General features: G+C 35.9%; 184 protein-coding genes and 2 tRNA genes (2 of these 186 only partly in view). 68 read left to right on the top strand and 118 right to left on the bottom strand.

Annotation, left to right across the window (positions count from 1 at the left end; all coding sequences use genetic code 11):
• On the bottom strand, positions 1-975 hold the 5' portion of the coding sequence (mnmH, locus tag ACFOW1_RS03570; RefSeq protein WP_379012339.1) for a tRNA 2-selenouridine(34) synthase MnmH. Its footprint begins 93 nt before the window's first position; 975 of the gene's 1,068 nt are visible here — the first part of the coding sequence; the start codon lies at positions 973-975; its stop codon lies beyond the left edge, outside the window.
• Positions 976-1,115: 140 nt separating this feature from the next.
• A complete protein-coding gene (locus ACFOW1_RS03565) occupies positions 1,116-1,946 on the bottom strand; it encodes a hypothetical protein (RefSeq protein ID WP_379012338.1) in 831 nt (276 codons plus the stop codon).
• Positions 1,947-1,989: 43 nt separating this feature from the next.
• Between ACFOW1_RS03565 and ACFOW1_RS03560 the strand changes: the two genes are divergently transcribed.
• A complete protein-coding gene (locus tag ACFOW1_RS03560; protein ID WP_379012337.1) occupies positions 1,990-2,394 on the top strand; it encodes an OsmC family protein in 405 nt (134 codons plus the stop codon).
• 72 nt (positions 2,395-2,466) lie between these two features.
• Here the strand turns inward: ACFOW1_RS03560 and ACFOW1_RS03555 are convergent, their stop codons facing one another.
• The 6 genes from ACFOW1_RS03555 to ACFOW1_RS03530 all read right to left on the bottom strand — a co-directional run bounded on the left by ACFOW1_RS03555 (position 2,467) and on the right by ACFOW1_RS03530 (position 7,099).
• Entirely contained in the window at positions 2,467-3,741 is a 1,275-nt protein-coding gene (locus ACFOW1_RS03555; RefSeq protein ID WP_379012336.1) for a DUF2851 family protein, read from the bottom strand.
• Between the two features lie 59 nt (positions 3,742-3,800).
• Positions 3,801-4,388, bottom strand: a complete 588-nt coding sequence (locus ACFOW1_RS03550; protein ID WP_379012335.1) for a Maf family protein — start codon at positions 4,386-4,388, stop codon at positions 3,801-3,803.
• Between the two features lie 10 nt (positions 4,389-4,398).
• Positions 4,399-5,319: a geranylgeranylglycerol-phosphate geranylgeranyltransferase gene (locus tag ACFOW1_RS03545; RefSeq protein WP_379012334.1), complete on the bottom strand. Its 921-nt coding sequence runs from the start codon at positions 5,317-5,319 to the stop codon at positions 4,399-4,401.
• A gap of 77 nt (positions 5,320-5,396) precedes the next feature.
• Positions 5,397-5,636: a Fe-S cluster assembly protein IscX gene (gene iscX / locus ACFOW1_RS03540; protein WP_379012333.1), complete on the bottom strand. Its 240-nt coding sequence runs from the start codon at positions 5,634-5,636 to the stop codon at positions 5,397-5,399.
• A 41-nt stretch (positions 5,637-5,677) separates the two neighbouring features.
• Complete coding sequence (locus ACFOW1_RS03535) at positions 5,678-6,016, bottom strand: 2Fe-2S iron-sulfur cluster-binding protein (RefSeq protein ID WP_379012332.1); 339 nt, start codon at positions 6,014-6,016, stop codon at positions 5,678-5,680.
• A 327-nt stretch (positions 6,017-6,343) separates the two neighbouring features.
• Complete coding sequence (locus tag ACFOW1_RS03530; protein WP_379012331.1) at positions 6,344-7,099, bottom strand: Rossmann-like and DUF2520 domain-containing protein; 756 nt, start codon at positions 7,097-7,099, stop codon at positions 6,344-6,346.
• 46 nt (positions 7,100-7,145) lie between these two features.
• Between ACFOW1_RS03530 and ACFOW1_RS03525 the strand changes: the two genes are divergently transcribed.
• Entirely contained in the window at positions 7,146-7,997 is an 852-nt protein-coding gene (locus ACFOW1_RS03525; protein ID WP_379012330.1) for an alpha/beta hydrolase, read from the top strand.
• A gap of 52 nt (positions 7,998-8,049) precedes the next feature.
• On the opposite strand, the gene ACFOW1_RS03520 is transcribed toward ACFOW1_RS03525, so the two are convergent.
• A complete protein-coding gene (locus ACFOW1_RS03520; protein WP_379012329.1) occupies positions 8,050-8,535 on the bottom strand; it encodes a hypothetical protein in 486 nt (161 codons plus the stop codon).
• Between the two features lie 289 nt (positions 8,536-8,824).
• On the opposite strand from ACFOW1_RS03520, the gene topA reads away from it, so the two are divergent.
• From topA to ACFOW1_RS03505, 3 genes are all read left to right on the top strand, one after another.
• Entirely contained in the window at positions 8,825-11,371 is a 2,547-nt protein-coding gene (gene topA, locus ACFOW1_RS03515; RefSeq protein ID WP_379012328.1) for a type I DNA topoisomerase, read from the top strand.
• 25 nt (positions 11,372-11,396) lie between these two features.
• Positions 11,397-12,176: an SDR family NAD(P)-dependent oxidoreductase gene (locus tag ACFOW1_RS03510; RefSeq protein ID WP_379012327.1), complete on the top strand. Its 780-nt coding sequence runs from the start codon at positions 11,397-11,399 to the stop codon at positions 12,174-12,176.
• A gap of 61 nt (positions 12,177-12,237) precedes the next feature.
• A tRNA-Arg gene (locus tag ACFOW1_RS03505) sits at positions 12,238-12,311 on the top strand.
• 119 nt (positions 12,312-12,430) lie between these two features.
• Here ACFOW1_RS03505 and ACFOW1_RS03500 read toward each other — a convergent pair.
• From ACFOW1_RS03500 to ACFOW1_RS03425, 16 genes are all read right to left on the bottom strand, one after another.
• Positions 12,431-12,622, bottom strand: coding sequence for a hypothetical protein (locus ACFOW1_RS03500; RefSeq protein WP_379012326.1), 192 nt, complete (start codon positions 12,620-12,622; stop codon positions 12,431-12,433).
• A 219-nt stretch (positions 12,623-12,841) separates the two neighbouring features.
• The gene (locus ACFOW1_RS03495) at positions 12,842-13,972 is read right to left on the bottom strand and encodes an efflux RND transporter periplasmic adaptor subunit (protein ID WP_379012325.1); all 1,131 of its coding nucleotides are present in this window, start codon (positions 13,970-13,972) and stop codon (positions 12,842-12,844) included.
• A 50-nt stretch (positions 13,973-14,022) separates the two neighbouring features.
• A complete protein-coding gene (locus ACFOW1_RS03490; RefSeq protein ID WP_379012324.1) occupies positions 14,023-18,372 on the bottom strand; it encodes a CusA/CzcA family heavy metal efflux RND transporter in 4,350 nt (1,449 codons plus the stop codon).
• Positions 18,373-18,568: 196 nt separating this feature from the next.
• Positions 18,569-18,961: a hypothetical protein gene (locus ACFOW1_RS03485; RefSeq protein ID WP_379012323.1), complete on the bottom strand. Its 393-nt coding sequence runs from the start codon at positions 18,959-18,961 to the stop codon at positions 18,569-18,571.
• A 27-nt stretch (positions 18,962-18,988) separates the two neighbouring features.
• Positions 18,989-20,416, bottom strand: coding sequence for an arginine decarboxylase (locus ACFOW1_RS03480; RefSeq protein ID WP_379012322.1), 1,428 nt, complete (start codon positions 20,414-20,416; stop codon positions 18,989-18,991).
• Positions 20,417-20,567: 151 nt separating this feature from the next.
• A complete protein-coding gene (locus ACFOW1_RS03475; RefSeq protein ID WP_379012321.1) occupies positions 20,568-21,068 on the bottom strand; it encodes a DinB family protein in 501 nt (166 codons plus the stop codon).
• A gap of 149 nt (positions 21,069-21,217) precedes the next feature.
• The gene (locus ACFOW1_RS03470) at positions 21,218-22,615 is read right to left on the bottom strand and encodes a tetratricopeptide repeat protein (RefSeq protein WP_379012320.1); all 1,398 of its coding nucleotides are present in this window, start codon (positions 22,613-22,615) and stop codon (positions 21,218-21,220) included.
• Positions 22,616-22,626: 11 nt separating this feature from the next.
• Entirely contained in the window at positions 22,627-25,350 is a 2,724-nt protein-coding gene (gyrA, locus tag ACFOW1_RS03465; protein WP_379012319.1) for a DNA gyrase subunit A, read from the bottom strand.
• 242 nt (positions 25,351-25,592) lie between these two features.
• A complete protein-coding gene (locus ACFOW1_RS03460; protein ID WP_379012318.1) occupies positions 25,593-26,612 on the bottom strand; it encodes a sugar transferase in 1,020 nt (339 codons plus the stop codon).
• 112 nt (positions 26,613-26,724) lie between these two features.
• Positions 26,725-28,026 carry a M28 family metallopeptidase gene (locus tag ACFOW1_RS03455; RefSeq protein ID WP_379012317.1) on the bottom strand — a complete coding sequence of 434 codons (1,302 nt, stop codon included), beginning with the start codon at positions 28,024-28,026 and terminating at the stop codon, positions 26,725-26,727.
• Positions 28,027-28,315: 289 nt separating this feature from the next.
• Complete coding sequence (gene rnr / locus ACFOW1_RS03450; RefSeq protein WP_379012316.1) at positions 28,316-30,370, bottom strand: ribonuclease R; 2,055 nt, start codon at positions 30,368-30,370, stop codon at positions 28,316-28,318.
• Between the two features lie 79 nt (positions 30,371-30,449).
• A complete protein-coding gene (gene lpxK, locus ACFOW1_RS03445) occupies positions 30,450-31,547 on the bottom strand; it encodes a tetraacyldisaccharide 4'-kinase (protein ID WP_379012315.1) in 1,098 nt (365 codons plus the stop codon).
• A gap of 130 nt (positions 31,548-31,677) precedes the next feature.
• Entirely contained in the window at positions 31,678-32,247 is a 570-nt protein-coding gene (locus ACFOW1_RS03440; RefSeq protein ID WP_379012314.1) for a 5-formyltetrahydrofolate cyclo-ligase, read from the bottom strand.
• Positions 32,244-32,876: a dethiobiotin synthase gene (bioD, locus tag ACFOW1_RS03435; protein ID WP_379012313.1), complete on the bottom strand. Its 633-nt coding sequence runs from the start codon at positions 32,874-32,876 to the stop codon at positions 32,244-32,246. The genes ACFOW1_RS03440 and bioD overlap by 4 nt, the downstream gene beginning before the upstream one ends.
• A 63-nt stretch (positions 32,877-32,939) precedes the next feature.
• Positions 32,940-33,479 (bottom strand): RsmD family RNA methyltransferase, encoded by a 540-nt coding sequence (locus ACFOW1_RS03430; RefSeq protein ID WP_379012312.1) that lies wholly within the window; start codon positions 33,477-33,479, stop codon positions 32,940-32,942.
• 84 nt (positions 33,480-33,563) lie between these two features.
• Positions 33,564-33,896 carry a DMT family protein gene (locus ACFOW1_RS03425; protein WP_379012311.1) on the bottom strand — a complete coding sequence of 111 codons (333 nt, stop codon included), beginning with the start codon at positions 33,894-33,896 and terminating at the stop codon, positions 33,564-33,566.
• A gap of 132 nt (positions 33,897-34,028) precedes the next feature.
• On the opposite strand from ACFOW1_RS03425, the gene ACFOW1_RS03420 reads away from it, so the two are divergent.
• The 5 genes from ACFOW1_RS03420 to ACFOW1_RS03400 all read left to right on the top strand — a co-directional run bounded on the left by ACFOW1_RS03420 (position 34,029) and on the right by ACFOW1_RS03400 (position 37,309).
• Complete coding sequence (locus tag ACFOW1_RS03420) at positions 34,029-34,319, top strand: hypothetical protein (protein ID WP_379012310.1); 291 nt, start codon at positions 34,029-34,031, stop codon at positions 34,317-34,319.
• 102 nt (positions 34,320-34,421) lie between these two features.
• Positions 34,422-34,910: a hypothetical protein gene (locus tag ACFOW1_RS03415; RefSeq protein ID WP_379012309.1), complete on the top strand. Its 489-nt coding sequence runs from the start codon at positions 34,422-34,424 to the stop codon at positions 34,908-34,910.
• Between the two features lie 193 nt (positions 34,911-35,103).
• Positions 35,104-36,324 carry a TCR/Tet family MFS transporter gene (locus tag ACFOW1_RS03410; protein WP_379012308.1) on the top strand — a complete coding sequence of 407 codons (1,221 nt, stop codon included), beginning with the start codon at positions 35,104-35,106 and terminating at the stop codon, positions 36,322-36,324.
• 282 nt (positions 36,325-36,606) lie between these two features.
• On the top strand, positions 36,607-37,167 hold the full coding sequence (locus ACFOW1_RS03405) for a UbiX family flavin prenyltransferase (protein ID WP_379012307.1): 561 nt from the start codon (positions 36,607-36,609) through the stop codon (positions 37,165-37,167).
• Positions 37,168-37,220: 53 nt separating this feature from the next.
• Positions 37,221-37,309, top strand: a tRNA-Leu gene (locus ACFOW1_RS03400).
• A gap of 63 nt (positions 37,310-37,372) precedes the next feature.
• Here ACFOW1_RS03400 and ACFOW1_RS03395 read toward each other — a convergent pair.
• The 4 genes from ACFOW1_RS03395 to ACFOW1_RS03380 form a co-directional block, all read right to left on the bottom strand.
• A complete protein-coding gene (locus tag ACFOW1_RS03395; protein WP_379012306.1) occupies positions 37,373-37,630 on the bottom strand; it encodes an acyl-CoA-binding protein in 258 nt (85 codons plus the stop codon).
• Between the two features lie 13 nt (positions 37,631-37,643).
• On the bottom strand, positions 37,644-38,396 hold the full coding sequence (locus ACFOW1_RS03390; RefSeq protein ID WP_379012305.1) for a hypothetical protein: 753 nt from the start codon (positions 38,394-38,396) through the stop codon (positions 37,644-37,646).
• A gap of 11 nt (positions 38,397-38,407) precedes the next feature.
• The gene (locus tag ACFOW1_RS03385) at positions 38,408-38,758 is read right to left on the bottom strand and encodes a dihydroneopterin aldolase (protein ID WP_379012304.1); all 351 of its coding nucleotides are present in this window, start codon (positions 38,756-38,758) and stop codon (positions 38,408-38,410) included.
• A gap of 71 nt (positions 38,759-38,829) precedes the next feature.
• The gene (locus ACFOW1_RS03380; protein WP_379012303.1) at positions 38,830-39,531 is read right to left on the bottom strand and encodes a C40 family peptidase; all 702 of its coding nucleotides are present in this window, start codon (positions 39,529-39,531) and stop codon (positions 38,830-38,832) included.
• Between the two features lie 135 nt (positions 39,532-39,666).
• On the opposite strand from ACFOW1_RS03380, the gene ACFOW1_RS03375 reads away from it, so the two are divergent.
• The 3 genes from ACFOW1_RS03375 to ACFOW1_RS03365 all read left to right on the top strand — a co-directional run bounded on the left by ACFOW1_RS03375 (position 39,667) and on the right by ACFOW1_RS03365 (position 40,976).
• Entirely contained in the window at positions 39,667-39,867 is a 201-nt protein-coding gene (locus ACFOW1_RS03375) for a hypothetical protein (RefSeq protein WP_379012302.1), read from the top strand.
• A 150-nt stretch (positions 39,868-40,017) separates the two neighbouring features.
• Entirely contained in the window at positions 40,018-40,434 is a 417-nt protein-coding gene (aroQ, locus tag ACFOW1_RS03370) for a type II 3-dehydroquinate dehydratase (RefSeq protein WP_379012301.1), read from the top strand.
• A gap of 32 nt (positions 40,435-40,466) precedes the next feature.
• Positions 40,467-40,976, top strand: coding sequence for an FUSC family protein (locus ACFOW1_RS03365; RefSeq protein WP_379012300.1), 510 nt, complete (start codon positions 40,467-40,469; stop codon positions 40,974-40,976).
• 68 nt (positions 40,977-41,044) lie between these two features.
• On the opposite strand, the gene ACFOW1_RS03360 is transcribed toward ACFOW1_RS03365, so the two are convergent.
• The 3 genes from ACFOW1_RS03360 to pfkA form a co-directional block, all read right to left on the bottom strand.
• Positions 41,045-42,364 carry a 4Fe-4S dicluster domain-containing protein gene (locus tag ACFOW1_RS03360; RefSeq protein ID WP_379012299.1) on the bottom strand — a complete coding sequence of 440 codons (1,320 nt, stop codon included), beginning with the start codon at positions 42,362-42,364 and terminating at the stop codon, positions 41,045-41,047.
• Positions 42,365-42,512: 148 nt separating this feature from the next.
• Entirely contained in the window at positions 42,513-43,997 is a 1,485-nt protein-coding gene (gene pyk, locus ACFOW1_RS03355; protein WP_379012298.1) for a pyruvate kinase, read from the bottom strand.
• Positions 43,998-44,063: 66 nt separating this feature from the next.
• On the bottom strand, positions 44,064-45,050 hold the full coding sequence (gene pfkA / locus ACFOW1_RS03350) for a 6-phosphofructokinase (protein WP_379012297.1): 987 nt from the start codon (positions 45,048-45,050) through the stop codon (positions 44,064-44,066).
• Between the two features lie 117 nt (positions 45,051-45,167).
• Here pfkA and ACFOW1_RS03345 point away from each other — a divergent pair, with 117 nt between their 5' ends.
• Positions 45,168-46,049, top strand: coding sequence for an SDR family oxidoreductase (locus tag ACFOW1_RS03345; protein ID WP_379012296.1), 882 nt, complete (start codon positions 45,168-45,170; stop codon positions 46,047-46,049).
• 3 nt (positions 46,050-46,052) lie between these two features.
• Here the strand turns inward: ACFOW1_RS03345 and ACFOW1_RS03340 are convergent, their stop codons facing one another.
• The 4 genes from ACFOW1_RS03340 to pyrR all read right to left on the bottom strand — a co-directional run bounded on the left by ACFOW1_RS03340 (position 46,053) and on the right by pyrR (position 48,587).
• The gene (locus ACFOW1_RS03340; RefSeq protein ID WP_379012295.1) at positions 46,053-46,487 is read right to left on the bottom strand and encodes a hotdog fold thioesterase; all 435 of its coding nucleotides are present in this window, start codon (positions 46,485-46,487) and stop codon (positions 46,053-46,055) included.
• 9 nt (positions 46,488-46,496) lie between these two features.
• Positions 46,497-46,964: a pantetheine-phosphate adenylyltransferase gene (gene coaD, locus ACFOW1_RS03335; protein WP_379012294.1), complete on the bottom strand. Its 468-nt coding sequence runs from the start codon at positions 46,962-46,964 to the stop codon at positions 46,497-46,499.
• A gap of 82 nt (positions 46,965-47,046) precedes the next feature.
• Complete coding sequence (locus ACFOW1_RS03330; protein WP_379012293.1) at positions 47,047-47,973, bottom strand: aspartate carbamoyltransferase catalytic subunit; 927 nt, start codon at positions 47,971-47,973, stop codon at positions 47,047-47,049.
• 104 nt (positions 47,974-48,077) lie between these two features.
• Positions 48,078-48,587, bottom strand: a complete 510-nt coding sequence (gene pyrR, locus ACFOW1_RS03325; protein WP_379012292.1) for a bifunctional pyr operon transcriptional regulator/uracil phosphoribosyltransferase PyrR — start codon at positions 48,585-48,587, stop codon at positions 48,078-48,080.
• A gap of 323 nt (positions 48,588-48,910) precedes the next feature.
• On the opposite strand from pyrR, the gene ACFOW1_RS03320 reads away from it, so the two are divergent.
• Positions 48,911-49,768, top strand: a complete 858-nt coding sequence (locus ACFOW1_RS03320; RefSeq protein ID WP_379012291.1) for a sigma-70 family RNA polymerase sigma factor — start codon at positions 48,911-48,913, stop codon at positions 49,766-49,768.
• A gap of 92 nt (positions 49,769-49,860) precedes the next feature.
• Here the strand turns inward: ACFOW1_RS03320 and ACFOW1_RS03315 are convergent, their stop codons facing one another.
• The 3 genes from ACFOW1_RS03315 to dnaE all read right to left on the bottom strand — a co-directional run bounded on the left by ACFOW1_RS03315 (position 49,861) and on the right by dnaE (position 55,838).
• Positions 49,861-50,370 (bottom strand): DinB family protein, encoded by a 510-nt coding sequence (locus ACFOW1_RS03315; protein ID WP_379012290.1) that lies wholly within the window; start codon positions 50,368-50,370, stop codon positions 49,861-49,863.
• Complete coding sequence (locus tag ACFOW1_RS03310; protein ID WP_379012289.1) at positions 50,370-52,076, bottom strand: S8 family peptidase; 1,707 nt, start codon at positions 52,074-52,076, stop codon at positions 50,370-50,372. The genes ACFOW1_RS03315 and ACFOW1_RS03310 overlap by 1 nt, the downstream gene beginning before the upstream one ends.
• A gap of 90 nt (positions 52,077-52,166) precedes the next feature.
• Positions 52,167-55,838 carry a DNA polymerase III subunit alpha gene (gene dnaE, locus ACFOW1_RS03305; RefSeq protein ID WP_379012288.1) on the bottom strand — a complete coding sequence of 1,224 codons (3,672 nt, stop codon included), beginning with the start codon at positions 55,836-55,838 and terminating at the stop codon, positions 52,167-52,169.
• 874 nt (positions 55,839-56,712) lie between these two features.
• Between dnaE and ACFOW1_RS03300 the strand changes: the two genes are divergently transcribed.
• Positions 56,713-57,858, top strand: coding sequence for a retroviral-like aspartic protease family protein (locus tag ACFOW1_RS03300; protein WP_379012287.1), 1,146 nt, complete (start codon positions 56,713-56,715; stop codon positions 57,856-57,858).
• 41 nt (positions 57,859-57,899) lie between these two features.
• Here ACFOW1_RS03300 and ACFOW1_RS03295 read toward each other — a convergent pair whose 3' ends face one another.
• The 11 genes from ACFOW1_RS03295 to ggt form a co-directional block, all read right to left on the bottom strand.
• The gene (locus ACFOW1_RS03295; protein WP_379012286.1) at positions 57,900-58,277 is read right to left on the bottom strand and encodes an RDD family protein; all 378 of its coding nucleotides are present in this window, start codon (positions 58,275-58,277) and stop codon (positions 57,900-57,902) included.
• A gap of 82 nt (positions 58,278-58,359) precedes the next feature.
• Positions 58,360-63,423 (bottom strand): putative type IX secretion system sortase PorU2, encoded by a 5,064-nt coding sequence (porU2, locus tag ACFOW1_RS03290; RefSeq protein WP_379012285.1) that lies wholly within the window; start codon positions 63,421-63,423, stop codon positions 58,360-58,362.
• An 18-nt stretch (positions 63,424-63,441) separates the two neighbouring features.
• Complete coding sequence (locus ACFOW1_RS03285; RefSeq protein WP_379012284.1) at positions 63,442-64,545, bottom strand: putative type IX sorting system protein PorV2; 1,104 nt, start codon at positions 64,543-64,545, stop codon at positions 63,442-63,444.
• A gap of 241 nt (positions 64,546-64,786) precedes the next feature.
• Positions 64,787-65,716: a hypothetical protein gene (locus ACFOW1_RS03280; protein ID WP_379012283.1), complete on the bottom strand. Its 930-nt coding sequence runs from the start codon at positions 65,714-65,716 to the stop codon at positions 64,787-64,789.
• A complete protein-coding gene (gene def, locus ACFOW1_RS03275) occupies positions 65,713-66,291 on the bottom strand; it encodes a peptide deformylase (protein ID WP_379012282.1) in 579 nt (192 codons plus the stop codon). The genes ACFOW1_RS03280 and def overlap by 4 nt, the downstream gene beginning before the upstream one ends.
• Before the next feature lie 80 nt (positions 66,292-66,371).
• Positions 66,372-66,782 (bottom strand): Holliday junction resolvase RuvX, encoded by a 411-nt coding sequence (gene ruvX / locus ACFOW1_RS03270; protein WP_379012281.1) that lies wholly within the window; start codon positions 66,780-66,782, stop codon positions 66,372-66,374.
• Between the two features lie 44 nt (positions 66,783-66,826).
• Positions 66,827-67,759, bottom strand: coding sequence for a UbiA-like polyprenyltransferase (locus tag ACFOW1_RS03265; protein ID WP_379012280.1), 933 nt, complete (start codon positions 67,757-67,759; stop codon positions 66,827-66,829).
• A gap of 13 nt (positions 67,760-67,772) precedes the next feature.
• Positions 67,773-68,309, bottom strand: a complete 537-nt coding sequence (locus ACFOW1_RS03260) for an RNA methyltransferase (protein WP_379012279.1) — start codon at positions 68,307-68,309, stop codon at positions 67,773-67,775.
• Positions 68,310-68,430: 121 nt separating this feature from the next.
• A complete protein-coding gene (locus ACFOW1_RS03255; protein WP_379012278.1) occupies positions 68,431-68,925 on the bottom strand; it encodes a hypothetical protein in 495 nt (164 codons plus the stop codon).
• A 116-nt stretch (positions 68,926-69,041) separates the two neighbouring features.
• Positions 69,042-69,374 carry a hypothetical protein gene (locus tag ACFOW1_RS03250; protein ID WP_379012277.1) on the bottom strand — a complete coding sequence of 111 codons (333 nt, stop codon included), beginning with the start codon at positions 69,372-69,374 and terminating at the stop codon, positions 69,042-69,044.
• Between the two features lie 157 nt (positions 69,375-69,531).
• A complete protein-coding gene (gene ggt, locus ACFOW1_RS03245; RefSeq protein ID WP_379012276.1) occupies positions 69,532-71,295 on the bottom strand; it encodes a gamma-glutamyltransferase in 1,764 nt (587 codons plus the stop codon).
• A gap of 131 nt (positions 71,296-71,426) precedes the next feature.
• Here ggt and ACFOW1_RS03240 point away from each other — a divergent pair, with 131 nt between their 5' ends.
• Entirely contained in the window at positions 71,427-73,934 is a 2,508-nt protein-coding gene (locus tag ACFOW1_RS03240) for a M14 metallopeptidase family protein (RefSeq protein WP_379012275.1), read from the top strand.
• Between the two features lie 81 nt (positions 73,935-74,015).
• Here the strand turns inward: ACFOW1_RS03240 and ACFOW1_RS03235 are convergent, their stop codons facing one another.
• A complete protein-coding gene (locus ACFOW1_RS03235; protein WP_379012274.1) occupies positions 74,016-74,636 on the bottom strand; it encodes a hypothetical protein in 621 nt (206 codons plus the stop codon).
• Between the two features lie 361 nt (positions 74,637-74,997).
• Here ACFOW1_RS03235 and ACFOW1_RS03230 point away from each other — a divergent pair, with 361 nt between their 5' ends.
• The gene (locus tag ACFOW1_RS03230; RefSeq protein ID WP_379012273.1) at positions 74,998-75,366 is read left to right on the top strand and encodes a helix-turn-helix domain-containing protein; all 369 of its coding nucleotides are present in this window, start codon (positions 74,998-75,000) and stop codon (positions 75,364-75,366) included.
• Between the two features lie 24 nt (positions 75,367-75,390).
• Here ACFOW1_RS03230 and mutS read toward each other — a convergent pair whose 3' ends face one another.
• Positions 75,391-78,081 carry a DNA mismatch repair protein MutS gene (mutS, locus tag ACFOW1_RS03225; RefSeq protein WP_379012272.1) on the bottom strand — a complete coding sequence of 897 codons (2,691 nt, stop codon included), beginning with the start codon at positions 78,079-78,081 and terminating at the stop codon, positions 75,391-75,393.
• Positions 78,082-78,239: 158 nt separating this feature from the next.
• Between mutS and ACFOW1_RS03220 the strand changes: the two genes are divergently transcribed.
• Both ACFOW1_RS03220 and fmt read left to right on the top strand, forming a co-directional pair.
• A complete protein-coding gene (locus tag ACFOW1_RS03220; protein ID WP_379012271.1) occupies positions 78,240-78,755 on the top strand; it encodes a DUF1572 family protein in 516 nt (171 codons plus the stop codon).
• A gap of 110 nt (positions 78,756-78,865) precedes the next feature.
• On the top strand, positions 78,866-79,795 hold the full coding sequence (gene fmt, locus ACFOW1_RS03215; protein ID WP_379012270.1) for a methionyl-tRNA formyltransferase: 930 nt from the start codon (positions 78,866-78,868) through the stop codon (positions 79,793-79,795).
• Between the two features lie 53 nt (positions 79,796-79,848).
• Here the strand turns inward: fmt and ACFOW1_RS03210 are convergent, their stop codons facing one another.
• The 4 genes from ACFOW1_RS03210 to rpsF all read right to left on the bottom strand — a co-directional run bounded on the left by ACFOW1_RS03210 (position 79,849) and on the right by rpsF (position 81,781).
• Positions 79,849-80,307: an RNA recognition motif domain-containing protein gene (locus ACFOW1_RS03210; RefSeq protein WP_379012269.1), complete on the bottom strand. Its 459-nt coding sequence runs from the start codon at positions 80,305-80,307 to the stop codon at positions 79,849-79,851.
• 322 nt (positions 80,308-80,629) lie between these two features.
• Positions 80,630-81,076 (bottom strand): 50S ribosomal protein L9, encoded by a 447-nt coding sequence (gene rplI, locus ACFOW1_RS03205; RefSeq protein ID WP_379012268.1) that lies wholly within the window; start codon positions 81,074-81,076, stop codon positions 80,630-80,632.
• An 85-nt stretch (positions 81,077-81,161) separates the two neighbouring features.
• On the bottom strand, positions 81,162-81,425 hold the full coding sequence (gene rpsR, locus ACFOW1_RS03200; protein WP_379012267.1) for a 30S ribosomal protein S18: 264 nt from the start codon (positions 81,423-81,425) through the stop codon (positions 81,162-81,164).
• A gap of 2 nt (positions 81,426-81,427) precedes the next feature.
• Complete coding sequence (gene rpsF, locus ACFOW1_RS03195; RefSeq protein ID WP_379012266.1) at positions 81,428-81,781, bottom strand: 30S ribosomal protein S6; 354 nt, start codon at positions 81,779-81,781, stop codon at positions 81,428-81,430.
• Between the two features lie 281 nt (positions 81,782-82,062).
• Between rpsF and ACFOW1_RS03190 the strand changes: the two genes are divergently transcribed.
• On the top strand, positions 82,063-83,295 hold the full coding sequence (locus ACFOW1_RS03190) for a proline dehydrogenase family protein (protein ID WP_379012265.1): 1,233 nt from the start codon (positions 82,063-82,065) through the stop codon (positions 83,293-83,295).
• A gap of 1 nt (position 83,296) precedes the next feature.
• Here the strand turns inward: ACFOW1_RS03190 and ACFOW1_RS03185 are convergent, their stop codons facing one another.
• The 8 genes from ACFOW1_RS03185 to ACFOW1_RS03150 form a co-directional block, all read right to left on the bottom strand.
• A complete protein-coding gene (locus tag ACFOW1_RS03185) occupies positions 83,297-83,686 on the bottom strand; it encodes a response regulator transcription factor (protein ID WP_379012264.1) in 390 nt (129 codons plus the stop codon).
• Between the two features lie 227 nt (positions 83,687-83,913).
• Positions 83,914-84,543: a response regulator gene (locus ACFOW1_RS03180; protein WP_379012263.1), complete on the bottom strand. Its 630-nt coding sequence runs from the start codon at positions 84,541-84,543 to the stop codon at positions 83,914-83,916.
• A gap of 14 nt (positions 84,544-84,557) precedes the next feature.
• On the bottom strand, positions 84,558-87,560 hold the full coding sequence (locus ACFOW1_RS03175; RefSeq protein WP_379012262.1) for a sensor histidine kinase: 3,003 nt from the start codon (positions 87,558-87,560) through the stop codon (positions 84,558-84,560).
• A 156-nt stretch (positions 87,561-87,716) separates the two neighbouring features.
• On the bottom strand, positions 87,717-88,772 hold the full coding sequence (locus ACFOW1_RS03170; RefSeq protein WP_379012261.1) for a glycoside hydrolase family 5 protein: 1,056 nt from the start codon (positions 88,770-88,772) through the stop codon (positions 87,717-87,719).
• Between the two features lie 770 nt (positions 88,773-89,542).
• Entirely contained in the window at positions 89,543-90,604 is a 1,062-nt protein-coding gene (locus tag ACFOW1_RS03165) for a glycoside hydrolase family 5 protein (RefSeq protein ID WP_379012260.1), read from the bottom strand.
• A gap of 255 nt (positions 90,605-90,859) precedes the next feature.
• A complete protein-coding gene (locus ACFOW1_RS03160; RefSeq protein WP_379012259.1) occupies positions 90,860-91,486 on the bottom strand; it encodes a response regulator in 627 nt (208 codons plus the stop codon).
• A 98-nt stretch (positions 91,487-91,584) separates the two neighbouring features.
• The gene (locus ACFOW1_RS03155; RefSeq protein ID WP_379012258.1) at positions 91,585-92,211 is read right to left on the bottom strand and encodes a response regulator transcription factor; all 627 of its coding nucleotides are present in this window, start codon (positions 92,209-92,211) and stop codon (positions 91,585-91,587) included.
• A gap of 47 nt (positions 92,212-92,258) precedes the next feature.
• Positions 92,259-94,295: a PAS domain-containing sensor histidine kinase gene (locus ACFOW1_RS03150; protein ID WP_379012257.1), complete on the bottom strand. Its 2,037-nt coding sequence runs from the start codon at positions 94,293-94,295 to the stop codon at positions 92,259-92,261.
• 245 nt (positions 94,296-94,540) lie between these two features.
• Here ACFOW1_RS03150 and ACFOW1_RS03145 point away from each other — a divergent pair, with 245 nt between their 5' ends.
• From ACFOW1_RS03145 to ACFOW1_RS03120, 6 genes are all read left to right on the top strand, one after another.
• Entirely contained in the window at positions 94,541-95,335 is a 795-nt protein-coding gene (locus ACFOW1_RS03145) for a thymidylate synthase (RefSeq protein ID WP_379012256.1), read from the top strand.
• A gap of 92 nt (positions 95,336-95,427) precedes the next feature.
• Entirely contained in the window at positions 95,428-95,922 is a 495-nt protein-coding gene (locus ACFOW1_RS03140; protein WP_379012255.1) for a dihydrofolate reductase, read from the top strand.
• A 7-nt stretch (positions 95,923-95,929) separates the two neighbouring features.
• Entirely contained in the window at positions 95,930-96,442 is a 513-nt protein-coding gene (locus ACFOW1_RS03135; protein WP_379012254.1) for a hypothetical protein, read from the top strand.
• Position 96,443: 1 nt separating this feature from the next.
• Positions 96,444-97,112: a hypothetical protein gene (locus tag ACFOW1_RS03130; protein ID WP_379012253.1), complete on the top strand. Its 669-nt coding sequence runs from the start codon at positions 96,444-96,446 to the stop codon at positions 97,110-97,112.
• 10 nt (positions 97,113-97,122) lie between these two features.
• Complete coding sequence (locus ACFOW1_RS03125) at positions 97,123-98,481, top strand: methyltransferase RsmF C-terminal domain-like protein (protein WP_379012252.1); 1,359 nt, start codon at positions 97,123-97,125, stop codon at positions 98,479-98,481.
• 29 nt (positions 98,482-98,510) lie between these two features.
• Positions 98,511-99,524, top strand: a complete 1,014-nt coding sequence (locus ACFOW1_RS03120; protein ID WP_379012251.1) for a LysM peptidoglycan-binding domain-containing protein — start codon at positions 98,511-98,513, stop codon at positions 99,522-99,524.
• A 56-nt stretch (positions 99,525-99,580) separates the two neighbouring features.
• On the opposite strand, the gene ACFOW1_RS03115 is transcribed toward ACFOW1_RS03120, so the two are convergent.
• From ACFOW1_RS03115 to ACFOW1_RS03100, 4 genes are all read right to left on the bottom strand, one after another.
• Positions 99,581-99,958 carry a hypothetical protein gene (locus tag ACFOW1_RS03115; protein WP_379012250.1) on the bottom strand — a complete coding sequence of 126 codons (378 nt, stop codon included), beginning with the start codon at positions 99,956-99,958 and terminating at the stop codon, positions 99,581-99,583.
• Between the two features lie 106 nt (positions 99,959-100,064).
• Positions 100,065-101,690, bottom strand: coding sequence for an ABC-F family ATP-binding cassette domain-containing protein (locus tag ACFOW1_RS03110; RefSeq protein ID WP_379012249.1), 1,626 nt, complete (start codon positions 101,688-101,690; stop codon positions 100,065-100,067).
• Positions 101,691-101,876: 186 nt separating this feature from the next.
• Positions 101,877-102,014 carry a hypothetical protein gene (locus ACFOW1_RS03105; RefSeq protein ID WP_379012248.1) on the bottom strand — a complete coding sequence of 46 codons (138 nt, stop codon included), beginning with the start codon at positions 102,012-102,014 and terminating at the stop codon, positions 101,877-101,879.
• A gap of 118 nt (positions 102,015-102,132) precedes the next feature.
• Positions 102,133-107,058 (bottom strand): translocation/assembly module TamB domain-containing protein, encoded by a 4,926-nt coding sequence (locus tag ACFOW1_RS03100; protein ID WP_379012247.1) that lies wholly within the window; start codon positions 107,056-107,058, stop codon positions 102,133-102,135.
• Between the two features lie 169 nt (positions 107,059-107,227).
• Here ACFOW1_RS03100 and ACFOW1_RS03095 point away from each other — a divergent pair, with 169 nt between their 5' ends.
• A complete protein-coding gene (locus ACFOW1_RS03095; protein ID WP_379012246.1) occupies positions 107,228-108,466 on the top strand; it encodes a BaiN/RdsA family NAD(P)/FAD-dependent oxidoreductase in 1,239 nt (412 codons plus the stop codon).
• 114 nt (positions 108,467-108,580) lie between these two features.
• Here the strand turns inward: ACFOW1_RS03095 and ACFOW1_RS03090 are convergent, their stop codons facing one another.
• The 6 genes from ACFOW1_RS03090 to ACFOW1_RS03065 form a co-directional block, all read right to left on the bottom strand.
• Positions 108,581-109,618, bottom strand: a complete 1,038-nt coding sequence (locus tag ACFOW1_RS03090) for a Gfo/Idh/MocA family oxidoreductase (protein ID WP_379012245.1) — start codon at positions 109,616-109,618, stop codon at positions 108,581-108,583.
• Positions 109,619-109,725: 107 nt separating this feature from the next.
• Positions 109,726-110,397, bottom strand: a complete 672-nt coding sequence (locus tag ACFOW1_RS03085; protein WP_379012244.1) for a YdeI/OmpD-associated family protein — start codon at positions 110,395-110,397, stop codon at positions 109,726-109,728.
• 88 nt (positions 110,398-110,485) lie between these two features.
• The gene (locus ACFOW1_RS03080; protein ID WP_379012243.1) at positions 110,486-111,343 is read right to left on the bottom strand and encodes a M48 family metallopeptidase; all 858 of its coding nucleotides are present in this window, start codon (positions 111,341-111,343) and stop codon (positions 110,486-110,488) included.
• Positions 111,344-111,444: 101 nt separating this feature from the next.
• Positions 111,445-112,095 (bottom strand): glycerol-3-phosphate 1-O-acyltransferase PlsY, encoded by a 651-nt coding sequence (gene plsY / locus ACFOW1_RS03075; protein WP_379012242.1) that lies wholly within the window; start codon positions 112,093-112,095, stop codon positions 111,445-111,447.
• Positions 112,096-112,174: 79 nt separating this feature from the next.
• Positions 112,175-112,987: a 50S ribosomal protein L11 methyltransferase gene (prmA, locus tag ACFOW1_RS03070; RefSeq protein WP_379012241.1), complete on the bottom strand. Its 813-nt coding sequence runs from the start codon at positions 112,985-112,987 to the stop codon at positions 112,175-112,177.
• Between the two features lie 27 nt (positions 112,988-113,014).
• The gene (locus tag ACFOW1_RS03065) at positions 113,015-114,742 is read right to left on the bottom strand and encodes a M14 family metallopeptidase (RefSeq protein ID WP_379012240.1); all 1,728 of its coding nucleotides are present in this window, start codon (positions 114,740-114,742) and stop codon (positions 113,015-113,017) included.
• Between the two features lie 39 nt (positions 114,743-114,781).
• Here ACFOW1_RS03065 and ACFOW1_RS03060 point away from each other — a divergent pair, with 39 nt between their 5' ends.
• The 5 genes from ACFOW1_RS03060 to ACFOW1_RS03040 all read left to right on the top strand — a co-directional run bounded on the left by ACFOW1_RS03060 (position 114,782) and on the right by ACFOW1_RS03040 (position 120,713).
• A complete protein-coding gene (locus ACFOW1_RS03060) occupies positions 114,782-115,465 on the top strand; it encodes a response regulator transcription factor (RefSeq protein ID WP_379012239.1) in 684 nt (227 codons plus the stop codon).
• 8 nt (positions 115,466-115,473) lie between these two features.
• Positions 115,474-116,835, top strand: a complete 1,362-nt coding sequence (locus ACFOW1_RS03055) for a HAMP domain-containing sensor histidine kinase (RefSeq protein ID WP_379012238.1) — start codon at positions 115,474-115,476, stop codon at positions 116,833-116,835.
• Between the two features lie 93 nt (positions 116,836-116,928).
• Positions 116,929-117,879, top strand: a complete 951-nt coding sequence (locus tag ACFOW1_RS03050) for a hypothetical protein (protein ID WP_379012237.1) — start codon at positions 116,929-116,931, stop codon at positions 117,877-117,879.
• 6 nt (positions 117,880-117,885) lie between these two features.
• Entirely contained in the window at positions 117,886-118,929 is a 1,044-nt protein-coding gene (locus tag ACFOW1_RS03045; RefSeq protein WP_379012236.1) for a cytochrome c peroxidase, read from the top strand.
• Entirely contained in the window at positions 118,926-120,713 is a 1,788-nt protein-coding gene (locus tag ACFOW1_RS03040; protein WP_379012235.1) for a hypothetical protein, read from the top strand. Before ACFOW1_RS03045 ends, ACFOW1_RS03040 begins: the two co-directional genes overlap by 4 nt.
• 609 nt (positions 120,714-121,322) lie before the next feature.
• Here ACFOW1_RS03040 and ACFOW1_RS03035 read toward each other — a convergent pair.
• The 4 genes from ACFOW1_RS03035 to ACFOW1_RS03020 form a co-directional block, all read right to left on the bottom strand.
• Complete coding sequence (locus tag ACFOW1_RS03035; RefSeq protein ID WP_379012234.1) at positions 121,323-130,274, bottom strand: SdrD B-like domain-containing protein; 8,952 nt, start codon at positions 130,272-130,274, stop codon at positions 121,323-121,325.
• An 11-nt stretch (positions 130,275-130,285) separates the two neighbouring features.
• A complete protein-coding gene (locus tag ACFOW1_RS03030) occupies positions 130,286-130,684 on the bottom strand; it encodes a hypothetical protein (RefSeq protein ID WP_379012233.1) in 399 nt (132 codons plus the stop codon).
• Positions 130,685-131,370: 686 nt separating this feature from the next.
• The gene (locus ACFOW1_RS03025; protein WP_379012232.1) at positions 131,371-133,158 is read right to left on the bottom strand and encodes an amino acid permease; all 1,788 of its coding nucleotides are present in this window, start codon (positions 133,156-133,158) and stop codon (positions 131,371-131,373) included.
• 125 nt (positions 133,159-133,283) lie between these two features.
• Positions 133,284-134,249: a polyprenyl synthetase family protein gene (locus ACFOW1_RS03020; RefSeq protein WP_379012231.1), complete on the bottom strand. Its 966-nt coding sequence runs from the start codon at positions 134,247-134,249 to the stop codon at positions 133,284-133,286.
• Positions 134,250-134,601: 352 nt separating this feature from the next.
• On the opposite strand from ACFOW1_RS03020, the gene ACFOW1_RS03015 reads away from it, so the two are divergent.
• Positions 134,602-135,081: a hypothetical protein gene (locus ACFOW1_RS03015; protein WP_379012230.1), complete on the top strand. Its 480-nt coding sequence runs from the start codon at positions 134,602-134,604 to the stop codon at positions 135,079-135,081.
• 76 nt (positions 135,082-135,157) lie between these two features.
• On the opposite strand, the gene ACFOW1_RS03010 is transcribed toward ACFOW1_RS03015, so the two are convergent.
• A complete protein-coding gene (locus tag ACFOW1_RS03010; protein WP_379012229.1) occupies positions 135,158-137,719 on the bottom strand; it encodes an ATP-dependent Clp protease ATP-binding subunit in 2,562 nt (853 codons plus the stop codon).
• A gap of 96 nt (positions 137,720-137,815) precedes the next feature.
• Between ACFOW1_RS03010 and ACFOW1_RS03005 the strand changes: the two genes are divergently transcribed.
• Both ACFOW1_RS03005 and ACFOW1_RS03000 read left to right on the top strand, forming a co-directional pair.
• On the top strand, positions 137,816-138,214 hold the full coding sequence (locus ACFOW1_RS03005) for an STAS domain-containing protein (protein ID WP_379012228.1): 399 nt from the start codon (positions 137,816-137,818) through the stop codon (positions 138,212-138,214).
• A 158-nt stretch (positions 138,215-138,372) separates the two neighbouring features.
• Positions 138,373-139,281, top strand: coding sequence for a ribonuclease Z (locus tag ACFOW1_RS03000; RefSeq protein WP_379012227.1), 909 nt, complete (start codon positions 138,373-138,375; stop codon positions 139,279-139,281).
• Positions 139,282-139,284: 3 nt separating this feature from the next.
• On the opposite strand, the gene ACFOW1_RS02995 is transcribed toward ACFOW1_RS03000, so the two are convergent.
• From ACFOW1_RS02995 to ACFOW1_RS02975, 5 genes are all read right to left on the bottom strand, one after another.
• Positions 139,285-140,439, bottom strand: coding sequence for an alpha/beta hydrolase (locus ACFOW1_RS02995; RefSeq protein ID WP_379012226.1), 1,155 nt, complete (start codon positions 140,437-140,439; stop codon positions 139,285-139,287).
• 78 nt (positions 140,440-140,517) lie between these two features.
• Positions 140,518-141,147 carry a LolA family protein gene (locus tag ACFOW1_RS02990; RefSeq protein ID WP_379012225.1) on the bottom strand — a complete coding sequence of 210 codons (630 nt, stop codon included), beginning with the start codon at positions 141,145-141,147 and terminating at the stop codon, positions 140,518-140,520.
• Between the two features lie 96 nt (positions 141,148-141,243).
• Positions 141,244-143,961 carry an FtsK/SpoIIIE family DNA translocase gene (locus ACFOW1_RS02985; protein ID WP_379012224.1) on the bottom strand — a complete coding sequence of 906 codons (2,718 nt, stop codon included), beginning with the start codon at positions 143,959-143,961 and terminating at the stop codon, positions 141,244-141,246.
• 470 nt (positions 143,962-144,431) lie between these two features.
• Positions 144,432-145,865: a hypothetical protein gene (locus tag ACFOW1_RS02980; RefSeq protein ID WP_379012223.1), complete on the bottom strand. Its 1,434-nt coding sequence runs from the start codon at positions 145,863-145,865 to the stop codon at positions 144,432-144,434.
• 107 nt (positions 145,866-145,972) lie between these two features.
• Positions 145,973-146,494 carry a YkgJ family cysteine cluster protein gene (locus tag ACFOW1_RS02975; RefSeq protein ID WP_379012222.1) on the bottom strand — a complete coding sequence of 174 codons (522 nt, stop codon included), beginning with the start codon at positions 146,492-146,494 and terminating at the stop codon, positions 145,973-145,975.
• Between the two features lie 97 nt (positions 146,495-146,591).
• On the opposite strand from ACFOW1_RS02975, the gene xerD reads away from it, so the two are divergent.
• Positions 146,592-147,491, top strand: coding sequence for a site-specific tyrosine recombinase XerD (xerD, locus tag ACFOW1_RS02970; protein ID WP_379012221.1), 900 nt, complete (start codon positions 146,592-146,594; stop codon positions 147,489-147,491).
• Positions 147,492-147,594: 103 nt separating this feature from the next.
• Here xerD and ACFOW1_RS02965 read toward each other — a convergent pair whose 3' ends face one another.
• A complete protein-coding gene (locus ACFOW1_RS02965) occupies positions 147,595-148,605 on the bottom strand; it encodes a carboxypeptidase-like regulatory domain-containing protein (RefSeq protein WP_379012220.1) in 1,011 nt (336 codons plus the stop codon).
• Between the two features lie 103 nt (positions 148,606-148,708).
• On the opposite strand from ACFOW1_RS02965, the gene ACFOW1_RS02960 reads away from it, so the two are divergent.
• The 3 genes from ACFOW1_RS02960 to ACFOW1_RS02950 all read left to right on the top strand — a co-directional run bounded on the left by ACFOW1_RS02960 (position 148,709) and on the right by ACFOW1_RS02950 (position 151,414).
• Positions 148,709-149,281 (top strand): RNA polymerase sigma factor, encoded by a 573-nt coding sequence (locus ACFOW1_RS02960; protein WP_379012219.1) that lies wholly within the window; start codon positions 148,709-148,711, stop codon positions 149,279-149,281.
• Positions 149,265-150,455, top strand: a complete 1,191-nt coding sequence (locus tag ACFOW1_RS02955; RefSeq protein ID WP_379012218.1) for a hypothetical protein — start codon at positions 149,265-149,267, stop codon at positions 150,453-150,455. The genes ACFOW1_RS02960 and ACFOW1_RS02955 overlap by 17 nt, the downstream gene beginning before the upstream one ends.
• 131 nt (positions 150,456-150,586) lie before the next feature.
• On the top strand, positions 150,587-151,414 hold the full coding sequence (locus ACFOW1_RS02950; protein WP_379012217.1) for a DUF2911 domain-containing protein: 828 nt from the start codon (positions 150,587-150,589) through the stop codon (positions 151,412-151,414).
• A gap of 210 nt (positions 151,415-151,624) precedes the next feature.
• Here the strand turns inward: ACFOW1_RS02950 and ACFOW1_RS02945 are convergent, their stop codons facing one another.
• Positions 151,625-152,884 carry an aminotransferase class I/II-fold pyridoxal phosphate-dependent enzyme gene (locus ACFOW1_RS02945; RefSeq protein ID WP_379012216.1) on the bottom strand — a complete coding sequence of 420 codons (1,260 nt, stop codon included), beginning with the start codon at positions 152,882-152,884 and terminating at the stop codon, positions 151,625-151,627.
• A gap of 239 nt (positions 152,885-153,123) precedes the next feature.
• Between ACFOW1_RS02945 and pafA the strand changes: the two genes are divergently transcribed.
• Positions 153,124-154,773 (top strand): alkaline phosphatase PafA, encoded by a 1,650-nt coding sequence (gene pafA / locus ACFOW1_RS02940; RefSeq protein WP_379012215.1) that lies wholly within the window; start codon positions 153,124-153,126, stop codon positions 154,771-154,773.
• Between the two features lie 472 nt (positions 154,774-155,245).
• Here the strand turns inward: pafA and ACFOW1_RS02935 are convergent, their stop codons facing one another.
• Positions 155,246-158,548 (bottom strand): TonB-dependent receptor, encoded by a 3,303-nt coding sequence (locus tag ACFOW1_RS02935; protein WP_379012214.1) that lies wholly within the window; start codon positions 158,546-158,548, stop codon positions 155,246-155,248.
• Between the two features lie 363 nt (positions 158,549-158,911).
• Here ACFOW1_RS02935 and ACFOW1_RS02930 point away from each other — a divergent pair, with 363 nt between their 5' ends.
• Entirely contained in the window at positions 158,912-160,114 is a 1,203-nt protein-coding gene (locus tag ACFOW1_RS02930; RefSeq protein ID WP_379012213.1) for a bifunctional 3,4-dihydroxy-2-butanone-4-phosphate synthase/GTP cyclohydrolase II, read from the top strand.
• Between the two features lie 64 nt (positions 160,115-160,178).
• Here the strand turns inward: ACFOW1_RS02930 and lepA are convergent, their stop codons facing one another.
• Positions 160,179-161,963, bottom strand: a complete 1,785-nt coding sequence (gene lepA / locus ACFOW1_RS02925; protein WP_379012212.1) for a translation elongation factor 4 — start codon at positions 161,961-161,963, stop codon at positions 160,179-160,181.
• Positions 161,964-162,093: 130 nt separating this feature from the next.
• Between lepA and ACFOW1_RS02920 the strand changes: the two genes are divergently transcribed.
• Complete coding sequence (locus ACFOW1_RS02920; protein WP_379012211.1) at positions 162,094-162,465, top strand: hypothetical protein; 372 nt, start codon at positions 162,094-162,096, stop codon at positions 162,463-162,465.
• A 3-nt stretch (positions 162,466-162,468) separates the two neighbouring features.
• Here the strand turns inward: ACFOW1_RS02920 and ACFOW1_RS02915 are convergent, their stop codons facing one another.
• On the bottom strand, positions 162,469-163,806 hold the full coding sequence (locus ACFOW1_RS02915; RefSeq protein WP_379012210.1) for a polysaccharide biosynthesis C-terminal domain-containing protein: 1,338 nt from the start codon (positions 163,804-163,806) through the stop codon (positions 162,469-162,471).
• A gap of 25 nt (positions 163,807-163,831) precedes the next feature.
• Between ACFOW1_RS02915 and ACFOW1_RS02910 the strand changes: the two genes are divergently transcribed.
• On the top strand, positions 163,832-164,800 hold the full coding sequence (locus ACFOW1_RS02910) for an ion channel (RefSeq protein ID WP_379012209.1): 969 nt from the start codon (positions 163,832-163,834) through the stop codon (positions 164,798-164,800).
• A 304-nt stretch (positions 164,801-165,104) separates the two neighbouring features.
• Here ACFOW1_RS02910 and ACFOW1_RS02905 read toward each other — a convergent pair whose 3' ends face one another.
• The 4 genes from ACFOW1_RS02905 to glgB form a co-directional block, all read right to left on the bottom strand.
• Entirely contained in the window at positions 165,105-166,433 is a 1,329-nt protein-coding gene (locus ACFOW1_RS02905; RefSeq protein ID WP_379012208.1) for a DEAD/DEAH box helicase, read from the bottom strand.
• A gap of 297 nt (positions 166,434-166,730) precedes the next feature.
• On the bottom strand, positions 166,731-167,057 hold the full coding sequence (locus ACFOW1_RS02900) for a DUF4288 domain-containing protein (RefSeq protein WP_379012207.1): 327 nt from the start codon (positions 167,055-167,057) through the stop codon (positions 166,731-166,733).
• A gap of 69 nt (positions 167,058-167,126) precedes the next feature.
• The gene (locus ACFOW1_RS02895; RefSeq protein ID WP_379012206.1) at positions 167,127-167,870 is read right to left on the bottom strand and encodes a hypothetical protein; all 744 of its coding nucleotides are present in this window, start codon (positions 167,868-167,870) and stop codon (positions 167,127-167,129) included.
• A 176-nt stretch (positions 167,871-168,046) separates the two neighbouring features.
• Positions 168,047-169,996 (bottom strand): 1,4-alpha-glucan branching protein GlgB, encoded by a 1,950-nt coding sequence (gene glgB / locus ACFOW1_RS02890; RefSeq protein ID WP_379012205.1) that lies wholly within the window; start codon positions 169,994-169,996, stop codon positions 168,047-168,049.
• Between the two features lie 195 nt (positions 169,997-170,191).
• On the opposite strand from glgB, the gene ACFOW1_RS02885 reads away from it, so the two are divergent.
• Together ACFOW1_RS02885 and ACFOW1_RS02880 are read left to right on the top strand one after the other, a co-directional pair.
• Positions 170,192-172,954, top strand: a complete 2,763-nt coding sequence (locus ACFOW1_RS02885) for an outer membrane beta-barrel family protein (protein WP_379012204.1) — start codon at positions 170,192-170,194, stop codon at positions 172,952-172,954.
• 45 nt (positions 172,955-172,999) lie between these two features.
• The gene (locus ACFOW1_RS02880; protein ID WP_379012203.1) at positions 173,000-173,740 is read left to right on the top strand and encodes a GLPGLI family protein; all 741 of its coding nucleotides are present in this window, start codon (positions 173,000-173,002) and stop codon (positions 173,738-173,740) included.
• Positions 173,741-173,906: 166 nt separating this feature from the next.
• Here ACFOW1_RS02880 and ACFOW1_RS02875 read toward each other — a convergent pair whose 3' ends face one another.
• The 4 genes from ACFOW1_RS02875 to ACFOW1_RS02860 form a co-directional block, all read right to left on the bottom strand.
• The gene (locus ACFOW1_RS02875; protein WP_379012202.1) at positions 173,907-175,754 is read right to left on the bottom strand and encodes a glycoside hydrolase family 13 protein; all 1,848 of its coding nucleotides are present in this window, start codon (positions 175,752-175,754) and stop codon (positions 173,907-173,909) included.
• A 79-nt stretch (positions 175,755-175,833) separates the two neighbouring features.
• The gene (locus ACFOW1_RS02870; RefSeq protein ID WP_379012201.1) at positions 175,834-177,165 is read right to left on the bottom strand and encodes an MFS transporter; all 1,332 of its coding nucleotides are present in this window, start codon (positions 177,163-177,165) and stop codon (positions 175,834-175,836) included.
• Positions 177,166-177,264: 99 nt separating this feature from the next.
• Positions 177,265-178,548: a glucose-1-phosphate adenylyltransferase gene (locus ACFOW1_RS02865; RefSeq protein WP_379012200.1), complete on the bottom strand. Its 1,284-nt coding sequence runs from the start codon at positions 178,546-178,548 to the stop codon at positions 177,265-177,267.
• Positions 178,549-178,692: 144 nt separating this feature from the next.
• A complete protein-coding gene (locus ACFOW1_RS02860; RefSeq protein ID WP_379012199.1) occupies positions 178,693-180,105 on the bottom strand; it encodes a glycogen synthase in 1,413 nt (470 codons plus the stop codon).
• A 128-nt stretch (positions 180,106-180,233) separates the two neighbouring features.
• On the opposite strand from ACFOW1_RS02860, the gene ACFOW1_RS02855 reads away from it, so the two are divergent.
• From ACFOW1_RS02855 to ACFOW1_RS02825, 7 genes are all read left to right on the top strand, one after another.
• Positions 180,234-181,739 (top strand): MFS transporter, encoded by a 1,506-nt coding sequence (locus tag ACFOW1_RS02855; RefSeq protein ID WP_379012198.1) that lies wholly within the window; start codon positions 180,234-180,236, stop codon positions 181,737-181,739.
• Positions 181,740-181,786: 47 nt separating this feature from the next.
• The gene (locus ACFOW1_RS02850) at positions 181,787-182,752 is read left to right on the top strand and encodes an ROK family protein (RefSeq protein WP_379012197.1); all 966 of its coding nucleotides are present in this window, start codon (positions 181,787-181,789) and stop codon (positions 182,750-182,752) included.
• A gap of 432 nt (positions 182,753-183,184) precedes the next feature.
• On the top strand, positions 183,185-183,583 hold the full coding sequence (locus ACFOW1_RS02845; RefSeq protein WP_379012196.1) for a DUF1801 domain-containing protein: 399 nt from the start codon (positions 183,185-183,187) through the stop codon (positions 183,581-183,583).
• A 184-nt stretch (positions 183,584-183,767) separates the two neighbouring features.
• Positions 183,768-185,534: a DUF4331 domain-containing protein gene (locus ACFOW1_RS02840; RefSeq protein WP_379012195.1), complete on the top strand. Its 1,767-nt coding sequence runs from the start codon at positions 183,768-183,770 to the stop codon at positions 185,532-185,534.
• A gap of 19 nt (positions 185,535-185,553) precedes the next feature.
• Entirely contained in the window at positions 185,554-187,821 is a 2,268-nt protein-coding gene (locus ACFOW1_RS02835) for a DUF4331 family protein (protein ID WP_379012194.1), read from the top strand.
• Positions 187,822-187,973: 152 nt separating this feature from the next.
• On the top strand, positions 187,974-189,320 hold the full coding sequence (locus ACFOW1_RS02830; protein WP_379012193.1) for a tetratricopeptide repeat protein: 1,347 nt from the start codon (positions 187,974-187,976) through the stop codon (positions 189,318-189,320).
• Positions 189,321-189,333: 13 nt separating this feature from the next.
• Positions 189,334-190,029: a HupE/UreJ family protein gene (locus ACFOW1_RS02825; RefSeq protein ID WP_379012192.1), complete on the top strand. Its 696-nt coding sequence runs from the start codon at positions 189,334-189,336 to the stop codon at positions 190,027-190,029.
• A gap of 343 nt (positions 190,030-190,372) precedes the next feature.
• Here the strand turns inward: ACFOW1_RS02825 and ACFOW1_RS02820 are convergent, their stop codons facing one another.
• From ACFOW1_RS02820 to ACFOW1_RS02810, 3 genes are all read right to left on the bottom strand, one after another.
• Positions 190,373-191,299, bottom strand: coding sequence for a hypothetical protein (locus ACFOW1_RS02820; protein WP_379012191.1), 927 nt, complete (start codon positions 191,297-191,299; stop codon positions 190,373-190,375).
• Between the two features lie 814 nt (positions 191,300-192,113).
• Positions 192,114-192,692 carry a hypothetical protein gene (locus tag ACFOW1_RS02815; protein ID WP_379012190.1) on the bottom strand — a complete coding sequence of 193 codons (579 nt, stop codon included), beginning with the start codon at positions 192,690-192,692 and terminating at the stop codon, positions 192,114-192,116.
• Positions 192,693-192,868: 176 nt separating this feature from the next.
• Positions 192,869-193,270, bottom strand: coding sequence for a hypothetical protein (locus tag ACFOW1_RS02810; RefSeq protein ID WP_379012189.1), 402 nt, complete (start codon positions 193,268-193,270; stop codon positions 192,869-192,871).
• A 970-nt stretch (positions 193,271-194,240) separates the two neighbouring features.
• Between ACFOW1_RS02810 and ACFOW1_RS02805 the strand changes: the two genes are divergently transcribed.
• Positions 194,241-194,603: a hypothetical protein gene (locus ACFOW1_RS02805; protein WP_379012188.1), complete on the top strand. Its 363-nt coding sequence runs from the start codon at positions 194,241-194,243 to the stop codon at positions 194,601-194,603.
• A 169-nt stretch (positions 194,604-194,772) separates the two neighbouring features.
• A complete protein-coding gene (locus tag ACFOW1_RS02800; RefSeq protein WP_379012187.1) occupies positions 194,773-197,055 on the top strand; it encodes a TonB-dependent receptor in 2,283 nt (760 codons plus the stop codon).
• Positions 197,056-197,111: 56 nt separating this feature from the next.
• Here ACFOW1_RS02800 and ACFOW1_RS02795 read toward each other — a convergent pair whose 3' ends face one another.
• Positions 197,112-197,825 (bottom strand): ribonuclease H-like domain-containing protein, encoded by a 714-nt coding sequence (locus tag ACFOW1_RS02795; protein ID WP_379012186.1) that lies wholly within the window; start codon positions 197,823-197,825, stop codon positions 197,112-197,114.
• 42 nt (positions 197,826-197,867) lie between these two features.
• Between ACFOW1_RS02795 and ACFOW1_RS02790 the strand changes: the two genes are divergently transcribed.
• From ACFOW1_RS02790 to ACFOW1_RS02780, 3 genes are all read left to right on the top strand, one after another.
• The gene (locus ACFOW1_RS02790; RefSeq protein WP_379012185.1) at positions 197,868-198,848 is read left to right on the top strand and encodes a hypothetical protein; all 981 of its coding nucleotides are present in this window, start codon (positions 197,868-197,870) and stop codon (positions 198,846-198,848) included.
• Positions 198,849-198,954: 106 nt separating this feature from the next.
• Entirely contained in the window at positions 198,955-199,851 is an 897-nt protein-coding gene (locus ACFOW1_RS02785) for a 3-hydroxybutyryl-CoA dehydrogenase (RefSeq protein ID WP_379012184.1), read from the top strand.
• Positions 199,852-199,895: 44 nt separating this feature from the next.
• Entirely contained in the window at positions 199,896-200,621 is a 726-nt protein-coding gene (locus ACFOW1_RS02780) for a YdcF family protein (protein WP_379012183.1), read from the top strand.
• Here the strand turns inward: ACFOW1_RS02780 and ACFOW1_RS02775 are convergent.
• Both ACFOW1_RS02775 and ribD read right to left on the bottom strand, forming a co-directional pair.
• Positions 200,618-201,223, bottom strand: a complete 606-nt coding sequence (locus tag ACFOW1_RS02775) for an IMPACT family protein (protein WP_379012182.1) — start codon at positions 201,221-201,223, stop codon at positions 200,618-200,620. The two genes, ACFOW1_RS02780 and ACFOW1_RS02775, sit on opposite strands and share 4 nt — an antisense overlap.
• A 5-nt stretch (positions 201,224-201,228) precedes the next feature.
• On the bottom strand, positions 201,229-202,281 hold the full coding sequence (gene ribD / locus ACFOW1_RS02770) for a bifunctional diaminohydroxyphosphoribosylaminopyrimidine deaminase/5-amino-6-(5-phosphoribosylamino)uracil reductase RibD (RefSeq protein ID WP_379012181.1): 1,053 nt from the start codon (positions 202,279-202,281) through the stop codon (positions 201,229-201,231).
• 59 nt (positions 202,282-202,340) lie between these two features.
• Here ribD and prmC point away from each other — a divergent pair, with 59 nt between their 5' ends.
• Positions 202,341-203,210 (top strand): peptide chain release factor N(5)-glutamine methyltransferase, encoded by an 870-nt coding sequence (prmC, locus tag ACFOW1_RS02765; RefSeq protein ID WP_379012180.1) that lies wholly within the window; start codon positions 202,341-202,343, stop codon positions 203,208-203,210.
• A gap of 20 nt (positions 203,211-203,230) precedes the next feature.
• Here prmC and dacB read toward each other — a convergent pair whose 3' ends face one another.
• Entirely contained in the window at positions 203,231-204,634 is a 1,404-nt protein-coding gene (gene dacB / locus ACFOW1_RS02760) for a D-alanyl-D-alanine carboxypeptidase/D-alanyl-D-alanine endopeptidase (RefSeq protein ID WP_379012179.1), read from the bottom strand.
• Between the two features lie 40 nt (positions 204,635-204,674).
• On the opposite strand from dacB, the gene ACFOW1_RS02755 reads away from it, so the two are divergent.
• The 3 genes from ACFOW1_RS02755 to ACFOW1_RS02745 all read left to right on the top strand — a co-directional run bounded on the left by ACFOW1_RS02755 (position 204,675) and on the right by ACFOW1_RS02745 (position 209,483).
• On the top strand, positions 204,675-205,931 hold the full coding sequence (locus ACFOW1_RS02755; RefSeq protein ID WP_379012178.1) for a competence/damage-inducible protein A: 1,257 nt from the start codon (positions 204,675-204,677) through the stop codon (positions 205,929-205,931).
• A 199-nt stretch (positions 205,932-206,130) separates the two neighbouring features.
• Positions 206,131-208,392: a 2-oxo acid dehydrogenase subunit E2 gene (locus tag ACFOW1_RS02750; RefSeq protein WP_379012177.1), complete on the top strand. Its 2,262-nt coding sequence runs from the start codon at positions 206,131-206,133 to the stop codon at positions 208,390-208,392.
• Between the two features lie 146 nt (positions 208,393-208,538).
• Entirely contained in the window at positions 208,539-209,483 is a 945-nt protein-coding gene (locus ACFOW1_RS02745; protein WP_379012176.1) for a class I SAM-dependent methyltransferase, read from the top strand.
• A gap of 30 nt (positions 209,484-209,513) precedes the next feature.
• Here ACFOW1_RS02745 and ACFOW1_RS02740 read toward each other — a convergent pair whose 3' ends face one another.
• Genes ACFOW1_RS02740 through ACFOW1_RS02720 form a run of 5 tightly spaced genes read right to left on the bottom strand, consistent with a single transcriptional unit; the run spans position 209,514 to position 213,393 of the window.
• The gene (locus ACFOW1_RS02740; RefSeq protein WP_379012175.1) at positions 209,514-210,881 is read right to left on the bottom strand and encodes a hypothetical protein; all 1,368 of its coding nucleotides are present in this window, start codon (positions 210,879-210,881) and stop codon (positions 209,514-209,516) included.
• The gene (locus ACFOW1_RS02735; protein ID WP_379012174.1) at positions 210,862-211,563 is read right to left on the bottom strand and encodes an RNA polymerase sigma factor; all 702 of its coding nucleotides are present in this window, start codon (positions 211,561-211,563) and stop codon (positions 210,862-210,864) included. The genes ACFOW1_RS02740 and ACFOW1_RS02735 overlap by 20 nt, the downstream gene beginning before the upstream one ends.
• 3 nt (positions 211,564-211,566) lie before the next feature.
• Positions 211,567-212,457: a DUF5777 family beta-barrel protein gene (locus tag ACFOW1_RS02730; RefSeq protein ID WP_379012173.1), complete on the bottom strand. Its 891-nt coding sequence runs from the start codon at positions 212,455-212,457 to the stop codon at positions 211,567-211,569.
• A 9-nt stretch (positions 212,458-212,466) separates the two neighbouring features.
• Positions 212,467-213,003, bottom strand: coding sequence for a YceI family protein (locus tag ACFOW1_RS02725; protein ID WP_379012172.1), 537 nt, complete (start codon positions 213,001-213,003; stop codon positions 212,467-212,469).
• 9 nt (positions 213,004-213,012) lie between these two features.
• A complete protein-coding gene (locus tag ACFOW1_RS02720; RefSeq protein WP_379012171.1) occupies positions 213,013-213,393 on the bottom strand; it encodes a hypothetical protein in 381 nt (126 codons plus the stop codon).
• A 414-nt stretch (positions 213,394-213,807) separates the two neighbouring features.
• Between ACFOW1_RS02720 and ACFOW1_RS02715 the strand changes: the two genes are divergently transcribed.
• Positions 213,808-214,296, top strand: a complete 489-nt coding sequence (locus ACFOW1_RS02715; RefSeq protein WP_379012170.1) for an NUDIX hydrolase — start codon at positions 213,808-213,810, stop codon at positions 214,294-214,296.
• 86 nt (positions 214,297-214,382) lie between these two features.
• Here the strand turns inward: ACFOW1_RS02715 and ACFOW1_RS02710 are convergent, their stop codons facing one another.
• Entirely contained in the window at positions 214,383-214,940 is a 558-nt protein-coding gene (locus ACFOW1_RS02710; RefSeq protein ID WP_379012169.1) for a dihydrofolate reductase family protein, read from the bottom strand.
• 115 nt (positions 214,941-215,055) lie between these two features.
• On the bottom strand, positions 215,056-215,859 hold the full coding sequence (locus ACFOW1_RS02705; RefSeq protein ID WP_379012168.1) for a queuosine precursor transporter: 804 nt from the start codon (positions 215,857-215,859) through the stop codon (positions 215,056-215,058).
• Between the two features lie 450 nt (positions 215,860-216,309).
• On the opposite strand from ACFOW1_RS02705, the gene ACFOW1_RS02700 reads away from it, so the two are divergent.
• From ACFOW1_RS02700 to ACFOW1_RS02685, 4 genes are all read left to right on the top strand, one after another.
• The gene (locus ACFOW1_RS02700) at positions 216,310-218,811 is read left to right on the top strand and encodes a YfhO family protein (protein ID WP_379012167.1); all 2,502 of its coding nucleotides are present in this window, start codon (positions 216,310-216,312) and stop codon (positions 218,809-218,811) included.
• 21 nt (positions 218,812-218,832) lie between these two features.
• Entirely contained in the window at positions 218,833-219,612 is a 780-nt protein-coding gene (locus tag ACFOW1_RS02695) for an FkbM family methyltransferase (RefSeq protein WP_379012166.1), read from the top strand.
• 113 nt (positions 219,613-219,725) lie between these two features.
• Positions 219,726-220,727, top strand: coding sequence for a glycosyltransferase family 2 protein (locus tag ACFOW1_RS02690; RefSeq protein WP_379012165.1), 1,002 nt, complete (start codon positions 219,726-219,728; stop codon positions 220,725-220,727).
• A gap of 62 nt (positions 220,728-220,789) precedes the next feature.
• A complete protein-coding gene (locus tag ACFOW1_RS02685) occupies positions 220,790-221,647 on the top strand; it encodes a glycosyltransferase family 2 protein (RefSeq protein ID WP_379012164.1) in 858 nt (285 codons plus the stop codon).
• Here the strand turns inward: ACFOW1_RS02685 and ACFOW1_RS02680 are convergent.
• The 5 genes from ACFOW1_RS02680 to ACFOW1_RS02660 form a co-directional block, all read right to left on the bottom strand.
• Positions 221,642-222,583 carry a glycosyltransferase family 2 protein gene (locus tag ACFOW1_RS02680; protein WP_379012163.1) on the bottom strand — a complete coding sequence of 314 codons (942 nt, stop codon included), beginning with the start codon at positions 222,581-222,583 and terminating at the stop codon, positions 221,642-221,644. The two genes, ACFOW1_RS02685 and ACFOW1_RS02680, sit on opposite strands and share 6 nt — an antisense overlap.
• A 15-nt stretch (positions 222,584-222,598) precedes the next feature.
• Positions 222,599-223,465: a glycosyltransferase gene (locus ACFOW1_RS02675; protein ID WP_379012162.1), complete on the bottom strand. Its 867-nt coding sequence runs from the start codon at positions 223,463-223,465 to the stop codon at positions 222,599-222,601.
• Between the two features lie 29 nt (positions 223,466-223,494).
• Positions 223,495-224,187, bottom strand: coding sequence for a class I SAM-dependent methyltransferase (locus ACFOW1_RS02670; RefSeq protein WP_379012161.1), 693 nt, complete (start codon positions 224,185-224,187; stop codon positions 223,495-223,497).
• Between the two features lie 21 nt (positions 224,188-224,208).
• Positions 224,209-225,036, bottom strand: coding sequence for an FkbM family methyltransferase (locus ACFOW1_RS02665; protein WP_379012160.1), 828 nt, complete (start codon positions 225,034-225,036; stop codon positions 224,209-224,211).
• Between the two features lie 783 nt (positions 225,037-225,819).
• Entirely contained in the window at positions 225,820-226,554 is a 735-nt protein-coding gene (locus ACFOW1_RS02660) for a menaquinone biosynthetic enzyme MqnA/MqnD family protein (protein ID WP_379012159.1), read from the bottom strand.
• A 251-nt stretch (positions 226,555-226,805) separates the two neighbouring features.
• On the opposite strand from ACFOW1_RS02660, the gene purB reads away from it, so the two are divergent.
• Entirely contained in the window at positions 226,806-228,152 is a 1,347-nt protein-coding gene (gene purB / locus ACFOW1_RS02655; RefSeq protein WP_379012158.1) for an adenylosuccinate lyase, read from the top strand.
• A 67-nt stretch (positions 228,153-228,219) separates the two neighbouring features.
• Here purB and bshC read toward each other — a convergent pair whose 3' ends face one another.
• A complete protein-coding gene (bshC, locus tag ACFOW1_RS02650; RefSeq protein ID WP_379012157.1) occupies positions 228,220-229,827 on the bottom strand; it encodes a bacillithiol biosynthesis cysteine-adding enzyme BshC in 1,608 nt (535 codons plus the stop codon).
• 154 nt (positions 229,828-229,981) lie between these two features.
• Positions 229,982-230,686, bottom strand: the 3' portion of a protein-coding gene (rimO, locus tag ACFOW1_RS02645) for a 30S ribosomal protein S12 methylthiotransferase RimO (RefSeq protein WP_379012156.1). Its footprint extends 603 nt past the window's final position; 705 of the gene's 1,308 nt are visible here — the last part of the coding sequence; the start codon falls outside the window, past its right edge — the gene reads right to left on this strand; it ends in the stop codon at positions 229,982-229,984.

Here is a 230,686-nt window from a genome sequence, read left to right as displayed (position 1 = left end):
GTTATTTTGTTCTAACCCTTTTAAATAGTATTTATCGTAGTAGCGTAATAAAATTGCAAAGCAATGTTGTATATCATCTTCTAGAAGAAAATTTATAGCCGTTTTCGTTTCTAAGCCCCCCAAACGTTTTTTTATACGCATAATGGCTGCTACAATTTGGTCTTTTTTGAATCTGCCATAGCTAGCTACTAAATGCTGTAATCTTTCTTCAAAAGGGATATCAATATAATACACCATCGAAGATTGCTTTTTAAGATATAGTATGTTGGGTAAGGTCACATTTCCTATACGTTGACTTTCATCTTCTAGCCAAATAATGCGGTCATTAGCGGCATACAATGCCATTGCTAGCATGTTCTCAAACATTTCTTGTGAGGGTTGCTGAATGGCCTCTAGATTACCAAACGTGGAGCCTTTGTGCTGTGCTAATGCTTCCAAATCAATAACCACTTCATTCGCCTGCTTTAATATTTGTAATATTTCTGTTTTACCACTACCAGTAAAGCCTCCAACGACTTTAAAGTGGTAGTCTTTATCAAACTGTTGCATTACCCAATGTCGGTAAGATTTATAACCGCCAATTATGGTGTATACATCAAAGCCATATAAATCTAAAAGCCAAGCAACGCCTGCACTACGCATACCGCCTCGCCAGCAATGCACCACTATTTTTGTACTTGTAGCACTAGGGCTGTTCGGTTTCCGGTTATGTTTAGCTAAAATTTTTTCAACTGCCTCTACCATTTCTGCCATTTTTGGTCCAAAATATTTCAGACCAATTTTTATAGCATTTTCACGGCTTTCTTGTTTGTAGGCGGTACCCACAACACTTCGTTCTTCGTTATTAAATAATGGCAAACTGATGGCATTGGGTATATGTGCGTGTGCATATTCACCCGGACTTCTTACATCTAGCAATAAGTAATTATGTGGTTCTTGTAAGTATGCTTGAATCGTTATTTTTTGAATTGCCATAATGAAAATGTCTCAGCCTATTTAAGCGATGACTTGATACAATAATGCTTGGCTGATGATGCTAAAACATATGTAAACTGATAGGAAATTAACCTATTACTGATTAGTAAGTATGATTTCCTTAATATAGTAATTAAAAACTATTTTCTTCTACCAAATTGTAAGGCAATATAGCCATTGAAGAAAAACTTCTTTTGGTCATTGACACCTACTAAAATAGGCATTGCCTGACTATAGAATTCAGCATTTATACCTACTTCAAGTGCACTAATAGTTTCTCGAAATCTGCCATAATCAAAACGAAGTGCTACCCTTGTGGTGGCGCCAGGTACAAATTTTATCTCGCCCAAACCTTTTCCAAAACCGCTACCGCCTATAATGGCTGTAGGATCTAAGAAAGTCGATGCTGTAGAATCGGTGTATTTGATATCTTTTGTACCAGTTCCTTGCGCTGAATTGTCTGGAACTTGTACATAATAGGGCTTTAACATTCCAAGACTTAAGCCACCACCATAAATAGCAGACACTGCCACACCGTTTTTGCTGCCTTTTGCGCCAAGCAATTTTTGCTGACCAAAACCTAAACGTAGGTAGTAAAAGTTATTTTGCTTGCCATATACATAAGAGTTACCGAAGAAAACAACCGCTCCACCACCGCCTGTAAATGTGTTAGTTTGCTTATACTGTTTAGGGTCTTTACGCTCACCTAAAGAAAGCCACCAAAGGTTGGTTTTTTTGATAGTTTTGTACTTACCATGCTCGTAAGTAAATCCAAACCCATCGCTATTAAAGTTTAAACCAAAAGTGCTTTGCTTTTGAAATACCAATGCGCCTTCCTCTTCTTGTTTGATTAATTGTTCAATTTTTGCTTTTTTTTCGGCGGCTTTTTGCTGTCTTTCCTGTGCCTTATTTTGCTGTGCTGCTACTAAAAACGGCAAACAGATCATGGTCATTACAATTATCTTCTTCACGTGCATATATTTGTGTTTGTAAATTTATATAAAATCTAGTCAAATGACATCAACCGTAATTTATAAAGGTGCGTTAAGAACAGAGATGACACACTTACAGAGTACTTCAGTGATAGAAAACGATGCCCCGACCGATAATATGGGTAAAGGCGAACGTTTTAGCCCTACAGATATGGTAGCTACTGCTTTGGGTAGTTGCATGCTTACTACTATGGGTATTAAAGCTAATTCCATGGATATTGACCTTACCGACTCAAAGGTAGACATCACGAAAATTATGAAGGCTGACCCACGTAGAATTGGGGGCATAAAAGCACATGTAACCATGTCTAAATCTTTAAATTTAGATGATAAAACCAAAGAAATACTAGAACGTGTAGCACGTACTTGCCCAGTAGAAAGAAGTTTACACCCAGATATGGAACTAGACATCACTTTTGAGTGGTAGCATTTAATGGTTTACGTGCTTAATTGTTAAATTGTAGCTATTTAACAAATTAACCACCAAACCGTTTAGTGGTCATTCTACATTTTTAAAAATACTATTGCCTACAGCGCATTCTAAACAGCGTTTTTGAGTGCAATAATTATTTGTTAATTCTATCAATGCTTGGCTATCAAAGGCAGAAGCAATCGCAACATGTATTTGTTGCCATTGCTTTATAATCGTATTATTTTCTTTTTTTACAGCCATCAACCACTTGATGGCTTTTTCTTTGATAGCTTCGTCTTGCATGTGCATCCCGTAAGCAAATAGCACAGGAATAACCGTGTTAATCAACACATTATCGATGGCAGTAGCGCCAAGTTTTTTCTCTAAATAATCACTTTCGGTATCAAATTGATAATGCGTGTGCCAATAATCGTTGGCAGTTACATTAAACAGTTGCTTTACTGATGCTACATCATTTTGCTCTTTAATCTTTGAAAACAAATGCACAGAATGCACTATCAACATCGCTAATTGCGCCAATCGAATTGTTGGAAAATTAGCTGGCCGCATTCGTAAAAAATTAGGCTGAATAGATACGGGTTGAAGCTGGTATTTTTTCTGAAGAAAGCGATACTCTTTTTGTAACAAAATAGCATAATGGTCTGAATAAGAGCCATTTAATAAATTAGCTTGCCCTAGTAATAGCGCTTCTATTTGGTGTATTTGGTGCTTATGCTTTGCCAAAATATTTACAGAAATAGTCTGCGCCATCGCTTCAAACAATTCTGTATTTACCTTAATACCAAAATTGCCCGCAAGCATTATCCAGAATACTTCTTCCCAATGTTGCTTGGTAGCTTCTAAATATGCCAAAATCTTTTTGGATTTTCGTTCTAGCCGTTCGGCTACCAAACGTTCTTTCCAAGCATGCCAACCAAGCTCACTTAACCTAGGAGCAACATTGCCATGACAAGGAATATTAGCAGCTTGCATCAGTTGTGTATATCGTTCTAGCAACACTTTGGGTACTCTATCGTGCAATACCAACGTTGGTAACGATGTGCCGTTTTCAGTGGTAATAGCAGCATCATTTTCCCAAACTACATGTAGTATCACATTATTATATGTAACGTCTATTTGATGGTGATGTTTATACCAATCAGATGCTTTAACATGCAATTCAATATTGCCAGCAAAACGTAAGTTATTTATTTGAATACAGGCATCTAAAAAATCGGGCCCTTGGTTAAGATTATGCTTGCCAGGGGCAACAATTGAAAGGCTTTCACCAATAGTTGTAGTTAATTCTTGACGGTTATAATATTGAAATTGCCAGATGAATTGTAATAATTTTTCGTTCATATACCAATAGTTGAGCTAACAAATAAGCAGCTAAACTAATGAAAATATAAACTACTATATTAATTTTTTAATAACTGTAATTGTTGCACTACCCTACTTATAGGCAAGCCCATTACGTTATAAAAATCGCCTTCAATAGCTTTTATGCCAACCACACCAATCCAATCTTGAATACCATAGGCACCAGCTTTATCGTAAGGTTGGTATTTATCAATATAAAACTCAATTTGAGCTTGCGTTAGCTCGTGAAACCAAACCTTTGTAATATCAGCAAAGGCAATTTCTTTTTTACCTTCTAAGATAACCACGCCTGTAATAACACGATGCGCTTTCCCTGATAAGCTTGTAAGCGTTGCAATGGCTTCTTGCCTATCGGCTGGCTTGCCAATAATTCTATCGTCCAAAACCACCACTGTATCAGCGGCAATAATGATTTCTTTTCGATGTTCTGCATGATAAACCGTTTGCGCAAAAGTTTGTACGGCCAATGCTTTTTCTCTTGCAATATACACTGGTACATCCTCCACTGATAAATTTGGCGGGTAAACTTCGTCTGTAGCTTTTACAATTACTTCAAAGTCTATTTCAGCCCATTCTAGTAATTGTTTTCTACGAGGCGATTGTGATGCAAGTATAATTGATGACATAAAGTGCGTATTACAGGTATAATTTAAAAAGCCCCATTGATAAAACGCCTGTAAGCATTACCCATTTTATAGCAGAGCTGAGTTTGTGAAAATCCTCAGGTGTTTGTGCTGAAAATAACTGCTTAAAAATCCAGGTAATAGGCAATAATACCAATAGAAGCCCATAGACAATTGGCCACCACCAGTGCAATCGTACAGCATATATTAGCACAGTAATTAATAGGGCAATAAGCACCGTTAACCATACTGCCACAAACACTTTTGATGGATTGATGCCCCAACTGATAGGCATTGTTTTGCAACCATATTTTCTATCACCTTCTACATCTTCCATATCCTTGATAATCTCTCGTATCAAATTGATAATGAATGAGAAAGCAACAAAAATTAGTGCACTATTAAATAGAATATCAAAGTTGTTACCACTAATAATTTTATGCAATAACATACCCCTAAAATCGAAGTAAGCTGTAATGGCCACAATCCAAGCTAAATAAATGGCTACCAGTACGTTGCCAATTAAAAACTTCTTTTTAAATGTAGCAGAATAGGCAAACAAAACAACCACAGATGCAAATGCTAATAAGCAATTTTCTATATTTACTTTAGTACATAATCCAATGCCCACAATACTTAATCCAACATGTAAAAATAAAGCCCAACGCCTTGAAATAAAGCGATTAATAATAACCCTTTTTGGCTTGTTGATTTGGTCGATATTAAGGTCAAAATAATCGTTAATGATGTAGCCTGCAGCAGAAATACAAGCATAAGCAGCTAACAAAAATAAGAACTGTTGCTCTGCTTTCGCAACATCATTTGATCGGTATAATGGCAACTTAATACAATAAAAAAACAAGCACTGTGTTAATGCAATGATGAGTACATTGCCCCAACGAATTAACTTAAGAAAGGCATTAATTTTAGTCACGAAAATTTATTTGTAGCAATATACAATTTGCGCAGTTATACTTATCCACTAGCGTGATAAGTTCATGTTATCATTGCTTATTTCTGGTTGTCGCGCCACTCGTACACCCATTTGCTTTGAATCATTTCTAAATGCCCTTCAGTACTTTGTTCTCTTGTGCCTTCAAAGTTTGGTATTTGTAAAATCCATTCTAGCAAGTCCGTAAAACGGATACGATATATTTTACTTTCTCCGAAATCATCACCAAATTTTTCATATAGTTTCATCGCTATATCTTCATGATCATTCCAATGTATTGGTGGTTCAAAGTGACTCATATATTAGTTTTTAGTTTAAAGTATATAATAAGTAAAACTATTTACTCGCCTAAAAATTGGGTTTGGTCTGGTAAGGTAATATTAATTTCACCACCAGCGCTTTGGTGCAACACACATTGACAGCCAAGGCGACTCGTTAAACGTGGGTTAATGGCTCTATCAATAAAATCTTCTTCTCTATCAGATAATTCTTCTATAAATTCCTCACCTTTTTCTACATAGAGGTGGCAAGTGCTGCACGCACAAACACCGCCACAATTATGGTGAAGTTCAATTTTATTGTCTAATAACACTTCTAATAAACTTTCACCAAACCCAATATTGGTCAGGGTTTGTGGCTGTTTACCTTTCTCTTCAAATTGAATATTAATCGTGTACATCATTTTTGTTTTGGCATGCAAAAGTATCTGAAACAAGTGTATAATAAAAGCCTATAAAAGTCGGAATGAGAAATTTTAATCTGCCCAACCTTAATTTTAGCTTAAAAATTAAATTTCTTTTCACAATTCAAAAAAGATATCTACTTTGTGCAAGCGTTTGCATAGAATACCCAATTCTCACAAACGCAAGTTTGTTTTGTTAGACCTCTAAGGCTGCTTAAATATGAAAACTTAGTCTATCGAAACGAGGATGGACTTTTAATATGCATTGTTTTTTTGGTTGCTTGCTTATAAATAATCCCCGATTGGTTCTCCTTTTGGGGCTTTTTATTTGTGGACTATACTGTTAGAAAATGCTTCGTAAAACGCTTGCAATTGGGGATAATCGTGCAGTAATGCTATATGTTTCTGTACCGTTTCAAAATCACCTCTTGCGGCAGGACCTGTTTGTACATCTTTTGGTGCATGATTTGCCAATCGCGATACAGTTTCATTCATTAAAGGCAATAACAGTTTAAAATCTAGCTGTTCTTTTTGGTAAAATTCAGCTACTAGTGCAAATAGATGGTTGGTAAAATTAGATACCACCACCGCGCCTAAGTGTAACTGAATTCTTGCTTCATCATTGGCTACAAAGCATTTGTTAGATAAAGTTTCTGCAAATGCTTGCAATCTATTAATCACCAAATCGCTGTTACCATCAATAATAAATGGGATTTCGGGCAAATGGTTGGTTTCTTTTCGTAATGTTTGCAACGGCCATAGTACACCATAGTTGCTACTTGCTTGTTGCAAAACATGTTTATTTAGCGAACCAGCTGTATGCACCACTAATTTATCTTGCAGATATAACGTATTTACAACATCTGTCACTGCATCATCCGCTACTGCAATGATATAAATGTTAGCATCAGGGCAAATTTCAACAACATTGGTGCAGCTTTCAGCTTGCATAAGGGATGCAAGTTGTTGTACTTTTTCTGCATCTCTTCCCACAATTTGTTTAATGTGGTGTCCTTTGTGGTACATTAATTTGCATAAAACTGTTGCCACATTACCCGTACCAATCATCACAACGTTCATATATTTGAATTTAAAACAACAAAGTGTAACAACTTAAAGCTGGTAAATGAAGTTAGCTCAATCAATAGCCATCAACTACTACAAAACAAAGATTACAACTTTAGCGCTTATCTCGCCAAGAAAAGCGGCTGAATATGCGTTTAAAATTTTCTGTACACCTTATAGTGGCAAACCCGTAAGGCCAGAACCAACTTCTTTTCTAGAGGCTGAAAAAATAAGTTTTCAATTTGAAGGTTTAACCCTGCGTGGTTGGCATTGGCAACCCAAAGAGCCAAATGGTAAAAAAATATTAATTAATCATGGTTTCGATAGTTTTAGTTATCGCTTTGAGAAATACATTCATCCCATGTTAAAAGCTGGCTTTGAGGTATTTGCCTACGATGCACCTGGCCACGGCATTAGTGATGGAAAAACTATCAACGCTTTATTTTATAGCCAATCGATGCTTGAATTTAACAAAATTTTTGGACCATTATATGGCATTATGGCTCATAGCATTGGTGGCTTGGCTGCTTCACTAGCCGCAGAACATTTACCAAGTCTAGAAAAGCTTGTTTTGATTGCTCCTGCCGTAGAAACGACCACGGCAATTAAGGGATTTATTAAATTTTTAGGATTGGGTAATGATATGAAACAAGCATTAACAGATTATATTGTTGATTTTTCGAAACAGCCGATTAGTTATTTTGCCACAAGTACAGCTGTGCAAAAATTTCATATACCAACCCTTTGGTTACATGATACAGAAGATGCCATTTGTACTTTTGAAGATGTAAAACCTGTACAAGCGCTCAATTTGCCACATATTGAATTTTACATCACCACCGGCTTAGGCCATAGCAAAATTTACAGAGAAGGAAAAACGGTGAAAACCATTATCAACTTCTTAAAAAAATGAGAAATGGCGGCTTTTATAGCCGCCATTTTGTTATATGTAGAGGAATAATAGTTTAAAATCTTACTCCGAAATTAATGCCTACTGCTACTCTTGGTCTTATTGGTTGCGCCACATATATAGGTCTTGGTGCAGGTCTGTAACAATCAATGTGTGCACGATTATAAGCCCAGATGTCTTCGTTATCGTTACAATACACTTCTTGATAATTTTGATCTAAATAAATATCTCTAGGCAAGGTATTAACAGTTATCCAAGCACCATTTCTAGCATAACAGTAGTTGTGTGCAATTGGGTTAAAATACACATTTGCCTGAGGGTAATAGTAATAACTTCTGCGCTCTGGCGCTCTGTATACATATCTGCTATCATTATAAAAGTCACGTCTTTCTCTTCTATCGTCAAATCTATTATCTCTATATTCTCTAAAATCACGTCTGTCATCGCCTCTTCTATCACGCTCATATCCGCGTTGAGCATTTACATGTAATGAAGTGAATATAACAGTTATAATTGCGGCAATTGTCATCATCTTTTTCATGGTATAACGTTTTAGTTACTTTTCATAATCCCAAATGCGTGCCAAAAAATAAAATTCAAAAACCTATACATTTTCTTAACATTTTTTGTGTTTTCGACTATTAAACTAATATTGCATCAACCTGAGTATAGATTTGCGTGTTATTAGGGAGGCAAGTTGAAAAAAATGGTTTGTAATGAGCAGTTGAATGCCTATTGAACTGCAGTTGCTTTGCACATTGCAACCTATACAACCATTTGCAGCTTTTGCCGTCAATTAAGCAAGTCATATCAATCAAGGTTCAGACATTATGAGCAAGAATTTATTAATTGTAGAGTCGCCTGCAAAGGCTAAAACCATAGAAAAAATCTTAGGTAACGACTTTGATGTACGTAGCTGCTACGGCCACATTCGCGACCTTGAAAAAGATGATATGGGCATTGATTTAAACAATCATTATCTACCTCGTTACAAAGTACCAGAAGACAAATTAAAGGTAGTAAGCGAATTAAAAAGCCTTGCAAAAAAATCGAAAGAAGTTTGGTTGGCATCCGATGAGGACCGCGAAGGTGAAAGCATTAGCTGGCATTTAGCGGAAGTTTTAGGCCTAGATCCAAAAGAAACAAAACGCATTGTATTTCATGAAATTACTGCGCCAGCCATCAAAAAAGCGGTTGCCAATCCACGAAAAATAAATATGGATTTGGTAAATGCACAGCAAGCGCGTCGTGTATTAGATAGATTGGTTGGGTTTGAATTGAGTCCTGTGTTATGGAAAAAAGTGCAACCAAGTTTAAGCGCTGGCCGTGTACAAAGCGTAGCAGTAAGATTAATTGTAGATAGAGAAAGAGAAATTAACCATTTTGTACCAGAAAGTAGCTATAAAGTAGAGGCATTTTTTGCGGCAAAAGACATTAACAACAAGCCTGTAACCTTTAAAGCAGAAGGCCCATCAAAAGTAGCAACCTTACAAAATGCACAACAATTTTTAAACACTTGTATTAATGCCAACTACACGGTTGCTTCTATTGAAGTAAAACCAGCCAAACGCACACCAGCAGCGCCTTTCACCACTTCTACCCTACAGCAAGAAGCTTCTAGAAAGTTAGGTTATGGCGTGAGTAAGACCATGTTGATTGCACAAAAATTGTACGAGCATGGTCATATCACTTATATGCGTACCGATAGCTTTAATTTAAGCGACACTGCATTAGCAGATATTAGTAAAGAAATTAACACAGCATTTGGCAATAAATACCATCAGCCACGTAAGTTTAAAAATAAAAACGAAAGCGCTCAAGAAGCCCACGAAGCCATTCGCCCTACTTACATGAGCCACCACACAGTTGCAGATGAAGATGGTAGACGTTTGTACGAGTTAATTTGGAAACGTACCATCGCTTCGCAAATGAGTGATGCAGAATTTGAAAAAACAACTGCCAAAATCAATATTTCTACCAATAAAGAACAACTTGCTGCGACTGGTGAAGTAATGAAGTTTGACGGTTTCTTAAAAGTATATTTGGAAGGCCGTGATGATGAAGACGAAGAAGATACTGAAGGAATGTTGCCGCCTTTAAGTATTGGGCAGGTATTAGACTTTAAAGAGATGACTGCGACTGAGAAATTTACTAGAGCAGCAGCAAGATATACCGAGGCTTCTTTGGTGAAAAAAATGGAAGAATTAGGTATTGGTCGTCCTTCTACTTATGCGCCTACTATTACAACCATTATTAAAAGAAATTATGTTGAAAAACGTGATAAAGATGGTGTAAAAAGACAGGTAAATATTTTGCGCCTAACAGCCAACAACGAGATTGAAAAATCGATGTTAATGGAAAATACTGGTGCCGAAAAAGCGAAGTTATTTCCAACAGATTTGGGTTTGGTAGTTACTGATTTTTTGAATCAACATTTTAAAAAAGTAATGGATTTTAGCTTTACTGCTAAAATTGAAGAAGAATTTGACCAAATAGCCGAAGGCAAAATTATTTGGAGCAATATGATTGATGGTTTTTATAAGCCCTTTCACACCAATATAGAAAATACACTTGAAACAGCAGAAAGAGCCAAAGGTGAACGTGAATTGGGTTTTGTAGCCGAAACTGGCAAAAAAGTAATCGCTAGAATGGGTAAATATGGCCCTATGGTACAAATTGGCGATACATCTGACGAAAATGAAAAGCCGCGCTTTGCCAAGCTAAAAGCTAACCAAAGTATTGAAACCATTACCATGGATCAAGCGATGGAATTATTTCAACTACCACGTAGTTTGGGAGAATATAATGGCGAAGAATTAATTGTAAATATTGGCAGATTTGGACCTTATGTAAAATACAAAGACCAATTTATTTCATTAGCTAAAACCGATGAACCCTTAGAAATTGATGTAGCAAGAGCCGTTGAATTAATTGAACAAAAAAATCAGGCAGACGCAGCAATAGGCTACTTCGATAAGAAGCCTGTAACCAAAGGTAAAGGCCGTTTTGGCCCATTTATAAAGTGGGATGATTTGTTCATCAACATACCAAAAGGCTTTGATTATGACCATTTAACCCAAGCAGATATCAATACATTAATTGAGAAAAAATTAGAGAAAGAAGCCAATCGTTACATACAACAATGGCCTACTGAAAAAATTACGATTGAAAATGGAAGATGGGGGCCATTTGTACGTTTTGGTAAAAAAATGTTGAAGCTTACAGGTAAAAAATATACGGCTGAAGAAGCTGCAACATTGCCACTAGAAAGTGTAAAAGCAATGATTGAAGCGCAAGTGCCTGGTGCATTTGCTAAGAAAGCAGCACCTGCAAAAAAGGCCGCCCCTAAAAAGAAAGCTGCGGTTAAAAAGAAATAAATTACAAATAATATCAAATTCTTTTATGAATTATGCCCTAATTACTGGTGCGAGCAAAGGTATTGGTAGAGCTATTGCAGAACAGTTAGCCAAAAGACATATTAATGTGCTTTTAGTGGCAAGAAGTGTGGATTTATTAAAAGAATTAGCGCAACAGTTAAGAGACAATTACAAGATTGACGCAAAATATTTAGCTATCGATTTATCGTTAACTACAGCTTCGCACAACATTAGTAATTGGATTTCTGAGAATAATTTACCAATAAACATATTAGTAAATAATGCTGGCTACGGTCTAAGTGGTGCATTTACAAAATATACCTTTCAGCAGCATAGCGATATGATGCAAGTGAATATGACTGTACCTGTTCATCTAACCCATCTATTATTACCTATTTTACAGAAACAACCTGCAAGTTACATTCTAAATATTGCTAGTTCTGCTGCTTATCAAGCGGTGCCTGGTTTAAGTGTTTATGCTGCTACCAAATCTTTTGTTTTAAGCTTTAGCAGAGGCTTAAAATACGAATTACGTAATACCAATGTATCAGTAACAGTTGTTTGTCCAGGCGCCACAGATACAGACTTCCCAAATAGGGCGGATGTAACCACTGAAAAAGCAAAAAAGCTAGCAGCAAAATTCAATATGCAACCTAAAGAGGTAGCAGAACAAGCCGTCAATGCCATGTTTGCCAAGAAAAGTGAAGTAGTGACTGGCTTTGTAAATAAACTGAACTTGTTTTTAGCGTGGTTATTACCCAAAAAGATACTAGAAAAAGCTGCCGCGGATATTTACGGGTTATAAAAAGTTAGAGAACATTTGTTTATTTGAAAAATGCACTTATATTTGCAACCCGAAAGAAAATGGCTGCGTAGCTCAACTGAATAGAGCATCTGACTACGGATCAGAAGGTTTTAGGTTTGAATCCTAACGCGGTCACTCAAAAAGCTTCACAGTTGTGAGGCTTTTTTATTGGGAAATTATTTAATCAAATGATACTCAAAAGAAAAACCCCAAAACAAATGTTTTGAGGCTTAAGAAGTATGTTTTTTATTGAATTACATTTTCCATCTATCAGTCAGCTTTGTTCTTAAAGCTGGCTTCATTTTACGTTGAATGTTCCACAAATCTGTTGCATTGAAAGTATTGGCTTTAATATTTTTTGCAACGGTTTCTCTTGTTTCGTTTAACAATGCTTCTAACTGTCTGTTCTCCATCTGTATAACAGATGCATTTACTTGCTGTTTCATAATTTTTCCTTTATTGTTCTTTAATTACAATTTTAACGAGCAACAAATCAGATGGCAGCTAATAAAATAAAATCGTTGTAGAAGTACTTCAGGTATCAATCAAACGCTTGAAGAAATTTACTTGCTCGTTTTTGATGTGCAAATGTATATCAATATTTGAAGCAGCATAAAATTGAAAGCCTAATACTTTGTTAAACGTGTAAAATTTACACATTACTCCTAGTCATCTGACTTGTTTTTTAAACCCATCAATAATGTATAAGCCCCTTTTAGCACAATGTTTTTATTAGTCAATAATTCGCCATTTTTAACTTCTACCATACCCTCGTTGGCTTTCACCGTTTGTATTTCAAACATTTGAAATCGCTTATCATCAACTTGTGCAAAAGTATATTGCTTGTTTTCAAACCTAACAATCGCATCTTCTGGTAAAGCATAAACGTTTGCGTTGGTAACTTTAATTTCTGCATTCATATAAGTGCCAGGAATTAACAATTTGTCGTAATCTTCAAAATGACAATGGACATCTGTATTTCTTTCTGCCGACAAATCCTTACCAATTAACAATACCTCACATGCGTGTTTTTTTTCGGGCTGATTATTGGTATAAGCGATTAATTTTTGGCCAATGAATAACTTATCTACATCTTTCTCGTACACTTTTAGCGCCAAATGGATATCGGTAGGGTTAATTAATTCAAACAATACGTCGGTAGGCGATACATATTTACCAATATTGACATTTACTTTCGAAACATAACCATTAATAGGCGAATAAATATTGATGCTTCTACTAATAGTATTTTCATTTATTTTTAATATATCAATGCCTACTAATTGCAATTTTTCTGCCAAAGCATTTACCAAAACCTTTTGTGTTTTATAATCACTTTCAGCCAATTGATATACTTTATCGCTACTAGCTTTACTTCCGTTTAACGCTTTTTGACGCTGGTATTCATTCTCTAAATAGCTGATTTTCGCTTTAGCTGTTAAATAATCTTGCTGCAACTGAATATATTGTTGATCTTCCATTACAGCAATCACTTCGCCTTTACTTATATGCAGCCCTGGTAATAATTTGGTAGTTTTTAAATACCCACCAAGCGGTACACTTATAGAAACAATGTTTTGTGGTGGCACATCTATTTTGCCATTTACACGTAAAATCATTGCCATTGGTTGCTGACTAATTCTGCCTAGTACCAAGGCTGCATTTTTGTACTGTGTATCTGTAAGGGTAATAATACTGGTACTTGAGTCTATAGCTTTCGTTTCGTTAGTCGCTTTTTTAGTACTACAAGCAGCCAAAGCCATAATTGTGATAGACAAAAAAATTAAATTTTTCATGTATAATATTTTTATTGTTAATCTTTATTTAAATGACGAAAGTTCAATCGTCATCTGTTAATAATATAATTATGCTCGATAATTGCATTATTCAAGCTTTTAATAGCTTCTATATAATCACTTTTTACAGTAATGGCCTGATGTATTAATTGTACCCATTCAAGATAATTAATATTACCACTTGCCAATTGTTGATTAGCTGTTGTGGTAATTAATGCTGCATTTTTAAGCGCTACATTTTCATAAAAATGAATAGTTTTCTTATACTTCTCAATCACCTGTAGTTGTTGCTGCCATTCACTTTGCAAGTTTTGTAACGCAACTTTAAAATTAGCTTTTGCGACTAGTTCGCTAAATTTTACACTAGCAATTTTTTCCTTTTGTGCCTTCTTAAAAATTGGAATACCCACACCTATCTGCACCGAACTAAAGCGTTGTGAAGTGCCATATAAAATATTATCAGCGCCAGTGCCTTTGATGCTTGTATTGTTATACGCTAAAGAAATATCTGGTAAAAGTTTGCTTTTTTCTAAAGCTAAGTTAGCAGCAGCTAGCTGCTGTTGCTGTGCAATTACTTGCATGGCGGGATGTGCTTCTAATATCGCAGTATCGCTTAATTGAAGATAGGGCAGTTGATAAATAGTAACAACTGGTGTGAAAGCGACAGTAGTATTTAACAACAACTGAAATTGTAATTGCAATATATCAGCGTCTTGCTGCAACTGTTGTAACTGTATTTCAATTTGGCCTAATTGTGTTTCAGCACTTGCTTTTTCTAACACATTGGCTTCGCCTTTTTCTAAACGGAGTTCTGCCCTTTTATAAAAAGCTCTGTATAAGCTATCTGTATATTGCAAAAGGGATTTCTTTTGCTCTAAATACACCAAATTATAAAAAACTTGCGCAACTTGCTTTTTAAGTAAAGCTTCTTTAACAGCAATATTTAATACGGCAGTTTTCCACTCTACTTGAAATATCTGTTTTTGCTTGACATAAACAGTGGGAAAATTCATTGACTGACCAATACTAAACCTATTGTCGTTATAAATACTATTAATCTGTCCTACCTCTGCAATAAAATTGGTTTGTGGTAATGAGGTAGCTGTTTTAGAAAGCATTTGTTGATACTGCGCCTTTAAATACTCATTTTTTAATTGTAGATTATTTTTTAGAGCAATGTTAATGGCACCTTGAAGCGTTATAGCTTTTTGACCATTGGCATACGACACAAAGCCCAAAAGCCCTAAAAGGAAGGTGATTTTAATTGCTTTCTTTTTAGATTTTACTAATCCTTTCTCAAACGTGATATACAGAACTGGCAATACAAACAAGGTTAAGAAGGTTGCAATCAACAATCCACCAATTACTACCGTTGCCAACGGTCTTTGTACTTCTGCTCCAGCTCCATTGCTCACAGCCATTGGAAAAAAGCCTAGAGATGCTACAAATGCAGTCATTAACACTGGTCTTAATCGCACTTTTGTACCCATCAAAACAATACGTTTTAAATCGGTAACACCTTCTTTTTTCAGGCGATTAAATTCTGCAATTAAGACTATACCATTTAAAACAGCCACACCAAATAATGCAATAAAACCTACCCCAGCACTAATGCTAAAAGGCATGCCACGCATAGCTAAAAACAAGATTCCACCAATAGCTGATAAGGGTATAGCTGAGTAAATTAACAGTCCTTGCTTAATAGAATTGAAGGCGAAGTATAATAGTAAAAAAATGAATAATAATGATATTGGCACTGCTATAAGTAATCGCTGTTTTGCTGCATTCAAGTTTTCAAAAGCCCCCCCATAGGTAACATAGTAGCCTGTGGGCAATTTTAATTGCTTCTCCACTTTAGCTTGCAACTCGTTGACAATAGTTTGTACATCTCTGCCACGCACATTAAAGCCAACCACTATTCTACGTTTAGCGTCTTCTCTTTGTATTTGATTTGGACCTTCTTTTATTTGTACATTGGCTAGTTGATATAAAGGAATTTGAACGCCTTGTGGTGTAGGTATTAACAAATTTTGAACATCTTTTAGGTCTGTTTTTAAGTTGCTTTTTAATTTTACTACCACCTCAAAGCGTTTTTCACCTTCAAACAACATACCTGTGCTTTGCCCAGCAAATGCAGTATTTACAATTTTGTTGATATCTGTAATTACTAATCCATATTGGGCGATGGCATTTCGGTTATAATTGATAATAATTTGTGGCATGCCTGAAACAGCTTCTACGTATAAGTTGGCAGCACCTTCTACCGTATTAACCAATGCGCCTAGTTTGCTAGCATAAGTAGCTAATGTATCTAAATCTTCACCAAAAATTTTACATACCACGTCTTGTCTTGCACCAGTCATTAACTCATTAAAGCGCATTTGTACAGGAAACTGAAAGCCCGCAGTTACGCCGGGTACCGCTTGCAAAGCTTTACTCATTTTTTTATTGAGTTCACTAAATGTTTTCGCAGACGTCCAGTCAGCTTTGGGCTTTAGTATCACCATCATATCGCTTGCATCCATTGGCATGGGGTCGGTTGGAACTTCACCACTACCAATTTTCGTTACCACTTTTTCAACCTCGGGAAATTGTGTTTTTAATATACGCGCCGCTTGTTGTGTACTAGCAATAGTGGTGTTTAAATTACTTCCTGTAAGTACCCTGGTATCTACTGCAAAGTCACCTTCTTCTAGTGCAGGAATAAATTCTCCACCAAGTGTAGTTAAAAAAAATATAGCTAAAAAAAATAAACCAATAACTGATAGTAACACTGTTTTTGGAAAGGCAACTACCTTTTCTAAAGCATGTTGATACTTGCGCTCCACCTTTGTCATCAATTTATCAGAAAAATTTGGTTTATGTTTTACCTTTTTGCTTAAAAAAACAGCACTCATCATTGGTATATAAGTCAATGATAAAATAAATGCACCTAGTAGTGCAAACGCAACCGTTTGAGCCATGGGTTTAAACATTTTACCTTCTATACCCTGTAACGTGAATATTGGCAAATAAACCACTAGAATAATGATTTGACCAAACACCGCGCTATTCATCATTTTACTAGCTGAGTGATTGACTTCTGTATCCATTTGAATCTGTGACAATTTATCAATTGAAGCAAACTTTTTACCATGTGATAATTGATGCATCACTGCTTCTACTATAATCACAGCCCCATCTACAATTAACCCAAAATCTAGCGCACCTAGACTCATTAAATTACCACTTACGCCAAAGAGATTCATCATAATTATGGCAAATAACACAGCCAATGGAATAACAGATGCCACTAATAATCCAGCTCTAAAATTGCCCAGAAAAAGCACCAACATAAACACCACAATCAATGCGCCTTCAAGTAAATTCTTTTCAACTGTACCTATGGCGTTATTCACCATTTTAGTACGATCTAAAAACGGCTCAATCACCACCCCTTCGGGTAATGTTTTTTGTATTTGAACCACCCTTGCTTTTACATTTTGAATTACATCGCTGCTATTAGCACCTTTAAGCATCATCACTACAGCACCAGCTACTTCACCCTTATCGTTGTAGCACATAGCACCATACCTAGTGGCATTACCAATTACCACTTCTGCCACATCTCTTATAAATAAAGGATTTCCGCTTGATGCACTTTTAATATTAATATTTTTAATATCCTCTATATTTCCTAGCAAACCTTCGGTTCTGATATACAAAACAGTTGAGCCTTTCTCGATATAGGCGCCACCAGTGTTTTGGTTATTATTTTCTAAAGCTTTAAAAATATCAGTAATTGTAATGTTGTACGATAATAGCTTGTTAGGATCAACTTCAATTGAATATTGCTTAAGCTTACCACCGAAACTGCTGACTTCAGCAACGCCTTTTACGCCTAGTAATTGACGACGCACCAACCAATCTTGTATGGTACGCAAGTCGGTAGGCGTGTACTTATTTTCGTAACCATTTCTTGGACGAACCACATATTGGTATATCTCACCCAAGCCAGTACTTACTGGCCCAAGTTCTGGCGTTCCAATCCCTAGCGGTATTTGCGATTGAACTTTTTGAAGACGTTCCGCTACTTGCTGACGAGCCCAATATACATCTGTCGCATCGTCAAAAACAATTGTAACCAGCGATAATCCAAACCTTGAGAAACTTCTTATTTCTTTTAAACCAGAAATATTATTATTAGCTTGTTCAATTGGAAACGTAACTAAACGCTCTATATCTGTAGCGCCAAATGAAGGTGCCACCGTAATTACTTGCACCTGATTATTGGTGATATCTGGCACAGCATCTATCGGTAATTTTGTAACTTGATAGCTGCCATAGCCTATAAGGGCTAATACAAAAAGCCCAACAATCAGTTTATTGTTAATGGCAAACCTAATGATTGCATTAAGCATAAATAAATATATTATAAAAGTGAGGCATCTGGTAAATAATACAAGTCCTAACATGATATTGCCACTGTTAGATACAGCAACAACACCATAAGCAAAAGCATTATGTCCATCAGCAAATAAAATGAGGTGTACTATTGACAGTGCGTCAATAATAAAGAAGGGCTGTCATATTTATCAAAGACAGCATAATATGACACTAAGCAAGTTTAGGCGGCTGCCAAATCGTGGCTAGATACGAAGAAAAGAGCAATGGCTCCTGTATGATATAATTATTTTGTTCTGTAATGCGTATAGGCTTTTCAATCGAAAATGTAGCTACTAAAGGCACAAATGCCGCGGTTACACTAAATGAAGCGCAGTCTGTACAAGCTTTTTTAAATGGCAACTGCATATCCCTATCAAAGTCAGCATCTTGAGGACTACCATGTAAATAATGCATATCTAAAAAATCAAAGAAACCTAAGTTTTTATTTTCTGCTCTATGCTCAGAAAAGTGCTGAAATACCATAGGTAATTTCAAAAGCTGGTAAGAATCTGTTGTTGCCAACAAATATATTGCTAAAAAAAATATAGTAACCAGTTTTTTCAAATTAATAGACGATATTTTGTAAAAGTACTATAAATAACCAAGTATTTTTAACATACTTTGAGCGCTTTGTTCTTTGGCATACACCCAATCAATCAGTTTGCCATTTCTGTCATACTCAATAATTACGTGTTTTGGGGAAGGAATTAAACAATGTTTAATTCCGCCATAGCCGCTTATTTGATCTTGATACGCACCGGTATGGAAGAAGCCCACATATAAAGGTTCTTTATTACTTTCTTCCTCCCCTTTGTAGTTATTAGTAAGTTTTGGCAAGAATACTTCATTAATATGCTCTTCACTATCGTAATAGTCGTGACTATCGCAGGTAATACCGCCGAGTACTACACGCTGGTATTCATTATCCCACTTATTAATTGGCAGCATTAAAAACTTCTCACCAATACCCCAGGTATCTGGTAATGTAGTTATAAAAGAAGAATCGATCATATACCAACACTCTCTATCGTTTTGCACTTTTTGGCCAATAATGCTATACACATGTGCCATGCTTTCGCCAACAGTAAAACTTCCAAACTCAGTAAAAATATTTGGCATTGGCACTTTGGCTTTTTTACAAGCACGCTTAATATTACCAACAATTTCGTTAATCATAAATTGGTAATCGTACTCAAAACCAAGTGAGTGTTTAATAGGAAAACCACCGCCAATATTGATAGAATCTAGTTCAGGACAAATCTTTTTTAGCTGGCAATACAAGTTGATGACTTTATTCAATTCACTCCAGTAATAAATATCATCTTTAATACCTTTATTTAAGAAAATATGTAGCATTTTCAACTGAAACTTATCTTCAAAACCTTCAATTTCATCTACATAAAATTCTAAAATATCTTTTGCTTTAATACCTAGTCGTGAGGTATAAAACGGAAAGCTTGGCTCTTCTTCTGCTGCTACACGAATACCAAGCTTGAAAGGCTCTTTTACACTGCGCCTATAAGCTTGTAATTCTTCTTTATTATCCAATACAGGAATCACATTTTTAAATCCCGTATTAATTAATCTAGCAATACGGGAAGTGTATGTTTTTTGTTTATACCCATTACAAATAATAAATGTTTCTTTATTAATTTTCTTCTTTAAAAAAAGCTGATTAATAATTTCAATATCGTAAGCGTAAGACGTTTCTAAATGAATATTATGCTTTAATGTTTCTTCTACAATAAAAGAGAAATGTGAGCTTTTTGTACAATAGCAATAATTGTATGTACCTTCATAATTATGCTTTTTGAATGCTTTTTCAAACATCATTTTCGCTTTATTAATCTGCATACCAATTTTTGGCAAATAGGTTAACTTCAAAGGGGTACCATATTTATCAATCAAAGCTTTTACATCAATATCGTTAAAAGTTAAATTGCCATCTTGGTTGCGTTTAAAGCCTTCTTGAGGAAAGTGGAAAGTTTGATCAACCAACGAAGTGTAAGTATTGTTCATGTAGCGAACCTAGGTTTGATGTTTTATCAAATTGCCTTTGCAGACAGTTATTTTAAAAATGTATGCAAAAATAGTAGTTTGACAAACGTAAAGACATAAAAAAAGGTAAGCATCATTGCATTACCCTTTATTTTTTCCATAATTGTGGAATCTAAAACTTATCATCAGCCGTTGGACCGTATAAAGCCGGTATTTTATTGCCAGTGCTACGCAAATACACAACTAATTCCCCACGATGGTGGTACAAGTGATTAAATAAAAAACCACGAACAACTTGGATACGAGGCATTGGCGGAAAAATAGGATCAGCGGTACCCATTACCATTTTCCATTCTGCAAACATCATTTCATCTTTAGCAGTTTCTAGGGCTGCTTTTGCCAAAAGTACATTTTCTTCAAATTTAGCTACTATGTTAGCTGCTTTTGTAATATCGCCTTTATCGTATTTGTAAGTAGCCATGTCAAATACATCTTGATGCAATGTAGGTTGATACCAATTATACACTTCTGCAATATGAGATGCTAACTGTGCAGTTGTCCAATTGGCTTCTGCAGGTTTATAATCTAATGCGCTATCGGGTATCGCATTCAATAATTTTCTAGTGCCTTCGGCTTCGTATAAAAATTCGCCAAGTAAAGATTGTACTAACATGGAACTTAAATTTTAATGATTAAATGTTTGTTTTATTAAAGCTACTAACTAGTATTGAAATTAATGCCAATAAATTATTTCTTCAACGAAAAAAATAACATTAAAAAGCGCCACTATTAAGTGGCGCTTTTTAATGTTATCATCAACAATTATTTATGTAAGCTGTCGTATAGCTTATATTTAGCGTCATAAGCGTCGTAAGCTTTTGGATCTTTTCCAGCGGCTTTATCGCGCTTTACGGCGTACATATTTGCTAAAATGTCCACAGATTTTCTTAAACAAACTCTTTCAACTTTCTCCTTTTCCGTTAAATCCTTGCCATTAGCTAAGTTTGGCTTGTCTTTTAAAATGGTATAAGACTTCTCAATGTAAGAGATACCACCGTCTGCCATTTCGGTCATTGGCTTTTCCAAATCAGTATTTAGCTTTTTCAATGCGTCTACTTGTTCTTTGTATTTAGTCTCGGCAGCAGGCTTTTTCTTGGGGTCTTTTTCTACCACATGTGCAGCCACGAAATCTCTCAATGCACGTTTATTTTCAGCAACTCTGTCTTCGTATACACCATACAAATTGTAATAAATAATACCAGCATTAAAATGTGCAATACCATCATTAGGGTCTAATTCGCAAGCTTTTTTATACGCATCCAGGGCTTTAAATTGATAGCCAATAAGCGTTAAACTATCCATTTTATCTTTATCTTCTTTAGGAATATTCACAAATACATCCGCATATTGTGAATATTTAGCAGCAGTTAATGTACCAGCAGCTACTTCTTTTTCGTAAGCAGCTACTTTATCAGCTAAAGAGAAATTTTTATTTATAAATTCTGCTTCATAATCGTCCCATTCTTCTTTTGGAAAAGCTTTTTTTGATATCGCTAAATATTTATCAAACTCTGCCTTGTTATTTTTCTTAATATATTGTAATAATACATATTTATACAACTCTGTAAAACCAGCATCTTTAACATTTGCATTAATTAAGCGTGTATAAAATTTTACAGCATCATCTACTTTTTGAGCATTTTGTGCTGAATAACCGGCATACAAAATTGCGGTGGTATCAAATGGCGCATCACTTTTTAGTAATTTATTCGAAAATAAGATATCACTATATTTTACAGCATAGTTAAAATATACGGCTGCTGAGTCCCAAACTTTATTATTAAAAGTTCTAACCCCATCTTTATAAGCACTAGAGTACAAATTTGTAGCTGCTTCGGCTTGATTTTTCTCCTTTAATAATTTTAGAGACGGATCTAACTCTACATATTTTGTAAATGCTTCATCAGCTATTTTAAAGGCATCAGGATACTTAGCTTGCAATTTGGCATCAGCATTCATGCTGCTATATATTTTGGCTTTCCAGAGATAGCCATCAGGCTTAACTTGGGCTTTTGGATCAGCCATTATTTTATCCAACTCTGTTTTCGCATCTTCTAATTTGCCAGGTAGTGCAGTAATAATTTCTAATTTCTTAAAATCCTGTGCCTTCGTTATTTGAAACGTTAAGGCAAGCAGCGATAGAACAACGATTTTTTTCATGTACGTTATATTTATTGATTATCAGGGGTTTTTTCTGTATTTTCTGGATCTGTTGCTTCAGTAGTGTCTTCTTCAGAAGTGGTTGATTCTTCAGTTGCTCCGGCGGTAACGTCATTGGTATCTATTGGCAAGGCCTCACCATCTGTAACCACCAAAGACTCATCAATTACCACTTCTTCTTCGTCAGATTCGATACTAGAAATAGCTGCAATAGAATCTTTAGCATCTACACGAATAATTTTTACTCCTTGTGTTGCTCTACCAGACTCTTTGATAGCTGCCAAAGAGGTACGTAAAGTAATACCAGATTTACAAGTAATTATCAAATCTTCTGAATCACTTACATCCATAATACCTACAAGACTACCAGTTTTTTCGGTAACGTTAATGGTTTTTACACCTTTACCGCCACGGTTGGTTATGCGGTAATCTTCTACAGCAGTACGTTTACCATAGCCATTTTCACTAATTACCAACACATTTCTAGATGTGTCAGCTGCATTAACACAAATCATACCAACTACTTCATCTTTGGTATCATCTACTTCAATACCGCCTACACCTATAGCACCACGACCTGTTGGGCGAACTTTGGCTTCGGGGAAACGAATGGCTCTACCACTCTTCACAGCCATCATAATTTCGCTATTACCATCGGTCATTTTTGCTTCCAACAATTCATCGCCTTCGTTGATGGTAATTGCATTAACTCCATTTGCACGTGGGCGACTAAAATCTGCCAATGACGTTTTCTTGATAATACCTTTTTTAGTACATAATACAATATAATGAGAATCAACAAATTCTTTATCGTCTAAGCGTTTCACATCAATAATAGCTCTCACTTTATCGTCTTGTGGAATTTGAATCAAGTTCTGAATCGCCCTACCCTTTCCAGATTTTTCACCTTCAGTAATTTCGTAAACTTTCATCCAAAAGCAACGACCTTTTTCGGTAAAAAATAACATCGTGTGGTGCGTAGAGGCAACAAACAAATGTTCTACATAATCTTCTTCGCGTGTTTTGCTACCAATAGCACCACGTCCGCCTCTTTTTTGCTGACGATAATCAGTGGCAGTGGTTCTTTTGATATAACCTAAATGTGAAATAGTGATTACAACATCTTCATCTTTAATGAAATCCTCCATGCGCATTTCATTCGCTAAGTATTGGATTTCAGTTTTACGTTCGTCACCAAATCTAGCTTTGATGTCAAGCAATTCTGTTTTTATCAATTCGTAACGTAGTGGTTCGCTAGCCAATAAAGCTTTAAGGCGTGTTATGGTTTGAATAAGACCATTGAATTCTTCAATAATCTTATCTCTTTCCATGCCTGTTAAACGTTGCAAGCGCAATTCTAAAATGGCTTTTGCTTGTATTTCTGATAAACCTTGTTCTTGTGTATACAGTTCTTCCGTTACTTCACCAAATAGGTCTTGGCTGATATACCATTTTTCTTCCTTACTCTTAGATATTAAAGCCTCTTTTGCATCGTCAGGTGTTCTACTACTACGTATTAATTTAATCACTTCATCTAAATGATCTAAGGCTTTTAAATAGCCTTCCAAAATATGCGCTCTTTCTTCAGCTTTGCGCAATTCGTATTTTGTTCTACGAATAACAACTTCCATCCTAAACTCAATAAATTCGACTATCAAGTCTCTTAAACTCATTATTTTAGGACGACCTTTACTGATAGCGACGTTGTTAATACCATAACTTGTCTGAAATTCAGTAAACTTATACAGTTGATTAATAATAACTTGCGCAACTGCATCACGCTTTAAATCAATTACAATCCGGTTACCTTCACGTTGGTTACTTTCGTTGTTTACGTGTGCAATACCTTCAATTGTTTTATCATTTACAAGTTGACCAATTTTATTAGTTAAGGCATCCAATCCTACTTGATAAGGCACTTCGGTTATGATGATTTGCTCTCTACCACTAGCTTTTGTATCTACATAACATTTACCACGCAATACTACCCTACCTCGACCAGTTAACAAAGCATCTTTTACCCCTTCCATACCGTAAATTATACCTGCGGTAGGAAAATCAGGCGCTTTAACATAATTAATTAATTCTTCACCAGTAATATCTTGATTATCAATATAAGCAACACAACCGTCTACAACCTCACTTAAGTTATGCGGCATCATATTAGTGGCCATACCTACAGCAATACCACTAGACCCATTGACCAATAATTGGGGAATTTTAGTAGGCAAAACGGTAGGCTCTTCGAGGCTATCGTCGAAATTTAATTGAAAGTCTACAGTTTCTTTTTCCAAATCTTCTAACATGGCTTCCGCAAACTTCTCTAAACGCACCTCAGTATAACGCATAGCTGCGGGCGGATCGCCATCTTGGTTACCAAAATTACCTTGGCTGTCTACCATTTTGTAGCGCATCGTCCAATCCTGAGCCATACGAACGAGCGTATCATATATTGATGCATCACCATGTGGGTGAAATTTACCCATCACCTCGCCGACAATACGGGCAGATTTTTTATAAGGCTTATTGCTAGCATTACCCAACTCGTTCATACCGTACAACACACGACGATGCACTGGTTTAAAGCCATCTCTTACATCTGGCAAGGCTCTCCCTACAATGACCGACATAGAGTAGTCGATATAGGCAGTCTTCATTTGTTCTTCAATATTCACCGAAATTATGCGGTCATTATCATTGGTTTGTTCAGGCAATTGTGGCGTGATGTCTTCCATTGCAGATTATAACTTAAATTCTTTGCTATGAGTATATTTTACCTTTTAAAAAACAAGGTTGGCGAAGATAGCTTTTTAGCTGTTTAAATAGCCAATTAAGCGCGTGTTTTTTACACGGGTTTATCCACAGTTTTTAAGCAATTGCGGGCTTAAAAACATGGAATTGGCAAAAGGTGTTCAGTTGCGATACAATATCGCTATTTACAAGAGAAATAAAGTACTTAAATAGGGCTAATAAATTGCTAGAGACTGTCAAGTGTGGTAATAACGCCCGCCGTTTTTAAAATAATCTGCATTTCTAACTTTAAAGAAATATGATTGATATAGTATAAATCGTATTCAAGCTTTTGCAAAGTTTCTTCAGGAGTAGCAGTAGGATAATTAACTTGTGCCCAACCTGTAATGCCTGGTTTTACGATATGTCTGTATTTATAAAAGCTATTTTCTGATTCAAATCTATCTACAATGTCTTTCTTCTCTGGTCTTGGACCTATTAAACTCATCTCACCCTTTAACACGTTTAAGAATTGAGGAAACTCATCAATCTTAGTTTTTCGCAATATTCTACCAACCTTCGTAATACGTGAATCACCTTTTATTGTAGGTGAATTGTAGCCAAGAGGATTGTGTACCATGGTACGTATTTTATAAATGGTAAACACTTTGCCATTAAAACCAACTCGTTGCTGTTTAAATAAAACAGGGCCTTTTGAAGACAACCAAGTTGCAAAAAATGCCAACATCATGATTGGTATTGCAATGGGCAATGCCAAAGATGTCACCACAATATCTATGGCACGTTTAATCATCAAGAAAGATTGACTTGGACGTATTACTAAATCTTCAGGATTATTTTCAGAGTAATCATTCATATATAACATCGGGCTACAATGTGTCACTTTTTCGTAAAAAGAAATGATATTAATAATTTTACCATTGTTAACGTCATGAAAACGTATCAAATCCAGAAAGTGTGTAATGGCATCGTCGCTAATCCATTTATCAATAACTACGTAAGAGTAATTATTTTTCTTTAAATATTTAATCAGCTTATTATCCATTGGGCCAGACCAAATATTATAAGTGAACTTATTATTAAAAGAGGGCTTCTTAATTAATTCTTTAGCAACAACATCAGGGTTTACTAGAAGGCAAGACAACTTTTTTTGAGGTTGTTTTTTTGCACGCGGTAAAATATTACCCTTGAAATTGGTAACAAAAGCGGCAGACCTTTTAGGTATGTTTTGAAGCGTATTTTGCATATACTAGGATACAAAAATAAGGAAATACGAATTAAAAATAGTAAATAAAGGATATAGGATATTAAAAACTGGTTAAAGAGACATCTAAAAAGATGATAAGTTTAACTATAATTTAATTTAAACGCTTTGTATCCACTCTGCTTGGTGTCTCTTTTCCTGCCACAATACCCTTTGCACTTATGACGATGGCTTTAATTATTTCAGCCATATTATGCATATTTAGAGTACCAATTTCGTCACTCACTTTATGATAATTGGGTTCACTATCCATTTTAGAGGTTGAAATAGTGTGTGCTGGCACACCTAATCTTGCAAGTGTTGCATTATCAGACCGATAAAATAAGTTTTCTTTAATGTAAGGATCTGGATAAAAATTAAATCCTGAGCCTTGTAAATTAGCTTGTAAAATTTTCCCCATATCTGTTTTCTCAAATCCGGTTATGTATGCAGAATTAGCCCCCCACTTACTTTCTGTACCAATCATTTCAATATTAAACATAGCAATTACTTGTTCGGGATTAAATTGCTTGGAGAAATATTGCGCGCCGAAACCACCTACTTCTTCTGCAGTAAATGCAGCAAAAATGATGGTACGTTCGTTATTGTGCATTTTTTTATAATACCTAGCCAATATCATTACTGCAGTAGTACCCGCTGCATCATCATTTGCACCATTGTAAATGGAGTCTTTATCGTCGTGCTTTTCGCCCTCACGAGGCGAACCAACACCTAGGTGGTCGTAGTGGCCAGAAAAAATAACATATTCTTGTGTTTTGCTTTTGCCTGGCAAAATACCTACAACATTGGCTAATTTCTGCTCAGTAATGTCATGCTTTGCAGTAATTGCGTAAGTAGAAGGATTGTTAGCTGATAAAACAAAAATGACACTAGCCTCGGATTTAAACATGGCGTTTTTAAAGCCTGTTAAACGACCAAAATTCTTGGCAAAAGCAGTATCTACCACTACCAAATAGTTTTTACCAGATTGTATATATTTTCTAGCTTCACTGAAGAAATTAAGATCAGCAGTAATTTGCGCTTTTTCAAAACTTGATTTTTCTGTAATATTTATCTCAGTTTTAGAAGTGATTACGATAATATTTTTTGTTTCAATAGAAGTACCATCAAATATGCAGCTAGCGCTAACAAATTTTGCCTTAACCATTGTAAAGCTTTGTAGATAGCTGCCAGATTGATTCAAAGTACGCAAACCCGTTTTCTTAAATTCTTGTGCAATAAACGCTGCAGCTTTATCTGCGGCGGGTGTAAATGCTCTTCTACCCTGCATATCATCTGCTGATAAGACTTTCTCTATTTGCTCTACCTTTTTTTCGTTGATAATACTATTGATGTTTTGAGCAGCTACCTGCAATATAATAATCGAAAATATAATAATAGATAAAACTTTCTTCATAAGTACTTTTGTTGATAATTGAGCTTGTAAAATAAGGTTATTTTATCAACTTATATGTAATGAAGACATTAATTGTATGTAAATTGATGCTTTTGATAAAAAATATAAACAGTCTAATAATCATACATACATATTTACATCAACTTTATATCTAGTTAAAAATGTAGATTTTCCGCATAGAAAAGTGGGACAATTTAATCATTATCCAAAATGCTGAAACATAAGTCTAAAAGTAGAAGTGTGCAAGGCAAGGAATTTAAAAGGTAGTACAAAAGCTAGTGACAAAAGCCTACTCTTTTACTTTTTTAGCCCTTAATTTAGCAGCTTTTTTAGCAGGCCTTTCAGTAATTATTGGTATTTCAACTTCTATAGTCGGTTTATTTACCCATATATAATCTAACTGACGTTTATCCAAATTGGCTGATACAACTTGAATCCATACTTTGTCGCCCATCTTGAATTTACGCCCACTACGTAAACCAACCAAACTATAATCGCCTTCTACCAATCGAAAATCATCAATTTCGCTGAGGCTGATAGTGCTTACCATGCCTTCGCACTTATGTAAAACTGTTTCTACAAAAAAGCCAAAAGCAGCCACCCCGCTAATAACACCTTCAAATTCTTCACCCACATGGTCACGCATAAACTCAACTTGCTTGTATTTATTGCCCGCCCGTTCACACTCCATAGCGCTACGCTCACGTTCGCTAGTGTGTTTGCATTTTTCCTCCATTTTTTTGTCTAAAATGGGCTTTCCTTCGATAATACTTTGCAATACACGGTGCACCAATACATCTGGATAACGCCGAATGGGTGACGTGAAATGACAATAATGTTCAAAAGCAAGACCATAGTGTCCAATATCTTTGGTAGTATAAGCAGCTTTTGCCATTGTTCTTATACCCAATTGTTCGAGAACATGCTGTTCTGGCTTGCCTTGCACATTGGCCAACATTTGGTTAAAACTTTCAGCAATTTTTTCTGGTGAATTGATATTAAATTGATGACCGTAGCGTCTTGCAAACTCAATAAAAGGTTGCAATTTCTTCGCGTCTGGTCGGTCGTGTACACGATATGGAAAAGGTATAGGTTTACCGTTTACTTCTGTTTTAAACACATTCTCGGCAACGGTTTTATTAGCCAACAACATAAACTCTTCTATCAATTGGTGCGCTTCTTTACTTTCTTTCACTACCACGGCAATTGGCTTACCTTTTTCGTCTAATTTAAAACGCACTTCTTGCGATGAGAAATTGATTGCACCTTCTTTAAAGCGTGCTTTGCGAATGTTTTGAGCCATTGCATTGAGCAATAAAATTTCTTCTTTAAAAGGTCCTTCTTTGGTTTCTATAATTTCTTGAACATCCTCATAAGTAAAGCGATGATTTGAATGGATAAAAGTTTTACCCAACCAATATTGTTTCACCTCACCTTTTGGCGTTAACTGAAAAATAGCGGAGAAGGTAAATTTATCTTCATGAGGACGCAGAGAACACAACTCGTTTGAAATACGTTCAGGCAACATTGGGTTTACCCTATCTGGCAAATATACAGATGTTGCACGCTTATAAGCTTCTTCATCTAAAGCCATTTCTGGCTGAACAAAATGGCTGACATCTGCAATATGGACACCAATTTCGTAGTTACCATTTTTTAATTTGCGAATAGACAATGCATCGTCAAAATCTTTTGCATCCACAGGGTCAATCGTAAAGGTTAAAATATCTCTACAATCCTTGCGTTTACTTATTTCTAGGCTACTAATTTCATCAGTTAGCGCCATCGCTTCATCCATTACTTCTTTGGTAAACGACAATGGAAAACCTGCTTCTGCCAATAGTTCCTTCATGGCACCGTCGTTCTCATCACCTGCCTCCATTAGGCTTACAACTTCACCAATGGGTTTTTTATCACCCTTGCCCCACTCCACTAACCTTGCAACAACTTTGTCTTTATTCTTTGCACCGTTCAATTTGTTTAAAGGGATAAACAAGTCTGGCATTGGCTTATCAGTATCAGGTACAAAAAAGGCATAGTTGGTAGATAGTTGAATATGACCTATAAACTCGTTTTGCTTACGTGTAACAACCTCTGTAATTTTCCCTTCTTTCTTTTTGGTAACTGAGTTTTCTTTGATGATTTTCACCATCACAATGTCGCCGTTTAAAGCCGTATTAAAATCGCCTGGACGTACCAATACATCGCCACTTTTATCCTCAATTAACACATAACCAATACCGCTTCGAGTGATTTCTAAAGCACCTTTCACTAATAGAGAAGGCGATGTATGCTTTGTGGTTTTGGTAGGCGTTTTGGTTTTACTCTTTTTACTTTTACTCATAATCTTTTAATCGCTGATTATTTTGATTCTAATGATTGCCATGAAAGGTTTAGGACGAACATTTACATCAAATATGATATTAACTTATGTCAAAGTTATCAGCTAGAACTTTGGGATAGCTTTTTATAAAATTCACTACTAATTCATCAAATATTGACCCTTCATTGAATAAAAATTGATGCTTAATTGGTAATACGTATAACGGTAAATCTTCTAATTGCTCGGAAAACTTAATTAATCGTACGGCATCTTTTTCTGTTGTAAGAATTAATTTATTGTCGGCATCAATTTCATCAAATTTAGATTTTATTTCTTGTAAATCATCAATTGTAAAAATATGATGATCGTTGTAGTTTTTTTGATAATACGTTTTGGCATTTTCTAATAATAATTCTTTTATTGGATTAGGATTTGCAATGCCACAAACCAAGAAAACCTCTACATTTTGAGTAATTTTTCGTCTATTTTTTTGTCTAATATGGTAAGGCATCCCATATTTGATGGTCGTAAAAAAAACATGTTGCCTTTTGAGGGGCTTTAATTCACGAATAATTTTATTTTTTTTCTCATCCGTTAAATCAGCCGGACATTTAGTAACAATAATTATTTGACTGCGTCTTGTAGAAGCCCATTCATCTCTTAAATCGCCTGTGGGCAAAAAGAAGTCGTGCGTGTACAAATTACTATAGTCTGTCAATAAAATATTTAAGCCTGCATTTACAGAACGATGCTGAAAAGCGTCATCTAAAATAATCGCATCAAGGCTTGGTTTATCATGTAATAATTGAGGGATAGCAACCAATCTTTCTTCACCCACAGCAACTGCCACATCGGGAAATTTAGAATGAAACAACATCGGCTCGTCGCCAATATCTAATGCGGTGGTGTTTGCATTTGCAAGGGCATACCCTTTGGTTTTACGTTTATAACCCCTACTTAGGGTAGCAATTTCAAAACGAGGGTGTAACAATTGGATTAAATATTCAACCATTGGGCTTTTTCCAGTACCGCCAACAGCAATATTGCCTACACAAATTAGCGGAAAATTAAACGTGGCTGACTGCAGATATTTTTTGTCAAACAGCCAATTTCTAACGATAATAATCGCACCATAAGCTATTGAAAAAGGCAGCAATACGATACGGAATGATTTTAGAAAAATATTGTTGATGTTCATTTATAAAATTTTATGGGAACGCTGATGATACTGATTTTGGCTGATAAAAACGGATTTATTTTCTCTTGCCTAAACATAAAAAATCAATGTAAATCTTTATAATCTATGTCATCAGCGTTTCTATCCTCAGTTAAAATTCGTAGATCTCATTTGGCGTGATACAAAAGTTTAAAGGTATGTCAAATTCGTTTTTATCAGCAATGGCTTCAATTGGTTCAAAATAACTAAAGCCCATCAACACAACATCTGCCCTACATTGGTTTAAAAAACGGTCGTAAAAGCCTTTGCCATAACCAACTCTGTAACCTTGTTTATCACAAACTAATAGTGGAACAAACACTAAGTCAATGTTGATCGGGTTAATAATTTCGCCAGTTTTAGGCTCGGTAATACCATAAGAATTTGTTGTATAAACGGTGTCTTCATCAATCAATTTTGCTTGCATGGTATTATTAATAAAATCACTTACCGGATACATAATTTGTAAGCCTTCTACCATATGCCTTAAATAGCCAGAAAATAGATGTGTATTAGGTTCACCCATATTTGCAATTGGCCAATAAGTAAGCAATGTTTTAATGCCCTCAAAAATAAAAGTCTGCAATTGCAGCAATAATAAGTCATCTAATTTCAGCTTTTCTTTCGAAGAAATATCTAGTCGCATTTGCTTATAAATAGTTCTTAATTCAGCTTTTGTCATAATAGTTGCTGTAAAGATAATCTGATAGCATCTGCTTGCGTTTTTACAAAAGTTTTATCCAATGTTTCAGCAAAAGGTATTGACCCGATTTTTGGATAACCAGACCAGTTGACTATTTCTTGTTCGTAGTCTAAATATTGGTCGTTAAAAATCCAGCCTATAACGTTTATGCCACGTTGTTTACAAATACTAGCCGTCAATAAAGAATGATTAATACTGCCTAAATAATTTCTGCTAACCAATATTACTTTGGCTTGTAATTGTTCTATCACATCAATTACAAATTGTGTGTCGTTTACAGGCACCATAATGCCACCAGCACCTTCAATTACAAGTCGACGGTCAACGGTCGACCGTCGACGGTCGACAATATTTGTTATATTAATTTCAACACCTTCATGCCTCGCAGCAATATGAGGCGAAGCAGGTAAAGCCAATTTATAAACTTCGGGATGTATGGTGGTTTCCGAATTGCTAATTAAATCTTTTACTGCCAATGCGTCTGTGCCATCATCAAAACCAGCTTGAATAGGCTTCCAATAATCTGCTTGCAAAGACTCAGTTACAACTGCACTAGCAACTGTTTTACCTACACCTGTACCAATACCTGTAATGAAAATAGGGGTCATAGCTAATAGCAAATAGTTAAATAGATATTACTTAATTCGTATAATTAGTAGAAATTCGTGTAATTAATTTGGCTCAAAAAAAGAAAATACTGTAGTACCATAATTTCGTTGAAAACTAAAACCTGCATAGCCTTCATAGGCATTACGAGGTGTATGTTCTAGCACAAAATAGCCATCTTGGGCTATCAATTTTTTCTCAATAATTATTTTAGGAATTTCATCTATGCTACCTAATGCATAAGGTGGGCCAGCAAAAATAAAATCATACTGTTCATTACAAGTATTCATATAATTAAATACATCCATTTGCAATACTTTTGCGTTAGAAATACCTAGCACTGTACAATTTTTCTTTATAAAACTGTGCATAATCCCATCTTTCTCAATAATGGTTAAATCCTCAGCACCACGAGATGCTAATTCGTAGCTAATGCAACCTGTACCACCAAATAAATCAAGGCATTTAAGTCCTTCAAAATCTATTCTATTTTGTAAAATATTAAACAAACCTGTTTTCGCAATATCGGTTGTAGGCCTTGTATGTGGCATATTAGCTGGCGGCGCAATGCGTCTACCGCCATATTTCCCTGAAATTATTCTCATATATACATAAATTTTAGCACTAAGACCTAAACAAAATCAGAGGATTACTCAAATAACTTTGTGCCTACGTGGTAAATTAAAACCCTATTTCTTAAATGCAAAGTAAACGGCGCCAAGTATAAATAAAAAACTCATCAAGTATTTCATCTGAAATGGCTCTTTTAAATACAAAACAGCGAATACAGAAAACACCACCAACGTAATCACTTCTTGCGTAATTTTGAGTTGAAAGCCATTTAAGCCATTTGAAAAACCTGCCCTATTGGCTGGCACCATTAAACAATATTCAAAAAAAGCGATGCCCCAACTGAGTAATATGGCTTTCCACAATGGCATACCAGTATCTTTTAAAAAGCCATACCAAGCAAACGTCATAAATATGTTTGAGCAAGCTAAAAGCGCAATTGTTTTTATCATCGGTATTTATTTTTAGCGTTTTGCAAATTACTGCAATAACTACAGTACATTAGTCAAGATTTTGTCAGTTTGCCATCTGAAACATATCAAGCACAATAGTTGTTAATCTATTATCAGAATAAATATAAGACTATGAATAAGTTTCAGGCGATAATTAAATTTACGATGGATGAAGATTTTATGACCCTAGTGCCAGCGCATCGTACTTATATCAACTTTTTAATGAACAAAGGCATTATTGATAGCTATGCAGTAAGCATGGAATCCCAAACCTGCTGGATTACCTTAAACACCGAGAGCAAAGCCAAAGCAGATAGCTATTTGGCTAAAACACCACTCTACAAATATTGGACATACACCATAGAAGAATTGTTTGTATATGATAGCCAACACTATCGCTTACCAGCTTTACAGTTTAATTAATGTACCATAGCAACTACCGTGTTTTAAACAAATGGTTTTAAAAAGCCGCTTAACCGTCAACTTTATATTGTAAATGTCTGTTTATATTTAAAAGATAATCGTATGGCACATCCAAATTTGCAATTAATACAAGCTTTAAGAGACACTGCAAGTCGCTTAAAATCAGGTAATCATTATGCTTGGGGCAACCACGGAAGCTGTAATTGTGGCAATTTATTGCAAGTAGTTACGCAACTTTCAAAAGAAGAAATTTTAACCTATGCACAAACGGGTATTGGTGAATGGACAGAGTTGGCTGAAGACTACTGCCCTACTACCAATGCACCTGTGAATCTATTAATTAACAAACTCGAAAAATTAGGTTTAACACCCACTGATATTCATAACATCGAATATTTAGAAGACCGTGAAGTATTAAATCATCTAGAAGGTGGTTTCTGCTGGTTGAAGCGCAATGTTCGTGAAGACGTGGTGGCATATTTCGAAGCGTTTGCAAATGTGCTTGAAGAAAAGCTCATCAATTCAATAGAAATTCCTGCAGAACTTTTTGCTACAAACAATCATATTGTGCAGCAATTGGTTCACGCATAGTATTTAAATTAAATGAATTATTTTGCAAGCTTGCCCATGGCAAGCTTTTTTATTATCATGATTCCAGCATTAGTGCTACTATGAAGCTTTTGTTGCGTCGCACATTGCATCGCTTTGTATGCCCTTCGGCCATTTATGCAAAAAGCACAAAAATATACTGGTAAAACTTTTACTTTGCAATAATCACATTATTATGGCAAAAGATAAAAAACAAGCAGCACTGGGTTTTATTTTCATCACATTACTAATAGATTTTATTGGATTTGGTATTATAATACCAGGCTTACCAAGTCTAATTCAAGGATTAACGCACAGTACTATCAGCGAAACTGCCAAATATGGTGGATGGCTGGTATTTGCTTACGCAAGTATGCAATTTTTGTGCTCACCTGTTCTAGGTAACTTAAGTGACAAATATGGTAGAAGACCAATTTTGCTATTCTCATTATTTGGCTTTGGTATTGATTATTTGTTGTTAGCCTTTGCACCATCTATCATGTGGCTATTTGTTGGCCGCTTAATTGCAGGTATTACAGGCGCTAGCATTACCACAGCTTCAGCTTATATCGCAGACATTAGTACGCCAGAAAACAGAGCTAAAAACTTTGGTATGGTAGGTGCAGCATTTGGCTTAGGTTTCATTTTAGGACCACTTATCGGCGGTTTTTTATCAGAAATAGGTTTAAGAATTCCATTTTTTGCAGCAGCTGGTTTATCGTTATTAAACTGGCTATATGGCTATTTCGTTTTACCTGAAAGCTTAAGCAAAGAAAACCGCAGACAATTTGAATGGAAAAGAGCTAACCCAATTGGCTCATTTAATTTGCTGAACAAATATTCTGTTATTGCTGGTTTAGTACTATCAATTACTTTAATATATATTGCTGCGCATGCTGTACAAACTACTTGGAGCTATTATACTATTGAAAAATTTAAGTGGAACCAGCGCATGATTGGTATTTCGCTAACTGTAATTGGTTGCTGCATTGCAGTAGTTCAAGGCTTAATTGTACGGGTACTTATACCTAAACTTGGGCAAGAAAAAAGTGTTTACATCGGCTTAGCGCTTTACACTATGGGCTTTGTATTGTTTGCATTTGCGAGTTCTACTTGGATGATGTTTGCATTTACAGGTGTGTATTGTTTGGGCGGTATTGCCGGACCTTCAATACAGGGTTTAATTTCTACCCATGTACCTGCCAATGAACAAGGGGAACTCCAAGGTGCATTAACAAGCTTAATGAGTGCCACTTCTGTTATTGGCCCACTGATTATGACGAATATTTTTGCCTTCTTTACCAGTAAAACAACACCAGTTTACTTACCAAGTGCGCCATTTTTGCTTGGCGCAGCATTAACATTAGTAAGTACTATTTTAGCTTACAGAAGTTTAAGAACTGAAAGGATAAGCTAATTCAAAACCATTCTCATAGATGTATTTTGGAAATAAAAAAGGGCCAGGATAAAAATCCAGCCCCGTTTTAAAATCCAATATCCTATGAAAAACCGATGTGAAGATAGCGTGATTTTTAATTCAAAACAAAACGATGTTTAAAACTTGTGTATTTCACTAGACTAATGCAAATATTTCCAATAATGAGTTATCAAATTAGCCAAAAGAAACTGAGAAATAACTGATTAACAACTTATTCTTTAACCATTTACCCTCTCTTTTTGTTAGTATTTAAAAGTTATTATGAGCCATAAAATAGTTGTTGCGGTTACTGGTGCGAGTGGAAGTATTTATGCAAAAATTTTGCTTGATAAGCTATTCCAAATACAAAACCAATGGCAAGAACTAAGCATTGTGATGAGTAAAAATGCTAAAGAAGTATGGCACACAGAACTTGGCAACGAAGATTATAACAACTACAATGCGCGTTTTTTCGAAAAAACAGACTTCTCTGCTCCTTTCGCCTCTGGCTCTGCAAAATATAATATCATGATTGTTGCGCCTTGCAGCATGGGTACGCTTGGCCGTATTGCAAGTGGCGTAAGCGACGATTTAATTACGAGAGCCGCCGATGTGGTATTAAAAGAAAGACGTAAATTGATACTAATGGTAAGAGATACGCCTTACAATCTCATACATATTAAAAATATGGAAACTGTAACGCTTGCAGGCGGCATAATTGCACCAGCAACGCCTTCTTTTTATAGCTTACCTAAAACTATGGAAGAACTCGCTGCTACAGTTGTAGACAGAATTTTGGATATTGCTGGTTTAGATATTAGTACTTACAGATGGGGTAAATAACAGTACTATTTAGCCATAATATTTCAACTGAAACACTACATTTGCATCCATTAGCGGCGATGGCGAAATTGGTAGACGCACTACTTTGAGGTGGTAGCGCCTTTTACCGGGCGTGGGAGTTCGAATCTCCTTTGCCGCACCAATAACAATAAAGGCAATCTTAAAAGATTGCCTTTATTGTTATTAACGATATATTATTAATAAATTATCCCTTCAATTTTGCCACCAAATCTACATATTCTTGCATGGCAGCATCTTTAGTAGTACCTTTTAATTTTGCCCAAGCTTCATGTTTAAACTTTGCTACAAAATCAAAAGCACCAACGCTATATTCCTCTGTATTATCGCCCTCAGTGGCTTGCTTGTATAGCGAGTAAAGCGTTAATAAAGTATTATTATCTGGCTTCTCGCTAAGGGTTTTACTAGTAGCTACTGCTTCTGTAAATTGATTAACTAAACTCATGGTTATTGTATTTTTATTGTAATTGTTGTAATTGTTTTTGGGCGTCTTCTTTCATGGCCGCATCATCGTAAGTACGGTTGGGTAATTTCACCATTTTAGTAAGCACTTCAATTTGTTTTGCGGGCTTATCATTGTCTTTGTAAGCTTTGTTTAAGAAATAGTAGTTAATCATGTAATATGGCTCAAGGATTTTACATTTTTCCATATTTAGAATCGCATTGTCTAAACTAGCTTCTGGCAAACCACCATAAAATAACTTAACTGCGGCTTTTTTTATGCCAGATAAATTTACCATTTCGTAATGCCATCTGCCTAATACAAAATAAGCTTTACCAAAATTGGGGTTTAAGGCAATGGCTTTATCGGCAAAAGCTTTGGTATCTTTTACATAAGCAACAATTTTCTTGTTTTCTGTTTCTACTTCTGTCATTTTACCACTTGCCATAGCTACAGCATAGTTGGCTTCTGCACTATTAGCATCTACTTTTAGCGCACGCTGTGCAAATGCTAAAGCACTTTCAAAACTTAAGCGCTTATCGTTTTTATTTTCTTGCCTGCCGCCTATACTGCAACTGAGTTCTGTTGCCTTTACCAATGCTTTAATATTTACAGCATCATTGGCTAAAATTTGCTTGTATTTGTCTAAAGCTTCAGGCTCTTTAAAACTGCGCTCTAGATTCTCAGCTTCTTTAAATAATACGGTATTGTCTTGCGCAAAAAGAGCACTGGTACAGGTTAATAAAAAAACTAACAATATTTGTTTCATAAGGGTAATGCTTATTTTTCTAAGGCGTAACTAACACCAACACTGCCATTAAAATCAGCGATTGGCGGTTGTAATTTTTTAATTGAAATAAATACTTCTTCGGCAAGCTGAAATTGTGCCAAAATTTGTGCAGCAATATCCATCACCAAAGTTTCTAGTAAAGGCGTGGCTATTTGCATTCTATTATTTAACAAATTATATACGTCTACATAATTAATGGTTTGTGCTATATCATTTACCAATTGCTTGGGGCGATAATTAACAGTAATATTTACTTCAAAATTGTTACCATTTATTTGTTCATGTTCGTACAAGCCATGATAAGCAAATAAAATAACGTTATGTAAATGGATGGAAAGCATTCTTTAATTGGAAATTTAAGATTTGAAGCTTGAAAGCAAGTATCTCTTGTAACTAGTAACCTGTAACTAATTTAATACCTTCTCACCCTTCCAGCACCTCTAAACCTTGGTTGCCAATATTTATCGTTGAGGTCGGTAATGGTAACGCCACCACTGGTACTTGCTTGCAAAAATTTATTATTGGCAATATATACACCCACATGCGAGATGGCACGACCGCTGGTATGAAAAAATACCAAATCGCCTTCCTTTAAATCTTCTAAAGCTATGTGCTCGCTTTGGTCGTATTGTTCTTGTGCTGTACGTGGTAGTGCAATGCCATATACATCTCGCATAATAATAGTTGTGAAAGCAGAACAATCAATACAGTTTTTGGTGCTGCCGCCCATGCAATATTTAGTACCCCACCATTCGTCTATTTTTCTCAATAAATCTAAATTATTCACCGATTCTACAGCGGCATCCATAATAATAGCGTACTTTAATTGCAACCAATCAGCCTGTTCTATATTGCTAGGTGTGGTTTTCAATTTACTTTCGGCGTGAACAACAGGGCTATTATTGAGGCCGCTAGTTTTATGCTGTGAGGTAATCATTTGCCCAGGACGCACTTCAATATTGTCTAAAAAAGTAATTTTATGAGGTGGATTATTTTTTACAATTGGCTTACTTGCGGATGCATCTTTACTATTCATTTTACGCAAAGAGCTACAACTACTTAATGCCAAAACGCCTGAAATAATAACGAGCAAGTATTTTACATCTACTGTCATGCGGCAATGTAAAACGCATTGTTAAATACACCAAACTTCTTCTAAATATTTTTATGTCTAAACGTGGATTTGGGAAGATTGTGTTGATTTGGTTTAGATTTACATTTAGTTTTATTAAATATCACTAATAACTTTATGAATTTTGATACTATATTTTTCGTAAGTTTTGGTGTATTAACATTAGTAATGGGCATCTTGAACAAAGGAAATGCTTTTTGGGCTTCTTTTAGATATGATGGGTTAAAGAATTTACTTGGTAATAACTACTCAAGAATTATTAATATCTTCATGGGTATTCTTAGTATTTTAATTGGGATTGGATTATACAATAAGTAATTCATCCTCCAACTACTCGCTTTGATAAAAGCAGCATATTGTACAGAACGTACAAGTGTGCGACGCAACTAAAGCTAAGTAGTAGTACCAAAGCTGATAACCAAAAGAAAAAAGAACTATACAAACGCCTAATTTAATATTTTTACGGCTATGAAAATAGCGATTATCAATGGGCCAAATTTAAATTTACTTGGCACGAGAGAGCCTGGTGTTTATGGCTCGCAAAGTTTTGAAGCTTTTTATTCTGAACTACAACAACGCTTTGCTGATATAGATTTTACTTATTATCAAAGTAATGTAGAGGGCGAACTGATTAACGAACTGCAACGTGTGGGCTTTAGCTACGATGGTATTATTATGAATCCTGGTGGCTATACGCACACATCGGTTGCGATAGGTGATTGTATTGCGGCAATAACTACCCCTGTAATTGAAGTGCACATCAGCAATGTGCATGCGAGAGAAGATTTTAGAAAAATATCACATGTATCGGCAAAAAGTAAAGGCTCTATCATTGGGCTTGGCTTAAAAGGCTACGAGCTAGCGGTACATTGCTTTGTGAAATAATGGCTTGCTGAAAAGTATAAAAGCATCCACCAATGAAAATAACAGAAGTATTTACAAAAAGTACGCTGGTTTATATAGCCAAATGTGTTACTGGCACTTCATTAATTTTTCTTCTTTCGTACTTGTTTAAATACCCAGCCATAAGTTGGTGTTTAATATCCTTATTATTGGTGTTATCGCCCGACAATAAGGAAGCCATGAAGCTTGCGATGAATAGAATAAAGGCAAATTTGGTAGGGGTAAGCGTGGCAGGCGTGAGTTTATTATTGGCCAATAACAATGTGTTTTTAATGTGTGGCGCACTCACAGCAACTATTATTTTGTGCTATTTATTCAACCTGATTACGCCCATGCGCTCGGCACTAGCAGCCACAGTTATTATATTACTGCATGAGGGAGGCAAACATGTATGGGTAGCACCTTTAGAGCGTGTGTTACAAGTGTTAACGGGTTGTTTGCTAGCGCTCATTATTACTTATGTATTTCATGTGAGAGGCAATAATAGCAAAGTATTAGATGTCATAAGCGATGCGCATGAATAAAAAGATTTGTGATTTGAATACTAAAAACACGACACCTTCATAATTAATGATGCCTTCATTTACACTTTTTACGCCATCTCTTCCACCCATTTATCTCTTTCATCAGGACTAAATTTCCATGGTGCAAAATTGTTTTCAATATTGCTAAAGGTACCATTCCATTCTTGTGGCGCGTTGCTTTCTTCCATAATCAAGCTGCGGCGCAATTCTACAATAATATCTAGTGGAGAAATACTTACTGGGCAGGCTTCTACACAAGCATTGCAAGTAGTACAAGCACGTAATTCTTCTACAGAAATATAATCGTGCAATAGTGCTTTGCCATCGGCAATAAAAGATTTGTTGGCATTGATATTTTTACCAACAGCTTCTAGCCTATCTCTTGTTTTCATCATAATGGCACGAGGGCTTAGTAATTTACCAGTGATATTAGCAGGGCATTCAGCACTACAACGACCACATTCTGTACAGCTATAAGCGTCCATCAAGCTCTTCCAACTCAGTTCAAAAACATCTTTCGCGCCAAAATGCGCTGGCGGCTCAGCACCCACAGGTGCAAGTTCTGGTTGCATGGCATACAATACCTCATTTTGTACACTTTGCATGTTGTGCATTTTGCCTTGTGGCAATAACTTGGCATAGTAGGCATTGGGAAAAGCCAATACAATATGTAAATGCTTAGAATAAGGCAAATAGTTTAAAAAAGCAAAAATGCCTGCAATATGTAACCACCAACAGGTGCGTTCAATACCCACCAAAGTGCCATCGCTAAAGCCGCTGAAAATTGGCTGCAATAATGATGAGAAGAAAAATTGACCTGTGGCATGTTCCGCATAATGACCATAACCTTTTGCTTGTAAAAGCCCATCACAAGCATTCATGGTAAGAAATAAACTCATTAACACAATTTCTGTGATTAAGATATAATTGGCATCACTACGCGGCCAACCGTTTAAATCTTTGCTTATAAAACGTTTGAGTTTAATAATATTTCTACGGCACAGAAACACCACACATACCAATGTAACACCAACCGCCAACAACTCAAAGAAATTGATTAATACCCCATATAACCCACCAAGTACTGGGGCAAATAAACGATGCGTGCCTAAAATACCATCGAGCACAATTTCTAAAACCTCAGCATTAATAATGATAAAACCTGCATAAATTATCAAGTGCATAACCGCCACTAGCGGATTTTTAAACATCTTTTTTTGCCCCAAAGCCAACAGTAGCACATTTTTCCAACGCAGATTTTTATTGTCGTTTAAATCTTCAGCCTTACCTAAAAAAATATTTCTACGCAGTTCGCCAGCCTTTTTTGAGAAAAAATAGATAGAAACAGCAGCCAGCGCAATAAAAGCAATTTGTTGAATGATATGCATACCCAAAAGTTATGCGGCTAAGTTAGTTGTTTGCGGAATATGTTGAAATTATCAAGTAGCCTTGAACGAAATTTTGTTCATATTTACTATAATAAAAAGCCCTGTAACATAATGTTTATAGGGCTTCCAAAGCATATATTACAATCAATTACTCTACACTAGTAATCTTAATCATGTTAGTAGGTAAATGTAAATGTACTGGTGTACTACCTGTATTTACCACGATATCACCTGCTGCGATATAACCTTTTTCTTTTAAAATATTAATTTGATCGTTGATGATATCATCTACGCTACGCTCTTGATCGTAGTAGAACGCCTGAACGCCCCAACTTAAACTCAATTGGTTTACCAAGCTTTTCTCTTTTGTGAAAATAAACAATGGCGCTGCCGGACGGTAGCTACTTAAAAAGAAGGCAGTATAACCGCTTTGCGTCATACCAATTAATGCTTTTGCGTTTACATCAGCAGCTAGTTTACATGCATTGTAGCAAATAGCATCGCTATGGAATGATGGTGAATGTGGTTGTGGTTTTAAATCAACTTCACGGTTATAACGGTATTCTTTGGTTTCAACTTCAGCAATAATTTTACGCATGGTTTGTACCACTAATGCAGGATGCTGACCAGCCGCAGTTTCGCCACTTAACATCACTGCATCAGCACCTTCAAGTACTGCATTGGCAACGTCGGTAATTTCGCTTCTGTTTGGTTTTACACGGTCAATCATGCTTTCCATCATTTGCGTAGCCACAATTACTGGCTTACCACGGTGGATACATTTACGAATCAATTCCTTTTGAATCAATGGAATTCTTTCTACTGCTAATTCAACACCCAAATCGCCACGAGCCACCATAATGCCATCGCTTTCTAAAATAATATCGCGAATATTTAATAAGGCTTCAGGCTTTTCAATTTTAGCAATGATTTTTGTTTTGCTCTTTTTCTCGTCTAGTTTGCTGCGCAAAATCACTAAGTCTTTTACGCTTCTTACAAAGCTTAACGCTACCCAATCGCATTTTTGTTCAATAATGAATTCAAGGTCTACTAAATCTTTATCAGTCAATGCAGGTAAAGAAATTTTAGTATCTGGTAGGTTCAAGCCTTTTTTAGATGACAATACGCCACCCAAAGTAACTTCGACTTTTACTTCATTATTTTTTGTAATATCGATAACTCTTACTTCAATTTTACCATCATCAATCATAATAATATTACCTACTCTTACATCACCTGCAAGATTAGGATAAGACACATATATTTTTTCTTTTGTACCTACACATTTCTCATTAGTAAAAGTTAAAATATCGCCAACAGCTAGTGGTAATGCATTATTTTCAATTTCACCTACACGCAATTTAGGGCCTTGCAAATCGGCTAGGATTGAAATATTATAACCAAGTGTATCGTTAATGGTACGAATATGTTCGATAATTCTTCCTTTATCTTCATGCGTACCATGAGAAAAGTTTAAACGAAAAATGTTTACGCCAGCTCTCACTAGCTCTAATAATTGGTCGTAAGAATCGCATGCAGGACCTACCGTTGCTACTATTTTCGTTTTATGTAATACACGGTTTTCGCTGGATACAGGGGTGGCAACAATCGTTTTGTCAGATTTTTTACTCATAAAATTAAATTTGAATGCTTTATAAAAAACTACTTAATGACTATAATGCAAAAAGCCAACTAATACTTAGCTGGCTAATATTTTAACAATTTTCATCCATTCTTGACCAATGGTTTGCTTTTGCTTAACTGCATGGTTTAAAGGTGTATAATGTATTTTATTGTTGATCACACCTACCATCACATTGTGTCTACCTATTAGCAAACTTTCAACTGCGTAGTACCCCATATGGCTAGCAATTAATCTATCCTCACAAGTTGGCGAACCACCACGTTGTATATGACCCAAAATACACACTCGCACATCTGCATTTGGTAAACGTCCCTTTACAATTTTAGCTAATTCGTTTGCATCACCAAATTGACCACCTTCAGCTACAACAATTAAATTAACTAATTTCTTGCGTTTTTCTTTTTCAGTAAGGTTTGCAATGAGTTCCTCAATATCTGTTTTAGTTTCTGGAATGATAATATTTTCAGCACCTGTAGCAATACCACTATGTAAAGCTATGTATCCAGCATCACGCCCCATTACTTCTACAATAAATAAACGATCATGTGCATCCATGGTATCTCGAATTTTATCTATTGCTTCAACAGCCGTATTTACAGCGGTGTCAAAACCAATAGTTACATCGCTACCAGCAATATCTTTATCTATTGTGCCTGGCAAACCAATACAAGGAATATCATATTCATTACTAAAAGTTTGCGCACCTTTAAAACTGCCATCACCACCAATGATTACCAAGCCATCAATGCCAAGACGCTTCAAGTTTTTGTATGCTATTGCTCTCCCCTCAGGCGTTCTAAATTCATCACTACGGGCAGTTTTCAAAATAGTGCCACCACGCTGAATGATGTTTGCAACGCTTTTGCTATCCATCAAGAAAATATCATTATCAATCATACCGCTATAACCACGTCTAATACCAAAAACCTCTAAACCATGATAAATACCTGTTCTTACTACAGCTCTAATTGCAGCGTTCATTCCCGGTGAGTCACCACCTGAAGTTAAAACGCCAATTTTTGTTACTTTGTGCTTGCTCATTTCAAATTAAATAAGGGAAAAAAGGTCAATCCTTTAAACATCAAGAGCCAAAAGTACGGATTTGATATTTAATCGCAAACGTGTACGATTATTATAATGATAAAGTAATGTTGCAAAATGAAAATATTAATAACGGGTAGCAATGGATTCTTAGGCCAACATTTATGCTTAAGTCTTGCTAACAAAGGGTTTGAGGTGATTGCAACAAGTAGAGGTATTTGTAAGATAGAACCATTAGGGCAAATAAAATATCAAGCGGTTGATGTGACTAAAAAAACCGAAATTGAAAATGCATTAGCATTTTATCAGCCAGATGTCATTATACATAACGCAGCCATGAGTAAGCCAGATGATTGTCTTAATAACCAGGATGATTGCATTCTACAAAATGTTACTGCAACGGAAAATTTAGTTGAAGCAGCTAAAAGTTTGAATAGTTATGTAATTTATGTTTCTACTGATTTTGTTTTTGGCGACAATGGACCGCATCACGAAACAGCATCAAAATGTCCTCTAAATTTTTATGGTAAAAGCAAATTGATGGCAGAAGAAATAGTACGACAAAGTGGCTTAAAAAGTGTGATAATGCGACCGGTATTTATTTATGGTAAACAGTTGCCCAATATGAAGGGAACTTTTTTACATTGGGTAAAAAATAGCTTAAGTAATGGGCAAAAAATTAAGGTTGTAAACGATCAGCATCGGACGCCCACTTATGTCAATGATATTTGTGATGGTCTTATTGTGATGATAGAAAAACAGGTGATTGGCGATTTTCATTTAGCAGGCATAGACCTACTAACGCCCTATCAAATGGCTATTATACTAGCTAATACGCTACAACTCGATGCTTCATTAATCACCCCCGTTACTTCTGAAACCTTTACAGAACCTGTTCAGCGAGCAAAACATGGAGGCTTGAAAATTGATAAAGCAATCAGGGAACTAGACTATCAACCAGTAAGCTTTGAAGAAGGTGTAAGACTAAGTTTTCTGTAGTTGTTATCGGCTTTTTAGAATAGCAACAGTAAGTCTACTAATACAAATTAAATGTTCTTTTTCGTCGTGAATTTTAATATCCCAAACGTGGGTACCAGCACCAATATGCAAAGGCGTGGCGGTAGCAGTTACTAAGCCTTCTTTAACACCACGCAAATGATTAGCATTAATTTCTAAGCCTACACACATCATTGTTTCGTGATTTATAACTAATGCAGATGCAACACTACCAACCGTCTCGGCTAACGCCACACTTGCACCGCCGTGTAATAAACCATATGGTTGACGGGTACGGTTATCAACTGGCATCGTTGCTTTAAGATAATCAGGCCCAATTTCAGAGAATTGAATACCTAAGTGTTCTCCATGCGTATTTTTACCCAAGTGTGCGATATCTGCCAATGTTACAGCCTGATTATACCAAATGATTTTACTCAAAAGAGATGTTTATTTTTTAAGAAAATTAATAACAGCTTGTGGGAGAAAGGGCGATGCATCACCACCATTTTTAAGAATATCTCTAACAATAGTAGATGCTACAGATGTGTATTTGGGTTCCCCAGTTAAAAAAACGGTTTCAATATTGTTATCCATCGTTCTATTGGCATCTGCAATTGATTTTTCATATTCAAAATCACTTACAAAACGAATACCTCTTAATATAAACTTTGCACCTATTTTTTTACAATAATCAATAGTTAAACCTTCATAAGCTATGCTTTCTACGCGTTTATCATCTTTGTAGATTTCATTGAACCAAGCCATTCTTTGCTCTGCTGAAAACATTGGATTTTTAGCCGCATTAGTGCCTACGCCTACCACAATTTTATCAAACAATGGTAACGCTCTATTAATAATATCAATATGACCGAGCGTTACGGGGTCAAACGTACCAGGAAATAGACAAATTCGCATAATTCAATATTTGTAATGCTTGATTTATGATTTTTTTACTGATACGAAATCATTTGTTATAAATCAAAAATCATAAATGGAGTTAGTTACCATTATTAGACAATAAATACAAGACAGCCATTCTCACAGCGACGCCATTTTCAACCTGATTTAAAATAATTGAGTTGTTCCCATCTGCCACATCACTATCCAATTCCACACCTCTGTTGATTGGTCCTGGATGCATGATAGTTATTTGCTTATCCAAACTATCTAATAATTTTTGGCTTACACCATAAGCCAAATTGTACTCACGCAGCGATGAAAATAGTGGCTGATTTTGGCGCTCTAATTGAATACGTAATACGTTGGCAACATCGCACCATTGTAATGCATTTTTTACATTGTATTCAACACGTACGTTTAATGCTTCGCTGATATACTTAGGTATAAGAGTTGGTGGCCCCGCTACTACAATTTCGGCTCCCATTTTTTTCAATAAATAAATATTGCTTAACGCTACCCTACTATGCATAATATCACCAATGATTGCCACTTTTAGCCCTTGTAAACTGCCAAATTTTTCTTGCATAGAAAAAGCATCAAGTAAAGCCTGTGTAGGATGTTCGTTAATACCATCGCCAGCATTCACGATAGCGGCAGGAATATGTTTTGCCAAAAAATGCGGCGCACCACTAGCGCTATGGCGCATGACCACCATATCTACTTTCATGCTCAAAATGTTATTAACTGTATCTAACAAGGTTTCACCTTTAGCAGCAGATGAACTGCTGGCTGCAAAGTTTAATGTATCGGCACTCAAGCGTTTTTCAGCTAGTTCAAAGCTCATCCTAGTACGTGTAGAGTTTTCGTAAAACAAGTTCACAATGGTTACATCACGCAATGATGGTACTTTTTTTACTGGTCTTTGTAAAACATCTTTAAAATTAGAAGCAGTAGAAAGAATAATTTCAATATCTTCTTTAGTGAGGTTTTTTATTCCTAGAAGGTGCTTGGTAGAAAGTTTCATTAAAAAGCAAATTTAGAGGAAAAAGAGATAGTTACAAGTTGCATCTTACTAGTTTCTATTTGGTTATTACAAGTAACTAGAAACTGGCAATTAGAAACTAGCTTCTATCCTACCAACTGTACGCCTTCTTCAAAGTTTACCAGTACTTTTTGATTGGCAAAAGTATCTATTGAACGACCTACATAATCTGGTTGAATCGGGTATTCACGACTAAAACGCCTGTCAATAAGCACACACAGTTCTACTTTACTTGGTCTACCAAAATCTAGTAGTGCATCCATGGCTGCACGAATAGTTCTGCCAGTCCATAATACATCGTCAATTAATACTACATTTTTTCCTTCAATACTAAAGTTAATATCTGTTTTATTAGCTTTATGTATTTGCATACGTACGTCATCTCTATAAAATGTAATATCTAATTTGCCGTAATTAATTTTTTCATTCGCTATTAATTTTTTCATTTCTTCTACAATTCTGTCGCTTACGTAAATACCTCTTGGCTGCAAGCCAATGAGCACTGTATTATCTAATTGCATATGATTTTCAAATACTTGCTGCGCTAGTCTTTTTACTGTGAGGGCTACTTGTTGCTGCGTTAATATTGTTTTCATTTAAACAAAAGAAAGTTTCGGTAAAAATATGTGTTTCGTGTATTTAGCAACGGTAATAATTATCGCCGAGACCAACTATATTAATTATTTTTAAAACACATTTCAATTAAAGACTAAAAAGTGTATAACTTGTTGGTGTGAGACGGATCTTTTTTTCAACATTTATGTTTCTTTATTGTACAAAATGCGTGAATTCGGTCTTACAATCGTACTTTTGCCAACTTTATAAAATTTTGGGTAAATAGATTTGTGAATTATTTTGCAACATTGCTATAACAAAAGACATCTATTTACCGTTACTTTAAGTATAATTTACATAGACTATGAGGCAGCTCAAAATTGCAACCCAGATTACCAACAGAGATTCACAGGCCGTAGAAAAGTATCTGCAGGAAATTTCTAAAATTCCGATGATCACTCCCGAAGAGGAAACAACGCTGGCTCAGAAAATCAAAATGGGTAATCAGAGAGCTCTCGACAAATTAGTGCAGGCCAATTTGCGTTTCGTGGTATCTGTTGCCAAACAATATCAACACCAAGGCCTTTCTTTAAGTGATTTAATTAATGAAGGTAATTTAGGTTTAATCAAAGCCGCTCAGCGTTTTGATGAAACCAAAGGTTTTAAATTCATCTCTTACGCTGTTTGGTGGATTCGTCAATCAATTTTGCAAGCGTTAGCTGAGCAAGGAAGATTGGTACGTTTGCCACAAAACAAAATTGGTACTTACAACAAGGCCAATAAGGCCTACATGGCTTTTGAACAAGAACATGAACGTGAGCCAAGTACTGAAGAATTGAGTGATATTTTGGAAATGAGTGAAACAGAAATTAACAACATTTTCCAAAGTAATACGCGTCACACATCTTTAGATGCACCTGTACACGAAGCAGAAGACGTAGCAATGGGCGATTTGCTAGAAGGTAGTGACGATACCGATGATGATGTCATGAAAGATTCATTACGTGAGGAGATTCGTCGTGTATTAAAAAGCTTAAGCCCAAGAGAAGCTGAAATTGTGAATGCTTACTTTGGTTTAGATGGAGAAAACGGTGTCACTATCGAACAAATTGGCGTAAAATACGATTTAACAAAAGAACGGATACGTCAAATCAAAGAACGTGCTATCAAGCGCCTACAAAAAGCACGTTACAGCAATGCTTTGAAAGCGTATTTAGGTTAATCACCACTTTTTAAATTGATTGGAATAATTTACCAAAATGTAAAACTAAAAGCCATCGTAAATTCGATGGCTTTTTAGTTTTTCCTAATACATTACAGGTATTTTTCAATCAAAATTGTCTTGTGGTGTTCATTGTGACCAAATAAGATATAAGCTAATGCATTCACTGTTACACGATGATTACTCGCTATACCCTCTTGCTTTAAATCTTCTGCTGTTAACGACAGTAAAAATAAATCAGTTGATTGTCTTAATAAACTAAATTCTTGCTTTATTGCTGCTAATGTTCTGTGGCTTGCAGATGCAACAGCCGCATAATTGTTTTCGTCAAAACCAGGCAATGCAATCTTGTCTTTTCTTGCAAATGTTAGGGCTCTGAACATAAGAATACGTTCTGTATCAATCATGTGTTGCAATAATTGCTTCACCGTCCATTTACCTTCGGCATAAGTAAAGTCAGCTTTTGTGTCTGGTATTCCATTTAAAAAGCTTAACAAATCTGCTGAATGATTGACAATTAATTCTTCGATGGAATTGCCTTTTGCAGCATTCACATAACCTTGTGCGTAATCACTAAAATCACCAATTTGAGGACGAGCCATTAGTTAACTGTTTTATTTTTAAAAGATGATTTGGGCAATGTAGCATCTATTTTTTTCGCAGCTTGATTAGTTAATTTTTCAGCCGCTTCTACTGCGCCGTAGGCATTTAACAAACCGCCAGTACTACAAAGATTGCTTAGTGGTACCTCCTCTTTTACACCTTCTTTATTGGGTTTTAAAGTGGTTACACCATTACCTAAACCTGTTGCACTATTAGTAATCGCTTGCTTTACTTGCTCTGCTGAAAGTTTCGGAAAATAAGAGCGAATTAACGCCGCTAAACCAGCTACCACTGGGCTTGCCATGCTTGTACCATCTTCAAAGCCATAGCTATTGCCACCTGGCAATGTGCTATAAATTTGACTACCGGGCGCGAATATATCTACCCCATTTTTACCATAGTTGCTAAAATATGAAGTATAGCCGTTTGCAAATGAAGGATCACAACTTGCGCCAACAGTGATTACATTTTTAGCCACTGTACCATCTAAAAAAGTGGTAGAAGGAAAATTATCTGTGCTATCAATATTCTTAGAATCGTTACCAGCGGCATGTACAATTATCACATCTTTTGCGGCGGCATATTTTATCGCATCATCTACCCATTTTTTATCTGGTGAGAAGCTTTTGCCAAAGCTCATATTAATCACTTTTGCGCCATTGTCAACCGCATAACGAATGGCTAGTGCAATGTCTTTATCATATTCGTCACCATCTGGCACCGCTCTAATCATCATTATTTTTACATTATCTGCAATGCCATCTATACCGATACCATTACCACGGCTAGCACCGATAATACCGCTGACATGTGTACCGTGCATACTACCTGTACCCATCACATCATTATTTCCATATGACTTATCGTTAATATCATTAGGATTATCTTTTATAATTTCGGCACGCATATCAGCAGGCACTTTGTCTTTAGCTGATACTTCCTCTTCCATCCTGCCCACTTCTTCATTAATCATTTGTAAAACGGTCGTGTTTTTAGCTTCGCTACCCAAACCCACCATTTTCATAAGATTCAAAAATTTGGTTTTAGCCATTTTAGCTTCACTAGAATGTAATTCCAATTTTTCAAGCTCGTCGGAGGTATATTCTTGCTTCTGCGATTCTTTTCTAATCACAGAATCCATAGCTACCAAGCTACTGCGTACCCTTTGCATCATAGGCAGTTGCGCAATATTTTCTTGAGAAGGCTCTATTTCAGCAGCGGCTTGTAACCATGTTTTATAACGATACTTTTCTTCAGGTGATAATTTGCTCTCATCAATTTTTTTGCCTTGGTACAAATCTTTATAGGCATGGTATACCCTTGCTTTTTCTGAAGATGTTTTCTCTACATTTCTACCATCTTTGCCACCTAAAAAATTCCAGCCATAGTAATCGTCTACATAACCATTACCATCATCATCAATACCATTGTTAGGAATTTCTTTCGTGTTGTGCCAAAGCACTGACTTTAAATCTTCGTGTGTGGTATCTACACCAGAATCTATTACAGCAACAATAATGGGCGTACTTTTTTTATTTTTCAATAATTGATAGGCCTTATTTAGACTAATGCCAGCTACGCCATCCGTTGCTTTGTCTTTAAAATACCATGCCTTTAATGAATCTTTATTTACCTGACGAAAACTACTTTGTGCAGATGCCATCGATAATCCAAAACTAACTGTAAGCAATAATAAATATCTCATGTTTTGAAATTGTATCTGCAAATATGCTTAAAAGGCTGTTTGTAAACTTTGCGTTATCTTTTTTTAATAAAAATTTGGGATTAATGGTACTTATGCAGTCAACCCGACATTAATCTCTATATCTAAATTATTTAATAAAAAATCTGCCATGTCTTCATTCATGGTAAAGCCTTTATCGGTTGTGTACATACTTATTTTGAGATTGTCTCTTGGCTCAATAACATTAAACTTCAACGATGTTTTACCAGGATTATTTTTCACATTGGTGCTAATAAAATCAACAAAATCGCCTGAAATTGCGGCAGGATGGACATTAATTTCAATGCTTTTAGTTAAGTTTTGTTTAGCAGTTTCTAATAAGGAAATACTACCAACTTTAAATTCAAAAGAGTCGGCTTTCCATGATGCTTTGAAAAAACCATTTACCAATACATTTTTGCCTTTATCTAGATAATTTTGAAACTTCATATAATCATCGCTCCAAAGTGCAATTTCAGTTTTACCACTAAAATCTTCTATGGTTAAAATCCCAAAGTTTCTGCCTGTTTTTGTAGTTCTGTGCTGTGCATCTATTACCAAGCCTGCAATTCTAAAAGGCTTACCCACGTTGCTTTGCATTAATGTATTACTTTCTTTTAATTCATTGAAATCGCTCAACTGCATGATGCCGTAATACTTCATTTCAAACTTAAAATGGTCTAACGGATGACCGCTCATAAACATGCCTGTTATCTCTTTCTCATAGCCTAATTTTTCAGTTAAACTCCATTCTTCACATGGGGCTATTTTTGGTGTAGGAATGTTCATTTCTGAAGGTAAATCGCCAAACAAAGTATTGGTAGTACCTGTAGCCAAGTTTTGTGTTACTTGACCATAGCCAATAATCTTTTCTAAGCCGCTCATTTTTTCACCATCGGGCGTATTAAAATACTGCGCCCTGTGCAATTGAGGAAAACAATCAAACGCCCCACTGTATGCAAAACTTTCCAGCGATTTTTTATTCACGCTTCTTGATACAGAACGTTTGATAAAATCAAAAATATCTACGTAAGGGCCATTTTGTTTGCGCTCATTAATTACACTATCTACCGCTACATCACCGGCACCTTTTAAGCCACCTAAACCAAATCTAATTTCGCCACGACTATTTACCGCAAAGCCTTTTAGCGATTCGTTTACATCAGGACCAAGCACTCTAATACCCATGCTCTTACATTCTTCCATAAAGAAAGTAATCTTATCTATACTACCAGCATGGTTTAATACCGCTGCCATATACTCACTAGGATAATGGGCTTTTAAATAAGCCGTTTGATAAGCCACAAAAGCATAGCAAGTAGAGTGTGATTTATTAAAAGCATACTGTGCAAAAGCTTCCCAGTCTGTCCATATTTTATTCAACTTATCTTCAGGATGCCCTTTGGCCATAGCCCCTTCTAAAAATTGCGCTTTCATTTTATTTAGTACCGCAATTTGCTTTTTACCCATCGCTTTACGCAATACATCGGCATCACCTTTGGAGAACCCTGCTAGCTTTTGAGATAGCAACATCACCTGTTCTTGATACACTGTTATACCATAGGTTTCTTGGAGATATTCTTCCATATCAGGCAAATCGTAAGTAATTTCCTGCCTACCATGCTTACGCTCAATAAAGTCTGGGATATAAGCGATAGGTCCTGGGCGGTACAATGCGTTCATGGCAATCAAGTCACCAAATTGATCAGGTTTTAATTCGCGTAGGTATTTTTGCATACCCACACTTTCAAACTGAAACGTGGCGTTGGTTTCACCTTTTTGATACAACTGGTAAGTTAATTCATCATCTAAAGGAATATCGTCGATAGCAATATCTTCACCATGGTTTTGCTTAATTAATTCTAAAGCCGTTTTCAAAATAGACAAGGTTTTTAGGCCCAAGAAGTCCATCTTAATTACCCCTGCCTCTTCAATAATATTACCTTGAAACTGCGTGAGCCACAAATCAGATTCTTTTGACGTACCTACAGGAATTAAATCCGTTAAATCTTTTGGCGCAATAATAATACCTGCTGCGTGAATACCCGTATTTCTAACACTACCTTCTAGCCTTTCTGCCTCTTTTAATACTTTGGATTTTTCGTCATTACTATTATATATTTCACGAAGCTGTCTAATATTCTCAAGATCTTCAGCTTGCAAACCTTCTTTTTCTTCCAGGCTTTTTTCACCATCTTTTTTGGTAAGTGGCGCTTTCAATACTCTACCCAAGTTAGTACCGGGTTTATCGGGTACTAGCTTGGTAAGCATTCTGCTTTCTGGCAATGGCAAATCCATTACTCTGGCTACGTCGGCAATACTACTTTTCGCAGCCATTGTACCATAAGTAATAATCTGCGCCACCTGCGATTTACCATATTTCTGAACCACATAGTCAATTACTTTCTGCCTACCATCATCATCAAAATCTGTATCAATATCGGGCATTGATTTACGATCTGGATTTAAGAAACGCTCAAATAGCAAGTTGTATTTAATAGGATCAATATTGGTGATGCCAATACAATAGGCTACTACCGAACCTGCCGCAGAACCACGGCCGGGCCCTACAAACACGCCCATATCTCTACCAGCTTTAATAAAGTCACCCACAATTAAGAAATAACCCGCAAAACCCATCATTTTAATCGTATTCAGCTCAAAATCTATCCGTTCTTGCGCTTCTGGACTGATGTCTATGTAGCGTTCTTTGGCACCCTCGTAGGTAATATGGCGCAGATATTCCCATTGGTTTAATGTATCATCTGCATGTACCTTAAATGCTTTTGGTATAGGGAAATTTGGCAGAGCAATGTCTCGTTTTAAGTTCAGTACCTCTACCTTATCTACAATCCTATTGGTATTGTCAATACTCTCTGGAATATCGGCAAACAATTGTATCATTTCGTCGGGCGACTTGAAATAAAACTGATCATTTGGAAACTTAAAACGCTTGTTTTTTATCTGTGCATCATCATTTACAATATCGTCAAAGCCTGGTGTCGCTTGTTTTTCACCTGTATTAATACATAGTAAAATATCATGCGCATTGTAATCATCCTGGTCTGTATAATGGCTGTCATTTGTAGCAATCACCGGTACATGATGCTTCTTAGCAAACTTTAAAAGTGTTTGATTAATAATGTCCTGCTCTTTAATGTTGTGGCGCTGAATTTCTACATAATAATCCTCACCAAACAAATCTAACCACCATTTAAATTCTTTTTCAGCCGCTGCTTCATCTTTATGTAAAATAGTTTGTGGTACATACGCACCTATGCAGCAAGTGGTTGCTATCAACCCTTCATGGTATTTTAAAATCAGCTCTTTATCTATACGCGGGTATTTGCTGTACATCCCTTCTATAAACCCAAGCGATGTTAACTTCACCAAGTTTTGATACCCCACTTTATTCTTTGCCAGCAATACTTGGTGATAGCGCACATCTTTCTCGCCTTTGGTAAACACTTTTGCATGTCTATCGGCAACCACATAAAACTCACAACCCACAATTGGTTTTATCGTTGGTTCAAGAATATCTTTCCCATTCGCATCTTTACCTACCACTTTGGTATTTTTCCAAGCATTGGCTACAAATTCAAAAGCACCAAACATATTACCGTGGTCGGTAATAGCTAATGCAGGCATATTAAACTTACCTGCTTTTTTAAACAAATCGCCAATATTAGCCGCACCATCAAGCAGCGAATATTGCGTATGAACATGTAGATGAGAAAATTGCATTTATAACACGAATTATTTGAATGACTCTAATAGATACCTACTAACAATCGGAACAAACAAATATCGCTGATTAGCACGATTTTAGCGATGGGCAATTTTCCACATTGGGATTGTCTGAACGGGGATTTTATAGGATTTATATAATAACAACGATTAGACAGATGACTATTGTTAAAGTTCTTTAATTTTATTTGATTCACTTTTTTAAATAAGTCTAAGATGTTTGCATTTGTATATGCTTTTTAAATATTGTATCTGCTTCGCAGAGACATGTAGGCACTTCGCTGGTATTGGTAGCTTCTTAGTTAATACTAGTAGCCTCTTCGCTAATCCTATACACCTCTTAGCTAATATCCGCAGGTGCTTATCCATTTCTTGTAGGCACTTAGCCGAAGCTTTACGTTTGCTAGCTGGTGTTGGTAGCCTCTTCGCTAAGGCTGGTGGGCACTTAGTAAATATTGTACATAGCTTCGCTGATATTAGTAGGCACCTAGCAGGTTTTCGTAATAAATATTTGATAAAAAGGGCATTATGCTTTGCTTATTACTTGCATGACAGCCTTAATTTTCTCCTGTAATGGTCATTATAGCTCTGTGTAACATCTGCGAGAAAGCTAAAACATACACACTACATCAACGCATTAGAATACATTAAGCTATCTTAAATAACTTTGATGCTTTCTATACTTCTATCCTTACTATGTGTCATTGATTGTAGTAAAAGAAATTTCAAAGAATCCGTATTCCTGAAAATTAGATTATAACAAGCTGCTTTAGTAACAATAATAACAATTTCAGTTGTACTTTTACGTTACGATACAATTCACCCCTTGAAAGACATGATATTTATTTCCTTTTAATAAGAATGTCACGTCATGAAATATTGGTTTACAAGCATCTTTGGGAGCTTATTTTTTTGTGCAAGCTTAGCTGCGCAATCTTCTGAAATAGATACCATACCGTTTAGTTTAGAAAAACGATTAATAGTTTTTAGAGGTAGTATTAATGGTACACCCATAGATTTTGCTTTTGATACTGGTTCAACTACCACTGTTTCTAATACCAACACAAATGCCAGCGCTAATATTGAAGTTCTAGCTGGGCAACGTAAAGTGAAAGATGCCAACCAACAAGTAGCCAAAATAGATAATACTTTTATACCAACGCTAGCAATTGGCCGTAAAAAGGTGACGAATTTTAAAGGGCTTAGCTATAATATGCAATACCTCAACTGTGCCAATTTGGTATTACTTGGTCAAGATGTAATAAAGAAATTTAACTGGAAAATTGATTTTCAAAAGCAAGTATTGTATATTTCTAACACGCCTTTTAAAACAGATTATAGAATGATAACTTGGCCCATAACTTACAAAGGTGGGCGACCTCATATCAATTTTGCAGTTAAAGGTAAAATCTATTCAAATTGCTTGATTGACATGGGTTTCACGCAAATTTTTGATGTAAATCAAAATGTAGACGGGCTAGACAATGAATCGAAAAATAAAATTGGTGAACAAAAAGCCAAGCAATTTATCACATCGAGTATGGGTCTATTAGGTTTAGGCAAGCCTGATACCGTTACTTATTTTGTAGCCGATAGCTTGTACATCAATAACACATTATTTACCAAAGTACCTGTGAGTTTAAGCAATAAAACAGATACCAAACTTGGCGTACAATTCTTTAATGGCGCTTGTAAACAGTTGGTGTTTAATTTTAGTATAAACACCATGCACCTTTTGCTAAAAAATGAGGAAATAGCGCCATTAAATCAATTTGATGCTGCCGTTATCATGCAAGATGGTAATCTTGTGGTTGCAAGTAAAAATATTAATGCACGCTCAACCGCATCTGCACTAAGTATTGGCGAGCATGTAAAAGCCGTAAATGGCAAACATTATAGTGATTTTACTAGTGAATGTGCGTATTTGCTGTGGACTTATCAGTATAAAGAACCTACAATTACGATAGAAAAAATGAATGGTGAAATTATAACGCTTAAAAGAAGTACGTTATTATAAACCTATCGAGCAGCATTTTCACCACTTACGTTTCACATTATTTAAACTTCTACTACATCAGTTTTGCTTAAATAATCGTGTAAGGTTTTATTAAGCAATGGCTGAAAAAATAAATCGATAATTGTAATACGTACCAAGCTACGAACCAAAACTTGTAAGATGTTTGGCCGTTTACCATTACTACTTACTACTTTTGAATAGCTTAAAAACTTACCAGGTGTTCGAGTAAAAATGGCTTCGAAAAAAGTATAGTACACTACCAAGGTACTCCAGAAAAAGAACGCAAAATTATGACCCTTATAGCCGTAGAAATATACGTAAAAGCGATACCATTTTGCCATAAAATAGGCAATAATAGCTATCAAAATAGTGTCTACTAAAAAATTTATGACCCGTGTACCTATACCTACTTGTTTCATAATACTTGCGCCATTTTGCGGCAAATAAACGAATATTATTAGAGCTTTGAATTGATAGTTTAATGATTAAAGATTGAATGCCTTAGCGCATTAAATACATTTTACCATAACCTGCTTTAAAATAGGTATCTGTGCTATTAGCTACGTTGGTAGGCACATTAAATTTATCTAAACTGCTACCATTTAAATTGGTAACCACACGATACAAATACACGCCATTTCCCAATTTGCTACCGTACATATCGGTACCATCCCATTTAAACTCAGTAATATTATTTCCAACATGTAGAGGCCCCAATTCGTCTTTAGTAATTTCTCTCACTATTTTACCAGTTACCGTTAATATTTGAATTTTAATGTTCTGTGGTACTACTGTACCTGTAAGTGTAAAAGCAAATGCTGTAGAAGTGGTAAATGGATTTGGATAGTTAAACACATTACTAATCATGGCTTTGTTGTACACGGTAAATATTACACGATACTCTTGTGTACCAGAAGTATTGCCCGATTTGTCTTTTCCTGTTACTATCAGTTCGTAATTTCCATCAAGTAACAAATAAGGGGTAAAATCAATGGTAGCAGCGTTTTCACCACTGGCTAAGTTAGCAGCCGTAAAACGCAACGTATCGGTATTAAAGCGATACTTACGCAACGAATTGTCTGGAAACCGTAATTGCACAGTCATTAAAGACGTATCATCTAATGCTAGATACATCGATTCATCTTTCAACTTAATATGGATAGCTGGCTTAGCAGCAACAATATCATTGTTTAAAATGTGTACCCCATCAAATGTGACATCCAATATTGGCTTAATAATATCACTTTTCACCACGAAATTCTTATACAAAAAATTATTGAAATGATATTGCTCAAGTTGCGAATTATCTGGATTTACATCTACAAATAAGGTATTGGCGCCACTAAAACTTTTGGTACTAATAGTTGCCACTACCAAAGCAGTATCACCCGATACAATCTTTTTAAGTTTTGCAGCAGGCAAAGTAGTGGTTGTGTTATTCTTATCTACCACTTGCATTTTCACCAAAATACTATCCGAAAAAATTGCATCGCCTACATTTTTAAAGGCAAGAGCGAGGTTTAAATTTTCACCCGCTTGAAGGGTATCTTTAAAAGTATATTTAATATTTGGCGCAATAGCACCTTCGGGTACTGGGTTGTACAAAAAGCGCCAATATTTAAACTGATAAGGACTCAATTTCACAGTGTCGGCTAGGGTTACGTACAATTGTAAAAAGGGATAGGTAGTTGCGTTAATACTACTTAAATCAACAGTTGTCTGTGTTTCATTGACAGTAAACAATGTATCAGCAACAGTTGCATTTACTTTTGTACCAAGTACTTGTACCTTTATAATGTTACTTGCAAACGTTTTTGTACCAGAAAATAACAATTGCTTCCATTGCTGTGCTTTCCCAAATAACGGAGATAAAATAGTACCATTATCATGCAATGGCGTAACTGTGGCATCTAACACTACTTTATCGTACTTATCTACCGAAAATTTAGAAATAGGAACAAAACCATTACCCCCTTTGCGATAAATAAATACAAAACTTCTTGGCCTGTTAAAAGAATCGATATCGGCAAATCCAGCATTTTTTAAACGATCGTATAAGCTATTACCTGCGCCGTATATGTTTTCATCTTGCTTTAAATCAGTAGCAAAGTCGTAACCAAAAGACTCAATAATCATAGACCTTACCACCACATAGGCACCAGACGGAATTATATTATCCATAAAATCCATGGCTTTTTTTCTATCAGCGGGATTATTCGTTGCAAATGCAAAATCGTATTCTCGGCCAGCAATCGTACCACCTGGAATTCCTAATGAACCGTATTGACCAGGCTGACCAGGATTGGTATTAAACATAGCTTTCAAACTCACAGAGTCAAAAACATTAAATGTGATATTAGTAGCCCTATAACTTGCACCTTCAATATATGGATTTATATTATCGTTGATGGCCACTGAGTAATTAATTTGCGCATCGCTGCCATATGGATATACCGCATTACGAATAGTAATCTTTGTGGGATTTGGTGTAAAATTAAATTGACCTTTCGCAGTATCAATACTAATTTGGTTAAGTGTACTATGCGTTTGTTGATACACATGCGACTGGTTAAAACCTAAAGAAGCGGCGTTTGCCAAATAAATAAAACTACTTTTACTATAAACATAACTTCCACTTGTTGGTACTTGCGCCACACGCCAATAGTAGACCGTGCTATCTTTAAAACTTATACCGGGATCAAACTCAAGAACACCACCAACTGAAGCCAAGTTTTTAGTAACTTTTAAACTAGAGTTGAAGAGTTCAGTGGTATCTATATCCATCACAAAGTTGCGTAACGTACTCAAAGGATTGGCTGTAGAAGCAACCAATTTGATATTCGCTTTATTAACGATAGCATGGTTCAATGGGTATACAGGCGTAACTGCATCATCAAAAATGACGAATGATTTCGTAATGCTATTGTTCACTTCACTTAGTTCATCGTATTTGTTATCGCTGTCAATGGTTACAGTGATAGCATTATTGCCTTTATCTCTTGTTGCAATAATTGGCACAGTCAAACTTATTGAATCTTCATAACGTACACTTTTAATGCGTTGGTTATAAATAATTTGCGAGCTGCCATCAGGATATTGACGCTTCACCAAAACTGTAACAGAATCACCAGTAGCTTTACCAATATTATACAAATATGCATTTACTATAAATTGATTATCGTTTACCGACAACACGGTTGGGCTAATACTTACTTGCGGATCTTCCACCACAAAATCCGGTTTGGCAGCAGCATAGATTACGATGCTAGGATCACCATTTAAAACAGATTCTTCAGCATGTGTTCTTGAAAAATAATCAGAAAAATTTGACGAACTGTTCTTCAAAGCAGTAATACCGTCAAGTATATTTTTGGTAACTGGCTTGCCATAACCAGCATTGGCTAATGATTTATAAAATCCAGTAGAATAGGTATCTAAGTAAGACGTTAAGCCAAAATGGGTACTACCTATAAACCCAATAGCGCCTCGGTTTTGCGCTGATACAAACTTCTCTGCAAGAGATGTAATAATAAAAGTCCTGGTGGTATCAAAATCGAAAAAATTACCCGCACTACATCCATTTACCAAAAACATAGGATATTTTCCTACATTGTTATAATCTTGAGGATCATTTAAATTATAACTTAAAGCAGACGCAGCAGAATGGCCAAAATAAGAAAGCATACTAATCCCATTAGAAAACAAATTACTCATTTGGGTACTGGTTGTAGCAATGGCGGCTGTACTCGTTTTATTAAAATTGGTTACTGTGGCGCCTAGTAAAGTATCTCTTATAATGTTTTCATAATTCTTTAAGTAATAAGTCAATAATGCATCTAAGCTAGCATCTTCTGCACCTACCACATGCACCATTTGTTTCATCCAGGCTTTGTTGCTAATAGTTTGGTTAGTAGATGTTGCTTGTAGTTCGTAATCTTTAATTTTTTGCAAATAATCGGTTAATTCTTGTGTGCCAGTAACTGATAATCTGCCAACATTAATGGAAGGTATCGGGCTAAAATCAGCAGAAACTAGTAAATTGTCGCTTGCTGGCCAGCCCCAAGTGGGTACAAGGTTTAGCCTATCGGCATAGGGTGACGACTCATTGCTTCGATAAGCATCATATGTAACACCTTTACCGATAAGAAAAACAAAATTGGGCTGCTTACTAAATGTTGCTTTGGCGTAGCGTATAAAATTTTTAATACTTAAAGGATGTTTTTTTATGCCATAAGCAAATTGATCTACAAGTTCGTCTATATCAAATATTTTAGCATTATAATTACCACCTCCACTGCTTGCCCTATATTGTCTATATTGCTCTACTGGATTGTTGCCTGTCATCAATAATTTGTTAGACACAATTAAATAATCGCCTTGATTGCTAGTGGCAGTATAATTAATGAAATTGCGCTGCTGAAAATTATTGGCATAAGTAATATTACTCACATCTTCACTTACTAAAATAAAATTCGTTTCTGCGGTAGATGGTGGTAAAGCAAACTTTAGAACACCTACTGTAGCAGTGTTTGCGGTATAGTGTATATTGTTGGTGATATCATACAAAACTGGTGTAGCACCGCCAGCACTAAAGTTGGTAATATTTAAGAAATTACCATTTGGGGAGGCTGCTAATGTAAAATTGAAACTACTGGCTCCTCCAAAATTAAATTGACGGGGATATTTTAAATCGATATAGGCACAAACCACTCTATCAAAACTATCTGAAGTAACAATTTTAAGATTGAAATTATCGGTAGTATTGGTTAAACCAGCTAAACTAACATTAGAATTATTTGCTGTAATGGCTGTAAAACCATTTAATGTTTGGTCAATTAATAAATTATTGTTTAGCCTTAGCTGTACATTCCTATTTTTATTAGCGTTTGCGGCAAAAGCGCTAGCTATGCTTGCGGAAGTTGCAACATTAGCCGCATATAGATTAGGTAAATTTACCGTATATGGTGCAGCCAATTGAATTTCTCTGGAACTCCAAAACTCACCAATATCATACGATGAAGAATACACATTTTCACCAGCATTTTCCGCATAACCACGGTTGATAATGTCAGTAAAATTAATCCTGTAATTGTACATGAAATAAGTGTCTGCTGCTAGAGTATTATTTGCTACATCGTTTATACCAGTTGAATAGCGCAAATTATTAGCTACTGAGGTATTCACTGTTAAGAAGAAAGCTGCTGTATCTGTTTGCAAACTCACTTTATCACTTACCTGAAAACTCGCATCACGGTACAAATATTTATCTGTTACCCCATCATTTTTCTCACCCCAAAACTCAATATAATCATTGCTAGATAAAGGTCCATTGGTAACACTTGTATGTAATACCACTTGTTTACCATTACGCCACAATTGAAATTGGTTGGCGTTGGTTGCTTGAATTGCCGATGGCAAATCTGCTTGCATAATTCGGTACAAGCCAGTTTTTCCTACTTTAAATTTGTAATAAGTTTTGGTGTAATCAATCCATTCGTTGTTAAAAGGCTGCGCCACTAATTTGGCGGCAAACAACAATATGATGATGGTAAATATTTTTCGCATAAAATGAGCGTTGCAACTTTATTTTTCTTTTCTAACTAAATCTATTTTTAAAGAAAAAATATGCGTGTACAATGGATTGGATTGATTGGCCAAATTGGTAAAAGCATAATCAATACCTACATTACCAAATCGAAAACCGGCACCAATGCTTGGTTGATAAATCCAAACCTTTTTCTGGTTGGTTGTGTCACCGTCACTTAAAGCCTGCTGAAAATTAGAGATACCGCCACGAAGAAATAAATTGTTATTAAAATTCGCTTCAAAACCCACACTTGGGTCAATACTAACAGCACTTGAACTGATGACTGTATTTCGCTTACCATCAAATGTGCAGCTTAAATTAGCCTCTGTCAATAAATGAAATTTAGGATTAAATTCAAAATTATAACCAGTACCAAGCACCAATCTTGGCGCAGTCATTTCTGTACTTTTTACAGGTATGTCATTATTGGTTAAATACAATACTTGTTTTTCTCTATCAGTAAACGAAAAGCTCCAAGCGTTGAAGGTAGTTGTAGCATCGCGAAGCACGGCTGCCAAGTGCCAATTTCTTTTTTGCATTTGAATACCCACATCAAAACCAAAACCCCATGCCTGTGCAAAGCTACCCACCTTACGGTAAATCACTTTTGCATTGCCGCCAACACTTAGTTTCATGTCATCATCGTCACGTAATTTTTGCGAGTAACTTAATAAAAACGCATAGTCTGCTGATGAAAATGTAGAAATATTATTATAATTAATGGATCCATCTGGCTCAACCAGATACAATGTATTAGGAATATCATCTACAGCAAATCGCAGCACCGAAATACCCAACGTTCTATTCCCATCTTTTGTGGGTAAAGCTAAGCCAGCAAAATCGTATTTGGCTATGCCAGAAAAATATTCTGCATGCATCACACTTAGTTGTGGGTGTAGCGTTATATTGGTTAAAGCAGCTGGGTTCCAATAACCAGCAGTAGCGTCATTAACACTTGCTACTTGTGCGCTACCCATTCCTAAACCTCTTGCGCCAGCACCAATATTTAAAAATTCGTTGGAATATTTTCTAAACTGGGCATCACAATTACTTGCTAGCAACAGCAGTAAAAGCCCTAAAAATAATTTCAATTTTAGCATGTTTATCGTCATAAATAGGCCGTAAATTATGCAGTTTTTAGATATTATTTCATGCAATGTTTTCTTACAGAATTAAAGAACTGAAAATTGCTATTTCTGCTGCTTGTATCTATGAATTCATACAAAATATAAAATATATATTAAGATGTATTTAATATTTCGGCAATTAGAAGTAATAGTACGAATGTTTAAACCTAACTTAAAAAAAGGTACATCCTCATCAACAGACAAAAACGCATCACTATTTCTTAAAATCAAATAGCGTGGCAGTAAAAACGCCACGTTCTCTTTTCTTAAAAATAACATCCCAATTGCCCTTATAGCGCAAAATTTTAGGCACAAGCAAGCCATCAAATTTGGTCATTTCTACCTCCATACTCACGTCAAAGTCGTACACACCAGCTTTGTAGCTCAGTGAGTAATTTCTTGCTAGTACTTCCAAAGTTGTGATATCAAACCAAGTAATCATCGCATCTACTACAATATCATCTTTTTTGAAAAAGCCTAGCTTTTCTTTAGGTGTAATTGAAAAAACATAACAAGGCTTACCTTGAAAATCTTGAACATCTAAGCGATAATCGTACACTTTGGCGGCGTGGTCATCATACAAGTCCAATTTATCACCAATAAATGGAATACCTTTTATCTTTTTGCCGGGGTTGAAAAATAGCATTTTCAACTGTTCTTTGTGCTTGCTGATACCAGATTGGCCCGCAGTAGAAATCACATGACCAGTTACAATATTATCCTCGCCGCAAATTTTACCTTTGGTGAAAAAAAGTGCAGCATATAATTCCGCTGTGAGATAGTTGTAAGCATGATTTCTGTCGTAAAAATCACCAGTTGTTTGCTCTTGCAAAATGGTCATTGTTCTACAACCATCAACACGAAGCTGTTGTGTTTTACCAAATAAAGAAGCTTTTACCGCACCGTTTTTATCCATCATTTTAATATCATTAAAAGATGAATAATTTAAGATACGTAAGTTTCGAAAAGCTTTATAAAACGTAGTGTCGTCTTTAATTTGTTGCAGTACTTTTTTATAATCAAAATGATTCCGAACAACTACCTCAGGTAGATTAATTTTTTTATTATCAATGATGATAGAAGTATCCTGCGCTGCGGCTACAGCACTCATTAATAGAAAAGCTATCAATAGGCGTATTATCATTTACCAAAACTCATTCTATAATCTACTTTCACTTTGCCCTTAGTAATATCTGTTAGTTTACTACCAAGCATTTTCTTACGCAAAGGTTTTAAGTAATCGATGAATAATTTACCTTCAATATGGTCGTACTCATGTAAAATTATACGGGCAGTAATGCCAGTAAATGTTTTTACTTGCAGTTTAAAATTAGCATCTAAATATTCGAGTACCACCGTTTCGTGGCGACTTACATCTTCTCTAATTTTTGGTATCGATAAGCAACCTTCGTTGTAAACCCATTCTGGCCCGGATAACTCTACAATTTTAGCATTGATGAATGTTTCTTTAAGACCAGGTTCATCGCTATACTTCCCTTTATCTTCATCGTCTTGATTGTCAAAAATTTGTTTACTATCAATAATAAACAAACGAATATTTCTATTAATTTGAGGAGCCGCCAAACCAACACCATAACTGCTGTACATGGTTTCCCACATATCATCCAAGAGTTTCTTCAATTCGGGATAATCAGGTGTAATTTCTTCTGCTACTTTACGTAAAATGGGGTTGCCGTAAGCTACTATTGGTAAAATCATATCACTCGAGAAATCCTACTACAAAGCAGGTATTTAAAAGATAATTTAAGAGCACAAATATAAGCAATGTGAAGTTGTGATTAACGATTAAGCAAATACTCTTGTAACAACATGGTAGCAGCTACTTGGTCAATATTGGCTTTTACTTGTCTATCTTTCTTTTTCATGCCCATGTCTACCATGGCTCTTGAGGCGTTTTTAGAAGAATAACGTTCATCAACTGTTTGTACAGGTATTATGGGGAAATTTTTGTGTAGTTGCTTGATAGCTGACAAAACCAAAGGTGTGCCATGCGTAGGTGTATCATCCAAATTTAAAGGCATACCGATTAGGATTAATTCCACAGATTCTTTTGAAAAATAATCTTTTAAAAAAGGCATTAAGGTTTTGGTATCGATAGTCGTTAAAGCGGTGGCAATAATTTGCATAGGATCGGTAACTGCAATGCCTGTGCGTTTTGCGCCATAATCTAAACAAAGAATGCGTGCCATAAGCCCTAAATGAAAATTTCAATCGATGAATACAATTAGAAAAATTACAATATTACTACATCAGCAATTACAAACACTGCAAAAACTACACTTGCAATACCGTTTGCCGTCATAAAAGCAAGGTTTACTTTGCTTAAATCATTAGGTTTTACAATGGCATGTTGGTAAATAAGCATGGTTACAAATACAGCTACACCTAGCCAATAGAGCCAGTGAAAATGACCATAAAAACCTGCTGCAATCACACATGCTGCACTTACAACATGCAATATTTCAGATACACGTAAACCTTTGCCTTTACCCAAAACAGCAGGTATTGAATACAATTGTTGCGATTGGTCGAACTCAACATCTTGCAATGCAAAAATGATATCGAAACCACTTACCCAAAAAATTACGGATAATGAAAACAAAATTGGCAAGAGGTCAAATCTTCCTGTAACAGCTAAATAAGCACCTATTGGCGCTAGCGATAAACCCAAACCCAACACCAAATGACACAAAGCTGTAAAACGTTTGGTATAGCTGTAAAATAAAATGACAAACAAAGCAACAGGGCTAAGTGCAAAGCAAATAGTATTAATAAAGTAAGTGGCTACAACAAAGATGACGGATGACAGAATCACAAAACGTAAAGCACTATTAGCCGAAATAATACCAGCGGGAATTTCTCTAATAGCAGTACGTGGATTTTTAGCATCAAAGCTCCTATCTAAATATCGATTAAAAGCCATAGCAGCACTACGAGCTGAAATCATGCAGATAAGAACGAGAAAGAATTTGCCAATAAACTCAACCAAGTCAAAACCCAAATCTAAGTGTTGAAATGTGTAGCTTTCTTTACTTGTAGGAATAATGCTACCATGCAAATCATTTCTATATCTTACCCCCAAACTAAACCCAATAAAAGCAAAAGGCATGGCGAAAATGGTGTGCGAAAATTTTACTAACGACAAATAATTTTTTACTTTACTCATTCCTTATAATCGATTAAATCTTACTAAATCTTGGTTCAGACAATTTCCATAGCACAATACCTGCAGCTACGCTTATGTTTAAAGAATGCTTGGTGCCTAATTGCGGTATTTCTATACAGCCATCACACAAGTGCAGAATGGCTTCGTCTACTCCTTCTACTTCATTGCCAAATACCACGGCTATCTTTTCGCTGCTATGATTTACAAATTTTTCTAACGAAATACTGCCTTCAACCTGTTCTACTGCAAAAACTTTATAGCCTCTTTGCTTTAAATCGTTTACAGCATTGGCTGTTTCTTCATAATACAACCAATCAACCGTTTCTGTTGCGCCTAAAGCTGTTTTATGAATATCTCTGTGTGGTGGTTGTGGTGTAAAGCCACAAAGGCAAATAGCTTCTATCAAAAACGCATCCGCAGTTCTGAACACGCTACCTACATTGTGCATACTCCTAATATTATCTAGCACTGCAACTATGGGATTTTTCTCAGCTTGCTTAAATGCCTCCTTACTTATTCGCCCCAAATCGTCCATGCTTAACTTTCTCATACCTGCAAAGATATGAGAGTGACTAAAAAGATAACGACAACACATACATTTACCATATAAACAGACAATCCCGCAACTAGTTGCGGGATTGTCTGTTTATAAATTCCTTGAAAGATATTGCTTAAAAACTACCTTTAAAAGTGCCAGAAAACGAAATCGTTGCACCAGCTACATTTTTAACAGAAGTGGTGTAAGTACCTTCTATAGTAGTAGAGGAAATAGCGGTAATAGTAACGGTACCTGGTGTGGTACTTAACGTACTAAAATAATAATCTGACGCTGCATTCGTACCTGTAAAATAACCTGCAATGGCGGTTTGAGATGATGTTGCTGTATTTAATGGCAAAGTAGTTGGCGTTTTTACGTTTACAAAAGTTAACCCCACAATTGCTTGTGGCGTTAAAGTATAACCGCCTACATAAATACTATCGTAAGTAGAAGTTGTAACGCGTTTAAAAGTGCTGTACGTACCTGTTAAGTTAAGCGATAAACCACCTGTTGCAGTGAAACTACCTTGACCAGACGGATATGCACTACTGTTATCGTCTTTTTTACAGCTTTGTAGCATAGAAGCCATTACCAATATACCCAATAAATAATTTATTATTACCTTCATCGTTACAACGTATTTTATTTTAAACTGATAGATATATGCCAGTAAAGCCAAACCCTATTATTTTGCAGTACCGTTATACGACACGCCCATCTGAGTTATCGCTGCCTCTTGTTGTATTATAATATCAAGATCAATAATAAAATGATGATAATAATAGCACCCACAGACAAATAAATACCGCCATTGTTTCTAGCTTCTTTGCCTAAAACTCTCAGTTCTTTTCTTAAAGCCTTTCTATCGGCACTAGTTAGTGTCGATTTATCCATGTCTCTTATTTCCTCTATTCTCGCTTTTATGCGTACAAGATTAGCCTCTTTGATAGCTTCACTGTTAGCATTAGCGGCAGTGCTCGTGGCAACTGCAATGGGTTCAAGATTAGTAGCTTTAGAAGTTACCGTTGTTGCCAATAATACCATTAGCAGTATTGACATGTAAATTTTTTGTTTCATAATAATTATTTTATTAATTATTACTTAGAATAAATCATGCCACGTATTGACAAATGTTAAAATTAGATGTAAAAGAATTTTTAATAGGTGAATTTTCCAGATCAAAATTGGTTACCAACATTTACAACCCTACACATCTACATTTAAACTACTAACGCTAAAATCCTGCTACACTATCATCGCCTCTTTTATCTGCCGCAGTTTCTAATTTACCATTGGGTAAAATACGGATGGCTTCAGTTTTACCAATGGCTGTGCGCTGTGTTATTTTATAACCCATTGCTTGTAATTCTGATATTATTTTAGTAGGAAAACCTGTTTCTACGGCTACTTCATCTGGCAACCATTGGTGGTGAAATTTTGGCTTGTTAACCGCATCTTCTGCGCTCATATTAAACTCAAGAAAGTTTACCAATGTTTGAAAAACAGAAGTAGGAATGGTAGTACCTCCTGGTGTTCCACAAACGATATATGGTTTACCTTGTTTCAATACCAATGTTGGGGTCATACTACTCAACATGCGTTTGTTAGGTTGAATAGCATTTGCTTCACCACCTATGGCGCCATACATATTTGGCACGCCAGGTTTTACACTAAAATCGTCCATTTCGTTGTTCATTAAAAATCCTGCACCACCTACTACCGTTCTACTACCATAGCCACCGTTTAATGTAGTAGTAACACTTACCATATTACCCGCAGCATCCATCACACTAATATGCGTGGTTTCGTCGCTTTCATGAATGGTGCCAGCTTTAATTGCAGTACTTGGTGTTGCTTTGGTACTATCGTAATCGGCCATTCTATTTTTTAGATAAGTATTATCAGCCAATGTTTTTATCGGCACTTTCCAAAAATCAGGATCGCCCAAATGTGCTGCTCTATCGGCATAAGCCCTTCGTTCTACTTCTACCATTAGCTGTACCGCTTTTGTTGATTGAAAACCATAAGCAGAAAGAGGTTTTTGCTCAATCATTTTCATCATTTGTAGTACAATAATACCGCCACTGCTTGGTGGTGGCATACCAATAATACTGTAGTCTTTATAATTAAAAGCAAGCGCTGCACGGGCTTTTGCTTTGTAATTTTTTAAGTCCTCTTTACTTACAATACCTTTTCCTCGCTGCATTTCAGCTACAATTAAATCGGCAGTTTTACCTTCATAAAAGCCTTTTTGCCCAAAATCTCTAATACGTTTTAGGGTTTCAGCTAATTCTTTCTGCACCAATGTATCGCCAGCTTTCCATTTACCTTCTTTCACAAATGCAGTAGACATGGTTGAGTTTTTAATAAAAGATTCTCGGGTTGCATTTAGGCCTGCGGCTTCTCGTTCACTAATCACAAATCCAAACTCAGCAATATCTATCGCAGGTTGTATTAATGTTTTCATGGGTAATTTGGCATAAGGCAAGGTGGCGAATAATCCTGCAATGGTGCCTGGTACACCACTTGCTAAATGTCCGAGCACGGATAAATTAGGAATCACTTTGCCAGCACTATCTAAATACATGTCTCTATAGCCTTTCTTGGGTGCCGTTTCTCGGTAATCAATAGTAATATTTTTACCTGCTGGTGTATGGCCTACCAAAAAACCGCCACCGCCAATATTACCAGCACCAGGATATACAACGGCCAATGTTAATTGCGTAGCAATAACAGCATCAAATGCATTACCACCTTGTTGCATCATGGCTGCACCAACCATACTTGCTAATGGATGGGCACAACTAACAGAGGCTTTACTAAACAACGCAGTTTTTTCAATGGTGTAATGATAAGGGTCTATCATTTTACCCGCACCAACTAACTGTATACCTGTCAGGTTTTTTAAACCTGATAGATCTTGGTTTATTTTTTTGGGCTGTGCAAAAAGCGATAGCTGGCAAATACAAATGATTATGAGCGAGACAATTTTTTTCATAAGCGGAAGATAAATGTTTTAATGAAACTAATGTAACCAAATAGATAAATCTCCTTTCAAATAAAAAACTAACGATTACTTTGGACTGCTTTTTTACTTGTTATATATTCACCCCTCACACAAACATGTTTATGAGAAAACTATTATTGGGATTGTTATTACTTACATCCATCGTTTCATTAGCACAAAACCTACAAAGCCCTGACCAATTTCTAGGTTACAAAGTAGGTACACGTTACACGCGTCATTATAAAGTGGTTGAGTATTTTAAAAGCGTGGCAGCAGCTTTACCAAACATGGTAAAAACTGAAAAATACGGCGAAACCAACGAAGGTCGCGAACTGATGATTGCTTATATCGCAACACCAGAAAATCTTAAAAACTTAGAATCTATTCGCTTAAATAACTTACGCATTGCTGGCGCTGCAAAAGATAAAGCTGCACCTTCGGTAAAAGATGCACCCGCTATTGTATGGCTTAGCTATAATGTTCATGGCAACGAAACCTCCTCTTCAGAAGCAGCGATGCTGACTTTGTACGCCTTAGTAGACCCCACCAACACACAAACCAAAGAGTGGTTAAAAAATACAGTAATTATTATGGATCCTTGTATTAACCCAGATGGCCGTGACAGATATGTTAACTGGTTTAATAGTATGGTTGGTAAAAACTATAATCCTAATCCTCAATCAAGAGAACATGCAGAACCATGGCCTGGTGGCAGAAGTAACCATTACAATTTTGATTTAAACAGAGATTGGGCTTGGCAAACACAAATAGAAACCCAACAGCGCTTAGTAAAATACAACCAATGGTTACCACAAATTCATGTGGATTATCACGAGCAAGGCATTAACGAACCTTATTATTTTGCCCCTGCCGCCGAACCTTACCACGAACTAATTACCCCATGGCAGCACGAGTTTCAAGAAATGATTGGTAGAAACCACGCCAAATATTTTGACGCCAACGGTTGGCTATTTTTTACCAAAGAACGTTTCGATTTGTTTTACCCATCTTATGGCGATACCTACCCTATTTATAATGGTTCTATTGGTATGACGTTTGAGCAAGGTGGCGGCGGTAGAGGTGGTCTTGGTGTGGTAAAAGCAGATGGCGATACCTTGACCTTGCTTGACCGAGTGATGCACCATTATACCACTGGTTTATCTACCATAGAAACTGCTAGTAGAAACGCCCAAAAACTGATAGACGAATACAAACGTTTTTTTGATGATGCGCGTAGTGCTAAAAATTTCACTTATAAAACCTATGTATTAACCAGCGACAATGCAGACAAGCTAGCCGCTGCCGAAAAACTATTTAAAGCCAATGGCATAGAATATGGTGTATTAAGTAATACTAGCTTCAAAGGTTTTAACTACAATACTTTAAAAGAAGGCGAGGCCACGTTGAAAAAATACCATATTGCTGTAAGCATGCAACAGCCGAAATCGGTTTTAGCAACTGTCTTACTAGAACCAAAAGGCAATTTATCTGATTCTAACACTTACGACATCACAGCTTGGGCAGTACCTTATGCTTTTGGATTAGATGCCTATGCAGTAAAAGAAAACTTAGCTATTACCGCAAAACCTACTGACACCAATACACCTGCTATTTTACCAGCCAACAAATACGGTTATTTAATCAAATACGCTTCTTTGGCTAGTGCCAAAGTAATGGCTAGTTTATTAAAGCAAGGCGTTAAACTGCGTATGGCTAACCTACCATTTACTTACAATAAAGAAAACTACGACCGTGGTACTTTAATTGTGTTAAGCAAGGGCAACCCTGCTAATGTGAACCAAAAAATTAGCGAAGCTATTAAGGGTTCTTCAGTGGCGGTGAGTGTGGTAGAAACTGGCTTTATGGATAAAGGGGCCGACTTTGGTAGCCCCGATATCAGCTTTATTAGTGCGCCTAAAGTAGCAATGCTTAGTGGCGAACAAACATCGTCTACTGGTGCTGGGGAAGTGTGGCATTTCTTTGAGCAAACGCTAGACTACCCTATTACATTGTTTAATGCCGCAGACCTTGCTAGGGTGAGCCTTAAAGATTACAATGTATTGATCGTACCTGATGGCAACTACCGCTCTTTAAACGATAAGCCAATAAGCGATAAATTAAAAGACTTTGTGCGTAGCGGCGGTAAAATTGTAGCATTAGATAATGCAGTGATGCAATTTGCAAATGGAGATTGGGGCTTAAAAGCAAAAGAAGATAAAGCAGACGATAAAGAGAAAAAAGATGACTACGCAGCCATTAAAAAATATGGTGACAATCAACGCTCTCGCATATCTGACCAAATACCTGGCGCTATTTACAAAATAGATTTAGACAATACGCATCCACTTGCTTATGGCTATCCTAACTATTATTACATTTTAAAACAAGACGATAATATTTATCAATTCTTAAAAGATGGCTGGAACGTTGGTACTATTAAAAAAGAGGCTTATGTAACAGGTTTTGGCGGCGTAAAAGTAAAAGCCAAACTAAAAGACGGTACTTTATTCGGCGTACAAAATATTGGTAACGGTAGCATCGTATACCTCAGCGACGACCCAATTTTCCGCCTGTTCTGGGAAAATGGTAAGCTTTTATTCTGTAATGCCGTGTTTGTGGTGGGGCATTAAAAATAAGTAACCACATAGGCATATAGACACATAGCAAAGCCGCTAGCAATAAGACTAGCGGCTTTTTTTACGTAAAAATTATTAACCCATTGGTGGTAATAATTTAATTTGTATTGGCGGATTCTTAAATCTTGTTACTAATTTATAGCCAATATAGCCTGCTATTGCAATACCAACTACTAGTACTCCTTTATCGCCCAATAATTCTATCAAACGCATAAATAATCTCGCCCTGCCCGTACTTGGTTCGTATGCTGCACCATTTGCCATTGCCAAAGCTTCGTTATAACTAAAAACGGTAACACCAGCTACCAATGCCAATCCTAAAAGATGTTTCCAAATAGCGCCAAAGGGCGATAATTGGGCTTCACTACGTGTAAAATAATGTTCAGCTTGTAAATGATTAAACAATACTTCAACATTTGAATTATCAACAAAAGAAAATTCACAATCAGACCCTATCCCAAGTACGGCTTTATATTTTATCGATAATTCTTTGGCAGCATCTTCTTTTGTAACCGATTTAATTTTGTCGAATGGTATTTCGATTTTTGTAGCTAGGGTAAGCGTTTTACCCCATGACTGCTCAAAATCCTCTTCAGCGTCGAACTTATTACTAGAAAAATGCAAGCCCGAGTCAGCAATATATAAGCTTTGAATTTTACTGCCGCTTACTTTAAAAAGCCTTGTTGTTAAGCTCATAAATAAAATTGGTTTTGGTATTTGGTAAATAAAGCATCAATAGTAGCAAACATTACTATAAGTGTAAGGCTATAATAAATAATAAAATAAAAAAAATCTTGTGCCATGAAATAGTAGCACCCAAAAATAGCACTTAGACAGTAAGCCGATGTTCATCGGGAAATAAAAAACTATCTCCAAGGACAATAATGTATTCATCTAGAAATAAAAAATTATCTTTGACAGTAAGAGACTATTTATAGAAAATCAAAAAAATATCTACGATAGTAAGCAGTCGTTCATCGAGAAATAAAATACTATCTTAGACAGTCAATCTATCACCTAAAATCCTAAAAAAACAATTATTTTAGCTAAAAAAATTATGTTACAACTAGACGTATTAAAAGTGTGCAATAACAAAGGCATTGATAATCCCAAACGCTTTTTGGTGCAGCACGGTTTCTCGCATTCGGCAGCATTTAGATTGGTAAATAACCGACAAGAAAGCGTTAGTATGTCGGTACTGCAAAAGCTTTGCACCATTTTGTATTGTACACCTAACGATTTAATGAGTTGGCACGCCACAGAAAACAACATTTTACCCACAGATCATCCACTGACCAAATTAAAACCGATAGCCAAACAAGCATCTATTGCTAGCCAATTAAAAACAATGGCGCCAGATAAAATTTTAGAAGTACAAGCCTTTATTGATAGTCTAATAAAGAAAGAGGATAACCAAAGCCTTTGATGTTGGGGGAAATAACAAAACATGCTAAGCCTTAACCATTTCTTTAATGGCTTGCAATTTCAACAAAGCTTCAACTGGCGTTAGGCGGTTAATATCAATGGCATTTAAAGCATTCCGGATATCACTAAAAGTTTCAGAATGGGCATCAAAAATGGAGAGTTGCATCTGTGGTGCTTCTAGATTTTTCACAGCGCCACCTAACCGACCCAATGGGACAGAATGCGCTATTGTAGTTTTTCTGTGGACTGTGGACTGTGGACTGTGGGCTGACTCGTCTATCGACTGCTCACTATCTACCGAATCACGGCTATCTTCTAATTGCTTTAAAATATGATTGGCACGGGCAATTAATTTGGGTGGCATACCAGCCATTTTCGCCACATGAATACCAAAACTATGCGTGCTACCGCCAGGTGCTAGTTTGCGCAAAAAGATGATTTTATTGCCCACTTCCTTATTGGTAACATGGTAGTTTTTAACAGTTGGCAATTTTTCTTCTAGCTCATTGAGTTCATGATAGTGGGTAGCAAATAAGGTTTTAGGTGATGCGGGCGAACTTTGCAAAAACTCCACAATGCTCCATGCAATAGAAATACCATCGTAGGTAGATGTACCACGACCAATTTCATCCAGCAATATCAAGCTACGTTGCGAAATATTGTTGATGATACTAGCCGTTTCGTTCATCTCAACCATAAAGGTACTTTCGCCGCCACTAAGGTTATCGCTTGCCCCTACACGGGTAAAAATTTTATCCGTTAATGGTATTTTAGCCACATCAGCAGGTACAAAACTGCCCATGTGTGCCATTAAAGTAATGAGCGCAGTTTGGCGCAGAATGGCACTTTTACCACTCATATTTGGGCCAGTGAGAATAATAATTTGTTGTGCATCAGGATGCAGGTAAATATCATTGGCAATATAGGTTTCGCCAGCTTGTAAGTTGCGCTCAATCACGGGATGCCTACTTTCTACCAAATGCAACTCTAACCCATCATGCAATTGCGGCTTTTTGTAATTAAACTGCAACGCATTTTCAGCAAAGCACAGCAAACAATCTACAATAGCTAGTACATTACCATTTACTTGAATAGGCGCTATATAATCTTGCAAAGCCAGTAATAGCTTGTCGTACAAGGCTAATTCAATGGTTAAAATTTTATCTTCTGCACCTGTTATTTTCTCTTCGTATTCCTTTAATTCTGGCGTAATATACCGCTCTGCATTGGCTAAGGTTTGTTTTCTAAACCATTGGTTCGGTACTTTATTTTTATGAATATTGGTGACTTCTAAATAATAACCAAACACATTATTAAAGCCAATTTTAAGCGACGAAATGCCTGTTGCTTCAGCTTCTCTTTGTTGAATACCAATTACATATTCCTTACCGCCAGAAGCAATATTGCGCAACTCATCTAGTTCAGTATTTACGCCAGTTTTAATCACACTGCCTTTGTTTACGGCAATTGGCGGCGCTTCATTTATTTCATTAATAATTTTTTCTACAATAAAATGGCAAGGGTTAAGCGCATCAGCCAAGCGTTTGAGATAATCGTTATTACTTTGGCTTAGTTGCTGTTTAATCATAGCGACTTGTTGCAAACCTTTGGCCAATTGCAATACTTCTCTTGGGTTAATTTTCTTTAATGGTAATTTACTCACCAAGCGTTCTATGTCACCACAAGTTTTAATAGCTATAGCTAGTTGCTTGCGCAAATCTGCTTGCAGAATAAAGAACGCCACAGCATCCAATCGCTCATTTATTTTACCAATATCTTTCAACGGCAAAACCGTCCAGCGTTTTAGCATTCTAGCACCCATTGGGCTAACGGTATTGTCGATGGTTTTAAGTAAACTATTACCTTCATTGGCGCCAGTAGATAGTAGTTCAAGGTTACGAATGGTAAACTTATCCATCCACAAATAATCTTCTTTTTCCATCCGCTGAATAGCGGTAATATGTTGTAGATTGGGGTGTTCTGTTTCTTTTAAATAATACAAAATAGCCCCTGCAGCCACAATGGCACTGTGCATATTGTCTACGCCATAGCCTTTTAAAGAATGGGTTTGAAAATGCTTGAGCAAGCTTTCGGTGGCAAATGCTTCCTCAAACAGCCAACTTTCCATAGTGTAGGTATAAAACTTGGAACCAAACAGTTCTTTAAACTGCTTTTGGTAGCTGCGCTGAAAAATAACTTCAGCAGGTTTTAGGCTTTGCAGCAATTTATCCATGTATTCGGCATTGCCTTCGGCTACAAAAAATTCACCCGTACTAATATCTAAAAATGCTACTCCTAGTTGGTCTTCTGTAAAATGTAGCGCCGCTAAAAAGTTATTGCTATTGTGTTCCAGCAGTTTATCGTTAGTCGCGATGCCAGGTGTTACCAATTCTGTAACGCCACGTTTTACAATGCCTTTGGCTTCTTTAGGGTTTTCTAGTTGGTCACAAATAGCCACCCTGTAACCTGCTTTTACCAATTTGTGTAGGTAAGTATCTAGTGCATGGTGCGGAAAACCCGCCAATTGGCTGCTATTTTCATCGCCATTATTGCGCTTAGTTAATGTGATGCCTAAAACAGAAGAGGCTTTAACGGCGTCATCACCAAAAGTTTCGTAAAAATCGCCCACTCGAAACAACAAAATAGCGTCCGGATAGCGCTGTTTAATAGCCTTATGTTGCTGCATTAGTGGAGTTTCTGTACTTGCTTTTGCCATAATGACAAATATAAGTGCCTCGTTAATAATGATAGGCTTTTGTTGTTCAGATATTGTGCGAGACAATCGATAGTTTTTCTAAGCATAAATGTTTGCAAGCTTCCTATTCAAATAATTAACTTTACAGCTTATTTTTCATCTATTAATGCTTCTACTATATGAATTTTTTAAAAGATGCCATCAAACGTTTTAAGTACTATAAAGAGTTAGGGGATAAAACATTTGCACAGCTAAACGATGCAGATGTATTATTTCAACCATCACCCGATAGCAACAGCATTGCCATTATTGTGCAACATTTGTATGGTAATATGTTGAGCCGCTGGACAAATTTTTTAACCGAAGATGGCGAGAAAGCGTGGCGAAAGCGAGATGGCGAATTTGAAACGATGGCGCTATCTAAAGCCGATGTCGTATCTTTTTGGAATACAGGCTGGGATTGCTTAATAAAAGCGTTAGAAAGCCTTACAGAAGCTGATTTAGAAAAAACCATCACCATACGCAGCGAGCCGCTAAAAGTATACGATGCAATTTTGCGCCAGCTAGCCCATTATCCTTATCATGTAGGGCAAATCGTAACCATTGGTAAAATGATTAAAGATGCGTCTTTTACAACACTAAGTATTGCTAAAAACAAAAGCAAAGATTTTAATGAGAGCATGGGGCATAAATAAGAATCACCACATAGACACAGAGACACATAGAACGAGATATTTTAGGACCTTTCTACCTTATGTTACTCTGTGGTAGAATTACTTTTAAAGTAGGCTCGTACATTTGCCCAATGAGATTGCAAGATTTGAGAATTGTTTTTATGGGTACGCCTGAATTTGCAGTTGCTTCTTTAGATGCTTTAGTGCAAGCGGGTTGCAATATTGTAGGTGTCATTACGGCACCAGATAAACCAGCCGGTAGAGGCATGCAGCTTACACAGAGTGCCGTAAAAAAATATGCAGTAGAAAAAGGCTTGTACACACTTCAACCAGAAAAGCTAAAGAACCCAGAGTTTTTAGTGGAATTAAAAGGATTAAAAGCTGATATACAAGTAGTGGTTGCATTTAGAATGCTACCTGAAATTGTTTGGTCTATGCCACCAATGGGTACAATTAATGTGCATGGCTCCTTGCTACCACAATATCGTGGTGCAGCACCCATTAACTGGGCAATCATTAATGGCGAAACAGAAACAGGCGTTACAACTTTTAAACTGCAGCATGCCATAGATACGGGTAATATTTTATTACAGCAAACCATGCCAATTCCTGAAAACGCAACTCTTGGCGATATTCACGATACCATGAAAGAAATTGGTGCGACAACATTAGTAAAAACGATGCAGGGTCTAGCAGACGGTAGCATTAAAGAAGTGCCGCAGAATATTGCCAATAATCCTAATCTAAAACATGCACCCAAAATATTTACAGAAACTTGTGAAATTGACTGGCATCAATCGGCTGCTGACATTCATAATTTAGTTAGAGGCTTATCACCCTACCCTGCCGCCTTTACGACGTTAAATAACAAGAAGCTGAAAATATTTAAAAGTAAAAAAGAAATTACATCTCATAGTGAAGCCATGGGCTCTGTAATAACTGATAATAAAACTTATTTAAAATTCAGCTGTGCAGATGGCTTTGTACATGTGCTTGACATGCAGCTAGAAGGTAAAAAGCGATTATTGGTAGAAGAGTTTTTACGGGGCTATAGGGCATAAAAAATCCCACCCAAATAATTGGGTAGGATTTTTTTATAAGTAGTTAGATAGAGTTAATATCTGTTGTAACCACCACCGCTGTTACCGCCACGGTCGCCACCACCACGGTTTCCACCGCCGTAGCCACCACCACGGCTTCCACCGCCACCGCCGTATCCGCCGCCGCTACCGCCACGACTTCCACCGCCGCCGTAACCGCCACCGCTGTTACCACCGCCGCCACCGAAGCTGCGTTTTTTAAATCCACCTTCTCTTCTTTCGCCTTCAGGACGAGGAGTAGATTCGTTTACAACAATCTGGCGACCAGAAATTTCGCTATCGTGTAAAGCACTGATAGCAGTACGCGCTGCATCATCATCGCTCATTTCTACGAAACCAAAACCTTTGCTACGATTGTTGTTAAATTTGTCAGTAACAATTTTTGCACTTGTTACTTCACCATACGGTGCGAAAAGTTCTTGTAATTCTTCACTAGTCATTGCCCAGTTAAGATTACCAACGTAAATGTTCATGTTTTTTAATTAAAAAAAGTAAATAAATCAATGGGAAAACAGTAACCAAAAACCCTGAGTATTTACGTAGAAATCTTTCGAGAGAATTGTAAAACTGACCATTGTGAGAAGTAAAAGTATCATATTAATTGAGTTCTCAAAATTTATTTTTCTGTTAACAAAAATAAATGGCGGAAAAATTTCTAATTGTTTGATTTTTTACGTATGCAAAAAGCCGAAAAAAGAACAGAACGTACAAGTGAGTGACACAACGAAGTTGCATAGAAATACAAAAGCCCGTAACCTAATGGCTACGGGCTTTAATTAAATATTGCAATTGAAATTATTCTGCAACTACTTCAAACTCAACTTCTGTAGTGTTACCATTACCGAAATCGATAGATGCTTTGTAGGTACCTAATTCTTTCACTTCTTCAGCGATAGAGATACGTTTGCGGTCAATTTCGTAACCTTTTTGGTCGCGAATGGCACGTGCAATTTGTAATGAAGTTACGCTACCGAAAATTTTACCAGTAGTACCAGTTTTTGCACCCAATTTTACTGGAGATGCAGTTAAAACTTCGATTACTTTTTTCAATTCAGCTAACATAGCCGCTTCTTTCTTCGCTTTTACTTTTAGCGTTTCTTCCAATTTTTTTAAATTAGTAGGATTAGCTTCGATAGCAAATTTCTGTGGAATTAAGAAGTTACGAGCGTAACCGTTTTTTACAGTTACTAGTTCGTTACGGCCACCTAAATTATCAACGTCTTGAATTAATATTACTTGCATTGTATGATTTGTTAGTTCCCAAGAGCCCAGCTTTTATGCTGTCTTTCAACCTTATTTTGAAATTAGGGAAGGTTACTAATGTTGTTTATTTTAATAAATCTGTTACATATGGTAACAAAGCCATTTGACGCGCTTTTTTTACAGCGTCGGCAACTTTACGTTGATATTTTAAAGAGTTACCACTTAAACGACGAGGTAACATTTTGCCTTGTTCGTTAATAAATTTCTTTAAAAATTCAATGTCTTTGTAATCAACATATTTAATACCGTATTTTTTAAAGCGGCAAAATTTCTTTTTTGGCTTTTCTTGCTTAATAGCGGTAAGGTATTTTATTTCGTTCTTTGCCATGATTATACAGTTGCTTTATCAAGGTTTTTAAATCCGCCATTTCTTTTTACATGATTGTACTCAACGGCGTTTTTGTCAAGTTTAGTAATCATGTGACGCATTACTTGCTCGTCACGTAATAATTGGATTTTCAATTTTTCGTTGAAATCGCTTTGAGCAGTAAACTCTAATACCCAATAAATACCTGTTGTTTTTTTCTGAATTGGGTAAGCTAATGATTTTAAACCCCAAGGATTGCTATTAACAATCTCGCCGCCTGCTTCAGTAACAAGGTCAGCGTATCTTTTCTGAGAAGCTTTGAAATCTTCTTCTGAAAGAACGGGTGTAAAAATCACCATTAATTCGTAATTGTTCATTACTTAAATTTTTTGGTTCTTAAAATGGTTTTATCCCATCGGACAATCTGCAATATCGCAGATAGAATATGCCAAGACATATTTGGGGCTGCAAAAGTAAGGGGTTTTGAGAAATTAAGAAATATTTTTTCTTGATAGCGTAGAGATGGCATGAAATTAGCTAAATTATGACCTTGGTTTAATTGCGCTACTGCCTTTAACAGATAATATTTTGTGAAAGTGATTCATTCACGCAGCAAAATACATAATTATTAACTCTTTTTACTAAACACTTTTTTGTTATGACCGCTACACCGATATTTGCTTTACGAACAGATGTTAGTATGACGATGATTTCTTTTGATAATACTGAAAATGCCTTTGCTTATAAAAGCGATAAAGAGTTAAAGCAATCAAAATTTTTATTTAGCACAATGGATTATCCATTGTTTGTACCGATAGGCACTAGAATTACACCTTTTTTAATGAAAACTGGCTTACCTATCAACGGTATTATTAAAAATACCATTTTCAAGCAATTTGTGGGCGGTGAAACCTTACAAGAAACTGCTGAAGTTGCTACTAACTTGAGTAAATATGGTGTAGATGTAATATTGGATTATGGAGTAGAAGGCAAAGAAGGCGAAGACAATTTTGAACATGCCACAGAAGAGTTTATCAAAGTGATAAAGTACGCAGCTACACAAAAAAATATCCCTTTCATTAGCATCAAGGTTAGTGGCTTTGCAAGGCACGGTTTGCTACAAACCTTAAATGAAGCACCAAGATTGCGCAGTGGTATACACGACCACGAAGAAGAACAAGCTGAATGGGACAAAGTATGCGACAGGATGTACCGCATTTGCGAAGCAGCAGCCGAACATAATATAGGCGTATTAGTAGATGCAGAAGAAAGTTGGTTTCAAGACCCTGTAGATCGATTGACGATTGAAATGATGGAAGAATTTAATAAATCGAAACCCATTGTTTACAACACCATTCAACTTTACCGACACGATAGATTACAATTTTTAGAGTTATCTTACAAAATTGCTAAACAAAGAAATTTTGTATTAGGTGTGAAATTAGTACGTGGCGCCTACATGGAAAAAGAACGTAAACGTGCAAATGAAAAAGGTTATCAATCACCGATACAACCTACCAAGGAGGCTTCTGATGCAGATTACAACACAGCTATTAAATTTTGTATCGACAATATCGATAATACAGCATTTATTGTGGCTTCACACAATGAAGACAGCAATTTATTGGCGGTTAACTTGTTAGAAACCAAAGGCTTATCGTTAAAACATCCACATGTTCATTTTTCACAATTATATGGCATGAGTGACCATATTACATTTAATTTGGCAAAAGCAGGTTGCAGTGTAAGTAAATATTTACCTTTTGGACCAATAAGAGACGTCATTCCTTATCTAATGCGTAGAGCGCAGGAAAATAGTAGTGTAAGTGGCCAAACTGGTAGAGAACTGAGTTTAATTAAAAAAGAGTTAAGTAGACGAAAAACGGCATAACCTATTTGCCTGTAACACTCTTAGATATCGATTCAATAATATCAGGGATTAGTTCAAATTCTGTTGATTTATCGATAAAATATTCTGCGCCGAATTCCATACATATCGGTTTATAGTAATCAACAGATTGATTTGTAACCATCATTACTTTTACTTTTGGGTAAAGTAATTTCACTTCTTTCAAAAGTTCAATACCGTTTTTATGTGGCATATTAATATCTAACAATATCAATGCAGGCTGACGGAACAATAATAACTCCAGAGCATCATTACTATTAGTGGCGATATCAATAATATTAACACATTTTATTTCAGACAATATTTCCTTCATTCTAGTAAGAATAGTGATGGAATCGTCTACAATAAGAATATCTATTTTTTTAATGGGCATTTTGGGGCATTTGACAATAATTCGCAAATCAATAATAAAAATGATAAATACACCCGAAGGTGTATTTACAATAATTTTAGAAAAGATTAGATTCGGATAATTGGCAGGATATTGAGGTTAAAACGGGTTCATAGGTTATGACAAAGAAATAACCAAACCCATTTTAAAATTGTAACGAAGATAACATTTTTTTCGTAGTAGTAATACTACAAGCTTTGGAAATAAGTCTAAATTATACCTTTATCTAACGCATATTTAGTTAAATCAGCATTGTTATCTATTTTCATTTTTTTTAAAATTCGTGTTCTATACGTACTTATTGTATTAATACTCAGCGATAGTTGGTTCGCAATATCTGAAATTTTTTTACCCTCAGCTATCATTTTCATCACATCAAATTCTCGATTTGAAAGCTGCTTATGCGGTTGATTATCAGCAAACAAATCTTCATTTTCATCAACTAACATATTTGCAATGTCTTGTGTGATATACTTTCTCCCAGCATTAATGGTTTTAATAGCTTGTATGAGTTCGTCCGATGCACTTTCTTTAGTGATATAACCAAATGCACCAAGTTTTAATGCTCTTATTGCATAATGTTCTGCAGGATGCATGCTCAACATCAACACAGGGATTTTAGGCGCTTGTTCCTTTATTATTTGCATTATTTCCAAGCCACTTCGGCCCGGCATAGAAATATCACAAATAATGATATCCCATTTTTGAAGCTTTAATTTTTGAAGCAAGGTTGCACCTTCTGCCGCTTCTTCTATAAAGGCCTTTGGATAAGCATCAAGAATAATCATTTTTAAACCTCGTCGTACAACATGGTGGTCGTCGCCTATTAATATCTTCATCTACATTTTACAATTTATACCAACGGTATTTTTATCACAATCTGTGTTCCCCTACCCGATTGACTTTCTATCTCAAAAATACCATTTATCATTATAACTCGCTCTTTCATGCCCAATAAACCAAAGGTTCTACCAGTATTTTCTGTTTTAAAGCCATCACCATTATCCGTAATTGTAAAAATTAGACTGTTCTCTTGTGTAACTAAAGAAGCCTTAACAATGGTGGCATTTGCATGACGAATAATATTTGTCAATGATTCTTGAAAAATTCTGAAGAGGTTGGACTTCACATCCATAGAAACAACAATATCTCTCGCATTATTTACAAATACGCAAGTAATATTAGTTCTTTTCTCAAACTCCTTTGCTTGCCATTCTAATGCTGCATCCAAGCCAATATCATCTAAAATACTTGGACGCAACTCAGATGCAATTCGCCTCACTGTATGAATAATTTCGTCGGTTACTTCCATGATCGTAGTCAGCTTTTCACCAAGTTCGGGTGTTATTTTTTCTACTTTCTTTTTTGTAATACTAATATCCATTTTTAGGCCAGTCACCAATTGGCCAAGCTCATCGTGAATTTCTCTTGCAATGTATTTTCGCTCCTCTTCTCTTACTTTTTGCAAATGTGAAGCTAATTCTCTAAGCTGTGTATGTGATTCAAGCAGTTCTTTCTCAGCCTTTTTTCTTTCAGTAATATCCACCAACATAATATAAACCACGTCTTTATAAATACTAAATAAAAAGCTAAACGTTTTTATAATACCATTTTTACAAAGAATCGAAGTTTCTATATCGGGTACATGTTGCAGTTCGCCACGCCTGTAAGCAGCCACTGTTTCAAGCCAATGGCTGTACAATTTTTCTCGCGTGTCTGCATTAGGCTGTGTACGTAAGTACCATTCTTTTAGTGTAGGAATATCTTCAGTTGTATACCCAATTGTTTCTACAAAAAACTTATTTAAAAACACAACTTCCCCATCAATATGGTGACTGCCAATAGCAATAGGCATATTCTCTGCCAAAGCTTTGAAGCGTTGTTCACTTTCAAATAATAGTGTCTGCGCTTTTTTACGTTCTGTGACTTCATTTAAAATAGCATATACAAGCTTATTATTTACGGTAAAGCTTATTTCAAAAACCTTATGTTCGCCATTTTTACAAATAATCGTTCTTTCTAAAACAGGTGTCTTACTTTTAGGATTATGCCATTTATTCTCGATTGCTTTTAGCCACTCTTCGCGCCCTTTTTCTGTGCTTGCTGCATCTGGATAATAAATAAAATGCGGCCAGGCATCCGCTTTTGCAACGTCCTCAAATGAATAACCAACCGTATCTAAAAACTTCTTATTGATATAAGTAATATTCATATCCTTATCGAAATTACAAATAGGTATGGGCGTATTATCTGCTATTCGTTTAAATCGCTGTTCACTTTCAATTAAGCTATTTTGTGCTTGCTTTAAATCGGTAATATTGACCGCATAACCAATGGCTAATTCTATACCCCCTTCATCATTTAGAACTGGATATAATTTTCGCAAATGATATTCTACTGTACCATCTGGTTTTATAAGTTTTTCTTCCCAATTTTTTAACGCCTTGTTTTCTTTAACCTCATTAAATAATTTACGTCTATCCTCCGAAATACTTAGCGGCTTATTTTTTAAAATACAATAGTCTTCATCGGTTTTTCCTATTAACCATTGTCGCAATGCTTTATCCTTTACGGCCACTGGATTTACAAATAAATACCGATGATTACTATCAAAAACGGCTATGTCGGAAGGAATATTATTTAAAATTGTTTCGTAAAAGTCTTTTTGCTGTTTTAATTTCCGACTATACAATACTTTGGTTGTTACATCATTAAATATTAAATATAACATATTATCTTCCAATGAGAAAGAAATTTCAAAATGCTTTTGGGCACCATCTTTACAAATTACAATTCTTTCTAAAACCGGAAAACTAACAACTTGCCCTTTGCTAAAAAGAGTAAATAAATGCTCCCATTCTTTTTGTTCTTTTTCAACTAAACCAGGATTTGTATATTTAACATATTTATACGCATCAAAAATTGTTGGTATTTCATCAATAGTATACCCAATGACTTCAAATAATTGCTTATTAAGAAAAGCAGTTTGTCCTTCTTTATTACAAATAGCTACGGGTAAAGGGATATTTTCTGCAATACGTCTAAATCTATTTTCTCTATCAATAAGCGCTTGTTCTTTGGTTTTAACTTCCGTTATATCTTTACCAATACTTACACGGCCAATATTTTCGCCATTTAAAATCAATGGATTGCTCATCCAACTGATAATCCGTTCTTCGCCATTTTTTGTTCTTAATAATCCCTCAAACGGATTTGGAAGTGGACCTTTTTTACGTAGGTCTATAACGTATTGATGATACTCGGGATAAAGCTGTTTAGGTAATAATACATCTAAAGCATCTTTACCCTTTATTTCATCTATCGTAAACCCAATTAGCGCTTCGGTAAACTTACTTATACTTGAAATTTTATTATCGACATCAACGGTTATAATAATTGCATTTGCATTATTTACAATAGCTTCATTAATTTGGTAAGTACTTTGCAACGCTTCGAGCGCTTTGTTTTTTTCGGCTATTTGCAGAATCAGGTTTGCTTCTCTTAACTTAAATGCTTGAATATTGGTAGCAGAAATTTTAAAATGATGATTGGTTGTTGAGGTATATTGCTTGCAAAGTTCAAGCGAAAACCAATACATCTCTTTTGAAGCTAAAACCAACTGTAGCTCTAGAGTGGTTTCAATGGTTGTAGAAGATGAGTTGAGCAACTCAATGGCTTCTAAAAATAAATGTTGATGATTGGGATTAATAAAAGCATTGATACTCTTATTAATAATTGAGACACTAGCGTAACCGAGTGCAGCGGCTGTTTCTTGTGCTATGTCGCATATTTTTAAATTGCAATCTATAGAAAAAGAAATAAAATCAAACTTTCTAATTGGAATTTCAGGAGGCATATGATACTATGATATAGCTAATATACCAACATTTAGCATTACTGATGCAATCGCTAAAAGTAATTCGGTCATTGGTTTACATAGATATTGTACATAATTTTATTTGAAACAATAACATATAATACTTATTTAATCAATTATTTGATAACCAGATAATTATCTAGAAGCAACTGTAGTACTTAATGCAATTATCGGGTTTGTATTATTTTGTAAATATTTTGCATAAACTGTCATTTGAGGCTGATCGCTACCACCAATTGGATGTAATGATAATGGATAACTTTTCCACCACTGACCTGCCGCCCAATATGAACCGCTGATATCATTTGCAGTTAAATATTTTAAGAAATTATCTAACATTGGTAACCAACGTGCATCATCTTTTGGTACACCAAATTCGCCTATAAAACCTCTTTTACCGTTGTCTTTTAACCATTCAATAAACGGTTTTACTTTTTCAACACCCGTTTGAGCATTTACACCTGAAGCATCGTAACTAAACTGGTAACGACCAGAATTGTCATTATCAAAATAACAATGTGCATTGTACACAATTCGGTTTGAGGGGTCGTAAAGATTTTTAAGATTATCGTTGAACTTAGTCCAATTTACAGCATTAGAGTAGCTTTCGCCTTGCACCATAATTGGCACTTCCACATTAACTTGTCTAATGGCAGATATAACTTCCTGTGCTGTTGTATACCATGAATAAGGACCCATATCGTGCGGCTCGTTCATAATATCTAAGCCATATATATTAGTAAAACCACTTAATTCAGAACTTAATTTTTTCCAGACATCTTTAAAAGCTGTTATGGGTACATTTAGCGAACCAATGATATTTTCAATTCCATTAGTTTTGTATCTACCAAAATTGTGCATGTTTAAAATTACCGCTACGCCTGTGGAGTCGCAATCGTGTAAAAACTTTTTTATTCTCGTAAGCTCTTCTACATCTAGAGGACCATATAATTCATGTTGAATTCTTTCCCATCTAAATGGCAATTGCATCAGCGCAACACCTTTATCAGCAAAATACTCGATTTCTGACTTTTGAGGATAAATATAATTTTTATTATACAATCCTGGTAAATTTTCAGTACCAAATTCAGCACCACAAAGCGCCACACCAAAAGGCAAAACTGAGGATTGCGCAAAACTAGCTGTAACATAAAGGCATAAGGATAAAACAAATAAGATTAAGGATTTCATAGCTTTTTTATTTTAGGATATTATTTAGGATATTGGGTTTTGAATAATGGATTTTTATGGATTTTTATGGATTTTTATAAATTATATTATTTTACTTTGTTTATTTATATCAATTTAATACGTTTATAAAAAAATTATTTTTATAACTTATTAATCAAATGAAGATAGTTGTAAATTGTTGGTTACTAGGCTGTTTCTAACTTTGCGATAACCCAACAAAGTATTAGCGTAGTATCTTATCTATGTTTTCATTCGATTTTTTTTAAATGGTTTAACAATTGGATTTTAAATATCATTTCATTGGAATTAGTAGTAGTTAACAGTAAAGTTTTAATACGATTGTTCAGAAACGAAAAAGTACCAAAAATGGTTGTTCTTATTGTAAAATAAATACAACCGTTTAATAAATTAAGGCAAAAAAAACTTGATGATTTAACGCAAAAAAATGGCAGTACGATAGCATAACTACCGCTGCCAAAAGTTTGTTGCAAACAATTGATGCCACTAAAACCCATTGGAATTGTGCATAAATCAGAATCGTAAATTAATGGAGGATTGAAGCCACGCAACCAACGAAGCAACCTTGTATAGGATGCGCAAAAGTTTGTTGGTCGATATTCGTTTAGGTAGAATATAGGCTTCATAGAAATAGGATGCTCGAACGAAAATAAGTTTTTTTATTAACAAACAAAAAACTTATCACATTTTAGCCTATTTGTGCCAAAAGGCCTAGGCATACACCTAGACCTTTACACTTTCCAAAAACCAAATTATCTCAAGGCTACGACCCTATTGTTCATTGCAAGGGCAGGATTGGTAGCAGGATTTTGTAAATACTTTGCATACACAGTCATTTGTGGTTGATCGTTGCCAGCCACAGGGTGTAAAGACAGTGGGTAACTTTTCCACCATTGACCAGCCGCCCAATAAGAACCACTGATATTATTGGCAGTCAAGTATTTTAAGAAATTATCTAACACTGGTAACCAACGACTGTCATTTTTTGGCACACCAAACTCACCTACAAAACCTCTTTTACCATTTACTTTTAACCAATCAATAAATGGTTTTACTTTTTGAACACCTGTACGTGCATTTATATTTTCTTGATCAAAACTTAGCTGGTAACGACCAGAATTGTCATTATCGAAATAGCAATGTGCATTGTATACAATATTGTCGTTGGGATCTTGCAAATATTTTAAACGATCGTTGAAAATATTCCAATTAACTGCATTAGAGTAGCTTTCACCTTCAATCATAATCGCTACTTCTTTATTCACTTGTCTAATAGTGTTAATGGTTTCTTGTGCAATATTGAACCAAGAGTATGCACCCATGTCATGGGGCTCATTCATAATGTCTAAACCGTAGATATTATTAAATGGTTTAAGTTCTTGCGCAAGTTTTTTCCAAACATCTTTAAACGCTTTTAAGGGCACTTCGTTAGAACCAATAATATATTCTTGGCCATTCATTTTATATCTAGCGAAGTTGTGCATATTTAATACTACCATAACACCCGTATTAGCACAATCTGTAAGAAATTTTTTAATACGTGCTACTTCTTGAACATCTAATGGCGCATATAATTGGTGTTGCACTCTTTCCCATCTAAAAGGCAATTGCATTAAAGAAACACCTTTATCGGCAAAATAATTAATTTCTGATTTTTGGGGGTAGATGTAATTTTTGTTGTACAAGCCTGGTAAGCTTTCGGTACCAAATTCTGCACCACATAAAGAAACACCAAAAGGTAAAATACTTGTTTGCGGATAGGCTTTAACCCAGCAAAGACTGAGGCTTAAAACGATGATGAATAGGTTTTTCATAACTAGGAATTTTGGATAGTGATATTGGCACCACAAAGATGCGTCAGCCCAAAAGCCTAATAGTTAGTAATACGTGTTGCAGTTATTTACGCATTTGAGGTAGTAATGTAGTAATGCGTTTAGCCGTGTTTAAACAAGTTGAAATACAATAAAGTAAACAATTGTTGAGTTATATCAAGAACGAAATAAACCACAATAAAAAGCCCCTAAATCTACTCTATTAGATTTAGGGGCTTTTTATTGTAAAAAAAGTAATTACACTAGACCATGTGCATAAGCATACTTAATAATATCTGAATTACTTTTTACATCTAACTTAGTCATAATTCTAGCTTTATAGGTACTAATGGTATTAATACTAAGTGCAAGTTCTGTACCGATATCTGAGATGTGCTTACCTTTAGCAAATAATTGAAACACTTGAAATTCTCTTTCAGAAAAATTTTCATGTGGCAATTTATCGCTACCCCCTACATAGGCGTCGGCCAATAATTCGGTCATTTCTGGCGTAATATAGCGACGTTTAGTAAGTACATATTGTACAGCTTTTATGAGTTCTTCAGGTGCATTATCTTTAGTAATATAAGCGTTAGCACCTGCACGTATTACACGTACAGCACTTTGTTGAATCGCAGACATAGTGAGTACAATAATTGGCACTTTACTACCATCTGCACGTATTTTTTTAATCACATCAATTACCAAAGGTCCTGGCATTTGTAAATCTGTGATTACAATATCTAGTGTATCATCTGCTATTAAATCTTGCAATGCTGTGGCGCTATTTGCTTCAATTATTTCAGCAGATGGATAAGTTTCTTTAAGCAACATTTTTATGCCTTGACGAACCATGCCATGGTCATCAGCTAATAATATTTTCATCGGCTCAGTTTTAACGGGGTGTTTTTAATGGGCTAGCTAGCATTTGGGATAGGCAAGTTTGATTTAAAGATTCAATAATTATAGTTACCAATATAAAATTAGATAATTTGGTTTTGCAAACCATATTTTATCATTTCCGCATCAGAAGTTAGGTGCATTTTCTTAAGGATATTCACTTTATGCGCTCTAACAGTGGTTACACTAATACACAAATCGTCACCTATGGCTTGCATACTTTTTCCATGCAATAGTTGTTTAAAAATAGCAAATTCTCGGTCAGTTAAAGATTCGTGCGGTGCAGATTTCACATTTTCTTCGTAGGCTGTGGCCAAAACCATCGCCACATCTGAATTAATATATTTTTTACCAGACAATATTTGATTAATCGCTTTAATTAATTCATCAGAAATATTGTCTTTTGATAGAAATCCTGCGGCACCCGAACGAATACATCTAATTGCGTATTCTTCAGCAGAATACATGGTAAGCATTAAAACTGGTATTTGTGGCGCATGAATTTTTAACTGTTTTAAAATATCAAGACCAGACAAACCAGGGAAAGAAATATCAGAGACAATAATATCCCATTTGTTTTTAGTTGCTTTCATTAAAAGCTCGCTTCCATCTGCTGCTTCTTCAATTTCCACATCCGCAAATGCTTCTTTAATGATAAATTTAAGCGCTTTGCGCACCAAAGTGTGATCGTCTGCAATGAGGATTTTCATAGATGGTTATTTAAAACTTTAAACAAATGTGGTACATTTTAATGTATTTAAGCTAAATCTTTTATTGTTCCAGAAGCTATAATGGTGGTTCCAATCCCTTTAGCTGTTTCTATTTCAAGATTGAAGTTAATATTAGCTGCGCGTTCTTTAATACCAATAATACCCAATGTGTTGCCAAGAGTATTTACGTCAAAACCATTGCCATTGTCTTTTACTTTCAAAGTTATTACATCTTCCAATTGAGTCAAACTAACATTAACCAAAGACGCATTTGCGTGTCTTGCAACATTGGTAAGCGCTTCTTGGCAAATTCGAAAAATTGCAATTTCTATATCTTGATGCAATCTTTTTTCTGGTAAATTCTGTGTGAATGTGCAGGTAATACTAGTTTTTCGTTCATAATCTTGACAAAAACTTTTTAAAGCTGCTTGCAACCCTACATTGTCTAGCAATGGAGGCCTTAACTGATGCGAAATTTTTCTTATTTTACTAATTAAATCATCTACAGTTTCTAGTGTAGCATTAACCTTAGACATGATAACTGTGTTATCTGGCGATAAACTATTTTTAATTGATTTTATATCTATTTTCAAAACCGTGGCGGTTTGCCCCAAATCGTCGTGCAATTCTCTAGCAATTATTTTGCGTTCTTCTTCACGTAAGTTTTGAATATGGTTGCTCAGATTTCTTAATTGGCGCTTTTGATTGATAATCTCTTGTTCTATTTTCTTTTGATCTGTAATATCTGATAAATAAATTGAAACACCATTTGAAGATGGATAAATACTTGTTTCAAACCAACAGTCAAAATAGGGCACATATTCTTTTAGCTCTTGCATTTCTTGAGTTTCAAGCGCTTTTAAACAAGTGTGGTAAAAAATAGTATCTGTAATGCCATCAAAAAAGTCTTGAAATTTTCGACCAATAATGGCTTCGTGCGGCAAATTAAGATAGGTTGCAATTGGATGATTGGCATATGTACAAACCCAATTAATATCAAAAGCTAAAAACGCTTTTTGCATGCGCTCAAATACCTCCTTAATTTCTCTTGTCTTTTTTACAATTTCAACCTCTAAATCGGTATTTAATTGTTGTAAGGTCTTTTTGCTTGTTTTCAGTTCTGTAATATCAGAGCGAATACTTGAAAAACCTTTTACAGAGCCATCTTTATTTAATATTCTAGAATAAGAAACATCTAAATATAATTTTTCGCCAGCTTTATTGTATTGCACCATTTCGCCGCGCCAACTTCCAGTCTCTTCAATTTTTTTTAAAATATCCGCCATGGATGCTTCACTAATTTCAGGGTTAGTGATAGATGATATTTTTTTACCAATAACGTCTTCTTTAGTAAAACCATAAAGCGTTTCAGCGCCTTTGCTCCATTGCAAAATCTGTAAATTGGCATTGGTGGTCACTATCGCATCATGAGACAAATCAATGAGTGTAGCATATTCGTATAACAACATATTGGATTTTCGCTCAAAAACATTTTTTTCGATAGTAATAACAATCGCTACAATTAGAAATAATACACATCCACCCAAAGCAAAAAAAATAACGTTAACGGTAATAATTGTTTTGTCATTATTTCTTTGAAATTGCTTGATTCTAATTGATTCTTCTTGCGCAATTTGTGTTGATACAGCGTTTAGTTGGTCTATAAAATCGTTACTAGCAAATTGTAAAGTTCTATCATTATCATTTTCTTTATTATATATAATTGAAAGTCTTTGCTGGATTAAATTCTCCAAATTATTGAGATTAACAAGTTGAATACTATCATCTTTAACGCCATTATATAATTGACCAAATACTTGCTGAATTTGTAATTTGATTTTATTTGTACGTTGTTGTGTTGCAGAATCCGCAACTGGAGGGACTGTATTCTTACATCTTTCGTAATCAAGCATTAGAGATACCAACTTTTGGGTTTGGTATCTTACATCATGAGATTGTTGTATAAAACGAATTGTGTCTTGTACGTTGGAATATTGGTTGTACGAAAAAAATGTGATACGAATGAGCAATACTATTACTAATAGGATTGACAGCACAAATATCTTTGTTGCTGACGACTGCATAGAATTGGATTTTAAATATTTGAACCCTAAACGAATCATAGACAACAATATTGTTGCAGGCTGGTTCATTTAGGATGTTAAAGTACAGAGAATAAACACAGCAAGCACACTTTTTTAAAAAAATTGTGTTCTTAAAAAGGGAATAGGGAGAGAAATCAATTACAAATGTGCAAATAAATTAACAGTTAATCCCCATCATTTTTTCAACTTTGTTGCAATAGTGCTTTTTAAAGTATTTTGCACCCATGCAACAATATCAGCAATTACTACAACATATTTTAAATAACGGTACTCAAAAAACTGATAGAACTGGCACTGGCACAATCAGTTGCTTTGGCTACCAAATGCGGTTTAATTTACAAGAAGGTTTTCCGCTTGTAACCACCAAAAAACTACACTTAAAAAGCATTATTTACGAGTTATTATGGTTTTTACAAGGTAGCACGAATATAAAATATTTAACTGATAATGGAGTCAGTATTTGGAACGAGTGGGCGGATGAAAATGGTGATTTAGGGCCAGTTTATGGTAAACAGTGGCGCAGCTGGCAAGGTGCCGATGGTAAGGTAATAGACCAAATAACTGATGTTATTAATCAAATTAAAAAAACACCAGATAGCCGAAGATTAATTGTAAGCGCTTGGAATGTCGCAGATTTGCCCAATATGGCTTTACAGCCTTGCCATACATTATTTCAATTTTATGTAGCCGATGGCAAGTTAAGCTGTCAATTGTACCAACGTAGTGCTGATGTATTTCTAGGCGTGCCTTTTAATATTGCTTCGTATGCCTTACTTACGATGATGGTGGCGCAGGTTTGCGACTTACAATATGGTGATTTTGTACACAGCTTTGGGGATGTACATTTATACAACAATCATCTTGAGCAAGCGAAATTGCAACTAAGCAGAACACCTTTTCCATTACCAACAATGAAACTAAATCCAGATGTAAAAGATATTTTCGCATTTAAATACGAAGATTTTATATTAGAAAATTACCAACATCATAGTGTAATAAAAGGCAAAGTAGCGGTGTAGAGTCTTGAGCTTTACGTTCTTTGTTATGGGTGCTTGGTTCTTAAATTTTCACGTTTCATATTTGACTTTTCACGTTTTCACCTTTTACAGCCATGCAAATCATTCAAATAGTTGCAGTATCAAATAATAACGTTATAGGTAAGGACTATGGTTTACTTTGGACTTTACCAAACGATATGCGCTGGTTTAAAAACAAAACGTGGGCTTTGCCAGTAGTAATGGGGCGCAAAACCTTTAAAAGCCTAGGTAATAAACCTATGAACGGTAGACTAAACGTGGTAATTACAAGGCAAGCTGATTTTAAAGCAGAAGGGGTTACTGTTGTGGCCAATATTGAAGAGGCGATTAGTTTTTGCAAAGAGCAGAACTATAACGAAATTATGATTATTGGGGGTGGAGAAATTTACATGCAAAGCTTGCCATTTACCGATAAAATTTATCTTACAAGGGTAGATGTAACTGTGGATGGCGACACATATTACCCAAAATTAGATACTAATCAATGGCTACTCGCCTTCGAAGAGAAACATCCTACTGATGCCAAACATACTTACGCCTACAATTTTCAAACTTGGATAAGAAAATAAAGAAACTATGCCTTTTGTAGATGTTGCTTATGGTTACCTAGCCTTTTTGTTTTTATTAGCCATGCTTTTAGAAAGAAAGCATGCATTTAGCCATGGCAAAAATTTACTAGCCACGTTAAATGTAACGCTGTTATTTTTCGTGTTATACAAATGCTTAGATTATTATCAATTGTACAAAATGGCGCAAATATTTGGCGTATCGATAACGTTCGATGGGCTTTTAAAGCTAATGAGTACCAATAAATGGGAAGCTTTTAAAAACATGGCGGTATTACTTCTACCATTCTTGTTTTTGTTTAAAAAGCTATCTGCCAATGTGGTGCTAACATTTGCGGCTTTAACCTTAGTAAAATGGGATGTTATTGAAAGATTATATAATAAAATAGCTTATCCAAATATTACCAAAAGCTATTATCAACCTGAGTATTCGGTGTTTCATGTATTAAACTATGGCTGCTTATTTATAGCTATTTATGCCTTACTTTTTTTACTAAAAAGATTACCACATCAGGCTAAATAGTATGGTCACTTCGCTACAACAGTTTATTAAATATTGCAAATATTTGCTTACGGCTGCTAATGGCAAAGGCCATGGTATTCATTCGCCTTTTGTGTTCAAGTTTGTAGTTGATGTTCTAAACGATGAGCGTTATTTTTACGCATTTGAAACTATTGAAAGCATTGTAAATACTGATTTAAACGATAAAAAATTTAATAGACTACTATTTAGAATTGCTAATTATTATCAACCAAATAACATACTAGTTATAGACGAAACCCTTGGTATTACTACCAGCTATGTGGCTTTAGCAAATACAAATGCTTCGGTAAGTAGCTATTTTTTTCATGAAAAAAATATTGAAAAGGTCAAAACTGTAATGAGTAAATTTAAAATTGATCATCACTATTTTGTGGATATAATACCAATGATGAAAGCCTACGATTTGGTTTATATTTATGCACAAAATGACCTACAACTAAATAACGTTTTAAAGCAAGCATTATCATTTCTACACCCACAATCCATTCTCATCATTCACAATATTCATTCGAGCAAAGAAATAGAAGCAAGATGGTTACAACTTCAAACCCATACGGCTGTAACTTTAACTATCGATTTATTTCAAATAGGGCTAGTATTTTTTAGGCCTGAAAGTAAAATAGCACAACACTTTACCATCAGATTTTAAATAGATTCACTTGCAACTTCCTTCGGCATTATTAACTTCTTTACAGGACATCAAAGGCTATAACCAAGCGGCTTTTGAGGCAATACATACATCAGCCGAACAAGTAACTAGCATACGTATAAATCCCTTAAAGATAGTCAACAGTCAACGGCCAATAGTCGATGGTAAACCGATTCATTGGTGCCCTTATGGCTACTATTTACCCGAAAGACCTTTTTTCACTTTTGACCCTATTTTTCATGCAGGTGCTTATTATGTGCAAGAAGCAAGTAGTATGTTTTTGTGGCAAATATTAGCGAAAGCCATTGGCACAAACACCAATGGTTTAAAAGTGCTAGACCTTTGCGCGGCGCCCGGCGGCAAAAGTACTTTGCTAGCTAGCTATTTTAAAGATGGCCTAGTAGTGAGTAATGATGTAATCAAATCTAGAGCCAATATACTAGTTGAAAATATCACCAAATGGGGCTACGATAATGTGGTAGTGACCAATAACGATCCTTCACATTTTAAAATGCTGGAAAACTATTTTGATGTAATAGTTATTGACGCACCTTGTAGCGGTAGTGGTTTATTTAGACGAGATAATGATGCTATTAATGAATGGAGCGAAAATAATGTTACCCTTTGTAGCCAGCGGCAGCAGCGCATAGTAGCCGATGTGTTGCCTGCATTAAAACAAGGCGGTTTATTAATTTACAGCACTTGTAGCTATAGCAAACAAGAAGATGAGGACATCGTTGATTGGTTAATTGAAGAACAACAACTATCAACTGTCAATTGCCAACCATCAAGCAATGAAGGCATTGTAGAAACACAATCAGACAAGCATCAAGGCTTTGGCTATCGCTTTTATCCTCATTTAATCAAAGGCGAAGGTTTTTTTGCGGCAGCATTTACCAAAAACAAGGGTAGCTTATTTGGTAATTACAAAGAACAAACCTTAGCAAAACCATCAAAGCAAGAAGAACAGATGGTGGCTGATTTTATTGGCGAACAATTAGATTATTCATTTTTTAAACAAGCCGAAGCGATTAAATTATTGCCTACAAAATGGTGGCTAGACTTGCAAATACTTGCCAAATGTTTGTACATCAAAAAAGCAGGTATAGAAATAGGTACTATTAAAGGTAAAGACGTTATCCCGCATCACGAATTAGCCGTAAGCATTCTTAATTTACCACAAATAAATACAACAGAATTAAGCGAGGAAGAAGCGCTACAATACTTACGCAGAAAGGATTTAACGGTAGCAACCACAAAAGGCTGGTGCGCCCCTACTTATTGTGGATTACGTTTAGGCTGGATGAAAGTTTTGCCCAACAGGATAAATAATTACTATCCACAAGAATGGAGAATTTTAAAAGAGTAATTTTACTTGCAACATAAAATTGCTTCACCATGGCATCTCAGCACAAAATTTATTTTTTATCTTGTTTTATAGCTGCAAGCCTTTTGGCAAATATTGCTACAGCACAAACCCAACCGATTGTTCATACTATTAAGCAAGGCGAAACATTATCGGCCTTAGCTAAAAAATACAGCACTACCGTTGGTGACATCATGCGGCTTAACGGCATGAATAGCAACAGCAAATTGCAAATAGGCGAAGCAGTAAAAATTCCTACAACAGCTACCAATATCGCAGAAACACCTAAATCCGAACCTGCAAAGCCCCAATCAGCAATAACTAAACAACCAGAAATAAGCGCTACAGTTACTGATGTTACCTACAAAGTATTAAAAGGTCAATCACTGTATGGTATTGCAAAGCAATTTAAAACCACCGAAAAGCAAATCATCGCTTGGAACAATTTACCAAACGATAAAATCCGTGCAGGTCAAACCATTATTGTAGGCAAAAAGGTACTTGAAAAAAGTACCATCCCTGTAACACCAAAACCACAATTATCAAAACCAGGAGAAGATAAGCCCGTTGTAGCACCGCCAGTTACGCAACAAACAACAAAAAGTGAGGAACTAACCGTTTTAAACGCTGGTTCTGCAAAAGTTACAACACCAGCTGAAACAAAACCAATACCTGCACCAGTAAAAGAGGCCATTAAAACTGAGCCTGCTGCAATACCTGCAAGTGCCAAGTATGTAGAAAGTGAAGGTTTCTTTGCCAACTATTTTAATCATAAAGATAGAAATCTCACTACAGCAGCAGGTGATGCTTCTATTTTTAAAACAACAAGTGGCTGGACTGATAAAAAGTATTACGTATTAATGAATGATGTGAACCAAGGTGATATTGTACGTTTAACAGCTAATAATAAAACGATTTGTGCTAAAGTATTAGGGCCACTACCAGATATTAAAGAAGATAGTGGTTTGTTGTTGCGTGTAAGCAATGCTGCTGCTGCAGTACTTGGTATTGAAGATGCTAAATTTAATGTAACAGTTAGCTACTAAAGCCAATAATATTATTAACAAACAGCCCGAAGTTTTAATGCTTCGGGCAGTTTTATTTATATCATTTGCATTTTTGCAACTTTAGGATCTACTTCCACGGTATCTTCTTCAAAGTTCAGTTTGATACGCCACTTTTGCATGGTTGCTGCGCCAATAATTGCTTCTTCACTTAACCCTGGCACAACTAAAAACTCATCGCTTAGTAATACATCGTGCAGGTAAAAATCTAGTGTTATTCTATCCTTTATCTCAATATAATGCCCCTCACTTGCAGTAGAAATTAACCTTGTACGACCGAAGCTTTCAGAATGACCTAATTTATCAACAAATTCAGGATTGATACAAGACAAGTTAGCGCCACTATCAAACAATGTATTCAAATGCTTCTCTCCTTTTGAGCCTACATACAATAAGGGTAATTTTAAAACTGACATGCTTAAAAATTTTACTAAAATTACGAACAAAACTTTTTTAAAATCCTATAAAAAAAGCCGCTCATTTCTGAACGGCTATATTATAAAGATTTTTTAAACTACAATTTTAAGCATACATTTCTACCCTCAATTCCTGTACACGTTTATCTTCCATGTATTCGTCAAAAGTCATTAATCGGTCAATAATACCTTTAGGCGTTAATTCTATAATCCTATTAGCAACAGTTTGTATAAATGTATGATCATGCGATGTTAGCAATACGATACCAGGAAACGTATTACATCCTTCGTTAAAGCTTTGAATACTTTCTAGGTCTAAATGGTTGGTTGGTTGGTCGAGAATAATGCAGTTTGGGTTTTGTAACATCATTTTACTTACCATGCAACGTACTTTTTCACCACCACTTAATACGTTGTTTTTCTTCATTATATCATCGCCACTGAACAACATTTTACCAAAGAATCCACGTAAAAATGGTTCATCAGCATCGGTAATATGCGGCGGTACAAAGTTTCTCAACCAATCAAGCAACGGCTCGCCGCTAGTAAAAAACTCATTGTGTTCTACTGGTAAGTAAGCTTTGGTAACTGTAGTACCCCACTCAAACTTACCAGCATCAGCTTGCATATTATCGTTAATAATTTCAAAGAAACTCGTTACAGCCGATGGGTCTTTACTTAAAAATGCAATTTTATCACCCTTATTTACACTAAAACTTACCTTATCAAATAATTTTCTACCATCTACACTTTTACTTAAGTTTTCAACGTTCAATATTTGATTACCTACTTCACGCAATGGTTGGAAAATAATGCCAGGATACTTACGGTTACTTGGTTCAATTTCCTCAATGGTTAATTTCTCTAAAGCTTTTTTACGAGAAGTAGCTTGCTTACTCTTAGAGGCATTTGCAGAGAAACGAGCGATGAAATCTAACAAGGCAGCACGTTTTTCTTCGTTCTTCTTATTCTTGTCGTTTAGTTGGCGAGCTGCTAATTGGCTACTCTCGTACCAAAACGTATAATTACCAGTGAAAGTTTTGATTTTAGAACGGTCTACATCAGATACATGTGTGCATACGGTATCTAAAAAGTGTCTATCGTGACTTACAACCAATACAATATTCTCGTAGTCAGCCAAAAAGTTTTCTAACCAGCCAATTGTTTCAATATCCAAACCATTGGTAGGCTCATCTAGTAACAAAATATCAGGATTACCAAACAATGCTTGCGCCAATAACACACGTAATTTCAAGTTACTCGGTATATCCTTCATCAAACTTTGGTGAAACTTCTCTTCTATACCCAAACTGCTCAATAAAGTAGCAGCGTCGCTTTCAGCTGTGTAACCACCCATTTCGCCAAACTCACCTTCAAGCTCACTAGCACGCATATAGTCATCCTCCGTTGCATCAGGATCCATATATATCGCATCCTTTGCCTTCATCACTTCCATCATTTTTTTGTGCCCCATCAACACCGTATTCAATACCGTTTCTTCGTCAAAAGCAAACTGGTTTTGATTCAAAACCGCCAAACGTTCACCCGGCGTAATTTCTACAGTACCTTTATTTGGTTCAATTTCACCAGCCAAAATCTTCATGAAAGTAGATTTACCAGCACCATTTGCCCCAATAATACCATAGCAATTGCCCTTAGTAAAGTTGATATTCACTTCATCAAACAACACCCTTTTACCATATGCTAGGGTTACATTTCTTGCACTAATCATGTGTTATATTCTATTTTCGAAGTTAGAAGTACGCTTTTTCAAGCCGCAAATGTAAGGCTAAGCCACCACTTTTTTAGCAGTGATATTGTGGTAATCAGCATTAGTACTACTATTAAACATAGTTGCAAGTTTACCACTTACACACTTATTTGGATACTCCCTACTTAATTAGATACTTCCGCCATTTTAAATATTCATTTCGCCAAAAAGAACTTTCATTTTGCCATAATTGATATTCATTTTGGCACTTAGGAGATTCAATTTGCCATCTGCAACTTCCAAAATGCCGAAAATAATATTGAAAATGCCAAAATTGATATTCATTTTGCCATTTTCAATATTTTACCCCCACTTAGAATATTCTTACCGGGGTTAAAATATTCTAGGTGGGGTCTCGATTAAAATTCTAACGTCGGCACCTTGTAGTTTACTACGTCCTTAACTAAGGCTTTTTATCGGTTGTATCTGGTGGCGGTGGCGCAAAAATGATATCTTCTTTTCTAGCAAATAATCTTTCAAAATCGTGTTTATAAGATAAGCTAGCCCCTTGCCTATTTCTTCGCCCAAGAATACCGCCAGTAGCATCTAAATTATTCTTGGCAAAAAATATTAAACGCAATTGTTTATCGCTGGTTAAAATCCACTCAAGATTAATATCTGGCAGAAATTGTAAATTACCATTGGTAAGTGCTGATGTGGTGCCTACGTTAAAGTCTAAATCGGCTCCTGCAGTTAGTATTAATCTATCGTTTAAAAAGCTCTTACCTACTTTAAAGTTAAAGTTAGTTCTATCTAAACCATTATTGCTATTTACACCGCCTGTAGATGAAGCTACCAAACTAGAACTACTGTACAACGATGTACTCACATCTACTTTAATGCTCTTGTCTTTGGTAATTTTATACACCAAATTGGAAACCACTTTATTTAACTGTTTACTAATGGCTTGCGACAAAGTAGTAACACCAAAATTGTTGATACTGCCACTATTGGCAGCAAACAAACCTTGACCATAAGGCGCAAAGGAACTAAATACAATTAGTGAAGTTACTTGCGATAACATCTCACTTTGGTTCGCTTCTATCCGTGTTAGAAACTCATTAAAATATGGGTCGTTTTTTATAGGGCTACCATTCGGGAACTCCAAACTAAACGTAATGGTTGGCTTGGTTAATTTATCTTTTAAATGTGCAATCACATATACGTCGCCTCTATAAGATTTTGTGGCACTACTCACATTTGCTACTTGCTGGTTAGACAATAAATCAGATACGCTCACACGTTCGGCTCTGTACACGGCATCTATATGCACATCTGCATTGTAAGGGTCGCCATTCCATTCAATAAAATTATCTGCATCAAGCATATCAAATGGCTTACGAATAAAAGATTGAAAGTTGAAATCGTATCTACCAAAATCAATATTATAACGCCCCTTAATAGTTAGCGGTGCAGTGGTGCCAGCTAAAATGCGCAGTCTACCATTGCCTCTAGCTTTCACCACATCTCCAGTTAGCGGATCTAATATTACATCTATATCTACTTTCGTATTTGCGGTTACATCTAAGTCAACCGTTAAATCGAAATTACTTTTCTTCGCTTCAGCGGCAAGTTCGGTACCGTATTGTTTAAACACGATAAAATCTGCCTCACCACTTTGCTTGCTTACGCTACTTGGTATGTAAATATGCGAGCTATCATTAGACTCTGCTACAATGGTCATCTTTGCGGCAGATTCGGGACCTTTAAGACTTAAAGTGGCTTTTCCAATGGCTTTACCATAAAACTGTTTGTTGTCTTTTTCTTTGGTATCAATCAACAATAATTTATCTGTTGACATATCAAAGTCAAACAACATATCTTTAAAATTCTTCTCGTACAGCTTACCCTTAACTTTTGCTGTATTTTTAAATTTGTCTTTAATGGTTAGTTCACCAAAGTCAATGCCATCGGGCTGAAAGTTGATAGTAGCGCTATCAATATTGTAATACACTTGTGTAAAATTCACTTTTACGCCACCATTTTTCAGCTTGATTTTACCAGCCAATTCAGGGTTTTGAGGATTGCCGCTTACTACCAACTTGCCTGTGGCTTTTCCACTAACATCTGTAAATACATCGCCCAAAAAGCGCTCAAGGATATTAATTTTTGTATCGCTCAAATCTGTATTTACATACAAAGCATTGCCTGTACTATCTTTTGAGTTGTAATAACCATCGGCCTTAAACTTATAATCTTCGTTATTAGATTGTATATTAAATGGAATTTTGCCCGTTTTATTATCATAACTACTTGTAATAGTTACTAAGCCAATACTATCATTGTTAAATCTAAATTGCTCTGCTTTTAAATTGGCAGTAGCCGAAAAATCACCATAAAAATCATTCAGTCTTATTTCGCCGCTAGTTACGCCTTCTAAACGTGGGTCTTTCATTACTAAAGACGTTAAATCGCCCAACACCACGTTCTTCATTTTTAACACCAAGTTATTGGCATTGGTTTCAGGGCTTAATTCCGTTTCTACTTTTATTTCCTGAAAACCTTGTGAGAATTTAACATTTTCGGCGCTCACAAAGTTTTTTCTAATAATAATTTCACCTTGTTTTTCTAAGTCCCACTTTTTATTGCTTAATACAAAAGCTGATGGTCTAAAATTAATGCGCACGCCATCCTCCAACGTATATAAATCTGCGTTTAAATTAGCTTCATTAATGGTACTAGAGGCTTTTGTTTGCAAGCCTACCACAGAGTGATTATTGCTAGATTGTACAGCCAATGTTGAATTAGGAAAATTTAAACTATCGCCAATTCTAATGTTGGCCACATCACCATTTAACAACAAAGTATCTAAAGTGCCTTCTCCTTTGAAAAAGGCATCGGTGATATGGTATTTATCGAATGAGAAATTAGGAACAGATGCTAGTAATGTAAACTGATTTTTTGCTGTATTAATAGTACCTGTAAGACTCGCATAATCTAAACCCGATAAGCGACTATCAATAATTTTTGCGTAGCTATCAAAATCTTTTGTAGTAAAGTTGACAGAGAAATCTTGGTTTTCTAATGTCTTTATTGGCGGGTTGAAATAAGCAGGATAATAATGATTTAAATAAGTTTGAAACGCCGTAGGTAAATCTAACAACTTATATTGCTTGCCAGTAACAGAAGCTGCAAATTCGTTACTACCTGCAGTTAAAGTTCTTACACCGTCAGAATCGTGTGCGGTAACCACCAACGAGTCGAAACTCAATTTATCATTGGCATGTGTTAAATTGGCGTTTAAAATTTTAGCGGTGCCATCAAACTGGTCAATATCTAAACCATAAAAGTTTAAATCGAATAAGCCAGTGAGTTCGTACTTATCTTTTGTAAGTTTAATATTTTGCAAATTACTCTTAACCAAATCGCCCAAAATATTGATGTGAGGCTTTGGCAAACTAAAATCTATTTCAATAGTACTGGTAAAGTCAACATTTGGATCATCTATTTTCAGCTCGCCATTAAAATATTTCTTTAAAAAAGTGCCATTGGTGATAATGTTAGTATAAGAATAGCCGTTAAACTCAAGCAAGCTAAACTTACCATCAAGCGAAGATTTCATTTGGCTTAAGTTAAAACTACTACCATCTACTTTACCTGTAAAATTTACCAAGCCCAATATAGGGCTGTTCACAAACTTACCAAGATTAAAGCGATTGGTTGTTAAAGTACCATTGTAAGTAGGCTCGCCTTTGGATGGAAATTTCATTGCCACATTTGCATCTACCGAACCGATATTCGTGCTTAAAACCCCTACCGTTTTAAAGTCTTTAATGGTTCCATTGAAGTTGCCTCTAAACAACACATCACCAAGTGCTGTAATATTCGGATTATTCATTTTGCGTAATGCAGGAATAACAATCGCCATATCTACATTATTGGTTTTGATGAAACCATCATTAAAATTAATCATGGTTTGATCGATATTAGGTAAGCCTTTCATAGCCAAATTACCAGTAATATTGGTGGTAACACCTGAGCGTATATTGAAATTTTTAAGCGTAAAATCTGAGATGGTACCAAGAAAAATACCAGTAACAACAGCTTGCTTTTTCCAGCTTTTGAGATCGGTAGCAAAGTAGGCTATATCATCGCTAAATATACTTGTATTTTTAAACTTAGCATCTAAAAATACTTTGTTGGTAAAATGAGCGAAATCGTCATTAAAATGCGCAAACTTCATGGCATAATAATCACCTAAATGACTTTTATTCGTTTGCAAATCCAACTTTGCTAGCTCAATAATTTGAGGTGTAATTTTTAGTTTAGTTTTCAGCTTTTTAAGTTCAAAACCACAGCGTTCTCTACAGCTTATGTCCATATTGGCTTTCAAGGTATCTTTAACAAACGATACATTTTTAAACATCCCTTTAAGCTGGGTTATTTGTAAATGATTACCATCAAAGCCAGCTTCAGCCTTGGTTTCGACGTTTTCATTGATAAAAGTGCCATTGTTTAAACTGAGACTATCGATAATAAAATTAATACCTAAATTAAACCGTAAAGACGATTTATTGATGATTTCAGGCTCTTTTTTACGTAGTAAAAGTGGCTCTAATTGTGTAAAATGTTGCAATCTGATATAAGGTTTTTCTACTTGCAGTACATTAACCTTAAATATATCTTTATTAAAACTTAAAGCATTGGCATCAAGCAATAAGCTATTCACACTAATGGTCATTCTTTCGCCACCCCATAAGTCGTTTTGCACAAACGTCACATTTTTCAAGTCCACTTTTTTCAAGTTCACTTCAATACTTTTTGCTGTATCTTTTTTAGCTTTAGGGCTAGCAAAATAGTTAGCAATAAACTGGTAATTCCACACACTGTCTTTGCGTTGCAGTTTTACTACGGCATCTTCTAAACCAACAAATTTTAGGTCTATTTTATCTTTTATAAAAAACCAGTCGGTAATACGCAAACGCAATTGATTAGCGTATAAAATGGTATCTTTTTGCTTATCACGAATGAGTGTACCTTCTAAATTTACTTTATCAAATAAAGAAAAGCTAACTCCATTAATGCTTACCTCTGTACCTAGCGCTTTAGATAACTTTTTAGTAGCAATACCAACAGCCCAAGTTTGTACAAAACTTGTTTGTATGATTAATAGTAAAAAAAAGAAGATAGCTATTAAAACAAGAAAAAATCGGCCTGCTTTTTTAAACGTATTAAAAATAATAGCCCATCCGGCAACTATAGCGGTTATAACAATAAGTGCAGTATGGTTTAAGGGTAATACTTTGGTAAAGAGGCCAAACGTAATAAATAGTAACGCAGCAATAACAATATAGATGTCTCTTTTAGATATGTTTGAAAGCTGTTTCAAATACAATACTCTTTATAGCAGTAAAAATAAAGGTTCGTGCCCTCAATTCAATTATAATACCAAACTTTGTTTGAAGTTTGTGATTTGACAATTATTATTGCAAACTTCAGCTAAACCTTGCCAAAAACAATATCAATTTTTAAAATAAAAGCGTAAATAGTTATTTGTAATGGCGAAAAAATTAGTAGTAATTGGTGGTGGTGCAGCGGGCTTTTTTTGTGCAGTAAATGCAGCTAAGCAAAATCCCGACCTAGAAGTAGTGATTGTAGAAAAAAACAATAAGGTCCTAAGTAAAGTAAAAGTAAGCGGAGGTGGTAGATGTAATGTGACACATGCTTGCTTTGATGTAAACGAACTGATTTTAAAATACCCTAGAGGTAAACATTTTGTAAAAAAAACCTTCAATTGGTTTGGCCCTACCGATACAATTGATTGGTTCAAAGAGCGTGGTGTAAACTTAAAAACTGAGCCAGATAACAGAATGTTTCCTGATACAGACAGCTCACAAACTATAATTGACTGCCTACTCACGGAGGCCAAAAAATACAAAGTGAAAATTTTAATGAGCTGTGCTATTAATACGATTGCATATATTAATAAAGCGTTTAGTTTACTCACCGCATCTGGTAGTATTATTAGTGCGAATTATGTGTGTGTGGCATGCGGTGGCTTTCCAAAAACTGATCAATTTAATTGGCTCACTAGTCTTGGCCATACTATAGAAGAACCTGTGCCATCGTTATTTACATTTAATATGCCCAACAATAAAATTACTGAGCTAATGGGCGTAAGTGTTGAGAATGCTACTATAAAAATTGCAGGTACTAAATTTGTGAATAACGGGCCTTTACTTATTACACATTGGGGCATGAGTGGTCCTGCTGTTTTAAAACTATCTGCTTGGGCTGCTAGATATTTAGCATCAGCAAATTATCAATTTACCATTATTGTAAACTGGCTAGGTGAAGCGACCGAATTTGATTTAAAAGCACAATTTGCCGACTACCGCTTTTCGTTAGCTGGGCAAAAAATAGGCAATAAAAACCCGTTTGGCTTACCAAATAGATTGTGGCAATATTTACTAGCATTCAGTGGCATTGCAGAAGATACTCGCTGGGCAGATTTACCTTCAGCACCACAATATCGGCTGATACGTCATTTAGTATTACAAGAATTTACAGTTAATGGTAAAACAACATTTAAAGAAGAATTTGTTACAAGTGGTGGCATTAAATTATCTGAAGTAGATGCAAACACTATGGAAAGCAAAAAAGTAGACAACTTATTTTTTGGGGGCGAAATAGTAGATGTTGATGGCGTAACAGGTGGATTTAATTTTCAACATGCCTGGACAAGCGGCTGGATTGCTGCTAAAACAATAGCAGAAAGAAGCTTAAAAGCAAATTAACCTTGGCCTTATAAATAGTGAATTCCAAATCGTTACAATTAGATTTTGGGGAATATTAATTGATCTAATTTAAAAGTTCTTTTTTTAAAAATATAAATATAGAATAGCTATAAACTACAAGTCAACCACTTTTCTAGCAGCATTACTTTTATAGGCAGCATCAATGATTTGCATAACTAAAATACCTTCATCAACTGTTACGGGCATTGGTTTATCGTGTGCTAAAGCCTCATACACTTTATTATAAAATTCGAAGTAATTACCTTTTAAAGTTGGTATTGTTTCACGAATGACCACACCATCTGTTTCGGTATGCAACAACCCTTGTTCACTTTCTGGTTCTTCACCCCAATTGGTTATATCAGGCTTTACACCTTTTAGTAGTAAGCCTTCTTGCACATCTGCTCTTGATTTTAAAAAAGACCCATTTGTACCATGAACAATATATGATGGTACTGGTTCTCTCATAAAATAACCCGCTTTTAAACGTACTCGCTTATCTTTATAATATAATAAAATTTCAAAATAATCTTCAACTTGCGAACCAGTTCTTGTCACTCTGAAATCGGCAAACACACTTTGCGGCTTACCAAATAAGCAAAGTGCTTGATCAATAATATGTGGCCCCAAATCTTTTACAATACCAGCACCTGGATTTGGAATTTCTTTATGCAGTTTGGGGCTTAAACTTGGCGTATATCTTGCATATTGTATTTCCATTTCGGTAATTGTTCCAAGTAATTGATTATCAATTACTTGTTTTATAGTTTGAAAATCGCTATCCCATCGTCTATTTTGAAATACAGCAATTTTTTTTCCTACTTTTTCCCCGATTGTTTTTAGTTCTTCGGCTTCCTCTACAGTAGTTGTAAACGCTTTTTCTACCACTACATCTTTGCCCGCAAGCAAGGCTTTTTTAGCATATTCAAAATGGGTATTGGTTGGTGTATTTACGATTACTAGTTCTACACGATTATCCGCTAATAATGCTTCTAAGCTTTCAAATGATGTTAGGTCGGGATAATCATTTTGAATTAATTGCTTACTTCTTTCCCATGCACCTATTAACTGCATATTAGGATGTAAATGAATAAACGGTGCATGAAAAACTCTACCTGACATGCCATAGGATAATAAAGCGGTATGTATCATTGGTCTAATTATTTTACTAAAAAAGCATGATAATGTACGAGACAAAAGCTATTACAAATAAAAAATCCCTAAATGACATTATCAGTTAGGGATTTACTAGAATTTATTTATTTTTCTGAAGGAGACTTTTTACCTGCATTTAATTTTTCTAATACAGCATCCAATCTTCTTTCTTTCGTATCTTTTCTTTTAGCTTCTTCGATCCAACTTACATATTCTTTTTGGTGCGTAACAGATAGTGACGTGAAGAACTCTTTCGCTTTCTTATGTTTCGCAAAGACCTTCTCAAGCTCTGCAGGCGGCACTATTAATTTTTTCTCAAAATCTACTGAAGGCACAACCGCTACTGGTGGGTTTGCATCAGCAATTGCTTTTAGTTGTGCTGCTAATTCTTCGTTCTTTTTAAAACGCATAGCTACCCAAACATTATCAATTTCAATAACTTCACCGCCTTCGTAGGCATGTTGGGTTAAGTAAGCCCAAGTGCAATCTCTGTTTAAATCACTCACAATTTTACTAGTAGGTTTTGGATAAGCAACCCACAACTTACTAGCAGTGTTTAAAGCAGGAAATACCTCCTTTAATACATTATTTAACTGATTTTGATTGATTGCAAACACTAAAGCGAACTCAACCTTTTTACTTTTTAAAAGCGGAGTTACATTTTTTGCATAAGTTAGTTTTGCAAATTGCTTCTCAATTGAAGATGGTATTCCTTGAATTAAAAGGGTTTTCTCATCTTTTAACTCTAATTTTTCAAATAAACTTTGATTGGACATCCTAAAGAACTTATATTAGGTGAATCTATTAAACGGATTGCGAAGTTAAAAAAATGTAACCGTAAAAGACAATAAAAAAGCTGCTATTTTATAAAAACGCTGCTTTTAACCCAAAAAAAATAATTTTTAACATTTCATGGCTTATAATATTTATTGAAGTATCATCCATGATGCTTTGTAACTGTGCAATTCGGTTGTCATCGCTAGGATGTGTACTTGCAAATTCAGGAGGCCTTTGTGAATTAGCAGTTGCTGCAGACATTCTTTGCCAAAATTTTATCGCCTCTCTCGGATCGTATCCGGCTAATGCGGTAAACATCAAGCCAAATTTATCCGCTTCATATTCATCTTTTCTGGCAAATGGCAACATTACACCATATTGTGAACCCAATCCATAGGCACTATTAAATAATGCTTGCGTTTCTGTGGGCTTATTAGCGAGTGCAACAGATAAAGCTTGACCGCCTAATTGCTCGATTAAATTTACGTTCATGCGTTGCTTACCGTGATTTGCAAGCGCATGGGTTACTTCGTGGCCAATAACTACCGCTAATGCAGCATCATTTTGTGTAATTGGCAAAATACCTGTATACACCACTATTTTGCCGCCAGGCATACACCAAGCATTTGCTTCTTTACTACTTACTGTATTTATTTCCCATTGGTAATTATCCAATTCGGCAGATTTGCCCATATCGGCGTAGTATTTTTTTACAGCTGCAATAATTCGGTTACCTACTCTATTAACACTAGCTGCATCGCTACTGCCTGCTGTAACTACTTTGTTAGTGCTTAAAAATTGTTTGTATTCTGTGTTAGCGGTAGATAAAATTTCGGCATCAGATACCAAACTCAATTGGGTTTTACCCGTGATGGTGTTTGTAGTACAAGCAGATAAACATACAAATGCGACTAATAAAGCAGTCGCTAAGGATTGTTTCTTCATAATTTAATATTTTTTTGCGCAAGTAATTCGAAGCCCCTTTTTTAAAGCAAAAATGCCAAAAAGTTTTCTTTTCAGCATTAAATGTATTTAAAATTATGTATTTATTTTTTTTGCTTCCTTCTATCGCGGTATTTAAGTATCGGCACTTTACTCTCAGTACCCTTTAATATGCGACCAATATTTTTTTGGTGGGTTAATACAATCATCAATGCAACCACAACCGAAAAAATTTGATATAATGTTTCTTTTTCATTAAAAATGAAAATGATAAACACCATGAATGCAATACCTGCTAAAATAGAACTTAGCGATACGAAACGCGTAAGATACAAAACCAATAAAAATACACCTACACAGCAAAGTGCAACAGCTGGCTGAATAGCCACAGCCATACCAAATAAAGTTGCAACGCCTTTACCCCCCTTAAAATCTGCCCATATAGGAAAAATATGTCCTATAACAGCCGACAAACCTAACCCAATCATCAAATTCGTTCTATCAAGTTCGTTGGAGGCGCCTAAATATGTGGGAAGAAAAATATACAACGACGTACCAATAACACCTTTTAACATATCTACAATCATTACAAAAGTGCCCCATTGCTTACCTAAAACGCGATAAGTGTTGGTAGCTCCAGCGTTACCGCTGCCATAATCTCTAATATCAATATCAAAAAAATATCGGCTTACCCAAACCGATGTGGGTATAGATCCAACGAGATAAGCTAATAATATGAGAAAAATTTCCTTCATGCAATAGGGTTAAAGTGATTTCACAAATATATGGGTTAACACTTAAAATTCATAATTACTTAACACAAAATATGAATTTTCATGCAACAAAATGTAGCGCAATCCACATGCCTTTTTTGATTGTCACTTGATGTTTCCAATTGAATGTCAATGCTTTTGCTAAAATGTCTGCTTCATCTTCCTGTAGCAAACCACTTAACAATACTTCACCACCTAAAACTACATCATCTGCAAGATAAGCCATGTTATCAAGGATGATATTTTTGTTAATGTTGGCAATAACAATATCAAATTTTGTTGTAAGCTTGGCATTATCGGCTTTTTCGATGGTAATATATTGGCAATTATTGGCGGTCAAATTTTCGGTTGCATTTTCTATACACCAATCATCGTAATCTATACCCAAAATAGATGTACTACCTAGTTTTTCGGCCAAGATGGCCAAAATACCAGTACCAGTGCCATAATCAAACACCGTTTTATTATTAAAATTGATATCTTTCATCAATTGCATTACCATATAAGTAGTGGCATGATGACCTGTACCAAAGCTCATTTTGGGTGTAATTACAATTTCGTGTGCAACACCTTGCATTGGCGCATGAAAATTAGCCCTAACACCTACAAAATCATCTACTTGCATAGGATCAAAATTGCTTTCCCATACTTCATTCCAATTTTGAACAGGGATGGTTTCTGCAGAAAAACTTACCGTATACGTTTGAGCAAGTGCTATCACTTTCGCTTCATCATAATCGGTCTCTTTAATAAATGCTTTTAGCCCCTCCTCTACTTCTTCAAAGCCTTCAAAGCCTATTTCCGACAATTCTGCTATTAATACATCTGTCATTTCTGCTTGTACAGATTTAAAAAACAACGCTTTATGACTCATCTAATAACTTTAAAAATACACAAATAATTACTGTACCAATCTATATATAGGATAACGCAAATGGGCTGGCTCGTAGTAGGGTGAATGCTTATAAACAAAATCTAACTGCTGGCTTGCCGAAGCTGCAAACTTAGGGTCTGCTTGTCGTTTTGCAGCCATTTCTTCCTGCAATTCTGGATGTAATTGTAAATATTTGGCGGCTATGTCTTCCCATCGATAATCGCTGTAGCCTTCTTTTTGCTGCAAAATAGCATCAAAAAAATTCCAAGCAAAATAACTATCGTCGCCGGTTGGTTCTAGCATTTCTACCAAAAATCGGTCATAAATCTGACCTGTATAAATGATACAATCGCCTTTTAAAAATTGAATCTTTTGTTGGGTTATGCTCACTTTGGTATTACTATGGCGATAATGTTTTTCGTATGCGTGTGGACTAGTTTTAAAATCTTCAATTCTATAAGCATCTACTAATATCTGTGTATCTTTTGCCAAAGTAGCAGTTGCTACATGATTCAGTTTCAATAAATCAATCACATCGTGCCAGCCTTGTGGAATAATATATGCTTTTGGTTTTTGAACCATATTTTGCCCTACGAAATAGTTGTATAATCCTACTTGCTTCGAAAATGGTTGCTCATGGTTATAAAACAAACGGTTCATACCTGTTACATCACTTTTCTTCTGCTCAGCGGTATAGCCTAAAAATGTAATGGTATCTTTTCTGGTACTGTCAACTACAAAATTTAAAGCAAAACTTTGCTGATGTTTGATGCTTTCTAAACTTTCCTTTCGGCTTTGCTTTATAGCATTTGCTTGTAATATTGCTTGTTGCAAAATACTTTCCATCAAGGCATAATCACTTTTTACTCGCTGGGCAAAAGGCTTCAACATGTGCGTTTCGGGCATAAAACCAATGGTGCCGAATAATGCAGCGTAACCTGTGCTGTACCTTGGGGCATCATAAAATGCCTGCCAGCCTTTTTCAGGACTACCTTCTTCAAAATTTACATAAGGTGTTAATGGCCAATTTTTGCTAGCCATACTTTTGAATATTGATGGCTCGAACGTAGCATGCAAATAATTGCCAATACTACCGCCAAGTTTGCTGTGCTGCGTTGTTAATAAGGTCATGGTATGTTGATAATCGGCACCATCACTTACATGGTTATCAATAAAAATATCTGGATTTAGGTAATGAAATATTTGCGCAAAAGCTTTAGCATTCCGAGAATCTGACTTGGTAAAATCTCTGTTTAAGTCAAGGTTTTGCGCATTACCTCTAAAACCATAAGTCAACGGTCCATCTTGATTCACACGACTAAAACTACCTCTATTTAAACTACCACCAATGTTATAAATAGGGATAATAGCCAATATAACATTAGATGGAACAACAATTTTACCTTTAACAATATCTCGAAGTAGCATCATACTTGCATCTATACCATCTGGTTCGCCTGGATGGATACCATTGTTTACAAGCACTACAAGCTTGTTTTGCTGTTGCCAACTAATAGGCGAAAAACTTTTATCATTACTAAAAATAACCAAATGCAAAGGATAACCTGCGTCGGTATTACCAAAAGTTTTTACTTGAATGTTGTTAGAAGTAGCTGCAAGCTTTTTATAAAATGCAATACAATCTGCATAAGTAGCTGTTTCTAAACCAGCAGATTTTTCAAACGTTGTAGTTAATTCTTGGGCACTTGCTATTAATGTCACAAAAAATGTTAGTACTGTAAACTTTAATCTCATCTTAATTACTTAATTTTCACCTAAATTTATAGCAAACCAATGAGCAACGCGTACAAAATTTTATTGGTAGAAGATGAACCAAAGCTAAGTAAGGTGATTAAAGAGGAGCTCGTACGGCAAGGTTACGACACAGATATTGCAAAAGATGGCTTAATTGCAGAACAACTTTTTAACGAAATGGGCTATTCTCTTGTTTTACTAGACATTAATGTACCGTACAAAAATGGACTTGAACTTTGCAAAGAGTTTAGACGTATCAATAAAAAAATACCTATTATTGTTCTATCCGCTTTAGGAGAAATCAATGATAAAGTAGATGCTTTTGCACTTGGTGCTGATGATTATATTATCAAACCTTTTCATTTCGATGAGCTTTTTGCCAGAATAAAAGTTTTTTTAAAAAGAACTGAAGGCACAGTTGGCGAGCCCGAAAAACTTATTATTGGTGATTTAATCATAGACTTATCAGTAAAAACTGTTACACGTGGTGGCGATTTAATACCACTTACTGCAAAAGAATTTTCGCTTTTATATCTATTAGCAAAAAACAGAGGTAAAGTTATTTCAAAGCAAGAAATTATGACCAAGGTATGGGATTTAAGTTTTGATACAGGCACCAATACCATTGAAGTATATATCAGCTTTCTTCGCAATAAATTAGACAAACCATTTGACGATAAGCTCATTCACACAAAACCAGGATTTGGTTACTACATTAAATAGCTAGCTGTATGAGTCTTAGAGTGAGGTACGCCCTATTTTTCAACGTTTTTATTGCAGCTGTATTATTAATATCATGTTTAAGTATTTTTATACTATATAGAAGTTACAAAGAAGCCGATTTTAATCAACGCCTCATCAATGAATCGAACACACTTTACAGCGAATTAAACTTGATTTCACTGAGCGACTCTTTAGACATTGCTTATAAATTAAATTCAAATAATTTAGCCGATGAAGAAGTTTCTGTTGTAAATGGAAAGCAAATACCGATTTTTAATTTACCCGCTGGTAAATTACCCAAATTTGTAAAAAATGATTCTTTACTTAAAATAGTCAAGCAAAAAAAATTCCATCACTTTAAAGTTGCTGATAGAGAAGGTATTGCCCAATATTTCCCCGAAGATGATAGTTTTATTTTCGTAAGTGCCATAGATAAAGTTGGCTCGAAAAAACAACAAAACCTGTTATATATTCTTTTATCTGTATTCTTAGCTTCGCTAACCATTTCTATTATTATCACGTTTTACTTTATAAAACAAGCCTTTAAGCCACTTATAAAATTAAGCTCTCAGATAGATGATACAACCGTTCACAATCTTACTAAGCAAATTGATGAAGGCAAAGGCAATAATGAGATTGATATCATAGCAAAAAACTTTAACGCCATGTTGAAGCGTTTGAACAATGCCTTTGAAAGTCAAAAAACCTTTGTTCAGAGTGCTTCGCACGAATTAAGAACACCCTTGGCAACCATGTTATCGCAAACAGAAGCTGCTATCAACAGAAATTTAGATATTGATGGTTATAAGCGAGTGCTTGAATCTTTAAAGGAAGATCAAACCAATTTGATAGAATTAACAAACTCGCTTTTACTCATTTCACAATATGAAAAAATTAACTTCTTAAAGAGTTGGCCATCTATACGCATAGATGAATTATTGTACGAAACAATTGTTGACGCGAAAAGACAGTTTGATCGCATAGGCATTGAACTAAATTTCGATATAATACCTGAAAAAGACACAGATTTACTCATTTATTCAAATGATACTTTATTAAAATCGGCTTTCAGAAATTTAATTAAAAATGCATACGTCTATTCAGATGATCAAAAAGTAACAATCCACATTACTATTGAGAAGCCATATATAAAAATTACATTTTGTAACATTGGTTCCCAACTATCAGATAATGAAATTGAGAAGATAACAATGCCTTTTTTTAGAGGTAAAAATGCTTCCGTCAAAAAAGGTTATGGCCTTGGATTATCGATAGTTAAAAGAATTATTGAATTGCACAAGGGTACGCTTCAATACAAAGCCATTAAGCAAAATGAAAATCACTTTATCATTATTTTACCTATTGCTTAATGCTTTTTACAAAGGGGTTTATTTTCTTTGTCCTAAGCGATTCAAAATAAATAGTTGCTTACATTTGAAGATATATTTCACCCGTAACTACTCATGCATCATTTTAAATATCTCTTTATAAGTTTTTTTTTATTTTTAGTTACAAAAAACCACTATGCGATAGCGCAAACGAATCAAGTTACCAATGATAATAGTTGCAAGAAATTTCCTGTTTTTGTAGGTAAAATGGGCTATGATATTGCTGCAAGTGCCTTTAGCACTACCGAAAAAAATAAGGTAGGGCTAATGTTACTTGAACTTGCAAGAGATAAAAAAAACAGAGCCATTAGTACCAATCAAGAAAGGCAAAAAGTGTATCAAGATGCCACTTGGAAGCAATTTGGCTATTTATCTGCCATTACCTTCGATAATAAAGGTAATATTTATGTGTTGCCCACACCTTTTATTTCATTGCTACAAAACAAGCCTTGGCAAATGAATAGAATCATGAAGGTTGATACCGAAACAGGTAAAATGAGTGTATGGATGGATCTTCAAGCAGATAGTACGCAAACGATTAATAACCCTTATGGTTTGCTAAGTTTAACTTTCGACTGCACTGACCTGAGTATTTGGACAAGCAGTGTTTATGGCAGTAGTAGGCACAGTGAAATAGGTACGATTTACCATATAGATGCTACTACCAAAAAAATTGTAGACACTTTAAAGAATACAGATGCTTTATCGCTTGCAATTTCTACCGATGAGCACAATGCACGAAGATTATATTACGGTAGTGCAAGAGATGGTAAAATATTTTCTTATCTCATCGATCATAATGGCGCATTAATAAGAACTAGTTTTAGATTAGAGACAAGCCTTGAAAATATAGGAATTCGAGGAGACGATAAGCCAAGAAAAATAAGGTTTGTAAATGGTGTTATGGTAGTAACCGGGAAATCATTTAATTATAATTTAGAGGCTACAAGTGACAAAATTGAGTCAACGTATCGGTTTGTATGGGGTCAAGCAACTAACCGTTGGATCTTGCAATCAATAGAATAATTAGTAATGAAGAAAAGTCCGCTACTTTATACCACCCTATTTTTTAATTTAGCTATCATAAGCCTTCCATTTCTATTTGGCAATGCTACAAATACTAACAATACGATAGGCAAAAAGGCAGCTTTTGGCAAGGTATTATTCTTTAGCAATGCACTATCATTAAACAACACCAAATCTTGCAGTAGTTGTCACGACCCACAATTTGCTTTTACAGATGGCTATAAAAAATCTATTGGTATCGACGGTTATAACGTTAAGCGCAATGCACCTGGCTTACAAAACATTAGCACCTACCCTTGCTATACTTGGGCAGATAGTAATATAAAACAGTTACAACAGCAAATACAAATGCCATTGTTTAACCATTTGCCAAACGAACTTGGCTGGTATCAGAACGAAACAAATATGCTGCAGCGTATTGCCAATATTTATAGCAAAAACATACAATCCATTTACAATAAAAACACCATTTCACTTGCCGAAATGATAGATTGCATTGTTGCGTATGAAAGTACTTTAATCAGCTATGAAAGTAATTATGATAAATATTTACGAGGCGATTCAAATGCTTTAAGTGCCGACGCTAAAAAGGGTATGCAATTATTTTTCTCAAAAAAATTACAATGCGGCTATTGTCACAGTAGTAAAAATTTAGGGGCTGTAAGTACCAATAGCTTTTACAATACAGGCTTATATAACGTGGCCGATAGCAACAACTACCCTACTGCCGACCAAGGTTTGTACAACATTACACACAATATTGCCGATAAAGGTAAATTTAGAGTACCAAGCTTAAGAAATGTTGGTATTACGGCACCTTACACACACGATGGTAGTGTAGCCACATTAAGTGAAATGATAGATATTTACAGTAATGGTGGCAGAAAGTTAACAACTGGTCCTTATAAAGGGAATGGTTGTAAGAATGCTTTTAAAAGCCCATTGATAAAAGGTTTCACCATAACACCCGAAGAAAAAATACAACTAATTTATTTTTTAGAAAGTTTAACCGACTCAAGTTTTATCGATAAGCAGAAACAAAAGGTATGATACGAAATAAACTATTAGTTACACTGAGTGCCATTTTTATTTGTGGCTTGGCAAATGCGCAAGACAGTGCCAGCAATTATAGCTATGTAAATGTATATAAGAGTGAAGTACTTGGCAATAATACAAGCGATACCTCTGCCTTTATTCTACAACGAAAACAGGTAATAGCGATGGCACTAGCCAAAAAGCAACCCATTTTATTAGAGCCTGGCAGAAACAAAGCGCTGAACGATTCCATTCTTTTAGCAGAAAATATTGCTTTAAAAGATACTAATTTTTCAAGATTTTTAACAGATGTTACTAGTAAAAAGGCTTTGCTGAATCAAATATTTGGTGTGTATTATGCAAGGCAAAGCGTGATACCAAAAGGTGTACTATTTGAAAAAGGACGGTATTTTCAAGTTGAGATGTACAATTTTGCTTATAACCTAAGTACCATCGCTGTTGTAGATATGAAGGATAAAAAAGCTATTTTGGTAAATACCCTTACCCAAACACAGCCAGATGTACCCAATGCAATTGCACGTTTGGGTATAGAAATAGCCATCAATTCAAAAGAGGTGGAAAAAGCTTTGGGCTTTAAGCCAAGCATAAATATGCCTGTGATGAGTAATACCAAAACTGCGCTTAACAAAACCCGATGTGAACGCAGCATGCACCTTTGCCTAGCACCAACATTTGTAGTAAAAGACCGTGCCCTATGGGCGATTGTAGATATTACAGAAATGAAACTGGTGGGTGTACGCTGGACAAATCTTGGCAATAACGTACAAAACGCAATGCTTACCGAACGTAAAATTCAGAATGAAACTATTCAAGATTGTTTCTGCGAAAAAGTAAATACAGTAGCCAAACACAACTGGAAAGTTGATTACATTTTAACAAGCAGCGATGGTTTGAAAATATTTGATGTTACATATCGAGATAAGCAAATATTAAATAGTGCGAAATTGGTAGACTGGCACGTGAGCTACAGCAACACAGATGGCTTTGGATATAGCGATGCAGTCGGCTGCCCTATATTTAGTCAAAGCGCTGTAGTAGCAACAGAACCGCCCCAAATTTTTGACTTTGTAGACGAAGACAACCATGAAAAAGGGTTTATATTAGAACAGAAGTTTTACAGCGAAATGTACCCTACACCGTGTAACTACAGCTACTCACAGCGTTATCTGTTTTACGATAATGGTGACTTTAGGGTAATTGCCGCCAGTTTGGGCAGAGGATGTGGCAATGATGGTACGTATCGCCCTGTCATACGAGTAGAATTTACGGGCGATAACCAACAATTTAAAGAATGGAACAAAACAGATTGGAGCGTTTGGAACAATGAGGGCTGGCAACTACAAAAACCCACCACCTCTTACACCAAAGAAGGTTACCAATATGCCATACAACCCAATGCAGATGCAACTTATTTCATACAACCATCTACAGGGCAGTTTAAAGACGGCGGCCGAGGCGATAATGCTTATCTGTACGTTACAAAAAACCATCCAGAACTACAGGAAGGTTACAATGATCTAATCACAATTGGCCCATGCTGCAACACAGATTACAGACAAGGTCCTGAAAAATTTATAGAGCCAAATCCTGAGACAATCACTAACAGCAGCATCGTTTTATGGTATGTACCACAAATGAAAAACGATGATACCCCTGGTGCAGAATATTGCTGGGCTAATGTAGTAAACGAAGACGGCATATTTAAAATTAAAGCGTCACCTTGTTTTGCTGGTCCTAAATTCATTTACAAGCCAATAACAACAGCTTCTAAAAAATAATTACTTACACAAGTAGCAAAAGGAGGCGATCTCATATTGTTGAGATCGCCTCCTTTTTTGTTTTAAACTATCTTAACAAAACGATAGTTGTCAGCACTAATACTGTCAGCATTTTTTTTGCTGACACACTATGTGCTGACAGTTATTTTTAAAGCATTTGTCACCACTACTAGTGTCACCAATTAATTTGGTGACATACAAGGTGGTGACAAATACATTGATTAGTTAACTTGTATTAGTCTCCATTTATTTTTTTATTCTAAAAATAGACTGCTCTTTACGCATTAAAACAACAAATCTCATCAGAACCATCACTTTTGTATGCCATCACGCTTGCCACGGCTACTTAGTATAAGTCTGTTATGCTGTAAATTTTCCCCATTAGCATTAATATCTCTATTTAACTGAACCCTTTCCCAAATAGTGAGATCAATAACAATCTTGGAAAACTAGTGGTCATTTGGAAGCAATTAAAGACTACAATGAGCGTGCATTAGTAGAAATGAATGTTTCTACTTCAATAGGCTACTTATTTTATAAGACATACATAAAAAAATGGCTAGCAACTTTCGTTGCTAGCCATTTAAGTGTATTTGAAACTATTTATAGTTATTGTTTCAAGATTGCTTTTGTAGCTATGAAGCCGTTTTGTACATCTGAAATATACACGATATAACTACCACTTTGTAAGCCACGGGTATCTAAAGTTGCTATTACATTAGCACCAGAGGAAACAGGCGTTACAGTTTGTACTTGTAAAACTCTACCAGCCAAATCCATAATCTTAACTGTAGTTGGCGTTGAAGAAGCAGCTCTGAAGCTTACTTGAATCACATCCATTACTGGGTTAGGATATACACTTACGCTTGCAATAGCATACTGTGTATAAGATTGTATCGCTGTGTCTTTACATGTACCCAAACCACTTACTATTAATTTAACAGTGTATGGTGTGGCAGGTGCAGGTGTATAGTTGGTAGTTGGGTTCACCGAAGTTGATGTTTGACCATTACCCAAATCCCATAAGTAACTCATCGTACCTAAAGCAATGGTACTTGAACTGATGAATGTTGTGCTTGAACCGCTACCAGTGTTGGTCAAAATACTGAAGGATGCGTGTGGCTTAGCACCTACGTATAGCTGCTGCGCGCTTGCATTGCTTACACAACCATTCGCATCAGCTACTTTTAAGGTAACATCATGCTCACCAAAGGTTGCGTAAGTTTTTGTTACATCCTTTGTCGTTGCTGTACTACCATCATTTAAATCCCACAAGTAGGTAAATGGTGCTGTACCGCCAGTTGTGGTATTCGTAAATACAAAGCTGTTATCTGTTACGCACTGCTTGTTGTTATTGATAGTAAAGCTAGCAGCTAAGTTACAGGTAGGCGTTGGAGGTGGTACTACCACTGGCGCGTTAACAAAAACCGTTGTATTTACAGTTTTGCTTCCACAACCGTTAGAAAGTGTGTAAGTAATAGTTGTTGTACCTGCTGCAATACCAGTAACAATACCAGTTGATGGATTGATTGTTGCGACATTTGTGTTACTGCTTGTCCATACACCACCAGCTGGCGTTGTATTTAAAGTAGAAATTGCACCAATTAATACTGTAGTATTACCTCCTATAGCATTTGGTTGTATAGGGGATGGATTAACAGTTAATACTAAACTAGCAGCACTATCACAACCACCTGCATTAGTTAGATGCACAGTATATGTTCCAGCACTTGTATAAGAATTACCATTAAAATTATAAACCGTACCTTGACAAATACTAGCCGTTGTAGAAGACGCAGTAGGTGCACAATTTGCAGTAACAGTTACTAACAAACTTGTTGCTGCATTACCACAACTATTAGATAGAGTATAAGTAATTGTAGCAGAGCCAGTAGCTACACCAGTAACCACACCACTTCCATTAACTGTTGCAATATTTGTATTAGAGCTAGACCATGTTCCACCCACAGTAGCACTTGACAATGTGGTGGTTCCACCAACAATTATAGACGGTGTACCGCTTATCGCAGCAGGTTGAGCTGGTGCTGCATTTACGGTAATAGTTTTGGTAACCGTATTAGTACCACAACTATTAGTAGCTGTTAAGCTTACGGAATAAGTTGAGGCGGATGTATAGTTATGTGTTGCATCCGTTGTACTTACTGTTACACTACCATCTCCAAAGTTCCAAGTATAGGTTGGTGTGGTGCCTGAAGATGCATTCGTAAATGTGAATGCATTACCACTTAAGCATTGCGAAGCATTATCAATAGTGAAATTAGCTACAGGTACCGTACATGGTGGTACACTTGGAGCACAAGATGTAATACAAGGGCTGAAATTGTGGTAATGATTTTCACCACCGGATTGCGTGTATGAAAGACCTACTACCTGTCCATTAATATTAGATTGATTAGCTGTCTTAATAATATCTGCATTTGGTGCAAATACTGTACCTTGTATGGTACTGTTGCCAGCAATATTCAATGAAGTTGTATTATAAAAGTTATAAATAATATAACTACCTTCATTATCACCGATACCGGCTTGATTCCAAACGTTCCAAGTAAAGCTACCTGGCGCGTTTACATTAATTACTAATGGATGGGTTGCATCAGGCTTATTGTTAAATGTGATACCATTAGTAACACTATTTAAATCGGTACCAGTTACATTCAATACATTAGAACCTGTATTCAAATTAATTTTCAACTGACCTCCAGTCAATACACTTTGTATTGTAGTACCAGTAACATTGCCATTAGGATTAGTTAAACTCGCGTTTGAAGCACAAGCAGCTAAGCCCGTAGCTGTTGCCTGCATGGTGGCAAATGCTGTATTAAAATCTATTAAACCAGATTGAAATACTGGATTAGTCGTAGGGTTAACACCTAAAGTATTTTGATTCGCATTCAATTGTATGCGTGGGTTTGCATTATAAGCTCCAGGCGTAATTTGAATATTTTGAATATTTGGTATAGTTTGGTTATCCGTATACCAAACCGCAGAACCTGTTGCATCACCTACTTTAGCATAGGTGTTGCTATTCACTTGCAACATGCCATTCACATAATTCACTTTACCTCCAACTAATAAACCGATTGGCACATTTTGCACCTTAAATGGATTAGCAGTATTGGTGAATGCTGCTGAATTAATAGCTACTTGATAGTTACCGTTTACAGTTAAATCACCACCTATTGCCACACCACCTTCAGTTTCATTGGTAGTTAACGTGGCATTGTTTTTAACAAATACGTTAAAGCCTTGCGCAGATGCGGTTGGATTTACACAACCGCTGCTACTTCCTGAACCACTACCACCACTAACTGGCGCTGTAATAGTTACTAAAGTGGTTCTTGTTGCATTACCACAGCTATTGCTCACTGTATATGTAACGGTCGCAGAACCAGCAGATATACCAGTTACCAAACCACTTGCATCAATTGTAGCTACCCCTAAGTTAGAGCTAGACCATACACCGCCAGTAGTTGCGCTCGTTAAAGAAGTAGTAGAGCCTACTTGTACTGAAGTTGTACCACTAATTGCTGCAGGTTGCGCAGGTACATCTGTTACAGTTATAGTTTTTGCAACACTATTAGTACCACAAGCATTTGTAGCAGTTAATGTAACATTATAAGTATTAGCAGCTGCATAAGTATGTACAGCGTTTGTACTAGATACTGTAACGCTGCCATCGCCAAAGTTCCAAGTATAAGTAGGTGTTGTACCCGTAGAAGTATTGGTAAATGTAAACGAATTAGCAGCTAGACACTGCATTGCAGTGTTAATTGTGAAGTTCGCTACAGGTGCTGTACATACAGGCACAACTGGTGGCACAACTGGTGGAACAATTGAACCAATAACACTTACTACATAAGTAGCACTTACAGCACCACAATCGTTATTTAATGTATAGCTAATAGTTGTTGTGCCAGCAGTTAAGCCGTATACAAAACCATAAGCATTTACGGTAGCAACAGCAGGGTTTGAACTTGACCACACGCCACCAATTGATGATGTAGATAGCGTAATAACATCACCAGCCTTTACAGTGTTTACACCGCTAATAGCAGCAGGAGTTGCCGGTAAAGGCTTAACAACGACTGTTTTAGTAATGGTATCACTACCGCAAGTATTTGTAGAAATTAAAGTGACTGTATAAGTACCAGCACTTGCATAAGTATAATTAGCAGAACTAGTAGTTACCGTTGCAGAACCATCACCAAAAGTCCATTTGTAGGTAGAACCATTGATTGTTGCATTGGTAAAGGCGAATGCGTTACCATTTATACATTGCGTTGCATTATTAATATTAAATGCTGCAGTAGGCGCAGTACAATATGAACCAGGGTTAGGAACAACGATGGTTTTTGTAACAGTATCGCTACAACCGAAATTACCAGTAGCAATTAATGTAACAGTATAAGTACCAGGTGCATAGTAAATAGGCCCAGGATTGCTTAAGGTAGAAGTTGTGCCATTACCTAGATCCCATTTGTATGTCATCCAACCTCCACTGATAGTAGAAGTACTGTTGAATGAAACACCAGAACCAGTACCAGAGTTACCATATACTTCAAATGCAGCGATTGGCTTAGCACCTATATAAATTTGTACTGTTGAAGCATGTGCTTCACAACCTCGGCTGTCTTTTACAATAAGTGTAACATCATGTTCACCAGAAGCCGCATAAGTATGTGTTACATCTTTGGTATACGCATAGGTACCATCATTCAAATCCCAGAAGAATGTATAAGGGCCAGTACCACCAGTGAAGTTACCAGTGAATTGGTATTGGTTATTCGTTACACATTGAGAAATTTGATTTACAGTAATAGAAGCAGTCATATTACAATTCGGCGCAACACTGTATTTATAACCTGCGTCAATTGTTGGGTTGTTCACATCTAAAGGATTAGAACTTGATGTGTTGATTGCTACTATAGGAGAAATACCAGTAGCAGAATCAGCATCGCTGTTTAAATCAGTTTGTGGTGTAACAGTTTGTTTAGTAAGCGGTGAACCATAAATTGTAGTTGGGAATTGTACTTTATAATTACCACTATTTAAATTAGGGAAATTATAGTAACCAGGATTACCAGCATTATTGGCCGTTACCGTACTATCAACTTTCGTATAAACACCAGGTGTTGTTTCTTGTAACAAATAAACTTTCACACCATTAATACCATTCGTTGAAGACTCATTTTGTATACCATCGCCATTAGTGTCTGTCCAAACATAATTACCTAAACTACCAATATTGGTTTTATAACCAGCATCAATAGTTGGGTTGTCTTTATCTAAGCCAGAACCAAAAACATCTATTGTAACCACGCCACTGTAACCAGTTTCTTTATCAGCATCGTTATTATAATCAGCTTGAGGTGCTTGGTTTGTAACATCACTTATTGGATAGTTACCAATAGTAGTAGGGAATTGTACAATGTATTTACCAGATAGTAAATTAGGGAAATTGTAATAACCTGGGTTACTAGTACCACCAGTTGCAGCTAACGAATCGGCTGTAGTAGTAGTTGCAAAAAGCACGAAGTTACCAGTACCATCATCTTTTAATAATTTAACAGTAACACCATTAATGCCATTTGTAGCAGGCTCATCTTTAATACCATTGTTATTGCTATCGTACCAAACGTAATTACCTAAGCTACCGACAGGTCTATAACCTGCATCGATAGTTGGGTTATTGACATCTAATGCATCGGCAGACTGTGTATTTATCACCACTGTAGCGCTTCTGCCAGTTGTTAAATCAGCATCGCTGTTACCATCTGTTTTAGCGGTTTGATTAGCAATAGTCAAACTTCCAACAGATGTAACAAGTGGGAATTCTACTTGATAATTTCCACTGCCCAAATTAGGGAAGTTATAATAGCCCGGATTACTACCATTGTTTGCAGTAATAGTGCTATCAACTTTTGTAAATACACCAGCAATTGATTTATATAAGTACACTTTCACGCCGTTGATACCATTAGCAGCAGGTTCATCTTGTAGACCATTGCCGTTAGCATCGTACCAAACGTAGTTACCTAAGCTACCAATATTGGTTTTATAACCAGCATCAATAGTCGGGTTATTTTGATCAAGACCATTTGTCGAAATCGGATTAATAGTAACCACACCACTATAGCCAGTTGCTTTATCGGCATCATTGTTATAATCAGCTTGAGGTAGTTGATTATTAACATCGCTTATAGGGAAAGCACCTATACTTGTAGGGAATTTCACTTTATAGTCACCAGCTAATAAATTAGGGAAATTATAATAACCGGGGTTACTAGTGCCGCCTGTTGCGGCTAGTGAATCGGCTGTTACAGTTGTTGCAAATAAAACATACGCGTTAGAGCTGTTTTTCTTGTACAATTCTACAGTTACACCATTAATACCATTGGTAGCAGGTTCATTATTAATACCGTCGTTGTTATCATCGTACCAAACATAATTACCTAAGCTTCCTACGGGTGTATAATAACCCGCATCAATAGTAGGATTATTTTTTGTAATGCCTGTACTTGTAACATCCATGGTAAATGCAGGACTAAAACCACTTGTTCTATCCGCATCACTGTTAAAATCAGTAGCAGCAGTTGCATCTTGGGTTGTTAAAGAGTCGCTACCATTTAAAATGACAGGGAACTGAACCTTATAATTACCATTTTGTGCAATTTGAAAATTATAGTAACCTGGACGTCCACCCGCAACTGAATCAGCAGTTGTTGTAGTAGCCACCACAACAAAATTACCAGTGCCATCATCTATTAAAAGATTAACGGTTACACCATTAATACCATTAGCAGCAGGTTCGTTTTGTATACCGTCTTTGTTAGTATCACGCCAAACGTAATTACCAATTGTGCCATACGTTAAACCTAAATCAATGGTATGATTTACATAACCAACTGTGCCAGTCGTTACTTCAAACTTAGGTAAATTAGCAGGAATTGCTCCTAAAGCGCTTGTAACAATTGAAGTGCTAAAATTATTATCGTTTAAAGTAGGATTAGACCCTTCACCCACAAACGCAGGTGTGATTGCATAATCCTTACCATTAGCTGTTAAAATTTTGGTAGTAGCATTGTATTGCCCTACACCAGCCACAACGACGTAATCAGTATTTGGCAATATATTGTCTCCTTTTAATGTAGAGAATAGATAATTACCGTTTGCGTCAGTAATTTCAGTAGCTACCAGGGCACCTGTATTTTTATTATACAAATTCATAGCAATACCTGCAATGCCAGTCTCGGTAGGATCTTGTATACCATTATAATTAGCATCATTCCATACATAGTTACCAATTTCCAAATAACTAAGTACGTCCGTTGCTAACTCTATATCACCCATACCATTACCCTTACCAAAAGATGCTACTTCATCAACCGTATTATTTGTGTGGTAATATGCAATAGCACTATTAGTTAAACCAGTAGTATTACCTAAATGTCTAAGACCATTCTGTCTAATGTCACCTTTTTTATAAGACGTAGGATCTACCATTCCCACAAGCACTTCCCCACTACCAGGCTTAATGGCTAAACCACCTGTTACCATTTCTGTATGGAAACCACCAGTAGGATACATGTTGTCTGAATAAAACTCGCCAAAACCTGGGCCTTGGTTATTGTTTGTTTGAGCACCAGTATAAGGTCCAGATTTACCAGCGTTTTCTAAAATATAGGCACCGTTCGAGAAATAGGCTCTTAAAATATCGCCACCAGCATAACTTTCATGGTTGAGCTTCGTAAATGAAGGATCATCATAGTTATTTGTACCAACTTGGTGCGCCGTTCTATCAAAAAAGGCAATTGCCATAGTACCGTCTAAATCGAAAGCAATATCAGATAATACAGGCTGAGGATAGGTGTTATCGTCGTTACCCCAAGTTACACTCATATCATCTGTCCATGGATACCAACCTGTTTTAGTATCATGGCTTTGTGCAGGATAGCCTTTTGGATAAGTAAGCGGAAAATCGAAAACCGTTGTAAAACCAGTTGAGGTATTATTTAAATCAAGCGAATAAATATGCGCAGTTAAGTCAGATTTATTTTGGGAGATTAATGCATCGCAAACCACCCCAACATATAATTTACCATCATAAATTTTGATAGCAAATGGTCTGTAATTACCTCCTGTACAGGAAGGGTCAGGTACTGCATATGATGTTACATTGCTAGAAGTTGGCAATGTACCAGTAATTAAATAATTAGTAATATCAATAGCATAAACTTTTTTATCATATAAATTTACAAAGTATAGCGTATTGCCATCTGCACTCAAAGTCATTCCACCAATACCAACTTTACCTACTAATCCAAATACACCTAAATCTTTATTGGGAGTGGTTTTGCCAGCAAATAATCCGCGTACAGAATTAGACGGTACTAAAGATTGGCCTAAGTCAATACCAATTGTAGTAACATCAAGGAAAGAAGATACAATTGGGCTTGTAGGATTTTTATAATCAACTTTATAAATACCACCTAAACCTAATGGCCCTAAACCAGCATGTCTTTTAAGAAAGGCAGCAGAAAAAAGTACTTTATTTTGTTTATTCCAAGCATGTGCCCAAAGACTACCAGTTTGAGCATTTGTTGCTATTGTTGTCTCTGTATAATCAGTGGTATTATCGTAAGCATGTGCTATAATGGATGGCATTGATGCAGCATCGCCGCCAGCCAATGGATCACCATTAGTATATAAATTAGTAAAAACTGTTGGATTTGCTTGAGTATAGTAATTTGGATCAACAGCACCACAATTAATAGAACAAGATGGTGCAGTAACGAACTGAACGCTACTTGTATTAGTAGTTGTTGAAGAAGGTCCTGAATTTGATAATACATTAACAGGCCAGCCAGTAAACTCTACCCTTACTGGGTAATTTGAAGTAGGAATATTTGTAAAAGAATAAAGACCATTTCCATCAGTTGTTGTGGTATACTTATTAGCTAATTTATCAAATGCAGTTACAACTACACCCGCAATCATTTTAATTTCACCGGCATCACGAATACCATTGGCATTATTGTCGTAGTAAGCAACACCACCTAAACTTGTACCGCTGCAAACCAAAGGTGCACAAGGTTGTGGTGCACTTACATTAACTAATGCAGAAGTCGCTAATGTAGCACTACCATTACTTAATACAGCTTGGATAGTATGCGAAGCACCATCTGAATTGATTTCAAATGCAACTACTTGAGGAGTTACAATAGGTCCAGCGACTTTTTGAGAATTATTGGTTGTAAGACCTGGATCATAGTAAGCCTGAGGACTAAAAGTACGTGTACTAGAACCGTCTAAAGTAACAGTTATTAATTCACCGCTATTAGCACCAGTCCAGCCTACTTGGATGCTAATAGTTGTTTTACTAGCACCATTATAGTAATAACAACCGGAAGCCGACGCCTTTTCAATTGTTACCGATTGTGCATTGGCAGTATAAAATGCCGAAAACACAAAAAAGCATAAAAGAGTAAACACTCTTTGTACGCTTTTCATTAAATCAAACTTAGTTAAAAAATATTTCATGTGAATTAGGATTAAGGGCAATTATTAATGTGTGTATGTAGAATAAGTCCATTACTATCAATCCCAATCACTGCTTGACAAGATTGATTATTAGCACTTAAATAATAAGCAACTAGGTTTGGGGATAGGATAATAGATGGTGTACCAAGTAAGTTGTAAACCTCTGCTTTTGTTGTTAAATTGTCTGTAACAGTGGTGTTTGCACAAGAAATTTTGCTTGACTTTGTTATAATTAGTGGCTGTAAAGCTTTAAATTCCGTCAATCTGTTTTGACCAGAAAGATTTTTGAAAGCATTACTCTGCGCTGTAATCGCAGGGGTAATAACTATAGAGTTACCACTTTGGCTATAGCTCCTCACTGATAGCAAAGCCAAAATAATAAGCGCTAGCAGTTTGATTTGATTCTTCATTTGTTTGATTTATAAAAGGTTTAAAAAGTTATATTAAATTTAAAGAATGTATTTGAGTGTGTCTATTTGAAAGATTTTGCCCTAAGCATGAAATTTTATTCTCTACTACGCAATAGAAATTATAAGCTGGTTTTAGATTAGCATTATATGTAGAAAAAAGTATGTAAGAATATACATAACCTATCGTAGCCCATATGGTAGAACTGATAGGCTCCGCGCTTGTATTGCGCCTTGTAGTTTTGCTTACACCATTAGGCATAGGCAATGTTAAGGATTGCTTCATAATATCTGCTTTTTTGTAGGATTTCAGATTTAGAAAGTGCACAGTCTTAGAGAAAGTACAACATTTGATAAACAAAAATGTGGATAAAAATCTAAAACTCAAAATTTTCTTCAGGAAACTAACGCGTAATATTAATTATTACGACAATAAGAATGTGTATTTAGTGTACTAAATGATTGACTTTCAAATTATTAGCTAATGAGGATTAATTGAAAAAAAGTTTTTGAAAACAAGAATTTTATTCACGGAACCCGTCATTTTGTTTATGAAAAAGACATTTTAATTAGCAAAAACGCTAAAACAAAATATATTCATTACACATACGACTAACAATGAAGTAAGCATACAAACCAAGTGAGGGCTTTTCCAACAATTTATAGAAAGAAGTTTAGCCTATAAAAGGCTAATTCAATATACTATGTTTTCTGCTATAGAAGAAATAAATAACCAAACCAATCAATAACCAGCTTACAAACCATGCCCAGTTTAGCGCCGTCATGCCTGTAAGCAAGTATAAGCAAGTGATTAAACCTAATAAAGGAATGAGTGAATATTTTTTTACAAATGCTAATACTGATAGTACCAATGCCACTACCCAAAAAATGATGGTAGACACATTAAGTGTTAACTTAGTTAATTCAGCTTCGTGCAATGCTTTATTTACAACTTCAGCCTGTTGCGGTACGATACCTTTTGTAATGTTATCCGATTCGGCAGCAGTTAAGCTAAACTGAAATAAATGCGCAAAATAACCATTAACAAATACACCCAAAGCAATTAGAACACCAACAATGATAATAGGAAAAATAAACTGGCTATTAATAAAAGGTATGTGGAATTTACCTGCCTGTTTTTCTCTTTTTGGAATTAACAATACACCGCCACATACCAATACAAATGCAAAGAGGGTGGCAATACTTGTAAAATCTAACACGAAGGTTTTATCGGTAAAAATAATGGGTATACCCACTACCATACCTGTAACAATCGTAGAAAAAGAGGGCGTTTTGAACTTGGGATGTATGGTTTGAAATATTGGTGGCAATAAGCCATCTCTACTCATACTCATCCAAATACGTGGCTGCCCCATTTGAAATACGAGCAAAACACTTGTCATTGCAACTACTGCACAAATTGCAACCAGAAACTGCATCCAACCAATATTTAAATTTTGTGGTTCAAAAATAAAAGCCAATGGATCGCCTACCCCTTCAAAATGTCTATAGTTTACCGCGCCTGTTAATACTAATGTTAATAATATATATATGATTGTACAAATGACTAAAGATAATATCATACCACGTGGTAAATCTCTTTGAGGATTTTTACTTTCCTCTGCCAAAACACTAACTGCATCAAAACCTATATAGGCAAAAAATACACCACTTACTGCCGCCATCACGCCGCTAAAACCATTTGGCATGAACGAGTGGATACCGGCATCGTTTACAGGCGTCCAATTTAGTGTCAGTCCATGTGAAAATACAATATACCCACCCACAAATATTACCAATAATACCACTAGCAGCTTTAACACTACCATAGTATTACTAAAATTGCGGCTTTCTTTTACCCCACGATATACCAAATAAGTAATCAAAATATTAATCACAAAAGCAGGTAGATCAACAATCAATCGCAAGCTGCCAATTTTAGGGGCATTGTTCCATGCAGCTAAAACCTCATTATTTGTGCTGCCAGCTTGTATGGCATGTTTTGCTTCCATATAGCTTGTACTCAAATACTCAGGCACATGCACATGTATTCTATTTAAAAAAGATGTAAAATAATCACTCCAACTATATGATACATATATATTTCCAATACAATATTCCATAATTAAAGCCCAGCCGATAATCCAAGCAAACAATTCGCCAAAACTTGCATAGGCATATGTATAAGCACTACCAGCCACAGGAATTCTACTGGCAAATTCACTATAACAAAATGCTGTAAATGCACAGGCGACAGCAGTAATCAAAAATAAAATCACCACACCTGGCCCACCGCTAAAAACTGCTCCCCCAAGGCTACTAAAACTACCTGCGCCTAAAATAGCTGCAATGCCAAAAAAAGTCAGGTCTCTTACTGTTAACACACGCTTTAAACTAGAGCCATGACCTTCTTCGTTACTAGCTGCATCTGCTAAAATTTTATCAATATTCTTAGTACGAAATAAGGAGTTAGACATGTTTTGGTTGGTTGTATGATTGTGGGCTTGCATTTATTCTCGCAAAACGGTTTCACTTAGCTTGATAGCTAAAATAATGCTTTAACTTTAAATTTGGTAATTAAAAAAATTTGTACGAATTGCTATTAATGTTCTCGCTGAATTAAAAACGCAGCCAATTCTTTTAATGGCGCCTTTCTTGTGCTTGTTACAGCAATGTCTTCTAAATGTTGTAAGGCTGTTTGCAGGTATTTCTCTTTCAACGCATTAGCCCAAATATCAACATTACAAGCTTTAAATATCGCTAACATTTTAGATACTTTATCCGCAGGATTTTCAGTCATCAACTTTTCTATTTCTACTTTTTGTGCAGCGTCAGCTACTTCTAAAGCATGAAGTAACAAGAAGGTTTTTTTATTCTGTCTAATGTCACCGCCCACATCTTTACCAAATTTTTCTGGATCGCCAAAAGCATCTAAATAATCATCCTGTATTTGAAAAGCAATCCCAAGATTGAGCCCGAACTGATAAATATGCTTACAATTTCCTTCACTAGCACCACCTAAAATTGAACCCATTTGAAGACTAGCAGCTAGCAATACGGATGTCTTAAGGGAAATCATATGCAAGTACTCTTCTAATTGAACATCATTCCGCTTTTCAAAATCCATATCTAATTGCTGCCCTTCACACACTTCCCGCGCCGTTTTGTTAAACAAATACATAATGCGTTGCAAATATTGCGTATGTATTTTATTTAAGTAATCATAAGCCCGTATCATCATTACATCACCACATAGCAATGCAACACTATCGCCATACTTTTTATGCACCGTTTCCATGCCTCTGCGCAATGGCGCAGCATCCATAATATCATCGTGCACTAAGGTAAAATTGTGAAACAACTCAATAGCCGTTGCCAATTCATACGCATCAGGCAAAATTTCATCAAACAATTCATTGCCCATCAAACACATCACTGGGCGAATTCTTTTGCCCCCCAATCGCAAAAAATAATTACCTGGCTCGTACAATGTTGCAGGGCTGGTAGGAAAATGCGCTACATCAAATCTTGCCGCAAAATCCTTCACTAATTCATTAAAACTGTGCATGTTACAAACCTAATAGAAAATCCAATTACATGGTATAAATACTAATCGGTTCTTCTATTTTTTTGAAGCGCGGCTGCAACAAAAAGCCAATCGGTATTCCCGCTATTCGCTATTAGTCCTCGCTGCGCTGCGGGCTAGCCGCTCCTATCGGGGCTATTGTCAGCAACTTTTGTAGTAATCTCAACTTTTTTTGATGCTCATACTGTCTTTATGAATACACAAAAATACACATATTAAACTTAAATATTTAAACAAACTAAAAAGCAAAAGTTCTGCAAAATCTGTAACACAAGTAAACTCGCAATTTTTTTGGCACGATTTTCCAATACTATCTCTCAAACAAATTATTGTTATGAAGAAGATTTTTTTATTGGGCATATTATCACTTGCCTTATCACAAATTACCAATGCGCAGAGTATGGGTAGCGATTATCAAACTGCAATTGGTATAAAATTTTACCCCACAGCATTGTCTGTAAAGCATTTTATAGCACCCAACAAAGCCATAGAAGGTTTGGGCTATTTTTATAACGATGGTACTAGAGTAACAGGTTTGTACGAATTACATTATGATATTAATGGAGTAGAAGGTCTAAAATGGTATATTGGTCCGGGAGCGCATATCGCTTTTTGGAACGATGACTGGAAAAAAAATAATCCAACCCGTAACAGTAGTTTGGCTATTGGCGTAGATGGCATTTTGGGTGTAGATTATAAAATTAAAAATGCACCATTAAATATCAGTTTTGATTGGCAACCATCTCTCAATCTCATCGGTTACACCTACTTTGAAGCTGGCTGGGGCGGCTTAGGTGTCAGATATACTTTCTAAGAAAATACAGTTGTTAGAAATAAAAATCCCACCAAAATTTGGTGGGATTTTTTATTAATAGTGTATTAATCTATAATTAAACAGCCGGGCTTTCTTCAGTTTCTTTTGCCTTTAGTTCAAAGTAAATTTTGCCTTTTTCTTTGTCTAAATTGGCTACCAACACATCACCATATTTTACATTAAGGTTTAAAATTTCCTCAGCTAAAGGATCTTCTAAATATTTCTGTATGGCTCTATGTAATGGCCTTGCACCAAACTGAGAATCGTAGCCTTTGTCAGCAATAAAATCTTTCGCCTCTGTGGTAATTTCAAGACTAAAGCCTAAGTTATTCAAGCGTTTGTAAACCCCTTTCATAACAATATCTATTATCTCAAATATATTTTCTTTGGTTAAAGAATTGAAAATGATCACATCATCAATTCTATTTAAAAACTCTGGCGAAAAGGTTTTCTTTAATGCTTTTTCAATAACAGCTTTATTATTCTCTTCTTGATTTTGCATACGATTTGCAGTGGCAAAGCCAACACCATCGCCAAACTCTTTCAACTGTCTAACACCAATATTAGACGTCATGATAATCATGCTATTTTTAAAATCTATTTTTCTACCCAAGCCATCAGTCAACATACCGTCATCTAACACTTGCAATAAGATATTGTAAATATCTGGATGTGCTTTTTCAATCTCGTCAAGCAAAATAACACTATATGGCTTACGGCGAACTTTTTCAGTAAGCTGACCACCTTCTTCATAACCCACATAGCCTGGAGGCGCACCAATTAAGCGGCTTACGGTGAACTTTTCCATGTATTCACTCATGTCAATGCGTATCAAAGCATCTTCACTGTCAAACATGTATTTAGCAAGGCTTCTAGCCAATTCAGTTTTACCAACACCTGTAGGACCTAAGAAAATAAAACTACCGATTGGCTTTTTAGGATCTTTTAAACCTACCCGATTACGCTGTATCGCTTTTGTTACTTTACTAATGGCATCTTCTTGGCCTATTACCATGCCTTTCATATCATCTGCCATTCTGCGTAACTTCTCTGTTTCGGCTTGAACCATACGCTTCACAGGAATACCCGTCATCATGCTTATAACTTCAGCAATATTTTCTTCGTTAATAGGATAACGTTTATTTTTACTATCTTCTTCCCAGGTAGCTTTCGCTGCTTCAAGTTCTTCGCCTAAGCGCTTTTCTTTATCGCGTAAACTTGCAGCTTCTTCAAAGCGCTGGCTTTTAACTACCTTGTTTTTCTCGTTTTTAACTTCTTCTATTTGTTTTTCTAGCTCTACAATTTCTTGAGGTACATTGATATTTTTCAGATGTACTCTCGCACCTACTTCATCCAACACATCTATTGCTTTGTCTGGCAATAAACGGTCGGTCATATAGCGGTCACTCAATTTTACACAAGCTTCAATCGCTTCTTCATCGTACACCACATTGTGAAAATCTTCGTACTTGCTTTTAATATTAGTTAATATTTGAATCGTTTCATCTACACTTGGGGGTTCTACCAATACCTTTTGAAAACGACGGTCTAAAGCACCATCTTTCTCAATAAATTGGCGATACTCATCTAATGTAGAAGCACCAATGCATTGCAACTCACCTCTAGCCAAAGCCGGCTTGAAAATATTACTTGCATCTAGACTACCGCTTGCACCACCAGCGCCTACAATGGTGTGTATTTCATCAATAAATAAAATCACATCACGGTTTTTCTCAAGCTCATTCATAATGGCTTTCATACGTTCTTCAAACTGACCACGGTATTTTGTACCAGCTACTAAAGCCGCCAAATCTAAAGAAATCACTCTTTTATCAAACAATACACGACTTACCTTGCGTTGTACAATACGTAGTGCTAAACCTTCTACAATAGCAGTTTTACCCACACCAGGCTCTCCGATTAATATTGGATTGTTCTTTTTTCTACGAGATAGAATTTGAGATACACGCTCAATTTCATTTTCACGCCCTACAATTGGGTCTAAAGTCCCAGCTTCTGCCATTTTGGTGATGTCTCTACCGAAGTTATCTAACACTGGCGTTTTGCTTTTTGCGTTAGGATTTGGCTTACCAGCGGTTGCACCAGTGCCACCACGTTGTCCACCAAAACCCTTTTTATCATCATCAAATTCATCATCCTGATCATCAGGAAATTCATTGCGAGGATTGTTAGGTGCAGAACTACCTACCATACCCAATTCGTTTCTAAACATATCGTAATCCACATCAAACTGATTTAAAATTTGTGTTGCAATATTCTCTTTGTTCTTTAAAATACTGAGCATTAAATGCTCGGTTTCAACCAATGGGCTTTTTAATGCCTTGGCTTCTAAAACTGTCACACGAATGACTTTCTCAGCTTGCTTGGTTAAAGGCAGGCTGTTGATATTAGCAATGTTTTTACCCGTTTTATCCTTAACTGCCAATTCAATTTCTTTACGCAGTTCGTACAAGTCTACATTCAGTTGTCGCAATACTTTAATGGCAGTATTTTCGCCATCACGTATTAAACCCAACAATAAATGCTCTGTACCTATAAAATCATTTCCCAACCGTAAAGCTTCTTCACGGCTAAATGAAATGATTTCTTTTACTTGTGCTGAAAAATTATTATCCATCTTATAAATTTAAAGTTCGCCTGTACAATTATAACGAATATTTTTGACTAATGTTTCTACTGTTTTATGCACAGTATGTTAATGAAATGATAAGCTATGAAGTTCAAAATTGATACCAAGGAAAAATTTACCGTTGTCACGCCAATTGAGCCGCATTTCGCTGACAATGTGACTGCAGATTTTAATGCCCTTTGTGGCATTTTACTACAAAAAGACATTAAAAACACCATCTTAAACATGGCAAATGTAATAGACATTGACGATGCTAGTTGTGACGCTATAACACAATGGCAGCAACGCTTCTACGAAGCAAATGCCAGCTTTGTTATATGCGAAATGACATCAGAAATAGAGGCTACTTTTGACAAACTTGAACTAACTGACGTTTTAAACATTACACCTACCGAAAGTGAGGCCTGGGATATTGTACAAATGGAAGAAATAGAGCGCGAATTATTAGATGGTGATGATTTTGAGTTTGAGGTTAACGAATAAATTACCCGAATCATAAATAGATACACGCCTTAGGTAATTTACAACAACATATTTTCATATTTGTTTGCCATAGAAATTTATGAGATTGTTTGTAAAAAATTCGAGTAATTCACTTTAATTCGTGAAATCCTATATCTTAAAGAGTGAAATAAAACAATATGCTTGGTGTAACCATTTTAGGTAATAATTCTGCAATTCCTGCTTACGATAGGCATCCTACGGCTCAAGTGGTGACTATGAACGACCAACTAATTTTAATAGATTGTGGAGAAGGTACGCAGATGCAAATGGCCAAATACAGAATAAAACGTAGTAAAATCAACTTTATTCTTATCTCACACTTGCATGGTGATCATTATTTTGGATTAATGGGTATTCTTACAAGTATGGGTTTACTAGGTAGAGAAACTGATTTGCATTTATTTGCGCCACCTCTGTTAGAACCTATTATTCATGCGCAGCTAAATGCGGCCAACACGGTACTTCCCTACCCTTTGCACTTTCATGCTTTAGAAGATGACGGTCTCATTTGGAATGATAATAAGTTTACCATCGAATGCTTCAGCACCAAACATAGAGTCGCTTGCAAGGGTTTTGTTATTCGTGAAAAAAAGCAACCAAGAAAAATAGACAAAGCAACTATTCACAAATACGAAATTCCCACTGCCTTTTACGATAAACTAAAGATGGGTGAAGATTATGAAACCAAAACAGGTGATATTATTAAAAACGAATGGGTAACTATCGCTAATAAACCTGCATGTAGCTATGCGTTTTGCGCCGATACTATTTACGATGAAACATTGGTGCCAATTGTAAAAAATGTATCACTGCTGTATCACGAATCTACTTATTTAAAAGACATGAATGACAGAGCAGCTTTGCGCTTTCATGCCACATCTGAACAAGCTGCAACAATTGCCTTAAAAGCAGATGTAGACAAGCTTATATTGGGACATTTTAGTAGTAAGTACGAAATGCTTGACCAATTTTTGGAAGAAGCGAAAGCTATTTTCAATAACACCAATTTAGCCATTGAAGGCGTTACATTTTTACTGAATCCATAATTTTCATCGACTCATCAACCACGCATAAAATCCCGGAAATACAAGCTTCCAATAAGATTCGCTGTGTTGCCCAAGCGGACTAATTTGTGTGGTAACTTCATAGCGCGGCTTTGTTTTTAAAATTGCTTCCATTTTAGTCACATTAGCAACCATCGTTGCATCTTCTTTTGCACCAGCATAGATAAAAAATCTAGGCATAGCTATGGTTGTGAAATTGGTTGCTTCTGTATAAATATTAGGTGCAATCCAAAATGATGGCGAAAAAATACCTGCAGCCCCAAACACTTGTGGATACTGCATGATAGCATAAGCACTTATTAAACCACCCATACTACTACCAGCAATAAATGTAAAATCAGTGCCTTTTTTGGTACGATATTTTGTATCTATATAAGGCTTTAAGGTTTGCACTAAAAAATCAACATATTGCTTGCCTTCCCCTTTATTTTCAGGAGTCGTAAATGCCCCCTTTAAGCTATAATCATAAGGCGAATATTCGCTCATTCGTTTTTCACCGCCATTATCTATACCTACTACAATGCACTCTTTACTAAGCTTTTGCTGTAAACTATCTAAACATTCGTCAATACCCCATTCACCTGCATAGGCTGTTTGTTCATTGAATAAATTTTGACCATCCTGCATGTATAAAACAGGATAAGTTTTAGTAGAAGACGCATAGCTTTTAGGCAAATAAACCCAAATTCTTCTGCTGCGATTAAGCTGCGGCATTTTAAAAGCCGTATCTATTACTTTTACTTGTGGGCTAGCTGTGTAGCGTTTTGGCCTATCCGGATAATCATCTTTCCAACCCGCTATCGTGATGTCTTGAGACACATCTGCATTTACATCTATAATTCTATCGGCAATATCTCTACCATCGTTGGTACATTCTACTTTATCAAAACTGCCTCTCGTAAATTTAAAAGCATAATTACCAGCGGCTACATCTTTAATAACAATACTTTTTCTACCACCAGCAAAAGGTTTTAGTTTATACTTTTCATCTTTAGGATTCCAATTGTTAAAAGTACCAGCTACATAAATATCATCATTTTGCTTAGTGGCTACAGTAGTTACTACTAACCTCACTGAAAATTGTGCATTTGCAAACCAAGTAATTAATGACAATACTATGGAGAAAATAATCTTTTTCATTGGATAAAAATACAGTTAGTGACAATAAAAAAGCCATTTCTTTACAAGAAATGGCATCGATTATGTTAAAATAAAATATTAATCCAAAATTTCAACTGTTGAAGGATATTTACTCTTATTAAAAGTAAAAATGGCATCGCTTAGGCTTGCATTGGTATTTAAATTCGTTAAACTAATTTCTGTTTTATTATTGCCTTTATCAAGAATGTTTACTTTGGTAAACATATTTTTTGCTTTATCAATAAATAACAACACTTTAGAATAGTTTTTACGTTTGTCAGTTGGTGTTAACTCAATTTGGTAGGTTGAACCTGCCGAAGACACGAGTTTATAAGTAAAATCTTTATCGTAAAAATTAGAAAACAATTTTTGCGGACTTAATAAAGATTCTGCTTCATCTGCACCAGTTACTGTAATGGTGTTGTTGCCATCAAAATTGTACACTTTAGTACCGTCGCAAATAATTTCAGTTTTACCTTGTTTTAACAAGTATTTCTTGTTTTTATAGCTGATGGTACCTGATTTACTGCCATTGCTAACACCCTTACTACTCAATGATTTGATGGTGATACTTGAGGTGATAGCTTTAAAATTTTTGATATTAACGCTCACGCCATCTAATACTTTTTTTGCTGCGGGGTCGTTTTGGGCTTGTATTGAATTGAGGGATACAATAAGCACTAAAAATAAGGCTATAATTCTTTTCATTTGTCTATTTTGAAAATCAAAGATAGATGTTACACCATTTGATAGATAAAAATCTACTTAAATGGTTTAATATTTTACAGATATAACCAGTTTCTTTTATCCCATCGAGTCTAAATATTCTTGCAATTCTATCTCGCTTTTAAACAACACTTCTCTTGCCTTGCTACCCGCATTAGCGCCTACAATACCTGCAGCTTCTAATTGGTCCATCAATCTGCCAGCCCTATTGTACCCAAGTTTCATTCTACGTTGTATTAAAGAGGTAGAACCTACTTGGTTTTGTACAATCAATTTTGCAGCATCATTAAATAAAGGGTCTCTATCGGCTGCATCAAAACCTTTACCACCGCCTTCTTCCTTCTCATCATTGTATTCAGGTAATAAAAAAGCATCAGGATAGCCCCTTTGGTCGCCAATAAACTCAACAATTTTATCTACCTCAGGTGTATCTACAAACGCACACTGCAAACGTGTAATATCGCCATTATAACTTATAAGCATATCGCCCTTGCCTATTAATTGCTCGGCGCCACCAGCATCTAAAATGGTTCTACTATCAATTTTACTAGAAACTTTAAAGGCAATACGCGCAGGAAAATTCGCCTTAATGGTACCTGTAATAATATTTACCGAAGGCCTTTGTGTTGCAATAATTAAATGAATACCAATTGCCCTTGCCAACTGCGCCAAACGTGCAATTGGCATCTCTACTTCTTTACCAGCAGTCATAATTAAATCGGCAAACTCATCAACAACCAATACGATAAACGGCAAATATTGGTGGCCTTTTTGTGGGTTTAACTTGCGATTTAAAAATTTCTCATTGTATTCTCTAATATTTCTACAGCCAGCTTCTTTAAGCAAGTCGTAGCGATTATCCATCTCGATACACAATGCATTTAAAGTATTCACTACTTTCTTTGTATCGGTAATAATGCTTTCTTCTTCACCAGGTAGTTTTGCTAAGAAATGCTTCTCTATCACTTTGTAAATACTCAACTCCACTTTCTTAGGATCTACCAGTACAAACTTTAACTGCGATGGATGTTTTTTGTACAGCAACGATACCAATATGGCATTTAAACCCACTGATTTACCCTGACCAGTGGCACCTGCCATTAACAAGTGGGGCATAGTGGCTAGGTCTACAATAAAATTTTCGTTATCTATTTTTTTACCAATAGCAATTGGTAAAGAAAATGCACTATTGGTAAATTTTTCAGAAGCCAATAAGGTCTTCATACTCACCACCGTTTTACGCACATTCGGCACTTCTATACCAATGGTACCTTTGCCCGGTATTGGTGCAATGATACGAATACCTAAGGCTGCTAAGCTTAAAGCTATATCGTCTTCAAGGTTTTTAATACGACTAATACGCACACCTGGTGCAGGTACAATTTCGTACAAGGTTACTGTAGGACCTACTGTAGCTGCAATACGCTGAATGGCTATATCGTAGTTTTTAAGTGTGGCAATAATTTGGTTTTTATTCGTTTCTAGCTCGTTAGGGTCGTGAACAATTTTCTCACTACCATGTGTTTCTAGCAACTCTATCGATGGGTATTTGTAATCCTTCAATTCTAGTGTTGGATCAAATAAGGTATCAATACCAAAATGGTCAACGGTCGACGGTCGACGGTCGACGACTTCTTCATCGTCCTCATCATCAACCATATCTTGCATCTCAAGTTCAATATCTATCTCATCATCAAACTCAATCTTCAAAGGCTTTCTAGCTTCTATAATTGGTTCTTTTGCTTCAATCGCTTCATTGTCATCGTCTACTTCAAAAGGCATCTCGTCTACCGACGGTTTAGGCATTATTACCGTAACACTTTCATGAGCAGCAGATGCTATTTCTAGTGGTAAATCCACCATCGTATCTATCGCTTTTTCTCTCTTCTTTTTGGGTTCTTCGGCAATAAATAATTTGCCTTTTTCTTCTTCTACATGTGATGCTTCAATCTCTTTTTCAGTTACGCCAAACGCAGTTAATGGGTCATGCGTTGGAGCTTCTTCTTTTGGTGTAACTAATATTTTACCAGTAGCGCCCTCTTTTAATTTATTTTGACTAGTGGGCAATATTTGTTCATCTGGCTCGTCAAATAAATCTTCCTCTAAGTAATTATTATCATTCGATTCAATCACATCATTTTTATCATTCAAATCATTAGTATCAGCGATTATTTTTCGTTCTGGCCATTTAAACGCTGGATTAAACCGCCAAATTACATAGCTAAATACGGTCACTACCAGTAATGCGCCTGTGCCTACATTGCCTATCCATTTTACAAACCAATTGCTCAACATTTCACCTACAGCACCGCCCCAGCTAAAGTCGCTAGCACTCGCTACAAAAGCCAAAGCCATGCTTATTACTACTAGGCCTACCATTACATAACGCAGGTTGCGCACAAGGCTAAAAATCTTTTTGCCAAACAATAAATTGATGCCCAATACAAAAAAGAAGGTGCAAAACAAATACGATGCAATACCAAAGCCTTTATAAATAAACAAATGCCCCACAAAAGCGCCTAAAACGCCCAACAAATTATGCACCCGCACATCGTTGGTGGCAAAAATTTTAATGCCAAATTGGTACACTTTGTCCTGATCTTCTTGCCATGTAAACAGGTAAGACGTAAATGCGATAAACAAAAAAATAGTGAGCAACAGGCTTATGGCACCTGCAATTTTGGTGGTACGTTCGTCCTTCACCACTTCAACCACGGTTACATCTACCTCTTTATCCTCAGTTAATACCTCAGGGCTAGGCGGTGGTGGAACTTTCTTTTTTAAGCTATTTGCCATGAAAACAAATATACGTTTTGCTACAGCGCGTAATTATTTTTGAGCCAGCATGTGGATTTCTTATCGACTCCTGTTGCGTTGTTCACCCGATAGCAATCAGGTTATACGTGGATAACTCTGAGGAACAGTTGGGTTTTGATGTGTCGGTTTGTACACATAATGCAGTTACTATTATGGCACTAATTAGTTCTATCACCTATACTATTAGTTTGATAACCTAAAATTTTAGATATATCACTTAAATTATTAGGTTGATAGCCTATACAATTCAATCAATCACCTATTATATTAGTCAATTGAACTAATAAATTAGCTTAATCAACTAATTTATTAAACCAATCAACGACAATTTTAGATAATTAGCCTAAAAGAATTGGTATATAACCGAAAACTAGCGATGTTTTGGGAGTAAATACGCGTTTATGTATACCTAATGCTTAATAGCGATTGAGATTACCTTTCAAATCCCCTTACCGAACCACTTCATTTACCCAACCATTTTTGTACGCATACAGTTTACCATGAATCATCATTTGCTTGCCTTTGCGCAATGGCGAAATGTCTACAATATCTTCATCCATAAAATGTAAGCTACCATTGGTTTTAAGGGCTATTTCAATGTATTCTGGCCTTATGCCAATTCTATTGCCGCAGGCAATTACTTTTACTGGTTTTTTAATGGTAGCAGCCAGTGAAATATCTCTAACAGGTGCCCAACTATCGGCTAATAGCACCACATCTTCACAATCGTTACACAAGTCAATGCCCTTAATAATCGCTTCACAATCATTTTCTTGGATGTCATTATTTTGGCATTTATCCATAGTGCTAATAATTAGATTTGACAATTGAATGGCATCTTTATATACTTCACCATAAACCCCACCTGTTCTACCTATTTTTTTGTAGTCGTTATCTCTGCCGTCGCCATCGTTAAAACATACCACATATTGCACATTGCTCTTTTCAGCCTCACTATTAATCCATGCAAAAATCTGCGCTACATAAGGACTCATGCTATTGGTAACATCGGCAATTACTAGCATTTTAGCAAACTTGTTCCGCTTTAAAGTTTTCAATACCGATGAATCGCCCAAAGAACGCAATGCTGGCGGCACTAGCTTGGTAATTGCTTGTAGTGGCGGTGCTAATAAAAAAAATACCGAATCCTTATCTCGTAAAAACTTGGTCCTTATATCGGGTATTAGCTGATTGCTTTTTGCCTCTTTATAAGTAAATGACACAATGGTATCTTTTGGTGCAGCCATTTTTTGTAATACAGGTTTATTAACATCACTTTTACGCAATGGCCGGTTATAAATAACAATACGTTGCTGATTTAAACCACCATTATGTATGGCACTCCAATTATTTACTTTATCCTCAACTGGTGGCACTTCTGCTGGAATTTTTATTAGCGTAGGCGTTACAGATTTAATCAAATCAATTTCTTTCTTTTTTGATATCGCTGTTTCTGGGCCTCGATAATTAATAACAAAACCATGCAACATATTGGCTGCCGAAGCTTTGTCTTTACCATCTAATTGCCTTATAATTTGCCAAAGCGTGGTAGGTTGTTGTGTAGCAGCAGGCACTAAATCAGCCAAAGCCTGTAAACGCCTTTTGTTTAAAGCAATTAAATTTTGGTTAGCAGGATAATCTGTAAACAACAAATCAACTGACAAAATTTGGGCATTATGTAGTTTGTAAATACCGGTAGTATCTACAAAACTGCTGCTTGCATAATTCATTTGCAACACCAAGGTTTCATTACCCACTTTGGCTAATTGATAAACGGGTATACGAATAATATTATTCGCCAAAACTGAGTCAATTAAATGACCCGTTTGTGCATTTGCCACAAACGCAACTACAGCGAACAATCCACTTAAAATATATTTCATCTGTGTGTTTTGGGTTCTTGGTTTTGTTTTCTGTGTTCTTGGTTACTATTTTGTATTAGCCACCTATCTATGGTCTATCGACTATCGTCTATGGTCTACTTTCTGCCTTACTTCTCCTTGACTCCTTGCCTTATGAGCAACCTTTCTCTCATTTTCTCAACCATTTTATAAGTAGCTGGGCAATATGTTAGGTTTTGCTTGTGCACATGCATATAAGTGGTGATTTTCTTTTTTGTTAGATGCGGAAAACCGGCACAATCATCAGGCCTTACTTCATAAATGCTGCACATATTGTTTTGCTTATTCAAAAACTGGCAGGGCATGGATGTATTAATCCAATCTGGATCATTGCCATGTTGGTATAACCATTTTTCTTTAAATGCTTTGGGTTTAATGTTAAAATGCGCTGCAATACGTTTAATGTCTTTAGGCCTAAATGTGGGCGTCATGGTCTTACAGCAATTGGCACAGCTTAAGCAATCTGTTTCTTGCCACACTTCTTTATCAATCTCTGCTATCATAGCATCAAGCATTGCTGGCGGGTTCTTTTCTATTTTGGTTAAAAATCGTTTGAATGTAGTTTTATGCTTCGCAACTTTTAACTTGAATGAACGTAGGCTAACTTGCATGCTAAATAACGGTTAGAAATGTTTGTGGTGAGTAAATATAACTTTAGCAACAACCGCTTCCAAAAATGGCCCTATTATCAACAAGAATTTAACCTTTATGTGGGACGCTTATAAAAAAGGATTCAAAGCTTATTTACAACTAGAAAAATCGCTGAGTGATAATTCGGTAGAAGCATACTTACGTGATGTAGAAAAATTAACTAGCTATTTAGAAGTGAGCAATACCATCAAAAGCCCTGCTGATTTGGCATTGAAAGATTTGCAAGGCTTTATAAAATGGATTGCAGAACTTGGTATGACATCTACCTCTCAAGCAAGAATTATTTCTGGCATTAAGGCTTTTTACAAGTATTGCATAATAGAGCAAATATGCATCACCGACCCCTCTACCCTTTTAGATGCACCTAAAACCAAACGCTTACTACCAGATACTTTAAGCTTTGAAGAAATAGAAAGTATGATTGCAGCAATTGACCTAAGCAAGCCTGAAGGCGGTCGCAATAAAGCGATTGTAGAAACCATGTACAGTTGTGGTTTACGGGTAAGCGAAGTAGTAAATTTAAAAATAAGCTGCTTGTATTTAGAGGTTGGTTTTATCCGTGTTATTGGTAAAGGTGATAAAGAAAGACTAGTACCAATAGGCAGAGATGCTATTAAATATATTCAAATTTATAGGGACGAAATACGCAAGCATCAGCCCATCCAAAAAGGCTATGAAGATGTGTTGTTTGTAAATAATAGAGGCAAATTATTAAGCCGAGTAATGATTTTTTACATCATTAAAGATTTGGCAGCAAAGGCAAATATTAAGAAAACCATTTCGCCACACACTTTGCGCCATTCATTTGCCACACACTTAGTAGAAGGTGGTGCAGACTTACGTGCGGTGCAAGAAATGCTTGGCCACGAAAGCATTACTACCACTGAAATTTACACCCATTTAGATAGAGATTATTTAAGAAGCACCTTACAGCAGTTTCACCCTGCGTTTAAGTAGAAGCCCTTGGCAGATTGCGCTGATTAACGCTGAAATTAGCTAAAAAGAAGTTGGGCAAAGCCCCCTAAAAACTTTACCCAATTGAAACTTCTATGTTTGGTTATCATTGCACAACTATTTTATCTATCCATTGTTTATTGGTTAATGTATTTACTAAGCGTAAATAATTAATACCTTGACTAACTCCTGATGGCAGATTCAATTTAATACTTTGCTTAGATGCTTGTGTATTAAGCGTTCTTGCACGTAATAACCTTGACTGATTATCTAAAATTTGAATATCGTAAATACCTGCTTCTTTTATAACAATATTGATGACGCCATTTGCGCTTACAGGGTTTGGATATACAGTAAAAGCCTTGCCATCAATAACCTTAGATACACATTGAGCTAATGTGTCTATTAAAGGCTTCTTCTCAATTTGAGATTTTCTTTTCTTAGGCGGTCTCACCAAAATAACTTCACCCATAATTGAAAATTCATTCATTGCAAGTTTTATAAGTTTTATTTCTTCATTTGCTGCCACCTCAAACTCTTTAGTAGTATAGCCTATACATGAAACACTTACTGTTACCTTATCGGTATTTACTTTGAAAGAAAACTTACCATCAGCGTCTGTAGCAACACCTGTTCTAGTATTCTTAATGATTACAGAAGCGCCAAGAATCGGCTTATCGTGTTCGTCAACTACCCTACCAACTACCTTCTTTTCATTAGGCTTTATCGCTACTTTACCTACAATTATGTCTTTAAAATCATTTGTCACAATCGTTGTATCACCAATTAGTTTGTTCGTATTCCTTTGACTCTGGCCATTCGATTGCTTTAACATCACAAGCAACGATGTAATGAATGCTAACCAATATCGCCAAGTTTTGTTAGGTTGTAATTGTGTTTCTATTATTGGTCTATCTAGTTGGTCGCTTGTAAAATGCCCACATGTGTTGCTACTATTTTTCTTCAAATAGTTCAGTACTTCATTATCAGTCATTACACTAAAATCAACTACCACTTTTGCGCAGCTACCACAAAAGCGCCCTTTGGCTTCAGGTGTCATTGCGTTCCAATTTTCATGGCAAGGCGTAGGTATATGAATCTGTAAATCGTTAGTCATAAGTAGCTTTTTAATTGTTTGTTATAGAAGATGCAGTTTGCAGGACGATTACATAAATATTTTCAAAAAAAAATTCCTGTACTTTCATCGCACCATCCACAGCATGACCAACAGCCAATTACTAAATACTTATACCGATGAGCAATTGGTGCTGCATTACAAGCAACACCAACAGCAGCAAGCTTTGGCGGTATTGTATATGCGTTATGCTGATTTGGTGTATGGCGTATGTGTGAAATATTTAAAAGACCAAGATGTTGCAAAAGATGCCGTAATGAATATTTACGAGGCATTAATCAATAAACTCTTACAACACAACCCTGAGAATTTTAAAAGTTGGTTATATGTATTGGCAAAAAATTGGTGCTTAATGCAGTTGCGCCGAGAAAAAGGCAAAGGTTTTTCAGAATTACCAGACAGTTTTATGCAAATAGAAGATTATTCGCATCTTGAAAATATATTGGCAAAAGAAAAGTATTTAAACAGCCTCGAAAATTGTATCGAACAGCTAAATGTTGAGCAACAACAAACCATCAAACTGTTTTTTTTAGAAGAAAAATGTTACAACGAGATTACAGAAATGACTGGACTAGATTGGAATAAAGTGAGAAGTTTGATACAAAATGGCAAAAGAAATTTGAAAATTTGCATGGATAAGCATGAGCAAGAGCAATAGCAATAAAATACCACCTTACAATTTCGCGCACATTAGCAGTTATGTTAATGGCAAGATGAGTCGTGAGGAGATGTATGCGTTTGAAAAAGCCATGCAAGCCGACCCATTTTTAGAAGATGCTGTTGAAGGTTTTAGAGAAGCTAATATTAAAAAAGCTGAAGCCGATGTAACAGCCATTAAAGCGGCGCTTTTACCAGAGAAAGAATCGGCTAAAATTTTTCCATTTCACACTCTCTATAAAAATTGGTTCAGTGCAGCCGCAGTAATTATTGTTATTGGTACCATTGGTGCTGTAACTTTTGCTATTTTAAAACCCAATAACACTAACCAACAAGTAGCCATTGTAACGCCTGCCACTGAGAAACCAAAAGCTTTAGTAGACACAATACATAGTATTAGTAATAGCCCTACTGCTGCTAATGGCAAGCCGACACCTAGCTTTACTTTAACCACAAGGCAGCCAGTAATTGTGGCAGATAAAGTAGTATCGGCATCATTAACACAGCAAGAAACTATTAGTAGTTTGCAAGATGATCAAGTAAGAAAATTGGATAGCACTCACTTTTACAACAATACTTCCATAGCCAAACTTTCAGATAAAGAAATAAATGGCTTACCACCCAACAATATTGATACAACATTAAAAGGTAAGATGTCTGATTCGAAAAAAGAAACCGTACATACTGATTTAAGTAAACAAATGGTAGCTGTAAACGGTTATCTTGATACACATCAAATCATAAATGCCCTAACAAAAGACACCACTCAAACAGCCAAAAACACACTCAATGATGTGGTAATAATTGGTTATGGCTCAGCAAAAAGAAAGGAGGTAGCTGGTAGGGTTGGAAAAATTACAATTGACCCACTTGATTCGCTAATGCCTGTAGGTGGCTGGCAGTATTATAGCAAATATATGAACCAAAAGATTGGGTTTATTGGGGATACAATCAGCAATAATAGTTTGGTTATAACAGACCGAAACGGCAATACATTAGATGATATTGAGATTGAATTTTCGGTAGACAAAAATGGTAGTGCTTATAATGTAAAAGTAATTAACGATATAGATAGCACCCAAGCCAAAACAATTGCCAATGCTGTGGTTGAAGGTCCCAAATGGATGAGTCGAAAAAAGAAAAATAAAGCCAAAATTCCTCTAAAATTCCCATAATATAACATTGGTTAACGCTTAAAACTTTAGCTTCGCCGCTGTTGCAAAGTCACTAATTAGCCAATCAAAAATAATAAGATGTGGTTATTAACGCGACAATTTGTTAAACAAACTAAATAAACTAGAATTCCATGAAACGATTATTAATGCTTGCTGCTACGTTTGCAGCTGTTACAAGTTTTGGTCAGGTAAATATGCCTCAGCCTAGCCCTACACAAACTATTAAACAAAACTTTGGCCTTGGCACTGTAGAGGTTAATTACTCTCGCCCAGGTGTAAAAGGTCGAAAGATTTTTGGCGATGTAGTACCTTTTGATAAAGTATGGCGTACTGGTGCCAACGGTGCAACCATTATCAATTTTAGCGATGATGTAATTATTGGTGGTACTACCGTAAAAGCTGGCAAATACGGCCTGTTGTCTATTCCTGGTAAAAAAGATTTTACCATCATCATCACCAAAGACCTTACGGTAAACCAACCTGCTTTATACAAGCAAGAAAATGATGTAGTGCGTGTTACAGCGCCTGTCAGCAAATTGTCTGACCCAGTGGAAACACTTAGCATGCAATTTACCAATGTAAAAAATGAAAGCTGTGAGCTACAAATTACTTGGGACAAACTAGCTGTAAGCCTACCAATTGCTGTAGATATTAAAGACCGCATTAAAGCAGATGTAGAAAAAAACTTAGCTAGCGATAAGCCTAATTATCAAACTGCAGCTACTTTCTATTTTGAGTGGGTAAAAGACAATAACAAAGCGCTTAGCTTAGTTACCAAAGGTGTAGAACAACAAAAAGATGCTTTTTGGTTGTACCTTTTGAAAGCGAGAATAGAAAAAGAACTTGGCGATAAAGTAAGTGCAAAAGCAAGTGCAGAAAAATGTATTGAATATGCTACTGCTGCTAAAAATAGCGACTATGTACGCATGGCTCAAGAAGATATTATAAAGAAATTATAATCTGATTTCGTATATAAACAAAATCCCTTGACTATTTAAATAGTCAGGGGATTTTTTATGTTATCAGCTTTAGTAATGCTTATCATTGTCAGTGGGTTCGTAAACCTTTGGGTTCATATCGCTTTGCAACATTAACTTGAGCAATTGCTTTAACATAAAAATGCCCCAGTATTTCTAGCGGGGCATTTTCAATTTTAATATAACATTAAATTATCTAGCATCAGCCATATCAGGTATTGCTTCTACTTTGTAAGCACCAGCATCTAGTTTATCTTTCGTTTCACTGAAGGCTTTTAACGTAATTTCTATATCCTCGTCATTATGTGCCGCTGATGGAATTAAACGATAAATAATGTGGCCCTTAGGAATTACTGGATAGACAACAATAGAAGTAAATACTTTGTAATTTTCACGTAAATCCATACACATTGCAGTAGCTTCTTCTACACCACCTTTCATGTAAACTGGCGTAACAGGAGTATTGGTGTTACCAATATCAAAACCACGCTCTTTTAAGCCAGCTTGTAATTTCAATGCATTACTCCACAATTTCTCTTTCAGTTCTGGCATGGTTCGCAACATTTCTAAACGCTTTAAATTACCAATAACAATTGGCATTGGTAAGCTTTTAGCAAATATCTGAGAACGGATATTGTAACGGATATAATCTATAATAATTCTTGGACCAGCTAAAAAAGCGCCGATAGAAGCCATTGATTTTGCAAACGTTGAGAAGTACAAATCAATACCATCTTGACAATCTTGTTCTTCACCAGCACCAGCACCAGTTTTACCCAATGTACCAAAACCATGTGCATCATCCACTAATAATCTAAAATCAAATTTACCTTTAAGCTCAATGATTTCTTTCAATTTACCTTGATCGCCAGCCATACCAAACACGCCTTCAGTAATAACTAAGATACCACCAGTTTTCTGTTTGTCTATGAGTGCAGTTGCACGTTCCAATTGTTTTTCTAAATCCTCTACATCGTTATGCTTGTACACATAACGGTGGCCAGGATGTAAACGCAAACCATCAATAATACATGCATGACTTTCAGCATCGTACACAATTACATCATGACGGCCACAAACGGCGTCAATCGTACTCATGATACCTTGGTAACCAAAATTCAATAAAATCGCATCTTCTTTACTTTCAAACGCAGCTAGTTCAGCCTCAAGTCTTTCATGGTAACTGGTATTACCACTCATCATTCTAGCACCCATAGGGCTAGCCAAGCCAAATTGCGCAGCAGCTTCAGCATCCACTTTTCTTATTTCTGGGTGATTAGCTAAACCCAAATAGTTATTCAAACTCCATACGATCATTTCTTGACCACGAAATGTCATTCTACTGCTTATTTCGCCTTCCAATTTTGGAAATGCAAAATAACCATGTGCTCTTTCACGGTGCTGACCTATAGGCCCGTAATTCTTAACCAACTTCTCAAAAATGTCTGCCATATGTCTAATTTCAGATTTGTGATGTCTAATTTTTGAACCACAATGAATCATCAACATTACGATTCACAACGTTGTGGCACTCTTAGTTGTTTCCTTTTGTAGTTTAAGCGCTTCAAAGTGTGCAAATTTAAGGTTATCAGTTATTTATTCCAATCTAATTATCAACCCTTGTTAGTTCATCATTTTATAACCCGTTTACTTACAGCCAACTGCTACATTTGTAACACAACTTTATATGTATGAAATACACTCACTTTACAGTATTTGCGGCATTACTGGTCAATACCACATTTGCCCAAACTATTAAATCTCAAAATCAGAAATCAGAAATTTCTAAGCCAAAATTGGTAGTTGGTATTGTGGTAGACCAAATGCGTTGGGACTTTTTGTACCGCTACACCAATCGCTATACACCCAACGGGTTTAAGCGACTTTTAGGTGAAGGTTTTACTTGTGACAATGCATTTATCCCTTACACACCTACTGTTACGGCAGCTGGTCATACCAGCATTTACACAGGTTCTGTACCAGCAATAGATGGCATTGTAGGCAACAATTGGTTTGATCAAAACGAGCAACGGGGCGTGTATTGCAGCGAAGATAAAACTGTTAAAACCGTTGGCGGCCCTGATGGACTCAATGGAAAAATGAGCCCCCGCAACATGCTTGTTACAACTATTGGCGATGAAATTAGATTAGCTAGTAATTTCCGAAACAAAGTAATAGGAGTAGCATTAAAAGATAGAGGTTCAATTCTGCCAGCAGGCCATAGCGCTACTGCAGCTTATTGGTATGATGTAAATAGTGGCAACTGGATTACAAGTACCTACTATATGAATGAGCTACCCAAATGGGCTGCTGATTTTAATGCTAAAAAAATTGTAGACAAATACTACGAAGGCAACTGGAATACATTGTATCCAATTAATACCTATACGCAAAGTACTGCTGACGAAAAAGACTATGAAAACAAGCCATTTGGCAACGACCAAAAAGGTTTTCCATATAGTTTAAAACAATTTGCAACCAAAAATTACAGCAATATAGCAACTACTCCTTTTGGCAATAGCATGACATTTGATATGGCAAAAGCTGCCTTAGACAATGAGCAACTTGGCAAGGGAACCGAAACTGATATGCTATGTGTAAGCCTATCATCTACGGATTATGTAGGCCATAGCTTTGGACCTAACTCTGTAGAAACTGAAGATACTTACTTACGTTTAGACAAAGATTTGGGTGATTTTCTAAGCTATCTAGATGCGAAAGTGGGTAAAGGTAATTATACCGTGTTTCTTTCGGCGGATCACGGTGTGGCACATGTACCAGGTTTTATGAAAGAAAACAAATTGCCGGGCGGAACTTTTAATGAAACAGACGCGCAAAAGCAACTCAATAGCCTTTTAAAAGAGAAATTCGGCTCAGATAAATTAGTAGTAGGTATGTTTAACTACCAAGTACATTTAAACCATCCAGCAATTGATTCTGTGAAATTAGATGAAGAAGCTATCAGCAAGGTGGTTATTAAATATTTACAAAGTCAAGAAGCTGTATCACAAGTATTTGAAATTAAAGAACTAGTAGAAACACCAATACCAGCAAAACAAAAGAATATGTTTATTAATGGCTATTTCCCTAGCCGTTGTGGTGATATTCAAATCATTTTAAAATCAGGTTATATTGATGGTGGTAAAACTGGTACAACCCATGGATTATGGGCACCTTACGATAGCCATATACCAATGGTATTTTTTGGTTGGGGCGTAAAACATGGCCATACCAATAAAGAAACCTATATGACAGATATTGCAGCTACGATAACTGCATTGCTACATGTACAAATGCCTAGTGGTTGTGTAGGCTCAGTGGTAGAAGAGGCATTTAAATAAGCTTTTAAAAAATCATCAAAAAGGTCAACAAGTCATGTTACTTGTTGACCTTTTTTTAGTTAAGCAAATCTCACTAATTTTCTAAATAATAATCATTTATTGAAAATGGAAGATCTTTCTGGAATTTCCTGTAATAAAATAATAAATGTTTGCTAACTTCTCAGGGTTTGCTTAATCAAAGCAAAACAGTTGCTAGCTTCTCGAAATTTCCTATATCAAAGTAACATTCATTGCTGATCCTCGGATTTTCCTTGATGAAAGTTAATAATCGTTACTGGCTTCCAAGAATATCCTTGAATGAAATAAAAAATGTTGCTGGGTTCTCAGATTTTCCTCAAACAAAGCAACAATTTTGGCTAGAATTATTGGGTTATTGAGCCAGCTTAACTCTTATAGGTATTACTTATTTTTAAAACAAAAATCCCCGCTCAAATATTTGAGCGGGGATTTTTCTAAGTATGAATCAGAAGTATTAGAAAATATATCTAACACCAAATTGTGCTTGCCATACATCAGATAAAGAAGTACCTTTTCTTAAAGTAGAGTAATTAAGGGTAGATACACCATTTACTGTTTGTGGACTAAATTTAAATGATGGTAAGCCGTTGGCGTCAACTGCATTAAATGTAACTGGAGAAGAGTTATTAACTACATCGCCAACACCGTATTTATGGTTGATTAAATTACCAACGTTGAAAATATCACCAGTTAACTGTATAGTATTTCTGTTGCCACCAATATTTCTAAATAATTCCAATTTAACAGATAAGTCAAAACGAGCGACACTTGGCAATAATGCACCATTTCTTTCAGCATATTTACCTCTGTTTTTACTTAAGTATTTGTCTTGGTTAATATATGCATCAAAAGCGTCATTTTGCTGTTGCGGAGTAAGCGTACCATTTTGAACAAAGTTCATCTCGCTTTGATTTTTTGGAATGTACATCAAATCATTACCGCTGATATTATCACCATTCATGTCACCATTATAGGTATAAGAAAATCTACCTTGGTTTTGAATCTGACCAAATAATGTGAATTGTAAAGCGGCTGTTTTAGCCAATTCAAAACGATAGCTAATATTGGTAATCCATCTGTTACGGATATCGTTGTCGCTATATGATAAATCTGGTCGGTTATTACCATTTACAGATTTATTACCAGACCAACTAGAGAATGCAATTGAACCTGGAGAGATATAATCTTTAGCACTACTATAGTTATAAGCTATTAACCAACCTAAGCCTTTAGCTTTAACTGGTTTTTCAATTTTGAATGTGCTATTGAAAGAACCACCATATGCACCGCTCTTCATCACTGTTGCATCTGTAATGGTTGGGTTACTTGCATTAATACGTGTAGCAGTACTACCAGCAAAACGTGGACGATTATCTGGACCAGTAAAGTTACTTGTAGATGGTTTTAAGTTAGCATTGTAGTAAAAGATATTAGATAAACTTTGCGTAAATAATCCTTCAACACTACCAACGATATCTTTGTATATTTTGAAATCAACGGCTAAATTACTTCTAAATACTTGTGGGAATCTGAAATCTTGTTGCGTTGTTGCAATATTATAAGAAGCCGCAGGTACACCCGGGTTTGGTACAAAGTTTGGATAAGTAGCAGGTGCAGTAGGTCTAAATGGATAAGCCGTTGTATTGTTTGAGCTTACAGAACCATTTAACACACCATTGTTACCAATTTGGTTACTAATAAATACAAATGAAGGACGACCAGTGAATAAACCAGCACCACCACGAACTTGTACTGTTCTATCACCTTTAACATCATAATTAAAACCAATTCTTGGGCTAATCATTAACTTTGCAGTAGGTAGTTTAGAAGTGCTTAATTTAGTTGGATTACCATTTTCATCAACAAAATTTAAACCATCAACTTGTGTATTTACATAACCAGAGCCAACGAAATAAGGCACTTCGAAGCGTACACCATAAGTTAAGTTTAATTTTTTGTCAATAGTTACTTCATCTTGCACGTAAGCAGAAATTTGTCTTGCTTGAGTAGTAGCATACCAAACAGCACCACCTGGTAAATTAGAATAGGCAGCTTGATAGTTTTTCAACACTACAGGACTTGTCGTTAAATTTGGATTGGCTAAATAAGCATTTGCAGCAGTATAAAAATCAGACAAGCTAGCAAACGTATATGTACCATTTATCTGAGGTGTGAAACCATTCAAAAATTTGAAACTTTCGTATGCAACACCTGCAGTTAGTGTGTGACCACCTAAATAAGCAGTTAAGTTATCGCTAAATTGCCAGGTATCTGTGTACAACTTATTATTAGGCGTGAAAGGATCATTACCAAAGGTAGTGTATGTAGTTCCATTTGCATTTGCTTGACCACCATCTTGGATATCAACAGTAGGGAAATTTCCACCTTTAACAGCTCTGAAATCTCTATTCGCAGTATAACCAAACGTCAATTCATTGCTAATTCTATTGCTAAAACGGCTATTTAACTGTCCAATTACGCCATAAATATTGTTATTAATTTCATACGCTGTATTAGAAAAGCTCATGGCATTTAGACTGTTTCTAGAACCACTAAATGTACCACTATTACTAACTACTACATCTCTTTTACTTTCTAAGAAATTACCTCTAATACTCAACTTATGCTTATCACTTAAGTTAAAGTCAAATCTTGCAACAGCTTTATCACTTTTAGTTAAAAAGTTGTAACCTTGATAATCACCTGGGTTATATCCAAAATTAGTAGTTAAGAAGCTTTTTAATGAGTCTAATGCACTAGCTCTTACTCTTGTAACGTTTGCACCTGTATTGCTACCTGTTGATGCCACGTTTAAAGTACCTGGGTCTGTTCTTCTTTCAGCTTCATAGTTTAAAAAGAAGAAAGCTTTGTTTTTAATGATTGGACCACCGACGCTTACACCATATTGCTTAACGTCAAAATTAGTTACAGTTACATCTTGCGTACCATCAGTACCAGCTTTAGTACCTACTAAGCCTTGATTTCTATTATTATAAAACCCTGTACCATGGAAGGTGTTAGTACCACTTTTAGTTACCGCATTAATACTAGCACCAGTAAAACCTGCATCTTTTAAGTTATATGGTGATAAGTTAATTTGTAACTCTTCAATTGCGTCTAAAGAGATAGGTGTAGAGTTGGTTTGACCACCATTTAACGCGCTTAAACCAAATGAATTATTGAAGATAGATCCATCTAAAGTAAAGTTAATAGCACGGTTATCTTGACCTGCAAATGAAGTACCATTTGATTGAGGCGTTAAACGTGTAATATCTGTAATACTTCTACTTAATGTAGGTAATGCGGCTATTAAACGCTTGTTGATGTTAGTACCAGTACCTTTTACTTCCTTAGAAATTAATGCCCCTTTACGAGAAGTACCAGCTACAGTAACTTCTTTTAATTGTGTTGTATTATCACGTAAAGCGACATCTACTGAGCTTGGCACACCTAATTGAACATAAATATCAGTAATGGTTTCTACTTGAAATCCAACATAAGTAATTGTCAATTTATAAGGACCACCTACACGTAAACCTGGTAAATTGAATTTACCTGAAGTACCAGACACTGTTTTGTACTTAGAACCCGATGGCTCGTGGATAGCTTCTACAGTGGCACCAGTAAGCACGACTCCTTTGGGGTCTTTTACAGTACCAGTTATAGTACCACTAGTAACCTGCGCACTTACTGTCATGTTTACAGCTAATAGCAGTACCATGAACGATAGAAAACGGGTAATTTGTTTTTTCATCATAATTAATGTTTGTTTTTCGATTTGCAAATGTGATGTTAAGATTTAGAGTTTCAACACCATTAATGTTATGTAATTATTACCAAGTATTTATTTTGTTGTCTGTATCACCAGGATTTTCTGTTTTAAAAACTTTTATACAGCTTTTTACCGATATGCAATGTTAAATTTTCAATAAAGTGCAAAGAAAGGTGATTATTGTTAAAAAAGACAACAAGATATTAACAAAACGTTGCTCCAGTCATATTAAGAAATCATTACTCAAATCCTTTTTTACCCCATTTTTCGATTACAGAAATGATTTAACACCCTTTGGCTTTACAATTGCTAACAGCCATTAGCTTTGCAAATATTTATAGCGCAATTATGTTACATACAATAGAAGAAGGAATAGCAGCCATTAAGCAAGGTCAAATGGTAATTGTAGTGGATGATGAAGACCGTGAAAATGAAGGCGACTTTATAATTGCTGCAAAATATGCCACACCCGAAGCTATCAATTTTATGAGTAAGGAAGGGAGGGGGTTAATTTGTGCGGCGTTAACAGCTAAACGCTGCCAAGAATTAGAATTAACGCCAATGGTGGCTACCAATACCGCTGTTCATGAAACCGCATTTACAGTATCTGTCGATCTGATTGCACCCGACACAACCACAGGTATTTCGGCGCAAGACCGCTCAAAAACTGTTCTTGCGCTTATCAATCCCGAAACTAAACCATCCGATTTAGGTAGACCAGGTCATATTTTTCCTTTAAAAGCAATGACAGGTGGAGTTTTGCGTAGAGCGGGCCACACAGAAGCTACCGTAGACTTAGCAAGATTGGCAGGATTGGAACCTGCAGGTGTTTTGGTGGAAGTTATGAATGAAGATGGCACTATGGCTCGTTTGCCCCAACTGCTTGAAATAGCCAAGAAATTTGACCTCAAAATTATTTCTATCAAAGATTTGATTGAGTATCGACTTAACAGGGATAGCTTGGTAGAAGAAATAGTGCGTGTAGATATGCCTACCAAAAATGGGCATTTTAAACTTATTGCTTTTAAAGAAAAAACAACTGGTGCAGAGCACTTGGCAATGATAAAAGGCGAATGGGATAAAGATGAAGCAGTGCTAACTCGTGTACATAGCAGTTGCTTTACTGGTGATATTCTAGGAAGCTTTCGCTGCGATTGTGGCGAACAGTTAGCCAAAGCCATGCAAATGGTAGAAGCAGAAGGCAAAGGCGTAATATTATATATGAACCAAGAAGGAAGAGGCATTGGCTTGATAAATAAACTAAAAGCCTATAAATTACAAGAAGAAGGCATGGATACCGTTGAGGCCAACTTACATCTCGGCTTTGGTATGGATGAACGCGATTATGGTGTCGGGGCACAAATGTTGCGCCATTTAGGTGCCACAAAACTTAAATTAATGAGCAACAATCCTCGCAAACGTGCTGCGCTCAAAGGTTATGGCTTAGAAATAGTAGACATTGTACCCATCGAAATTAAACCTAATCAATTTAACGAAAAATATCTAACAACAAAGAGAGACAAAATGGGTCACAACATATTAAAATACTAAGAACTTTATTTCATAAAAAATCCCGATTCTAATTAGAATCGGGATTTTTATTAAACCAATATTTTTAATCCAATTTCAATACCGCTAAAAAAGCTTCTTGCGGCACTTCTACATTGCCAATTTGACGCATACGTTTTTTTCCCTCTTTCTGCTTTTCTAATAATTTACGCTTACGGCTAATATCACCACCATAACATTTTGCAGTCACGTCTTTACGCATCGCACTGATATTTTCACGGGCAATTACTTTTGCACCAATAGCCGCTTGTATAGCAATTTGGAATTGTTGTTTGGTCAATAATTCTTTTAGTTTTTCACATAATTTTCTACCAAAATCCTGACTTCTACTACGGTGAATTAATGCACTTAACGCATCCACTTTTTCGCCATTTAATAAAATATCCATTTTCACAATATCGGCCTCACGCATACCAATTGGTGTATAGTCAAATGAGGCGTAACCACGGGTTTGGCTTTTTAGTTTATCGTAAAAATCAAATACTATTTCGGTTAATGGCATTTCAAACGTTAACTCTACACGGGTTGGTGTTAAATAAGTTTGGTTGAGTAAAATACCACGTTTACCCAAACACAAAGTCATAATATTACCAATATAATCTGGCGAAGAGATAATTTGCGCACGAATAAAAGGCTCTTCAATATGATCAATTTTAGTTGGTTCAGGCATTTCCGCAGGATTGTTTACGATTACTTTATCACCTTTTGAGGTATAAGCAATAAATCCTACGTTTGGTACAGTGGTAATGACTGTTTGGTTGAACTCGCGTTCTAAACGTTCTTGAATAATTTCCATGTGCAGTAAGCCTAAGAAGCCGCAGCGGAAACCAAAACCTAAAGCTTGAGACGTTTCTAACTCAAACGTTAAAGAAGCATCATTCAACTGCAACTTATCCATGCACTCACGCAACTCCTCAAAAGCGTCGGTTTCTACAGGAAAAATACCCGCAAAAACCATCGGTTTTACCTCTTCAAAACCATGAATCATTTCGCCAGGATTATTGGCCAAAGTAATGGTATCACCAACTTTTACTTCTTTGGCATTTTTAATTCCCGTAATAATATACCCCACATCGCCCGCTTTCACTTCTTCTTTAGGTGTCATATTTAACTTTAACACCCCTACTTCATCGGCATTATAATTTTGTCCAGTCGCTACAAATTGTATTTTATCGTTTTTACGTAAAATACCATTCATAATTCTATAATAAATAATAATACCTCTAAAACTATTATAAACACTATCAAAAATTAGTGCTTGAAGCGGCGCATCATAGTCGCCTTTAGGTGCAGGGATTCTTTCCACAATTGCTTCTAAAATGCCCTCAATACCAATACCACTTTTACCACTAGCTAATAAAATATCTTCCACTTTACAGCCAATAAGGTCAATAATTTGGTCTTGCACCTCGGGTATCATGGCGCCATCCATATCTATTTTATTGATAACAGGAATAATTTCCAAATCATTATCAATAGCTAAATATAAATTACTAATGGTTTGCGCTTGAATACCTTGGCTTGCATCAACCAACAATAAAGCACCTTCACAAGCGGCTAAAGCACGGCTTACCTCATAACTAAAATCTACGTGACCAGGAGTATCAATTAAATTGAAATTATAAGTTTCACCCTTCGAAGTATAAGCAATTTGTATCGCATGACTTTTAATGGTAATCCCTTTCTCACGCTCTAAATCCATATCATCCAACACCTGATTCATCATGTCACGTTCGCCAATAGTTTTGGTATGCTCTAGTAAACGATCGGCCAAAGTACTTTTACCATGATCGATGTGCGCAATAATGCAAAAGTTTCTAATATTCTTCATAACTGTGGCAAAGATAACGGTAGAAGTCAGAACTAGTGCCTAACCAAAGCGTAAAAACAATTGAAAGATTTTAAACAAAGTAACTTGAGATTACTATATTCACGTTACCAAAACTAAATACCCTTTCGAAATGGACGAAATAGTAGATTTTCTAGCTTCTAACATCCTACTAATTGCGCTGTTAGGTGTTCTGATATTAGTACTAAAAATGCTAGTTGTGTATTTTTTAATTAGCACTAAAAAGCCTAAAGTGGCATTTACCAGAAAATCGGTAAAATCTATTTTCAACAAACACTACACTGCAGACGATATTAAAAAAAGTAGTAAACCATTTCGGGTATTTCTGAAAAAAGCTAATAATGCATTTAAATTCATCACTTATGCATGGCTGATTGTATTAGGCATAAGTATTTTCTTTCGTATTGCAGCTTATAGAAATAACAGCGATACCCCAATTGAAAACGATCGCCCTACACCAACAACCCCAACTAACAACGAATAATAACTATTGCTTTTGTATGAGTGATAGTAACCAAAGCCAATCACTTTTTCTAAAATCATACAAGTCACTTACGATGCAATTAGTCATTTTCTTAAATTGATAGATTGCATACACAAAATTTGCGAAGTAGGCTATCGTACTTACTATTGCTGCCGCATAAATACCATAGGTAGGTATTAAAAAAAAGTCACCTAACAATATAACAGCCAATGCAAGCATTGCACCATTAAAATTGTATTTCGACCGTTGTTTGCCAGAAAAAAAAGATAATAAAATTACAAGCATTGATAAACATAAGATACCTGGCATTAATAATAAAACAGGTGCGTAAATATTATTAAATGTGCTACCAAATATGAAAGGTAATAACCACTTGCCTATTAGTAGTAATAATAAAAACGCAAATGCGAAAAATTGTATCATTAATCTAAATATTATTAAAATATCTCTGCTTATTTGATCGGTATTTACCATACTTGCGGTTTGTGGAAATACAGCAGCAGCAAGTACTTGCGGTATTACGAGCAACAACTGACCAAGCTTTGATGCTTGAATATAATTACCCAAACTGGCCGGACTACAATAGCGCTCTACAAACCAATAATCTATACGGTACACTAAAAACAGCACGATATTGCCACCAAAAGCAATTGAAGCATATTGCAGCAATTGCTTTATTTGCGGTATGCTAAGCAATGACACACCAAGATAGTTGCCATTTTTAAAAAAGTATAATACCATAATAATGATACCTTGACTACAAACAAGATAACAGTAACTGCTAAAAACAACGCTCAATGTTGGGTTTTTAGGAGTAAGAAAAAGTATAAAAAAAATATAAAGCGTGTTAGTTGCAAATAGTATAATATTGGGTAATGCGACATTATTATCTACATAAAACATAGGCACATAAAAAAGCACCAATAAAGCACCAAATATAAAATTGACCCCAAAAAATACCAATGCACCTAAAGCAATTTGCGGTGTCACAAAAAAAAACTTAAAAAACAAGTATAAAAAAGGAATCAACAAGCAGGTACTTACAAAAGCCCAAAGCAATGCAAATATGGCCAATGCTTTTTTAGGCATTACCGACGAAGCAGAAAAATAAGTAATACCGCTATCGATATTAAACCCCCCTAAAACTATAATAAAACTAAAAATATTAATAATAAAGTACAACCAACCACTCACTTCGGCTTGTAACAACCTACTAAGCACAAGATTTAAAGCAAAAACAGTAAAAAAATACAAGCCTCGCCAGATAAGACTTTGACGTAAAAACTGCTTAAACTGCATGTAGAAAATAAAATTAGTAGCGGCTAAAATACGATATTGCACACACCAAGACTATAGCAAAATTATTATGGCACTACTAACACATTTTAACCGCCGAGCAAAAGCAGAAACAGAAACGGGTTTAGGCACTAACGTCAACTATAATGGCGGCAGATTTTTTAATAAAGATGGCTCAGCCAATATTGAAATGCGCGGCATGAACTTTTTTAGCCGCTTTAATGTTTACCACACTTTATTATCGCTACCAAATTGGAAATTTCTATTCATCATCATGCTTGCTTTTATTGGCATTAACCTAGTGTTTGCAGGTGTGTATTTAATGATAGGTCTAGAACATTTAGCTGGCTTAACAGCCACAACCAATAGCGAAAAATTTGGCGAAGCTTTTTTCTTTAGCGCACAAACCTTTACCACCGTTGGTTATGGCCGTATCAATCCTATTGGCTTTGCTACAAGCTTCACGGCTTCGCTTGAAGCCTTGGTAGGTTTAATGAGTTTTGCCTTAATTACGGGTTTATTATATGGTCGTTTTGCGCGACCGAGAGCCTATATTAAATACAGTAAAAATGCTTTATTTACCCCATTTAGAGGTGGCACAGCTTTTATGTTCCGCATTGTGCCCTATACCAAAAACTTTTTGGTAAACGTAGAAGCCAAAGTAACCATGAGCATGCAAATATTAGATGATGACGGTATGATGAAAAATAAGTTTTTCAATTTACCGCTCGATATTGCCAAAGCCAATAGCTTAATCAGCAACTGGACCATCGTACACATCATTAATGAAGAAAGCCCTTTTTACAACCTATCAAAAGAGGATATTGATAATGCCAATGCAGAAATTTTAATTTTAATTCAAGGCTTTGATGAAAGCTTTGCCAACACGGTTATTTCGCGTGGTAGTTATGTGGCTAGTGAGTTTGTATATGGCGCTAAATTTTTACCTATGTACCATCCAAACGAAACCAATACACATACCATTCTAGAACTAGACAAACTAGATGCTTACGAAGAAATGAAATTACCTACCACCTAGTCCGTTTTAATTACTACTTCAATCAGTTTAATACAAACGTCAAATTGGTTCTTGCTTTCAAAATTCTAGCGAGCGTTTCAAAATAAAAAACAAGGCTGTCGAAAGTCTAGCGAGCATTTCGAAATAAAAAAACAAGGCTGTCGAAAGTCTGGCGAGCAATTCAAAATGAAAAACAAGGCTGTCGAAGAACTAGCGAGCATTTCAAAATGAAAAACAAGGCTGTCGAAAGTCTAGCGAGCAATTCAAAATAAAATAATGAAAAATAAAAACACGCTTACAAAGAGAGAAAGCGTGTTATGACCATTTATTTTTTAGCGCCCCTACTTTTAGGCTTGCCGTACTTTTTCATCATCTTATCTTTATGGCTCACTTTGATATTTACCTTTTTGTTTTTGGCTTTTTTTTCATGAAAGGCTGGTCCCTTCTCTTCTTTCTTAGGCAGTTTTACCAAATGCGTTTTCATTTTCACTTTTGGCTTTTCATCTTCTGTCAATACATCCGAGATCACCAAATCTGTTGGTAAAGGCAACACAGGCACTGTATAGTTCATCAACGCTTCTATCCTAGCCTGCTGTGCTTGTTCACGCTCTGTAATAAAACTGATAGAAATCCCTTTTTTATCGGCTCTACCCGTTCTACCAATACGGTGAATATAGTTTTCTGGCACTTCAGGCATATCAAAGTTTATCACGTGTGTTACTTCAGAAATATCCAAGCCACGTGCAATAATATCAGTAGCAATTATAAAGCGGTAAGTACCATTTGTAAACTGATTCACAGTATTAAAACGGTGGTTCTGCTCTTTGTTTGAGTGAATCACACCTACCTTCTCAGGAAATTCAGCTTTTAGTTCATCATACAAATCATCGGCTAGGCTTTTAGTAGCTACAAACACCAACACTTTGCTCATCTCTTCATGTTGCGTCAGCAATTGAATCAGCAGATTAACTTTTGTATAAAAGTTAGGTACATGGTAAGCCGTCTGAATGATATTTTCTAGCGGTGTACCTGTAGACGCTGCTTCTATGAGTTCAGGTGTGTCGAAATAGGTATTCATCAGCAACTCTACATCGCCTGTAATGGTAGCAGAAAACATTAGGTTTTGGCGCTTTGGCGGCAGCAAATCTAATATGGCTTTTAACTGCGCTCTAAACCCAAGATTCAGCATTTCATCCACTTCATCTATCACTAAACGTTTAATGGCTTTGGTTTTAAAAGCCCCGTCATACATCAAATCTATCAATCTACCAGGCGTAGCCACCAGCACATCCATACCTTCGGCTACTTCCAGTTTTTGCGTATTAATATTCACCCCACCATACACACCCACAACTGCCACATTCATGTATGTTGTTAATTTTTTCACCGCCTCTACCACCTGAACCACCAATTCTCTCGTAGGCACAATTATCAAAATTTGCGGTGCCGTGTCTTTACTAAATTTCCACAAGCGCAAGCAGGGCAACAAATAAGCAAAGGTTTTACCAGTACCCGTTTGCGCAATACCACACACATCTCTACCACTCATAATCACCGAAAAAGCCCTAGCCTGAATAGTCGTTGGTTTTGTATACCCAAGATCATCCAAAGCATTTAACAACGGTGCGTTTAAATTTAAATCACTAAAAGTCATAAAAGAGAACCATTAAATTGGCGGTGAAGGTAGCTTTAAAACAGCGATAAAAATTCCCCGTCATTGCGACGAAGGAAGCAATCTAATCTTGTATCTCACAGACTGCTTCATGCCTCGCAGTGACGAGAACCTTTTGTTTACCAGCTTTTGTAGTACTATGAAGCTTTTCTTGCGTCGCACACTTGTACGTCCTGTTCTCAGTGAGGCTTTTATTGCAGCGTAGATTTTTTCACGCAAAGCAACAAAGAAGGCAAAGGTTTATTGTCATTCTGAGGAATAAATATCAGCCAAGGTATTCTAACGTTTTGTCCTTTCCTTGCCTGTATCAAAAAATTTATCTAAATATTTATCCTCACTTAATTTACTATCTCTCATTAAAGAATAAACTTCGGACTTATCCATTATATTATTTTCAAAAAGATGAAATACACTCACAAAATCTAAATACTTACATCCAGCTTTTTGAGCATAAATCTTCGCTTCTTTTTCTGCTTCTTCAATTGCATTATCAATAGAGAGTGCTTGTAAGACAATAATCCTATCCTCATACAAATGATATCCCTTTTTCCCAGAAGAAACTAAAACTTCATAAACGGTTCTAGCACTATACCATTGTTTTTCCATGCTTAATATAATTCTTTGTAATAAATTTATTAGAAAATAATGACGAATTTTATAAAACTCTATGGGTCATCAATACCTATAACAATCGCACCAAACCTCATCACATAGTAACTTTTGCAATGTCACATCTTTTAATACATCGGTATAATGCATGGGCTTACCATTTACCCAAATGGTTTGGTACACCAAGCGTATACCGTGGCTATAATCTACCCACCAATTAATATGGCCTGTGTACAAGGGCTGAATGGGTTTGCCATCTAGTTTATGCCAGCCATAGATGGCTACTCTATTCTGTTTTGCATCTCGGCTTATTTTACCAGACAGCACCACATCTTTTTTAATGCCTGCAATTAAACCTTGCCTGCCTTTTCGCTGCCCTTCTATTATTAAATGGTGCTGCCACATGGTAATGCTGCTATCTCTAAACGCATACATGGGTACGGGTTCTAGCTTTACTTTGGCTTGGGTGTAAATGTCATCTACCATTTTGCGTGTGGGTAAAAAACAGTGCAAACTATCAGCAATTATTTGCGCAGCCATTGGCGTTAGCGGTATTCTTGCCCAATCATCATTAGTGCCAATGCTTACATAATCTGGCGATACAAAGTAGTACGCTGTAATGGTTTTTCCAGCAGTATCTATAATGCTAGTATTAATTCTTACAAAGCGCTTTAAAAAATCTGGTATATCACCAGCAAGTATTGCAGCAATGGCTACAGAATCTCTTGGCTGCCAAGCACTGCTTACAACTGTTTTATAAAAAGCTGTGCCAGTAATTTGATGGTTAGCGTCTGCCTTTTGCACTTGCAACTGAAAATATTTACTTGGTGTGCAAGCAATAAAATTTACAACCAGTAAAATATAACAGCAGTATTTAAGCATAATTGTTGCTCGCAGAATAAGCTGAAACCGCAGAAATTTCAGCGCATTCCGCGTGTTCAGCGAGATAAATAATTAAACATAATTGTAAGCCAACGGCTTACAAACTATCCTAGCACCACACCTGCCAATGGCGGCAAATGCAGTGTAAGTTTATAGCATTTGGTGTCTTCATCTACCAATTCGGCTTGTATGGCAGGGTTAAATACATCGCCAGTACCCCAGTAAGCTTTATCGTTACTATTAAAAATTTCTTGCCATTCGCTTTTTACATACACATAAATCTCCCAATTCATACGCACGACAGGCGTCATATTTAGTACCACTACCACATCCTTTTCAGGTAGTTCGCCTTTGCGCTTGTACACCATCACACATTCATCTCTATGGTTGAGGTCTATCCACTCAAAGCCATCATTGCCAAATTGTTTCTCGTACAAAGCCGGCTGACTGCGGTACAATTCATTCAGCTTTTGCACACAATATTTCATACCACCATGACTTACATGTTTCAGCAAATCCCATTGTAATTCTGTTTTGTAATTCCACTCACTACTTTGCCCAAATTCATCACCCATAAACAACAACTTTGCCCCAGGATGTGTAAACATGTAAGTATACAGCAAACGCAGGTTGGCAAATTTCTGCCACTCATCACCAGGCATTTTATAAATCATGGGGCTTTTGCCGTGTACCACTTCGTCGTGACTAAGCGGTAGCATAAAGTTTTCATCACTAAAATAAGCCATGCTAAACGTAAACTTATTCTGCGAGCCTTTGCGCAGCAGTGGGTCTATTTTAAAATAGTCCAGAGTATCGTGCATCCAGCCCATCATCCATTTCATCCCAAAGCCTAAACCTCCTTCAAAAGTAGGTTTACTAATGCCCGGCCAATCTGATGCTTCTTCTGCAATGGTTTGTGTATCAGGAAAATCTCGGTACAAAGTTTCGTTCAAGTCTTTAATAAATGCAATGGCTTCAATATTACCATTACCGCCAAATTCATTTGGTTCCCATTGGCCTTCTTCACGGCTATAATCAAGGCGCAACATAGAACTTACCGCATCTACGCGCAAGCCATCAATGTGAAATTGATCGTACCAAAAACGGGCACTGCTGATTAAAAAGCTTTTTACTTCGCCACGTTTATAGTTAAAAATATAACTGTTCCAATCTGGGTGAAAACCTTTACGCATATCTGCATATTCGTAGGTATGCGTACCATCAAATAAATATAAGCCATGCGCATCGTAAGGAAAATGCGAAGGCACCCAATCGAGTATTACACCAATACCTGCTTGATGCAGGCAATCAACCAAATAAGCAAAATCTTGGGGATTACCAAAGCGACTAGTAGGCGCAAAAAAACCTGTACCCTGATAGCCCCAACTACCATCAAATGGATGCTCCATCACAGGCATAAACTCTACATGTGTAAAGCCCATTTCTTTTAAATAGGGCACTAGTAAAGCTGCTATTTCACCATATGTATTATAGCTTTCTTCATCGTTTTTATTTGGGCGCATCCAGCTAGCCAAATGCATTTCGTACACGGAGTAAGGTGCGTTTAAAGCATTGTGTTTTTTGCGTTCTTGCATCCATTTAGCATCTTGCCAGTTGTATTCTGTAGCCCAAGTAATAGATGCAGTGAAGGGTCTTTTCTCAGAAAAATGTGCAAATGGATCTGCCTTATCTATTCTTGCATTGTTGTAGCCATGTATGTGGTATTTATATGCCTCGCCTTTTAAAATATTGGGTATAAATCCTTCCCAAATACCAGAACTATCCAGCCTCACTTTTAAGGGATGCGCTGTTTTATCCCATTTATTAAAATAGCCTGTAACACTGATGAATGTTGCATTTGGCGCCCACACAGCAAAATAAGTACCTTCTCTTCCCAACACCGTAATTTGCTTATTACCAAACAATTGGTATAAACGATAGTGCGTACCATTTTGAAAATTACGTACATCTTCATCTGTAAATAATGAATAGTTCCAAACAGGCTGTTGGGTATCTACAAAATGTAGGTCTTCATATTTTTTTTCTGATGACATTCCAACTTTTTTTATGTTTTCTTCTCTTGGGTTTGTGGAATTAATATCTTTTTGCATCAATGTATCTTTCGGCATAGCAACCATTAAAAATAATTAACATTTCATTACAACTAATTTCTTAGTTTATGTAATGCAATTTATACATTTTACATGCAATAAGCCACAATACTTTTCGCAACTGCATAAAAACAACAAATGAAAAAACTAACACTTCTTTTTTGCATTTCGGTGCTACTGTCAATTGTCTCGTGGGCTCAACAAGCTAGCATTAATGGCCACCTGATAGACACTACCAACAAACAAAGTTTACAGCATGCCGTAGTATCAATGATTAAGCAAAAAGACAGTGTATTACTAAAATATACCAGAGCAGACGCCAATGGTAATTTTGAACTAAAAAATATACCTGCCGGTAACTATATCCTACAAATAACCTATCCTCAATATGCAGATTATGTAGATAATTTTACGCTAGAAAATAACAGCAACAAATCACTTGGCACTATTGCATTAATTCAAAAAGCCAAATTGCTTGAAGAAGTGATTGTAAAACAAAAAATCTCCTCTATTAGAATAAAAGGCGATACCACAGAATACAAAGCCGATAGCTTTAAAGTAGGCGCTAATGCTAATGTGCAAGACTTGCTAAAACGTATGCCAGGTATTCAAGTAAATAGTAAAGGCGAGATAACCACTCAAGGACAAAAAGTAGAAAAGATATTAGTAGATGGTGAAGAATTTTTTATCGACGATCCTGCTGTTGTAACACAAACCCTTCGTGCAGACGCTGTAAATACAGTACAAGTGTTTGACAAGAAGAGTGACCAAGCAACCTTTAGTGGCATAGACGATGGTGTAAAAACCAAAACCATCAACCTGCAGTTAAAAGATGATAAAAAGAAAGGCTATTTTGGTAAAGCAGAAGGCGGTACTGACTTTGATTACTATAAATCAGGCAAAATTTTGGCCAATGCCTTTAAAGGCAAACGTAAAATAGCAGGCTATATTACCTACGATAATACCAAGTTTCAGAGTCTTAACTGGCAAGAAAGAGACAATTATGGTGGCAACTTAAACAATAATACAGAATTTGGTGACGATGGTAGTATTTATTTTTACAACAATAGTGATGAATTCAGTAATAGCCAAGGCTTACCCAATGCTGTAACGGCAGGCTTACAATACAGTAAAAAATGGAATCAAGACAAGCAAAATATTAATGGCAACTACCAATACAATAATTTACGTGTAACGGGTATTAACAAAACCATCACCCAAAATATTTTAGGAGGTGATTCTAGTTTTAATAATACCCAAGAACAAAACTTTACGAGTTTTAAAACGCGTAATCGTATTAAAACTGTATACGATTGGACTATTGACAGTATGAGTTCTTTAAAGGTAACAATTGGTGCAGGTATTGTAACGGGTGATAATTCTGGCAGAACCATAGGTAGCTCGAGATATGTAAAAGACAGTGTATTAATTAACGAAACAGATAGATATTCTTCTAGCCTTAGCAATAATAAAAGCCTGAATACCACACTATTTTACCGTAAACGCTTTCAGAAAAAAGGAAGAACAATTTCAATTACAAGTGATTTTAATTTCAGCAACAATACAAATACGGCGTATTTAAAATCGCTGAACAATTATTATAGTAAGCTAGGCGCAGTTTCTAAAAATGAAAATATTGATCAATTTAAACCAAACGAGGATAACTCGAAAACTATTGCAACCAAAGTATCTTACACAGAACCACTTTGGAAAAACACTTTTTTGGAATTGAATTACAAATATGCCTTAAACACAAATGATGCCTCACGTATTACTTACAGCAAAGGTATTAGCGATTATAACCAACTTGTAGATTCGCTGAGTAATCATTACTTGTATAATAATCAAGCCCATACGGGTGGCTTCAATGTTCGCTATACTGGCAAGAAATTTAACTTCGCAGCTGGTACAGGCTTGGGTACAGTAACCTTCAAACAAACTGATGTATTTACTAGCAACAAACGCAATATTAATTTTACCAACATATTGCCTGCGGCCAATATCAGTTATAATTTTACCAAGCAATCACGCTTGTATATAAGCTATACCGGTAATACACGAAATCCATCTTTACAACAAATACAACCATTAAGAGATAATTCTGACCCGCTGAATATAAACATCGGGAATCCGAATTTACAACAAGAATTTACCAATACTTATAGTCTTAATTTTAATGATTACAAGGTACTAAAAGGTAGAGGCATCTATATAAGTACTAATTTTTCTACTGTTAATAATGCCATTAGTAATTCAAGTAACGTGGATACTTCTGGTAGGCGTGTGAATCAAAGTATTAATGTAGATGGCAACTACAACGGTCGCATGTACTTTAGTTACAGCATTACCATTTTCAAAAAAATTAATCTTGGTTTTGATTTTAACCCGAGTATTAGAAGAAATATTAACTATGTTAACAACCAAAAAAATATCAATGATAACCTACAACTTGGCTACAACATTAATTTCAACTACAACAGCGACAAATGGTTAAGCTTTTATTTTGGTGTGGGAGCCAATCATAACAGTTCAAAATCATCGATTAACAATGGCATAGAAACCAAGTATTGGACTTACGAATCGTATGGTGGTACAGAAATGAAACTACCTAAAAAATGGTATTTAAACATCGATGAAGATATTACGGTGTACCAAAAAACAGCCGCTTTTGCTAACCAAAAAGACATTTACATCGTCAATGCATCTATCAAAAAATCAATTAGCAAAGATGAAAATTGGCAAATAAAAGCTTCTGTAAATGACATATTCAATCAAAACCAAGGAGTTACACGCAATATTACAAGCAATTTTATAACCGAAACATCTAACCAAACCATTCAACGCTATTTTTTGCTAACGCTCATTTTCAACTTTAGTAAAAATGGTAAACCAAGTAACTAGGATTTGACATTTCAGGTTTAAAATTTTTGATTTAAAACAAAACACATGAAAATACTATTAGCATCATTGCTGACAATACTTACCCTTACAAGCTTTGCACAAACACAATTTATAACTGCAGGCAGAGTTGAATACGAAAAAACATACAACCAACATAGCGTTTTAGATGATGAACACGATGAGGGTGATTGGATACAACAAATGCGTAAAGAGTATCCAAAATTTGTACGAGATGTTTACGAGCTACAGTTTGCGAATAATAAATCATCATTCAAACTTGCCAAAGAAAACCCCGATAATAAATACTTATGGCGAGGCAAGCCATCAACAGCCGATGTAACAGTAAAAGATTGCGAAACCAATCGCATTGCCTTACAAAAAGAAGTGTTTGAAACACAATACTTGCTACAAGATAGTATGCGCAATTATCAATGGCGCATCACCGATGAAACACGCACCATTGCTGGCTTTGAATGTAAGAAAGCAGTTACAAAAATTTGCGATAGTGTCTATGTCGTGGCTTTTTATACCGATCAAATCATGATAAGCAGCGGCCCTGAAAGTTTTGGTGGCTTACCCGGCTTAATACTTGGCCTTGCGGTGCCACGCTTACACACTACATGGTTTGCCACAAAACTAGAACTTATACAACCAACAGCAATACAAACCACCCCACCACAAAAAGGTAAAAAAACGACGTGGCAACAACTTGAAGCAGACCTTACCAAACTAAAAGCCCGCTGGGGTGATTATGGCACAAAGTATTTATGGAATTTTATGTTGTAATTGATAGATGCCAAACATTCTATAAAATAAAATCCCCATACAATATTTGTATGGGGATTATTTATGTAACCAGCTTTTGTACATCTATGTTACTTCGTTGCGTCGCACACTTGTACGTTTAGTACTTTATATGGTGGCAGTTGAAAGCAAGCATAATTACCGTTATCTATTTGCCTAATTGCAACACCAACATACGTTTGGCAGCAATTGTAAATTGGCTACCCAAGTTATTATTGGTTAATACATCAGTCGCTTTTGTAAAACCTGAAGTACGTTCAGAGTAATTATTAAAGTTCACCGTTTTGTTTTTTTCACTAGTGTTCATTACACACATTACTGTTTGGTTAGTATCATATCTAAAATATACATATAAACCATCATCAGGTAAATACTGCATTAATTTTCCTGTTTTTAAGGCAGAAGATGTTAAGCGATATGTGCCCAATTTCTTTATTAAATCTTGTACAGACTTTTCATCTGCGCTTAAGCCAGCACCAGTAAAAGCATTCTTTTTATCGCCCTGCCAGCCGCCAGCAAAATCTAAGCGAACCAAGCCGTCAGGATTACTTTCGCCTGCCATTAGTATTTCTGTACCATAGTACAATTGAGGGATACCTCTACAAGTTAATAACCATTCAATACCCATTTTCTGTTTTTCTACGTCACCTTTTACTGTAGTAAAAAAGCGGGTCATGTCGTGGTTGTCTAAGAAAATAACATTACGTGTTGCATCTTTATATACCAAGTCTTGCGCTAAAGTATTATACAACTTTGTAACGCCTTCGGTCCAGCCAAATTTCTCGTTAAGCGCAGGTTGTATCCCATAAAACAAAGTTTGAAAATCTACCGAACCTTGCAAGTTGCTTTTCTTAGGGATGTTTAAATTGTTTTGCACAAAATAGCTTTGGTTAATCACGCCATGTACCCAGTTTTCGCCAAACATAGTCATAGCTGGATATTCATCTGTTAAAGCTTTATTGCAGCGATTCATAAAATCCATATCGTTATAGATATACGTATCAATGCGCCAGCCATCTACACCAAATTCTTCTACACACCACAAAGCATGTTGTATTAAGAAATTTGCTACATATGGATTGTTATGATTAAGATCAGGCATTTGTGGTACAAACCATCCATCAGTTGTAATCTTAGCATCTTTTTTAGAGCCGTAAGGGTCAAACAAAGGTTGGTCTTTAAAACTAGTGCCAGTGTAAGTAGGCCATTGGTGAAACCAATCTTTTGTAGGTTGATCTAAAAAGGTAAAATGATAGCTACCCACATGGTTGTACACTGCATCTTGAATCAACTTCATACCTCGTTGATGCAAGGCATCGCTTAGCTTTTTGTATGCTTCGCTGCCACCATAGCGTGGGTCTATTTTATAGTGGTTGGTAAATGCATAGCCATGTTCTGTACGGTTAGGCATATCGTTTTCAAGAACAGGGGTCATCCACAACGTGGTTACACCAAGGCTTTGCAAATAATCGAGGTGATTAATAACACCTTTTAAATCGCCACCATGACGTAAATATATCGAATCTCTATTCAGCGATTGGTCACGCATACCAGCAATTTTATCGTTGCTAGTGTCGCCATTGCTAAATCTGTCAGGCATCAAAAAGTAAATAAAGTCAGATGAGTTCACACCTTTTGCAAACTCAGTACCCATCCCTTTTCTGCGAGGTTTTAACGGCCATTGTACGTTAGTGGTTTTACCACCTTCGGTAAATGAAATAGCTACATTTCCAGCTTTTGCTGTCGGCGCAATGGCCACATCTATAGCTAAGTATTTACTATTGTCTAGCTGATGCACTTTGGTAATGCTAACACCAGGATATTTAATAGATACTTCTTGCTTATTCAGACCTTCTTTATCGGCTTTTACAAGCAACTGCACATTATGCCATTTCATACCTACCCACCAATTAGTAGGATATATTTCTATATTTTGTGCATTAATTTGGACGAAAAATGCACTAAATAACAAGAATAAGAACAATATTCTTTTCATATATCGTATTTTTATGTACACTATAAATAATGTATTATTCACTGGATAAAACCTTTCGCATTGGTTATATATGCCATATTTACGAAACAGCCTTAGCCTGGTCGCTTTTCTCATTTACCAAAACATAACAAAGTACAGCAGCAATAATCATTAGCACACCACCAATTTGAACTGCTAACAATCTATCATTGTGGAGTAAATTTTTCATAACCCAACCGAAACCAAGTGATGCAATGATTTCTGGCATGACAATAAAGAAGTTGAAAATACCCATATACACACCTACTTTATTTTCTGGTAACACACCACCAAGCATGGCGTAAGGCATTGATAAAATGCTACTCCAAGCAATACCTACACCTGTCATGCTTAAGAACAATAAGTATTTATTTTGGATAAATGCTACACTAATAAGCCCAATGGCACCACATAGCAAACAAACTGAGTGGGTCAATTTTCTTCCCAATTTATGCGCAATAAATGGCAAAATGAAAGCAAATAAGAAGGTGATAACGTTATAAAATGACAAGGTTAATCCTGCAAAAGAAGTACCCTGACTATAAACGGGGTCTGTTTCGCTACTTGCATGGAATATATTGCGAGCCACCGCTGTACTATAATAAAACCACATCAAGAATAAACCTGGCCATGTAAAAAATTGCACTAAAGCCAACATCTTCATGCGTTTTGGCATTTGAACAATAGATTCCAAAATTTCTTTTACACCTTTACCAATACTGCCTTTTTCATCAGATTTTGAAGGCAGATTTTTAGGTGGATACTCTTTAGAAGTGAACACGGTGTACATTACAGCGCCTAAGAAGAAAACAGCACCAATATAAAAAGACCACTTTACATTATCTGGAATAACGCCACTAGCTGCCGTACTTTGAAGTTTAAAGACATGTATCATTAACCATGGCAAAGCGGAGGCAATACTACCGCCTAGACCAATCATTAAACTTTGCATTACAAAGCCTTCCGTACGTTGTCTATCTGATAATTTATCAGTTACAAAAGCTCTAAATGGCTCCATGCATACATTGCCAAACACATCAAGTACCCAAAGCAAGCCTGCGGCTACCCATAGCACGGGGCTGTGTGGCATAAATAATAAGGCGATAGTACTTACAATAGCACCAATCATAAAATACGGTCTTCTGCGACCCCATTTGGGATGCCAAGTTCTGTCGCTCATATAACCAATAATAGGCTGAACAAGCAAACCCGTAAGCGGTGCTGCAAGAAATAGAATAGGAATTTTATCTGCATCGGCATGAAGATATTCGTAGATGGGTCCCATATTAGCACGCTGTAAATCCCATCCAAATTGAATTCCAAGAAAACCAACGCTCATATTAATAATTTCCGAGAGTCTTAGTTTTGGCTTTTCGTCTAAGGTAGTTGACATAGCAATCGTTTAGGAGTATAACTGTGTAATTTTTACACGTTGCAAAATAAAGTAAAAAAACATCCGCACGATGCGGATGTTTTATGTATAAAATGTATATTAAATTACAAAACCATTTGGCAAAATAGCACCTTTCTTCACAACAACAATCCCGTCTTTTACACTGTACAAAGGATGATCTGTGTTTTCCAAATGCTTGCCACCATTAATGCGAACATCATCACCTATACGACAATTTTTATCAATAATGGCATCTTTTATATAGCAACGCTCGCCAATACCTATTTTAGGTATCCCTTTCCCTACATTTTCTTGCATTACTTCAAGGGTTTCGTAAAAATCATTACCCATAATATAACTACTTACAACCGTGGTGCCGTAACCAATACGAGCCCTAATACCAACTACACAATGGTCTAAGCGACTCGCATTAATGATAGAACCTTCTGCAATTAAAGTTTTTTCTAAGGTAGTACCGCTAATTTTTGCAGGCGGCAGCATACGTGGTCTTGTGTAAACCACATTGCTATTGTCGAATAAATTAAACTCAGGGATTTCAGCCGTCAATGCCAAATTTGCCTCATAGAATGAAGCGATATTTCCGATATCTGTCCAATAACCTTCGTATTGATAACTGGCTACTTTATAATTTTCAATAGCATTAGGTATAATTTCTTTACCAAAATCGGTCGCATTTGGATGATGATCTTTTAACAAACTGTTTAACACAGATTTATTAAAAATATAAATACCCATAGATGCTAAATACACGCGACCTTGTTGTTGCATAGCACCACTAGTAGCACTTATCCAATCGCCCAACACATCTTTTTTGGGCTTTTCTACAAACGATGAAATCATACTTGCCTCATCGGTTTTTAAAATACCAAACTCAGTAGCATCATTGGCATGTACAGGTATGGTAGCAATAGAAATATCAGCACCTCTTTGAAGATGGTCTGTTATCATTTCTAAGAAATCCATTTGGTACAGTTGGTCACCACTTAATATTAAAATATATTCAAAATCTAAGTTTGAAATATGACGAAGAGATTGTCTTACCGCATCAGCCGTACCCTGAAACCAACCTGGATTATCTGGTGTTTGTTCGGCTGCCAAAATATCTACGAAACCAGTGCTGAATGCACTGAAGTGGTAGGTATTTTTGATGTGTTTGTTTAATGAAGCCGAGTTAAACTGTGTTAATACGAACATACGATTGATGCCGCTATTCATACAGTTACTAATGGGAATATCTACTAAACGATATTTACCAGCTACTGGTACTGCAGGTTTAGAACGAGAGGCTGTAAGCGGGTATAATCTACTACCTGCGCCGCCACCTAAGATCACTGCAACGATTTTTTTACTTAAAGATGCCATAAAAGTGAGGTTAAAAAGTTTTTTTCATAATTAATTAAGCAATACAAAAAGATAGGATGGAAAGTTAGGACGAAAGCAGTTGACTAACCTAATTTGGTAAAAAAAAATTACATAAATATTTGGTTAACTTCAAAACTTACTTCGTTAAGCATTTCTGTACACATCAGTGTACGCTTCCACAACTGCTTCCCAGCTATGATCTATTTCCATCATGTACTTACGCATCCATCCTAAATGTGTTTTATCTTTATACACTTCAATAGCTCTGTAAATTGCGTGTGCCATATCGCCAACAGAGGCATGATTAAATCTTATACCAAAGCCTTCCCACTCGCCCATATCTTTCACAGTATCTTGTAAGCCACCAGTACTTCTTACCATTGGCACAGTACCATATCTTAAAGCATACATTTGGTTTAAACCACAAGGCTCTACCCTGCTCGGCATGAGTAAAAAGTCGGCAGCAGCATATAATTGGTGGCTTAGCGCTTCATCATAACCAATAACTGCATTGTAATAGCCTCTATATTGATGGGTAATATTATTTAACTCCCATTCTACATGCTTATCACCACTACCAAGTACCATGTAGCAAGCTTTTCCTTGTTGGTGATACAAAGCATTTAAAAAAGCCCCAGGCAAGATATCAGCTGCTTTTTCGCCAACAAGCCTTCCAATAAAAACAAATAATGGCAGTTTTTCGTCTAAGCCATATGTTTCGCAAATCTGTTTTTTATTTTTCTTTTTGCCTGCATCCACCGTTTTTACTGAAAAATTGCTCGTCAGATAAGGGTCTGTTGCAGGGTCCCAAACTTCATTATCAATACCATTTAAAATACCTACACACTTCCCCTTCTCATACTCAAATAAATCTTCTAACCCATTGCTATTATAACGCAATTCTGACATATAACTAGGACTAACAGTAGTTATCTTCCAAGCACATTTTACGGCGCTAGCAAGTGGATTAATCGTATTATTCCAATCTAAATCGCCCCATTTATACCCATCATATGCAGGAATCAAATTGGCTTTATCCCATCCAATCCAACCTTGGTATTGAGCATTGTGAATAGTCAATACCGTTTTTATATAAGCCATCCGTTTAAATGCAAAACAGTTTTTAAGCATAAACGGTATTAAACCTGCATGGTAGTCATGAACATGAATAATATCTGGCTGATGCTGCCAATTATTTAGCCAAGTAAGTACAGCAATCTGGAAAGCGATAAAACGTTCTGTATCATCGTTGTAACCATAAATTTTTTCACGGTCAAGCAAACCATTAATATCTACCAAATACAAATCATAGCCTAACTTATTAGTAGCTTCTTTAATAATGGTGAAATCAAAATAGCGATTACCAATATAAGCACTGCCCTTGTAATCAACTACCCATTGGTTACTGTAAAGAAATTTAGTTCGATACATTGGCATTACAACCTTGGCATAGTGACCAGCTTTACATTGATATTTTGGTAACGCACCTACCACATCGCCTAAGCCACCTGCTTTTGCCATAGGGTAACATTCTGCACTAACGTGAATTATTTCCATATGCTAATCGTTTTTTTGAAAAGAAAATCCAAATTAGGGGTTAATAGTTTTGAAACAAATTTTAACCAAACAATTTTATGTAAATAAAAGTCTTTATTTTCAGCCCCTAACAAAAAAATGTTTGTAATATGAATCAAAAAACTAAATGGGGGCAGTTTGCAACGCTCGTAACCGTATTTTTCTTTTGGGGCTTTGTTGCCGCTAGCAACGATATCTTAATCCCAGTATTTAAAAAAGCATTTAATTTAGAGCAATGGCAAAGCCAATTGGTTGCTTTTGCTTTCTATGCGGCTTATTTTATTGGTTCTATTATTTACTTTATCGTTTCGAAAGTTATTGGTGGCGATATTCTTAATAAAATTGGCTATAAAAACGGAATTGTGATTGGCTTAATCATTTCTGCAATTGGTACTTTATTATTTTATCCTGCGGCAAATAATGCCTCATTTACATTGATGCTATCTGGTTTATTTATTGTAGGGCTTGGCTTCTCGCTACAGCAAATTGCTGCTAACCCTTTAGCCATTGTTATGGGTAATCCCAAAACTGGCTCACAGCGTTTAAGTATGGCCGGTGGTATCAATAATTTTGGTACTACTATTGGTCCATTATTAGTAAGCCTAGCCATTTTTGGCAGTGTAAGTAGCGGTAATACAATAGCAAGTATTAGTAGTGTTAAATTACCTTATTTGGTGGTAGGTGCAGCCTTCATTGTAGTAGCTATCTTTCTAAAACTTTCTTCTGTACCCAATAAAATCGACTTAGAAGAAGTTGCAATCGAAGAGGCAGAAGCAGAAAATAAAATATTACACCGAGCATCTGTTTTTCAATATCCACAATTGGTTTTAGGTATGATTGGTATTTTTGTATATGTAGGTGTTGAGGTTTCTACAGCGAGTAATTTGCCTGAATATCTGCGCCAGCATTTTGAAATTTTAAATGGTAATGCCGTTTTAAAATCGTTGCATTTGGCTGGAGCAAAAGAGTTTACTAACGATTTCAACGCACCTTATATTTCGTTATACTGGGCAAGCTTAATGATGGGTAGATGGACAGGTGCTGTTGGCGCTTTTGACATAAGTGCAGGCTTTAAGAAAATTCTAAACTTCTTAATGCCGTATTTGGCTTTTGGTGTTTTCTTAATTGTAAATTCAATTGCACAACACAATATCACTTCTTTTTATGTATATGGTGTTGTAATTATTGTAATGATAGCAGGCGATATTTTAAGTAAAGGCAGTCCTGCAAGAATGTTACTTATTTTCTCATTGATGGGTATTTCAGCTTTAGTTATAGGTATGTTTACAACGGGTATGATTAGTGTATTTGCATTTGTAAGCGTTGGATTATTTTGTAGCACTTTATGGCCTTGTATCTTTACACTATCCGTTGCTGGCTTAGGTAAGTATACCAATCAAGGAAGTAGCCTATTGGTAATGATGATTTTAGGCGGGGCATTGGCGCCATTACTACAAGGTTGGTTAGCATCAGACCATTTATTAGGTATCCAATTTAGCTACATTGTTGGGGTTGCTTGTTTTGCGTACATGGCTTTTTATGCTGCAAAAGCTAAAAGCATATTAAAAGCACAAGGTATAGATTATGATGTGGTTGCAAAAGGTGGCGGTCATTAATTTTGCAAAGGCGAACATTTAACAATAGACATTAACGAAAGATAACAATGAATACAACAACCCCTCAATATGTAGTAGGTATAGACCTTGGCGGCACTACCGCAAAGTTTGGTATTGTAGATAAAGAAGGTAATATACTTGAACAAGACAGAATAGCTACTGCCAGTGAAAAACCCGTTAACTTTTTTGTAGACGAACTACACAAAAAGTTGCAGCCAATGATTGATAGACATGGTGGCAAAGAAAATTTTATTGGCATAGGTATGGGTGCGCCAAATGGTAATTTATATACTGGCAATATTGAGTACGCAGCCAATTTACATTGGCAAGGCATTGTACCGATTGCACATTTAATTACCGAAAAATTCGATATTAAAACTATCCTTACCAATGATGCTAATGCTGCCGCTATGGGCGAAATGATGTATGGCGCTGCCAAAGGTATGAAGCATTTTATCACCATTACACTCGGTACGGGTGTTGGTAGCGGTATTGTTATTGATGGCAAAATGGTGGTTGGACACGATGGATTTGCTGGCGAACTGGGTCATGTTATTGTACGTCATGGTGGTAGATTACACAGAGGTACAGGTAGCCGTGGGTGTTTAGAATCTTATGCTTCTGCAACAGGCGTGAAAGATACCGCTGTTGAATTTTTAGCAGCAAACCCTACCAAAGTAAGCTTACTCAGAGATTTTGCAGAAGAAGACCTCACTAGCCAAACCGTTTATGAATGTGCAATAAAAGGTGATGAAATTGCAAAGGGCATTTTTGATTTTACTGGCGAAATTTTAGGTGAAGCCTTAGCCAATTTTGTGATGTTCTCTTCGCCACAAGCAATTATTTTGTTTGGAGGCCTTACCAAAGCTGGTAGTTACATTATGAATCCTACCAAAGAAGCCATGGAAAAGAACTTAATCCAAGTATTTAAAAATAAGGTACAACTTATGTTCAGTAACTTAAAAGAAAGTGATGCGGCAATTTTAGGTGCAAGCGCATTGGTGTGGGATTGAATTAATTTTTAATGTCTTAAAATGATTTTGTGGGCTTCGTTGTAGAATTACAACGAAGCCTTTTATTTAAAATCCAAAAATAATTGTTGACGACCCATTTTGCCTATTTGTAAATAAACATTTGCTTTATGCAGATAGCATAGCAGTAGTTTTTTCATATAAAATCATAGTGTAAATTTTTTATGTTATACATAATATTTATAAAAATAAGAATGCGTATTGAAATAAGTTTAGCGATAGCAAGCATAGCCTGCTGATAATAGCTACTTCATTCTATTTAAAATAGGGATGTTTCCCTTTTTTATTAGTGAATCATACCTACAGCGATCAAGCAACAAAAAGAACGTATTAGTAAAAGGTTGAGCCTTTGGTGCTAAAGAAAGAAGAAAAATAAGTATCTTCGATACAACGCATTAACATAAAACAACTGCTATGGCTGAATTAAAAACCAAACAAACCGATGCCAATGTTGAAGCTTTTTTAAACAACATAGAAGATCTTCAAAAACGACAAGATGCATTTACCATTCTTGCTATGATGGAAGCAACTACTAAAGCAACAGCTAAAATGTGGGGACCTGCCATTATAGGTTTTGGTGATAAACGCTTGGTATACAACAATGGTAGAGAATTAGATTGGTTTATCATGGGCTTTTCGCCACGCAAGCAAAATTTTGCACTGTATGTAAGCGCCGCTGTTAAAGACGAACAAGGCTTACTTTCCAAACTCGGAAAATACAAAACTGGTAAAGGTTGTTTATATATTAATAAAATAGAAGACATACACATGCCTGTCTTAACCCAAATTTTGCAACAGGGATTAGAAAAATAAAATCACACCAAAGAACTTGCCTAGCCTTGCTTTTCATAAAAAAGCAAGGTTTTTTATTTGTAAAAAAAATGTGAAAGAATATTAAAAATGATGCAATCTTTTTGCTTCCATCCCTCGTACCTATAAATACCATCTTTCTACCTACTATTTCTTGGCGCTTCATTAACATTTAATGCATTAATTTATGAAAAAAATTTTTCACATCTTCAGATGGAAACATCTTGCAATGATTCCATTAGCAATGTTGCTACACGTTACAGCAAAAGCTTCATCGCACAGAGAAGCACCATTGATTGCCAATGATCCATTGGCCGACAACACCGATGTATATGCGTTTAGAAGTCCAGATGATTCATCTACAGTTACGCTAATCGCTAATTACATTCCTTTTCAATTACCAGAAGGTGGGCCTAACTACTACAGTTTTAGTCCTAATGTGCGTTATGAAATTCACATTAAAAACAAAACCACAACTACTGGTGATGACATTACTTACCGCTTCACATTTACGCAAGTAAATCAAGACGGTACAACCTTTTTTAATATACGTCTAGGACAGCAAAATCTGAAAACTACTTACAAGTTAGAAAAAAGCACCGATGGTGGCAGTACATTCGTAACAATTGTAAATAGTGGGATTGTACCGCCACCAAACATTGGTCCACGTTCTATTGAAAATAGCACAGTGGGTTTAGGTAGCAATTACAATACCCTTATGACCAACGCTATTGCTACGGCAACCACTGGCGAGAAAGTATTTGCAGGCCCTGCTGATGATCCGTTTTTTGTGGATTTAGCAGGTGCATTTGATGTAGGCAACTTTAGACCAGAAGGTAATAATACCAATCCCACAAAAGATGGTTTGGCGCGTTTTAACGTTCACAGCATTGCTATTAAAGTGCCAATTAGCTCTTTACAAAAAGACGGCAAAACAACAGCACAAGCGACTAGCATTTTAGATGGTGATTTTGTAATTGGCGTATGGGCAAGCGCAAGCCGTCAGCAAATAAAAACATTGGCAAGCGACGGTAGCGGTACAACTAGTTTCTCAGGCAATTGGGTACAAGTATCTCGCTTGGGCATGCCATTAACCAATGAAGCAATTGTTCCAGTTGGTCAAAAAGACAAATGGAATACAATAAAAGCCAATACGTCTGGTGAAGGTGCATTCATCCCTTATTTCAAAAATCCAGAGTTGGCGTTATATATGGATGATTCTCAATTTGGCGGTGCAGTGCCTTCTTTGAATGCCTTACGAATTCAACAAAAATCATTGGGTGCATTCGATTTTAGAAACGGTAAAAAAGGTTTGTATGGCTTAAAAGGTAATCCTGCTTTAGATGGTACTGCGTTAAGTGAAGCCAATTTTGGTAGCGTATTATTACCAGATAGCACTAGCCCACGTGCCGTTGATTTATTACCAATATTTTATACTGGCGTGCCAAATTTGGCGCCTTATCAGTTGGCAACAGGCAAACCAGCGGGCAGCCCATTATCTGTAGGTAAACCTTTTATCAATAACTTTTTGCCAACTTTTGGCGATATGTTACGCCTCAACATGGCCGTACCAGTAACCCCAAGAAATAGTGCAGATTTTAGCTCACTTGGTTTGGTACAAGCAGCCGTTTTAGGTTTAACCGATTCCCGTTTCACATCAAGCGGTACTGCATTGCAGTTTATTCCAAATATGGATGGTTTCCCTAATGGTAGACGCTTGGAAGATGATGTAACCACTATCGAATTGCAAGCGGTATCTGGTGTGGTATTAGCAGCTATTGGTTTGTGGTACGATGACTACTCAGTAGGTCAAAGCCCTGTCACACCAAGATTGTTAAACGTACTAAGTTTTAGCGCAGGTCCTACTAAAAACGATACCACATTTAAGCCATCTTTCCCTTACGTGCAAACGCCATGGAGAGGTTATGATTACACTTCAAAACCAAGGTTCTAACTTATCTAAATAAAATTTTATGAACAGAATTATAAAACTATTCACGGCTACTTTGGTTTGCATAACACTTAGCCAAAGTGTTGTAAAAGCCTCTTCTCATAGAGAAGCGCCATTGATTGCCAATGATCCGTTGGCAGATAATACCGATTTGTATGCTTTTAGAAGTCCTTCGGATTCTAGCAAAATTGTACTAATCGCCAATTACATCCCTTTTGAGCATCCTGCTGGCGGTCCTAACTGGTATACATTTGGTGAGAATATTCGTTACGAAATTCACATTAAAAACCAAACGGCTACCACTGGCGATGATATTACCTATCGCTTCACATTTACGCAAGTAAACCAAGATCCTACTACGTTTTTCAATATTCGTTTGGGTCAGCAAAATATAAAAACGACGTATACCTTAGAGCGTAGTATTAATAATAGTGGCGTATTCACTACAATTGTTAGTAATGGGATTGTTCCGCCACCAAATATTGGTTCGCGTTCTATCGAAAATGGTACGGTAGGTTTGGGTGCTTCTAATTATGATGCATTAATGACTGCTGCCATTGCCACTGCTACCACTGGCGAAAAAGTATTTGCAGGCCCGGTAGATGATCCATTTTTTGTAGACTTAGGCGGTGCATTCGATGTTGGCGGCTTTAGAGCTACTGGCAAAGATGGTTTGGCTAAGTTCAACTGTCATTCTTTGGTAATAGAAGTACCTATATCAACTTTACAAAAAGATGGCAAAACAACTGCACAAGCAAGTTCTATTCTTGACCCTGACTTTGTAATTGGTGTGTATGCTAGTGCTAGCCGCCCTTCGATTACTACATTCGATTCTACGGGTGGTAACCCTGTGGGTTCTGGTAGTTGGGTACAAGTATCTCGTTTGGGTATGCCATTAACCAATGAAGTGGTAATTCCTATTGGCCAAAAAGACAAATGGAATGCAACGTCACCAAGTAATGACTTACAATTTGCCACTTACTTTAAAAATCCTGAATTAGCCTTATATATGGATGATTCTCAGTTTGGTGGTGCCGTACCAGGTTTGTCTTCTTTACGTATTCAAAGTAATTCTTTAGGAAGTTTTGATTTTAGAAATGGTAAACCAGGTTTATATGGCTTAAAAGGTAATCCTGCTTTAAATGGTACAGCTTTAAGCGATGCAAATTTTGGTAGTATTTTATTGCCAGACAATGCTAGCCCTCGTGCCGTAGACATTTTACCCATTTTTTACACGGGTGTACCAAACTTAGCGCCTTATCAATTAGCCACAGGCAAACCAGCAGGTAGTCCTTTATCAGTTGGTAAACCATTTATCAATAACTTTTTACCAACACTTGGCGATTTATTGCGCCTAAACATGGCAGTGCCAGTTACGCCAAGAAATAGTCCCGACTTTAGCTCTTTAGGTATTGTAAAAGCGGCGGTGTTAGGTCTAACAGATGCTCGTTTTACAGCAAGTGGTACAGCATTACAATTTATTCCAAACATGGATGGCTTCCCTAATGGTAGACGCTTAGAAGATGACGTAACCACTATTGAATTACAAGCTGTATCGGGTGTAGCACTTGCTGCTATTGGCTTGTGGTACGATGATTACAATACAAATGGCAACAACCCAGTATCTAATCAATTAGTAAATGTGATTAGCTTTAACGCAGGTGTTACAGCCAATGATACCACTTTTAAAACTGGCTTCCCATATGTACAAGCGCCTTGGCGCGGCTTCATTGGTGCCAATTATGTAGGCCCTGTAAATACCCCTTTACCAGTAAATTTTGTTGATTTTACTGCAAACATTTCAGGAGATAATGTTGTGCTAGATTGGCAAGTAACCAACGAAGTGAATAACAACCATTATGATATAGAACAAAGTACTGGCGCTAGCTTTAGTAAAGTAGGAACAGTGAATGCAACAGTTGGTGGCGGCATTAAAAACTACAGTTTTACGCACACCACGCCTACTAAAAATGCTACTAACTATTACCGTATTAAACAAGTAGATAATGATGGTAAATTCAGCTACTCGCCTATTCGCTCCGTACGATTTGACAGCAAAACCGAATTAACGGTTACCCCAAATCCTGCAAGTAGCTTTATTAACATTAGCAGTACACAAAACAATATCAACATCAGCATATTTGATGGTAATGGCAAAAAAGTTGCGACTAAACTATTAACCTCTGGCAATGCACGTATAGACATATCTAGTTTATCAAGCGGAACATACATTATAATCGCGGAAAGCAATGGTGCTACCGTTGCCTCTAAGAAAATAGTGAAACAATAATAACACCCCGTATTAAATCCAATGCTAAATAACCCAGCCTTTTGGCTGGGTTATTTTTTTATACCAGTTATTTCTTTTTCAATCCAAACCACTTTTTATAATAGGCCGTATGTATTTAAAACCTATACACTTCATCTGAAATTAAATAACACATGAAAAAGAAAAACATCTACTTATTAAGCATTGCTGTTTTTATAATAGCTACAACTGCCATCGTTATTAACTACAATCAAAAACAAAAAGCAAAAGAAAGTTACATTTACGAATTACTCGACCGCAAAGGACCAGCAGCACAAAGCAAAGAATTTCTAGCCGTTAAAAAACGTGCTACAGACCTTATTGCAGCTTTGGCATTAAACCCAAACGATACTAAATCATCTTTAAAATTAGCATCGCTTTATATTCAAGAAGCGAGAGAAACTGGCAACTATGTATATTACGATATGGCTGCAATGCACCAACTAAAAAGTGTATTAAAATTAGAACCAGACAATTTTAATGCATTGGTATTTAAAGCCTTAATAGAAATGAGCCAACACCACTTTGCAGATGGCTTAACTACCGCTGCCAAAGCAAGAGCTATTAATCCTTACAACGGCTATATATATGGCCTATTGGTAGATGGCAATGTAGAAATGGGTAGATACGATAGCGCTGTTGTGTATGCTGATAAAATGGTATCGGTTCGTCCAGATTTAACCTCATATTCTAGAGTATCGTATTTAAGAGAAATTTATGGCGATTATACTGGCGCTATTAAAGCGATGAAAATGGCCGTAGAAACTGGCGGCGCTGGCGATGAACATACCGAATGGACACGTGTACAATTAGGTAGCTTGTACGAAAAAGTAGGCGATTATAAAAAAGCCGATACGCTCTACCAATACTCACTAGCGCTAAGACCAGGTTATGCCTATGCCATTGCGGGTTTGGGCAGAGTGGCTTTGGCTAATAAAGATTATAAAAAAGCCATTGGCTATTTTGAGCAAGCAGATTCTTTGATTAATGACAACGCCATGAAAGAAGAGCTAGTTGATATTTATCAAATAACGGGCGATAGTGCGAAAGCACAGGTGATAGCCAATGCGGTGATTGCAGACTTAAGCAAAGATGCCAAAGCCGCTAATGATGATGAAAATATTGGTCACTATGCGGATAAAGAATTGGCTTATGCCTACCTAAAAATTAAAGATGTTGATAAGGCTTTAGAACATGCGCTATTAGAATACAACCGCAGACCAGACAATATTGATGTAAACGAGGCCGTTGCTTGGATGTATTACAATAAAGGTGACTACACCAAAGCATTACCATATATAAAAGTGGCTTTAAAAACCAATTCTAAAAACCCCACATTATTAAGCAGAGCAGGATTAATTTTTTATAAAGCAGGCGATAAAACAATGGCCAAAACCCTATTGCAAGCAGCAACAAGCAGCAATGCGTATATTGCACAAAGCTTGCGTACAGAGAGTATAGAAGCTTTCAAAACTTTATAATTATTCTGCTTTTATGAGATCAAATCATTGGTTGCTTTTACCAAGTAGTAAGCAACAAAAGTTGATTGGCATTAGTCTATTGTTGCTATTCATCGCCAATTATAGCTATGGGCATACCATTAATTATTCGCTAGAAAAAGCCCCTACCGAACATGTGGTATTATTTTACCTAAAACTTGGTTTTAGTCACATCCTACCTCAAGGTTTAGATCATATATTGTTTGTAATTGGGCTTTGTTTACTTAGCAATAAAGTGAAAGTCATTTTGTGGCAAGCCACGGCATTTACATTAGCTCATTCTATCACGCTAGCATTGAGCATGAAAAGTATTATTGTAGCGCCTAGCGCAGTGGTAGAGCCTATTATCGCCCTATCTATTTTATTCGTAGCCATAGAAAATATGCTATTAACAGAACTAAAACCTTGGCGCATTTTACTAGTGTTTTTATTTGGGCTCATTCATGGGATGGGTTTTGCGAGTTCGCTAAACGAAATAGGCTTACCCCGCAATCAATTTGCCCTATCTATCCTATCTTTTAACATTGGGGTTGAGTTGGGACAAATCAGCATCATCTTGGCCGTATTTGCTTTATTGGTAGTCCCATTTGGCAAAAAAAAGTATTACAGAAAACGCCTTGTTTACCCCATCTCTATTGCTATTGCTGTAACAGCTTTGTATTGGACGATTGAGCGAGTATTTTTTGTGTAGCGCTAGGCATTGTATTGTCTGACCCGTCTTGAATTTAGTAGACTCGTTAAGTGTGTAAATTCTGTAGTTCGTCTACTAAAATAAAACATCTCCTGAATAATGTTGAGGAATTAGTTTTTTTGCCTTTAAGCTATGGGCTCTAAGAGGCTATTTTGGTTTTAGTAAATGCTACTACTATTAAAACGGCGTAAACAAGCCCTACGCCGAGTGCAAAGACGATATACTATCCAGAGGTAAAGGTTTTTGCAGTAGTAAAATCTGGTAGGTTGTACAACGATAATTATTCAAAAAATTTTGCCTGATTTATTTGGTTTTTTACACAGTTCGTGGTGGTGGCAGTACTTTATCCTTTGTTTGCATCCTCATCTAAATGAACCCAGTCAAAAAAATCTGGATGCTGGTCATAAAGTTGTTTGAAAAGTCTTTGATTTGGCAAATATTTTAAAACACTTTTGATTGCCTGAACTTCATCATTTCTTTGATGAGTTTGTAAATTCATTGAAAGAGAAATTAAGGCAAATGCGATTGAATCATATATTTTTGAAATATAGAGTTCGTTATAATTACCGAGAATTTGAATACCCCATTCTATATTTTCACTTTTATTAGTTGTGTTCTGTTTTATTTCTTTAAAGCAAAATATTCCTAAATTTCTGTTGATAATATTTTCACGTTCAATTAAAATTATGTGTCGCATAACCTCTCTTTTTTGCTGCAAGGTTTCATGATTATCAATATCGTTAATACTTATTGTAACTAAAGGATTGCCTAAATCTATTCTATACCTCTTGCCATCACCTTTATTCGTTTCCCATTTTTTAATAGCTGTCACTTCAGGTAGTTCTCTTCGTTCGTTTTTTTCTCTGTTGCTTGGCGTAAAGACAATTTGACTACAGTTGATGTCCCCTTTCCCATATAAAAACCAAATACCAGTCGTGTCATAAATACTGAGTAGTTTTTCTTCGACGTCAATAAAGCCGATAAAAAATGGTGTCGAATGATTAAATAGCCAAGAGATGTCTTGTTGTTTCCACTTGTTTACAGACTTGCCATATTTTATTTCAAACTTACTGCCACTTTTTATCTGAATAGTGAAAGGGAAGTCAAATGTCAACAAGCCATTTGTTTCATCTGAGAGACTGCAATAAAAATCATAGCCGTCGTCAAATTGACGTCTTTGTGGATTTGCAATTCCTAATAAAGACAAAAGGAAATCTGCAAGAATCTCATAAACATTGCCTCGGTGTGTCGGTGGTAAATGTACAGGCATTTAGAATTTGATAATTAAAAGTTTTAGTCAGGAAGTGGTTGTCAATCGCATTCCCATCAACGTAAACATATATGATATTAGGCGCAATATCAAATATTTTCTTGCTGCTGATTATTAATGTATTAGTCTTCGACTTTTTGTATTGTCGTTGTCACAATCCAATCTATTCGCCATTTGTATTGTCGGGTATTCACCAGTCTTCGCCTATCAATATTATTTTCAAGTGTTTCGTGAGCACACGAAACACGGCTGTCGGCCAAGGATGTAAAATTGAGGTAGATATGCCCCTTCCATTTTTAAGAGGCTTTTTCATTTTGGTAGGGTAGATGTATTTGGTGGGCGGTTTTACATTTATATCTACCCGCTTTTACCGCTTGCAAGCACCTACAGCTTCATGCATCAACCTTTTTATTTCATTCATGCACCTATAGCTTCTTGCACCAACCTTTTTACTTCAATCATGCACCTATAGCTTCTTGCACCAACCTTTTTACTTCATGCAAGCAGCTACAGCTTCTTGCATCAACCTTTTTGGTGCATGCAAGCGGTTATCATACCTTGCACGCACCAAATTTGTGAGGGGGGGTACCGCTAACGGGTTAGCATTGGCGTTGGGGCGGAATTTGAAAAACCGTCAGCCTGAACTGCTGCTAGTTTGAAATTAAAACAATTATGTTTGATTCTGCAGCCTAATTTATAAAGTCATGCTTGGAACTAAAGCCATTTTTTTGCTGCTGCTTAACACCTGTGTTCCGTCCGCCGACTTAACGCCAATGCTTCTGTTGGCTGTAGCTGTTTATAAATTTTTGTTTATTTAGTTATTTAAAAATGCAAGATCAAAATAATATTTCTTACGATTTATTTTGTCAACAAACAACGTTGTGCTTTTTTGCTGTTCTAAGTGAAACATTAACGTTACTCTGTCTTTATTAATAACCCTGCTTACAAATATTTCTTCTTGTCCTGTTTGATTATTTTGGTAATTAAAAAATATTATTGACTGATTAATTTGAATTTGTTCAACATTATGTGATGGTTTGGTAAAGGCATCTAACACTTGTATTTCTTGTCCGTAACCGAATGAAAACAATTCGTTTGGAGTTTCGAATTTATCTTGTTCTTCTGTGTAATTGTTTTCTTTTATTTCGCATTGCGAGAAGTCAACGCGAATTTTGTTACCATTCTCTTTTAAGTCGGCGATTTGTTTTTGTAAAGTCAATTGTATGCGTGTCGGCACATTTCGTAGTAATAAAGCTGCAATCATAAACATTGCAAGGCCTGCTAAGTAAAATAAAAACGGATAAGGAATAACTTGTCCGGAGTACTTTCTGAAAAATGTAACAATCAATAAACCAAGTCCAAATAGAATACAAGCAAGAATTCGTCTGAGCATAAAATTTTGGTATGTCAAATAAAGTTATAGCTAACGTTTTGGGGGTTTGCAATGGCGGGGAGTTTTAGTACTAAAGTTCATTCGGAGAACTGAACTTCCTCCTTGCACAAATGTGTCTGCGAAGCACTGCACCCCCGCTATCGCAAACCCCTTGTTAGCAGTAGGACATCTGTCCGTCATGTGTTTGCTATAAAATACCAATGGTCTGCAATTTTAGTTATTTCTATTGGGTCGTAAAAGATAGTGCTTGCACCAAATTGTCCGACTTTAAATTTTGACATTATTTTTTCGTCTGGGATATAAACGAAGCCTGCTGAATTGTCTGTCAGCCCACGAAACGTGTAGAAAAAAACACAGGTTGTATTGTCTATGCTCTCAACTACTACGTTTGCTGAACCAGCAGATAAATTTTCATATTCTGTTGGAATTTCAACACGTGATGATTTGTCCAAGTCGTAGGGAATAGTCTTGTCGGTAATCATTTTTACTATCTTTTCTCTCTCACTAAGTTTCAACCTGAAGTCAACTTCAAGTGTCAGCCAGTTAAATGGGAAAAAGAAAATAAACGCAATTGTCAAGATGCTAAAAAAGAAAGGGAGAAATGGTCTGTGGACCTTATTTCGTTGTCGAACCCAATAAATTATTGAGAATAATAAAAGTATCAGAAGTCCTAAATAACCAATGAGGATTGTCGGTGTATAAAAGAATATGAAAAACGAATTGATTAAAAGACTTTCAAACAACTTTATTGTCGTCAAAATGACTGTCCACCAAAGAGTCAGTTTGAATATTGTCGATGATGTTGATTTCGGTTTGTCTGTCGTCATTGGCTTACTGCTAATGCAAGTATATATGATATTAGGCGCAATATCAAATATTTTCTTGCTGCTGATTATTAATGTATTAGTCTTCGACTTTTTGTATTGTCGTTGTCACAATCCAATCTATTCGCCATTTGTATTGTCGGGTATTCACCAGTCTTCGCCTTTGTAACTGTCTTCACGTATCAATATTGTTTTCAAGTGTTTCGTGAGGGCACGTTACTCTGCTCAGACAAATTCCATGAATCATTTTAAAAAGGCGTTCAGCCTATTTTTTCCAAACAAGCCTTCCTGTGAGCAAACAGTAGTTCCTATTTTCCTAACGCTAGTTTACTTTATGCTCACTATAGTTCCTGTACACGAACTGTAGTTCCTGTTTTCTAAACAACTGTTTGCTTTTTGGTAACTGTAGTTTCTGTACAAGAACACTAGTTCGTAAAAATGAACAGGAGTTCGCTGTAGCGAACTCCTGTTACCTTATGGCAGCATCTTATTGGTAAATTATTTACTATTAGTGCTTATTGGTTTTCTATCCCGCCGCTGTTGGTGTTCTTCACCAACAGCATACTTCGCTTATCTAGATATTAGCTTTCCCATTTTGAAATATAAATAATGTAACTATTTCGCCGCTATTGGTGTTCTTTCTAAAAGCCACAATAGTCACCCAAAATAGCATCATAAACATACCATCAATCCAACTACCCTATTTTACCGTACTTTTAAATCAATGAAACATGTATTATCATATCTGTTATTGCTAGCCTATAGCACGGTGATGTTAATGCCTGTTTTACCCTATGTATCAGATACGGTGGCACATACATTTTGGCTGTACGAACATATTTCTACCGTGCACTACGAGCATGGTAAATACCACACCCACTATGAGGCCGCGGCCATCGCTAAAAAAACTGCGGGCGACAAAACAACGCCACTTTCAAAATATACCAATAGCGCAGATGATCATGATATGGCAAGTATCACGTATCAGTATTTTTGCCCAATAACTGCCAAACCATCCTTTATTAGTTATAATCTTATAGCTATTGCCACGCACTTGTTTAGTGATTATCCGCCTCCCAAATGCTAATGTGTTCGCTTTTATTGTTTCGTGATGGTTTCAAGCAACTAGTATAGCCAAATGGCTATGGTAGTCGATTCTACGCAGTAAACTGCTTAGCAGCTTTAACGTTCATAACCATTATTAAGCAATAGCCACTTTTTAAAGCAACACCATTCGTCATTTTATTTAAATTTTAATGAAACAGAAATTGACCTCAATTTTTATAGGCTTTGTTGTGTGCATTTCTATGGGTCTATCAATTGGTCATGCGCAAACTATGCTAAGCTGTAAAGTTTTGGATAGTAAAACCAACCAACCCATTGAAGGCGCTATTGTAACGCTGCTACCGCAAACCATTACCACCCTCACAGATGCAAGGGGTATTTTTGTATTTAAAGGAAGGTTTGAGGCTAGCAATAGCGTTACAATAGATAATATTGGGTACACAAAAGCCACTTTTACCATTCAGCAACTACAAAACAGTAAAACGGTTGCGCTTACACAAAAGCAAATTTTATTGCAAGATGTATTGGTAGCCAACAATGCCGGCAATCAATATAAGCCCATTAGCAAAACGGATATTGCCATGCGCGGCGTCAATAATTCGCAGGAAGTATTAAGAATTATTCCGGGTATTGTTATTGGTCAGCACCAAGGCGGTGGCAAGGCAGAACAAATTTTTTTACGTGGCTTTGATGCCGATCATGGTACCGATTTTAGATTGGATGTAGATGGCATGCCCATTAATATGGTATCGCATGCACATGGGCAAGGTTTTGCGGATAGTCATTTTATTATTCCAGAAACAATAGAAAATGTGGATTTTAAAAAAGGGCCCTATACGGCTAGCAAAGGCGATTTTACTACCACAGGTTTTGTAGATTTTAATACCAAAAATGCGCTAACGAATAATTTGGTAAAACTAGAAGCAGGTATGTTTAACACGTATAGAGCCTTGGGTATGTTCAATTTGCTCAACGAAACCGCCAAACAAAAACAGCAATCTTGGTATGTTGCATCAGAGTATCGTTATGCAGATGCTTATTTTGATCATCCACAGCATTTTAAGCGGTTTAATGCATTTACCAAATACGTTGGTAAACTCTCAAACAATACCACTATCATCGCCTCAGCCGCTAGTTTCTGGACAAAATGGGATGCTTCTGGCCAAATACCCGACAGAGCTGTAAATAAAGGTATCATTGGTTTTTATGGTGCCATAGACCCTTTTGAAGGCGGCGAAACTTATCGTACCAATGCGAATGTGCAATTGGTAACTTCTTTAAAAAATGGAGGTATTTTAAAAAACCAACTGTATTATTCAAATTATCATTTTGATTTACATACCAACTTCACCTTCTTTTTGGTAGATACTACCAATGGCGATGAAATACGACAAAAAGAAGCAAGAGATATGATAGGTTATAATGGAAGTTATCAACAACATGGCTTTATAGGTAATACCAAAATAACTACAGAAGTTGGCGCCAATGTTCGTGCAGATATTACCAACAACTCGGGCTTATCGCACACAAAAGACCGTTATATTACTTTAAACAAAATTAAACTGGGCAATATATCTGAGTTAAGCATCTCGCCTTATGTTAGCGAAACGTTTAGTTTTAATGACCATTTTAGCCTCAATGCTGGCCTGCGTTTCGACCAGTTTTACCACCAGTATAATAATAAATTAGCCAATGATACTACATTACCGGGTATTGGTATTTATAAAGCAAACGCCAATACGGTGAGCCCAAAATTGAATCTATATTACCATGTAAATGATCGCCTACAATTGTATTTTACTTCAGGCAAAGGTTTTCATTCTAATGATACAAGAGCGGTTGTTATCAAACATGGTTATGATATCTTACCATCGGCTTATGGCTCAGATGTTGGATCGGTATTTAAGCCTACTAAAAACCTAATTATCAATGCGGCAGTTTGGTATATTTATTTGCAGCAAGAATTTGTGTACAATGGCGATGGCGGCGATGCGAGTTTTAACGGTAAAACTGGCCGAATAGGCTTCGATTTTTCTGGACGTTATCAACCTGCAAAATCGTTATATGTGGATGTGGATGTCAATTATGCACATGGCCGTTCTTTAAGCGATCCTAAAGGCCATAATTATATTCCGCTTGCACCCGTTTGGACAAGTACAGGTGGTATCACGTATGGATCTAAAAATGGCTTTAATGGTAGTTTACGGTATCGTTACACAGGTGATAGGCCGGGCAATGCCGATTATAGTCTTACGGCTGTGGGGTATTTTATTACGGATGCTGTAATCAATTACACCAAGCCAAAATATGAAATTGGTTTGGTAATAAACAATGTTTTAAATACCAAATGGAAAGAAACGCAATTTGATACTGTAACACGTTTAAAAGGCGAATCGCAGCCCGTTGACGAAATGTGTTTTACAGCAGGTACTCCTTTTTGTGCCAAGCTAAGTGTTGCCTACTTTTTCAAGTAAATAATTTTCATAAAATAAGCAAGCCCTATCAGCTTTGTGCTGCATAGGGTTTGTTTTTATGTTACAATAACCACATTAGCAGCATCTAACAAAGGGAGGTTTTTAAACCGAAGAATCACATTAGCAGTCACTACCACATCTCGTTGACAGTAGTCTACTATGCGTTGTAAATTTTTTTCTTTATAGTACACATCTTGCACCATACTGCCATCCATGTCTGTTTTAGAAGTAGGAATACCCAACACATTGGCTAATAAATGCAGCGAAATATAATTTTTGTAGTCACCAAATTTCCACCATGTGAGGGTATCAAACATTTTCACATCCCAAGGTCGCTTGTCTTGTAGTTGGAGATATTCAGGTAAAGGCAATCTATTAATCAATAATCTTCTACAGATAAAAGGAATATCAAATTCTCTAATATTATGCCCGCCAAACTGAAATTGTTTTTGGTGTGCGTACATTTTATCGCATAGTTTAACAAAATCTTGCAACAAGGTGCGTTCATCGTCGCCATACACACTTTTCATTTTTAAACAGATTGCTTTCTGCTCATTTTCGTAGAAAAACGCAGTAGAAATACAAATAATTTTTCCAAATTCTGCTAGTATGCCCGCCTTCATTTGATAGCTATCTTCGGGGGCCATATTTTCTGGCACGGTTTTAGAAATTTTTTCAAACCAGAGACTTTGCCACTCAGCATTAAGACTATGATAGTCAGCTTCTGCAGGAACGGTTTCTATGTCTAACAATAATAAATTGGCTAGCATACTAAAATCAAATTATTTTTATTGACTTAAAAAACAAAAACTATGAGTTACACTCCCTCTGCAACACCACAGAATTACCAACAACAACCTAAAGATAATCGTAATCTGATATACGGCATTCTTGTAGGCGCATTATTATTAACATGGGGCTACATGATTTACGATAAAAGCCAAACAAAAGAACAGGTGGCACAAAAAGACGCACAAATTGTAAGTGTAAGCAGTGCGAAAGATTCTATACAACAAGAATATAATTTAGCTTCCGCCAAGCTTGATTCTATGGCTGGCACCAATGTAAAATTGGAAGGTGCTTTGGCAGAAAAAAATAGTGATATCATTAAATTAAAGCAAAATATTAATGGTATTTTGAAGAAGAAAAATGCAACAGATGCTGAATTGAAACAAGCGAAAGCTATGATTGCTGAATTGAATGGTAAGATTGACAATTTGTTTGCAGATTTAGAGAAAGCAAAAGCTGAAAACCAACAATTAACAGCAACAAATACACAATTAAATAGCGATAAACAACAATTATCAGCTGAAAAACAAGCGATTGCTGATAACCTTGCCGCTACTGATGCCGCTAAAAAAAATGTAGAAGATTTGGCCTCAACGCTACACGCATCTAATATTTCTATTGCTGCAATTAATGTAAAAAACAATGGCAAAGAAAAAGAAACCACTACTGCTAAACGTGCAGATTTGTTAAGGTTCTCATTTGACCTAGACGAAAATCGCGTAGCACCAAGTGGTATTAAACAAATATATATTGCAGTAGTTGGGCCAGATGGTAAAGCCATTAGCAACGGCACAAGTTTTACCACAAGAGATGCTGGCGATAAATTGTACACTGAAAAAGTAGAAGTAACTTACGAACAAGGCAAACGTAAAAACGTAAGTTTTGATTGGAAACAAAAAGATGCAAACTACCAAGTAGGTGACTATAAAATTCAAATTTATCACAATGGTTTCAAAATAGGCGAAGGCACAAAAACCTTAAAAAAAGGTGGTTTATTTGGTTAACCAAATTATTACTTAAAAATATTCAAAGGCAACCCTATTTCGGTTGCCTTTGTTATTTAGAGGATATAATAATTGAAGTGTTAATTTGCACAAAAAATTGCTTGTTATGATTAAGAAAAATATTTCGGTGATAGGTGCAGGTACTATGGGCAATGGCATTGCGCATGTATTTGCACAACATGGTTTTACTGTAACGCTTATTGATATTAACCAAACGCAGCTAGATAAAGCGTTAGTAACCATCGCTAAAAACTTAGACAGACAAGTTGCGAAAGGCAGTATTACTGAAGATAATAAACAGAAAACACTTACCAACCTTTGTACACAAAAAAGTATTGAACTTGGCGTGGCTAATGCAGAATTAGTTGTAGAAGCAGCTACCGAAAATATTGATTTAAAACTATCCATTTTTAAACAGCTAGATACTTTTGCGCCAGCAAATGCAATTCTTGCTTCGAATACATCGTCTATTTCTATTACAAAAATTGCCAGTGTAACCAAACGACCAAGCCAAGTTATTGGTATGCACTTTATGAATCCTGTGCCAGTGATGAAGTTGGTTGAAATTATTAATGGTTATGCTACTAGCAATACCGTAACAACTACAATCACTGAACTTAGTAAACAATTACAAAAAGTGCCTTGCGTTGTAAATGATTATCCGGGTTTTATAGCTAATAGAATATTAATGCCAATGATCAATGAAGCTATTTTTAGCTTGTATGAAGGTATAGCAGGTGTAGAAGCAATAGACACCATTATGAAGCTTGGTATGGCGCATCCTATGGGGCCATTACAATTAGCAGATTTTATTGGCCTAGATGTGTGCCTAAGTATTTTGAAGGTATTGCATGATGGCTTTGGTAATCCAAAATATGCACCTTGCCCTTTATTAGTAAATATGGTGACTGCTGGCATGTTGGGCGTAAAAAGTGGCGAAGGGTTTTATACCTATCTTGGCGACAACAAATCATTAACTGTCAGTAAGGTATTTAGTAAATAATCAACGAATTCATGTTCTATATCCTTTCAAAACTGTTATACTTTTTGGTTGTTCCTTTTAATTGGGTAGTTATACTATTCATCACCTCTTTATTTATCAAAAACAAGGGCTTAAAAAAGAAATTATTGGTAAGTATCATTACCATCACAGTTATTTTTTCAAATCCATATATTTTTTATAAAATATTACATGCTTGGCAAATCAATACATCTGAATTATTACCCAATAAGACATACCAAGCAGGCATTATTTTAGGTGGGCTGAGCAGTTTTGATAGAGAAGGCAATAACTATTTTAATGAAGCAAGCGATAGGTTTATACAAACTTTAAAACTATATAATCAAGGCATCATTAAGAAAATCGTAGTAACGGGGGGCAGCGGCTTGTTGGTAGGCAGTGAGCCGCAAGAAGGAAGTGTACTAAAAGAAGAGTTTTTAAAAAACAAAGTCAACCCTGCTGATTTAATTATTGAAAGCAAATCTAAAAATACTTACGAAAACGCCATTTTTACAAAGAAGCTACTAGATAGTTTACATATTAGCGATACGATGGTTTTAATAAGTTCTGCATCGCATTTACGACGATCAAAAATGGTTTTTAAAAATGCAGGTTTTAAAGTTGTAGCGTATCCTAGCGACTTTGAGTTTGTTGATCAGTTTTATACACCCTTACATTATGTTTGGCCAAATTTAACCGCCTTTCATGGTTGGACTAAATTAATAAAAGAAATAATAGGTACAGTTGTTTATAGCATTACAGGCAAAGCTTAACAACGTTTTACATCTACCGTGTGGAGATCTTTAAGTTTAGATAATACTTCTTCCAAACGTACTTTAGGCACACCCATTTGTACAATGGAAAATAATTGATTTTCCTGCTTGATAATATTACAATTGCACTGTTTTAAAATTACCATTACATCATTCATTCTTGTATAATCAAATTGTAGTTCGTAGTTTATTTCAACAGATTTTTGAATAATAGGCACCACTTGAAAAGCCATAGCAGTAGCCGATTTATAGGCATTAATTAAACCTGGTACGCCCAATAATGTACCGCCAAAGTATCTTACAACAACTACCAATACATTGGTCATTTGTTTGCTATCTATTACATTTAAAATAGGTTTACCTGCGGTGCCATTTGGTTCGCCGTCGTCACTCACTCTAAAATTATTACCATCTAAACCAAGCCTATAAGCAAAGCAATGATGTACCGCTTTAGGATGTTCTTTTTTTAGTTCTTGCAAATGCTTCTTAAAATCTTCAACATTGCTAATAGGAAATGCATAGGCTAGAAAACGACTGCCTTTGTCTTTAAATTCTGCAACCGAAGGTTTTTCAATGGTGTAATAATATAAGTCGCTATTCATAAGGCCTATTTACTATTATTCGGATTTGTAAAATAGGTAATAATGTCATTCAACAAAACTGTTTGCTTAGCTTTTACATGATGGCTTAATATTGGCGCAGATACACCATTATTTACTACTAATGAATTATTCGTAATAATAACTACTTCGTCCCATACGTCTTGATCGATAAACGATTGTAGCGTTTTGGTACCACCTTCTACAAGCAAACTTTGAATATTTAATTGATAACAAGCTGCTAAAATTTCTTCTAATAAATCGGCTTCTTTATTTAGTTTATAATAAGTCAATTTTTCTCTTTCCTCTTGCTTGATATAATTGAATACAATCGTTCTTTCTGCTTGATTAAATAATTGCAAATGAGTAGGTAGTGTTAAGTCTTTATCTATTACCAACCGTGTGGGGTTTTTACCATACCATAACCTGTTTGTCAGTGAAGGATTATCAAGTAAAGCAGTATTAGTACCTACCAAAATAGCAGCGTTTTGTTGACGCAATTGATGTACCAATCTGTTTGAAAAATTATTGCTTATTAACAATCTATTATTAGTATTTGTACCTATTTTTCTGTTGGCAGTTTCTGCCCATTTCAACATAACAAATGGTCGTTTCTTTTCATGGAATGTAAAGAATTTTTTGTTCAATGCTCTACAGTAATTTTCCAATACACCAACTGTTACGTCTGCACCCGACAACCGCAATTTCTCAATTCCTTTACCATCCACTTGTTTAAAACTATCAGTACATCCAACTACCACTTTTTTAATACCATGCTTAATAATTAAATCGCTACAAGGCGGTGTTTTACCAAAGTGTGCACAAGGCTCTAGGCTTACATAAATTGTAGAAAGCGGTATTAAATGCATATCCGCTTTTGCAACACTGTTAATACAATTAACTTCAGCATGCGCTTGCCCATATTGTTGGTGATAACCTTCACCAATTATTCTATTGTCATACACCAAAACACTACCAACCATGGGATTAGGTGCAACGTTACCTTCACCAAGTTTGGCTAATTGTAAGCAACGCAATAGATATTGTTCATGCAATGTCAATATGGACGGCTATTTGATGAAAGCGGCAAAAATAACTGAAATGATAGTAACATTGCAGCATGACTATCAATACGGCTTATCACCAGCTTTTGTACCAACTATTTGCGTTGTACGATGACCGTGAAGCCGCCAACATTGCTGATTGGGTCATTGAATATATTACAGGGCAAAGACGGATAGAAAGAATACTTTACAAAGATTTACAGCTAAATAATAGTCAACAACAACAGCTTGAAACCTTCACGCAGCAACTATTGCAGTACAAGCCAGTACAATATGTATTACAAGAAGCTTGGTTTGCAGGTATGAAGTTTTTTGTAAAAGAAGGTGTATTAATTCCAAGGCCGGAAACTGATGAGCTAGTAGAACAAATTTCAAATTTCAAGTTTCAAGTTTCAGGTTCATTGCAAATTTTAGACATTGGAACAGGTAGTGGTTGTATACCCATTGCTTTAAAAAAGCGTTTACCAGCAAGTAATATCCTATCCATAGATATAAGCGAAGCAGCATTAGCAATTGCTCAAAAAAATGCCACAGATTTACAAGCAGATATTACTTTACAACAACTGGATTTCTTAGACGAAACCAATTGGTATCAACTTGGAAAATTTGATATTATTGTAAGCAATCCACCTTATATCAAACAAAGCGAAAGTGCAAGCATGAGTAAGCATGTAACTGACTATGAACCAAGCCTAGCTTTATTTGTAGCCGATAATAAAGGTTTAATTTTTTATGATAAAATTGCCGCTTTTGGTAAAGAACATCTTAACCCCAATGGGCAAATTTTTGTAGAAATTAATGAAGCTTTGGGTGAAGAAACGGTGGCTATGTTTCAGCAACATGGTTATCAAACCTTATTGAAACAAGATCTTCAAGGTAAAGACAGAATGATACAGGCTTGGTTAAGCAATGATTTTAATGATTAAAATGATGGTAAATATTGGAACTATTTCAATTCATCTAAAACAGAAAAAAGCTTTTTTACAACTGCACTCGCGCTACCATCAAAGTTGTTGACAATAATAGCAACTGTATAATCTATACCAGCTTTACTTGTATGATAGCCCGCAAAACTTTTACTGCCGCCGATAGAACCGCTTTTCAGTTTCATACCATTATATAATGGCAACGCTTCGTAAAAAGAAGAAAACCACTTTTTATCTTTTGCATACTGTAATACATTTACTAAAACACTAGTTGTAATGCGGTTTTGAGGTGACAAGCCACTACCATCAATTATTTTAAGAGCCCCAACATCCATCCCTTGTTCTTGCCAAAATTTTCTGACAATATCAACACCCTTATCTGTAGCGCCCATCCCTGTTTGCTCATAGGCGATGGTTTTGAGTAATGCCTCACCATACAAGTTGATACTCTTTTTCAGGAACCAAAAGTTAATACTATCAAGTGTTGGCGATTTGTGTGTAACTATTATTTTACTTGGTTTACGCATAACGGTATCATCTATTGTAGACAAATCAAACATAGTTTTGAAGCCAATATTTTCTTTATTCAATGCATCATCCAATACTTGTTGTATTTGCCACAATGGATGAGAAAATGCACCACTAATCGTAAATGTTTTTTCGCCCGCAGGTACTGTACCTTCTATAAAACCTGTGTTACTATAAGGTGGTAAATAAATGTAACCATTATCACCACTACCCTTTTTACCAGTTTTAATATTAGGTTTTAAAAATGCTCTTTGCAAAGCTGGATTTGTTTTTAAAATAGTCACGTCATCACCTTCATTATCACCAGGTTGTAACACCAAATCGTATTGGTTTTCGTGCCAATTTAGCCCCCATGTACCAGCACCATAATAGTTACCAATATCATCCCAAATCCAACCACCGGGTAAGGGTTGATAAGAGAATTTTCTTCCATCCAAGAGAATATTACCATCAATAGACTTAATTCCAGCATCTTTAATTGCATCAAGCCATTCTTTCACAATAGCAGTGTCTTTTGTAACGCTGTATCGCCAGCTACCCAATGTAGGATCACCACTGCCAACCAAGTATAAATTACCTTTTAAAACACCATTAGTAATTGCACCATCGTAGCCTAGTTCTGTTTTGTATTGATAGTCCTTACCCAATAGCTCAAAAGCTGTTACACTAGTCAGTATTTTTTGGCAACTTGCTGGTGCCAATCCCAGTTCACTATTATAATCTGTTACTATCTTGTTTGTTTTAGATTCTACAACATACAAGCTTACACTAGCATGTTTTAAAGCACTGTCGTTTTTCAATTGCTGCATGGCTTTTGTAAGCTTATCGCCAACGCTTTGAGCGGTAGAAATAATGCCAATGAAAATTAAACTAATGAGAAGTTGGAAGTGTTTCATGAGAGTACAATTACTTTGCACAAAATACAGCGTTCGTTTTATGGAAAAAATATTTGCATCTATTATTACTATTGGTGACGAATTATTAATTGGTCAAGTGGTAGATACCAATAGCCCTTGGATGGCTCAAGAACTCAATAAAATAGGCGTAGCAGTTAAACACCGTGTAGCTGTCGGTGACGCATGGGATGATATTTGGTATGCACTTGATGAGGAAAGTAAACATGCAGATATCATTCTGATTACGGGTGGCTTAGGTCCTACCGCTGATGATATTACCAAGCCTTTATTGTGCGAATATTTTGGTGGCAAGATGGTAGTTGATGAACCCACATTGGCACATGTAACACATATTTTTGCCAATATTTTAAAACGTCCAATGATTGAGCGTAATGCTAAGCAAGCTGAAGTGCCCGATGTATGTACGGTTTTAAAAAATGAAGTGGGTACAGCGCCAGGGATGTTGTTTGAGCGTGATGGTAAAATTTTTATAGCCATGCCAGGTGTACCCCACGAAATGAAATGGTTAATGAGCAACCAAATATTACCATTAATTCCTACTAAATTCAAAGCCCCTATCATTGAACATAGAACATTATTAACTGCTGGTATTGGTGAAAGCTTTTTAGCAGAATTGATTCAAGATTTTGAAGCCGCTTTACCTGCCAATATCAAATTAGCATACCTGCCGCATTATGGTATGGTGCGTTTGCGCCTTACATCATCAGGTTTCGATAAAGATGCTATCATTCAACAGCTCGATTATCAATTCACTGAGTTGAAGCAACAAGTTTCGGCATATTTAGTGATTGATGAAGACATCACTTTACAAGCTGCAGTGGCACAGCTTTTAAAAAAATACGGTAAAACATTGGCTACCGCCGAAAGCTGCACAGGTGGCTATATTGCACATTTGATTACTGCTATGCCTGGCTCGTCTGCTTACTTTACTGGTAGTGTGGTTTGTTACGATAACAGAATAAAAACAGAATTGCTTGGCGTAAGTAACGAAGTTTTGCACACAGTAGGCGCCGTAAGCGAGCAAACAGTAACCCTAATGGCGAGCAATATTGTAAAACTAATGAACACTGATTATGGCATAGCAGTCAGTGGTATTATGGGACCTAGTGGCGCTACTGATGAGAAGCCCGTTGGTCTTGTATGGATTGCTGTTGCTGACTCGCAGCGTGTAATTACCAAACAATTTAACCTACGATTTGATAGAGAAAGAAACATTCAGATGACAGCTATCAATGCACTGAACATGATGAGAATGTTAATTGTGGATAACCATTGAATAACTTTCGATAGCTAAAAATTACTTTTGATACAATTATGCAACAAATTATTGATTAGTTCTGTGTAAGAACTAGCACTATTGGTTCATTTAACGTAAAACTTGCACGTTTTATTGCATGCCGCGATAAATTAACTGATTGGTTTGGTGTTGCCTGATTAGGGGTAAATTTTTTAACCCATTAAATTCACAATTAGATATGGCTATAGTTGATTTGATAATGCCCAAAATGGGCGAAAGTATTATGGAAGCGACCATTTTGAAATGGCATAAAAATGTTGGCGACCATATTCAACAAGATGAAACATTGCTTGATATTGCTACTGACAAGGTGGATAGTGAAGTGCCTTCAACTGTGGATGGTATTTTAAAAGAAATATTGTTTGAGGTGAATGATGTTGTGCCAGTTGGTAGTGTTATTGCAAAAATTGAAACAGCAGTTGCTGCGGCTATTACACCTAATGTTCCAAAACTGCCAACAGAAACCGCAACTGTTGTAGTGACTGTACCTGAGCAAATCCATCATGCGCCTACTACTCCGCAACCTGAAGAAATTGAGCCGCCATTCTTAGGCGAAATGCCATACGTACCACAAAATATTACAACATCGAGCGCAAAAAATAACAATAGCTTTTTCTCACCGTCTGTATTGAGTATTGCCAATAGCGAAGGCATTAGTTTAAGCGAACTCGAAAAAATAAAAGGTACGGGTGAAGATGGCAGGGTTACAAAAAAAGATATTTTAGAATATGCACCTGAAAATAGCGGCTCACAGAAACAGACAGGTAATAACCGCTTTTACTCACCGCTAGTTTTAAATATCGCCAATAGCGAAGGCATTAGCCTTGCAGAACTTGAACGTATAGAAGGCACAGGTGCCGATGGTCGTGTATCGAAAAGAGATGTTTTGCAATATGTTGCTAATAAGAAAGCTGGTTTAATACCTGCCTATGTAGTACCAACTGCACCTGCCCCAATTGTATCGCAACCTGTTGTGGTACCAGAACCAGTAGTTACAGTACAACCACCTGTTATTCACAGCGAACCTGCTCCAGTCGTTTCAACACAACCAATAGTTATTCCTGAACCGGTAGTTGTACCAGCGCAGGCTGCATTTACAGCACCAACTGTTGAACCAGTTATAATGCCACAACAACCCGTAGTTGCTGCACCAGTTGTTCCAGAACCTATAGTAACTGTTCCAGAACCTGTGGTAACCGTTCCAGAACCTGTGGTAACTGTTCCAAAACCTGTAGTAACTGTTCCAGAACCTGTAGTAACCGTTCCAGAACCTGTGGTAACTGTTCCAAAACCTGTGGTAACTGTTCCAGAACCTATAGTAACTGTTCCAGAACCTGTAGTAACTGTTCCAGAACCTGTAGTAACTGTTCCAAAACCTGTGGTAACTGTTCCAGAACCTATAGTAACTGTTCCAGAACCTGTAGTAACTGTTCCAGAACCTGTAGTAACCGTTCCAGAACCTGTAGTAACCGTTCCAGAACCTGTGGTAACTGTTCCAGAACCTGTAGTAACTGTTCCAGAACCTGTGGTAACTGTAGCTGAAAAAGTGGTTGAACATAAATCAGTCGTTGCAACATCTATCAACCAAACCTGCTTACAGCCTGTGCAACAGTCGGTTTTTGTACCAACACCTGTTTACATTAAAGATATTCCTCTATCAACGCTTGCTGAAGGTCACTCTGGTAAATTTGCGAATCCAACTTCTGTGTTACCAACAGGTGATACTGAAATTATAGAGATGGATAGGATGCGTAAGCTGATAGCCAAACACATGGTAAACAGTGTGCAAACTAGTCCACATGTAACCAGCTTTGTAGAAGCAGATGTAACCAATATGGTGCTTTGGCGCAATAGAGTAAAAGAAGAATTTGAAAGAAGAGAAGGTACTAAAATAACTTTTACACCAATGTTTATAGAAAGCATTGTGAAAGTTATGCAACAATTCCCTTTAATTAACTCTTCTATTGAAGGTGAGAAAATTGTAGTTAAAAAAGATTTTAATATAGGTATGGCGACGGCTTTACCAAGCGGCAATTTGATTGTTCCTGTTATTAAAAGTGCTGAAAAACTGAATATTGTTGGTTTAAGCAAGGCAGTGAACAACTTAGCTAACGCTGCAAGAAATAGCCAACTGAAACCCGATGATACTACTGGCGGTACATTTACAGTAACCAATATTGGCACATTTGGCAGTTTAATGGGTACACCAATTATCAACCAACCACAAGTAGCCATATTAGCTATAGGTGCTATTAAAAAGAAACCAGTTGTGATTGAAAGCGAGGATGGAGACACGATTGGCATTAGACACATGATGTACTTATCACTTAGCTACGACCACCGTGTGATTGATGGTAGTGTAGGTGCAAGCTTTTTAACGGCTGTTGCTAAAGAATTAGAGCAATGGGATGTTAATAGAACTTGGTATCAGTACTTGTAGTGCTATATCGGGCATAGATGAAGTACTTACGGAACGATGCAGTGTGCGACGCAACAGAAGCCAAATAGCATTACTACTGCTGACAAACAAAAAATACATTTACAGCCATCAAATTTGATGGCTGTTTTTATTGAACAGTGTTTTTTATGAATGAGAAGCTAATCATGTTTAACAATCGCTTGCAAAAAGTGTACAAGCATAGGCATAAACAGGCCGTAAGACAAGGCATTACTTGCTATAGAGTGTACGATCATGACTTGCCGGAATTTCCATTTTGCATAGAGCTTTACGAGGACAAAGTGTACTTGGCTGAATACTTGCGCAGACATGGTATGACGGATGAAGAACATGAAGCTTGGCTAGAAGAATGTGTGGCGGTAATTGCAAATTTGCTACAAGTAAAAGATGAAAACATTTACATCAAAGAACGCAGACGCAAGGCCAACAGGCAAGAGCAATATGAGAAGGTAGATGATAAAAAAGAGTTTTTTACTGTGCTTGAAAATGGGCATAAGTTTCTGATAAACCTAACAGACTATTTAGATACGGGTTTGTTTTTAGACCATCGCATTACAAGGCAAATGGTGGAGAACGAGTGCGCTGGTAAACGTGTGCTGAATTTATTTGCTTATACAGGTTCGTTTAGTGTATATGCGGCGGCTGGTAAGGCTAAAAGCGTTACTACGGTGGACCTCTCGAAGACTTACCTAACTTGGGCCGAAGATAATTTTACCATCAATTTGCTTAAAGATGCAGAACGCTTTCAGTTTATTCATGCAGATGTAAAACAATATTTAAAAACATTAGCACCCAATAGTTTTGACTTGGTAGTGATGGATCCGCCAACGTTTAGCAATAGCAAGCGCATGAAAGATATTTTAGACATTCAGCGCGACCATGTAGCATTGCTAAACGATGTATTGGCCGCAACCGTAACTGGGGGTACCGTTTATTTTAGCACCAACTACACCAAATTTATTATTGATACCGCCGCCATTAATGCAACAGAAATAAGAGATATTACTAAAGCTACTACTCCTTTCGACTTTGAAGGTAAATTGAAACGATGGTGCTACAAATTGGTGAAATAGAAACTTTAGCTTCAACCACACAGAAAAAAACTATTTGCCTTTTAGATTCAGCGACAGTTGTAAGCCTGCACTGTATAATTTTACTTGCCCTTCACCAATACCTGTTAGTGGTATTTTTACAAAAGGGGTTAACTGATACGATAGTTGCTTGCCTAATTGTCTACGATAGCCAACTGCTAAATTTAGAATTGAGAATAAATGGTTGTTTTTATCTTCTATCAAATAGTTAGACTTACGCGGTTGGTTATAGTATAAGTAATTATAATCGTAAGATTCGCTTTTCATAAAATAGCTTGATATACCACCTACCGCAAGCCAAGTAGCTTTTTGATATTGGGCAAATTGGTATTGTAAATTAATGGGCAGTTCATATACTAAACAGTTGGCATCGATGGACTTTAACTTGTAATTAGCTGTCACCCAAGGTTGATTTTTGTAATCTGCACTATCAGTTGAATATATTTTTTTACTGACACCAAAACCTGCGGCAATGCTTATTTTTTTGGTAATTTGATAACTTACAGCAATTCCGAACCCAGGACTGCTTACGTCTTTTAAAGAAAGATGCGTAGAAGTGATATCCGCTGTTGCAAAAGCACTGACTTCAAATTTTGAAAGAACCGATTGCTTTTTTTTGGGTGTAGCTTTTGCAATGGACGCTACTATTGTTGCCGAAGTATCAGTTGGCTTTTCCGCTTTTTTTCTATCAATTGTATCTACAATTTCAGCGGTGTTAATCATTGCTTTTTCAGTGATATTATCAGCCTTGTTATTGTTTGAAACCTCATCATTAATTGGCTGATCTATATCATTAGCAGCCTGTTGTACAATAGGTTGTACACCTGTTTTGGATACTTTATTAACCGTTATTTTCTTTGAATTATTGATAGGCGGTTTTACTGAACCATGATACCCATTTTTTATGCTTGATTCAGTAACAACCTTAGTTAAAGAGGAGGTTGCAGTAGTGCTATTAGCTTTGCTCTCAGCAGCGGTTGGCATATTTTCTTTTACTTCAATTGCAGTTTTACTAATTCCTTTATTAGTTGTCGCTTTTATTTTATTTGTTTGACTTTCTACCATCACTACACCAACACCATTATTTTCTGCTTTCGATATTGGAGGCTTAGTTTCTGATACAGCTATTTGATTATTAAGATTATTGCGATATTGAATTGAATTATGCGAATTATTATGATGTAAATACATAGCAGTAGTACCGCCAACTAATAGCAAAGGCAGTAACCACCACCAAAGCACAAATCTGCGCCTCTCTTTTTCGCCGTCAAGCATCTGCTCCATACGCTGCCACGCCTCTTCGTTAAAAGGCATAACACTTTCATCAGCTGCTTGCTGGCTTAGATTAAATAAATGTTTATCAAACTGCTCTCCGTTCATACATTGTGTAATTATTCTTGGCTAGTAACATCTTTTGCAAATGTTGTCTCGCTTTGGATAAATTAGATTTAGAAGTTCCTATCGCAATTCCTAGCTGCTCGCCTATTTCTTCATGGCTGAATCCATCCAACACAAATAAGCTAAAAACAGTTCGATAGGCGGGTGATAATTGCTGCACACATGCAATGATTTCTTTGTACGATATTTTCGCTAACTGACTTTCATCTGCGTCAATTGTATCCAATTGTGCATCAGTAATTTCTGCGTGATGATTGTGTTTATCATATTTACGATAATGATCAATAGCTGTGTATATCACAATGCGTTTAATCCAGCCTTTAAAATCAGCAGTGAAGCTATTGTGTATGGAACTAAACTTACCAATTTCCTTAAAAATTTTTAAGAACCCATCGTTTAATATCTCTACAGCATCATCGTTATTTTTTGCATAGCGCATACATATTGACATTAAGTAACTATAAAACATAGCATATAATTGCTTTTGGCTGTCACGTTTGTTGGCAGCACAGTCTTTAAGCAATTGTTTTAAGTCAATATCGGTAATCAGGTGGTGTCTTTTTGAAATTGAATCGAGTGAAATTACAAAATGGTTGTTCGACGTGTCAACTTTATTTCTGTTTTCTCGACTTACAAGGGCAATATTTAAGGCAGTATTCGCCAATGTTTATAAACTTAGTTTTTGCTTCTTAATTTTAAATACCCTAGAAATGTTGAATCCAAAATGTATATCACCGTTTCCCCATTTACCAGAAGTTTGGGTGATAAATGTATTTTCTGTTAACCCTGTAGAGTTTGTAAAATGTAATTGAAATACATGGCCGCCAGTTTCAATATCTACACCCACGGCCACAGAATTGTAGTAACCACTAAATTGATTGAATTGGTAATAATATTCGGCTGTAATACTCAATCTTTTAGATATTTTTTGCCTAGCACCAATACCTAAGCTGTACAAATCGTTGGGGTCATTTGCCAATGGCACAATATTGTAATGCACGATGGTAGGCATTAGCTGAACAGAAGTAGACGAACTGAATTTCCTAGCAATAATTAGTTGATAAGCGTATGATGTTTTGTCGCTTGTGGTATATTTTAAAGAAGGGTCGCTATCTTTTAAAGTTTTAATGATTACCGACGCCAAGCCAGTTATAGAAATAGGTGAAGCATTGGGACCAGTACTTTGCCTTAATAATTTCACTTTCAAAAAGCCATCCATTTGTTTTAGAAAAGTACTTCTACCAATACCAATACCAATATTATTTGTAATACCGTAGTCTAATCCCAAGCGTTCAGTAGCGTTGTCTAAACCAAAAGCATTGTAACTACCGCTATTTAACAAACCAAAACGGTGTGAAATTCTAAAATCTAACAGACCTGCCTTGGTAGTTTCTATTGAGTGGCCGTTAATTAAATGGGTACTTTTAAAAGTTGCTTCTACATATTCTTTTTGCTTGGTACTGTCTACTGTTTTAAATAAATCTACTTCTTGAGCCGCAACTATTTGTATGCTAGCACTTGCAAGCAGTAGGGCTAATATGTTTTGTATTGTTTTCATATTTATTGTTTAATCATATTTACAATCTACTGTAATAGTTAGCTCTTTAGCTATTTTATCACCTATTAAAGTGCCTTTAATACCATAATCGGCTAGTTTTATTTTAAAGCTGCTTTTTGCAGCTACTTTATCGGCTTTAACATCAATGGTACCTGTGGTAGTAACATTTTGCTTAACCCCATGTATTTCTAATTCGCCTGCAACTGTGGTTTTGTAAGTACCATCTTTATCAAAATTAACCTCGCTTATATTGGTAATTCTGCCTTTAAATACAGCTTTCGGATATTTATCGCTTTCCATGTAATTCTCGTTAAAGTGTTCTTGCATGGTGGCATTTTCAAACCTAAAACCGCGTACGGCTAACTGAAAAATCATTTGCCCATTATTGCTTAACTTACTATCAACTTGGTTATTTACGGCTGCGATGTCTTCTATCAACGTAGCTGAAAAAAAACTCACTTTACCAGATTTGGTCTGATAGATTTTTTGGCTTGGGCTAAATGCCAATGCATGTATTACCATTAATAATCCTAATAAATATTTCATAATAGTCATTTAGTTGTTTGGCGCACCATTTCTAATCCAAGTTCTTATTTTGGCTATGTCGCAGCTAACCAGTTTTGCTGCACCTTTGGGCATTGGATCGTAACCAGGTGTTTGGTTTACCACATGGTATAGTAAATTACTATTGGCATAAGGCTTAAGATTATTGTATGTACTTAAAATATTACCACCGCCAAAACTTGCAGGTGCTGCATGACAACTGTAGCAGTTGGCTGATAAAATGCCCACTATTTCTACACTATAGCGTACGTTGGTGGTATCGCAAGTCACTATTGGTAAAGTTGCCATATCGGTTACTTCTTTTTTGTAGGTACAGCCTGCCCAAATACAGACCGTAATAATGGCTAATGCTATCATTGTGAATCGTCTCATATATTTCATTTACTTATATTATTTATAACTACTGATATTTATTTAATAACAACAACAACATATTTTTTCTCACCACAGTTAATTAATCAATAAATGGTCACAGGCAAATGATTATTATCTTTCAAATGCATATCTTCATCTATTTACCCTATTTACCGTTACTCGTATTGTTTTAAAACCAATACAATAACACCCATTTGTCAAATTTTTTTTAATCCTAGAATTCAGGACAGACATTGGTGGTTATCAGCTTAAAATAGTTGGGGGTTGGTGCTATTTTAAGCATTCATACTTGTTTCCAACAACCTAAACAGTAACGCAGCGTATAGATTTACGGTTGCTTGGTACAGATTTTTTTTAAAACCCATCATTGCACACCATAGATCGATTAGTTTTACCACCTTAATTTTTTGTATGAACACAACACATTCATTTCCACAGCCTTTGGTATTTACGGTAAGAGTGTACGGCATTTTAATAGATGCGCAAAACCGAGTTTTGGTAAGCGATGAGTACATACGGGGTGATTATTTTACTAAGTTTCCTGGTGGCGGTTTAGAATTTGGCGAAGGCACTAGAGATTGCCTGAAACGTGAGTTTATGGAAGAAACAGGGCTTGATGTAACCGTAGGCGACCATATTTATACTACCGATATTTTTCAGATCTCGGCTTTTAATAGTAGGCATCAAATCATTTCTATTTATTACTATGTAAAGAGTAATGTGCCGACTGATATTGAGGTAAAAACCACCCGATTTGATTTTGCACCAGAAGCCATCAATGACCCAAATGGCCAAGCGGAAGTACGCCGTTGGATACCTTTAGAAACCTTAACAGAAGCCGATGTAGACCTACCGTTGGATAAAATTGTGGTAAGGATGTTGAAACAAGCTATCAATTGAATTCTGACTTGTAATATTGATTAGCGGTGACTTGTAAAACACAGCTAAGAAGGGTTTGATGGATTTAGATTTAAGATTGCCTCAGATCACTTGATTAATTCATAACTCAATTCTACCATACCATTCTTGTAAGCAATTGTGTTTATCAATCGCAATTTCTGCTCCTGCCCTATTTGATTAAAATACTGGAGTCCATCACCTAAAATAATTGGTAAAATGCTTATTCTAATGGTGTCGGCTAGCTGCTGCTGCATCATTTGTTTACAAAGGCTAGCACCGCCCACTACCCATACATTTTTGAAATTAGGCTTTAATTTCTCGCTTATTAATTGGTTAAGATTACCATTATAAAATTGAATATTTGGTCTATCATCCACCAACTGCCGATGGGTTAATACGATAGTTGGTGTGTCGCCATAAGCCCAACCATAATTTTTTGACAATTCTACAGCCAATTGATAGGTATTTGCCCCCATTATATAACAGTCTATGGTTTGTAAAAAAGCCACCACATCTTGCCCAACCTCGCCTTTTTCGTATGGGCTTGATGTTTCAAACCAGCCAATACTATTGTCTTTTTTAGCAATAAAGCCATCCACACTTGCTACCATGTGGATGGTGATATGAAAGTTGTCTTGTGGCATGGTGGTCTAATAATTGGAAATGAAAATATTAGAGCTTATGATTTAGTATTTTCCTGAAACGCATTTTCACTTTTTATCAACCACCAATCCAAAATCACCAATTCCAAATCTTCCCCTATCCGGCTGTTGGAATATTTTCAAAACCTGTGGTTGCTTCGCCCGCAGCTTCACGTTTCATTTGATGCGCAACATCGTGGCCAACATATTTGGCGATTCCCTTTTCAGCATAGATAACCACAGGGCTAAGTATAATAGCCATGGTAAATTTGTAGATATAGTTCATCATTCCAAAGGCTAAAATTTGCTGCCAAGTGAATACACCCCAAAATGCGATAAACAGTACAATGTAGCTATCTACTAATTGGCTTACTAAGGTTGAACCTGTAGCACGAAGCCAAAGGCGTTCATCGCCAGTTACTTTTTTTATTTTGTGAAACACATACACATCTACAAATTGGCTTACTAAAAAAGCCGCTAAACTACCTACAATAATACGCATGCCTTGCCCAAAAATACCATTAAAAGCTACTTGCATATTAGCAATACCATTTTGGGCACCGCTTCCCAACCAAAAATCGGCAGGCGGCACACCAATAGCCATAAAGTACATGAGAAAAGCATAAGCAATTAAGCCTACGGCTGTGAAAGAAATTCTACGAACTGCTCTTGGTCCATAAAACTCATTCACAATATCGGTAGCGATGAACTCAAGCGGCCATAATAACACACCACACGTAAGATTAAAACCCAAACCACTTTGTCCAAACATGGTAAAATTGGCAGGACGTATACCAAATAATTTTTCAAGCGAGAATATTTTAGTACCAATACTTTCAGCAATCAAGGCATTAGCTACAAAAAACGCAGCGATAGTAAGAAAGAGTTTGGTGGGTTTGTCTTTTAGAATGTTTGTGATCACTGATTAAATGATTTTAATGATTATTGTGATTATTAGACCTAGAGGATAGCCATAGTAAACCGCTATCAACTACTATCATCTGTGGCCTATTGACAGTTGACTATTATTAAGCCTTCATCATCAATGTTAATATTTGAAATAAAAATATCACCAAATTAAGGCGTAGTAACCATGTGGCCGCCTTTTTTTGCTTTTTGCTAATAAACAGTATTAACCACCAAAAGTTGAGTATTATGTTTAAAATGGGTGAAACAATATAGCCTAAAACAAGAATTGTTGCATTAATATCTTTATTATTAATAAAGTTTGTAGTGGCATCTTGCAAGTACCAACAGTATAGAAATAGCACATTGCATAGCAGCGCAACACGAGATAGAAATGAGTGAACTTGCATAAGTTGAATTAGGTTTGAAAAATAGTATTATTTTGCCGAACTCTTAATATAGAACCATGAAGAAATTTAATTGGAAACCATTGCTACCTCACTTGCTTGCAATTGGTATTTTCTTAGTAGTATCCGTTATTTATTGTTTGCCAGCCCTAAAAGGTATGATGGTAAATATGCACGATTTGCTAGGTGCAAAAGGTATGGCACAGCAAAGCTGGGACTTTAAAGATAAATATGGTTATATACCTAACTGGACTAACAGCATGTTTGCTGGTATGCCAGGTTATCAAATATTATTTGAGCAAACTTCTAAAATAACCCTGCTTTATTTCCATTATATCTTCACGCTAGGCCTACCTGAACCTGCTAATTTCTTCTTTTTGGCTTGTGTGGGCTTCTATATTTTATGTGTATCCTTAAACATCAAACCTTGGATAGGCACTTTAGCTTCATTAGGTTATGCTTACGCATCTTATAGCGCCGTGATTGTAACCGTGGGTCACGTAACCAAATTTGCAGCTATGGGCTATGCGCCTGCCGTTATTGCTGGCTTGCTATTGCTTACTCAACGCAAATATATTTTGGGCTTTATGGCTACTGTATTATTTGCCACCTTACAAGTATATCAAAATCACTTACAAATTACTTATTACACTTTAATTATATCTATTTGCCTAGGTGCCGGCTTTTTGGTTACTTGTATAAAAGAAAAAGATTTCAAGCATTTATTTAGCACTTTAGGTTTGGCAATGGTAGCAGGTGCTATAGCGTTAGGTTCTTTCGCCGTAATGATTTTACCAACCAATGAATATACCAAAGAAAGTATGCGTGGTGGTAGAAGCGAATTAACACCCAAAAAAGGTAAAAGCAATACCACTAAAAATGGTTTAGATAAAGATTATGCTTTTACTTGGAGCTATGGTATTGACGAAACATTAACCTTGGTACTACCTGCATTTAAAGGCGGTAGTTCAGGCTCTGGTGAACTGGGTGGCGAAAACAGCCATGTGGTAAAAGCTATGCAAGACAATAGTTTGCCACAAGATGCCATTAATTATTTTTACCAATATATGAGTGCTTATTGGGGGCCGCAAACATCGGGTACTTCTGGTACGGTGTATTTAGGTGCTATCACTTGCATGCTGTTTATCATCGGTTTATTTATTGTAAAATGGGCTGATAAAGGTTGGATAATTGCAGCAAGTATTATTGGTATTGTATTGGCATGGGGTAGTCATTTTCCTGCGGTAAACTATTTCTTATTCGACCATTTGCCGCTTTATAATAAGTTTAGAGCACCAACTATGAGCTTGGTGATACCACAATTAACCTTCCCATTATTGGGTGCTTTAGCCTTGCAAATATTATTTTATAGCAAGTACGATTTGACAGCCATGAAAGAAAAATTAAAATGGAGTGGCATTACAGTGGTTGCCTTAGTAGCAGTTTTAGCATTCGTATACGTTGGCGGTAGTTTTAAAAGCCCTAACGATACACAATTAAAAGAAGGCATTGCCAACGCTTTATCACAAGGTGGTAGCAAAGAGCAAGCAGCAACGATTAGCAACGCCATCATGAGTGGCTTAACAGCTGACAGAAAGGGCTTATATGGTTCTGACTTGTTAAGAGTGATTTTCTTTATGGCTTTAGCAGGTGTAGTTATTTGGTACACCATCAACAAAAAAATAAAGCCAGAAATCGCCTTAATAGTACTAACCGCAGCTATGTTTGTAGATCTAATTACCGTTGATTTACGCTACTTAAAAAGCGATAATTACGTAGATAAAGATGAGTTTATAGCGCCGTTTCTGCCAAATGCTGCCGACTTACAAATAAAAAAAGATACTAGCTATTATCGCGTATTTGACCAAACAACTGACCCTTGGAACAGCAGCCGTTGTGCTTATAATCACAATTCAATAGGTGGCTACCACCCCGCTAAATTGGCTTTGTTTCAAGATTTGATAGAAAACCAGTTGGGAAAAGGCAATATGGAAGCGTTCAACATGTTGAATACCAAATATTTTATCGTTCAAGGACAAGGTAATAATGCTGCGCCTGTAGCACAACAAAACCCAGGTGCTTATGGCAATGCTTGGCTTGTAAAAAGCATTAAAGAAGTAGCCAATGCTGATGAAGAAATGAAGGCGCTTGATAGTGTGAACAAATCAGTTGCTATCATTGACAAGCGAGAAGCGAGCAAAGTAACGGCACAGCCACAATATGATAGCACTGCAAATATTACATTTATTCAAAACCTAAATGATTATTTAAAATACGAATCGAATGCAGCAACCAACCAGTTTGCGGTATTTAGCGAAATATATTACCCATATGGTTGGGTAGCAACTGTAGATGGTAAAGAAACCCCAATCGTTAGAACCAACTACCTACTTCGTGGTATTAATATTCCTGCAGGCAAGCATACCATTGAGTTTAATTTTAAGCCACATAGTGTTGCATTAGGTAATTTATTAGGATTAATATTAGGTATTGTGGGTTATATTGTATTGTTAGGCGGCGGATTTTTATTGTGGAGAAATTATAAGAAAGGCGTTGCCTAATCATTTTACTAAAAGAAAAGAATGCAAGTAAACACAGCAAGAAAAATAGTACCAACCTTTGTAGTTGACTTCGCGAAGCAAATAGCTTATGCTTTGTACAGAGGTTCGGAGAAACTATTTGTAGGCGCTTTTGATAAATACGATTTTCAAACTTTTGAGGTATTTAAACGTGTGCTTAAGCCAACTTCTAATTGTATAGATGTAGGTGCCCACAAAGGTTTTATCTTAGAAAAAATAATAAAACATGCACCTCAAGGCAAGTTAATGGCCTTTGAACCGATACCCGATTTGTACAATTATTTGAAAGCAAAATTTGGCAAAAAAGCAAAGGTATTCAACATTGCATTGTCAGATAAAATGGGTGTTGCAGAATTTGCTTACTACATAGATAGGCCAGCTATTAGCGGTTTCAAACAAAGAGATGCGTTTAAAGAAGATGGTGAAGTAGCACATTTAAAAGTGCCGTTAAATACCATTGACAACCTAGTACCAGAATTTACCAAAATCGACTTGATTAAGATAGATGTTGAAGGTGCGGAATTATCGGTATTAAAAGGCGCTGAACGCACTATTAAGAACAGTAAACCATACATTCTGTTTGAGTTTGGCTTAGGTGGCGCAGACTATTATGAAACCACGCCACAGCAAATATTTGATTATTTAACTGATTGCGGTTTGGTATTATCAACTTTAGAATATTTCTTAAAAAACATGCAACCATTTAGCAGAGAGGAATTTGTGGGGCAATATGCAAAAAGCTACAATTACTTCTTTATTGCTTATGATGCTGCAAAGGTTTAATTTTTAACCACATAGGCATATAGACACATAAAAATTACATTTCTTTTCGAGAATAATTGAACCATTTTGAGAAGCTAATGTACCTACTGTGACAATGTGGTAATACTTTTTTTATGGATTTATCAATCATTTTCGTGAATTACAAAACAGCGCAACTGCTGCTAGATTGTATTGATAGTATCTATACGCAAACCAAAACTTTATCAGTAGAAATTATTGTTGTAGATAATTTTTCGCAAGACGATAGTAAGCAAATAGTTACTAGAAAATTTCCTGCTGTAAAATGGATTGACATGCCATATAATGCAGGCTTTGCAAGAGCCAATAATGCAGGCATTAAAGTTGCTACAGGCGAATTTATATTAATACTAAATACTGATACAATTATACTTGATGGTGCTTTAGATAAAGCTGTGGCATTATTTAAAGCTGAGAAAGAAGCGATAGCTTGTGGTGTACAATTGTTAAATACTGATGGGAGCCACCAAATATCAGGAGCTCATTTTATTAAAGGAGGGCTTAATTTTTTGTTACCGCTACCCTATCTAGGTAATTTTGTAAGATACTGGGGCTATCGCTTAAAATCAACCGTACCTAGCATTACAAGCGTAAACGATAAGTTGGAAGTTGATTGGATAGTTGGTGCTTTTATTTTAACAAGAACTGCGACTGCTCAACAAATTTTACTTGACGAGGATTTCTTTATGTATGCTGAAGAAATTGAATGGTGCAGTAGATTGCGTAAACAAGGTAAACTCTTTTTATACGAAGCCCCAAAAGTGATTCATTTAGGTGGGGCAACAAGTGGTAGCTTTTACAATACCGAGGAAAACGACAACAGTAAGAATTTGTGGAATAAAAAAGGAAGACAAATATTAATATCAATGATGCTGCGTATTAGAAAGCAATACGGTGCAATGTGGTTTTTATTAATGTTAGTCGTTTTTATAGTAGAAATACCAATATTTGCTTTAGGCTTATTTATTGAAAAATTGGCAGGCAAACGCACAAAATTATACTGGTCATCGTTTGCAAGTTATTGTAATAATATATTTGTTCTACTTAAACTGACAAGAAAAATTATTAGTAACAAACCACATTTTTATAAAGTGTAACCGCTCTTTATAATGATTATGGGTCTTTCCAAGATTATTTTTAAGCGTAGAACTAGCAATTTATGCAACTATCAATCATCATTATCAATTATAATACGTTTCAATTAACCTGCAATTGCATACAAAGCCTGTATGATAAACTAACTGGTTTAGACTTTGAAATAGTATTAGTAGATAATGCCTCTGTGGAGTGCAATCCGCAATTATTCCTTGATAAGTTTCCTAACATTAATTTGGTTGCAAGCCCCGTAAATACGGGTTTTACAGGTGGTAATAATATGGGAATAGAACATGCAAAAGGCGAATACCTCTTGCTACTAAACAGCGATACCGAACTGATTAATAATGCGCCAAAAATTTGTTATGAGTATATTGTTAAAAACCCAAAAGTTGGCATGGTTACTTGCCAATTACAATATCCCGATGGCCGAATCCAGCCCACTTGTAGACGTTTTAGAACTATTAGTTGGGAGTTATTAGAAATATTTCCTGTGTTCAAACTGTTGCCAAAAGCAAAACAGGGGCAGCTCATGCTACACCATTATTTTGACCACAAAACCTTTGCCAATGCCGATTGGGTATGGGGTGCTTTTATGTTATTTCCTAAATCCATTATTCAGCAATTACCAGAGCAGAAATTATCTGATTTGTTTTTTATGTATTGCGAGGATACACTATGGTGCTGGGATTTTAAACAATTAGGTTATGATATTCACTACCTACCTGAAGCCAAAGTAATGCACATCCATAAAGGCAGTGTACACAAAGACAAGTGGATACAAATTCGCAAAACAGGTATTAGAAACCATGCCTTGTTTATGAAGAAATTCTATCCAGATTTTAGGTGGTATATTTTCGCTGCCATATATTACACTAAACAGTACGCAGCACTGTTATGGATAAAAATAAAAAAATTATAAAAGCTTCCTAGTAATGCAATAACAAGTAAACATACATGATTTAGAAAAAATACCAAGGGTAAGTAACGATTTAGGTAATTTTTTCTGAAATTGAATCATGGCTCGCAATACAGGATGAATATCCCCATTGTAGTATTCACGTATTTCATCAATTGATTGTATTTGAAAATTTCTATAAATACGCCAATAATAGTCAAATGCCAAGATATTTTTCAAAGCTTTTGAACCAATTTTTTCAAACAATATATGATTTTCGTACATCTGAACTGCCTTGTTCTTAAATGTATAATGTGTTACTTGACTATCATTTTGTCCTACATAAATTAAAACTTCATCAATATAGCGGCATTTTACATTATACAATAGCAGCTCAATATAATAGGCAAAGTCTACAATATACTTAAAGCGCTTATCATATAAAAAAGGAACGGTTCGCTTAATAATAATACAACTTGGATTACCGAAATAATTTCGTTTAAGTAGATGATATGGTGAAAGATGCAGCAACAAACGATCAAAAATATTGCACTTTATAATTTTTGTATAATTATTAATAGTATCCTCAAACATAAACGCACTGTAAAAAACTTCTTGGCTTGGGTGTTGCTCTATCTCTTGAACAAAACTTTTTAAACTTTTATTATTTGCAAAATAATCGTCATCATGCATTAGTTTGAACCACTTACCATTTGCCTTTCTAAAACCTTCATTCCAGTTTTCTGGGGTACCAAGTGGTTCTGCATTTTTGAAATATAAAAGTGAGAATTTGTGGTTATAACTTTGCACAAAATCCTTTACTGTATCATCTGGACTATCATCAGTAATAATGACCTCAAAGTTCTGATAAGTCTGCTCAGCTATTGAATTGAGTAGTCGCTCTAAATCGGTAATGCGCTTATATGCTGGTATACAAATAGAAATGAAAGGTTGAGACATGATAATACCAACTTGTTATTTTATATATTTTTTTAACATAAAAAATGGCACATTAGTCCATGCCGATATTTGCACCCATATTTTTACTGCAAATAGCCACTTAAATTGATTAACTGTATTTATTGGCTCATGTTTCAAGCGTATAAGCCATTTTTTGACAATTATTTTATCAATTTTCTTATTGCTTACTATGCAATCGTGAGTAATTGCTGGCAATTTTCTACTCATTTTTTGATGCCAAAGTAAAGTATCATTAAGCCATTCATTCCCAAAACTACCACCTTGCGTGAGATGGATTAAATTAATAGCATAACTAACCGCTACTTTATATTTTTCTGCTACTCGAAAAGAAAAGTCAATGTCGTATAAATGAAACCCTTTTAGTAATTTGTCATCAAATTTTATATCTTGCCACACCTTTTTAGGACATACAAGTAATACTCCATCAAGTACAACAACCTCTTGTAAAAGCTTATTATCATCTGGATTGTAATGCATTATTTGCCTCACTTCATGCTTATCTAGATGCGTAATATTGCAACAATCAAGAATATCTAAACCACTGAACCAGCCAGATGGTAGCCTACTTTTATACTTACTCCCGGCCAAACCTATTAATCCTAATTCAGAATCATTTTTAAAAGTATCAATTAAAACCTTTCCCCAATTTTGAGTGGTAAACAGTACATCTTCATGTACAAAACAAAGCATTCCATAGTTAGCAATTGATGCACCTTGGTTGTAAACGCTTGTAATTCCAGTAGCATTAATCGTATTATCAATAATAATTGGCTCCCATTCAACACCAATAGTGTCAGCAATATTTTGCTGCACTTGATTGGCTAATTGTTTATTTACTGAGCAAATAATTACAGATATCATACATTAAAAATGCAAAAAATACATTCTATTTACTTATTCAAGCCTATAACTAGTTCAGTTGTATGTTTATCAACTATAGCAGCTTCACCAAACTTTTCATCAAAAGGCTTAAACATTTTCCTTTTTTCAATTACTAAAATACTATCATAAAAATGCAATGATTTTGTAGTTTCTGTTATTGTACTAATTGCCACTTTGGGTGTATGCCATGCATGAATTTGATCTATAAGATTTTTTGTAAATTCAATAAAGGATTTTTTTTTCTTGTAGCCACCACCAAAGTCCTTCCAATAAGATGTATGCAAATCTTCACAAATATAAACACCATCTATTTTTACATGATCAAATAGAATATCAAAAGTTGTGATTTGTTGTTTCATTGTATGACCACCATCATCAATTAGAATATCAATTGGCGGAATGTCTTTTTTGAGTTGTCTCAAAAAAGACGCGTCTTCCTGTGAGCCTATAAAAATTTTTACATTCCCCCCTTCTAACTTTTTACATTCGGGATTAACATCAATTGCATAAATATTGACATTGCCTTTGAAATAGTAATCCCACATTTGTAATGATCCCCCGTGGGATATTCCAATTTCTAGAATATTGATTTGTTTACCACGAAAATGTTGTAAATGCCTATCATAAATTTCAAAATAATGGCTCCATTTATGCATTAATCGATGGCTTTCATTTCTAAAAAAGTATTCTAAATCATTCATAACAATCGCTTGATTTATTAGTTAGTTCCGAAAACAAAAAATGTTTAATTGAATATCGTAATCAGTATTAGGGTTTTTTATTCGAAAAAAAGGTGTCTCATATATTGAAGCTGCTTCCTTTATATAGAAATTAAATCCTGCATCTCTAACAATTTGAATCATTTCAACCAACTCATTATTTTGCTGGAATGAGCCATGATATTCTAAAAACATATTTTCAACATTTTGTAGTTCATTACTAATATCCTTAAGAACTTCATACTCTGCACCTTCAATATCAATTTTAAGAAAATCAATGCGTCTGTTCAGATAATTTTTTAATCGAACAGCTTTTACTGTTATTGAATTTATTCCATTTTTATCTATTTTGCTGCCCATGGAACTCTCATTTGAAAATAAAAGAGTTGTATTTTCTTTCCATACAGCTTCTTTAAATAGAGATACATTAGAATAATTAAATGAAGTTATATTTTTCTGTAAAAGACCAAAGTTTGTTTCATCTGGCTCGAAAGCAACAATTTCAGCTTTAGGATATAGCTTCTTCATATAAATAATACTCATCCCAATATTAGCACCACAGTCAATTATATAAGGCTCTACACTCAATCTTTGCTTATAAATATTATCAATAAAAATCTCTTTTAATCCATGTAGTAGTTCAGTTGCACTATAGAAATAAAAATTTTTATCAAAAAGTAAATGTGTTCTAATTTTTCCAGTCGGTAAATGTTTATAGTATTTTAGTTTAAACCAATTGATATTTACTTCTCTGTAAGGATTTACAAAAAGTTTTTTCAAATTAATTGATATTCCATTTTTTAGATTAGCGAAAAAACTATGCGTTGCCATTTATAGATATAATTATTTTAGAAATACAGAAGGTCAGTTTTGCAAACATAATTTTATTGAGCTTACCTTGGTTCATTTGATCTAAAATATGTTACCTAAACAATAAATCCTCTTTTTATAAATCAGTTTGGACATGCTTTTTTACAGTTACCTTATATTATATAACGCTAATATTTCGTAATTTCTTTCAATTTATCCAACGAAATCAATATCATTTTTTTAAACAAATTTAAACGAAATTATTAATTATTATTATAATATCGGTTATTTAACTTGGATATTTAACAATAGACAATTGCTTTTACCCTCTTAATAAGATAAAAATCTTATTTACATTATTAATCTAAAATATTCATTTTTATTAACCATTGATAATACCCTGCCTAAAAAACTGCCACTAACTCTAAAAAAATCTTTCACATAGGCAATAGGTTATGAATTCGGTTGGCAACAATTGATCAAATCTCTTGCAAGATTGTACGCTTATAGTTCAAAATAGGTGTGTAATTAAAGTGTATTATAAAAATTACCCAAATCATTATTTCCGACGTTGATTCTTATAGAAAATTATCTTAAACCTATTAGCATAGACTCATATTCATACTACGTTGTTTTTTTGTATAAGAAGCTAAACATTTTGCCGAGTTATCCTATTATTGAAGTTATAATTAATAATTACGTTAATCGAAAATATTTTACGCTTCCTCAGGGGCTTAAAAATAGCATTACTTTTCCATTGATTACTATTGCAATATATTTAAAAAAAGCAAATCATAGTCAATTTTATCGCAATTTTTCTAAAAAAAGCGCCAAGCCTTTTCTTTTGGATTCTGTAAGCTGATAGCTGATATTTTCAGTATAGTATTTTTTCAAATCGTATTTATCGTAGTTATTTTCTGCAATTACTTCATCAATATGTTTAATACCATATGCATTAGCCATACTAAATGCTTCTATAAAATCTTCATGCAGCGATTTATTGGCTATCCAGGCTGCAAATACAAAAGGCAAGCCGGTGTATGCAATCCATGCGGTAGCTAAATCATAGCTATATTTTGACATTAATCGTTGTTCAAAAGCTCTATCGCCAATTACAACGGCTGCTGTTGTACCCGTTATTTCATCTCTAAAATTGACTGTGGCTTCTTTAAAAAAAACGTCTTTTTGCCAATATTCCTTTAATAAAACCTTGGCAAGATTAACAGATGTACGACTTTGATAATCTAAAATCACCGTTTCAATTTGTTCAATAGGCACTTCGCTGAATAGACATACCGAAGCAACTGCAGTTTCAGCACCTATACAAAAATCTGTTACGATATGTGCTTCCTTTAATTTAGGCATGATGGCTACCGGAACAAGACCAACATCTATCTTATCGTCTAACAACATTTGGGCAATTTTTGCAGGATATGCTTCTATTAATTCTATTTTATCCATCAAACCACTGCGTTTTACACCGTATAATAATGGCTTTGTGTTTAAATAACTTACTGCGCCAACTTTTATCTTCTTCAAATGGTATAATTTTACGCCGCAAAGAAAAACGAATTCAACCACAAAGGCATAAAGATTTACATAAAGCGCAAATACTTTTCTTCGGTAAAAAGCTGAACAAAGTATCTAAAAGATGCAGTGTGCGACGCAACGATGATGATTAGAATTACCAATGCTGGTTACAAAAAAAGTGGATGTGAGTGGTGAAACCTGAAAGAAAAAGTGACGTAATTGAACTAAACATACATAAATAGCACATATAATAACAATTAATGGAATTAACAAACCTTACCGCTATCTCACCTATTGATGGCCGCTACCGCAAGCAAGTACAACAATTGGACAATTATTTTTCTGAATACGCTTTGATAAAATATCGGGTATTTGTGGAAGTGGAATATTTTTTCTTTTTGGCAGATAAAAAACTGTTTAAACTATCTGCTAAAGCAAAGGAAAAATTACAGGCGGTTGCAGATAATTTTAGTATTGAAGATGCGCAACGCATTAAAGATATTGAAGCTATTACCAACCACGATGTGAAGGCGGTTGAGTACTTTTTGAAGGAAAAATTAGATGCCATTGGCATTGCTGATTTGAAAGAATGGATTCACTTTGGATTGACGTCGCAAGACATAAACAACACGGCAATACCACTTAGTTGGAAGCATTGCATGGAGCTAGAATATTTGCCAGCAATTGCCAATATTCATAATAGCCTGCACGACCTAGCCACACAATGGAAGCAAATAGCCATGTTGGCTAAAACACACGGTCAGCCTGCATCACCAACTGTTTTGGGCAAAGAAATAATGGTATTTGTAGAACGTATTGCCAACCAAATAACCCTATTTTCTCATATACCTTTTTCTGCAAAATTTGGTGGTGCTACGGGTAATTTTAATGCCCATCATATTGCGTTTCCTGACAAAAATTGGGTGGCATTGGGTAATGATTTTGTTGATAATTATTTGGGCCTTGAGCGCATGCAGTTTACCACGCAAATAGAACACTACGATAGCTTAGCCGCACATTGCGATGCGATGAAACGCATCAACACGATTTTGATTGACTTGTGCCGTGATATTTGGACCTATATCAGCATGGATTATTTTAAACAAAAAACCAAAGCAGGCGAAGTTGGTTCGTCGGCTATGCCGCATAAAGTAAACCCGATAGATTTTGAAAATGCCGAAGGTAATCTAGGTGTTGCAAACGCTCTACTAGAGCACTTTGCAGCCAAGTTACCTATCAGTCGCTTACAACGAGATTTGACCGATAGCACCGTATTACGCAATCTTGGTATGCCTGTGGCACACACTATTTTGGCCATCAAAAGCTTAGAAAAAGGTTTGGGTAAATTGCTACTAAATGAAGCTAAAATTGCTGAAGATTTAGAAAACAATTGGGCTGTGGTAGCAGAAGCGATACAAACAGTACTACGTAGAGAAAACTACCCTAACCCTTACGAGGCGTTGAAAGATTTAACGAGAGGTAATAATAAAATAGATCAAAAAGCGATACACGATTTTATAGGCAAACTAAAAGTAAGCGCTGAATTAAAGAAAACTTTAAAAGCTATTACGCCGAGTAATTATGTGGGTGTAAGTGCTGAATATTAAGAATTTAGCCACTGAGGCACTGAAACACGGAGCATTGTTTGAAAAAGACTACACTAGATTCTGTGTTTCAGTGCTTCTGTGGCAATTTTATTATAGTTAATTGTTGTTCTAAAGTAAGACAATGGTTGTAAACTAGTTGCAACCATTCTTTTCCATATTTAGCATAGAAATACGAGAAATTATCAATCCTTTCCTGCAAACTATTATTAGGAAATAACGCAGATTTTAGCTTTTCTATTTGGCGTTGCTGCGCTTCAAAACGTCTTTTTTCTGCACGCAACATTTTTTTTTCAAGCTCGTGCAATGGTTTTAAAGTTTTTGTTTGCAAAGCTTCTGTGTGATGCTTCAATGATTCATCAATATTACCTGCAATAATTTGTAAAGCTTGGTATTGTTGTTTTACAGCTTCAATTTGTGCAGTAATGTCTAGCTGATAAGATGAATTTTTGTGAACTAAAGCGTTAATCATATCAAATGGCCTCTTAAAGAAATCTTCGACTGTAAAGCCTAATTTTTCAATACGCTGTACTTGTTCATCAGTAACAAATAACAACGAGTTACGCAAGATGAGCATTGGATAAGGTACATTAACCGCCTCAAATACTTTTTGTAGTTCTAGCCAATAAGCTAACTCGCCACCACCACCAATAAAAGCAATATTGGGTAAAATGGTTTCTTGAAAAACGCCACGTAAAATTACATTAGCACTAAAGTGTTCAGGATGATTATTCAACTCTTGCAGAATCTCTTCTTGACTAAATTCTAATCCCAAACTTTGAACTCTAAACTTTAAACTATCAAACTCAATTCTTTCTCTTTTATCACCAGTTAAATAAAACAAATTCAGTTCTCTACCGCCTGCTTGTACTTTGTAATGCTGACTAAGCTGTGCAATGGTTTCTGCTACCGCTTTATGTGAAAATTGCTCAGTAATTTCTTTAGTAACCACACTATTAAAACTTGCTTTCAAGGCCGCATTATCTGGCACTACCACCAATAAGCCGTAATCTGCAAACAGTGTATTTACAAGCTCTAAAGTTGCTTGTTGAATGCTTTTGCCAAGTGTATAGCATTGGCTAAAAACATTAATCAATTCATTACCAAAAGGATGAATACCAATTTGCCCTTGAATGCTCGTAATTATTTGTAGCAGAGCTTTGTCAACCAACATTCTCCCCACAGCACCAGTTTGTTTGGTATTCCAAATAAGCTTTTCACCACCAAGATTTATGTAGCCTAATTCGTCTAAATCTGCATCTTCACTACCCATGTAGTACACGGGTACAAAATTATATTCAGGTAGTTCTTTTGCTAGTTCATCAGCCAATTTGATGGCATGTATTATTTTATAAATAAAGTATAAGGGACCAGTAAAAATATTAGGTTGATGTGCGGTTGTGATAGTGAAAGTAGCGTTACTTTTTAAAGCTTCTAAATTCGCTATTTGTTTATCGTTTAAAGCAATATTTTGGTATTGTTCAGTTAATGCCTCTACTAATAACTCTCTATTGGTAGCAAATGTTTGTCTTGCAGTAATTGCGGTTTTTATACCGTCAATATTTACAGAATGCTTATAGAATTTTTGTAATTGTTCGCCGCCTGAAACATAATCTACTACCAGCTTTGAGAAATAGCCTGTCTGTTGATACGAAAGATGCAAATGATTATTTTCCATGTATTGAGTGACTCTACAATTTACGATGATTTACGTAAGGTGATTTACGAAAACAAATATCTATGAATTGAAAAACATCCAAGAAATGTATATCCTAAATCGTAAAATTGGCAAAAACATTTTGGCAAAAATCCAAATCATTCACATCAGCGGTTTACATCACCTCGCCTTCCAAATCATAATCGAACGCTTTGGTAATTAATACATTAACAAAGCTGCCTATTTCTAATTTTTTCTTGCTATTAATGATTACTTCATTATCTACTTCTACGCTATCAAATTCTGTTCGTCCAAGATAACGACCGCTTTCTTTTCTATCTACAATTACTTTAAAGGTTTTACCTACTTTTTCTTGGTTTTTCTCTAGGCTTATTTCCTGTTGAACTTCCATTATTTCCTGAGCTCTCAATTCTTTATCCTCTTGAGAAATATTGTCTTCTAGTAAATGTGCAGATGTATTTTCTTCATGGCTATAACTAAAAATCCCTACTCTGTCAAAACGATGCTCTATCAAAAAATCTTTCAATTCTTGAATATCTTCTTCAGTTTCGCCAGGAAAACCAGCAATCAAGGTAGTACGCAAACAAATACCTGGCACTTTTTCACGAATTGTATGTATTAATTCGCTCATTGCTTCACGTGTAATATTACGCTTCATTGCTTTCAACATATTATTACTAGCATGTTGCAAAGGCATATCAAGATATTTGCAAATATTGTCGTGGCGATTCATGGCATCTAAAATTTCCAATGGAAACTTTGATGGATAAGCATAATGCAAGCGAATCCATTCCAAGCCTTTTACTGCCGCTAACGCATCTAGCAAACGAGGTAATTCTCTTTTCTTGTAGATATCTAA

The sequence above is a fragment of the Parasediminibacterium paludis genome, assembly GCF_042651445.1.
Lineage (GTDB): Bacteria > Bacteroidota > Bacteroidia > Chitinophagales > Chitinophagaceae > Parasediminibacterium > Parasediminibacterium paludis.
This window is presented reverse-complemented; position numbering and strand designations above follow the sequence as displayed.

What these genes read in the sequence shown, in the direction of transcription:
- ACFOW1_RS03560 (WP_379012337.1), top strand. Translation starts at nt 1,990, where the DNA reads ATGACATCAACCGTAATTTATAAAGGTGCGTTAAGAACAGAGATGACA.
- ACFOW1_RS03555 (WP_379012336.1), bottom strand. Translation starts at nt 3,741, where the DNA reads ATGAACGAAAAATTATTACAATTCATCTGGCAATTTCAATATTATAAC.
- ACFOW1_RS03550 (WP_379012335.1), bottom strand. Translation starts at nt 4,388, where the DNA reads ATGTCATCAATTATACTTGCATCACAATCGCCTCGTAGAAAACAATTA.
- iscX (WP_379012333.1), bottom strand. Translation starts at nt 5,636, where the DNA reads ATGAGTCACTTTGAACCACCAATACATTGGAATGATCATGAAGATATA.
- ACFOW1_RS03535 (WP_379012332.1), bottom strand. Translation starts at nt 6,016, where the DNA reads ATGTACACGATTAATATTCAATTTGAAGAGAAAGGTAAACAGCCACAA.
- ACFOW1_RS03530 (WP_379012331.1), bottom strand. Translation starts at nt 7,099, where the DNA reads ATGAACGTTGTGATGATTGGTACGGGTAATGTGGCAACAGTTTTATGC.
- ACFOW1_RS03525 (WP_379012330.1), top strand. Translation starts at nt 7,146, where the DNA reads ATGAAGTTAGCTCAATCAATAGCCATCAACTACTACAAAACAAAGATT.
- ACFOW1_RS03520 (WP_379012329.1), bottom strand. Translation starts at nt 8,535, where the DNA reads ATGAAAAAGATGATGACAATTGCCGCAATTATAACTGTTATATTCACT.
- topA (WP_379012328.1), top strand. Translation starts at nt 8,825, where the DNA reads ATGAGCAAGAATTTATTAATTGTAGAGTCGCCTGCAAAGGCTAAAACC.
- ACFOW1_RS03510 (WP_379012327.1), top strand. Translation starts at nt 11,397, where the DNA reads ATGAATTATGCCCTAATTACTGGTGCGAGCAAAGGTATTGGTAGAGCT.
- ACFOW1_RS03500 (WP_379012326.1), bottom strand. Translation starts at nt 12,622, where the DNA reads ATGAAACAGCAAGTAAATGCATCTGTTATACAGATGGAGAACAGACAG.
- ACFOW1_RS03495 (WP_379012325.1), bottom strand. Translation starts at nt 13,972, where the DNA reads ATGAAAAATTTAATTTTTTTGTCTATCACAATTATGGCTTTGGCTGCT.
- ACFOW1_RS03490 (WP_379012324.1), bottom strand. Translation starts at nt 18,372, where the DNA reads ATGCTTAATGCAATCATTAGGTTTGCCATTAACAATAAACTGATTGTT.
- ACFOW1_RS03480 (WP_379012322.1), bottom strand. Translation starts at nt 20,416, where the DNA reads ATGAACAATACTTACACTTCGTTGGTTGATCAAACTTTCCACTTTCCT.
- ACFOW1_RS03475 (WP_379012321.1), bottom strand. Translation starts at nt 21,068, where the DNA reads ATGTTAGTACAATCTTTACTTGGCGAATTTTTATACGAAGCCGAAGGC.
- ACFOW1_RS03470 (WP_379012320.1), bottom strand. Translation starts at nt 22,615, where the DNA reads ATGAAAAAAATCGTTGTTCTATCGCTGCTTGCCTTAACGTTTCAAATA.
- gyrA (WP_379012319.1), bottom strand. Translation starts at nt 25,350, where the DNA reads ATGGAAGACATCACGCCACAATTGCCTGAACAAACCAATGATAATGAC.
- ACFOW1_RS03460 (WP_379012318.1), bottom strand. Translation starts at nt 26,612, where the DNA reads ATGCAAAATACGCTTCAAAACATACCTAAAAGGTCTGCCGCTTTTGTT.
- ACFOW1_RS03455 (WP_379012317.1), bottom strand. Translation starts at nt 28,026, where the DNA reads ATGAAGAAAGTTTTATCTATTATTATATTTTCGATTATTATATTGCAG.
- rnr (WP_379012316.1), bottom strand. Translation starts at nt 30,370, where the DNA reads ATGAGTAAAAGTAAAAAGAGTAAAACCAAAACGCCTACCAAAACCACA.
- lpxK (WP_379012315.1), bottom strand. Translation starts at nt 31,547, where the DNA reads ATGAACATCAACAATATTTTTCTAAAATCATTCCGTATCGTATTGCTG.
- ACFOW1_RS03440 (WP_379012314.1), bottom strand. Translation starts at nt 32,247, where the DNA reads ATGACAAAAGCTGAATTAAGAACTATTTATAAGCAAATGCGACTAGAT.
- bioD (WP_379012313.1), bottom strand. Translation starts at nt 32,876, where the DNA reads ATGACCCCTATTTTCATTACAGGTATTGGTACAGGTGTAGGTAAAACA.
- ACFOW1_RS03430 (WP_379012312.1), bottom strand. Translation starts at nt 33,479, where the DNA reads ATGAGAATAATTTCAGGGAAATATGGCGGTAGACGCATTGCGCCGCCA.
- ACFOW1_RS03425 (WP_379012311.1), bottom strand. Translation starts at nt 33,896, where the DNA reads ATGATAAAAACAATTGCGCTTTTAGCTTGCTCAAACATATTTATGACG.
- ACFOW1_RS03420 (WP_379012310.1), top strand. Translation starts at nt 34,029, where the DNA reads ATGAATAAGTTTCAGGCGATAATTAAATTTACGATGGATGAAGATTTT.
- ACFOW1_RS03415 (WP_379012309.1), top strand. Translation starts at nt 34,422, where the DNA reads ATGGCACATCCAAATTTGCAATTAATACAAGCTTTAAGAGACACTGCA.
- ACFOW1_RS03410 (WP_379012308.1), top strand. Translation starts at nt 35,104, where the DNA reads ATGGCAAAAGATAAAAAACAAGCAGCACTGGGTTTTATTTTCATCACA.
- ACFOW1_RS03405 (WP_379012307.1), top strand. Translation starts at nt 36,607, where the DNA reads ATGAGCCATAAAATAGTTGTTGCGGTTACTGGTGCGAGTGGAAGTATT.
- ACFOW1_RS03395 (WP_379012306.1), bottom strand. Translation starts at nt 37,630, where the DNA reads ATGAGTTTAGTTAATCAATTTACAGAAGCAGTAGCTACTAGTAAAACC.
- ACFOW1_RS03390 (WP_379012305.1), bottom strand. Translation starts at nt 38,396, where the DNA reads ATGAAACAAATATTGTTAGTTTTTTTATTAACCTGTACCAGTGCTCTT.
- ACFOW1_RS03385 (WP_379012304.1), bottom strand. Translation starts at nt 38,758, where the DNA reads ATGCTTTCCATCCATTTACATAACGTTATTTTATTTGCTTATCATGGC.
- ACFOW1_RS03380 (WP_379012303.1), bottom strand. Translation starts at nt 39,531, where the DNA reads ATGACAGTAGATGTAAAATACTTGCTCGTTATTATTTCAGGCGTTTTG.
- ACFOW1_RS03375 (WP_379012302.1), top strand. Translation starts at nt 39,667, where the DNA reads ATGAATTTTGATACTATATTTTTCGTAAGTTTTGGTGTATTAACATTA.
- aroQ (WP_379012301.1), top strand. Translation starts at nt 40,018, where the DNA reads ATGAAAATAGCGATTATCAATGGGCCAAATTTAAATTTACTTGGCACG.
- ACFOW1_RS03365 (WP_379012300.1), top strand. Translation starts at nt 40,467, where the DNA reads ATGAAAATAACAGAAGTATTTACAAAAAGTACGCTGGTTTATATAGCC.
- ACFOW1_RS03360 (WP_379012299.1), bottom strand. Translation starts at nt 42,364, where the DNA reads ATGCATATCATTCAACAAATTGCTTTTATTGCGCTGGCTGCTGTTTCT.
- pyk (WP_379012298.1), bottom strand. Translation starts at nt 43,997, where the DNA reads ATGAGTAAAAAATCTGACAAAACGATTGTTGCCACCCCTGTATCCAGC.
- pfkA (WP_379012297.1), bottom strand. Translation starts at nt 45,050, where the DNA reads ATGAGCAAGCACAAAGTAACAAAAATTGGCGTTTTAACTTCAGGTGGT.
- ACFOW1_RS03345 (WP_379012296.1), top strand. Translation starts at nt 45,168, where the DNA reads ATGAAAATATTAATAACGGGTAGCAATGGATTCTTAGGCCAACATTTA.
- coaD (WP_379012294.1), bottom strand. Translation starts at nt 46,964, where the DNA reads ATGCGAATTTGTCTATTTCCTGGTACGTTTGACCCCGTAACGCTCGGT.
- ACFOW1_RS03330 (WP_379012293.1), bottom strand. Translation starts at nt 47,973, where the DNA reads ATGAAACTTTCTACCAAGCACCTTCTAGGAATAAAAAACCTCACTAAA.
- pyrR (WP_379012292.1), bottom strand. Translation starts at nt 48,587, where the DNA reads ATGAAAACAATATTAACGCAGCAACAAGTAGCCCTCACAGTAAAAAGA.
- ACFOW1_RS03320 (WP_379012291.1), top strand. Translation starts at nt 48,911, where the DNA reads ATGAGGCAGCTCAAAATTGCAACCCAGATTACCAACAGAGATTCACAG.
- ACFOW1_RS03315 (WP_379012290.1), bottom strand. Translation starts at nt 50,370, where the DNA reads ATGGCTCGTCCTCAAATTGGTGATTTTAGTGATTACGCACAAGGTTAT.
- ACFOW1_RS03310 (WP_379012289.1), bottom strand. Translation starts at nt 52,076, where the DNA reads ATGAGATATTTATTATTGCTTACAGTTAGTTTTGGATTATCGATGGCA.
- dnaE (WP_379012288.1), bottom strand. Translation starts at nt 55,838, where the DNA reads ATGCAATTTTCTCATCTACATGTTCATACGCAATATTCGCTGCTTGAT.
- ACFOW1_RS03300 (WP_379012287.1), top strand. Translation starts at nt 56,713, where the DNA reads ATGAAATATTGGTTTACAAGCATCTTTGGGAGCTTATTTTTTTGTGCA.
- ACFOW1_RS03295 (WP_379012286.1), bottom strand. Translation starts at nt 58,277, where the DNA reads ATGAAACAAGTAGGTATAGGTACACGGGTCATAAATTTTTTAGTAGAC.
- porU2 (WP_379012285.1), bottom strand. Translation starts at nt 63,423, where the DNA reads ATGCGAAAAATATTTACCATCATCATATTGTTGTTTGCCGCCAAATTA.
- ACFOW1_RS03285 (WP_379012284.1), bottom strand. Translation starts at nt 64,545, where the DNA reads ATGCTAAAATTGAAATTATTTTTAGGGCTTTTACTGCTGTTGCTAGCA.
- ACFOW1_RS03280 (WP_379012283.1), bottom strand. Translation starts at nt 65,716, where the DNA reads ATGATAATACGCCTATTGATAGCTTTTCTATTAATGAGTGCTGTAGCC.
- def (WP_379012282.1), bottom strand. Translation starts at nt 66,291, where the DNA reads ATGATTTTACCAATAGTAGCTTACGGCAACCCCATTTTACGTAAAGTA.
- ruvX (WP_379012281.1), bottom strand. Translation starts at nt 66,782, where the DNA reads ATGGCACGCATTCTTTGTTTAGATTATGGCGCAAAACGCACAGGCATT.
- ACFOW1_RS03265 (WP_379012280.1), bottom strand. Translation starts at nt 67,759, where the DNA reads ATGAGTAAAGTAAAAAATTATTTGTCGTTAGTAAAATTTTCGCACACC.
- ACFOW1_RS03260 (WP_379012279.1), bottom strand. Translation starts at nt 68,309, where the DNA reads ATGAGAAAGTTAAGCATGGACGATTTGGGGCGAATAAGTAAGGAGGCA.
- ACFOW1_RS03255 (WP_379012278.1), bottom strand. Translation starts at nt 68,925, where the DNA reads ATGAAGGTAATAATAAATTATTTATTGGGTATATTGGTAATGGCTTCT.
- ACFOW1_RS03250 (WP_379012277.1), bottom strand. Translation starts at nt 69,374, where the DNA reads ATGAAACAAAAAATTTACATGTCAATACTGCTAATGGTATTATTGGCA.
- ggt (WP_379012276.1), bottom strand. Translation starts at nt 71,295, where the DNA reads ATGAAAAAAATTGTCTCGCTCATAATCATTTGTATTTGCCAGCTATCG.
- ACFOW1_RS03240 (WP_379012275.1), top strand. Translation starts at nt 71,427, where the DNA reads ATGAGAAAACTATTATTGGGATTGTTATTACTTACATCCATCGTTTCA.
- ACFOW1_RS03235 (WP_379012274.1), bottom strand. Translation starts at nt 74,636, where the DNA reads ATGAGCTTAACAACAAGGCTTTTTAAAGTAAGCGGCAGTAAAATTCAA.
- ACFOW1_RS03230 (WP_379012273.1), top strand. Translation starts at nt 74,998, where the DNA reads ATGTTACAACTAGACGTATTAAAAGTGTGCAATAACAAAGGCATTGAT.
- mutS (WP_379012272.1), bottom strand. Translation starts at nt 78,081, where the DNA reads ATGGCAAAAGCAAGTACAGAAACTCCACTAATGCAGCAACATAAGGCT.
- ACFOW1_RS03220 (WP_379012271.1), top strand. Translation starts at nt 78,240, where the DNA reads ATGAATTTTTTAAAAGATGCCATCAAACGTTTTAAGTACTATAAAGAG.
- fmt (WP_379012270.1), top strand. Translation starts at nt 78,866, where the DNA reads ATGAGATTGCAAGATTTGAGAATTGTTTTTATGGGTACGCCTGAATTT.
- ACFOW1_RS03210 (WP_379012269.1), bottom strand. Translation starts at nt 80,307, where the DNA reads ATGAACATTTACGTTGGTAATCTTAACTGGGCAATGACTAGTGAAGAA.
- rplI (WP_379012268.1), bottom strand. Translation starts at nt 81,076, where the DNA reads ATGCAAGTAATATTAATTCAAGACGTTGATAATTTAGGTGGCCGTAAC.
- rpsR (WP_379012267.1), bottom strand. Translation starts at nt 81,425, where the DNA reads ATGGCAAAGAACGAAATAAAATACCTTACCGCTATTAAGCAAGAAAAG.
- rpsF (WP_379012266.1), bottom strand. Translation starts at nt 81,781, where the DNA reads ATGAACAATTACGAATTAATGGTGATTTTTACACCCGTTCTTTCAGAA.
- ACFOW1_RS03190 (WP_379012265.1), top strand. Translation starts at nt 82,063, where the DNA reads ATGACCGCTACACCGATATTTGCTTTACGAACAGATGTTAGTATGACG.
- ACFOW1_RS03185 (WP_379012264.1), bottom strand. Translation starts at nt 83,686, where the DNA reads ATGCCCATTAAAAAAATAGATATTCTTATTGTAGACGATTCCATCACT.
- ACFOW1_RS03180 (WP_379012263.1), bottom strand. Translation starts at nt 84,543, where the DNA reads ATGAAGATATTAATAGGCGACGACCACCATGTTGTACGACGAGGTTTA.
- ACFOW1_RS03175 (WP_379012262.1), bottom strand. Translation starts at nt 87,560, where the DNA reads ATGCCTCCTGAAATTCCAATTAGAAAGTTTGATTTTATTTCTTTTTCT.
- ACFOW1_RS03170 (WP_379012261.1), bottom strand. Translation starts at nt 88,772, where the DNA reads ATGAAATCCTTAATCTTATTTGTTTTATCCTTATGCCTTTATGTTACA.
- ACFOW1_RS03165 (WP_379012260.1), bottom strand. Translation starts at nt 90,604, where the DNA reads ATGAAAAACCTATTCATCATCGTTTTAAGCCTCAGTCTTTGCTGGGTT.
- ACFOW1_RS03160 (WP_379012259.1), bottom strand. Translation starts at nt 91,486, where the DNA reads ATGAAAATATTATTAGCTGATGACCATGGCATGGTTCGTCAAGGCATA.
- ACFOW1_RS03155 (WP_379012258.1), bottom strand. Translation starts at nt 92,211, where the DNA reads ATGAAAATCCTCATTGCAGACGATCACACTTTGGTGCGCAAAGCGCTT.
- ACFOW1_RS03150 (WP_379012257.1), bottom strand. Translation starts at nt 94,295, where the DNA reads ATGCAGTCGTCAGCAACAAAGATATTTGTGCTGTCAATCCTATTAGTA.
- ACFOW1_RS03145 (WP_379012256.1), top strand. Translation starts at nt 94,541, where the DNA reads ATGCAACAATATCAGCAATTACTACAACATATTTTAAATAACGGTACT.
- ACFOW1_RS03140 (WP_379012255.1), top strand. Translation starts at nt 95,428, where the DNA reads ATGCAAATCATTCAAATAGTTGCAGTATCAAATAATAACGTTATAGGT.
- ACFOW1_RS03135 (WP_379012254.1), top strand. Translation starts at nt 95,930, where the DNA reads ATGCCTTTTGTAGATGTTGCTTATGGTTACCTAGCCTTTTTGTTTTTA.
- ACFOW1_RS03130 (WP_379012253.1), top strand. Translation starts at nt 96,444, where the DNA reads ATGGTCACTTCGCTACAACAGTTTATTAAATATTGCAAATATTTGCTT.
- ACFOW1_RS03120 (WP_379012251.1), top strand. Translation starts at nt 98,511, where the DNA reads ATGGCATCTCAGCACAAAATTTATTTTTTATCTTGTTTTATAGCTGCA.
- ACFOW1_RS03115 (WP_379012250.1), bottom strand. Translation starts at nt 99,958, where the DNA reads ATGTCAGTTTTAAAATTACCCTTATTGTATGTAGGCTCAAAAGGAGAG.
- ACFOW1_RS03110 (WP_379012249.1), bottom strand. Translation starts at nt 101,690, where the DNA reads ATGATTAGTGCAAGAAATGTAACCCTAGCATATGGTAAAAGGGTGTTG.
- ACFOW1_RS03105 (WP_379012248.1), bottom strand. Translation starts at nt 102,014, where the DNA reads ATGAATATCAATTTTGGCATTTTCAATATTATTTTCGGCATTTTGGAA.
- ACFOW1_RS03095 (WP_379012246.1), top strand. Translation starts at nt 107,228, where the DNA reads ATGGCGAAAAAATTAGTAGTAATTGGTGGTGGTGCAGCGGGCTTTTTT.
- ACFOW1_RS03090 (WP_379012245.1), bottom strand. Translation starts at nt 109,618, where the DNA reads ATGATACATACCGCTTTATTATCCTATGGCATGTCAGGTAGAGTTTTT.
- ACFOW1_RS03085 (WP_379012244.1), bottom strand. Translation starts at nt 110,397, where the DNA reads ATGTCCAATCAAAGTTTATTTGAAAAATTAGAGTTAAAAGATGAGAAA.
- ACFOW1_RS03080 (WP_379012243.1), bottom strand. Translation starts at nt 111,343, where the DNA reads ATGAAGAAACAATCCTTAGCGACTGCTTTATTAGTCGCATTTGTATGT.
- plsY (WP_379012242.1), bottom strand. Translation starts at nt 112,095, where the DNA reads ATGAAGGAAATTTTTCTCATATTATTAGCTTATCTCGTTGGATCTATA.
- prmA (WP_379012241.1), bottom strand. Translation starts at nt 112,987, where the DNA reads ATGAGTCATAAAGCGTTGTTTTTTAAATCTGTACAAGCAGAAATGACA.
- ACFOW1_RS03065 (WP_379012240.1), bottom strand. Translation starts at nt 114,742, where the DNA reads ATGAGATTAAAGTTTACAGTACTAACATTTTTTGTGACATTAATAGCA.
- ACFOW1_RS03060 (WP_379012239.1), top strand. Translation starts at nt 114,782, where the DNA reads ATGAGCAACGCGTACAAAATTTTATTGGTAGAAGATGAACCAAAGCTA.
- ACFOW1_RS03055 (WP_379012238.1), top strand. Translation starts at nt 115,474, where the DNA reads ATGAGTCTTAGAGTGAGGTACGCCCTATTTTTCAACGTTTTTATTGCA.
- ACFOW1_RS03050 (WP_379012237.1), top strand. Translation starts at nt 116,929, where the DNA reads ATGCATCATTTTAAATATCTCTTTATAAGTTTTTTTTTATTTTTAGTT.
- ACFOW1_RS03045 (WP_379012236.1), top strand. Translation starts at nt 117,886, where the DNA reads ATGAAGAAAAGTCCGCTACTTTATACCACCCTATTTTTTAATTTAGCT.
- ACFOW1_RS03040 (WP_379012235.1), top strand. Translation starts at nt 118,926, where the DNA reads ATGATACGAAATAAACTATTAGTTACACTGAGTGCCATTTTTATTTGT.
- ACFOW1_RS03035 (WP_379012234.1), bottom strand. Translation starts at nt 130,274, where the DNA reads ATGAAATATTTTTTAACTAAGTTTGATTTAATGAAAAGCGTACAAAGA.
- ACFOW1_RS03030 (WP_379012233.1), bottom strand. Translation starts at nt 130,684, where the DNA reads ATGAAGAATCAAATCAAACTGCTAGCGCTTATTATTTTGGCTTTGCTA.
- ACFOW1_RS03025 (WP_379012232.1), bottom strand. Translation starts at nt 133,158, where the DNA reads ATGTCTAACTCCTTATTTCGTACTAAGAATATTGATAAAATTTTAGCA.
- ACFOW1_RS03020 (WP_379012231.1), bottom strand. Translation starts at nt 134,249, where the DNA reads ATGCACAGTTTTAATGAATTAGTGAAGGATTTTGCGGCAAGATTTGAT.
- ACFOW1_RS03015 (WP_379012230.1), top strand. Translation starts at nt 134,602, where the DNA reads ATGAAGAAGATTTTTTTATTGGGCATATTATCACTTGCCTTATCACAA.
- ACFOW1_RS03010 (WP_379012229.1), bottom strand. Translation starts at nt 137,719, where the DNA reads ATGGATAATAATTTTTCAGCACAAGTAAAAGAAATCATTTCATTTAGC.
- ACFOW1_RS03005 (WP_379012228.1), top strand. Translation starts at nt 137,816, where the DNA reads ATGAAGTTCAAAATTGATACCAAGGAAAAATTTACCGTTGTCACGCCA.
- ACFOW1_RS03000 (WP_379012227.1), top strand. Translation starts at nt 138,373, where the DNA reads ATGCTTGGTGTAACCATTTTAGGTAATAATTCTGCAATTCCTGCTTAC.
- ACFOW1_RS02995 (WP_379012226.1), bottom strand. Translation starts at nt 140,439, where the DNA reads ATGAAAAAGATTATTTTCTCCATAGTATTGTCATTAATTACTTGGTTT.
- ACFOW1_RS02990 (WP_379012225.1), bottom strand. Translation starts at nt 141,147, where the DNA reads ATGAAAAGAATTATAGCCTTATTTTTAGTGCTTATTGTATCCCTCAAT.
- ACFOW1_RS02985 (WP_379012224.1), bottom strand. Translation starts at nt 143,961, where the DNA reads ATGGCAAATAGCTTAAAAAAGAAAGTTCCACCACCGCCTAGCCCTGAG.
- ACFOW1_RS02980 (WP_379012223.1), bottom strand. Translation starts at nt 145,865, where the DNA reads ATGAAATATATTTTAAGTGGATTGTTCGCTGTAGTTGCGTTTGTGGCA.
- ACFOW1_RS02975 (WP_379012222.1), bottom strand. Translation starts at nt 146,494, where the DNA reads ATGCAAGTTAGCCTACGTTCATTCAAGTTAAAAGTTGCGAAGCATAAA.
- xerD (WP_379012221.1), top strand. Translation starts at nt 146,592, where the DNA reads ATGTGGGACGCTTATAAAAAAGGATTCAAAGCTTATTTACAACTAGAA.
- ACFOW1_RS02965 (WP_379012220.1), bottom strand. Translation starts at nt 148,605, where the DNA reads ATGACTAACGATTTACAGATTCATATACCTACGCCTTGCCATGAAAAT.
- ACFOW1_RS02960 (WP_379012219.1), top strand. Translation starts at nt 148,709, where the DNA reads ATGACCAACAGCCAATTACTAAATACTTATACCGATGAGCAATTGGTG.
- ACFOW1_RS02955 (WP_379012218.1), top strand. Translation starts at nt 149,265, where the DNA reads ATGAGCAAGAGCAATAGCAATAAAATACCACCTTACAATTTCGCGCAC.
- ACFOW1_RS02950 (WP_379012217.1), top strand. Translation starts at nt 150,587, where the DNA reads ATGAAACGATTATTAATGCTTGCTGCTACGTTTGCAGCTGTTACAAGT.
- ACFOW1_RS02945 (WP_379012216.1), bottom strand. Translation starts at nt 152,884, where the DNA reads ATGGCAGACATTTTTGAGAAGTTGGTTAAGAATTACGGGCCTATAGGT.
- pafA (WP_379012215.1), top strand. Translation starts at nt 153,124, where the DNA reads ATGAAATACACTCACTTTACAGTATTTGCGGCATTACTGGTCAATACC.
- ACFOW1_RS02935 (WP_379012214.1), bottom strand. Translation starts at nt 158,548, where the DNA reads ATGATGAAAAAACAAATTACCCGTTTTCTATCGTTCATGGTACTGCTA.
- ACFOW1_RS02930 (WP_379012213.1), top strand. Translation starts at nt 158,912, where the DNA reads ATGTTACATACAATAGAAGAAGGAATAGCAGCCATTAAGCAAGGTCAA.
- lepA (WP_379012212.1), bottom strand. Translation starts at nt 161,963, where the DNA reads ATGAAGAATATTAGAAACTTTTGCATTATTGCGCACATCGATCATGGT.
- ACFOW1_RS02920 (WP_379012211.1), top strand. Translation starts at nt 162,094, where the DNA reads ATGGACGAAATAGTAGATTTTCTAGCTTCTAACATCCTACTAATTGCG.
- ACFOW1_RS02910 (WP_379012209.1), top strand. Translation starts at nt 163,832, where the DNA reads ATGGCACTACTAACACATTTTAACCGCCGAGCAAAAGCAGAAACAGAA.
- ACFOW1_RS02905 (WP_379012208.1), bottom strand. Translation starts at nt 166,433, where the DNA reads ATGACTTTTAGTGATTTAAATTTAAACGCACCGTTGTTAAATGCTTTG.
- ACFOW1_RS02900 (WP_379012207.1), bottom strand. Translation starts at nt 167,057, where the DNA reads ATGGAAAAACAATGGTATAGTGCTAGAACCGTTTATGAAGTTTTAGTT.
- glgB (WP_379012205.1), bottom strand. Translation starts at nt 169,996, where the DNA reads ATGTCATCAGAAAAAAAATATGAAGACCTACATTTTGTAGATACCCAA.
- ACFOW1_RS02885 (WP_379012204.1), top strand. Translation starts at nt 170,192, where the DNA reads ATGAAAAAACTAACACTTCTTTTTTGCATTTCGGTGCTACTGTCAATT.
- ACFOW1_RS02880 (WP_379012203.1), top strand. Translation starts at nt 173,000, where the DNA reads ATGAAAATACTATTAGCATCATTGCTGACAATACTTACCCTTACAAGC.
- ACFOW1_RS02875 (WP_379012202.1), bottom strand. Translation starts at nt 175,754, where the DNA reads ATGAAAAGAATATTGTTCTTATTCTTGTTATTTAGTGCATTTTTCGTC.
- ACFOW1_RS02870 (WP_379012201.1), bottom strand. Translation starts at nt 177,165, where the DNA reads ATGTCAACTACCTTAGACGAAAAGCCAAAACTAAGACTCTCGGAAATT.
- ACFOW1_RS02865 (WP_379012200.1), bottom strand. Translation starts at nt 178,548, where the DNA reads ATGGCATCTTTAAGTAAAAAAATCGTTGCAGTGATCTTAGGTGGCGGC.
- ACFOW1_RS02860 (WP_379012199.1), bottom strand. Translation starts at nt 180,105, where the DNA reads ATGGAAATAATTCACGTTAGTGCAGAATGTTACCCTATGGCAAAAGCA.
- ACFOW1_RS02855 (WP_379012198.1), top strand. Translation starts at nt 180,234, where the DNA reads ATGAATCAAAAAACTAAATGGGGGCAGTTTGCAACGCTCGTAACCGTA.
- ACFOW1_RS02850 (WP_379012197.1), top strand. Translation starts at nt 181,787, where the DNA reads ATGAATACAACAACCCCTCAATATGTAGTAGGTATAGACCTTGGCGGC.
- ACFOW1_RS02845 (WP_379012196.1), top strand. Translation starts at nt 183,185, where the DNA reads ATGGCTGAATTAAAAACCAAACAAACCGATGCCAATGTTGAAGCTTTT.
- ACFOW1_RS02840 (WP_379012195.1), top strand. Translation starts at nt 183,768, where the DNA reads ATGAAAAAAATTTTTCACATCTTCAGATGGAAACATCTTGCAATGATT.
- ACFOW1_RS02835 (WP_379012194.1), top strand. Translation starts at nt 185,554, where the DNA reads ATGAACAGAATTATAAAACTATTCACGGCTACTTTGGTTTGCATAACA.
- ACFOW1_RS02830 (WP_379012193.1), top strand. Translation starts at nt 187,974, where the DNA reads ATGAAAAAGAAAAACATCTACTTATTAAGCATTGCTGTTTTTATAATA.
- ACFOW1_RS02825 (WP_379012192.1), top strand. Translation starts at nt 189,334, where the DNA reads ATGAGATCAAATCATTGGTTGCTTTTACCAAGTAGTAAGCAACAAAAG.
- ACFOW1_RS02820 (WP_379012191.1), bottom strand. Translation starts at nt 191,299, where the DNA reads ATGCCTGTACATTTACCACCGACACACCGAGGCAATGTTTATGAGATT.
- ACFOW1_RS02815 (WP_379012190.1), bottom strand. Translation starts at nt 192,692, where the DNA reads ATGCTCAGACGAATTCTTGCTTGTATTCTATTTGGACTTGGTTTATTG.
- ACFOW1_RS02805 (WP_379012188.1), top strand. Translation starts at nt 194,241, where the DNA reads ATGAAACATGTATTATCATATCTGTTATTGCTAGCCTATAGCACGGTG.
- ACFOW1_RS02800 (WP_379012187.1), top strand. Translation starts at nt 194,773, where the DNA reads ATGAAACAGAAATTGACCTCAATTTTTATAGGCTTTGTTGTGTGCATT.
- ACFOW1_RS02795 (WP_379012186.1), bottom strand. Translation starts at nt 197,825, where the DNA reads ATGCTAGCCAATTTATTATTGTTAGACATAGAAACCGTTCCTGCAGAA.
- ACFOW1_RS02790 (WP_379012185.1), top strand. Translation starts at nt 197,868, where the DNA reads ATGAGTTACACTCCCTCTGCAACACCACAGAATTACCAACAACAACCT.
- ACFOW1_RS02785 (WP_379012184.1), top strand. Translation starts at nt 198,955, where the DNA reads ATGATTAAGAAAAATATTTCGGTGATAGGTGCAGGTACTATGGGCAAT.
- ACFOW1_RS02775 (WP_379012182.1), bottom strand. Translation starts at nt 201,223, where the DNA reads ATGAATAGCGACTTATATTATTACACCATTGAAAAACCTTCGGTTGCA.
- prmC (WP_379012180.1), top strand. Translation starts at nt 202,341, where the DNA reads ATGACTATCAATACGGCTTATCACCAGCTTTTGTACCAACTATTTGCG.
- dacB (WP_379012179.1), bottom strand. Translation starts at nt 204,634, where the DNA reads ATGAAACACTTCCAACTTCTCATTAGTTTAATTTTCATTGGCATTATT.
- ACFOW1_RS02755 (WP_379012178.1), top strand. Translation starts at nt 204,675, where the DNA reads ATGGAAAAAATATTTGCATCTATTATTACTATTGGTGACGAATTATTA.
- ACFOW1_RS02750 (WP_379012177.1), top strand. Translation starts at nt 206,131, where the DNA reads ATGGCTATAGTTGATTTGATAATGCCCAAAATGGGCGAAAGTATTATG.
- ACFOW1_RS02745 (WP_379012176.1), top strand. Translation starts at nt 208,539, where the DNA reads ATGAATGAGAAGCTAATCATGTTTAACAATCGCTTGCAAAAAGTGTAC.
- ACFOW1_RS02740 (WP_379012175.1), bottom strand. Translation starts at nt 210,881, where the DNA reads ATGAACGGAGAGCAGTTTGATAAACATTTATTTAATCTAAGCCAGCAA.
- ACFOW1_RS02730 (WP_379012173.1), bottom strand. Translation starts at nt 212,457, where the DNA reads ATGAAAACAATACAAAACATATTAGCCCTACTGCTTGCAAGTGCTAGC.
- ACFOW1_RS02725 (WP_379012172.1), bottom strand. Translation starts at nt 213,003, where the DNA reads ATGAAATATTTATTAGGATTATTAATGGTAATACATGCATTGGCATTT.
- ACFOW1_RS02720 (WP_379012171.1), bottom strand. Translation starts at nt 213,393, where the DNA reads ATGAGACGATTCACAATGATAGCATTAGCCATTATTACGGTCTGTATT.
- ACFOW1_RS02715 (WP_379012170.1), top strand. Translation starts at nt 213,808, where the DNA reads ATGAACACAACACATTCATTTCCACAGCCTTTGGTATTTACGGTAAGA.
- ACFOW1_RS02710 (WP_379012169.1), bottom strand. Translation starts at nt 214,940, where the DNA reads ATGCCACAAGACAACTTTCATATCACCATCCACATGGTAGCAAGTGTG.
- ACFOW1_RS02700 (WP_379012167.1), top strand. Translation starts at nt 216,310, where the DNA reads ATGAAGAAATTTAATTGGAAACCATTGCTACCTCACTTGCTTGCAATT.
- ACFOW1_RS02695 (WP_379012166.1), top strand. Translation starts at nt 218,833, where the DNA reads ATGCAAGTAAACACAGCAAGAAAAATAGTACCAACCTTTGTAGTTGAC.
- ACFOW1_RS02690 (WP_379012165.1), top strand. Translation starts at nt 219,726, where the DNA reads ATGGATTTATCAATCATTTTCGTGAATTACAAAACAGCGCAACTGCTG.
- ACFOW1_RS02685 (WP_379012164.1), top strand. Translation starts at nt 220,790, where the DNA reads ATGCAACTATCAATCATCATTATCAATTATAATACGTTTCAATTAACC.
- ACFOW1_RS02680 (WP_379012163.1), bottom strand. Translation starts at nt 222,583, where the DNA reads ATGTCTCAACCTTTCATTTCTATTTGTATACCAGCATATAAGCGCATT.
- ACFOW1_RS02675 (WP_379012162.1), bottom strand. Translation starts at nt 223,465, where the DNA reads ATGATATCTGTAATTATTTGCTCAGTAAATAAACAATTAGCCAATCAA.
- ACFOW1_RS02670 (WP_379012161.1), bottom strand. Translation starts at nt 224,187, where the DNA reads ATGAATGATTTAGAATACTTTTTTAGAAATGAAAGCCATCGATTAATG.
- ACFOW1_RS02665 (WP_379012160.1), bottom strand. Translation starts at nt 225,036, where the DNA reads ATGGCAACGCATAGTTTTTTCGCTAATCTAAAAAATGGAATATCAATT.
- purB (WP_379012158.1), top strand. Translation starts at nt 226,806, where the DNA reads ATGGAATTAACAAACCTTACCGCTATCTCACCTATTGATGGCCGCTAC.
- bshC (WP_379012157.1), bottom strand. Translation starts at nt 229,827, where the DNA reads ATGGAAAATAATCATTTGCATCTTTCGTATCAACAGACAGGCTATTTC.